Origin of the sequence: Sodalis glossinidius str. 'morsitans' (assembly GCF_000010085.1) — a bacterium.
Classification (GTDB): domain Bacteria; phylum Pseudomonadota; class Gammaproteobacteria; order Enterobacterales; family Enterobacteriaceae; genus Sodalis; species Sodalis glossinidius.
This window is the reverse complement of record NC_007712.1, coordinates 1,655,002-1,885,687: the sequence shown is the minus strand read 5'-3', so window position 1 is coordinate 1,885,687 and position 230,686 is coordinate 1,655,002. Positions and strand designations below refer to the sequence as shown.

Genomic DNA, 230,686 nt, shown 5'->3' with positions numbered 1-230,686 from the left:
AGACATCTTCTCAGAGATTAAAACACATGTTGGAAAAATTATTTAAATTAACGGCCCACCGCACCACGGTACGCACCGAGATTGTCGCGGGCCTGACGACCTTTTTGGCAATGGCTTATATTTTGTTCATTAATCCGACGATCCTCAGCACTACCGGCATGGATAAGGGATCAGTGTTTGTCGCCACCTGCCTTGCGGCGGCGATTGGCTCCATGCTGATGGGATTTATTGCCAACTACCCAATCGCCCTGGCGCCCGGTATGGGGCTGAACGCCTTTTTCACCTATACCGTGGTCCTGCACATGGGTTACACCTGGCAAATCGCGTTGGGTGCGGTGTTCCTATCGGCTCTGATTTTCTTTGCACTGTCAATTTTCAAAATTCGCGAATGGATTATAACCAGCATCCCTTTGCCGCTGCGTTCGGGGATTGCCGCGGGCATTGGTCTCTTTCTGGCTATCATCGCGCTCCAGGGCGCCGGCATCGTGGTGGATAATCCGGCGACGCTGGTCGGCATGGGCGATCTCACCCGGCCTGGCCCGCTGTTTGCCATGCTGGGCTTCATTGTCATCGTGGTGCTGGAAGCGCGGCGGGTCCCGGGCGCGGTATTAATCGGTATCCTGACGATCACTTTTCTGTCCATCGCGGTGGGCCTCAGTCCGTTTGCAGGCGTGGTCTCCATGCCGCCGTCGATCGCGCTGACCTTCCTGCAATTGGATATCCGCGGCGCCTTGGACATTTCGCTGGTGAGCGTGATCTTCGCCTTCCTGTTCGTGGACGTCTTTGACAACTCCGGCACGCTTATCGGGGTAACCAAACGCGCCGGACTGGCGGATGAACAGGGCAATATCCCTAAAATGGGCAAAGCACTCGTGGCCGACAGCGCCGCGGCCTTGTTTGGCTCGCTCCTGGGCACCTCCACCACCACCAGCTATGTTGAATCCGCCGCAGGCGTCAGCGCCGGCGGCCGTACGGGTTTGACGGCGATTGTGGTCGGTATCCTGTTCCTGCTCAGCCTGTTTTTTGCTCCGCTGGCTTCAAGCGTGCCCGCTTTCGCCACTGCACCGGCGCTGCTGTTTGTAGCGGTGCTGATGACTTCCGGCCTGGCGGAAATTGATTGGAAAGATATCACCGTGTCGGCTCCAGTCACCGTAACGGCCCTGACTATGCCCCTGACGTACTCAATTGCCAACGGCATCGCCTTCGGTTTTATCACCTGGACGCTGGTGAAATTGCTGACGGGTCGCTACCGGGATCTGAATGTGGCACTGATTGTACTGTCGGTTCTGTTTGTTATCAAGCTGGGCTGGCTTAGCGCCTGACCCGTCAGTGGACCGCCCGGCGCACGCCGACGCGGTCCGCACGCCCTGCGGTGGCGCAGCCCTCCCGGCTCTTGCCGACCATCGCGTCGATCCCGCCAGGCCAGCCAGTCGGTTTCTTTGCTGCCGTACTCGAAAAACATTGCCGTCATGCTCCCCTCATGCTATGGCGTAGCTGCCGCGTTAAGTTTAGTTATCAACAATTAATTATATTAATATGTCATTGGTTGTATTTATCGATAAAAAAAGGCCGGGGAGCGCCCGGCCTGCTGAAGCTATCTCTATAGCCAATGCGGCATGGACCGCGGTTAAGGCTGTTTATCAATCACGCTATTGAGCGCCTTGACTTCCCCAATCGCCTTCAGTTTTTTCGACAACTCGCGGCGCTCTTTCGACAGCTCGGCGTTCTTAATGATGTAGTCATCAACGCGATCTTCATAATCGGTGCGCATATTGCTAATAATCGCCTGGATTTCCTCAATGGACATGCCCGATTTGATGTAGTCGCTCAGGTTGTCCAGCAGCAGCACACGCTTCTGGTTATCGCGGATTCTCTTCTCATTGTCGGCAATCTCGCGCTGCAGCTTGTTTTTGCGGCGAAACATGCGCACGAATTCCAGGACATCGTGGAATGAAGGCTTAATGTGATCCATTTCAGTTTCCTTGCTTAGCTGATACGTTAAATTCTTTGCAATGCTGCGTGCTTACAGAGTAGCAGCTATGCACCACTTTGGCATGCCCCCATTCTACCCGCTTTTTGGCGACGGCAAAAATCTGTGCGCACGAACGAGGACGCCTTATGACTCCTCGGGCGCCTACCCGGGCGCGGCGCCGCTTATGGCATCGACCGGCGAAGCGCGATACACAGCAATTGCGCCAACTGCTCCAGCTGTTGGCAACGATTGGCTCGGGATTCCCCTCGCGCAACGCTTCCGCCAGCGTGGCCAGCGTCCGCAGGGTTCTGATTTGCGTGCTGCGCAACGACGTCGCGTTTAACAACAAAAAATGGCTCGCGCGCGAGGCCCACCACGCTTCTATCTGCATTTCCAGCACGCAGACCATATTGCAGCTTAGTGTTTGGATCGATTCCATGACCGGTTTCGGCAGGCCGGTTTCTTTGCTTGCCGGCGTCAGCAGCGCGCGGATTTTGACGACATCATTCAGTACGGTCTTTAAAAGCCCCTCCAGCCGTGGCCGCTCGATAATATTGGGCGAGATGTACGCCGCATAAATTTTGCTGATGGCCAGCAGGCTAAAGCGCATCTGCATGCGCCAATGGATAAACGCCCGCTGCGGGTAAATACTGGTGAATAACAGCGCCAGCAACGACCCTATCACCACATCCCCGCTGCGCCACAGAGCGGTGCGCATGTCCCCCGCGCCGGCGCCGCATACCACCGCCATCGTGATGCCGATCAAAAGCGCCATATAGGAGCGTTTGCCGAGAGTAAGATAGCCACTGAAAAACATCACCAGACCAGCATGACCGGCAATGAAATGAGTTCGAGACGCAGGGCGATAAGGCCTGACGCCGCGCCGAAAACCGTTCCGGCAATACGCTGGAGCGCGCGTTGCAGCACATTGCTCCAAAACGAGATAGGCCCCATGACCACCACCAGCGTAATCAGGGGCCAGGTGCCTTCCGGCAGCGCCAGCAGACGCACGATCAAGAAGGTAATCACGAACGCTAGAGCGATGAGCAGGCCATGGGCGATACAATAATGCTGGTAAATACGGTATTCAAGAGGAGAGATCTTTTTGTCGAGACGCACGCCGGAGTAACCAAAAACCAGGGAAATATCTATTCCACCGACATGGCGACCTCAGGTTTTGCGCGAAACACCACCACAACCTGATGACGGCGCTGGGCGGCGTTGACAGTGGCACGAGGTGGCGGTGCCATGCTGTGGCTTAGCGGCTGTGCCTGGCATGGACCTGAACGTGGCCTTGCCGGCCAGGATTATCTTTCGTGCAGGCCTCCCTCGATGCCCCATACCCTCGCAGGCGGTTTCAACAACCAGAGGGCGGCGGCCATAAACGCGGTGCCATGGCAGGAACGGCAGGCCACTGCAAGACGCTCAAGCAGCAGGAACATGACAGGCAACGGCTGGACGCATGGCGTCAGGAACAACAGGCAACACTGAGACGGTTTGCCCTGCGGTCACAGGGAGACTTTATCGGCTGCCTCCGGGACGGTAGGCGCCCTTTCTGGCAGTTGATGGGCTATTGCAAACGTATTCTCGTAGGGTTGAGGTTGCTGCAACCCTGAGGCACGGGCGATGAAGATAAAAGTAAACGGTTACATTTCCCTCGCCTCATACAGGTAATGTTGCCACGGCGTAAATGAAATGCTGAGTCGTTTTTAGTCTGGGGAAAAATAACTTTAACTTAAACAGCCATTGTCAAACGGCCGCTAAGTCAGTTTAATAATAGCCCTGCCCGCAAAAAAAACTCTGCCGTTTCATGAACAACCGTGATTATTCGGCTAATGAGCAATCCTTATTTCTTTTCGTCTTATCATTTTAAATACACGCTTTTCAGAATTGTTATTTGGTATTCAACTGCGATTTAGGTCTGTATGTTTATGATGTAGGCCATCTAATCGTAATTCCGGCTTCGGACATTTCATATTGGTTTACTTTTTTATGCATCTCATACACAAATTACGCAATAGAATCTTAATGACCCGTTATTTTTCCTGGCGGGGAGTATTTATAATCTGTTTATTATTTTGGATCGTTGTTGTTGCAGTCGTTCTGCGCTGGCTGGCTTGATAGAAATGCGTTTGTCGCGCGCAAGCCGGCCCCGCAGCGCTCTCAAACAATCTACTCTGAGGCATCCGACAACGGCCGTGGCCAGAAATATTATCCCGTCTCCCCTATACATAATACCGCGCTTCTGTGCCGGTAGTGGCTTTTACGCCGTAATGCAAGACCTTCGCTCGGTCAGACGGTGTCTTGCAAACGGTTTCAGTCACGCTCAGGCCGACATTAATCGAATACGCCCATCATAGCGATTAACGGCGTGACCGATTCCGATTGCTCTGACATTTCCGGCAGAGGTTCCGGCACGGCGCAACGCCAAGTTTCCCGGATCAGAAGACGGGTCGGCCTCAGAGAAAAGCGGTGTTGCTCGACACCGTGCTGATTCACCCGCAACTGGATATGTACGGTACTGGATAACGTGGCCGAGCCTTCTGGCTCGACCGGCGTGTTTTCACAGCGAAGGGTTGGGCCAAAGCCTACAATCTGCCAGCATAAGGTTGCAGCGATATTCACCCCCTCGCCCGGTCCCACCTCAAAGCTTACCGTTGGTTTCGCCAACTGTAGCCAAGTCCTTGATAGCATATCCGGTCAGGCTGGCCGCCATCGAATTGTGACAGGATATGCTGTCCTAGCGCTTCAGCCACACCCGCGGGGTTGAGCAAGCGGGTGTGGGCCAGCAAACCCAGCGCATTGTCCTGTACCAGCGCGGATAATTGCGCAAGCGCGACGTGGGCGTCGGAGTGCCAGCGACGCAATACCAAGCATTGTGCCATGCCCGCAGGCCCTTTTGGACCCACAACCGCGTTTCCCGTTCCGCCGGTTGGACTGTCAACGCCATGCCCTGTTCCCAGGCCCGACCGAACGCCGGGTTAATCGCCCATTTACCGCGCATCACCGGGTGTTTCACCGGCAAGGTGAAACCACGGCGTTTATCGAGCCGCCTATGTTCATCCGGCTCGACTTCTCGCGCCAGCGTGGCGGTCACCGTGCTAATTTCATCCGGCAAAGAAGGGGTCGCGGTGATGGCGGCATCCGGCAAACGGCGAAGAAAAGCCAAGAGATTCTCCCGCAGTTGCCGGAACCGTTGGCCGACCGCTGTCGGCAGCGCGGCCAGGGAGGCCTCCAGCGCTGGCAGATGGCCGCACACGTAAGCTTTGAGCACCAAGTGGGTCACAGCCTGCGGCGTCATATCGGCGGTAGCTTTGAATGAGCCGGAGAAGCCTCTTACAAATAACTTACCGATATCGCTTGCCGCCGGCTGGAAACCCAGGCACTGATTGAGCCCACCTTTTTGTCGGTACAGGGTACGGAACAAATCCCCCCCCCCCGATGCGAGAAGCCAGGCTTTGACCGGCTGTGCCGGCGAGCACTTGTCGTTCGGCGCAAGCAGTCTGCGTAAATACCAGGCGGCCGCATGGTGGCCAAAACACGTGGGAGGATATTTGCCCGTATCGAGAATCGCCCGTTTAAGCGCTGACATCAGCAGCGCCGTGAGCAAGCGCCCGCTGGTCACCCCAGCCAACGCATTGCGTAGACCCGTGCGCAATACCGCCTCGCCATTCTCCTGACGGCTGAGCGTTGTTAGCACCCGTTCCAAAGGATGGTCCGCCACCTCTGGAGGAATCAATTCAGTCAAGGAGGCCGCCAGAGACTGGAGCCAGGGTTGATAATCCCGGGATGCCAGTAAATGCCGGACGAAATTCGCCGCGCCCTCTTTAAATTGCTGATGGGTTTCGGCAAACAATACCGAGCGGCCAAACGCCACCAGATCCACGTCATAGTCTTTGAAGGTGGGGACATTGTGCAGCGTCGCTTTCCCTAAACGCAGCATATCGGCGGCAATACCGTCCGCCAGGCGATCGCGGTTCAGGCTGCCGCAAGTTATACGACTGGCCAAATGATTCAACCATGACGCTTTGTCCAACAGGGCATAGGTCGCGGTGCGCAAAATAAAACCGGCGCGGGAGACATGTTCCATAATTACCTCAATGCAAAAGGGTTTGTCGACTGCGGTGCGCTTTGAACGCCGAGATGGCAAGCAATATCGGGCAAAGTTTTCAGCCAGTAATGCGACTGATCGATGAGATTTTCAATATTTTCCAACGCGCTTTGGGAACTGTTGTAAGCCAGATCCATCAAAAAAACAGGATAATTCTCTGGCCCCCGACATCGTAACCAAACCAGCAACGATGGGTAGCGATACCAAACAGCTGTACTTGCAATAAGGAGGCGAAAAACTCCCCTGAGAGTTCCCCGGTGATGGCCATCACCGGCGAAAAAATATAGACGCAACCATTATGGTGCTCCAGAGTCACCCGAATATTCTTATCGAATTCCAGCGTGCAACCGCCGCTGTCGATCGCTTCGTCAAGATTTAAATGGGTTTCCACAGAGAGCACATGTAATAATTGTTCAAACGTCATTATTATCACCATTCGTGGGCAACAGATACGAGCGTTCCGCATCCAATCGATTGAAATACAGCTAATATTCTGTTTTTAGGCTGACGCGTTGTTTAATGTCCTGCGGATCCTTCCGGGCGCACTGTCGTTACTTGCCGAGGTCTGCGTTGGCGTTCTTGAGATAGCCGTCAACGAAAGACACTTTATTAACTATAAATTAAACGAATAGGGATGATTGGCGCGCCGGCAATAATCAGGTTAATGTGAGTTTTCCTGACGGTGAATGCACAGCCTGCGCCGCATCCCGAGGCGGGATAGGATATTCTCGAAGGTAAAAGCACCGGAGAGCTCTAGAACGCATGGTCAGAATTTGCCTCTCCCCCTATGCACGTCATTACGGTAATATCGTCAACGTCAGCACCAGGCAATCGGCACCCCCTGAACATAATGGACGGCATAAAAATGACATATCAAGGAATTCAGTACCCTACCAGGAAGGGGGCACAACATGGCTAACCCGTCAACGCGCCCCACTTTTCTGGTGCACGATTACGAAACGTTCGGCAAGTATCCCGCTCTTGACCGGCCAGCGCAGTTCGCGGGGATACGCGCCGATAGTCAATTTGAGACCCTGGGCGAGCCGGAGGTCTTTTTTTGCCGTCCGGCCGACGATTATTTACCGGACCCGGAGGCGGTAATGATTACCGGCATTACGCCTCAGCAGGCCCTGCGTGACGGTGTCACAGAAGCGGAATTCGCCCGCCGTATACATCAATTATTCAGCGTGCCCGACACTTGCATATTAGGTTACAACAACGTCCGCTTCGACGATGAGGTCAGCCGCAACCTGTTTTATCGCAATTTTTACGATCCCTACGGCTGGAGCTGGCAGCAGGGTAATTCCTGTTGGGACCTGCTCGACGTCGTGCGCGCCTGCTATGCCCTGCGCCCCAACGGCATCGAATGGCCGCTGAATGACGACGGGCTGCCCAGCTTCCGGCTTGAGCATCTGACCCGGGCCAACGGGATTGAACATGCCAACGCGCATGATGCCATGGCCGACGTCTATGCCACTCTGGCGATGGCCAAACTGATGCGTCAGGCGCAGCCGAAGCTGTTCGATTATCTCTACCGCCACCGCGGCAAGCGGCAGTTGAAATCGCTTGTCGACATCGCGACGATGAAACCGCTGGTGCATGTTTCGGGTATGTTTGGCGCCGCCCGGGGCAACACCGCCTGGATTGCGCCGCTCGCCTGGCATCCCGACAATCCAAATGCGCTTATCGTGTGCGATCTCAGTGGCGATATGCAGGTGCTGGCGGATTTGGACAGCGATGCACTGCGTACCCGACTGTACACGCGACGCGACGCGCTGGGTGACAATACCGCGGTTCCCTTGAAATTGGTGTACCTGAATAAGTGCCCGGTGCTGGCGCCCGCCAATACGCTACAGCCAATGGATGCCGAACGCCTCGGTATTCAGCGTCAACGCTGTCTGGATAATTTGACCTGGCTGCGCGCGCGGCCGGAACTGCGCGAGAAAGTGGTGGCGCTATTTGCCGAAAGCGCGCCTTTTAAGTCTTCGGATGACGTGGATGCTCAGTTATATGATGGCTTTTTCAGCGATGCCGACCGCGCCGCGATGGAGATCATTCTCGCCACCGCGCCGGAAAATCTGCCGGCGCTGGATATAAGCTTTGTCGACGCGCGCCTGAAGCCGTTGCTGTTCCGCTATCGCGCGCGCAACTTCCCCCACACGCTGGACCACAATGAGCAGTTACGCTGGCTTGAGCACCGCAAAACCCGCTTCACCCAGCCGCGGCTGGAGGCCTATGTGCAGCAGTTGGAGACGCTATATCTGGCCCATGAAGGGGATGAGCACAAAACGCGGCTACTACGCGCGCTGTTCGAGTATTTGCAGACATTGTAACGGGAAGGCTGCGGCGCCGCGCGGCGAAAACCACGTGTCATCAACAGCAGATACACCGCGGCGCCCCAACTGAGTCCGAGCATCATGGAGCTGGCCTCCAGATTAAGCCACAGCAGGCCTACCTTCAGCACCCCCACCAGCGGCAGCAACAGATATTGCAGGTGATCGCGCCAATGGCGGCGACACTGTTCCCGCAGCCAGAATTGCGCGATAACCGACAGATTGACGAAGCTGAACGCGACCAGCGTGCCGAAGTTTATCAGCGCGGCTGCGGTGACCAGATCAAATGACACCGCCGACAGGGCAATCAGGCCCACCAGCAGTACATTGAGGGCCGGCGTGCGCCAGGTGGGATGGACAAAACCGAAAAAGCGCGCCGGAAAAACGCCGTCGTGCCCCATGATGTACAACAGCCGTGAAACCCCAGCATGGGACGCCATGCCAGACGCCAGCACCGTTACGCAGGAAAAACACGAGCACCACCGACTGAAACAGCGCCTGCAAATAAATTTTGGCCAACAGAATGTTGATCATCGGCATAAAGAGATAATCCAGCAGCGACGACCACCTCACCATGAAGCCGACGCTGGGGCTAATGGCTTTTTGCGCATAGGTATAGCATAGGTATAGGCCGAGCCGGCTGAGAGAAAAGCGACGGACCAGCTTGCCGTAGCTGAGCGCGGTGAGTGCGGTGAACAACACGGCACACAGCGCCCGCATAAGCGGTCGCCATATGCCCGTCGGTCAGGCCCAAGACGATACCGAAAATATCGAACAAGGTCATCGGTTGCAGGTAGGCCAGGCCTATCACCACCACCTGAAACAAGGTCAGGGTTTTTCTTAACGTAGCGCGTCCGGAGGGCGCCGACCCTGCCATCATATTCTGCCCCATAGCTCTTTACGTCCTCATGCACGCACGAAGGTGCCTCATCGGGTAACTACACGTCGCGCGCCTGCCACCCTGCGCGAAACAACGATGAAAAAACCGGCGCCGTGAGGCGCCGGTTTTTTCGGGCGGTATTTTGCTACAGCGACGCCGGGATGGCAAGCTGCACCGCTTCAGGCATTGTTCAGCATCCAGTCGATTTCGGTGGTCGTCACCCGCCGCTCGAACTGACTCAACTCGGCGGTTTTACAGGTATGAAACAGACGTCAAAAACGCTCACCGAGCAGGGCCTGCAGGCGGGTATCATTGGCGAACGCCGTCAGGGCTTCGCACTGACGCAGCGGCAGTGGTGTCCCCCCTGCCAGCGCATCTTTGCCGTGTACCCTCGCCGGCAACGGCGCCACGACTAAATACGGGTTGGCACACGGTACTCCAGACAGCAATTATACGCATCGCTACAGGCAATACGCACGGCCACCGTCCGGTTGTTAAAGTCCCAATTTGCGAGCAACGGGACGTAACCGCCCGGCTGAAAACGGCGGAAAGCGTTAACGTTAGGTGCCAGCAGCGCTATGGAAGCCGGCAACAAATCCAAGACACCGGCGATAGCGCGCGCCATCAGCGGCGACGGGCGCCCATGCGGGCCGATAAAGCCATTGTTGCCCGCGGCATCCCGTAAACTGAGGTGGATATGCAGACCGCTACCGGTCCAGGCTTCATAGAGTTTAGCCATTAAGGTCGCAGTCAATCGATACTTCTCCGCTACCCGACGCACCAGCCGTTTTAACTGCAACGCCCGATCGCAGGCTTCAAGCACGTTCTCGCTATGGACGAGATTGATCTCGAACTGCCCCGGTGCGGATTCCGCCACCGCCCCCTCCGTGGGTGACCCCTGAAGGCGCGCCAGCCGGCGCGATATCGTCCAGGACCGCAGCACAGCGGTCCAGTCTGTCCAGCGAATACACCTGACAGTGTTCTTGACGCAGCTGACCGTGGTGCCCACGGGGCGGCTGCGGCAAATGCGCCGCATTACGCCGCCGGTCAAGCAGATAAAATTCCAGCTCCGCCACCACCACGGGATGGAGGCCACGCTCAAGCAACTGCTACCAGAGGCGGTTGAGCACATTGCGCGGCTCGACAGCGAAAGGCTGACCGTCAGTATCCTGCATGGTTAACTGCAACTGGGCGCAATGGGCCGGATCGGCCGCGGAGGGTTTAAGGGAGCCGGCGAGCGGCAAACAAAGCAGGTCGGGCATCGCAACCGTTTCGCCGGTCACGGTCATGGCATACACCGAGGCGGGAAAATAAAAACCGCGGCGCAAATTGCGCACGCTGGAAAGAGCAACACATTTACCGAGAAAACTACCGTTAAGATCCGTCAGCAGGAGTTCCACCTACCGGGTATGAGGATAGCGTTCCAGATACGCCATAACTTCGCTCTGGAACGCGCTAGTTCGACTCACTGCGGGTCCGGGGTCGAAAACCGCCGGGCTATCTGCCAGATTTTCCATAGGTCACCTACGAACGCCTGTGGCCGTCGCGTTTAAGCGCAACGTGAGTGCTACGTAGTAAAAAGCAACACCCCTTATCAACCATAGCGGTAAGCCCGCCGGCTGGCAAATCACGCCGGGCCCTATGACGTCAGGCTAAGGGCATGAAGGCAGGATCGGGATAGAGATAATCGAAGCCCAGCTCTTTACAAATCCGGCTGCCGTCAATAATTTTTCCCTCACACGCGCCGCGGTCCGCCAGATAGACCGGGGGTGCCACCCCTAAGGCCCAGGCCATGGCCGGATAATAGTCTCGCTTGGCGGGATGCCCCGGCGCACATAAATTATAGCGATGTCCGCCGCGCGGCCGCTGAAGCAGCAGGGTAATGGCGCTAATAACATCCGCCAGATGGACCAGATTGACCCCCTGCCCGCCGCCCTGCAGGCCTTGTTTCCCCGCCAGGAAGCGCCCCGTGTGGCGGCCCGGCCCTACCAATCCCGCCAAGCGCAGGATATCCACCGAGGTGTGGGGTAATTGATGCAACCAGTTCTCCAGCTCGACCAGACACATGCCCGCCGGCGAGCACGGTGTGGTCGGGCTTTCCTCGCGCTTTACGCCGGGTCCCTCGCCATACACCGATGTCGAACTGGTGAAAATAATGCGCGGCACCGCGGCCGCCAGCGCGCTGTCCACCACCTGCTGGACCGCCAGAAAATAGTTGTCGGCCCCCTCCACCGTGTGGCTGGCGGGCAACGTTATGATAAGCGCATCCGCCTGGAACAGCGCCGCCAAATCGTCCGGATCGGCCTCCGGCAGCGGCGTCAGGTTCAGTTGATAACATTCGATACCGCTCATGCGCGCCGCCTCGACACCGTCCGGCTGCGTTTTGCTGCCCACCACCTGATAGCCGCGGGCCAGTAAAGATATCGCCAACGGCATTCCCAGCCAGCCCAATCCGACAATCGCCACTTTTTTCATTGCGCCCACTCCCGTTTGTTCTCCCGCTTCCGGTAAGCTTAACGCGTTGCGGCCGCGAAAGCGCCGGGTGCCGACACAAAAAAGTGTTGCACTCTGCATCAAACATGGTTAGGTTATAGGCATTGTTTACTGAAAATTCAGTAACGCAACCTGTGAAACAAGCAATGACGAATATTCTGATCAACCATCATCGCCATCATCCTGACTAGTCTTTCAGGTGATGAGTGCTGGAAGACGCTTTAATCTTCCAGTGGCGCAAGAATGTTCAGAGAGAGCCCTCGGAAGATTTCTTCCGAGGGCTTTTTGGCTTGGATAAATAATTCAGTTACGGCAGAGGACATCATGTTGGACAAATCACGGTTACGGATAGCAATGCAGAAATCAGGCCGGTTAAGCAAAGAATCGCAGCAGTTGCTGGAACAATGCGGCATAAAAATCAATCTGCAACAGCAGCGCCTGCTGGCCTTTGCGGAAAATATGCCAATTGATATCATGCGAGTGCGCGACGACGATATCCCGGGTCTGGTGATGGACGACGTGGTGGACCTCGGCATCATCGGCGAGAACGTATTGGAAGAGGAATTGCTGACCCGCCGCGCCCAGGGAGAAGATCCCCGTTACTTTACCCTGCGCCAGCTGGACTTCGGCGGTTGTCGACTGTCGATAGCACTGCTACTGGACACCCCCTGGACCGGTCCCGAATGCCTGCGTGGCAAACGCATCGCCACCTCCTATCCGCATTTGTTAAAACAGTACCTGGATAAACTCGATATCACCTTCAAGTCCTGTCTGCTGAACGGTTCGGTAGAGGTCGCACCGCGCGCCGGTCTTGCCGATGCCATCTGCGATTTGGTGTCCACCGGCGCCACCCTTGAGGCCAACGGATTGCGCGAGGCGGAGGTAATTTATCGCTCCAAGGCCTGCCTTATCCAGCGCGACGGCGAACTGTCGGTGGCGAAACAATCGCTGGTGGATAAGCTCCTTATCCGTATTCAAGGAGTTATCCAGGCCCGGGAATCGAAATACATCATGATGCACGCCCCCACCGAGCGGCTGGATGACATCATCAGTCTGCTGACCGGCGCGGAGCAGCCGACCATCCTGCCGCTGGCGGGGGATCAACACCGTGTGGCGATGCACATGGTCAGCAGCGAAACCCTGTTCTGGGAGACCATGGAAAATCTGAAGGCCCTCGGCGCCAGCTCGATTCTGGTGTTGCCCATTGAAAAGATGATGGAGTGAGAACCATGACCGCCACAGTTTTTTCCCAACCGGTGCGCTGGCGCGATTGCGATGCGGCCCAACAGGCGCGACTCCTGACCCGTCCGGCGGTGGATGCCCAGGCGGACATCAGCGCCACCGTCAGCGCCATAGTGCAGCAGGTCCGTCAGGAGGGCGACGCTGCGCTGCGGGCCTTGAATGCCTGTTTTGACCGCACCGAGACGCCGCAACTGCGCATTACGGATGCGGAGGTGGCGCAAGCCGCCCAGCGTTTGTCGCCGGCGATTAAGCAGGCGATGGCGGCGGCTGTGGCGAATATCGATACCTTTCACCGCGCCCAGCAGTTGCCGGAGGTCGATGTGGAAACCCAGCCCGGCGTGCGCTGTCACCAGTTGACCCGGCCGGTGGCCGCGGTGGGGCTCTACATACCGGGCGGATCGGCGCCGCTGCTCTCCACGGTGCTGATGCTGGCGACGCCGGCGCGCATCGCCGGCTGCCGGCGGGTGATCCTCTGCTCACCGCCGCCCATCGCCGATGAAATTCTGTATGCCGCATCGCTGTGCGGAGTGCAGGACATTTATCAGGTCGGCGGCGCGCAGGCAATTGCCGCCATGGCGTTCGGCACCGAGACCATCGCCAAGGTCGACAAGATTTTTGGCCCGGGCAATGCCTGGGTGACCGAGGCGAAACGCCAGGTCAGCCAGTGCCTGGACGGGGCCGCTATCGATATGCCCGCCGGGCCGTCTGAAGTGCTTATCATCGCCGATGCTCAGGCCAATCCGGCGTTTGTCGCTGCCGACCTGCTGTCGCAGGCGGAACACGGCCCCGACTCGCAGGTGATCCTGCTTACCCCCGACGCAAATCTGGCGCAGCGGGTGGCTCGGGAAACCGAACGTCAGTTGCAATCACTCTCCCGCGCCGCTATCGCCCACCAGGCGCTGGCCGGCAGCCGTCTTATCATTGCCGCCGATCTGGCCGAATGCGTCGCCATTAGTAACCGCTATGGACCGGAGCATCTGATTATTCAAACCCGCGATGCGGGGCGCTGGGTAGAGGACATTACCAGCGCCGGCTCCATTTTCCTCGGCGACTGGTCGCCTGAGTCCGCGGGCGATTACGCCTCCGGCACCAATCAAGTCCTGCCGACCTATGGTTATACCACCACCTGTTCCAGCCTGGGGCTGGCGGATTTCCAAAAACGGATGACGGTGCAAGAACTTACCCCCGCCGGTCTGCTGGCACTGGCGCCGACGGTTGAAACCCTGGCGCAGGCCGAGCGCCTGACCGCACACAAAAACGCCATCACACTGCGCGTTGCCGCGCTCAAGGAGCCGCAATGAGCATTCATCACTTAGCCCGCGCCAACGTGCTGGCGCTGGAGCCTTATCTCTCCGCGCGCCGGCTGGGCGGCCAAGGCAATATTTGGCTGAACGCCAATGAGTATCCCCTTCCGCCGGGGTACGGGTTGCGCGGCGGCAATCTCAACCGCTATCCTGCCTGTCAACCGGCCGGCGTTATCAACGGTTATGCAGCCTACGCGGGTGTACAGCCGGAGCAGGTGGTAGTTTGCCGCGGCGCCGATGAGGGCATAGAGTTACTCATCCGCGCGTTTTGCGAGCCGGGCGCCGATGCCATTCTGTTTTGCCCGCCCACCTACGGCATGTATAGCGTCAGCGCCGAAACGTTCGGCATCGCGCGCCGCACGGTTGAGGCCCGTCAGGACTGGCAGCTGGATCTGCAGGCGATTCGCGCGCGGCTCGACGGCGTGAAGCTGGTGTATATTTGCAGCCCCAACAACCCCACCGGCAACCTGATAGACCTCGAGACGCTACGCGCGATGCTGGAAATGACCCACGGCCGCGCGCTGCTGGTGGTCGATGAAGCCTATATCGATTTTTGCCCGCAGGCGAGCGTGGTGAACTGGCTCGCCGAATACCCGCATCTGGTCATTCTGCGTACCCTGTCCAAGGCCTTCGCCCTGGCCGGTCTGCGCTGCGGTTTTGTCCTGGCGAATGTCGAGGTGATTCAACTGTTGTTAAAAGTCATAGCCCCCTACCCGCTGGCGCTGCCGGTGGCGGATATCGCCGAGCAGGCGCTTTCGGACGAGGGATTGCGGCAAATGCGGACGCGGGTGGCAGAGATCAACACCAACCGCGAGACGCTGGCGCATGGGTTGGCGGATTGCCCTTGTATTTGCGCGGTGTATCCCAGCGTCAGCAATTATTTGCTGGTCCGGTGCGATCCGGCCTATCGGGTGTTCAAAACCCTCTGGGATCAGGGTACGATTTTACGCGATCAAAGCAAACAACCGGGCTTGGCCGATTGTTTGCGTATTACCATCGGCACTTTGGCGGAGTGCCAGAGCGTGATTGCAGTGTTAAGGGCGTTGAAACCCTCTTCCAGCAAGGAGTCCCTGTGAATCAGAAAGTCCTGTTTATCGATCGTGATGGCACGCTCATCAACGAACCCCCCGCGGATTTCCAGGTGGACCGCATGGATAAGTTGGCGCTGGAGCCAGGTGTCATCCCCGTGCTGCTGGCGCTGCAAAAAGCCGGCTTCCGACTGGTTATGATTACCAACCAGGACGGCCTGGGTACCACCAGTTTTCCCCAGGCGGATTTCGACGGGCCGCATGATCTGATGATGGCCATCTTCACCTCCCAGGGCATTGTTTTTGATGAGGTGTTGATTTGCCCGCATTTACCCACCGACGGCTGCGCGTGCCGCAAACCACAGACGGGGATAGTGACGCCCTGGCTGAAAGAGCACGCGCTAGATAGCGCCCACAGCTATGTCATCGGCGACCGGGAAACCGACATGGCGCTCGCGGCCAATATGGGTATCACCGGGCTGAGGTATCAGCGCGCGTCGCTCAATTGGCCGGCGATTGGCGAACAGCTGACCCGCAGCGACCGCCACGCACGCGTTAATCGCGTCACGCGGGAAACCGCCATCGATGTGGAAGTCTGGCTCGATCGGGAAGGCGACAGCCGAATCAACACCGGCATCGGTTTTTTCGATCACATGCTCGATCAGATTGCCACCCACGGCGGACTGCGCATTAATATCGCTGTTAAGGGGGATCTGCATATCGATGATCACCACACGGTGGAAGATACCGCGCTGGCGCTGGGGGAAGCGCTGAATAAGGCGCTGGGAGACAAACGCGGTATTGGCCGCTTTGGGTTCGTGCTGCCGATGGACGAGTGCCTGGCGCGCTGCGCGCTGGATATCTCCGGCCGACCGCATCTGGAATACAAAGCCAAGTACAGTTTCCAGCGGGTAGGCGATCTCAGCACCGAGATGGTAGAGCATTTCTTCCGTTCACTTTCCTATGCCATGGCCTGCACGCTGCATCTGCGCACCAAAGGCAAGAATGATCATCATCGGGTGGAGAGCCTGTTTAAAGCCTTCGGCCGCACGCTGCGCCAGGCCATCCGCGTGGAGGGCGACACGCTGCCCAGCTCAAAAGGAGTGCTGTGATGAACGTGGTTGTGCTGGATACCGGCTGCGCCAATCTGTTCTCGGTCACCGCTGCGATACGTCGCCTGGGCTATGAACCGGTCGTCAGCAGCAACGCCGACATCGTGTTGCAGGCGGACAAATTATTTCTGCCCGGCGTCGGCACCGCCCAGGCGGCCATGGATCAGTTGCGCGAGCGGGAACTCATTGCGCTGATTAAAACCTGCGCCCAGCAGGTGTTGGGCATTTGCCTCGGCATGCAGTTGCTGGGCATCGCCAGCGATGAAAATGGCGGCGTCAGCACCCTCGGCATTATCGACGCGCCGGTCACGCGCATGGCGGACGCCGGTCTGCCGCTGCCCCATATGGGCTGGAACCAAGTGACCGCCCAGGCCAGCAATCGCCTGTTCCGCGGCATTGACGACGGCAGCTATTTTTATTTCGTCCACGGTTATGCAATGCCGCTGTGCGCCGCCACCATCGCCCATGCCAGCTATGGCGCGCCGTTTACCGCCGCGGTGGAGCAGGATAATTTCTTCGGCGTGCAGTTTCACCCGGAGCGCTCCGGCGCCGCCGGCCGCCAGCTGCTGAAAAATTTTTTGGAGATGTAACCGGTGATTATACCCGCTTTGGATTTGATTGATGGAGCCGTCGTGCGGCTCCATCAGGGCGATTATCAGACACAATGCCACTACGGCGCCGATCCGCTGCCGCGGCTGCAAGATTACCTGCGCCAGGGCGCCGAGGTGCTACATCTGGTGGATTTGACCGGCGCCCGCGATCCGCAAACGCGCCAAATCCCGCTGTTGCGCCGGCTGCTGGCCGGGGTGGCGCCAGCGCTAGTGCAGGTCGGCGGCGGTATCCGCAGCGCGGCGGATGTCGAGGTGCTGCTGGAGGCTGGCGCCACCCGTGTGGTGGTCGGCTCTACCGCGGTACTCCAGCCGCAGGAGGTACAGCGCTGGTTTGAACGTTTCGGCCCTGACGCGCTGGTGCTGGCGCTGGACGTGCGCATCGACGACGACGGCCAGCGCCGGGTGGCGATAAGCGGCTGGCAGGAAGACTCCGGCGCGACACTTGAACAGGTGATAACGCAGTATCGCCCGCTCGGGCTTAAACATGTGCTGTGTACCGATATCTCCCGCGACGGCACGCTGACGGGCAGCAATGTGTCTCTGTATCGCTCGCTGTGCGACGCCTGGTCCGATATCGCTTTCCAATCTTCCGGCGGCATCGGCAGCCTGGCGGACATCGCCCAGCTTCGCCACAGCGGCGTGCAGGGCGTCATCGTCGGCCGCTCGCTGTTGGAAAACAAATTCACCGTGGCGGAGGCGCTGGCATGCTGGCAAAACGCATAATTCCCTGTCTGGATGTCCGGCAGGGCCAGGTGGTAAAAGGGGTGCAATTCCGAAATCACGAAATCATCGGCGGTATTGTGCCGCTGGTGTGCCGCTATGCCGAAGAAGGGGCCGATGAGTTGGTATTCTATGATATCACCGCCTCCGCCGACGCCCGGGTGGTCGACAAGCGCTGGATAGCCGACGTCGCCGAGGTCATCGACATTCCCTTCTGCGTAGCCGGCGGTATCCAAAGCGTGGCGCAGGCCGGCGAAATCCTCTCTTACGGCGCCGACAAAATTTCGATTAATTCCCCGGCGCTGGCGGACCCGACGCTCATCAGCCGCCTGGCGGATCGCTTTGGCGTCCAATGTATTGTCGTCGGTATCGATACCTGGTTCGACGCCGCGAGCGGGCGTTATCAGGTCAATCAATATACAGGCGACGAAACCCGCACCCACATCACCCCCTGGCAAACCCTGGACTGGATAGAAGAAGTTCAGCGGCGCGGCGCGGGGGAGCTCGTATTGAATATGATGAATCAGGACGGCGTGCGTAATGGCTACGATCTGATGCAATTGCGGCAGGTCCGGGAACGCTGCCACGTTCCGCTTATCGCTTCCGGCGGCGCCGGCACGATGGCGCATTTTCTCTCGGCGTTTCGCGACGCGCAGGTGGACGGCGCACTGGCGGCGTCGGTGTTTCATAAGCAGATCATCAATATCGGTGAATTAAAGCAGTTCTTGGCGGCAGAGGGAGTGGAAATCAGATTATGTTAACCGAACAACAACGCCAGCAGCTGGATTGGCAAAAAACCGGCGGGATGATGCTGCCCGCTATCGTCCAACACGCCGTCTCCGGCGAGGTTTTGATGCTGGGCTATATGAATGCCGATGCGCTGCAGGCGACCGAGCAATCCGGTCAGGTGACGTTTTACTCGCGCAGTAAGGGCCGACTGTGGACCAAGGGCGAGAGTTCCGGCAACGTTTTGCGGTTGGTCAGCATTCATCCGGACTGCGACAACGATACGCTACTGATTTTGGCCCATCCTCAAGGTCCGACCTGCCATAACGGCACCAGCAGTTGTTTCCATCCCGCCGCCAGCGATTGGGGGTTTCTGTACACGCTGGAAACGCTCCTTGGCGAGCGTAAAAACGCCGATCCGCAAAGTTACTACACCGCCAGTCTGTACGCCAGCGGCACAAAACGCATCGCCCAGAAAGTCGGTGAAGAGGGTGTGGAAACCGCGCTGGCCGCTACGGTGCACGACAAGGAGGAGCTGACCAATGAGGCGGCGGATCTGCTTTATCATCTGCTGGTGCTGTTGCAGGATCAGGAGTTGGATTTAAGTAGGGTGATCGGCCGCCTGCGCGAACGTCACCGCTAACGGCGTGTTTTGCGGCGGGCAGGCGTGATTTTCAGGCGTGAGACGCCCTCTTAGGCACCGTCGCGCATGAATCTCTCACGCACCGGTGATGTGCACGTTATGCGGCGCGCTCATCGGTAAACAATGGGCCGCGCGCCGGTGATGCCGACAGTTCGCAGTTGGCATCTGCCAGCTTTAACGCTATTGACCTGACGGCCGCCAGGGCAGCCAAGGCGGCAACCTCATCAAGGGTAACAGGCGCCTCAGGTGGCCATGCTGCCGATACCCGAGTCCACTGACGCCACGCCGCTCTCGGCCGCTGCTGCCTGTTGCGCAGCGTTCAGTGCTTGCCACACATCGGCGGCAAGATGCGGACAACCGAGTAAAATTTGCTGCGCCAAGTTGCGCAGTGCCGCGGGCAATCCTTCCAGCTGCCGCGCCAAGAGGCTGAGAATGGATCTTGAGGAGGTGCGGCTCAACTCAACCAGCCGCTGGAAAACCGCCAAATTATCGGCGGCCGGGACGGCGGCAAAATGAGTGGCGATATGCTCCAGCAGGTCATCGTAGGCCGGCGGTGCCAAACCCGGTAACCGATTTAGCCAGCGCTGGCTATGCTCCGCTAATCGCTGTTTTGGTAGTCCGCTAAAAGCCTGCTCACTGGAGATCCCGTAACACCTCCGGTTGCAAATGAGACGGCCAGCGGTCAATCAAAGCCAGTAGCGCGTCATACAACACCGACATCTGTTGTGTGTCCATTGCGTGAAATATCTTTCCGACCAGCCAGTCCATCATCGTGTCAAACCGCGCCGTAGCGCTCGCCTTCGCCGCGGCCGATGGCGCTGCGTGCGCCGGCAGGGAGGAAACCACGGCGCGGTTTCGCCGCTTGGGCGGCAGCGGAATATCCTCAGCGCCAGCCGCGCGCAGGCCTGCAGACGGCACGGCTGGCGCGGCGCTATCGCCACGGGGAAACTCCAGTGCAGGGTCAGCGCGACGATCCCCTGGTGGTGGCGTTCAGGTTGACCTGCAAGGTGAACCTTAGCCGGTTCAACGACGGGCAAAAACGTTGCGTTACGCGCACGTGAGGCGGCGTGTACCAGTGACAGCGACGCGGCCCAGTAAAGATCCGGTGTTAGCCTGCCGGTTGATAAGCTTATGCTGCGCCGGTCCACCGGCAGCGATCTTGGGCGGCAACGCCGGTGCGGCAGCCGATGGTTCATTCTGCATGGGCATAGGCCGGTGCGCCTCTTCAGGAGCGCGTCCTCCCGAACGGTTATTCCAACCATTCCGTGTGGAACACCCCTTCCTTGTCGGTACGCTTATAGGTATGGGCGCCAAAATAGTCGCGCTGGGCCTGAATCAGGTTGGCCGGCAGGACGGCGGAGCGGTAGCTATCATAGTAAGCGATGGCGGCAGAGAAGGTCGGCGTCGGGATACCGTGCTGAACAGCATAGGCCACCACATCGCGCAGCGCCTGCTGGTAGTCATCGGCAATCTTTTTGAAGTACGGCGCCAACAGCAGGTTAGCGATCGCCGCATCCTCGGCATAGGCGTCGGTAATTTTCTGCAGGAACTGGGCGCGAATAATGCAACCGGCGCGGAAAATTTTCGCAATCTCGCCGTAGTTCAGATCCCACTGGTTCTCTTCAGAGGCGGCTTTCAGCTGAGAGAAACCCTGCGCATAGGAAACGATTTTGCCCAGATAAAGCGCGCGACGCACTTTTTCGATGAAGGCCACCTTGTCGCCGCTAAACGCTTCGAGCTGCGGGCCGGAAAGCACATTGGAGGCCGCCACGCGCTGCTGTTTAAGCGACGACAGGTAGCGGGCAAACACCGATTCGGTGATTAAACTTAGCGGTTCGCCCAAATCCAGCGAGCTTTGAGAGGTCCATTTGCCGGTGCCTTTGTTGGCCGCCTCATCCAGAATAACGTCGACCAGATAGTTGCCCTGCTCGTCCTTCTTGGTGAAAATATCTTTAGTAATATCAATTAGGTAGCTACTCATCTCCCCTTTATTCCATTCGCTGAAGGTGCTGGCTAGCTTTTCATTGCTCAGGCCCAGCGCGTTTTTCAAAAGCGCATACGCTTCGGCAATCAGCTGCATATCGCCGTATTCGATGCCGTTATGCACCATCTTGACGTAATGGCCGGCGCCATCGGGACCGATATAGGTCACACAAGCTTCACCCTCGGCGCGCGCGGCAATTTTTTCCAGGATAGGCGCCACCAGCTCATAGGCGTGTTTCTGGCCACCGGGCATAATCGACGGCCCTTTCAGCGCCCCTTCTTCACCGCCGGAAACACCGGTACCGATAAAGTTAAAACCTTCTTCCGACAGCTCGCGGTTGCGGCGGATGGTGTCTTTGTAAAAGGTGTTGCCGCCGTCAATAAGAATGTCACCCTTTTCCAAAAACGGTTTCAACGAGTCAATGGTTTTATCCGTGCCTTCACCGGCCTTGACCATCAACAGAATACGCCGCGGTTTCTCCAGCGAATTGACAAACTCTTCCACGCTATAATAGGGCACCAGCTTTTTCCCCAGGTTTTCCGCGATCACTTCATCGGTCTTTTCGCGCGACCGGTTAAAGATGGATACGCTGTATCCACGGCTTTCAATGTTAAGCGCCAGGTTGCGCCCCATTACTGCCATACCGACGACGCCTATCTGTTGTGTGGACATTAAGCAACTCCTGTAGTTAAGGATGACCCCTGCCGCCGCCGTCCAGCGAACAGGTCTATATGTATATTATATGTTAATCTAAGCAAGTGTCTTGCGGGTAGTGATTGGTGCGATAGGAACGCACTCCTTAATCGTGTCCCGCCAGTTCGCGATAAATATCAGCATAGCTACTGACCATCCGCGTTGAGGTAAATAAGGCGTTGAAACGCTCGCGTGCCTGCTCGCCATAGCTCCGGGCCAGGGCGGAATCCTGCCAAAGCTGGCGCATGGCATCCGCCAGCTCCGCCGGCGACGCGGGCGGCACCACCAGTCCGGTTTGCCGGTGAACGTTAACATAGGTCGTGCCGGTACCGATTTCGCAGCTGATCAACGGCTTGCCGTACATTGCCCCCTCCAGCAGCGTAATGCCAAACGCTTCCGAGCGTAAATGGGACGGAAAGACCACACCATAGCAACTCTCCAGCAGCGCGGCTTTGTCCACATCCGGCAAAGCGCCGAGAAAATGCATGTTCTTCAGCCCCAATTCGGCACAACGTTTTTTCAGCTCCGCCTCCATGGGCCCCACGCCGATCAAAACGATAGGATAAGGCGCGCCGCGCGCCGCTTCGACCAGTGTGTCCAATCCTTTGTAATAGCGAAATGCGCCGATGAACAGAAAAAAACGCTCGTCGAACCGGCTGCGCCACTGGGCCTCGCGCGCCTTGTCCTGCGGCGGATAAGATGCACGGTCGAGACCAAAGGGGATCACTGACACCTTGGATTGATAGCGCTGTAATACCGGGCTGGTGGCGACATAATTCGGTGAGGAGGCGACGATACGATCGACATCGCCGAAAAAATGGCGCATCAAAGGCGTGTACATTCTGAGAATAAATTTCTGCTTCACAATATCCGAATGGTAGGAAACCACTGTCGGTTTGGTATTGGCCGCCAAAAAATGCACCATATCCATGAAAGGATAGGGAAAATGGAAATGGACCACATCGGCTTGCGCCGCCAACTGGCGAAAGCGCGCAATGGCGCCAAAGGAAAACGGCGTTGAGGCGAATTCAAAATTGACGGCGCTATAAGCGGTATGATGCTGCCCCAGCTGCATCAGCGCGCCGTGACCGCGCGGGCTTAGCGCCAACACGGTGGCATCGATACCGTATGTGGGAGCGCCTTCACACAGCTGAAAAATAACCTGCTCAATGCCGCCGTAAGAATCGGGATAGTAGGTTTTATAAAAATGTAAAACTTTCAGCATAGACCACATCAAACCTTAAAATAAGCTTTAATCGTATCCTGTGCGCAGCGCTGCCAGGAAAACTTTTGCGCGTTTGCCAGACCGGCGACCCTGGCCTGTGTACGCCACGCCTCGTCTTGCAGCCCGCGCGCGATCCCCGCGCTTAAGGCGTCGACATCCTGCGGTTCGCAGATGAACGCCGCATCCCCCGCCACCTCCGGTAGCGAGGCCGCGTTCGAGCACACCACCGGCACGCCTGACGCCATGGCCTCCAATACCGGCAAGCCGAATCCCTCATACAATGAGGGAAACACAAATAAGCGGGCAGCGGCAAATAAAATCGGCAGTTCCTCTTGCGCGACATAACCCAGATATTTAACCCAACCTTCACGACTACCGCGCTCAAAACGCTGATGCTCGGCACCGCTTCCCCAGCCTTTATAACCGCTTAGCACCAGCGGATAACGCTGCCGCAACGCTTGCGGGAGTTGTTCATAGGCGTCAAGCAACACCGTTAAATTCTTGCGTGGCTCAATGGTGCCGGTAAACAGCGAGTACCCTTCTGCGCTCAGTTCCAACCGCTGCATCAACGGCGCGACTGCCGACGCAGCAGCCCGCGGGTAAAACACCTCGCTGCAGGCAAGACACGTCACATCAATCTTGGCGGCGGGGTAGTTAAAATACCTTACAAGCTCTCGTTTAGAGAATTCGGAAACGGTAATTATGCGGCTGGCACGCGTCAAACTGGCTTCCATCTCCTGCGCCAGATAACGCACGCGCCCCGAGGGATGGAATTCGGGAGTAGTGAAAACCGAGATATCGTGAAACGTCGTTATCGCCCGGGGCAACCCGGCCGGCAGATAATAGTTGGGACTGTGATACAAAAAATCCTTATACGGGCGCAGCGCCCGCTTTTGCAGTCGGGGATAGATGGCGCGAAAGGCCTCAATCAGCAGTGCACGGCGTTTAAGCCAGCCCGGCAGCGCGCCACTCGCGGACGGTTGAACATGATACTCCGGCAGCCTATCGCCGATGTGTAACCCGCGAAAATAGCGCAATTGGGTGATCTCCGGCGCCTGTTGCAGTTGATTAATTAACTCAAGCGCATAACGGCCGATCCCGGTTAAGGGATATTTGATCGCATCGGTGGCAAACACTATCTTCATTCAGGGAAATTCCCATTCTCATAACGACCGGGGTATAAGCCAGATGCCCTGGCCGGGCAATATCAACCTGACGGAATGAAACGACTTCCTAAATGCCGCCTCATCCTGACCAGGCTACAGCGAAATTGTTGTGTCCTGCGCCAGCGGGAGTTTGCTGAGTAATAGCTCGGCGCTCTGTTTCCATGTCAGCCAGCGAATGCCAGTTGAGTCTGGTGCAGCTTGCTGCGCGTTTAACGCCAGCCACGCCACAATGGTGTCGCGAAGCGGCTCCCCGTTCTCGCCGGAGAAATACAGGGCGTGCTCGCCCGCGATTTCGCGAAACACGGGAATATCGCGCAAAATCAGCGGCAGTCCTTTCTGCGCCGCCTCGATCAAAGGCAAACCAAATCCCTCACCTTTTGAGGAAAAAATGAGCGCGTCAGCAGCGTGATATAATTTCTCCAAGTACTCATCGCTAACGCCCTGAAGCCAGTGCAGACGCCGATTAAGCTCCGGATGATGCTTAATTCTCTCCACTAGTGCATCAACGTTCCATCCATGTTTACCCACAATCACCAGGCGATAGTCAAAACCTTCGGCCCACAACAGCTCAAACGCGGCCAAAACCTGCGCGTGGCTTTTACGGGGTTCAAGGGTGCCCACCATCAAGAAGCTATGGTGTTCATTGAGCGTCTGCAACAGGGCTTTGCCGCTGCCAGGAATACCACGCGTGGGTCGGCTTGACTCGAGATTAGCGCCGAGATGAAAATGATCGATCGACAAGTACTTATTGAGATTCAGATGATTATGGGCGTTGACCCACGCGCGGACATCGTCCGCCACGCTTGCCGAAACGCAGATAATCCCCGTACCGTAGGTCGCCACCCATTGTAGCCAGTCGGGGAATAATTGCTGCATTCCTTCGCTGCTCCATTCCGGATTTTTGGTCGGCAAAATATCATGCACAACATAATATACATGGCTGCCGGCCCGGCGCGCTTTGTCGATACTGGGCAACACCTGCGGAAAAAACGAAATCGTCAGATCGGTTACCAACATAATGTCATCATGGCTGAACAACACCGGCTCATCCTCGCCGAAATCGATGCTGTAGTTTTGCCGTACAAACTGATTGGCATAGCGATAACATTCGCCGTTGACATAATAAACCGCACGCACGTCATAGCCGGCGATATAGCCATTTAGCAGCTCATATAAAATACTGCGCGAGACTCGCTGAATGCCCGATTTATCATCGCGCTGCGCCAGCTCCGAAATATCTACCAGCAGCTTTCTGCGCCGCCCGCTAAAACTGTTTTGCGCCACTGCCCAGGCGTAATCGAGCCTATCGTACTCGCTGATCTCGGGGTAACGATTGATGTCATCGATAACACGTGCTGTAAATGCCTCAAGACCAAGTCCAGCCGGCATAGCAGGCGCCGCATCATGCGTACCCAACCTATCAATGCAGGCGAGCGCCAGCCTGGCGGTATTATCCCACGAGAATCTCGCCGCCTGCGTCAATGCATGCTCTTTAAGCTGCCGATGAAAATCCCCGTCGGTCAACGCCCGTTGTAGCTTAGCGCGAATCGCATCTATATTACGGGGATCGAAGGTGGCCTCATCCCAGCCGATCACCTCTGGCACGCTCGTGGTATTTGAACCCAGAGTAGCGGCGCCACATTTCATTGCCTCAAGAGGCGGCAGGCCGAATCCCTCATGTAGCGAGGGGAAAACAAAGACGGTACAGAGATTGTAAAGCGCAATCAGATCGTCATCGGGTAGGTAACCAGTGAAAATCAATTGCTCGGAAGAGATCCCATTATCGGCGGCAAGATGCTTGAACTTAAGCAGGTCATATTCATTCAGTTTATAGGCTAATACCAGCGGATACTGGTGGCGCAAGCTAACGTCCAAACCGCCGTAGGCATTGATCAATGCGGCAATGTTTTTGCGCGGCTCATCAATGGCAAGCGACATGACAAATGCTTCAGGCAAATGATAGGTCTGGCGCAAACGCGCCTTTTGTTCATCACTATACTGCCTTACCTGAAATTGATCGCTCACGCCAGATGAGATATGAAATAGCTTCTCGGCAGGATAGGCAGTATGGTCCAGCATTTCTTTTCGCGACGACTCGGAAATCGCCAAAATAGCGTCAGCACACTGATAATTTGCCAGTTTATCCATATACCAGGCGCCGAAAAGTTTATCAACAAAATAAAACGGCTTATCCAATAATGGGATCAGATCATGACAAACGCATACTGTCTTCCACGCCACAGGCTTCTCCGGCACCGTGGTGATATATTCATCCCAATAACCTTCAAAAAAACCCGTTACGAAGACGATATCGGGGCAAATATTAGCGATCGCTATATCCCTAATCTCTGCGGCAAGCGCATTACGCACATGATTATTTTTATCGATATACGCTATTGGTCCAACCCCGGAAAAAACGAACATCTCTTCGGACGGCAAAAGATCGATGAACGCTTGCCTTGCTTCATCAATCCGCTCCAGAGGATACATACCGTTAAGCAAGATGCTCACGCGGTGATCGCCCTTATTTTTAATGATAGCTCGGCTCATGGCTAGCGCACTGCGGCCAATACCGCGAAATCGGCTACCTGACTGGCATCCTTGCACATCAATAAGAATATGCATCAAAACCTCTCATTATTTAATGCGTAATTTTTCAAAGATGGTATTGACCGCGGGCGGCAGTCGGTGTTGTGGATCTTGCAAGCTCCAGGCTTGGAACGCTTGCTGATTAAGGGTGATATCTCGTTGCGGCGCAGGCGCGACACGGCGATAAATCCGCTTGGCCCGTTCATACTGACCACTTTTATGTAGCAATGCGACGGTGCGGGATTTTAACGCCGGATGACGCTGCAGAAACGATAACGCACCGCGGCCGCAACGTCGGACAACGTGCTTAGCACGACCTTTCACACCGTGCTGGCATAACAGCTGCACCTGTAAACCCATATAGCGATATGGGGAGATAAGGCGCCAGGAGCAACTTTCCAGCAACGCTCTGTTGTGCTCCTGGAGTTGACGGTTCTCACGGCGCAGTTCGACCGCTTGACGCGCGGCAGTTTGATAATGGCTGATTAGCGCTTCCCGACTTAGCTCAGCTAGTGCGCTGTCGTCGAGCGCTTCGGCTTCACATTCATCCTGCGAGGCATTTGTCTCTGGCTCGCTTTTATGCGACTGTTGATGCCGCGCTTGCACGGTTGCGGCCAGTTCCTGCCATTGTTCAACACTTGCCGCAATATCCTCGTACAAACGGCTGAACCGGGTCTCCATTTCCTCGCGCATTGCGCTGGCAAGCCGATCTTGCGCTTGCTGATGCCCACAGTGCAAATGGTTGTCGTAACGCTCACGCTGCAGTAGCCATTTTTCGCAGGCGGCAATCCAGACTTCCGTCGCATTACATGTATCCAGCGGCGCTGGCAATGTCGCTTTACGTTCAAAAAGCGTCAGAAGTAACGCGAATGACCATTCCTGCGGCTTGTGTTGACAAAACGCATACAGCCATTGTGAATAGGGTGCTGGTAGATTTAGCGGGCTGAGCAACAAAGGACGGTTATGGGCAAGATGGAATGTCGACGGCGAAACAATTTCGTTGAGCGTAATGAAAAACGCCAGAAGTAAATTCTCAGGCCAGGCGCAGTCGGTTTTTTTATCACTAATCGAGCCGTAATCGATGATATGGACTTGTAGATGCGCGTCCACCAAAATATTCCAGGTGCGGACATCGTCATGATAGAGTCCGGCGCGCTCAAGACCGGCGAGCTGTTGCAAAATTTGATGTAGCAGGTTTTCCCGCTCGGCCGGCGTCAGCGCCAGGAGCTTACCGTCGAGTAACTCGCCCGGCAGGTGCGATAGAATATTCCAACCCTGCCACTCATTTTCCCCGCTTGCTAATAACCGCGCCACGGGGAACTCAGCAGGCGCCCGTGATAGAAAATCAATCTCTTGATGCAGCTCTTGCCGATTGCGCTCCCTCTCCTCATCGCTCAGCGCGCTGTTCTGCACATGGGCATGATAGACTTTACAAAAGAAGTCATCGCCGAAGTAATACCGGCGGCTATCGTGATGAGCGTTGTCGGACTGGCTGTGAGGCCGTTTGCTCCAACGCGTGAAAGGCCGGCAAAATTCCCCCAGCAGAACCCGACGGTTGCTAAGCATATACAAAGGGCGTTTGATAGCGGAAAGATGAGTCGGATATTCCGCTAATTGTTGATAAAACGCGTTATGCTCGAACAGCGTAAGCAGACTGTCCGGTTGCGAGGGGCCCCAATAGAGCGGCTCTTCTTTTAGCGCCAGCTCCAATAAGGCGATTTCCACGCGATCCAATAGCCGGGTCAACCATTGTTGAACTTTAGCGATGCCGTGCGCATGCACGAGGTGATGGAATACGCTCAGCCCGATGACTAAATCAAACTGGTCATCCTCCAGTTGATCAATGACTTCCTCAATCCGTCCCTCAACAAAGGTAACATCAAATGCCGGATGTTCATTGGCCAGCGCCCCACATAGGGCAACGTTTTGCGGCAGGAAATCTACACCCTTTACGCTTGCCCCTTTTTCTGCCAAGCTCAGGCTGTAGAACCCCTGCGCGCAGCCCAGATCCAACACCCGCAAAGGGCGGTCCAGCGCCAAGTATAACCTGTCATAGACGGCTGTGATAATTTGCAGACGGGGTAAACAATCGCGTGAAGCCGCCTCGTTCCATTCGGGGTGAGCATAAACCATCTGATAAATTTCAGGCAGATCGGAAACAAATTGCTGTAATGTATGACTCATAGCCCGATTCCCTTAAGCTTTTTCATATAATGAGAATGTGGAATTCAGATCAACAATACCGGAAAACTCCATACCCTGACTGACATGGAGAATGATCGCATCATAACGGCGATCTAAAGGCGTCATATCTAGCTGCGGATTTCCCGCGGAAATACCGAATGAAAGTAAATAATCGGCCTGATTCAAATTAACCAGGAAAGAAAACTTAAACACCCTGATCTCGCCCTTACTCACAGAAATATACTCTTTCCCTTTCGAGGCAAGGAACGAGTTGGTCCCATATAAAAAGAGACCGTCCAGGGTTTTCAGCAATAATCCAGGCACGACATTATCGTAATCATAGTCGAACTGCACTTTAACGATGAAATCTACCGATTGATTGCTGACAATGTTGGCGGGATACTCCACACCATCGGCAAGAATGAGGTAATCCAGAATTTTCGCGCCACCTTTCCCCCAACGATATTCTTCCGGCCGATAACCAGGCCGGGTATGAAAAATATCTTCGCTACCGGCATGAAACTGCCCGGCCAAACCAGTCGCCTGCAGCTTGGCCTGGGACGGACAATCGGGCTTGTTTGAGCCTGGCTTGCCAAAAAGCTCATCCAGGTAGCGGTTGGTAACATCGCGTGCAGAGCCATCCATTTCAATATGACCATCCTTAAGGAAGATGGTCCGCTCGCAATGTTTAACGATATCCCCTGCGCTATGGGAAACCAAAAGCAAAGTCGTACCCTGACGTTTAAATTCGGCGATACGCGCATAGCATTTTGCCTGAAAACGTGAATCACCTACTGAGAGAGCCTCATCGACGATTAACACATCCGGTCGAGTGGCGGTGGCGACAGCGAACGCCAAACGCATCTGCATGCCACTGGAATAGATGCGTACTGGACGATCGATATACTCACCAATATCGGCGAATTTTTCTATTTCCGGCATCAGCGCCGTCAGAGCGTCCCGCGTGAGCCCCTGCATTAGCCCCGACATGAAAACATTTTGCCGGCCGGAGAAATCGGGATGAAACCCCATGCCCAACTCCAAGAGCGCCGCGACGCGGCCTTGAACGTCGATTTTTCCCTCTGTCGGCTGCGTAGTCCCTGTCAATAATTTCAGCAGCGTACTTTTGCCGGCTCCGTTAACGCCCACAATACCTATCGACTCCCCCGCTTCTACCGCGAAATTGATATCGTGCAATACCCACTTCTTTTGATGGCGCGGCGTAGAACTCCATTGTATTTTCTCAAGAATACGCAGCCATTTCGTCGGGTAGTGCTTATAGGCTTTGGCGACATTCGTTACGGATATGCTATTCATTACAGTTCGTCCACAATATCTGCTGAATGTTTTTTGAACATGCGCCAGCCCATCACAATCAACAGCAGCGATATTACAGCAACCGGCAGCAGCACCCACCAATCGGGGCTGCTATGGTATAGAAAGATGTTTTGATAGCTAGTGATAATACTGGTCATCGGGTTGAGCTTTAACAAACCGCGCACCGATTCCGGTAGCGTCTTACTGACATAAACGATCGGCGTAAACCAAAACCAGAATTGAAGCAAAATGCTGACGAATTGCTCGATATCACGAACGAATACATTCATAACCCCAAGTATAATGCCCAGACCGATAGTGAATGTCATCTGGATTATCAATACCGGGATCATCTCCAGAATTATCCAACCGGGAAAGTTGCCGGACACGATCAGAAAGATCATAAACAGGCTGAAGATGATACAAAAATTGATCATCGCCGAACATACAATAATGATAGGCAGACAAATACGCGGGAAACTGAGTTTTTTTAAAATATTGGCATGGGTGATAAACACCCGCACCAAATTGTTCAGTGTTTCAGTAAACAGTCCCCAGGTGAGAATACCGGAGCACAGAAAAATGCTGTAGGCAAAAGGACCATGCATATCCGCCAATCGTGTGCGCATCAACTCCGCAAAAATGACAGTATACACCACGATAATGGCCACTGGCTGCAATATCAGCCATAGGGCACCAAGGAAACTGCTCTGATAACGGGACTGAAAGTCCCGTTTGATACTGTCGGCGATAAAACCGCGATAGCGGAGCACGCAGTCTAACAAACTGTTAAGCATTAATTACTATCCATCAAGGCAAGAATTTCGCGCGTTTTTTCTTCCATGAGACCGGCATTTCCTCTGGATTCCACATTCAAGCGGACGACCGGTTCGGTATTAGAACTGCGAACATTAAAACGCCAATCGGCAAACGACAGACTCAGGCCATCCGTCGTATCTATCTCGACGGCAGCCGCCGCATAATGCGCTTTGATACGTGCCAGCGCAGCCCCGGCATCGCGTAATGTGCGATTAATTTCCCCCGACGCCGGATAGGCACGCATCCGCTCGCCCACCAGTTGGCTCAGGGACTGCCCTCGCACCGCCATCAGCTCGGCCACCAGCAGCCACGGAATCATCCCGCTGTCGCAATAAAAAAAATCACGGAAATAGTGATGGGCGCTCATTTCTCCGCCGTAAATGGCGTTTTCCGCGCGCATCCGCTCTTTGATAAACGCATGACCGGTCTTTGACATTACCGGCGTACCACCAGAACGACTAACAATGTCCTCGGTGTTCCAGGTCAAACGGGGATCGTGAATAATTTTGCTGTCGGGATGCTTTTGCAAAAAGGCTTCAGCCAATAGGCCAACGATGTAGTAGCCTTCAACAAAGCCACCTTCCTCATCGAATAAAAAGCAACGATCAAAATCGCCGTCGAAAGCAATACCTATATCGGCGCCGGCGGTCTGCACGGCGAGGGTGGTATCCTGGCGACATTCCGGCAGCAGCGGATTAGGAATACCGTTGGGAAAATTGCCGTCCGGCTGATGATGCACCTTGACGAAGGTCACCGGCGCACCAGCGGCTTGAAAACGCGCTTCGATTGCGTCCACCACATGCCCGGCAGCGCCATTGCCCGAGTTGATGACCAGCGTCATCGGCCGACGAAATCGGGCAAGGTCAATGAATCCCAGCAGATGATCGACATAAGCCGACAATACGTCGACGCGGCGCAATGTGCCCCGCACGCGCGCCACCGGTCCGAAAGCGTTCTCCTCGGCCAGACGCTGGATGTCGCGCAGGCCGGTATCGCCGCTGATGGGTCGGGACTGCTCGCGCACCAGCTTCATACCGTTATAATCCATCGGATTATGGCTGGCCGTCACTTCAATACCCCCGTCCACGCCCAGATGCGAGGTGGAGAAATAAATTTCTTCCGTGCCGCTCATGCCAATATCCAGCACGTCAGCGCCGGCGTCGTTCAGCCCGCGCGCCAGGGCCTGTTTTAACCCCTCGCTGGTTAGACGCACATCGCCGCCGACCACCATACTGCGCGGCTTGAGTAGCTCGCCGTAGGCGCGACCGATGCGGTAAGCAATATCTTCATTGAGCTCAACGCCCAATTTTCCCCGTATGTCATAGGCCTTAAAACAGGATAAAACAGCCATGTTTTCCTCAAAATGTTTACGACAGCAGCACCGTTAATGTAATTCTATCATCTACCGCGATAGTGGAACCAGATGGGATTTCGCGCTGTCTGCGAGACGGCACCTTCGCGGCCGTCATCTCCCGTCCCAGCGCTTATCGCCCTGCCCGCCCTGTTCCAGGTGACGGGACGGCGCCAGCCTACTCCCGTGGAGGTCAACGGTAAGAAAACCGCATCGTCATGCATAAAGGAAAAATGGCATTGCTCTTCTGAACACCATTTCATCGCCATCAACCTTACTGCAACGCAGGCGCAAGGGTATAGCAGCGCGGCCCGGCCAGACAGCAGATTAATCCTGAAATCAGCCGGATGCCGTACCGCCGGTTATCAACAGCGGCCGTAAGGATCTTGTAAACGGATGATATCGTCCTCTCCAAGATAGGATCCCGATTGTATCTCCAACAACTCCAGAGGGATTTTTCCCGGATTTTCCAAACTGTGCACCGATCCGACCGGTATAAAAGTGGACTGGTTCTCGGTCAGCAAAAAAGACTTGTCCTCTACCGTCACCCGCGCCGTGCCAGACAGGACAACCCAGTGCTCAATGCGGTGGTGGTGCATCTGGAGCGAGAACATCCCACCCGGTTTGACGGTGATGCGATTGACGTTATAGCGGGCTTCATTGACCACCGTGTCGTTGCGCCCCCAGGGTCGGTAGGATTCACGATGGCGGCGATATTCGCTGCGGGCGTTGTTCTTCAGGTATTCCACCACTTTCTTGACGTCCTGCACCTTATCTTTATCGACAACGAGCACCGCGTCCTTGGTGTTCACTATCACCAGGTTAGTTACGCCAATAGCCGCCACCATTTTTTCATCGGTATTGATATAACAGTTGGCGGTGTTATGGAGAAAAACATCGCCCGTCAGAGCATTCTGCCTGTCGTCCTTGTGATTGACTTCCCATAGCGCCGACCAGGAACCCACATCGCTCCAGCCCGCATCTAGCGGTACCACCATAGCGTCGGCGGTTTTTTCCATCACCGCATAATCCACCGAGTCATCGGGACAGGTGATAAATTCATCTTTATCGACACGGATAAATTCCTGGTTACTGTCCGCCTGAGGCGATTCAATGGCCTTTTCGCAGGCAGCCAGGATATCCGGGCGAAATTTACCGAGCTCGCTGAGGTATTTCTTGGCGCGGAACAAAAACATACCGCTGTTCCAGTAATACTCGCCGCTGGCGATATACCCCTCAGCCGTAGCCCGATCCGGTTTCTCCACGAAGCGATAAACCTGAAAAACCGCCGCATCCTTCTGGGCCGCGCCACGCTGGATATAACCGTAACCCGTCTCTAGCGCGCTAGGCACGATGCCGAACGTCACTAAATTGCCGCTGCGGGCATAAGGTAGCGCCTGCATAATAGCGCGATGAAACGCTTTCTCATCCTCAATAACATGGTCGGCGGCCAATACCAGCAGCAGCGGATCATCGCCGTCCACGATCGCGCTCAAGGCAGCCAGCGCAATGGCCGGAGCGGTATTGCGGCCTACGGGTTCCAGGATGATATTTTGCGACAATCTGTCGATTTGGCACAGCTGTTCCGCCACCAAAAACCGGTGTTCCTCATTACAGATAACCAGCGGCTGACGGGTATCGAGCCCCTCAAGACGCAGCACCGTTTCCTGCAGCATCGAATGATCGCCGTGCAGGGTAAGAAACTGCTTGGGATAGAGCTCACGCGACATCGGCCACAGACGGCTGCCGGTTCCACCGGCCATAATTACGGGAAGCAACATACATGTCCTTTTCGCCATAGGATGAAAAGTGCGCTCCCGCTACAGACATCTCGTTTGGGATGGAGTGCAAGCATTAACAGAGCATCTCCTTTCATCTTTGAGGCAAGCCAAAAGAGTTACGGTAAAAAAAATTATCCTTAGCATACACTTGCACATCGTCACGATCAATTGCCCGTACCATTACGGCCAAGCCGTACGGCATGTCCATACGCGTAAAATTCTCCTTGCGCGCTGCGCTGACCTACCCTGTCTTGCGCGGCGCGTTGCAGTAAAAGGCGGTCCGTGGCCCCCTCACCGTGTTCGAAACGCCGTCTACCCGGCATATGCCGCTAATTCCTCATTAGAATTAACTATAAACCATAGGGAAAAGAACGTAGGGCGCCCGCAGATCGCATCCTGTTCGCTGCAGCGATTTTTGCAACCTGTCCCCACACGCTGTGGGACTCGCGGTACTTGGCCCGGTTAAACGACCGCCGTAGCGCGAGCGCTTCCGGCAACCCATTTTGCCCGCCGTTTCCTTATGTGATACCGGGGCCGGCGTGCCAGACCAGCACCGGATGCCCGGCGAGAGGGTCTTTATGGCTGCCTCGTGGTCTGGGCGCTTTCCTCGTTCAGTGACAAAAAAAGGGCCGATATCGCTATCGGCCCTCATGTGTTCACTGACTGATGCTGCCAGTGATTTCTCATCCGCCCGCTATCAATTTATTTCGCTGACGATGCATGCTCATCGGGCAGCGCGTAGGCAATGATGTAATCTCCCAACTTGGTGCCGAACGAACCGTGTCCCGCCCGCAGCGGTTACGACATATTGCTTGCCGTTAACCTCATAGGTCATTGGCGTGGACTGGCCGCCGGCAGGCAAACGGCCCTGCCATAGCGGTTTACCGCTGGTAACGTCAAACGCACGAATATAATTATCGGCCGTCCCGGTGATAAACATCACGTTACCGGCGGTCGCAATCGGTCCGCCCAGCATCGGCATGCCCATTTTGAAGGGCAGCGGCAGCGGTGAACTGTCGCGTACGGTTCCAATGTGATGCTTCCAGGCAATAGTGTGGGTTTTCAGGTCCACGCCGGCGATATATCCCCAAGCGGGCTGCTTGCAGGGTAAGCCAAAGGGCGACAAGAAGGCTTCCAGTGTCACGCCATAGGGAACCCCGTATTGGGGTTGCAGACCCGCTTCGGAGCCGGAGCTGCTGCTCTTGCCCTTTTCAGGCTCTATCGGGTTGTTGGCGCTGCGAGGTAAATGGCGATGGTCAAAGCGCTTAACAAAATGACGCTTTAACCGCGACACAAAAGGCAACTCCATGGGATTGGCGATCATCACCTGGCGCTGCGGATCCACCGCCACCCCGCCGCCCCACTCAAACATGCCGAGGTTAACCGGGAAAACCAACGTTCCTTGTTCCGAAGGCGGCGTAAAGATGCCCTCATAGCGCAGCTTGTGGAACATTACCTGGCACACCAGCTGATCGAACATGGTCGCACCCCACATATCGGCACCGGTCAAATCCTTTCTCGGCCGGAAGGTCAAATCGAAGAAAGGCTGCGTCGGCGCCGGCACTATCGGTGTACCGGTTTTCTTCCTCAGCAGAGCATCATGACAGTAGCGGGTATCGTAAGCGCCATCAGCCAACGCTTCCCTGATTTTCCGCAGGGTCTGGTTTATCAGAGCTGGTAGGGCCTGAGTATCCGTCGTACCGCTGAGCGATAAGTCAGCACAGATAATCTCATGCGTTACACTGTCTGCGGCCATATGCAGCTTACGCCACACCCTCCGTCTGTCGGCACCATGCTGTCGGACTTTCCATTCGCCTTCGCCAAAGACCTTCAGGCCGGTTCCGTCAATGACTAAAGGTGAGATTTCACCACGGGTCGGCGTTTTTATGCTGATCTTAACTGTCTTTGCTCGCTTGCTGATCAGCGAGTAGTCTGGGCATCTTAGCAGCAGCACCATCAGTTTAAAAATGGCGTCAACGAAGCCCTGTAAAGCCCTTAACGAAAGGCCAAACACGCGTTTCATCATCAGAACAGTGGTGATAGCCATATCTGTGTAGTGAAGTGGCCGGCCACGCCGTTCAGGCGTTGTTTTTTCCGCCCATGCAACAATTGCCGACTCATCCAGCCATATCGTCAGAGCCCCGCGCTGCTTGAGAGCTTTGTTGTAAGTGGACCAGTTGGTTATTTTAAACTTTTGCTTTGCCATGGAGTGCAGATGTTGAAATGACGGTAGTGATCTGAGCAGACAATCACCTAAAAGTTATATTTATTCAACAAAGCCCATCTCAGGCGTACGATTGCCGCCCCAGATATCGGGCGTGGCGACGCCTATCGGCAGATAGATGATATCCAACTGAGGGTCATAGGCAGCAGGCGCCCAGGAATTGGGGGAATTGGAAACATAATTCTTCCGTCGGCCGGGATGGCGTTCGGCTCGGCATTACCGGGATCGAACGCCCACAATAGCGCGCCGGTGACCACATCAAAGCCGCGTATCACCCCTGAAGGTTCATGATTGAAATAGTTATCCGTTACCACCCCCGCGACACGTTACATGCTGAAAAGTCGGGTCCGGTTTAAGTTGCGGATCAAATCGCCACTTCTCTTTACCGGTCGCCGCATCAAGGGCAAACAAAATCTGATGCGGTGAACAGAGATAAAGAGTGTCGCGTATTTTAATCGGCGTCACTTCATCGGTAATTTCGGTGGGATCATTAGGGCCCTTCATATCCCCCGTGCGAAAACGCCAGGCTTCTTTCAGTTGGCCAACATTTTTATCGTTAATCTGCTGCAGTAGCTGTTCACCTACCTGTGTGCGGCCATAGGCTGGCCAATCCCCGGCGGGTATCGAAGAGGCGTCCGCCGACGCATCGGCAATGGCGGTGTTAAGGTTACCGCTGATGTCCTGCGGATCTTGCGCTATCTTCACCAACAGCACGACACCGGATAGCAGCAGACTTACAGCCAGCGCAGCGCGCGCCTGCGGCAGCCGGCGGATGATCCCCCGATAAACAAACGGCAGTAATAACCAGATGCCAAGGAAAACCAGGACATCACAACGTGGAGTGAGCGCCCAGAAGTCAAATCCGACTTCCCAGACGGCCCAAATCATCGAACCGATGAGCACCAGCGCATATAGCCATAACGCCGCACCCGAACGACGAACCAGCAGCCAGGCGACGGCCAACATCAATACGCCGGTTATGATGTAATAGAGCGAGCCGCCCAGAGAGGCCAGCCAAATACCCCAGGCCAGCAGGTAGAGTCCGCATAATGCAGCGAACAGCGCGGTGGTTATTACAATCGTTCGCGAAGGACTTTCTTTGTTCATATCATCCCGGTCCAAATATATTTATAGACGTAGTCCGTCAGGCGCGACAACACATTTGTCATCAAACACGCTCAGCGAAATACTTAACAACGGTGATAGCGGCTTCCTTACTCTCTGCACGAGTAAAAAACAAAATGCTATCACCTCAATATCCCGTTCATTGCCACAATAAAATAAATGCCACTTACACCGTCTAATGCGTTTCTTTAATAGAATATAGGAGGAGATTCTGCGTTAGCAAACGGCGATTATTAAATAATTGTGAAGAAATTTTTGCTCACGGGTGACGTTGTCTGCCTGGAGCGTATGGATGGCTTGCCTGCCATCGGTGAAAACTTGGTGGTTAGAGCGTATTGCCGATACCTCTGCCGGCACCAGAAAAAAACCCATCCGGTCAGGATGGGTTTGCAAAGTACCCCAGGGCTGGCGATAGCCATTGGGATTCTGACTTTGCCATTTCCACGTATCGCGCATCATACAGTCGAGATCGCGCTCAGCGGTCCAGCCAAGTTCACGCTGCGCCAGCGTCGCATCGGCCCAGAATGCCGCCAAATCCCCGTCACGCCGCGGAGCTACTTCATAAGGTATAGTTTTGCCCGACGCTTTAAACGCCTTAACCATTTGCAAAACAGAATAGCCCACGCCCGCGCCCAGATTATAGGCCTTATAACCAACGTTAGCGGCAAGCTTATCCATCGCTTTCAGATGGCCCTCCGCCAAATCCATTACGTGGATATAATCTCGTACGCAGGTCCCATCCTCGGTAGGATAGTCGTCGCCGAAAATTTTCAATGACGGCTGACGTCCGACCGCGACCTGGGCAATAAAAGGCAGAAGGTTATTGGGTATCCCATTAGGATCCTCGCCGATAAGCCCGGATTCATGTGCCCCCACAGGATTGAAATAGCACAGCGCGATAATTGAAAATTGCGGCTCCGCTTTAGCGAAATCGGCCAGAATTTGTTCAACCATTCCATTATTTTGGAGGTGCCATAAGGGCTGGAGGTACCGGCGCATGTTGGCCATAGACAGTCGCCGAAGAGCTAAAGATGAAATGATGCACCCCTGCGCGGCGCATTTCGTCGAGCAACACCAAGGTCCCATTAACATTATTTTGATAATATTGCAGCGGCAACCGGGTAGATTAGCCTACCGCTTTAAGACCGGCAAAATGGATAACGGCGCTGATGTCATGCTCGTCGAAAATTTGCTGCAACACCTGCGGGTCCTGAACATCGCCCTGATAGAAAATCAAGTCTTTATCGGCTAAATCAGACACCTGTCGAGAGAAACGTCAGAAGCGTTGGCGAGATTATCCAGCACCACGACCTCTTCATCGCGCGCCAACAATGCCAAAACCGTATGCGAGCCGATATAGCCTGCCCCGCCGGTGACCAATACAGCCATTGTCACTCCTTATAAAATGAAATACATCGCTTCGTCTTACTTGGCCAAAAGACGTTCAATACCGTTACGGAAATCGACGCCCATTTTTTTACTGCGCAAGCCATAGCTCACAAAGGCCTGCATATAGCCCAACTTGAGGCCACAGTTAAAATTTTTACCGGTTAAATACACAGCGTCTACCGGCTGTTGATTAACCAGTGATGCAATTGCATCCGTGAGCTGAATACGTCCCCAGGCGCCAGGTTCTGTTTTTTCCAGCAATGGCCACACCTCTGCCGACAATACGTAACGTCCTACGGCCGCCAGATTAGAATCGATTTGTGAAATATCCTGCGGTTTCTCGATGAAAGATTGCACCAGGGCGGCATCGCCGGGCCGGCTTACGTCATCTTCACAGCTAATTACCGAATAATTGGGCAGTTCAGCGCGAGGTAAAGACTGTACCAGAACCTGACTATGCCCGGTTTCCCGATAACGATTGACCATCGCGGCCAAATTCTCCGTCCGGCTGTCAAACGTACTTTCGTCGAGCAAAACATCGGGCAGTACCACGATAAACGGCGAATCACCGATAATAGGCTTGGCGGACAATACCGCATGCCCCAATCCTAAAGGTTCTCCCTGACGAACATTCATGATCGTCATGCCCTGAGGACAGATTTTCTGCACATCTTCAAGCAACGCATTTTTTTTGCGTGATTCAAGCAAAGCTTCCAGCTCAAAGGTAGTGTCGAAGTGGTTTTCCACCGAATTTTTGGAGGCGTGGGTGACTAAAATGATTTCCGTTACGCCGGCGGCGGCGCATTCGTCCACAATGTATTGGATCATCGGCTTATCGACAATCGGCAACATCTCTTTGGGGATTGCCTTGGTCGCGGGTAACAGGTGCATACCCAGCCCAGCAACAGGGATAACGGCCTTCAGATTTTTCATTTAACCAACCTTAACGTGAGTAAAGCGCAATGGGGGATTCGGATCGGGCAAAAGCGCGCGGACCTCTCCGGGCCGCAACCGACCGGGAACTAAACAGTTATGAACATAATCGTAGGCGATGAAATGGCTGTCAGCAATGCACGTCCAAGCGGCAATGCCGCTGACCGTCTACTCCGCCGGACGGCGGCCATCGCGGATAAATCACTGTTTGGGTATAATGTTTTCACGCGGTCAAGTCCTTCCAGCAGTCGCGAAAGATTATGCTGAAAAACAGCCTCGTCACTGAAAAATCCACCGGATTTTTGCGCTAACTGCATACGTTGCGCCACGTTGGCCACGCTTTGCTCGTTCCAGGCTCGTGTGTGACGATCCTCACGCAGCCGGATTAACTTGTTAGGCACTTTATAGCGCAGATTCATCAGTTTTCTAAGATGCCGGTTACCTTCACTGGTGGAGGAAAGTTTCTGCTGCTTTTTAAACATCACAACGGCTTTTTCCACATCGGTCCCCGGCTGAATTGCGGGACCGCCGGGCAGTGCACGGCATTGGCTTTCAAAATATCGCTCAGAAAATCCGCACCTATCACGGTGGGAATGTAGGGAGAACGAATGGTTTGCGTACAGTCAAGCCATTGAAGGTATTGATTTGCGAGGACGTCACCATGGGCACCCAGGGAACTCGCATAGCGTCGGCGATTATCGCCGCGTGCATGGCATCCGCCAAGACCAGCTTGGCATGGCGGATTTTCTGAATCACCGCGCGCGCTTCCTCACGCGGACTGACCATCGTTATACCGGCCTGTTGGCAGCTTTTTTCCCAATCCCCTTGCTTTAACGCATTGTGGTGGAGAATAAAAATAGTCCCTGCACGCTCGTGCTCCGCTAAAGGTTTGAATTCTGCCAGGGTATTGAGAAAGGCCGCGCCGTCGGTAATAAATTGACTCTCGTTAAGCCCCAACACACGGGCGCTCAAAGGCCCCCTAACGCAGATGATCTTCCAATCAGCGTCACCAAAACCTGCGGGCGGGTAACCGTAACCAATCCCGCTGCCGAAAACTATCCATTTTTTTGCGCTGGGCATGTCAGTGTTAATGATGGTACCAATACCGGAGAATCTGACGCTATCATCCTCGTCAAAAAAACCCGGCAATAATGTCTCCCATAGCCAACCATTTAAATCATCGCCAAAATTCCCAAGAGCCGACTTATAATAATACAGTTTTAATTGTCCTTCTCCAAAATTCAAAATGGCACTGCGACGACGGAATCCCAAAAAGTCAATAACACGGCCAGCACGACAACAACTTGGTGTTTTTGTCATAAACAACGCAGCTAAAATATCATAGCCGGCAATGCGGGTAGTATAATCATTTTCTTAAATATCCATTGTTATACCGTCTGGCGGTGGTAGTCGCAACAAAAGCATAGTTGCACAACGCATTTTAAGACAAATCCCACCTTCCTCATGAGGTTGAGTTTATCCCATGAATTATAATAACTTTTTATAATTAGCTGCACATAAAAAAATCAAACGTATGTGTTCACACCCCGTGACTTGAAGTGAAACAGGAAACAAGAGGAATCGGATTGCCTAAAAAAATATTTTTGTTAGTATGAGGAAGCATCGATGAAATAGGCTGGAAGGGCATACTTTATGATAGCGAGCGCCGCTGACATTAAGTGGCTTTGTTGAATAAACCGATTTTATGCTGCCCCTCCAGTGCAACTGCTGATCCTGGCAACGTAAAATCATGCAGTTAGGCCGCGTAAGAAAACGGCACACCTAGGGTGACAAGCATTTTCCGCCAAAACGAGTATGGCAAAACAGCATGATTCCCTATTATTCAACAAAGCCACATCAAGTTTGAAAACCCCGTCGTAGACAACTGCTGCATACCTAATATTTTCATGGTTTTACTATAAGGATTGTCATTCCGTATTACAGACTTGGCAGGCGATATTTCACCTCACCCAGGGCTCGCAACCATTACACTTGCTCTACGAGAACGAACGATGATTAAATCCGTACAATACTTACGCGCGATTGCCGCGCTGATGGTGGTCATGCATCATGTGGTAATCAAAGGGCGCCAATACGACATTCCTTCCTTATCCTGGTTTCACATAGGTTATTAAGGCGTAGACCTTTTTTTATCATTTCAGTTTATATTATGTGCACCACCACTGAGCAAAGAGAGGTCACCTTCGGCCGCTTCATTTCTGTCCGATGCACGCGTATACTGGCTTTGTTGAATAAATCAGAACTTGTGACTACGCCCCCCTAGCAGATCGATTGTGATGCGATCCGGATGCTGTTCGGCATTCCTAACAGCGTCATTTTGTTAAGCGCTTTGACCATCTCCATTGCCTCACCTACCTGCGCATCATAGTCACGCAGACTTAGATGATCGCCCATAAGCGTTTTGAACCGGAATATAGCTGTTTCAGCCACTGAACGTCGATGATAGCCCACTTGCTTTTTCCATACATCGTTACTGCCGCTTAGACGCTGATTCGCAACGGCGTAGTTACGCTCATGGTATCGGTCTGGCCAATATTGCGCCCCACCTCGTGGAGAAATAAAAGGCCTTATTTTCTTCCTCAGCAGAGCATCATGACAGTAGCGGGTATCGTAAGCGCCATCAGCCGACGCTTCTCTGATTTTCCGGTGGGTCTGGTTTATCAGAACTGGTAGGGCCTGAGCATCCGTCGTACCGCTGAGCGATAAGTCAGCACAGATAATCTCGATAGCCATATCTGCGTAGTGAAGCGGCCGGCCACGCCGTTCAGACGTTGTTTTTTCCGTCCATGCAACAATTGCCGACTCATCCAGCCATATCGTCAGAGCCCCGCGCTGCTTGAGAGCTTTGTTGTAAGTGGACCAGTTGGTTATTTTAAACTTTTGCTTTGCCATGGAGTGTAGATGTTGAAATGACAGTAGTGATCTGAGCAGACGATCACCTAAAAGTTATATTTATTCAACAAAGCCGCGTATACTTCTTCTTTATTGGCTGATGACGGTCGTGGCGCTGGCCATTTTTATCATCAAACCGAGCGTCGTGAACAGTTCCGGCGGAACAACAAGCGTGGTCGCGTCGTTTTTTCTCCTTCCTGACGGCACACTCTCTTTCTGGTCAATAACGGTTGGACTTTAAGTTACGAATTTTTATTTTTGACTTTGGCCTATTTTTATCCAGACCCAATAAAAAACCCATTGTCGTTGCGATTATCTTAGCTCTGGCAGCATTAGGGCTGAATTTGCACCCGAGCGGAGCGTATTTCAAATTTATCACCAATATCATTTTGGTCGATTTCGCCCGAGTTATTATCAAATCTGGTGTATGGCGATCAGGCTACGTTCTGCTCTGATGCTTCGTGAATCTGTTCTCCATCCTGAAATTGGACGTTGTTTATCACCAGGGTCAGCAGGTCAAATCCTCTTAGCCGGTTCCAGCTTTTCTGGCTGCATGTTCCTGACGGCCGCCCCCTTTTTGCGCCGGTAACCGCATCCATCACGCCCGGCGAGCGGGTACTGGTGGCGGGACCGTCGGGCTGTGGTAAATCCACATTACTACGCGCCATCGCCGGCATTTGGCCCTATGGCAGCGGCAGTATCCTGCTGCAAGAGAAGCGCAAAATGCTGTTCTTACCGCAGCGCAGTTATATTCCCATCGGAACGCTTAAAGGCGCGCTATGCTATCCCGACGCGCCGGATCATTTTACCGACGCGCAAATGCATGAGGTGTTGCTACAGTGCCAGCTTAAACATCTATTGCCGCAGCTTAATCAGGAGGCCAACTGGAGCCACTGGCTTTCACCCGGCGAACAACAACGTCTGGCGTTCGCCCGCGCCCTATTGATTAAACCGGAAATGTTGTTTCTCGATGAGGCAACCAGCGCGCTGGATGATGAAAATGAACAGCTTATGTATCGTCTGCTGATTGACACTTTGCCGCAGATGACGCTGGTAAGAATCGCCCACCGCAATAGTGTTGCGCGTTATCATACCCGCTGCTGGCGCTTTACCCGTCACGAAGACGACGAGCAGGCGCATATGCAACCGAGCGCCTTGCCGCAGACGCTGGCGGAAAACGCCTGGCGCTGACAGGCTACCTGTTCTAGCCCGGGCCGCCGCAGGACAGTTGAGTACCCTGCCGCCGCGGGGTCGTTGGGTAATCTGCCGCTGTGCTGAACATCATCAAATTGGCGGTGGCGCAGGCCGGGGGCGCGTCCATTGCCGGGGATAACGAGAGAACAGGCCCGCAGAAGTCGCCAGACGGTAAACCCCCGTCGGCGCCGTAATCAGGCGGTCGCCACCGGGGTATGGTGCCGATCCGGTTTGCGCAGCAGCATCACCAGATAAACCAGCGCCACCGCCGCTATCATCACAAACAGCAAATGATCCGAATAACGCTGCATCAGCATGGCGGTCATCGTCGGACCGAACAGGCTGCCGAGCGTATAGCTGAGCAATAGCGACTGGTTCATGGCCACCAGTTCATCCGGGCTAACCTTCTCGCAGGCCCAGGACATCGCTACCGGATACAGGGTGAAACCGGAACAGCCGAGCACAAACAGCGCCGGCGCCATCGCGGCATGGCTCAACATCGCCAAACTGCCGAGGATGACCATAAACACCAGCACCCGCAGCACCATCAGACGGCCATAGCGGTCGGTCCGCCAGGCGTCCGACCGGCCATTGGCCGACATTGCCGTCGCTCAGGCCCAAATGGGACAGATACAACGGCATCAAACCGTAAAACGAGCCAAGTACAATACCCGACATAATACAGCCATTAACGCCCAGTCTGGCGTTTCGGCGCAGCAGCATCGGCTACAGCGCCACCCGTGGTGCTGTAGCGCTGGGGGGCACCATCGGGGCGAACAGCAGCGGCAGCATCGCACTCACCACCAGGCTGACCGCCCACGGCAATACCGCCGTCACAGCAGTGGCCACGCCGCTTAACAGCAACTGCCCGACCACTGTGCCCAGATAGTAGACCGTCATATAGGCTGCCAGAAGCTGGCCGCGGGTATGAAGGGTGCTGCTGCGCATCAGCGCGCTTTCCACCACGACCCAAATCAGCGCTCAGGCAACGCCGGCCAGAAAGTGCAGGACCAACCAGCTAGTAAACCCGTCCGCCAGCCCAAGCCCCGCGGTCGCCAGCGCGAACAGCACGCAGGCCTCATGATAACTGCGGGTGAAACCCAGCCACTTAATCAGTAGCCCGGCAAGCAGCGTACCGGCCAAATTACCGGTAAAATAGGACGAACTGACCAGCCCGACCTGCTAGGTGGGCAGCGAAGCATGGCTGAGCCAAAGCGGCACCAACGTATTCAGTACGGCGATGGAAATCGTCAATAACAAAAGCCCCGCGAGCAATAACAGCACCGGGCGAGAATAGGCGGACATGGTATGGGAAACGCAGCCTCAGAGAAGAGATTACGCGCATCATGCCACCATGGCGTAAAAAGTCAATCGGCCGCGTCTGGCCGCCGCATTTTTTGCGCCACCGCAGGTAAGCGGCTTGATCGTGCACAAAAAACGCGCCTCATTGGGCGCGTAGAACGTGCTTACGTCCGCTTAGCCGATATGGGTCAGGCCCTTCATATAGGGCTGTAGCACTGCCGGTATGGCAATGCGCCCGTCGGCAAGCTGATGGTTTTCCAGCACCGCCACCAGCGTACGGCCAACCGCCAGACCGGAACCGTTCAGCGTATGTACCAGCTGCGGTTTTTTGTCCGTCCGGCTGCGGTAACGCGCCTGCATCCGCCGCGCCTGGAAATCGCTGATATTGGAGCACGAGGAGATTTCGCGATAGGTATTTTGCGCCGGCAGCCATACTTCCAAATCGTAGGTTTTACAGGAGGCAAAAGCCATATCGCCGTTACACAGCAACACTTTGCGGTACGGCAGTTGCAGCAATTGCAGCACCTTTTCAGCATGGCTGGTCATCTCTTCCAGCGCCTGCATCGACTGTGCCGGTTTCACCACTTGCACCATTTCCACTTTGTCGAATTGGTGCATGCGAATAAGCCCGCGGGTATCTCGCCCGTAAGAGCCGGCCTCGGATCGGAAACATGGCGTGTGTGCGGTCATCTTCAGCGGCAGCGCGTCTTCCTCGATGATCTCATCGCGAATCAAGTTGGTCAGCGGCACTTCCGCGGTCGGGATCAGCGCATAAGCGCTGGTGTCCGCTTCCTCGTTCAGGGGCTGAGTATGGAACAGATCTTCGACAAATTTGGGTAACTGTCCTGTGCCGTACAGCGAAGCATGGTTAACCAGGTAAGGCAGATAATGTTCCACATAGCCGTGCTGTTCGGTATGCAGATCCAACATGAACTGGGTCAGCGCGCGGTGCAGGCGGGCTATCTGGCCACGCATCACAACAAAGCGCGCACCGGTCAGCTTGACCGCCGCGGCAAAATCGAGCCCGCCCGCGATTTCACCGAGTTCCACATGGTCGCGGATGGGAAAATCGTATTGCCGCGGTTCGCCCCAGCGCGACACTTCCTGGTTGTCGTTTTCGTCCCGCCCGTCGGGCACGTCATCGTCGGGAATATTGGGCAGCGAGAACGCGTAGTCGCGGATCTCGCTCTGCAGGGCGTCCAGCTCGGTTTTGGCGGAGCTTAAGCGCTCACCTAACTGGTTGACCTCCCGGCGCAGTGGCTCAATGTCTTCCCCGCGGGATTTCGCGGCGCCGATCGCTTTGGAGCGGGCATTGCGTTCAGCCTGCAGATTCTCGGTTTCCACCTGGAGCACTTTGCGGCGCTCCTCATGCTGGCGCAATGTCGCCACATCCAGTTTAAATTTTCTGCGAGCCAATTTTTCGGCGACTGCGTCGAGCTCGTTACGCAGTAGATTGGGATCGAGCATGCTAGTCCTGTGCTTATGATTATCTGATGTACGTTTACGGCCGCGTGGCGCCCTGGGCGAGGGCCACGTCATGAATTCAGCACTGCTAACCTTACCGCAACGGCCTGGTTATCGGTAGCGTTTTGTCGGGCTATTTTGATCCAGCGCGTCAAGCCAGGCGAGCTTTTCGCCGATTTTATCCTCCAGGCCGCGCGAGCTGGGATGATAGTAGCGGGTGTGCGCCATTTCCGGCGGGAAATAATCCTCACCGGCGGCGTAGGCGTTGGGTTCATCATGGGCATAGCGGTACTCGGCCCCTAATCCCATGTCTTTCATCAGCCTGGTCGGGGCGTTACGCAAATGCTCCGGCACATCATAATCCGCCTTTTCGCGCGCATCGCGCATCGCCGCTTTAAAGGCGGTGTACACCGCATTACTTTTCGGCGCGCAGGCCAGATAGACAATCGCCTGGGCGATGGCTCGCTCACCCTCAGCGGGCCCCACGCGGGTAAAACAATCCCAGGCGGCGATGGCCACCTGCATGGCGCGCGGATCGGCGTTGCCCACATCTTCCGACGCGATAGCCAGCAATCGACGCGCGACGTACAGCGGATCGCCGCCGGCGGTAATAATCCGCGCATACCAGTAAAGCGCCCCATCGGGCGACGATCCGCGCACCGATTTATGCAGCGCCGAAATCAAGTCGTAGTAACGATCGCCTTTGTTATCAAAGCGCTCGTTGCGCTCGCCGGCTATTTCGTTTAGCAGCGCGGGGGTCAGCACCCGTTGTCCCTCGGCATCGGTCTCGGCCATGTCCGCCATCATTTCCAGACTGTTAAGCGCCCGCCGCGCATCGCCGTTCACCCACGCCGCCAGTAGCTGACGGGTTTCCGGCTGCAGCACGATATTTTGCCCGCCGTAGCCGCGTTGGCTGTCCTGCATAGCCTGGTCGAGCACCAGGCCGATATCCTCAGCCGTCAAACCTTTCAGCAAGTAGACCTTGGCGCGGGAAAGCAAAGCCGAATTCAATTCAAAGGAGGGGTTCTCGGTCGTGGCACCGATAAAGGTGATGGTGCCCTCTTCAATATGCGGCAAAAAGGCGTCCTGCTGGCCTTTATTAAAGCGATGGACTTCATCGACAAATAGAATGGTGCGCCGCCCGGCATCGCGATTCAGACACGCCCGTTCGATGGCCTCGCGGATTTCCTTGATGCCGGACGTCACCGCCGACAGGCGCTCCACGTCTACCTGACCGTAGCGGGCAATCAGTTCCGCAAGGGTAGTCTTGCCGGTCCCCGGCGGTCCCCACAAAATCATTGAATGGAGCTGACCGTTTTTGATCACCCGCGGCAGCGGTTTATCCGCCGCCAGCAGGTGGCTCTGACCGATATACTCCTCAAGCGTTGACGGACGCATACGCGCCGCCAGCGGTTGGAATGCATTTTGGGAAAAGTCCAGGGACAGGTTACCCATAGTTACCTCACTGGCGCTGGTCGTCCAGCGTCACGCCCTTCGGTAGTGTAAAGTGGAATTTGGCGTCGTCCACCGGGCCGTTCTTCTGGCTTTTCAGCTGATAGGTACTGCGCTGGCCATCCTGCTCCACGGCGGTAAAACCGGTAATGGTGCCATTAGCGGTGACGTTAATCGTAAACTGCTTCAGGTTGCCGTTATCCGCTTTCGGCACCAGCGAAAAACTGTCGCCCTGCTGCTTCACATTATACTGACCCCAGTCGGCGGCGCTGTTGCGGGTGATTAACATGAACGGCGTGTTGCCGGTTGCGTTTTTCAGCCAGTTGGCGATTGCCTGTTCAACAAAAGGATTGTAAAACCACAGGGTTTTGCCATCGGACACCAGCACGCTTTCATCCGGCGTGGTCATATGCCAGTTGAACAGATTCGGCCGTTTTATCCACAGTTCGCCCTCGCCCTCCTGCACCGCGCCGCCTTCGGCGCCAGTCACCCGCTGGGTGAAGCTGGCATGAAAACTGTTGACCTGATTCAGACGGCTTTGCAGCACATCGGCATCTTCGGCAAACGCCGGAGCCGCCAGCACGGCGGCAAACAGACAAGAGGTCATCAACTGTTTTTTCATTCTTGGCATTCCTTGAGAAAGTGAGCCCGCGCGCTCCCGTCCGAGGCGCGGCAACAGAATTAACTTTATCGGAAGATGAGCGGGACGCCCCATAGGAATATCCTCTGAAACGTCCCGGTTTACGCATCTTTGCACGGTTGTGCCCGGCGAGAGGCGCTTACTACTGTGACGGCGGGGACAGCACCTCTCGGTTGCCGTTGTGGCCTGGCGGACTGACAATGCCCTGCAATTCCATTTGCTCGACGATCCGGGCGGCGCGGTTGTAACCGATGCGGAACTGGCGTTGCACGCCGGAGATCGACGCGCGGCGCTTGTCGATGACGAACGCCACCGCCTGATCGAATAGCGGATCCAGCTCCTCGTCACCATCTAGGCCGGCAGCGCCGCCCTCACCCTCGTCACCGGCGCTGGTGATGCTGTCGATATATTGCGGCCGGCCACGGGCTTTCCAGTCGCTGACCACCGCATGCACCTCTTCATCGCGCACAAACGCGCCATGAACGCGCACCGGCAGCGAGGAGTTGGGCGCCAGATAGAGCATATCCCCCATGCCGAGCAGCGATTCGGCGCCGGTCTGATCGAGAATAGTGCGGGAATCGATTTTGCTGGAAACGGTAAAGGCGATTCGCGTCGGGATGTTGGCCTTGATAAGACCGGTGATAACGTCCACCGATGGCCGCTGCGTCGCCAGCACCAGATGAATACCGGCGGCACGCGCTTTTTGCGCCAGGCGGGCAATCAGCTCTTCCACCTTCTTGCCAACCGCCATCATCAGGTCGGCAAATTCGTCCACCATCACCACGATATAGGGCAGTTTTTCTAGCACCGGCGGCGCCTCCGCCATGCCGTTGCCGGGTTTCCAGAACGGGTCCGGCACCGGCCGTCCCATGTCTTCCGCCTGCTCAATACGTTCGTTATAGCCCGCCAGATTGCGCACGCCGAGCGCCGACATCAGCTTATAGCGCCGCTCCATTTCGCCCACGCACCAGCGCAGCGCGTTGGCGGCGTCCTTCATGTCGGTGACCACTTCGGTCAGCAGATGGGGAATGCCTTCATATACCGACAATTCCAGCATTTTCGGGTCAATCATGATAAAGCGCACCTCTTTCGGCGTCGCCTTATACAGGATACTGAGGATCATGGCATTGACCCCCACCGATTTGCCGGAGCCGGTTGTCCCCGCCACCAGCAAATGCGGCATTTTGCCCAGATCGGCAATCACCGGCTGGCCGCCGATATCCTTGCCGAGCACCAGCGCCAAAGGCGAGCTGGTTTCACGGAATTTATCGCAATCGAGCACTTCGCGCAGATAAACCGTCTGGCGCCGCTTATTGGGCAATTCCAGGCCGACGTAAGGTTTACCGGGAATCACTTCCACCACCCGCACCGCCACCGCCGATAGCGAACGCGCCAGATCGCGGGACAGATTGGAAATCCGCGCCGCTTTCACGCCGGGCGCCAGATCCAGCTCGAAGCGGGTAATGACCGGACCCGGCGAAATGTCGACGACTTCCGCCTTGACGCGATAGTCTGACAGCCGGACTTCCACCAGACGCGCCGTCTGCTCCAGGGCGAACATGTCCACCGGCTCTTCTTCTCGCGGCGGCGGGGTCAGGAGATCCATGGTCGGCAACGGCGTGGACGGTTTTTGCAGTGGCTGTTCCTGACGCATCAGGAACGGATGGATCAAACTTTCCATTGCAGGCGTCTGCGGCGCGCCCGCGGCGGTGCTATAACCCTGCGACACGCCGTCATCGTCAGCGCTATCATTGTCGTGCCAGGGGGCATCGTCGTCCTGCCAGCGGTCGTCCTCGCTCGCGTAGACGGAGGATCGCGGATCGCCCGCGGGGCGCGCAGGGGCAAACTGCGCTTCCTGCGCCGCAAAATCGGCGTCCCGACGGCTGTCCATGCCTGCTACGGGCGCGCTACCCGCCTCGGGACGGGCATCGATATCGGCCGCCGGCGACAGCGGCGAGGCGCCGCCGTGGGAATAACCGCTATGCGCCGCCGGAGCCTCCTCGCCAGGATAGCGCTGCAGCTGCTGACGGGCAAAATCCTCCGCCAGACGCTGCTGCTCATCCCACGCCGCTTCCCCTTCCGGTGAAACGAACGCCGGCCTTAGCGTGGTTTCAACCGGGGATGCATCAGCGTCCTGCGCCGTCAGCGGACGCTCGTCGAAGCCGTCAGCCGGCGCCAGCGAATCAGCCTGCAGACCGTCCTGAGGGGAGCGCTGCTGCGAGGGGATCTTGATCCCGTACGAGGCCAGTTCCCGCCGCGTCGGGATACACACCGGTTCCAGGAGCGGTAGTTCCGGTCCGATACCTTGTTTTACCTGCGGGTTATAGTCATTGCCGCTGGCGGAAAACGCCGGCATGAAGGTCAGCGGCGTGCCCCCTTGCCCCGCGGCTGCGGCGCCTGCCGTCAGCGCGCCGCTGTTTTGCTGCGCAACGGTGAAGTCGTAGGGGGTATGCGGGGCGGCGGGATCCCGTTGCCAGTCACCCAGACGCGGCCCCTCCTCCTCCGCGGCCAAGGCTTGCGGGCTGGCCGGCGCGCCGGGCAATTCAAACCGGTAATGGGGCACCTCGCCGGCTTGCGCCGGCGACAGGGAAGCGGGCGACGCAGACTCGGCCCAGGCGCCTTCGGGGGGATAATTCACGCCCGCACCGGCGGCAAGAGGATCTCCAGCAACGCCCTGACCAGGCACGGTGGCAGAGAGAACGCCCGCGCTCAGGGGGCCCCCCGCGCCCGAAGGCGCGCCGGCCTGCGCCGGATTTTGCGCATGGCTGTCAGGCCGCTCGCCCGCTGGGTAAGCGGTCGCACCCTGACCAGCGAGCGGACTCGCCTCAGCCCCTTGGCCGGCCTGCGCTAGCTCGCTGTGGCGTGCCGCAACCGCTGCGGCCGAGGGACGCAGCAGTGGTTCGTCGTCGTCCATCTCCCCGGCGCGCCAGGCGATATCGCCCGCCGCCTCGTGATCCGCCCGGCGGTAACCCTCATCCGCTTCGTCGTCGCGGCGGCTGCGGTTGGAGACAAAAGTCGCACAGCTAAGCACCACCTCGCCGATTTTCTCCGCAATGATCAGCCACGACCAGCCGGTAAAGAGCGTCAGTCCCGACGCCCAGACGCACAGCAGCGCCAGGGTGGCGCCAATGCCGTTGAACCATGGCAATATGGCATTGCTCAGCAGACTTCCGATGATCCCGCCGGAAGCGAAATAGTAAAGATCGTCAACATTCAGCGCGGCCAGGCCGCAGGAAGTGAGCAGCAGCGCCAGGCTCCCGATCAGCCGCAGCGAGAGACCAAACAAATCCACATAGTCGCGCCTGTCGCGCTGGGCAAAGGCGCTCCAGCAAAAGAACAGCATGATAGGCGGCATCACATACGCCAACACGCCGAAGGTGAAAAACAGGGTATCGGCAAACCATGCCCCTACCCCGCCACCCAAGTTATGAATAGGGCCATGCCAGGCGGTCTGTGACCAGCTCGGATCGGAGGGGCTGAAGCTGACCAGCGCCACCATCAAATAAAACGCAAAAATACCCACTACAACCAGCACAGCCTCCAGTAGCCGGCGGCCACTGCTGAGTTTTTTGAGGGCAATATCTTTATCTTCTGTATATTCCTGGCTCAAGAAAGGCTCTCCAGGCTCCTGTTAACCGATATAATAACAGCGCCGAGGTGCTGTCCGGCGCTGGGACTGTATGAATTCACAGGAGTGTAACCAAAACAAACCGTATTTGCACCTGGAATGCTCCTTAACGCGTCTTTATGACCAGACGATTACTCTGTTTCACTTCTTCCATGACGACATAGGTCCGTGTGTCGTTCACGCTGGGCAGACGCAACAGCGTCTCGCCGAGCAGTTTACGATAGGCAGACATATCCGGCACGCGCGTTTTCAACAAATAGTCGAAATCGCCTGAAACCAGATGGCACTCCTGGATTTCCTCCAGCTTTTGCACCGCGGCGTTGAATTGCTCGAACACATCCGGCGCACCGTGGTTGAGAGTAATCTCAACAAACACCAGTAACGACGCATCCAGATAATGCGGGTTCAACAGCGCCGTATAGCCCTGGATGAAACCCTGGCGCTCAAGACGGCGTACGCGTTCAAGACAGGGCGTTGGCGATAGACCTACCCGCTTTGATAACTCGACATTGGAAATCCGTCCGTCCTTTTGCAGTTCATTCAGGATATTGCGGTCGATACGATCGAGATCTTTCCCCGGGCGCTTTTTATTGTCTACCATCATTAGTGTCTCTCTCAATTCCTTCACTGTACTTGCCATACCCTCACTAACTTCATTGTGTCAGGGATTGTCTAAGGACCTGTTATCAGTTTTTTTAAGGTCAACCTTTTGCTGGAACCATTTAGAACCTGTCTGTCAACATACTAAACGGCATCAGGGAGCGCAGGACACACCACTCAGGGTCTGCTCCGCGCACGGCTTCGCAACCCCACCACGGGCGCCAGCCACGGCCTGTTTAAATACCCGCCTAGATGTTTTCGCAAAAGCGCAGCCGATTGTCAAAGTAAAACGTTAAAAATCAGAACAACATACCGGTTGTGACCGACATCCTTTGCCACGTGGCAGGTTTAGCGGGGTTTTTTACCCGATTATGCCCTGCCGGCGGCCTTAATAGCCGCGATTAATTGGAAAAATCGTTAACTACTTTTTTTCATCCTTTTTTAACTCTGGTAATTTTCTTACAATGCCCAGGTTAATGAGGCGACGACAACGAGGAAAACATGTCTACGGTGAAACACAGTAAATTGCTCATATTGGGTTCGGGGCCAGCGGGCTATACAGCCGCGGTCTATGCCGCGCGCGCCAATCTGAACCCGGTTTTGATCACCGGTATGGAGCAAGGCGGACAGCTGACGACCACCACCGAGGTGGAAAACTGGCCGGGCGACACGGAAGGACTGACCGGCCCGCTCCTGATGGAGCGCATGTACGCCCACGCCACAAAATTCAACACGGAAATCATTTTCGACCACATTACCCAGGTTAATCTGCAAACCCGCCCTTTCCGCCTCGTCGGAGATAGCGGCGAATATACCTGCGATGCGCTTATCATCGCCACCGGCGCCTCGGCGCGCTATCTTGGTCTGCCGTCCGAAGAGGCCTATAAAGGGAAAGGGGTTTCCGCCTGCGCCACCTGCGATGGCTTCTTTTACCGTAACCAGAAAGTGGCGGTGGTCGGCGGCGGCAACACCGCCGTGGAGGAAGCCCTGTACCTGGCCAATATCGCCGAGGAAGTGCATTTGATCCACCGCCGCGACACCTTTCGTTCGGAAAAGATCCTTATCGACCGCCTGATGGATAAGGTCAATAACGGCAATATCGTGCTACATACCAATCGTACCCTGGAAGAAGTGCTGGGCGACGAGATGGGCGTCACCGGCGTACGTCTGAAAGAGGTGGCCGGCAGCGCCCATGAAGATCTGGCGGTCGCCGGGGTATTTATCGCTATAGGTCACAGTCCAAATACCGCGATTTTCGGCGACCAATTGGCGCTGCAAAACGGCTATCTGCGCGTGCAGTCCGGGATCAATGGCAACGCGACCGCTACCTCGATTCCGGGCGTATTCGCGGCCGGCGACGTCATGGACCACAACTACCGCCAGGCGATTACCTCCGCCGGGACCGGCTGTATGGCGGCGCTGGACGCCGAACGTTATCTCGACGGCCTGGCCCAGGCCGGCTCCCTTTGAGATAATACAATCGCTGCGCAGCAGGGCCGGCGCGCACGCCTCGTTGCCGCCAGGATTGGTCAGGGCGGCCAACGGCCGCCTTTTCTTTGCCCTGCCCCTGTGCATATTTGCCCGCCCGTGTCCGCTTCGTGCCGGCGTGGCGGACGCGCGCTAATTCACCGGCAATGATTTTCACCTCGCCCGCAACAGGGTAAGATGTCGGCGCACCGGCGCTGCAGAGCATTCCGGTCTCGCTTCCCTGCATGGGATTTCCAACGTCAACCGTCTGCCGTTCCGGCTGGAAACAGACTTTCAATGAACAAGAATCGACAACAAATCCTGGTACGCTGGCTCCGATCGCAAAGTAAGCGGATAAATCGCTGGCTGCGCCTTTCCCTGCTGCTCGGCCTGATAAGCGCCGTTATCATCGTCGCACAAGCCTGGGCGCTGGCCGGTTTGCTACAGGCGTTGATCATGGATAATACCTCGCGCGCTACTCTGACCGGCGGCTTTGTCGCCCTGGCGTCGTTATTTGCGCTGCGCGCGGCGGTCAACTACGCCCGTGAACGGGTGGGCTTTATCGCCGGCAGTTTGCTACGCCGTCAAATCCGTGCCCAGGTGCTGGATCGCCTCGCGCGTTTGGGACCGGCCTGGATCCGCGGCAAGCCCGCCGGAAGCTGGAGCAGCATGCTGCTTGAGCAAATCGAGGATATGCACGATTTCTACGCCCGCTATTTGCCGCAAATGTCGCTGGCGGTGCTGGTGCCGCTGATGATCCTTATCGTGGTGTTTCCCATCAATTGGGCCGCGGGGCTGATTCTGTTTTTAACCGCGCCGCTGATTCCGCTGTTCATGGCACTGATCGGCATGGGTGCCGCTGACGCCAACCGACGCAATTTTTTGGCGCTGGCGCGCCTGTCGGGCTACTTTCTCGACCGGTTACGCGGGCTGGAGACCTTACGGCTGTTCTTTCGCGCCGACGCGGAAACGGAAGAGATCCGCCGCGCGACCGAGTCATTCCGTCAGCGCACCATTGAGGTGTTACGACTAGCGTTTCTTTCCTCTGGCGTATTGGAGTTCTTTGCCTCGATTTCCATTGCCGTAGCGGCAGTGTATTTCGGCTTCTCCTACCTGGGAGAGCTGCATTTCGGCAGCTATGGAACCGGCGTCACGCTTTTCGCCGGCTTTCTGGTGCTGATCCTGGCGCCTGAATTCTTTCAGCCGTTGCGCGATCTGGGGACGTTCTACCACGCCAAAGCCCAGGCTGTGGGCGCCGCGGAATCGTTGGTCTCTTTTTTGGAACATGACGATGAAGCCCAGGGCGCCGGCAGCGAGACGCTGGCCCCTGGACCGGTGAGTTTGCTCGCCCGCGATCTGTGGGTACTGGCGCCAGACGGCAGCGAACTCGCCGGACCGCTGAACTTTTCCCTCCCGGCGGGCCAGCGGGTGGCCATCGTCGGCGCCAGCGGCGCGGGCAAGAGCTCCCTGCTTAGCGTACTGCTGGGGTTTCTGCCCTATCGCGGTTCGCTGCTGGTCAACGGCCGCGAGCTGCGCGCGCTCGCGCCGAGTCTGTGGCGTGAACGATTAAGCTGGGTCAGTCAGAATCCGGCACTGCCGGCGGTAACGCTGCGCGACAATATCCTGCTGGGCGCACCGGCCGCAGACGACGCACAATTGATGCAGGCGGTGAAGGATGCATATGTGGCAGAGTTCCTCGTTGCGTTGCCCGAGGGACTGGATAGTGCCGTCGGCGAAGACGCCAGACTTCTTTCCGTTGGGCAGGTGCAGCGTGTTGCCCTGGCGCGCGCGCTGATCCGCACCCCCGACCTGTTGCTGCTTGACGAGCCCACCGCCAGTCTTGATGTCCACAGCGAGCGGCTGGTGATGCGTGCGCTGGAAAGCGCCACGCGCCGTCAGACCACATTACTGGTAACGCATCAGCTACAGGCCATCGCGGATTTCGACGTGGTCTGGGTGATGCATGAGGGCACCATCGCCCAATAGTGCCCCTATGCCGACCTTACCGTTAGCGACGGGCCGCTGGCCGATTTGATTGCTTCCCAAGCACAGGAGCTGTAACCATGCGCGCATTACTGCCGTATTTGTCCCTCTACCGCCGCCATGGCGGACAACTTACCCTTGGCGTCCTGCTCGCTATCATCACGCTGCTAGCCAGCATCGGCCTGCTGACGCTCTCCGGCTGGTTCCTCGCCGGTGCGGCGACCACGGGCGCCGCGGGCCTGTACAGCTTTAACTATATGCTGCCTGCCGCCGGCGTGCGCGGCGCGGCAATTACCCGCACCGCCGGCCGCTGGGCGGAGCGGGTAGTCAGCCACGATGCCACCTTCCGCGTACTACAGCATCTGCGGCTTTACACTTTCAGCCGTATTCTTCCTCTTTCGCCCGGCGCCACCGCCCGCCTGCGCCGGGGGGAACTACTCAACCGCCTGGTAGCGGATGTGGATACGCTGGACCATCTTTATCTGCGGGTCATCTCCCCGTTGGCGGGGGCATTGATAGTCACTCTGACGGTGAGCGCTGGCCTTTGTCTGCTGGACCCGCGAGCGGGCTTGACCCTTGGCGCGATAATGCTGGCCATTCTGGCGCTGTTCCCGCCGTTGTTTTACCGCGCTGGCAAACCGGTGGGCGAGGCGCTGACCGCCCTGCGCGCCGATTACCGTTTGCAGCTGACCGCCTGGCTTTCCAACAATGCCGAACTCACCCTGTACGGCGCCGACGAACGCTACCGCCGCCGGCTGGAGGCTACCGAACAGCGCTGGCAGGCGCAACAGCGCCGCCAAAGCGGGCTGGGCGCCGGCGCACAAAGCCTGTTGCTGCTAGTGACCGGCCTGACATTGACCTGGGTGCTGTGGCTGGTGGCTGGCGACGTGGAGGGCGATGGCCCGTCCGGCCCGCTGGTGGCCCTGTTTGCCTTCGCAACGCTTGCAGCGTTCGAGGCGTTGGGTCCGGTGGCTGGTGCGTTTCAACATCTTGGACAGGTCATCGCCTGCGCCGTGCGCCTGAACAGTCTGGTCCAACAGACGCCGGAGGTTATTTTTCCCGCGGCCGGTCCTGCGCCGACCGCGGCCGTCGCCCTCAGCGTCAACCGGGTACGGTTTCACTATCCCCAGCAGGCAGCGGCCGCCATTGACGACCTGACCCTGACGGTAGCCGCCGGCGAGCATATCGCTCTACTCGGCCATACCGGCAGCGGCAAATCCACCCTGCTGCAATTATTGACCCGCGCCAGGGATCCCCATGAGGGGGAGATCCTGCTTAATGACGTGCCGCTGCGCGAGTGGAGCGAAAGCGCGCTGCGCGCGATGACCGCCGTGGTGGAGCAGCGGGTCCATATTTTCAGCGCCACGCTGCGCGATAATCTCCGCCTGGCGGCGCCGAACGCCGACGATGAGCAGCTAAGCACCGTAGTGCGGCAAGTGGGTCTTGACAAACTGCTGACGGGCGAAGGGCTCAATGCCTGGCTCGGCGAGGGGGGGCGTGCCCTTTCCGGCGGCGAACAGCGCCGCATGGGCATCGCCCGAGCGCTGCTGCACGACGCCCCGCTGTGGCTACTCGACGAGCCCACCGAGGGGCTCGATGCCGTTACCGAACAGCAAATACTGCACTTGCTCAGCACGCTCGGCCAAGGGCGGACGGTAGTCATTGTCACCCATCGGTTGCGGGGACTGGAACGTTTGGACCGCATTTGTATTCTGGATCGCGGCACCCTCATGGAGCAGGGAAACCATCAGGCGCTGATGGCGCTGCGCGGACGCTATTATCACTATCACCGTCCGGTAGAGGTATACTAGTCAGCGATAAACCCGTGCCGGCCGGTGTTTGCCTGCCTTGTTCAGACGGATTGGAGTAGTCATCGGCAGCATGAGACTTTACCGGCTTTCACCCGACTCTCTGCATTTCCCACCGCCGCACGCCGCGCTCAGCGAGCCTAACGGCCTGCTGGCCTTCGGCGGTGATTTGTAGCCGCAGCGGCTGGGGATTTTCCCCTGGTATTCTCCCGGCTATGCCATTTTGTAGTGGTCGCCAGATCCCCGTTCGGTGCTGTTTCCGCACGCGTTCCATCACAGCCACAGTTTTAGCCGCTTCTCTCGCCGTTGCCGCTGGCGCGTCACCTTGAATCAGGCGTTCGCCGATGTGGTTGCCGCCTGCGCCGAGCGCGGCACGGAAGGCAGCTGGATCGGTCCGGAAGCCGAAAGCGCCTATGGCCATTTGCATCAGCTCGGCCATGCCCATTCGATCGAAGTCTGGGACGACGAGACGCTGGTCGGCGGCATGTATGGCGTGGCGCAGGGGGCGATATTTTTTGGCGAGTCGATGTTTAGTCACGGCCTAACGCATCAAAATTGGCGCTGGGGAGTTTTTGTCGGTATTTTATGCATCAGGGCGGAAAAATGGTAGACTGCCAAGTATTGAATGCGCATACCGCATCGCTCGGCGCGCATAATATTGCGCGCAGCGATTTTCTGGCTATGCTTACGCAATTACTGCCTGAACCGCTGGCGGTCGGCTGCTGGCAACCGCAAACCCTCTTCACCGTCCTTCCTGATTCTGAAAGCGGCAGATGATGCGGCTTTCTTCATCATTTCTTTACATAATGAGGGTTTTTCGGCATTATCTTGCCGGTTAAAAACTATGGTATTCACACCTAGAGGATTCGATGGCCAAAGAAGACAATATTGAAATGCAAGGCACCGTACTGGACACACTGCCTAACACCATGTTCCGCGTGGAATTGGAAAACGGACATGTGGTGACCGCACATATCTCCGGTAAAATGCGCAAGAACTACATCCGTATCCTGACGGGCGACAAAGTCACCGTTGAGCTGACCCCGTACGATCTGAGCAAAGGCCGCATTGTCTTCCGCAGCCGCTGAGATTATCTGAGCGCGTTGCCCTGGGCAGTTCCGGTGATGATTTTTCGGCATGATGCGCGATAATTCCTCCTGCCGCCCCCCCCGGAGAGTATTCCTCCCCGCTATAACAGCTGAAGAAGGCGATGACCCCGGCACCGGTTATCCGGCTGCGCAATCCGGGCTATCGCCCCTCTCATGCTGCTTCGCGTTGTGCCGCACCGGTTGGACCCACGGTCAGGCCGCCCACGCTTATCGCGACCCGCGCCGCCGCCTGCGCGATTATTTCCTATGTGCTTCTCACCTGCGCCGCTATGCAAGCGTCTGTGCCCCACCCGTTTTTCAGCGGCCTGCGCAGTGCTCGTCCTTGCCGCCTGCGTTCGCCTACGCCCGCCAAGACCGCCTCTGGGGCGCAAAAAAAGGCGATACCGCCAGGGGCTAGTGCACCGCCCCTTCGGCCTTGCGTTTCTGCGCGCTAAGGAACTGGTATTTGAGCGTTTGGCTCTCTTTGTCCAGTTCCACCCGCACCGAGCCGCCATCCACCAATGAACCAAACAGCAGCTCGTTAGCCAGCGGTTTTTTCAGATTCTCCTGCATCACGCGGGCCATCGGTCGGGCGCCCATCACTTTGTCGTAACCTTTGTCGCTAAGCCAATTGCGCGCATCGTCGCTGACTTCCAGCGACACGCCTTTGGCGTCCAGCTGCGCCTGCAGTTCGACAATAAACTTGTCGACCACCTGCTGGATAACGTCGGTGGAGAGATGATTGAACCAGATGACGTTATCGAGACGGTTACGGAATTCCGGCGTAAACACCTTCTTGATCTCCGACATGGCGTCCGTGCTGTTATCCTGCTGAATCAGCCCTATCGACTGACGCTGGGTTTCCTGTACGCCGGCATTGGTCGTCATCACCAGTATCACATTACGGAAATCCGCTTTGCGGCCGTTGTTATCGGTCAGCATGCCGTTATCCATGACCTGCAACAGCAGATTAAACACGTCCGGATGGGCTTTCTCGATCTCATCAAGCAACAGCACGGAGTGCGGATACTTCAGCACGGCATCGGTCAGCAACCCGCCCTGATCGTAGCCCACATAGCCGGGAGGCGCCCCAATCAGGCGGCTGACGGTATGCCTCTCCATGTATTCCGACATATCGAAACGCAGCAGCTCGATATCCAGCGCTTTGGCCAGTTGCACGGTGACCTCAGTTTTACCGACGCCCGTCGGACCGGCAAACAGAAAAGATCCCACCGGCTTATGTTCCTGGCCCAGCCCGGCGCGGCTCATTTTGATAGCCTCGGTCAGTACCTCGATAGCCTTATCCTGACCAAAGACCAGCATCTTCAGACGGTCGCCCAGATTTTTCAGCACATCGCGATCGCTCGCCGACACCGTTTTCTCGGGGATACGGGCGATACACGCCACCACCGACTCGATATCCGCCACGTTGACGGTCTTTTTACGCTTGCTGACAGGTATCAGCCGGCTGCGGGCGCCCGCTTCATCAATAACATCAATGGCTTTGTCCGGCAGATGGCGATCATTGATGTATTTGACCGCCAGCTCCACCGCCGCCCGTACCGCTTTGGCGGTATAGCGCACATCGTGGTGGGCTTCGTATTTGGTTTTCAGCCCGGTCAGGATTTGCACCGTTTCTTCTACGGTCGGTTCCGTAATGTCTATCTTCTGGAAACGACGCGCCAGGGCGCGATCCTTCTCAAAGATATTGCTGAATTCCTGATACGTCGTTGAGCCCATCACGCGGATTTTGCCGCTGGAGAGCAATGGCTTAATCAGATTGGCGGCATCAACCTGCCCGCCCGACGCCGCACCGGCGCCGATGATGGTATGAATTTCGTCGATAAACAGAATGCTGTTCTGACCCTGTTCAAGCTGCTTGAGCAACGCCTTGAACCGTTTCTCGAAATCACCGCGGTACTTGGTGCCGGCAAGCAATGACCCGATGTCCAGGGAGTAAATGGTGCAGTCAGCGATGACTTCAGGCACTTCGCCGCGCACGATCCGCCAGGCAAGCCCCTCCGCGATGGCGGTTTTCCCCACCCCGGATTCCCCCACCAGCAGCGGGTTGTTTTTCCGGCGACGGCACAGAACCTGAATGGCCCGTTCCAGCTCGCGGTCGCGGCCAATCAGCGGGTCAATGCCGCCAACGCGCGCCAACTGATTAAGGTTAGTGGTGAAGTTTTCCATACGCTCCTCCCCGCCTGACTGCTCTTCGTTGACCGGCGTTTCAGGCCCGGGTGCCTGCGTCTCGTCTTTACGCGTACCGTGGGAGATAAAATTCACCACGTCCAGCCGGCTGACATCATGCTTGCGCAGCAAATAGGCCGCCTGGGATTCCTGCTCGCTGAAAATCGCCACCAGCACGTTAGCGCCGGACACTTCGCTGCGCCCGGACGACTGGACGTGGAAGACCGCACGCTGCAGCACGCGCTGAAAACTGAGCGTGGGCTGCGTTTCACTCTCTTCATCACTTGCGGGTAAGGTCGGCGTGGTTTGTTCGATAAAGGCTTCCAATTCCTGGAGCAGGGCCACCAGATCGACCGTGCACGCCTCCAGCGCTTCGCGCGCCGCAGGGTTGCTAAGCAGGGCAAGCAGCAGATGTTCCACGGTCATAAATTCATGCCGGTGCTCACGCGCTCTGGCGAAAGCCATGTTTAAACTGAGTTCCAGTTCTTGATTGAGCATTGGCACCTCCCCAAATAGATTGCCTTTTCAGGCTTTTTCCAGCGTACAAAGCAACGGATGCTCGTTTTCCCGGGCGTAGCGGTTGACGTGAACCGCCTTGGTTTCCGCGACCTCCGCGGTGTAGATTCCGCAGACGGCCTTTCCCTGATAATGGACCCTAAGCATCAGTTGCGTTGCACGTTCAACATCATAAGAAAAGAACTTTTGCAATACGTCAATAACAAATTCCATTGGAGTATAGTCGTCATTGATAAGTATGACTTTATACATAGACGGGGGTCGTACCGCATCTTTCACTTGTTCTTCAGCCAGATGCTGCTCATCCAGCCTGTCGCTTGTCTTACCCATCGTGTTGTTCCAACGCTAAATCATCACCGCTGCGCTAGAGCAGCCCCTTTCTTTCATCTTACCATTGGATAATCAAAATAGCCGCCGGCTGCGTCAGGATTTTGTCCGGGTGTGCCGGCATCCGTCCGGAAAAAACGGGTTAAAGCGTTAACTGCTTCAAAGTTTGATAATGTCGTCAGCCAACTCTATAGCCATCGCTTGATCTCTTATCGCTATCCTCTAGAGTAGTAGGGGCATAAGCGGATGCGGGTAATCAGCCGCTTACGACTTCAACTATCCTCATCACATAAAAGCTTCGGTTGCGAGGGATGTAGAAACATGGAGACGGGTAAAGTTAAATGGTTCAATAACGCCAAAGGTTTTGGTTTTATCTGCCCGGAAAACGGCGGCGAGGATATCTTTGCGCACTATTCAATGATCCATATGGACGGTTACCGGACGCTGAAGGCCGGGCAAGTCGTCAGATTCGAGGTTCATCAGGGGCCCAAAGGGAACCATGCGAGCCTGATTGTGCCTGTTGAAGCCGAGACTGTTGCCTAAATAACGCGCCTCGCAATTAAAGGTGTCATCGCATGAAATGCCAGCCTGTCGCTGGCATTTTTTTCTGCCGCTGATGCCTGCATACTCTCAAGTTATAACACTTTTCTTTTACGACGCAAGTTTAATTATGCGATAAATCACCCGTCGCGCCGCACAGCGGCGGCGCTTTTCGCTAGCATGTGGCGGTCGATCGTCTCGCTGCACCATTGCACCATAAGGAAGTGGTCTATTCATGTATGCCAGTCTATTGCTCATTCTTGTTCCGCTCATTGTCGGCTATCTGCTGCCGCGCCCGCCCGTCAGCTGGCTACACAGGTGGTCAACCGCGCCTTAAGCGCCATGGTGTATGTCATTTTATTCCTGATGGGCATCAGACTGGCTTTGTTACCCAACCTTGCCAGTAATCTGCTGCGCATCGGCGTTTATACCGCCGTCATCGCCCTTTGTATCCTGGCGATGAATGTTCTGGCGTTAGGGCTGCTGGAAAAAGCCCTGCCGTGGCGGGGCGCCGTCGCGCACACGCCGCCGCCTTCCTGCTGGCGCATGATCCTGGATTCGCTCAAACTCTGCGCCGTGTTGCTCGCCGGCTTCGTACTTGGCCTGATCCATTGGTCAGGGTTCAGCCTGGCGACCCAGGCCAGCGAGCTTCTGCTGATTCTGCTTTTGTGGCTGGTGGGTATTCAGCTGCGCAACAGCGGTATGACGCTTAGGCAGATATTCCTCAATCGTCGCGAGCTGCTTGTGGTGGTAGTCAGCGCGCTGGCCGCCGTGTTGCTGGGGCTGCCGCTGTCTACCGGTCTGGCCCTCGCTTCGGCCTATGGCTGGTATTCGCTATCGGGTATTCTGATAACCGATGCCTTCGGCCCGGTTATCGGTAGCGCGGCGTTTTTCAACGATTTAGTACGCGAACTCCTGGCCATCATGCTGATCCCGCTTTTGATACGGCATCACCGCACGACGGCGCTGGAATTATGCGGCGCCACTTCGATGGATTTTACGCTGCCCGTGCTGCAGCGCAGCGGTGGCATGGAGATTGTACCCGCCGCGATCGTACAGTTTTTTTTGCTCAGTCTGCTGGCGCCGGTGCTTATCGCTCTGTTTTCGGTGCACGCCAACGGCTGAGCAGGCTGATGCCCCAGGTCACTCCGGCCGCCGGCGTAAAGCGGATATGGGGAATCACCGGCGACTCGCTGAATGGCCTGAGCGATGGCCTTAACCGGATGGGTCCCATCGCATGACACGGCACGCGCCATGAGGAGGTCGCCGCGTTTGCGGCCGGCGCGGAAGCACATGTCACCGGACAGCTCGCGGTATGCGCCGGATCCTGCGGGCCGGGTAACCTGCATCTGATAAACGGGCTATTCGATTGCCATCGTAAGCAGGTGCCGGTTCTGGCTATCGCCGCCCATATCCCCTACAGTGAAATCGGCAGCGGTTATTTCCAGGAAACCCATCCCGAGTCGCTATTTAGCGAATGCAGCCACTACTGTGAACTGGTGTCCAATCCCGAACAACTGCCGCAAGTATTGGCCATTGCCATGCGCAAAGCCATCATCGATCGGGGCGTATCGGTGATTGTCCTTCCCGGCGATGTCGCCCTTAAGCCGGCGCCGGAAGGGGAACGACCGGACTGGTTTCAGCCTTGCGAGCCGCTGACGGTGCCGCCCGTGGGCGAGCTGGAGAAACTCGCAGCCCTGCTTAATGATGCCCGCAACGTGACGCTCCTGTGGCTGCGCCTACGACGAGGTTGTCGCGCTGGCCCGCCAGCTGCAAGCGCCGGTGGTGCATGCCCTGCGCGGCAAAGAGCATCTGGAATGGGAAAATCCTTATGATGTCGGCATGACCGGCCTTATCGGTTTCTCCTCCGGCTATCAGGCGATGATGAACGCCGATACGCTGGTTTTGCTGGGCACCCGTTTTCCGTACCGCGCGTTTTACCCGCAAGAGGTGCGAATCATCCAGATCGATATCGCCCCGGGCAGCCTGGGAGCCCACTGTGCGCTGGATATGGCGCTCGTGGGGGATATCAAATCTACCCTGGCGGTACTGCTGCCGCGGCTGCACGCAAAAACGGACCGCACATTCCTCGATAAGGCACTGGCGCATTACCGCGACACCCGCCGCGACCTGGACGCGCTGGCCCAGCCGAGCGGCGATAAAGCGATTCATCCGCAATCTGTGGCCCATGAAATCAGCCGTCTGGCGGCCCAGGACGCGATTTTTACCTGCGACGTAGGGACACCCACGATTTGGGCGGAGCCCGCTATCTGACCATGAACGGCCGTCGACGGCTGCTCGGCTCGTTTAATCACGACTCGATGGCCAACGCCATGCCGCAGGCGCTGGGCGCTCAGGCCGCCTGTCCCGGCCGGCAGGTAGTGGAGCTGTGCGGCGACGGCGGTTTCACCATGCTGATGGGGGACTTTTTGTCGCTGGCGCAGATGAAATTGCCGGTGAAAATCGTTATCTTCAATAATAGTGTGCTGGGTTTTGTCGCGATGGAAATGAAAGCCGGCGGCTATCTTACCGACGGCAGCGATCTGCAAAATCCCGATTTTGCCGCCATCGCCCGCGCAGCGGGCATCAAAGGTCTGCGGGTGGAAAAATCCGCCGCGCTGGCAGAGGCCTTCGCCTATGATGGCCCGGTGGTGGTGGACGTCGTCACCGCCAAAGAAGAACTGGCGATGCCGCCGCAAATAAAATTTGAGCAAGCCAAAGGCTTTAGCCTGTATATGCTCCGCGCCATTATCAACGGCCGGGGGGATGAAATAGTCGAGCTCGCCAAAACCAACTGGCTGCGTTAAGCGCCGGCTGGAATGCTGTTTCCCTGCGCCGGCCCGTCAAAACAGCCGCAAGCCCAATACGCAGGATGGAATTAGCATGATTGATTTACGCAGTGATACCGTGACTCTGCACACCGACGCAATACGTCAGGCAATGGCCGCCGCTGACGTCGGCGATGATGTTTATGGGGACGATCCCACGGTTGCGGCGCTGAAGGCCGATGGCGCGCGACTGGCCGCTAAAGAGGCCGCGCTGTTTTTTCCCAGCGGTACCCAGGCCAATCTGGTGGCGTTATTGACCCACTGTCAGCGCGGCGAGGAGTATATCGTCGGGCAGAAGGCCCATAATTATCTGTTCGAGGCGGGCGGCACCGCGGTGCTCGGCAGTATACAGCCGCAGCCGCTGGATTTTGCCGATGACGCCACGCTGCCGCTTGATACGGTGTCTGCCGCCATTAAACCGGACGATTTCCATTTCGCCCGCACGCTGTTGCTCAGTCTGGAAAACACCCATAACGGCAAGGTCGTTCCCCAGGATTATCTGCGTCAGGCGTGGGAATTGACCCGCGAATGGCAGCTCTCGCTGTATATCGACGGTGCGCGAGTCTTTAACACCGCGGTGGCGCAGGGCATTCCGCTGAGCGAAATCAGCCAATACTGCGAATACGCTGACCATTTGCCTTTCCAAAGGATTGGGTGCCCCGGTAGGATCCCTTTTGTGCGGTAGCGAAGCCTATATCGCAGGCGCCAGACGCTGGCGGAAAATGGTGGGCGGCGGTATGCGTCAGGCGGGTATCCTGGCCGCCGGCGCCCGCTACGCGCTGGCGCATCATGTTACCCGCTTTAACGCCCGCTAGCTGGCGCAGCAGTTGGCGGAATTAGGCGTGGATGATGTTGTCGCGCCGGGCGCGCAAACCAATATGCTGTTTATCCGCAAGTCCGCCGACTTAGCGGCCAAACTGGCGCCCTGGATGCGCGACCACGGTATTATTATCGCCTCGGGCACCCTCACCCGGCTGGTCACGCATCTTAACGTCAGCCGGCAGGATCTGGAACAGGTCGTCGACTGCTGGCGGACGTTTCTCGCCCACCATGACTCGCTAGTCGCCGCCCCGTCTAACAGTGTTTATTTCCAATAACGGCCGCAGCACCGCGTCTGTCTCGGAATTGGGCAGGCCGCGGTAATCGCGCGGCCGATAGTGCATCTGAAACGCCCGCAACGCGCGGCGCTGTAGCGCTTGGGGCATATCGGGCGTGACATTATAGCCCAGTTGCGCCATGCCGCGCAGTATCGGCGCCGCCTGCGGCCAGGAAAATAGCGGGCCGGGATCCTGTTTACGCCGCCAGGCGATGTCGCTATGTCCCACCACATTGAACGGCGTGATGGCATGGCGGCGCAGAATATCCCGGCACAGCGCCATCACTTTCGATCTCGATGCCGATGGCGGTATCATTAAGATGGGTGCGCCCACTCCAGTAACTCTCTCCCGCGTGCCAAGCGCGACGCGATTCATCCACCAGTTGCAGTACCGTCGGGGCCCCATCGCCGCGCGGCGCACAGCCGGCCAGCATCAACAGGGAGAAAAGCGACATAATGATCCTCAGTTGACAGGCCCTCAAGACGTCGCGACCGACGCCGGCGGTAAAGTGCGCAATAGCACAGCGGGTGCTATAACTCCCTGATAATTCTCTATACTGTATGAGAACAGGCTTCTTACACTTCACTTTTAAGGCCGACAATGAAAAAGACATCGCTGGTCCTGTTGCCATTAATGTTAACTCTCAGCGCCTGCAGCGCGGTCAAACCGGCCTATGATGATGTAGGCAGCCGCAGCGCCCCATGCGTACAGGGCGGCCCCGATAGCGTAGCACAGCAATTCTTTGACCTGCGATTACAACCGGGGAATCAGGGAAAACCCGATACCGCTACCCTGGCCCGCTATCGCCCTTATTTCAGTACCGCGCTCTATCATAGTCTGGCTGAGGATAGCCGCAACGCGCAAAAACTGGCGCGTTTGCCGGTAATGGATATTTTCAGCGGCGATAGCATCGGCCCGACAACGGCAGACGTTCATAGCGCCTCCAGGATCCCCAATACCGACGCCAAAAACATTCCACTGCGGGGATATGTCGCGACAGCAAAACGGCGACAGAGCGAATGTCGACTGGAGGTCGAAGTGCTGATGATACGTGAAGGCACCTGCTGGGTCGTGGACGACGTACGCTATCTGGGCGCGGCTCCGCCCGCTACCGCCGGTACTCTGCGCAAACGCTGGAGACACGCTGACCTCACCTTGTGCCCCGACTCAAAAGCTAGAGGCGCGCTGACGCCGTTTATCTTCCCGAGCGCGATAGCGCTCATGCGCCCGCCTGAAGCATAACCTGACGCAAAAACCGCCGTTGCTGCTGCTTTGTGCTGTAATTCGTATTATTATCTTCTTAATTGTAAATTTTCTACGCGGTGGATTGCATCGGCGCTAGTGCGACGTTACCATCTGCCCCCCAATGGCTATTCAGTTTATTTGCATGAGTATTCAACTTAACCGCATCAACTGCTTTTATGGGGCATATCAGGCTCTGTTCGATGTCACCCTGACCTGCCCGGCAGGTGAAACGCTGGTATTGCTCGGCCCGAGTGGCGCCGGCAAAAGCTCGCTACTGCGCGTGCTTAACCTGCTGGAAATGCCCCGCGACGGTGAACTGGATATCGCCGGTAATCATTTCGACTTCAGCCGCGCCCCTGACGTTAAGTCCATCCGCGCGCTGCGCCAGAACGTCGGCATGGTGTTTCAGCAATACCATTTATGGCCCCATTTAACGGTGCGGCAGAATCTGATTGAAGCCCCCTGCCGGGTTCGCGGTCTGGACCGTCCGGCGGCCAACGCGCGCGCGGATAAATTACTCGAACGCCTGCGGCTGACTGATTACGCCGATCGTTTTCCGCCGCACCTGTCCGGCGGTCAGCAGCAGCGGGTGGCTATCGCCCGGGCGCTGATGATGGAGCCGCAGGTGCTGTTATTCGATGAACCGACGGCGGCGCTGGATCCGGAAATCACCGCGCAAATCGTCAGTATCATTCGTGAACTGGCGCAGACCGGCATTACACAGGTGATTGTCACCCACGAGGTGGAGGTGGCGCGCAAGACCGCCAGCCGGGTGGTATATATGGAAAACGGCCGCATTGTGGAACAGGGCGACGCCAGCCATTTCGCGCAACCGCAAACGTCCGCGTTTGCGCAGTATCTATCGCATTAATCTTTTTCGGGAATTGCATAAAATGAATAAAACCGTCCTTGCCACGCTGCTGGCCGCCCTGTCAACCGGCGTTAGCGCCGCGGAAACCGTGCGTTTCGCTACCGAGGCAACTTATGCGCCGTTTGAGTTTGTCGGCGCTGATAATAAAATCCAGGGCTTCGATATCGATCTGGCCAATGCGCTGTGCAAGCAGATGCAGGCGGAGTGCACCTTTACCAATCAGGCGTTCGACAGTTTGATCCCCAGCCTGCGTTTTCGCCGCTTCGATGCCGTGATTTCCGGTATGGATATCACCCCGGACCGCCTTAAGCAGGTAGCGTTCACGCAGCCCTATTATGAAAACTCGGCGATCTTTGTTGCTCAGAAGGGCAAATTCACCGATATGGCGTCCCTGGCCGGTAAGCGCGTCGGGATGCAAAACGGTTCTACCCATCAGAAATACCTTATGGATAAGCACCTTGAAATCACCGCCGTGCCTTATGACAGCTACCAGAACGCCATTCTGGATTTGAAAAATGGCCGGCTGGACAGTGTGTTCGGCGATACCGCCGTCGTCAATGAATGGCTTATGAAAGACGCCGGTTTGGCGACAGTAGGCGACAAAGTGACCGATAAAGCCTATTTCGGCACCGGCCTGGGCATTGCCGTACGGCAAAACAATACGGCGCTGCTGGATAAGTTTAATCAGGCGCTGGACAAGATCAGGCAGGACGGCACTTATCAGAGCCTGTATCAGAAATGGTTTAAGCAGTAAGTCACCTTGATGACGGAACTCATTCCCATTGCCACCGCAGCGGGGACGACCCTCGCCCTGGCGCTGTGTGCGCTGGTCATCGGTCTGATTTTGGCCATGGGGTTCGCCGCACTGGAATCGGCGCGCCGGCGCTGGCTTGCGCTGACCGGCACTGGGCTGGTCACGCTGCTGCGCGGCCTGCCGGAAATTTTGGTAGTGCTGTTTATCTATTTTGGCGCCTCGCAATTACTGGTCACGCTGGCGGACGGTATTACCCTACAACTGGGTTCGCTGCGCATTCCGCTCGCGCTGCCAATCGACAATTTCGACGTCAGTCCTTTTCTCTGCGGCGTTATCGCGCTGGCGCTGTTGTATGCCGCCTACGCCTCGCAAACCCTGCGCGGCGCTCTGAAAGCTATCGCGCAGGGTCAGTGGGAATCGGGACAGGCGCTCGGAATGAGCAATGGCGCGACGTTTTTTCGGGTGATTTTGCCGCAAATGTGGCGTCACGCCCTGCCGGGGCTGGGGAATCAATGGCTGGTACTTTTGAAGGACACAGCTTTGGTGTCGCTGATTAGCGTCAACGATCTGATGTTGCAAACCAAAAGCATCGTCAGCTTTACCCAACAGCCGTTTACCTGGTATCTGCTGGCGGCGGGCGTTTATCTGGTGATTACGCTTTTCAGCCAAACGGTACTGCGCACCTGCGAGCGGCGCGCCACGCGCTTTGACAAGAGGGCATCCTGATGACCGGTTATTTACTGGCGCTGTTGCCCGGGCTGCCGGTCAGCCTGTCGCTCACGGCGGTTGCGGTGCTGGCGGCGCTGGTGCTGGCGCTGCTGTTTACGGTCATCCTCACGCTGCGCACGCCCGTGCTGGCGCCACTGGTAACAGTGTATATTACGCTATTTACCGGTACGCCACTGTTGGTGCAGATCTTCCTCATCTACTACGGACCGGGCCAATTCGCCGGCCTGCACGCAATCCCCTGGCTATGGCAGTTGCTGTCGCAGCCCTGGCTGTGCGCCATGGTGGCGCTGGCGCTAAACAGCGCCGCCTACAGTACCCAGTTGTTCGCCGGTGCGATGCGCGCCATTCCCGACGGGCAGTGGCAATCCTGCACTGCGCTCGGCATGAGCCGCGTGCAAGCGCTGCGGCTGCTGATGCCATTTGCCATCAAGCGCGCCCTATCCTCCTACTCCAACGAAGTGGTGTTGGTGTTCAAGAGCACTTCGCTGGCCTATACCATTACCCTCATGGACGTGATGGGACAGAGTCAGCTCCTGTACGGCCGCACCTATGATGTAATGGTGTTCGGCGCGGCGGGGATTATTTATCTGTGCGTCAACGGCGTTCTGACGCTTTTAATGCGCAGTCTGGAGCGGCGGGCACTGCGCTTCGAGCAGCAGAGCTAAAACACACAAAAATCATAATATCAACGACTTGATTGACATTGATGCTCAAAAAATAGGCGACAAAACACAACAAAGCACGACAATACACGACATTTTTATCAATAACTTACCGCTTATTTCGACCTGCCAACTACGCCAGAATCGCCCAAATTTGACCGCCGAACGCCCCACATTTGACGAAGGAAATCCCATGCGCTATAGTCGCTTTGCATCTGCAAATTCAGGTGCCGGGGTTCGCGTCCTGCCGGAAGTAACTGCGACAGAATGACACGCCGCGAGCGTGTCTTTTTATGTCGCAATCTAGATACATCTCAATGGTGGGCTGGATGGTGGAGCCGAAAGGCTCACCGGTTGGTTACTCCGGTACGCGAACTCCGTCCAGCTCGCCACCCTCTAGATTCGCGTCTTACGGTGGTGATAACTTCAAGTAACCATTTGGAGGTCATCATGACCACACTATCTATTGTTCCATTCACTTTTGAAAAGCATGAAGTACGCACAACTATTTTAAACGGCGAACCGTGGTTTGTTGGCATTGACGTGTGTTCCGCGCTCGGAATAAGTAACAATAGAGATGCCTTAAGCAAGTTGGACGACGACGAAAAGACGACCGTCGCTTTAACCGACAGTCAGCCAGGGACTGGGGCTCAACGTATTTCTTTGATATCCGAACCCAGCATGTTTACCTTGGTATTACGCTGCCGCGATGCAGTGAAGCAAGGCACCCTGCCCCATCGCTTTCGCAAATGGGTGACGAGTGAAATCCTTCCTTCAATCCGCAAGACTGGCAAATACGAGCACCCCGTTTACAAGCCAGAGTCCCACGAACTCTTCACCACTAACGATACCTCCAACCTCGCCCGCCTGATTTGGCACATGAGCCATAACTTCCGCTTCAAGCAGGCATGGAGCAATGGCATATGGTACGCCCTGCGCGAAGTCACCGGCATTCCCTCACCGCAGCCGATGGAAGTCCGCCACATCCCGCATATTGCCAGAGAATGCGAACGTATATGGGCTGTGATTGAACGTCTGCAATCTGCTATGGTGGAAGCCGAAAGGCGAACCATTCGTCAACTGGTGCGCAAGCGGGAGAATGTGGATAGCGTGATGAGTGAAATCGATAGCTTGCTTGCTGAAGCCAGTCAGAGCAACGCCTTCATGCTCACCGATACCCTGACCCGTTGGCATAAGTCCGAGCTCGGCCAGTTCGCGCAGAGGCACTGACAGCCGCCCCAGCTCGTTGAGGGACCGGTGGTCATTTGATGGCATGAAGGATAGCCGCCATCAGGTAGCCTGTGGAGGCGGTGAACAGCACCAACCACAGCATAATGAACTTCCAGCCTGGTAATCGCTTAATCATGAGTCGCAACTCCCGTATTAATTCGCTTCATCAAAGAAGCGCGACCACCTTAAACACAACGACTAAAACTGATATCCCCGCGATAATATGCCAAAAAATACGCCGTATCTCGCGGGGAGTAATATTCACAATTTCCATATATGCCTTACAGCGCCATAAGCGATCGCAGTGCAGATAACCCAGGCTATCGGCGTCAAAATGTGCCGAATACCACAGCAGATTGCAATTATTTTCGCTGCGGTATCAGCCCCTTGTCACGATGTCTCTGCTTTTATCATGAGATCATCTCCAAATTTATCTTCAGGTTTGCTATTATTCATGTCGTCTTGAAGTTGATGAAGATTTATGAAAAAGCCCCGCACTGCTTGCTACAGTCGGGGCTTACGTTTTTCAGGTACAAAAAAACCACGCTCAGCGGTTGGGGTAAGGCTCTATCCGACGGGCAGGTTATTTCGGACTATCCGCATCCTGTGCCACAGGCATCGACGCCTTAAGCGCATCTATCTCTGCCTGCTGCGCTTTTACTTTCGCGGACAGGTCTTTTATTGCTTCAATCAGCAACGCAGTGATACTGCCGTAAGCCACAGATTTCACATTCTTAACAACGGTGCCATCACTCTCATGGTAATCACCCGAATTACCTACCGCCTCTGGCAGGACCTTTTCCAGCTCATCGGCCATCACACCCGCTTGGCGATGTTCGGCAAGGACATACGTATAGCCCGTCAGCGTTTCGACCTTTTCAAGGCCATTTTCTATTTTCTCAATATCGCTTTTTATCCGCCGGTCCGAGTTATTTTGCCAGTGACCCTGCATGGCATAAGCGCTACCGTCATCCTTAAAAACGAACCACTTCAAATCATTGCTTTTAGCCAGTATCAGACGATGCTCAAAATGGTCATTTATTATGTCGGTGCTGTAGAACTCAGTTCTCATATTCCCGCCGGCATAGGGATTATACTGCAAACTCGCCGAACGCTGCTCACCACCACTTTTTCCTTTGCCATTAAAATGCAGCGTACCGGTGAGACTCCCTCCCGTTTTGGCAATATAATTTCCCAGAGCGGATTTATCCGCTTTAGTCTCCAGCGCTGTCTGTTCAGCTTTTTTATCAAGTTCAGATTTATCGGCCTTGCCGTCCAGTGCGGCCTTGTCAGCCTTACTCTCGAGCGCAGTTTTATCGGCTTTTTTTCAAGCGCTGATTTATCCACCTTGCCCGCAATATCCGCCGCCAGCTTTTTAAACGAGTTCAATGTGACCTGCGTACCGTCCGGCGCTTCCAGCATCACTTCCACCCTCGCCGGTCATGATGTGCTGCCAGCCGTCCATCTGGCGCTGGTAGTAGCGAAGCTGGGTGGACAGCTCACGTCCGAAGTCCACGTACGAGCCGCCGTTATAGGTCACGATGGCGTAGGACGCTTCCTTGACGGCCTTGGATGGCCCGGACACCAGAAGTAGCTCTGTGTCGCTCACCACGCTGGCAATTTCATACAATGCCACCGCCCCCGTGCCTGGAAGCAGCAACATTTGCCCCGGCCCAATGCCCTGTTTGTTGTCCGCCCAGCGGGTGCTGTGACCGGTGGCTTTTTTACTGTTGGCCGCTATCGAGAGCGTGCCGGTTTTGTACCATGCTATGTTGAGGGCTCCATAAAGAAAAATCCACGCTCATCATAAGCAGGGATAGTGATAGGTAGGTATGCGGTTGAAACGTTCGGCTAGAATGTCATGCCCAATCCCGCCGTCCACGTTCCCGCAGTGGCACTGCCCAGCGATGCACGCCGGTAGGATAAGTCGAACAGTACGTCGGAAATCACGTTAATTTGTACACCCGCGCCGTAGGTAAAGCCACTTTTGTTTTCTAACGCGTTGACAATCTCACGTCCCTTGGTCTTCGATTCTTCTTTGGGAATGGTGTAGTAAGCGCTGCTTGCCGCCGCTGTCTGCTATCAGCCTGATGCTTTTGTCCTGCCTCGGGGTTACGGATGTAATTGTCGCCCGTTGCCTGGGTGTAGGTGAAGTTACCCATTATTCCCCAGGGGCCATCAATATCTCGTGCATAGCTCACACTGATACCTTTGGCATCTTTATCCAACCCCCGCATATTAATTCCCGTCAGTTTCTCCAGAGATGCGTGTGTATTGGCATAGCCCAGTGAGACGGTACTTTTATTATCAGCATGAGAGGGGGCACTCAGCGCTAATCCGATCAACTGCACTGCCCATAAAACAACCTTGTTCATCGCGATATCCTTAATGATATATAAAACCGGGTGATTAGCGTAAAAGCTTGTCAGTCATAAATCAACAACGACTAAAACGTAAAATAGTTAGCTGCATCAATCACCATAATGGGATTCTCGGTTGTGGCATAATTCCGCTCGCCACCGGAGCTTCCGTCATACCAGGAGTAACCCCATGCTGGAGCCAGCGCGTAGCGATTATTCTTCAATGTCACATCCGCAAACCAGTGGTTATTATATTCCGCCCCGATATAGCCCGGCATTATCATTGGACGACTCACAAACTCAATGTTCCGGTAATCATTGATTTCCACATCCTTAAATTTTATCAAGCCGCCCAGAATTAATATTTCATTGCCGGAATCAAAGGTCATTTCCCCTTGTGCATTATACAGTCGCAATCCTGCCAGGCTTCTTGTAAGCGGCCTGCTTTTAAAGATAACGACCTTGGCGTTCACCGTGCCGCCAAATTCACCGCCTGACGCATTGTAGAGTTGATAAGAATTTTTAGATAAAGCGACTTTTGATACGGTCACCGCCGGGTCAGGCTGGTAAAAAAACCATGGTGTCATTAAAACCAAAAGAGGGGTCAATATGCTTTGGCAAACACCCGCTTCGCAACGCGATATCCCCTTTCCAGGCGACCGTCATAAACCGGGACACATCTGAAATACTGGCAAACACATTACCGTCTTTCACCAGTAGGCCCGCACGTCCTGACCGCGAAGGCGTTGGCCAGGCGTACACTGCCCACCAGTTAGCGTCGTTGTATTTTACATTATCCTGCCGCCAGCAGACTTGCCGTTGCTCATTAAGGTAAGGGATGCAGGGCAAGGGGTTAGTAGGGTGCCAACTCCCACCCCTGCGACTTCTGTCGAGTAAACAAGGCCGGTTTAGCCACAGATACCAGCTCCACCTCTCCGGCACGCTAACGCCGGTACACCAGGTATTGCCTTTCCACGTCGTGCCCTTATAGCCTGACCCCAATATCTGTGACAACGTGAATCGCTCATTGAACAGAAACGATGACCCGTTGGCGTTAGTTATACGCAATCCCGCCGCCATCGCTGCCTCCTTAATCAAAAATACCCAGCTCTACGGCCAGTTGACCGTTGTCGAACACCTTAAGCCCCTTGCTATCAAGAGAAACCCTTGAGTTAACATGACAACCATTGAGCTCAAACGAGCCATCGTTGCGCATAATGGTCCCCGACTGCCCCGGCACATAATTCGCCGAGTACCATGACCCCACCTTGGCCAGTGTCATCCCCGCGTAGTTGATAAATGCCTCGTTGATAAACACCTGCCCATTAATCACCGAGAAAGGCGAATAGCTTTTGCCACCCGGCCCACTCAGGATAACGAACTGGTTAGCATTAAAGCCAATGCGCGTTATCACCGGCTGCCCCACCTCGGCGATGGCCGCTATCGTCATCCCCGCATCGCAGTAGGTGCCGTCTATATCGACACCGACCTTTACGCTAAATAGGGCGCTGCCGGAACCCGTATGGTCAAAAACGGTCGTTGCCCTGGTGTCTATCATCGCCTTGTTTTTCTTGAATTCCGCCTGCACCCGCTGCTGGTACTCGGCAAAAGCTCTTTCCTCATCGACGACCGTGGTGCGCACTTCAAGTATTTCGGCTTTACGTTGCCCGTTTTCTCTACGCCAGCGCTGCATATCCGCATTATTGGCTAATGCTGCTTCAGCGACGGCGTCAGTGACTGTATTGATTTCCTCGGTCAGACGTGCACCATCCTCCGCCGTCAAAAAGCCTTCGGTGATATTGCCGAGAATTTCCGACGCATCGGACGAGGATTCGCCCCTGACCCACGGCGTCCAGTCGCCCTTGTTGCCAATGCGGTCCACCAGTCTTGCCCGGTACCAGCGGCTGACACCGGCAGGCAGCGGGCCATGCTGATAATTGACCGCCGGATAGGGCACATTGGCCAGCAGTAACGGATTCTGGCCGTCCGAGGTGGTCGAGGGCGCATGCCCCCAGGGTGAAGAGACCTCGGCGGCATTGACGGCGCGTACGCGCACATCATATCCCCCGGCGTAAATACCCTGCACACTAAAACCCTGTGCACTGGTTTCGCCCACATTCACCCAGTCGCCCTTATCCCGACGCCACTGGGCGAGGTAGTTGATGGCCCCGTCCACCTTCTCCCACGACGTCTGGAGGGTAGCGACCGTTATCCCCTGAACAATATGGTCTGTTTCCGTTATCACGATAGACTGTGGCGCAGGCATCACGCTTGAGGGCGTCACCGTGACCGGCAGTGGCGTAATGCTTACCCCGTCATCGATGTAGCGGTATTTGTTCAGATCATGCTGTACCCAGCAATGCTAAAAGTGCCGTCGTCATTGGCGCTGACCGAGGTCACCCGATAGTAGCGTATCGCCAGGCGGTCGCTATCAATGCTTGATGCGCACCGCGTCCAGATTCAGGTCACTGAAGGCATGCACCCACGGCGACGACGTTTTGACGGCGATGCCTACCGCCACCTCGTTATCCACCTCCGGCATGCCCTGAATGTAGTCCTTATCTTGTGTGCCCTTGCGGTATTCCCAGACGACGCCGGTAAAATTATACGACCCATCATCATTCGCCAGCGGGGTATTGTTGAGAAAGATATTTTGTGCGGTTAGCTCGCCCTGGATTTCACATTCAGAGAGCGCCAGCAGCATTTTAAGCTTCGACACCGACAGCGGGTGCTCTGCTCCGTCGGCGTATGACCGCCACCGCCACCGCCTTTGGCCCCCTGAATTATTGTCGCGTTTTTAAGCAGTTGCATGGTTTACCTACTGCTGGTCGCTGGCAAAAACACCGGCGCTGATGACCGCACCGCCGATTTCCCGCTGGCCGTACAACACCGGCACCGGGTAGTCCATCGCCACCGTGTTGACAGGCGCGCCAAAAGCATAGTTGGGTTTATTGTCGGCACTCGATGATTTCCCGACGCCGTAATTGGGCTGCGGCGTCATCAGCTTTACCACCCCGCCCAGCAGCATCGAGGTCCCGAGGCCAGTCAGCAGGGTTGATGCCGCCACGCCGAACAGCGCCAGCGAGGTTCCTGCGGTAAAAAAGGCCCCGGCCAGCGCGGCGGCACCTAACACCACCTGTAAAAAACCTCCGGGTTTGGCCCCTTCAATCACCGGCATAATAACGATATCCCGGTCACCCTTGCTCATCTCAAACTGCTCAATGCCAATATTTTCCGTGCCGTTAAAAAAGGCAAAACGAATACCGTCATGGTGGGCGTTACTCATAGTGTTTTCAAAGCCGGGCAGCGTGACACAAAGCGCCCGGAGTGCCTCTTTCACATCAGCAACATGGTAACGATGGGTGCGACCAAAGCGTTTGCCCAGCGCCCCCTTAAGTTTAATGGTTCTCAGCATGTAAACGCTCCTTGTGGCGCACGATGCGCACCGTCCTGTCGCGGTAATAGCGGCCATACGGCGTTCGCGCCGACAGTTTGCCAAACAGATGGTGAAGCATAAGGTTATCCCCGAGATAGACGGCAGCGTGATTGGTGACCGGGGCCGATACCTGCATCATGATAATGTCGCCAGCGCGCATCGTCTCAGGCACTACCTCAACAAAGCCCACCCCCTGCCAGTTATCGTCATAGCGGTTTTCGTGTCCTTCCGTCCACCATTCATACGCCACAGAGAAATTAGGCAGCCGAATACTGTATGTCTGCCGGTAGTAGTCCATAATCAGTGTCCAGCAGTCATCAAACCCCAGCACCCAGGCTCGCCCCGTCAGTGGCCGTTCCCCTCTGGGCGACAGGGTGCAAAAATCTCCGTCCGGCCACGACATAATGCCCATTCCACCCCGCTATAATCGCACTGTAGCCGGTCAAGCTTTGAGGGAAGGAGCCGCACCACATCGGGATGCGAATGCACTATCATCACGATATCGCCCTGCACTGCCGCCTGCGCATAATCGTCCGGGGCTAGCGTAAAATGGTCCGTCGGAGACGGGTGGATATTGCGACACGGCAGGTAGTGCGCCCCTGTAGCCGTCTGAACAATCAGCCCGCACGCTTCTTTCGGGTATTCCCGCACCACATGCTCGCGGATGGGGCCTAACAGTGTCTCATCCATGTTACCGTCCCTGGAGGTTAGCGCTGGGTTGACCACCAAATGATAACGGCTGGTCGGGGCCGAAACGCGATTTACAATCCGCCAGTCGACCGCCACAAACATCTTTGGACGGGTCATTGGTTGGTACGCCGGCCTTGGTGAAATATTTTATCCCCTGATAGTCACAGCCATTACCGGAGCGATACCAGCCGCGCATCGCCCAGATACAGACCGGCGAAATCTGGCGCGTCGGGAGCTGAAGGTTTTGGATGTCGAAGGGGGTGCACAGCTCAAAATCCATCTGCTCCGGGGTCTCTGACACCTTGGCGTTGACGTAAAACAGCTGCACCCGCTCCTTGTAGCGGCTGACATTGGATTCATTCCACCCTGCCAGCTTTGAAAAGCTGCGCTGGGTCAGTGCAGACATAGCCAGCAGCAGGTCGGTTTCGACGCGGTTAATCTCATGTGTGTCAGGTTTGCTTGGATTTGCATAATCCATAAGTGATAATCCTTTGTGTGGTAATCAATAGACGTGACAATGCCGTGAGCAAGTCACAGTGAGTGGGTACTGTGGGATGTTGAGTTCGGCACATTTCAGTGCCTTCCGTAGGACGAATGTCCGTTGTGAAGGTGGTACTACTGGTTAGGCCGCATGTAATTCAGGCCAAATTTTTTCCCAGTCGTATGGATGAAGCTGTTTTCTCAAAATTGCCTTGTTGCTTGCAATCTCTATGTACACATAGCTCTGCACCAAGCTTTTGCTCCGTACTTATAGCCTTTCGCAAATAACCAACGCTAGTGCCACAAGATTGAGCAAAAGATCTCTGCTCTTCCAACGATAGAGAGTTTAGGTAGATCCTTAATTCTTCCATAATATTCCCCTGTAATCACAACCATATATTACCCATAAGTAACATTAAAATCAACACCCAAAGGAAATTTACTTACAGGTAACTTTGCATATGATCGTTCAGATGGATAAGTATGAAAAAAGACGCCTCCGTCTTATTGAAATAAAAGACTCTTTGTGTAGAGGAAAAGTAGTCGATCTAGCCCGTCGCATTGACCGGGAGCAGTCTTACGTCTCAAGAATGCTCTATCCCGAAGGAAAAAAATGGAAGAAGCGTATTGCTGATGACATGGTTGAAGTAATCGAGACTGCCTTTAATCTTCCTAGGGGATGGCTAGATGGTCTTAATGCAGGAATAGACATAAAAAAAGAAAGAGTGCTAACAAAGCAACATGAAATTTTACTTGATTTATTTGATGGATTACCAAAAAGTAGAAAAGATAAATTTATCAAAGAATTAGCTGAAGAAAAGGCTGAAGTTGATAAGCTCTTAGCTGAGATGTTAGAACTTCGTCAAAATCAGGCAAGCTAGTGTAATAGTACCTCTCTTCCCTCCATTCACCTCCCCATTTTCATAATCTAAGCGTCCTAGCCTTCCAGCAGTCATCCCCCTCGGGGGAATAAAAATTTTATAATTAAAATCAATATTATAACAAAAAAAACAGAAATAAATCCTCATTAGCACTTGCCGTAAAATTATCTATGGATAATACTTTTATCCGTCAATCCACCAGAAAGCCGCAAGACAAGCCAAACGGTGGGATAGCAGATTGATTACTCGTGCTCTATGGAAGGCACTGAAACGTGCCAAACCTTTGCCCAGATGTTTTTAGGGTATAGTGAATGTGTAGGCTGATACACAAAGAATGGTCGCTATGCATGGTCAGTGAATAAGGCCACGGCTCAGAGGCTAAACCATGAATGCCGGAGATCAGCACTGGCCACCACACCACCAAAACCATCTGTTGGAGGTGAACATGCAAGCAACTATTATTTACGGTAAATCAATTAACCCTGTCGTAAAAGATAATGCGCGGAGCCGTCGGCAAAAACGGCGCAGGGCCGAAGAAGTCGATAATGGCCTTGTAGCATCACGCATTGACAGGGCATTAGGACTGAAGCCAGAGAAACAGCAATATCCATGATGGGAAAAACTCAGCAAACGCAAACCCGCACCACCGCTTGATTTAAGTACACTGACCCAGTACCAAGAGCAAATCACCCTTTCCGCTCAGAAGCACATGAAAGCCAGATATCCACATCGCGGGGCGGTCGTGGAATTTGAAGAGGGTTCGTGCTGCTTGGAGAATGTGGCGTTATTTCAGGCGGAGTTTAGAGCATCAAAAGCAATATCGGCGAAGTGATATTTTTACAAGATGATGCTAAACCCAATTACTGGATGTATATTTTTCAATCAATGCGGTGATGGATTCTTAACCCTTCAATGAAGAACAGCAAAAAATTCATAGAAGCCTTCATCAAAAAGTACATGTATACTTCAAGATGCATGAGAAAGAAGCGCGATGGACTTACTAACTAAGCCTTCTGCTGGATGAGATAATGCATTTTGCAGTATTTTAAATACATAAAATAAGAGCCGGGAGTTTAACGTTTTAAAAAAACAAATGATCAGATTATTCTTAAAAAAATATTAAGAGATAAAAAAACGAACTTGATGAAGAAATAACAGACTCTGATTTTTTTTGAAATTTATTCGGCATCAGAAATTACTAAAAACCACAATGTCACATATGATGACATTACATATAGTATAGTTGGAGGGAGTGGCGACGGTGGATTTAATTCAATATTCACATTCATAAATGAAAAACTACAAAAAGAAAATACTAAAATTAATACACAGATAAGGAAAAATCACATTGAATTAGTTATAATTTAATCGAAGACATCACCTACATTTAAAGAAGACGCAATCAATAAATTTCGTGAAACAGTAAAAGATTTCTTCGATTTATCTAATGATATTGCTGAACTCAAGCAAAGATATAATCCGCTTTTGTTAGAAAAAGCATCTATATTCAAAATATGCTTATTCTAAATTAGCAACAACCTTTCCAACACTTGTAATAAGATTTTTTATGCTACACAAGGATTAAGGTCTGAAATACATGAGAATGTAAAAAGCAAAGTTCATAAGCTCCAAGAAGATATAAAAAGACTATTTAGCAATGCATCATTCGAGTTTGAGTTCATTGACTCTAGCACATTACTGGAAATGAGTCACAATATACAATCTACTTCACGCACATTAAAGATTTCAGAACAGCCTATAAGCATCTCAGCAGGAAGTTATATTTGTTTAGCCTCTTTAAAAAAGTATTATGATTTCATCTGCGACAATGGGGCATTAGTCAAAAGCATTTTTGAATCTAACGTCAGAGATTATCAAGGGAGTGTTACAGTAAACACAGTAATTCCCATGACGCTTCAAAATGAAAATTTAGATGATTTCTGGTATTTAAATAATGGCGTGACGATCATCACACCAAAAGCGATTAGCGCGGGAAAACAATTAACCATTGAGGACCCTCAAATAGTTAATGGACTCCAAACATCTCATGAAATATACCATCACTTTTCTGAAGTTACAAATAATAAAAACGATGATCGCTCGATTTTAATTAGAATTATTTGTGAACAAAATAAGGAGGCGCGGGATAGAATAATTCGTGCAACAAATAGTCAAACAGCTATTATTCCCTCTTCATTAAGAAGTTCAGATGTAATTTACAGAAATATAGAAGACTACTTTAAAGCCAACGACTTTTACTATGATAGGAATAAAAACTTCTATAAAAACTCAGGGAAGCCAGCATCAACAATAATAAGCATTGCTTACTTAGCACAAGCAATGATGGCCATAGTTTTACTCAAACCAGACACCGCAAGAGCTCGACCATCTACATTGCTCAATTCTGATGTTGAATATAAAAAGATTTTTAGTCTGGACATTAATATTGATATTTATCTAAAAGTGACATTAATCATTAAAACCACAGAAGCATTTTTAAAGAGTAATTCAGAAAAGTTCACTCTCGATACTAAAACAATAACAAATATTAAGTTTTACGTTGCGATGGTTACGGCAATCAAGCTCCTTGGTACAAAGAAAAAAATAATTGATAATTTATCATCTATTTCGCGTATAAACATAAACGATGATATTTTACTCGAAAGTTTAGACATTGTTTTAGAAGAGTTTAATCTTTTAGGAAGTGATGATAAAACAGCCAAAGGCCCTTCGCTTACTCTAGCAATTCTTAAGTCGGTCTAGTTTTGACATCCTCCCCGCTCTGAAAGACGGGGCTTTACGGCGCACTGAGTAAGCTTCATATACATCCCTCCCTGTCCTAGTGACATATCATTCCGACAAATGGAGGATGTCAACCTGGAAACAGTTATCTACACATCCACCTTACTGTTGGGGAATAGCAGCAACCCTCGCCGCCTGAGAGGGTCAACAAAGCAGGCACTTAACACGACAGGCGGGGACATTTTCAGCGAGGTAATCATTTAATAACCGGAGAATAGTCGATGTCCATGATTTCTATTTTTGGCGATGACGGCATATGCTTAAAAAACATTACCGCCAACATAAAGTTCGATATTGCTGAATTAAAATACGAAAATCGTGCAACAGTAAGTTGGCCTTAGATAGGCGAAGTTAGCCCGAGAATTGCTAGAGAATTTGCGCGTGAAATTATACGTGTGGCCGATGAGATAGAAAATAAGCTTGAGGAAATCAATAGACTCAGTCTGTAAGCTCATAGCGTCGTCAACATTACCACGGAGACCACCATGCAAAAGCTCATTAACGAATTCGACCACCTGATAGCGCCGGGGACGATTGTTACTAATATAATCCTGTCTGGCGTTGTAGACGACTACGGCGATATAATGCAAAAAAAATGATAATTCTGACTTTTTTAGCGTCCATATCCGAGGCCACGACGGTTTACTACGGGCCATCGGCGACTTCTCAGACCGTGAGGACGCACTCGCTTATGCCGCGAGGATGGTTGAGAAATATCAGGCACCACTAACGGACAATACCCGGAAGTTATTAAACGATTAGGAGCATAAAATAGATTTATGGCAGATGATGTCGATTTAGCCAGCCAACACGAAGAAGCTTTCCGCCAACACCAGATTGCCCATTATCGAGAAGAGAAATTATCCCTAACCGGTCGTTGCTATAATTGTGAAGACCCAGCCGAGGGTAATTTCTGCTGCAAAGAATGTGGGGAAGATTGGGAGAAGAGGAAATATTTTGATAGTCAACAAAGGATTGAATGATGCAACTTAACAAGCCTCGTATAACGACCTTCAACCATCCAAATTTCGGTGAGATGGTCGCCGTCACCAATGGCAGTAACAATATTAACGATTCGCGTTATTTGATGAACGTAGAAGAGTATCCATACGATGACCATGAGACAATGGTATATAAATCAACCATTGCCTATCTGGTGGAGGAAAATAAGCGACTCAAGAAGCAGGTACGCAAGTTAACGCGGGTGTATGACTGAAGCTATTTCAGCAATTTCAAAATAGCGGTCATAAGGCCAACGGCAGCAATAAGCATCCCACCAACACGAACCGTCATCTGTAGTCCCAATTTATCGAACCTGTTAGCAATATCCTTGCGAACATCGGCTATCTCTGCTGATAGGTCCTTACGGACATCGGCTATCTCTGCTGATAGGTCCTTACGGACATCGGCTATCTCTGCTGATAGGTCCTTACGGACATCGGCTATCTCTGCTGATAGGTCCTTACGGACATCGGCTATCTCTGCTGATAGGTCCTTACGGACATCGGCTATCTCTGCTGATAGGTCCTTACGGACATCGGCTATCTCTGCTGATAGGTCCTTACGGACATCGGCTATCTCTACTGATAGGTCCTTACGGACATCGGCTATCTCTGCTGATAGGTCCTTACGGACATCGGCTATCTCTGCTGATAGGTCCTTACGGACATCGGCTATCTCTGCTGATAGGTCCTTACGAACATCGGCTATATCGCGCTTCACCTCAGCAATATCAGCCTTGGTAGCCACATCTGCCACCTCATGAGATTTGCGCACGACGAGCGAAATCGCCTTGGCTTGCTCACTGGTAAGCCCGGCTGTCTGAAGCTCTTCTGACGCCTGCAATGTATCAAATGCAACTTGTCCCATGGGGGATCCTCCTGTTTAGGCCAAGTGTAGCGTATCCACCACATCAACGGAAGGAGTTACCTCCATGAACTACAACCAAACTGTGCGTTGCCACTGCCCGCGGGTCGCTCACTGCAAAAATGTGTGAGGCATTCATAAAGCTTTTGATGCAGGCGTGAAGGGGCTTGCGCCCAGAAGAACCCGCATTCCACAAAGGCTACAGCGATTTTGTGCAGATGACAGGATGCATGCTGTTAAGAACTTGAACTCTTCTCCGAAAACTTGACTCGCATGTTTTAAGGGACTGTCGAAAGATGCTTGAAGCGCTCAATATTCAATCTCCCCAAATCTGGGGAGATTACCAAGACTCATCAGGACGCATTTACCAAGAGGCTTTACTCGACCAAGACCTCACGATGACACTCGTCATGGGGTACAGCATTGATCTTCGTCATAAAGTCGTCAAACGCTGGCGGGAACCGGAAGAACAAGCCAAGAAACCCACCATTCCGCAAACATACCCCGATGCACTGCGCCTCGCTGCAGAATTAGCAGAGGAAAAGCAACTTTTGGCATTGGTCAATAAAAAAACAAGAAGAGGAGATTCATTGTTTACAAAATTTATTCCAGGTAGGAATGACTCCATCACAGTTCTGCAAGCAACTTAACGGGGTAAATGTTATGGGGGTAAATCTGTTTCTAGCAGAGCGTAATTTCCTCTACGACGGACAGAAAGAGGAAAACAAACCTTATGAGTGGCGTGTAAAGGCTTATGCACGCGACAAATACTTTACTAAAAAAATTGTCACCGTTAACACCGAAAAAGGCAAGAAGAAATTTTATGAGGTCATTCTTTTAAAAGAAGGCGCTAAATGGCTTTATCGCCACTACCTCAAAGGCGAGCTTCCGATGATGAAGAAAAGCTGGAACGGCGAATTCACTCATGACAAATATCTTCAGGCCGCATAAGGACAAACACCATGACCAAAATCATTGCCTACAAAGGCTTTAACGCCGACCTGACTTGCCGTGGTTATCAGTTCGAGATCGGGAAAACCTACCATATTGAAGGCGACGGGTCCGCCGCAGACGTTAGTGGTGTCGGATCGGTTGCCGCGTCTCTCGGCGCGCAAGGAAAGAACGCTCAGCAAGGATTTAGATTTTGGGGGATTGACCAAGTTTATACTGCACTGGCTCCGGTACTGGCAAAATATGGGCTGGTCATTCTTCCCCAAATTGTTGAGCGGACGGTGACCGAAAGAGCAACCACAAAAGGCGGTGTACTGTTTTATGTTACGGTCAAAGCTGAATTTGACTTTGTTGCAACAGAAGACGGCTCAAAACACACCGTGACGACCTATGGCGAGGCGATGTCCATTGCTTACAAATATGCTGCCTTTCAAGCTTTTTGCATACCCACGGAAGAAACAGCTATTGATGCCGATGCTGAAGTGCATGAAGTGGCAGCACCTACACCAGATGATATTCTTAAATCCTTCACCGAGCAGGCAATGACTGTTCAATCATTACATGAACTCCAAATAGAATTTGGAAAAATCTGGAAGCCGTTGAATGGTACGGCGCAGCATTCATTGCCAGTCAAGCAGGGATATGGCGAGCATGAAAAAGTCACTTGGGTACAGTGCCGTATGTTTGGGGCAAGAGCAGAGAAATTACCCTGTTATCTCACCAAAGGGACGAAAATAACCGTTACAGGGCAATTCGTTCTCGAAAGCTGGACAGCCAAAGACGGCACCGAGAAATCAACGCCGGTCGTTATTGTTAATGAGATTGATTTCACCAGCAAACAGGAGGGACGGCCTCAGCAAAATAAACCGACAGTAAGTGATGAAGCTCCACCGCCGTTTGATGATAATATCCCCTTTTAGATTCTAACCCTACAGATTAATGCAATTCATGGCTGACTCTCGGTCAGGGAGTAGGCTATCTGTAATACAGGAGTTCAACATGGACACAAATAGCCATAAAATAATGGTTCGCTTTTACAATGCCAGTGGTACTGCATGGCAATTCCCCGACGGAGCAATCATTCATAATGCTTATGAGGCTCAGCGTAAAGCCGATAAATTAGGTATGATTTTAGAAAAACGAAATCTACGGCGCTTTTCCAACTCACATTAACGCTATTGAGGTGAAACATGAATGGTTTACTCACTGGATTACTCGCTCGCCGGGAGACCTGCTTTATCGAAGAAATTAAAAAACTGGAAAACCGCATTATCCGCATGGAAAATCAGGCCGATACAGAATGCTGGCTGCTTAAAGATGATATCCGACAAACACAATTTGAAGCGGACTGCAAGCTTATTGGGGAATATGAGGAAGGCATTCGTTCTGGACTGCCAAAAGAGGAAATACTGGCCTCTCTGGTAAATGGTGCGCTGCATCGGATTCAAGCGACCATGCAATAAATAACCCCGGCTGTCGCATGGCAGCCTGAAATCACCTCACCACTGCACACCAGGTGTGCAACTCTATTTCTACGATTCGCCATTCCCCCGCCTGCTCGCCGTCATGACGAACGGCGCAGCGGCTTGATTTAGCAGAGGCAAATAATGGCATACATCACATTATCCGAATGGAATCGGCGGCAAGCCCGTCCGCGCTGTATGGAAACGATTAGGAGGGCCGTCAGAACGGGAAAATTTCGCCCTCTAGCAATATTTGAAGGACAGGAATATTTGGTTGACGAAACGGCCACAAGGCTAAGTCGTAACGATACATTTTACCCGTCTAGCGCAACTCCACCATCATTAGTATCGAGGATAAAACATGGCACGCCGGAGAAGCCATAAGAACCGCGATTTGCCGCCAAACCTGCAACCCCGCAATGGCGGCTACATCTGCTACCGTGACCCACGCACGGGAAAAGAATATGGCCTAGGATGCAATCGTCGCGAGGCCATTACGCAAGCTATCGCGGCTAATATGGCGATTTATGGCTCATCAAAGCAATCACCGCTCGTTGACAGCATCAGCGGCACACAGGCGACCACAGTTAACGAATGGACTACACGTTATCTGGAAATATTGGAGAGCCGAAAGCTTAAGCCGAAAACGATGAGTGAGTATAATAAATACCTGAAGGCCGTTAACGCCTACTTGGGCAAGTTTGCTATTCAGAAAGTAGAAACCAAAGACATTGCCGACTTCCTGTACCAATGGGCAAAGGCGGGGAAAGTGACAATGGCGAACTGCATCAGAGCGTTGTTACGTGACCTGTTTCGTGAAGCGATTGCTGAGGGGCTGCTCAAAAGCAATCCAGCCGAAGCCACCCGAAACCAACGTATAGATATTCAACGGGAACGCATAACCTTGGATGCGTGGAAGCTTATACGCAAGGCAGCGGATACATTACCTGCATGGGTCGGCCCTTGCCTTGATCTTGCTTTAGTCACCGGTCAACGCTTAGGGGATATACAAGCACTACGCTGGGAGGATATCAAAGACGGACGTCTTTACATTAAACAGGCGAAAACAGGCATGATTGCTTGCGTTCTCCGAGACAACCCGCATCGACTGTCTCAACTTATGTCTTTCTGATGTACTAAACCGGTTTAGGACATTAAACAACAGCGGAGCGCATATTGTCGCCGATGCAGGACATGAGAAATTTTCTGCGAAAACACTCTCCGCTGGATTTCGGAAAGCTCACAAGGCATCTAACATGGGAACGTAACCCTCCCCCATTTCATGAAATCAGAAGTTTGGCAGCGCGACTTTACACCGATGAGAAAGGTAGGGATTATGCGCAAAAATTGCTAGGACACAAGTCATCCGAGATGACAGATAAGTACCGGGATGTAAGAGGGTCGGAGTGGGCTGAGATTGAATGATTTCGATCGAATTTCGAGTAATTCCGATCGATAGCTTGTAACAAGCTGAATTAAAAAGCTAATGTTTTAATGGCGCTATCCTGTGCATAGCGCCCCACCCGTTTCGATGCCCACATTATGCCGCGCGGCTGATTGCGTCACACGCGCTTAGCGGCTACACTCCGCGCTCTCAATCCAAACAGGATCGGTAAAGCTATGTCCCCCGCCTGGGAAGCGTTAACACATATTTATTTTATCGGACTGTTAATTGCAGCACCCGTTACCTTCCTGCTCAGTCAGGATCCTTCCCTACGCATTCGTCTGTTTACTGCAAAAATCATTTGACCTGGCCGATGAGCCTGCCAGTAATGCTGTTATTCGCCTTGTTCTGACGTCGTCCGCTGGCGCGCCATGCAAGCTGCCTACGATCGCGCCCGAGGTTATCATCCGCTGGAGCTGTACGCTTTCCACACCCATCGCATCAGCCCGCTAATATGTCGATAATGCTCCTACATCAAAATTTTTAACTATTAATTTGCCACCGTGAAGCAAAATGCCTATCCCTTGTTTAGAGTTAGTGCTCCACATGCAAGTTTGTAGTTTGCCCATTTTTTTCGGGCCTGCAGGCCCGCTTTTTTTGCCGCTGCCGCACGGTGAATTCGGTATACTCACGGTTCCGTGAAGCTGACATAGACATTCCCATTAGCAAAAAGCCCAGCGTTATGCGCCATCACCGCCGTCAACCCGCGTCAACGCAGGGTCCCCCGTGTTATCCTGTTCAATAAACCTTATGACGTGCTTCCTCAATTCAGCGATGACGCCGGTCGCGCTACTCTCAAGGATTTTTATGCTGCAGGTAGGCTGTATCGGGACAGTGAAGGCCTGATGCTCAAAGACGGGCTGACTTTGCCTGCCGGCGTGGAGGCCGTTTCGCAGCCTGAATGGTTATGGCCGCGAACGCCGCCGATTCGCGTGCGCGCCTCCATCCCTACCCGCTAGCTGCGGGTGACGCTGGTTGAGGGGAAAAACCGCCAGGTGCGCCGCATGACCGCAGACATCGGACATCCGACGCTGCGGCTGATTCGCTATCAAATCGCGGATTGGTGCCTGGACGGTCTGGTGCCGGGAGAGTGGCGCGATATTACTCTAAAATAACGTTTCTCAACGCCCACGGAGGACAAGAGCCGCTATGTTCAAGCCCCATGTTACCGTTGCCTGCGTGGTGCAGGCGGAGAGCCAGTTTCTAGTGGTCGAGGAAACGATTCACGGCCAGCCGCGCTGGAACCAGCCTGCCGGCCATCTCGAGGCGGACAAAACCCTTATTGAGGCGGCGCAGCGTGAATTGTGGGAAGAATCGGGTATTCGCGCCTTGCCCCAGGCGCTGCTGCAGATATATCAATGGATTGCGCCCGATAACACCCCTTTTCTGCGGTTTTTGTTCGCCATTTTATCTGCCGCGTTGCGTGACGGCTATCCCGCAGGATGACGATATCGACCGCTGCCTGTGGCTGCCGGCTGAATCCATTTTCTCCTCCAATCAGCTGCGCTACGCCGCTGGTGGCGGAGAGTCTTCGTTGTTATCAGCGCGGCGAGCGCCTGCCGCTGGATCTGCTCCAGGCGTTCAACTGGCCATTCTAACGGTCACGATTCCGGCGAGGCCGTATGAGCGGCGCGCCGCGCCCCCCCGTTGCCGTAGCAGGGCGTAGCCATTGCCCGCACGGCCGAAGGTGGCGGCCCGGGGGTCGATCATGATAAAATACGCCGCCTGTTTTACTGCGCCGCGCAACGCGCGGCGGTCATCCCGTTCGTGAGAATCCCATGTCAGATAATGGTCAAAAAAAAGTAATCGTCGGCATGTCCGGCGGTGTCGACTCTTCCGTCTCCGCCTGGTTGCTACAGCAGCAGGGTTATCGGGTGGAGGGACTGTTCATGAAAAACTGGGAGGAGGACGACAACGAGGAGTATTGCACCGCGGCAAGCGATCTGGCCGATGCCAGGGCGGTGTGCGATACCTTGGGTATCGCGCTGCATACCGTCAATTTCGCCGCCGAATATTGGGATAACGTTTTCGCGCACTTTCTCGCCGAATACCAGGTGGGCCGCACCCCCAATCCGGATATTCTGTGCAATAAGGAAATTAAATTCAAAGCGTTCCTGGAGTTCGCCGACGACGATCTCGGCGCCGACTATATCGCCACTGGCCATTACGTGCGCCGCGCCGACGTGAACGGCAAAAGCCGCCTGCTGCGCGGTCTGGATGATAATAAAGACCAGAGCTATTTTCTATATACTCTGGGCCATGCGCAGCTCGCGCGCTGCCTGTTTCCAATAGGGGAACTGGCGAAACCAGAAGTGCGCCGCATTGCCGCTGATCTTGGCCTGGCGACGGCCGCCAAAAAGGATTCCACCGGCATTTGTTTCATTGGCGAGCGGAAGTTTCGCGATTTCCTCGGCCGCTACCTGCCGGTGCAGCCGGGGGCGATCGTGTCGGTTGACGGCCAGGAGGTGGGTCGCCACCAGGGGCTGATGTACCATACTCTGGGTCAGCGTAAAGGATTGGGCATCGGCGGAACCCGCGACGGCAGCGAGGATCCCTGGTATGTGGTAGATAAAGATCTTGACCATAACCGGCTGATTGTCGCTCAGGGCCACCAGCATCCACGGCTAATGTCTACCGGTCTTACCGCAGGTCAGCTACACTGGGTTGAACGGGAACCGCTTACCGAAGCGCTGCGCTGCACGGTGAAAATCCGTTATCGCCAGCCCGATATAGCTTGTCTGGTAACGCCACAGGCGGACGGACGTTTGCAGGTGACCTTCGACCAGCCCGTCACCGCCGTCACGCCGGGCCAATCGGCGGTGTTTTATCTGGCGGAACGCTGTTTGGGCGGCGGGATAATAGAAGCGCGCCAACCCTTAAGTCACTAAGACGCACCCGCAGCACAGGGTGCCGTCAGGCGCGGCGCTTGCTGCTGTGTTTGAAAGCACTTTTATGGCATGATCACGCAAGCGTTGTGCGCCTGGCGCGCCGTTGACCGGACGCCTGACGGGTGGACTTAACCTCAGGGATGGATACAGGAGTCATCTTGGCCAAGAATTATTTCGACATTACGCTGGCGCTGGCGGGCGTGTGCCAGAGCGCGCGGCTGGTACAGCAGCTCGCACATCAAAGCCAGTGCGATGAGCCGCCGCTGCGCGTCTCGCTCCAGAGTCTGCTGGATTTGAATCCGCCGTCGGTGCGCGCGGTCTACGGCGATAACCCGGCCAATCTGCGGATGGGATTGGAGACGCTGCAGAACGTGCTGAATGCGTCGTCGCGCGAGGGACTGGGCGCCGAGCTGACCTGGTATACTCTGGGGCTGATAGTGCTTGAACGCAAGCTGAACGGTAATCGTGGCGCGCAGGCGGAGTTAAGCCGCCGCATCGACGCGCTTGACCGTCAGCTCAGCCATTTTGATTTACTGTCGGACACGCTTATCAGCGCGATGGCCAGCATTTATGTGGACATCATCAGCCCGCTCGGACCGCGTATTCAGGTCACCGGCGCGCCGGTGGTATTGCAAAACACACAGATTCAGGCCAAAGTGCGCGCCGTACTGCTGGCAGGCATCCGCTCCGCCGTGCTGTGGCAGCAGGTTGGCGGCGGCAGATTTCAGCTTATGTTCGCCCGCAACCGATTGTTCAAAAAAGCTAAACAGATACTTTCACATACTTAATCTCCAGGAGTCGCAATCGATGGAATTATCCTCTCTGACCGCCGTTTCGCCTATAGACGGCCGCTACGGCGACAAAGTCAGTCCGCTACGCGCTATTTTCAGTGAATTCGGTTTGCTGAAATTTCGCGTACAGGTGGAAGTACGCTGGCTGCAAAAGCTGGCCGCCTTTGACGCTATTAAAGAGGTCCCCCCTTTTGACGACCACGCAAACGGTTTCCTTGACGCCATTGTCGCGAACTTCAGCGTAGAGGATGCCGAGCGCATCAAAATCATTGAACGTACCACCAATCATGATGTGAAAGCGGTAGAATATTTTTTGAAGGAGAAGGTCGCCGGGCAACCGGCACTGCAGGCGGTAAGTGAATTCATCCATTTCGCCTGCACCTCCGAGGATATCAACAATCTTTCCCACGCGCTGATGCTAGCCACCGCCCGCGAATCCGTTCTGCTACCGGCCTGGCGCGAGATTATCGCGGCGGTAACGGCGCTGGCCGAACGCTATCGCGATATCCCCCTGCTATCGCGCACCCACGGACAGCCGGCGACGCCCTCAACTATGGGCAAAGAAGTGGCCAATGTTTCCTATCGTATGACGCGGCAATATCGTCAGTTGGAACGAGTAGAGATACTGGGCAAAATTAACGGCGCCGTCGGCAATTATAATGCCCATATGGTCGCCTATCCCGAAGTGAACTGGCATCGGTTCAGCGAGGAGTTCGTCACCGGGCTCGGTATTGGCTGGAACCCCTATACTACTCAAATCGAGCCGCATGATTATATCGCCGAAATGTTTGACTGCATTGCGCGGTTCAATACTATCGTTATCGATTTTGACCGTGACGTGTGGGGTTATATCGCCCTCAATCATTTCAAACAGCGCACCGTCGCCGGCGAAATCGGTTCTTCGACCATGCCGCATAAAGTGAACCCTATCGATTTCGAGAACTCGGAAGGGAATCTTGGCCTGGCGAATGCGGTGATGAATCACCTGGCGGCAAAACTGCCCATTTCGCGCTGGCAGCGGGATTTGACCGATTCCACCGTGCTGCGCAATTTAGGTGTCGGGATGGGTTATGCACTTATCGCATACCAGTCTACGCTAAAAGGAATCAGTAAATTGGAGGTGAATGAAGCCTATTTGCTGGCAGAATTGGACAACAATTGGGAAGTCCTGGCTGAACCCATACAGACGGTGATGCGCCGCTACGGAATTGAAAAACCGTACGAGAAGCTGAAAGAGCTTACCCGCGGCAAGCGCGTCGATGCTGAGGGTATGCAAGCCTTTATTGATAATCTGCCGTTGCCGGAAGCGGGGAAAGTACGGCTAAAAACGCTGACGCCAGCTAATTATATCGGCCGCGCCACGACAATGGTTGACGAATTAAAATAAGCGACGAAAAGGGAACCTGCGCCCGACCCTGGTTCCCTCTCTGTTTATGCGGAGTTTAGTCACTCTCTGGGATACTCTTATCCGGTAAGATATTCCTTCCAACCGGGAGGATAACCGCTTAACAAGACGGATTGCGCCACCGGATCCGTTAAGGGTGATTTTATTAGGAGCTGCAATGCGAGTTCTGGTAATAGAAGATAATTCTCTTCTTCGTCATCATCTGATGGTACAGATGCGTGAAATGGGGCACCAGGTGGATGCCGCCGCGGACGCCCGGGAGGCGGACTACTTTCTAAATGAGCATCCACCCGATATCGCTATTGTCGATTTAGGCCTGCCCGATGAGGACGGTCTCAATCTTATTCGCCGCTGGCGAAGCCATCAGGTGAAAATTCCCCTGCTGGTGCTCACTGCCCGGGAAGGCTGGCAGGACAAAGTCACGGTTCTGGAAGCCGGCGCTGATGACTATGTCACAAAGCCTTTTCATCTGGAAGAGGTGGTAGCACGCATGCAGGCGTTAATGCGCCGCAACAGCGGTCTGGCGTCGCAGGTTATCGAACTGCCACCTTTCCTCATTGATCTTTCGCGCCGTGAGCTTATGATTAATGAGGTTAATATCAGGCTCACTGCGTTTGAATATACCATTATCGAGACACTGATACGCAACGCCGGCAAAGTCGTCAGCAAGGATTCGCTGATGCTGCAACTTTATCCCGACGCTGAATTGCGCGAGAGTCACACCATCGACGTGTTAATGGGGCGTCTGCGGAAAAAAATGCAGGCCAATTACCCGTATGAAGTGATCACCACAGTTCGCGGTCAGGGCTACCGTTTTGATGTTAACTAGGCTCTATGACCCTATTTCCGTTACGCCACAAAAAACCGTTTTCCCTGCGCGTCAGATTCTTGCTGGCGGCAGCCTGCGTAGTTCTGGCTCTCTCTCTGTGCTACGGCATGGTGGCCGTCATTGGCTACAGCGTCAGCTTTGATAAAACGTCATTCCGCCTGCTGCGCGGCGAAAGTAATCTTTTTTTCAGTCTGGCGCAGTGGAAGGACAATAAGCTGTCAATCGCCGTGCCGCCGAATATCGATATCAATTTTGCCGCCCTGGTGCTGATCTATGATGAAAATGGCCATATTCTCTGGCGCCAGCGCTATGTACCGGCGCTGGAGTCGCGCTTACAGCAGGACTGGCTGACCAAGACTGGCTATTTTGAGCTCGATACCGATACGCGCACCAGTAGCGCGGTGGTGGGGGATAATCCCAGCGCCCAGGTTCAGCTGAAAGAGTTCGACAGCAGCAACGACAATGCTCTGACCCACTCCGTGGCGGTCAACCGCTATCCGGCTACCGGCCGCCTGCCGCCGCTGACCATTGTGGTCGTCGATACCATTCCTCATGAGCTGCAGCGCACCGATCTGGTGTGGGAATGGTTCAGCTACGTTCTGCTTGCCAATCTGCTGCTGGTGGTGCCGCTGCTGTGGCTGGCGGCGCACTGGAGCCTGCGCCCCATCAAGGATTTAGTTCGCCAGGTGCGCGAGCTGGAGGTGGGCGAGCGGGAACGCCTTGACGAGAACCCGCCGTGTGAGCTGGACATTCTGGTGCGCAACCTGAGTATCCTGCTGAATAACGAACGTCAGCGCTATCAGAAGTACCGCTCGACCCTGTCGGATTTGACCCACAGCCTGAAAACGCCGCTGGCGGTGCTGCAGACCACGCTGCGCTCCCTGCGTACCGATCGCGACACCAATATCGAAATGGCGGAGCCGATTATGCTGGAGCAAATCAGCCGGATTTCCCAACAGATAGGCTATTACCTGCATCGTGCCACCGTTCACTCGGATCATAATGTGCTGAGCCGTGAACTGCATTCCGTGCCGCCGCTGCTCGATAGCCTGTGCTCCGCGCTCAACAAGGTGTATCAACGTAAAGGCGTTTCTCTGTCACTGGATATTTCACCGGAGTTGACGTTTATCGGCGAGAAAAACGACTTTATGGAAGTGATGGGTAATATTTTGGACAACGCCTGCAAGTATTGCCTGGAGTTTGTCGAAGTCAGCGCCCGCGAAAGGGAAAGCGCGCTGCATATAATTATCGAAGATGATGGCCCCGGCATCCCCGAGTCCAAACGCACGCTCATCTTCCAGCGCGGTCAGCGCGCCGATACGCTGCGGCCCGGTCAGGGCCTGGGCCTTTCGGTGGCAGCGGAAATTCTTGAGCAATACGACGGCGACATCGTGATTGGCGAAAGTGCCCTAGGCGGGGCGTTGGTCGAAGTCATTTTCAAGCGGCAGGGGCCTCAGCCCGAAGACAACTGAGGTCGGTCACGGGCGCTCCGTCACGTTTGACGCACCGCAGGTAAAATTATCCGGCCTGTGCGGCGGCGCTATCCGTTATAATTCCTCTCAATCTCCCTGCGTTGGAACAGGCTATGGATTATCAACTTGAGCTGGACTGGAATGACTTTTTACAACGCTACTGGCAGAAACGCCCAGTCATCATTAAACGCGCGTTTCGCGATTTCGTCGACCCGCTGTCTCCGGATGAACTGGCCGGTCTGGCTATGGAAGCGGAGGTGGATAGCCGTCTGGTCAGCCATGATGACGGCGACTGGCAGTTAAGCCACGGTCCGTTTACCAGCGATGACCATTTGGGCGACCACAACTGGTCGCTGCTGGTGCAGGCGGTCGATCACTGGCACGAGCCCTCGGCGGCGCTGATGCAGCCGTTCCGCCATCTGCCCGACTGGCGGATAGACGATTTGATGATCTCGTTTTCGGTTCCCGGCGGCGGCGTCGGTCCCCATCTCGATCAGTATGATGTCTTTATTATCCAAGGCCAGGGCCGCCGGCACTGGCGCGTCGGCGATAAAACCCCGCTGAAGCAGCATTGTCCCCATCCCGATCTGCTGCAGGTTGAACCCTTTGAGGCCATCATCGACGAACAAATGGAGCCCGGCGATATGCTGTACATCCCCCCCCCGGCTTCCCCCATGAAGGTTATGCGCTGGAGAACGCGCTAAATTACTCCGTCGGCTTCAGGGCACCGAGCAGCCGCGAGCTGATCAGCGGTTTTGCCGATTATGTGCTTGCTCAAGAGCTGGGCGGCCAGCGCTACTGCGACCCCACGATTGAGCCGCGCGACGATCCTGCCCACATTCTGCCGTCAGAAGTTGACGCGCTGCGCGGCATGATGATGGCGTTGATGCAGCAGCCCGATCAATTCAACCAATGGTTCGGCGAGTTTATTTCACAATCGCACCATGAGCTGGATCTGGCGCCGCCGGAGCCGCCCTATCAGGCCGGGGAAATTTACGACTTGCTTAATCAGGGAGAAAGCCTGTATCGCGTCGGCGGACTGCGGGTCTTGCAGGTAGGCGACGACAGCTATGTTAACGGCGAAAAGATCGTCACGGCGCACCGTCAGTCCGCCGCCGCGCTTGCCGCCTGCTATGACATCAGCCGGGAACAATTGGGCGACGCGCTGGAAGACCCCTCCTTCCTGGCACTGCTGGCCGGTCTTATCAATAGCGGTTACTGGTATTTCAAAAACTGATCCCGGCTGAAGGCTGGAATGGCGCTCAGGCCTCCGTTTTGCGACGGGGGCCTTTTTTACATCGGCTTGATACTATCTCTGGCCAGGCGGCTACGCCGTAAGCAATGACCGTCCCCTGCCTCATCGACGATGGCACCGGTACCGCGGGCTTCAAGCGTCAGGGGAAGCGAATTCGTGTTTGCCGTGATAATTATACCCGCCGGTAAACACATTCGGGCAAGGCAGCCCACGCCAGGAAAGCTGGGCGCCATCGGTACCGCCGCGGATGGGCTTGATGACCGGCTCGACGCCGCACTCCACCATCGCCTGCCGTGCCAGTTCAATGATATGGGGATGCTTGGCGACATGCTCATGCATATTGTAATAGCTGTCCTCAATCGTCAGCTCGATATAGCAATCCGGATGCAGCCCTTCCCCCAGCGTTTCTGCGTTGGTTATCATGAACTGCTTACGTTCTTCAAACCGCTGGCGGTCGAAGTTCCGCACGATATAGTGCATTTCCGCCTTGTCCACGCTGCCTTTCATCGTATTGAGGTGATAAAAGCCCTCGTAGCCGGCGGTCGCCTCCGGGCTTTCCGACGGGGGCATCATCTGATGATAGCGGGTGGCCAGCGACAACGCGTTAACCATCACTCCCTTGGCGGTGCCCGGATGTACGTTATTGCCGACGATCTTCACCGTTACCGAAGCGGCGTTGAAATTTTCGTATTCCAGCTCGCCCAGGCCGCTGCCGTCCAGGGCGTAGGCCCACTCGGCGCCGAAACGCGCGATATCAAAAAACTGCGTCCCCTTGCCGACCTCCTCATCCGGGGTAAACGCGATTCGGATAGGGCCGTGGGGCGTATTCTGCTCTTTGAGTCGCACCATCGCGGTAACAATCTCCGCCAGCCCGGCTTTATCGTCGGCACCGAGCAAAGTCTTACCATCGGTCGTGATAAGCGTATGGCCTATCAGTTGGTGCAGCACTGGGAACATGACCGGCGAAAGAACCTCATCGCCGTTGCCAAGAGCGATATCGCCGCCGCGGTACTGCTCCACAATTTGCGGATTCACGTTTTTACCTGTGAAATCCGGCGCGGTATCCATATGGGCGATAAAACCGATGACCGGCACCAGTCAGGACACATTCGACGGCAACGTTGCCATCAGGCAGCCATGATCGCTAAGGGTAATATCCGTCAGCCCCAGCGCGGTCAGTTCTTCCTGCAGCGCTTGGGCCAGTTTCCATTGACCGTCGTGCTGGGCACATGCTTTACGCCGGGCTTGGACTGGGTATCAAAAGATACGTAATGTAAAAAACGATCGAGTAATTTATTCATTGTTTCCGCCTGTCTCTTCGCTACGGCCCATTATGACCAGCGACGCGCTGGAAAATATTGTGTCAGGTCAGTTTTATGCCTGAAGAGAGCAAAACCGACGGCTCAGCCGCGCTGGGCGATAAAGCCGTCGATAAACTCGCGGGTCCACTGGGGCACGCAACGGCTGGCCGGGCCATAGAATTTTTCCTCGAACTGGCTTTCTACCTGGCTCGGTGCCAGATTCAACTCAATGGTGCGTGCGCCGAAAAGGCGAGCTTCATGCACGAAGCCGGCGGCCGGGTAAACATGCCCCGAGGTGCCAATCGCCAGAAAATAGTCGGTGCGGGCCAGCGCATGATAAATGTCGTCCATCCCGAGCGGCATTTCACCAAACCACACCACATGAGGACGCAGCACGGCGGGAAACTGACAGCAATGACAACGGTCGGTCTCCGTCACGTCGTCGACCCAGTCAAGGATCTGGCCGCTTTGGCTGCAGCGTACCTTCAGCAACTCCCCGTGTATATGGATAATGCGGCGGTTACCGGCACGTTCGTGCAGATTATCGATATTTTGGGTAATCAGCAGAAAGTTATCGCCCAGCATCTGCTCCAGTTCAGCCAGTGCCAGATGGGCGGCATTCGGCGCGATCTCCAGTTGCTGCAGCTGACGGCGGCGAGCGTTATAAAACGCCTGCACCAGCGCAGGACCGCGGGCAAAGCCTTCGGGCGTGGCGACATCCTCCACCCGGTGATCCTCCCACAACCCGTCCTCGGCCCGGAAAGTGTGAATCCCCGACTCGGCGGAAATACCCGCCCCTGTCAGTACCACAACAAAAGGTTTTTTCATTTTGGTCACCGCTAGTGAGTCCCGGTGAAAAATACGGGCGCGCAGGCGCTGTTGCTTTAACCTTTTACCTTTGCGAAACCGGATTAACCGGCGATGTATACGCATGCCCGCTGTTCCTTATAGGGCTTTATTGACCGCTCAATACCCGGGCGGGATCGATGCGGCTTGCACGCCGCGCCGGATACCAGCTCGCCAGCAGACTCAGCAGCTGCGCTGTCGCCAGCACGCTGGTCACATCCACCCAGTGCAGCTCGGTGGGCAGAAAATCGATAAAATAGATATCGCCGGACAATAACCGGTGACCCAGCACCCGCTCCAGCCCCTTTACCAGCGTGGTCAGATTGAGCGCCATCAGCACGCCGACTGCCACGCCGCAAACGCTGCCCGTCAAGCCCGCCAGCAGGCCATACCAAATAAAAATAGCACGGGTCAGCCCGTCTTTTGCCCCCAGCGTGCGTAAAATCGCGAGGTCGGCGCTTTTATCCTTCACCGCCATCACCAGCGTAGAAACGATATTAAAACAGGCGACACCTATCACCAATACCATTGCCAGGTACATGATGGCGCGAATCATTTGAATATCGCGGTACATATAGCCGTAGGTGCCGATCCAGCTGCGAATTTTGACGTAGGCGTTGGTGACCTCCTCGCCCGCATCGCGCACCAGCTTGTTAGCGTTAAAGACATCTCTGACCTTGATGGCGATGCCGCCCACATCCTCGCCGCGCTGCAAATAGCGCTGGGCGTCCGCCAGAGGCACCATCGCAAAACTGTGATCCAGCTGACCGTTCAGCGCCAAAACGCCGCTGACCTGCAAGCGGATACGTTTTGGCTGCAGCAGCTTTTGCGGGTCGCTGTTGGGGATCATCACCGTCAGCCAGTCGCCGGGCTTGACTTTAAGCGTATCGGCTACCCCTTTCCCCACGATGATTTGCTGTTGACCGGCCTGAAAACGCGCCCAGGCATTATCCTGAACATAGCGCGGCAGCGCGCTTAACCGCATTTCCAGGGCCAGGTCGACACCTTTGACCTGTATTGCCTGCAACTTATCGTCACGTTCGACCAGGCCGGTGAAATTCAGATAAGGCGCGGCAGCGAGGATACCCGGCACCTGTTCAATGCGTTTTAACACCCCCTGCCAATCGGCAAACGGCGGATCCACCGGCTCGATTTCCCCGTGCGGCACGACCGCCAATATACGGTTATTCAGTTCGCGCTCGAACCCGTTCATGGCGCTGAGGCCGATAATCAGGACCGCCACGCCGAGAGCAATACCAATGGTGGAGATAACCGAGATTAACGACACCATACCGCCCCGCCGCCGCCCGCGGCTGAAGCGAAGCGCGATCTGTAACGACAGCGGCATCGTCATTGCGCGGCTCCCAGCAGCGCGCCGTCGCGCATTTCCAACTGCCGATGTAGCCGCTTCGCTAATTGAAGGTCATGGGTCACGACCAGAAAAGCGGTGCCTTGGCGCATATTCAGCTCGCCCAGGAGTTCAAAAATACTGTCGGCATTGCGCTGGTCCAGATTGCCGGTTGGTTCGTCGGCCAGCACCAGCGCCGGATGATTCACCAGCGCGCGGGCGATCGCCACCCGCTGCCGCTCGCCGCCGGACAGTTCGGCCGGTCGATGATGGCCTCGTTTCTCAAGGCCCACCGCCGCCAGCATTTCCCGCGCCGTTTCCTGTGCCTGTGCTGGACGAGCGCCGCCAATCAGCAGCGGCATCGCCACATTTTCCAGTGCGGTGAAGTCCGGCAGCAAATGATGGAATTGATAAATAAACCCCAGCCGCCGATTGCGCACCATGGCGCGCGCAGCCGATGAGAGCTTGTTCAGCTGCTGTCCTTCAAATATCACCTCGCCGCCGGTCGGTTCATCCAGTCCACCCAGCAGGTGTAACAAGGTGCTTTTACCGGAACCGGAACTGCCGACAATCGCCATCATCTCGCCGCGCTCTAGCATGAAACTGACGTTACGTAACACGTAGGTGTAAAGCTTACCTTCCTGATAACGTTTGCTGAGTCGGGAACAGTGTAACAAAGGAGTCTCATTCATAGCGTAAAGCCTCAGCGGGATGAACGGCGGCAGCGCGCCAGGAAGGATATATTGTCGAAAGCAGCGCCACGACCATGGCCGATAGCGCGATGATCGTCACCTGCAGCGGTTCGATAGCGACCGGCAGCGCGGCGCCGTCAAGCAGCACCCCGAGTACCGGCATCAGCCGGTTCAGCTGGCTGGCCAGTAAAACCCCCAGCCCAGTCCCCAATAACGCACCGACAATACCGGCGCTGGCCCCCTGTGCGATAAACACCAGCATCACCTGCCGGCGGGTCAGCCCCTGAGTTTGCAGAATCGCTACCTCGGCCTGTTTTTCCATCACCAGCAGTCCGAGCGAGGTGATAATATTGAACGCCGCCACCGCGACGATAAGGCTTAACAGCAGGCCCATCATGTTTTTTTCCATCCGCACGGCCTGGAACAGCTCGCCCTTACGTTCGCGCCAGTCATGCCACACCAGCCCGTCCGGCAGCGGCCGGGCGCTTAATTCATCTACCGCCAGCGGCTGCTGCAGCCATAAGCGCCAGCCGGTGATATAGCCGGCCGGATAACGCATCAGGCGCGACGCATCCTGCTGATTGACCAGCAGTTGATAGCCATCCACCTCACTATTGGCGACGAAGGTGCCTACCACGGTAAAGAGCCGCTGGCTGGGAATCCGGCCCATCGGCGTGAATTGACTGGCGCCGGGTACCATCAGCCGCACTGCGTCGCCACGTTTGACACCGAGCGCCGCGGCCAGCTCATCGCCCAGGATCACCCGGTATTGTCCGGCCACGAGGTAGTCCTGACGCGTGTCCACCAGATAATGCGACAAGGGTTCGGGATCGGTCGGGTTTACGCCGAACATAACGCCGACCGCCACGCTACGCGCGCTTTGCAGCACCACATCACCGGTGGTCAGCGGCGCCACGTGCGTCACGCCCGCAAGCGCGTCTGGCACCGAGGCCGGAATACGTTTAGGATCTAGGCGCCCCTCGGGGCTGGTCAACAGCGCCTGAGGCATCAACCCGAGAATATTGCTCTCCAGTTCACGCTCGAAACCGTTCATCACCGATAATACGGTCACCAACGCCATGACGCCAAGCGTGATGCCGATGGTGGAGAGCCAGGAGACAAAACGGCCGAAGCGGTCTGCTGCCCGCCCGCGCATATAGCGCAGGCCAATATATAATACGACAGGTTGATACATTGATTTCCGTCTGGATGTAGTTGCGAAAGCGAAGTGATCAAGGATAATAAAGGGTCGTATGGCATTATGGAACCATTAAGCGCCGTTGTGGCCGGCTTTTATTCCTGAAAGCGCGCATTTTTTAGCCATTGCCCCCGCCGCCGCGGCATTTCACCGCAGGCTGTGCTGCGATGTCCCCGTGATGTGAGAAAAGAGATTTATCATTGGCTATGTCAGAACGCGATCGTTACACCTTACCTACCCAAGCCGGCAAGAAGCTGATCCTGGGTCAGCTTACTGGCGCCGCCGTCGCCGTCGAATGCGCCGCCATCGTCGACCGCTATTCGGGACCTGTGCTGCTCATCACCACCGACATGCAAAGCGCGCTGCGGCTGCACGATGAGATCCTGCAATTTACCCATCACCCGGTATTGACCCTGCCGGACTGGGAAACCCTGCCCTACGACAGCTTTTCTCCCCATCAGGAAATTATTTCCGACAGGATCGCCACCCTCTACCGGCTGCCTTCGCTTGCGCGCGGCGTCATTATCCTGCCGGTGAATACCTTAATGCAGCGGGTTTGCCCGCACACCTTTTTGCATCGCCACACGCTGTTGATGACCAAAGGCCAGCGTCTGTCCCGGGACACGTTGCGCGCACAGTTGGAGCAGGCCGGCTATCGCAGCGTCGATCAGGTGCTGGAGCACGGTGAATTCGCCACCCGCGGCGCGCTACTGGATCTTTATCCCATGGGTAGCGAAGAGCCTTACCGCATCGATTTTTTTGACGATGAGATAGACAGCCTGCGCATTTTCGATGTCGATACCCAGCGCACATTGCAGGAAATGGCCTCCATCAATTTGCTGCCGGCGCACGAATTCCCCACCGACAAAGCCGCCATAGAGCTGTTTCGCAGCCAGTGGCGCGAGCAGTTCGACGTGCGCCGCGACGCCGAGCACATTTACCAACAGGTGAGCAAAGGGACGCTGCCGGCCGGCATCGAATACTGGCAGCCGCTGTTTTTCAGCGAGCCGCTGGTGCCGCTGTTCAGCTATCTGCCGGCGGATACGCTGGTGGTCAATACCGGTGATCTTGAGGCCGGCGCCGGCCGCTTTTGGGACGACGCCTGCGCGCGGTTCGACAACCGTCGCGTGGATCCCATGCGCCCGCTGCTGCCGCCTGAAACGCTCTGGCTGCGGGTGGATAATCTGTTTGCCGAACTTAAACGCTGGCCGCGCGTGCAGCTCAGCACGCAAACACTGCCGGAGAAAGCCGGCCACTACAATATGGATTACCGGCCGCTGCCGGATTTGGCGGTAGAGGCGCAGAGCAAAGCGCCCATGGATAAGCTGCGCCGGTTTTGCGAGCAGTTTGACGGTCCGGTGATTTTCTCGGTGGAAAGCGAGGGGCGGCGGGAAACCCTGAGCGAGCTGCTGGCGCGGGTGAAAATTCTGCCTACGCTGATAAACCGGCTGGAGGACGCCGCCGCACCGGGCGCTTATTATCTCATCATCGGCGCCAGCGAGCGCGGCTTTATCGATGCCCCCCGCGCGCGCGCGCTGATTTGCGAAGGTGATCTGCTGGGCGAACGGGTCAGCTGCCGCCGGCAGGATAATCGCCGCATCATTAACGCCTATACCTTAATTCGCAATCTGGCCGAACTGCATGAAGGCCAGCCGGTAGTCCATCTGGAACACGGCGTCGGCCGCTACGCCGGCATGACCACGCTGGAGGCGGGCAGTATCAAGGCTGAGTATTTGATCCTCACCTATGCCTGTAATGACAAGCTGTATGTTCCGGTCTCCTCCCTGCACCTTATCAGCCGCTACGCCGGCGGCGCTGATGAAAACGCGCCGCTGCACAAGCTCGGCGGCGACGCCTGGACGCGGGCGCGGCAAAAAGCAGCCGAGCGGGTGCGGGACGTGGCTGCGGAGCTTCTGGACATTTATGCCCAGCGTGCGGCGAAAAGCGGCTTTGCCTTCCGCCACAATCGGGAAAATTACCAGCTGTTTTGCGAAGGATTTCCCTTTGAGCCCACCGTAGATCAGAGCCAGGCGATTAACGCGGTCCTGAGCGACATGTGCCAACCGCTGTCCATGGACCGCCTGATTTGCGGCGATGTCGGCTTCGGCAAAACGGAAGTGGCGATGCGCGCCGCTTTTCTGGCAATCGAAAACCACAAACAGGTGGCCGTGCTGGTGCCGACCACATTGCTGGCACAGCAGCATTTCGACAATTTCCGCGACAGGTTCGCCAACTGGCCGGTGCGTATCGAGATGATTTCTCGTTTCCGCAGCGCCCGGGATCAGGCGCAGGTGCTGGAACAGACCGCCGAGGGCAAAGTGGATATTCTGATCGGCACTCATAAACTCCTGCAAAGCGATGTCAAATGGCACGATTTGGGTTTGCTCATCGTCGACGAAGAGCACCGCTTCGGCGTGCGCCACAAGGAGCGCATCAAAGCGATGCGTGCCGGTGTCGATATCCTGACCCTGACCGCCACGCCTATCCCGCGCACGTTAAATATGGCGATGAGCGGCATGCGCGATCTGTCGATTATCGCCACCCCGCCGGCGCGACGGCTGACGGTGAAAACCTTTGTGCGCCAATACGACGCTCTGGTGGTGCGTGAAGCCATCCTGCGCGAGGTACTGCGCGGCGGCCAGGTCTATTATCTTTATAACGATGTGGAAAATATTGAGAAAGCCGCCCGTTGCCTGGAAACGCTGGTGCCCGAGGCGCGTATCGCCATCGGCCACGGTCAGCTGCGCGAACGTGAATTGGAACGGGTGATGAATGATTTCCATCATCAACGTTTTAATGTGCTGGTGTGTACTACCATCATCGAAACCGGTATCGACATCGCCAATGCCAATACCATTATCATAGAGCGGGCGGATCATTTCGGCTTAGCGCAGTTACATCAATTGCGCGGCCGGGTCGGCCGCTCGCACCATCAGGCTTACGCCTACCTGCTGACCCCGCCGCCGAAAGCACTAAGCCAGGATGCCCATAAACGGCTGGAGGCGATCGCTTCGCTGGAGGATCTTGGCGCCGGCTTCGCGCTGGCGACGCACGATCTGGAAATTCGCGGCGCCGGCGAGCTACTGGGGGAAGATCAAAGCGGCCAAATGGAAACGATTGGCTTTTCCTTGTATATGGATCTTTTGGAAAGCGCAGTAGACGCTCTTAAAGCCGGCCGCGAACCCTCGCTGGAAGATCTCACCCGCCAACTGACCGAGGTGGAACTGCGGATGCCCGCGCTGCTGCCGGAAGAGTATATCCCCGACGTCAACACCCGCCTGTCGCTGTATAAACGTATTGCCATCGCCGCCGACGATCGTGAAATCGAAGACCTGAAAGTGGAGCTCATTGATCGCTTCGGTTTACTGCCCGATCCGGCACGCTATTTGCTGGCGATAGCCGGCCTGCGGCAGCGGGCGCAAAGTCTGGGGATCCGGCGTATCGAGGGCAACGATAAAGGGGGCTTTATCGAATTCAGCGCCACCAATCGCGTCGATACTGTCTATCTTATTGGTCTGCTCACGAGCGAGCCGGGGACTTATCGGCTAGACGGACCGACCCGCTTGAAGTTCATCTGCGACCTGGCGGACCGCACGACTCGACTGCAGTATGTCGACGGGCTGTTGCGGGAATTGCAGCAGCATACGCTGAGCACTTAACATGAGCAAACGCCGCGCCAGGGTGGCACACCCGACGCGGCGTTACAGAGTTTGATGGCGGCTATGGCTGCGGTGGCAAACCGCAGCCTGGCAACGTTAGGCCTGGTCGTTCAGCACCAGTTGACCGTTGTGGTCCAGGGGAATTTTCGTGCCCGGATCATGGTCCATGCGGATTTTGCCTTGCTGATCGCCAATTTTATACGTGACGTCATAGCCCAGCAGTTTTTGCGATTTATCATACACCGTCTGGCAACGCTGGCGGTTGGTGGTATACGTATCACGATCCTGCAGGTTGCCCTGGACCTGATTGCCCGCATAGCCACCCGCCAGCGCGCCGGCTACAGTTGCGACATCCCTGCCCCGCCCGCCGCCGAACTGATGGCCGAGGACCCCGCCGGCCACGGCGCCTAATACCGAACCGGCGATTTTGTTCTCGTCCTGCACCGGGCGGCGGTGGGTCACAGTGACCGTACGGCACTCCTGACGCGGCGTTTTAATCGTTTCATTGATGGGCGATGCCGTGACGACCTGGGCGTATTTCGGGCTGGAGGAAAACACGTCCAGCCCCGCTACCGCCGCGATACCCGACGCAGCGGCAATACCGATGCCGACGCCTGCCAATAATGATTTATTCACGGGAGAACCTCCTGACAATTATCATGCACCCGCTAACGGTGAACGAACGCATAACCCCCGCTTCCTTTTGACCGCAAGCGTAACCCGAGCCTTGGCGCTCCTCCCGGACGGCAAGCGTGGCACCCCCGGGATAACTCAAAGTCTGCCCAAGGAAAGCGTTAGCGGCAATAAGATTAAGGGCGAAAAAAAGCTACTCTGTCGGCACTTCAGCCGTTTTGGGATGATTCCTAACCCTTTAAAGCGTAATGACGCTATTTCCTGCTGCTAAGGGGCGGGCGCATAGCAGGCTGTGACTTGCCGGCGGCGAATGCATATCACCCGTCGGCCCGGGTGTGAGCAGAAAAATCGGCATATCGTCAGCAGGTGCAGGCTTAGGGCCTGCCGCCCGTACAGCGGGGAATGGCGGCGAGACGGCGAATCGGCACGCGAAAACGGCACCGGCGCGCTTGAAGTTGTTCGAGCGGGAATGACTCCCCCGGCCATTGGCGCTATAAGGCCGGCGAGACAACTAGCGCGTCTGACCGCGCGTCGCCATTAATGCAGTTTGAGGTGGGGCCGGATCACGCGGTTGATTCTGCCCACCAACATAATCAGGCCGGTTTTAATGTAACCATGCAGCGCAATTTGGTGCATACGATAGAGCGAAATGTAAACTGCGCGGGCAATGCGCCCTTCTATCATCATCGAACCGCGCATCAGGTTGCCCATCAGACTGCCAACGGTGCTAAAACGTGACAACGACACCAGCGAACCATGATCTTTGTAGTTATAGGCCTTCAACGGTTGCCCGCGCAACAGCGCCAGAATGTTACCGTGGGCGCGCGAGGCCATTTGATGCGCCGCCTGGGCACGCGGCGGCACCACTCCGCCGGAAGGCATCGCGCAGGACGCGCAATCGCCGATAGCAAAAATAGCCGGGTCGAGCGTGGTCTGCAGCGTCGGCTCAACCACCAGTTGATTAATGCGATTGGTTTCCAGACCGGCGATATCCCTCATGAAATCCGGTGCTTTGATGCCGGCGGCCCAGACCATCAATTCGGCCTGAAGATATTCGCCATCCTTGGTATGCAGTCCGCCCGCATCGGCGCTGGTGACCATGGTTTTGGTCAACACTCTGACGCCCAGCTTGGTCAACTCCTGATGCGCGGCGGCGGAGATCCGCGGCGGCAGAGCAGGCAAAATACGTTCGCCCGCCTCGACCAGCGTGACGTTCAATGCCTGATTGTCGAGTCTTTTGAAGCCATAGCTATGCAATTGCTGAACCGCATTGTGCAACTCGGCCGATAATTCGACACCAGTTGCGCCGCCGCCGACAATGGCAATATTCACTTTCCCTCCCTGGTCGCCCTGAGCGGAAAATTTCAAAAACAGATTAAGCATTTCATTATGGAAACGCTGCGCCTGACACGGATTGTCGAGGAAAATGCAATGTTCTTTGACGCCGGCCGTACAGAAATCATTCGAGGTACTCCCAAGCGCCATCACCAAAATGTCATAATCCAGCCGGCGGGCGGGCATCAACAGCGTTCCCTGATCGTCGTGGATTTCATCCAGCAGCACTTGTTGCTGCTCACGATCAATGTCGCTCATGCTGCCGAGCTGAAACTGGAAAGCGTGATTGCAGGCATGGGCCATATAGCTGAGGGCATCGACCCCCTCATCCAGCGAGCCGGTGGCCACCTCATGCAGCAACGGTTTCCAAAGGTGGCTATGATTGCGATCCACAAGCGTCACCTTGGCTCGTTTGCGCCGTCCCAGCTTACGTCCCAGACTGGTCGCTAGTTCCAAACCGCCGGCGCCGCCGCCGATAATCACAATGTTCTTCAGTGGTGTAGTCAAAATACCCCCTAAATGTAAACCAGTCGTTAACTAAGCGTGAATAAAAAATATCCTTATATAATATTTGGTTATATCTTAATGCGCTCTTGGCACCAGAATACCACGAGGGGGTCATTTGGTCATACCAAAATTGATATGAATCAATTTTTTCGGCCTGTTTCTAGGGCCGCCGTCGTCTGCCGTGGGGCCCTAGCTTAATGCTTTAAAGGCCTGCAAACGCTGTAGATACGGAGAAATATTTTTAAATTTATGGCCTTCGTGCTCTCATCCCAGATAATTTCATAGAAAGGAGAAAGCAGCGCTGCGATTTACGTCCAGCACATCACCCTGGCGCGACAGGAGAACCAGACAGCGATCGCGATTTTTTTCGAGAAAATTGTCCACGCATTTGGTGGCTATATCCACATACTCCTCAGGTCGGTCAATTTTACCCGGCATATTCTCCTGTGGAAAAAGATTGGGATTGAAGATCACCTGGCGCATGTCACATAAAAAACCGATCCGTTTGGCCCAGAATCCGCCCAGACCTACACCGCAGATAAGCGGCCGCTCGTCGTCGGTCAATTGTTGCATTTTGTCCACTTCTTTGAGCAGATGCTGCATATCGTGACGAGGATGGCGGGTGCTGTAACTGATAAGCCGCACATCGGGATCGATAAACTGCAGTTGCAGCACTTTTTCGTGATTGCCTGGACTGGTGGCATCAAAACCATGCAGATAAATAATCATCGTTTTCCTCTTCCTTTGGGTTCGACGGCGCGGGGCGGCAAACGCAACATTCAGGTTACAACTCCTGCCGCCCCACAATATTGATCGATGACAGATTCTCTCGTCTAAAGAGCCGGCCGGCAGCCAAGGCAACCAAAGTCCACAGCACCGCGCCAACGGCAACACGCCACCCACCGCATGTCCTTTCGCCTATGTGCGACAAGGTCCGTGCCAATGTCATGTCAATGCCGGACCACTCGGGCCGTAAACGTTTCCCGGCATCAGACTGGGAGATAAGCCGCCCAGAGTCAGAGAAGAAGGCTTTAAAAATGTTCCATGGCAATAAGAATTGTCACAGCGCTTAATTCGTGGAAGACGTTACTCCGTTCGAGATAATAAAGGGCACACGCCTGAATATCAGTAATAATATTTTGTGCCAACACGTCATATTCAATCGGGGTAGGAAAACAGTGGCTCACTCTAGTAAAGCATTTAATATAATGCGTCAGCTGATGGTAACCATTAGGATAATTTTTTTATTTTTGCCAAAACAACCTCGGTCAATGTCAGATATCGTTTTTCGTTGTTTGATAACACCAACCGGCCGCAAATATATCCCCTCTGCGCTTCTCGTTTGCCTGTTTTCTTTAAGGAGATTCGGCGTTCAATCCACTTTTAGCGCCGAGGCGAATCACGTACAGGTATGCAGTAATTAACGCAATAGTATCTTTACCTTTCTTACAGCCTGTTAGTGTCCTGCGCAATGAATGTCATGAGTTGTAATAACTCAATAAGCGCTGCGTTAAATAATATTTTTCTCCCACCAAGCGTGTAGACTTATTCTTTTAAACAGGAGATTTTCATGCAAAGGATCACGATATCACTGCTATTTATCCTTGTTTGTTTAACCTGGGGAACGACCTGGCTTGCCATAAAAATTGCGGTGGAAACCATTACCACCATTATTTGCGACCGGCATGCGTTTCATGGCCGCCTCGCCGCTGCTTATTATTATGGCTTGGGTGACCCGTGCGCCATTACTTTTTTCTCGCGGCCAACATCTTTTTCAATGTGCCGTGACGGTATTTTATTTCGCTATTCCGTTTTCGCTGATGATTTACGGTGAGCAAACCGTGAGTTCCGGGCTGGCGTCGGTGATTTTCGCCAACATGCCGGTGGCGGTGCTTATCGCCTCACTGCTGCTTTTGAAGGAAAAAACCTGCAGACTACAGATACTGGGATTAGTGCTGGCCATTGCCTCGCTGACCGTGGTTCTGCGAAGCGAAGGAGACCAACCGCTGCCACTGGCAGGGCGCCCTGACCCCTGCTCGCCGTACTGATCATGCATGCGATTATGTATACACTTTGCAAGCAGCGAGGCGGTGCTGACCTTCAATGCACTACCTTGCACCGCCGCGGGTCTAGCATTAATAGTTGTCGGTTGGTTCCTTGAGCACCCCTGCTGGCAAGATTTTTCTCCCGGCTCGATAGGGGTAACGCTCTATTTCGGCATGGTGGCGGGGGTGCTTGGTATCCTGTGTTATTTTGCGCTACAGAAGAAAGCCAGCGCCTTCCAGGCTTCCACGGTTTTCTTGGTCTTTCCGGTTATCACGCTGTTGCTTGAAAACGCCCTTTATGGCTATACGCTGTCGCCGGTTTCGCTCCTGCTGCTGTTGCCGCTCAGCGCCGGGATTTTATTGACGCTGCTGTCGCAACGCCATGCCACGTCTGAACGCCGGTGATCGACATGTTAGACTAAGAAACCAGCGAGAAAGCCGCTTTCCGGCAAGCGGAGGATGACGATTGCGCAAGCGCACAATGCAATGCGCTTAGTCCGGTAGATTAAAATAGCGGCGCAGCGGCGCCGCCAGGGCGATAAAATCGCGATTACCGCTCTGGTGCCAGCGCGTCTCATACCATAGCAGCATCAAATAATTGACCCAGGGGATCCAGGCATCAACCTGCCAACGCAAACGACAGTAAGCAAGACCCGGCATTTGCCGCACATAGTCGGCCAGCACCCGCTCACGGGCTGCCACCGGCAACCTATTGCCGCAAAACATTGCCGCCAGCTCCAACGCCACATCGCCATCGCCGGCATACTCCCAGTCGATCAGCGCCAAAGATCCGTCCGCCTGCTGCAGCACATTGCCTTGATGCACATCCATATGCAACAGCGCCTGACGCAGGATCGCCGGCGGCCGCCGGTGTAAAAATCGCCGCTGCAACCTCAACCAGGCCGGCGAACGACGTGCCGGATCGCTGCTCTGCCAATAACGCGCATAGCGCGCCGGCAGATCTAACGGATAGCCGCTGCGCCGGCGTTGATGCAGCGCCGCCAGCGTCGCCGCCAAGGTGCCCACCGTCAGCGCGTGCCACCAGTCTTGATCGTCCAAGGACTCGCCAGGCAGCCAGTCCGCCAGCAGCCAGCCGGCGCGGGTACCCCGCGGACGCGGCGCCAGACCGCTGCCGTTTAGACCGCGCAACAGGCGGAACTCTCGACGCCGATTGACGCTCAGCTGCGTTTTCTGCCCGCTGGTGCCGCGCGCCAGCACATCAAATCCGGCCCCCTGCAGCCGCCAGCTTTCGCCGGTCAGGCCGCTGACCAACTGAGGATCGATCCCCTCCGTCAGCGCGGACGGCAGGCAATGCGCCAGCGCCAACCGCAGGCCGGCATCAATCCTGAGCAACGCCGTTACCGGACCAGATAATCTCGCCGGTTTGCACCAGCATCAGTTGAAGATCGAGCGTCGGCTGCTTCACGTCGCCGGCGGCGGCGCTATAAAGCACATATTGCGCGTTAAGATAGCGCGCCAGCCCCACCGCTTTGCTGCGCGATTCCAGACTGTCGTCCGCAGAAAGTCCCAGCATCTGGCGTGCCGCGTTCAATTGGTTAGCGCCGACGACCTGAAATTTCCCGCCGGCGTCCGTAATCAGGCGGGTGAGCGCCGCCGTGGCTTTACCGGTCTGCACGCTGCCGTTGGTGGTATTTTTCATGGTGTTGACCAGCAGCACGCTGCCGTCGTTGATTCCCTCTACCGCCAGCATCTGCTGCACCAAAGGCGACAGGCTGGCCTGCCAGTCTATGGTCTTGATTTTTGGCGGCATGGGCACCGGTTCGCTAGTGGCCGGCGGTGGCGGCTGTACCGAAACCGTAACCGGGGGCGGAACGGGTTCGATGGGCGCCGGCGGCGACGCGGGCTTTCGGGAGGTACAGCTTGCCAGTACCAGCGCCGCGAGGACGATTAAGGCTCTCTTTTTCATTGTAGACTCGACGTTGACCCTTTATTGCAAAGACAAATAGAGACGGACGTGTTTCGCCTCCGGATTACCATTCACCGCTTGCACTCGCGCTTCACCGTTAGGCGGTACGATAAGCGTGCGCGTGGCGGCGAAAGGAATAACATCCAATCCCTGCGCATCGTACCAGTAGAAACGGTAATGCACGGTGACCGGCGCGGGATGATCATTACTGAGGAGACTATAGGCGCTAAGGCGCCCCCGATCGGTAGTAAGCGACGGTGGCGCGGCGGTAATGCCGGCGCTGAGCACCGACGGATCCATTACCAGCGATTGCTGGTTATTGATGATCAGGATGGGATCGCCGCTGCTGCCGCTACAGCCGGCGAGCAGCGATAGCGCCACTACCCAGGGTGCTAAACGCATGTTTTTCCCCAACGCATCAGGCCACCAGCGGTCCAAGCGGTTTACCGCCCAAAAGATGCATATGCAAATGATAAACTTCCTGGCCGCCGTGACGGTTGCAATTCACGATCAACCGGTAGCCCTCCTCGTCGATGCCCTCTTGTAGGGCGATTTTCGCCGCGACGGTGAACAAGCGCCCCAGCGCTGCTTCATCGTCGGCAGTGACATCATTGGCAGTGGGGATGAGTACGTTAGTGACAATCAAAATATGGCTGGGCGCCTTGGGGCTGATGTCGCGAAAAGCGGTAACCAAATCGTCCTGATAGAGAATATCAGCGGGAATTTCCCGGCGGATAATTTTACTGAAAATGTTTTCTTCGGCCATGACGGCGTTCCTTGTTTCCTGACTGGTTGGTAACGGGAGTATGAGTGAGGAGCTCCCTGCTTTTCAACCGGCCGCATCATTAAAATAAATTCGTTAAACGGACAGTGGCGACGTGGACGTATTAACCATAGCAAACAAGGAGGAGTTTGCCTCCTTGTGCCGGATAAAATTTGCCGCCTCGGGCGAACATGGCTTCACCGTGGCGCAGCCTGCATGCCCGGCGCGGGTTATACAGCTTGCCGCAAATAGTCATCCATTTCGGTTTTCAAATTATCCGATTGGGTACCAAAAATCGCCTGTACGCCGGAACCTACCACGACCACACACCGGGCGCCCAACTGTTTCAGACCGGCCTGATCTACTTTCGCCACATCCGCCACGCTGATGCGCAACCGGGTGATACAGGCTTCAAGACTGGTGATATTGGCTTTGCCGCCGAAAGCCCTCACCAGCGCCGCGGCCCGTTCGCTGCCACTCTGGGATAGCGACTCAACGACCGCGACATCGCGCCCCGGCGTGTTTAAATTCAGCTTTACGATAAGCAGGTGGAACAGACTGTAATACACCAGACCATACGCTATCCCCACCAGCGGAAACAGCCAGATTCGGCTACTGTTGCCGCTGAAAACGACAAAATCGATTAGCCTATGGGAAAAACTGGTGCCGTCGCGCATTCCGAGCAGAATACACAACGGGAACGCCAGCCCGGCCAGCAAGGCGTGAATGACATACAACACCGGCGCCACCAACATAAAGGAGAACTCGATTGGCTCGGTAATACCGGTCAAAAAGGCGATCAACGCGGCGGAAATCATGATACCGCCGACGCGGGCGCGGTTTTCCGGCCGGGCGGTGTGCCAAATAGCGATGGCCGCGGCCGGCAGGCCATACATTTTAAACAAAAAACCGCCCGAGAGCTTGCCGGCGGTAGGATCGCCCGCAATATAACGAGTAATATCACTATGAAAAACCTGACCGGAGGCATTGGTGAATTCGCCCACCTGCATCTGAAAGGGAACATTCCAGATATGGTGCAGGCTAAACGGCACCAGCGCCCGCTCCACCACGCCATAAATCGCGAAGGCCACCATCGGATTCTGGTAGGCGGCCCAATGGGAAAATCCCGGATAGCGGCGCCAATGGGCAGCCAAATAAACGATAGCGCCAGGCCGACCAGAATCGCCAACAGACCGGAGATAATCGGCACAAAGCGTTCACCGGCAAAGAAACCGAGATATTCCGGCAGCTTGATGCGGTAGAAGCGGTTAAACATCGACGCAGCGATAGCCCCGGCGATAATCCCCCCCAAACCCCCGTATCCGCCAGATGTTTGACGGCGACCTCGTCTGTGGTCAAATGCAGAATTAACGGCGCCACGACGGCGATAGTTTTTACCATAATACCGTAGGCCACCGCCTCCGCCATGACATCCGAGACAACGGCCGGTAGCCAGCTAAATTCGGCGGAGCCTACCCCCAGCAAAATGCCGGCGACGGGCAACACAGACACCGGCAGTATTAGCGATTTACCGATTTTTTGCAGGTGAGCGAATGCATTCTGCAACATGATTTTTTCACTCCTGAATCAGAATCGTGGTACATCAGACACCGCGCCGGGAGCAAACCGGCGCTGGAGCCTGTGGATAGACGTTATTACCCTGAAAAAGAAAGCGCCTGGGCTCAACCGGCGTTGTAGACCTGTATCAGGTCACTATATTTACGACGACGACGTGCGCGATGGCGGGCAACAGCAGATACACGCGCGGGCGCCGCGCTGCCGGACATTTGCCGTCCGGTCCACGCGGGCATAGTTGTGCGAAATAGTAATTATATTTATATAATAATAATGTAATTAATTTATATCAGCTGGCATCGAGGTAGGGCTGCATGTCGACGTGGAACAAACGACCGAAATTGGCGGTGGTAGCGGCCGCCAACTGCGTTAGGGAGACCCCTTTCAGCGTCGCCATATACTCCGCCACATCACGCACGTAAGCCGGCTGATTCTCTTTGCCGCGGTAAGGCACCGGCGCCAGATAGGGAGAGTCGGTTTCCACCAGTAGCCGATCCAGAGGAACAAAGCGCGCCGCCTCGCGCAGCGCCTCGGCATTGCGGAAAGTGACAATCCCGGAGAACGAGATGTAAAAGCCCAGGTCCAACAGCGCTTTGGCCGTCGCGCGGTCTTCAGTGAAACAGTGCAATACGCCGCCGCATTCATGGGCCTGCTCCTCACGGAGAATGGCCAGCGTGTCTTCGCGCGCGCTGCGGGTGTGCACGATTACCGGCTTATTCAGCGCGCGCCCCACGCGAATATGTTCGCGGAACACAGCCTGCTGCTCCTTGTTATCCTGCTGATAATAATAATCCAAGCCAGTTTCACCGAGCGCCACCACGCACTCCCCCGCCGCCAGACTCCGCAGTTCGGCGAAATCGTAAGGCTCATCGAGATTCAGGGGATGGATGCCGCAGGAAAACAGCACATCATCGCGGCGGCCTATCATTGCCGTCATGGCATGGAAGCCGGGGAGCGTAGTACATACCGCCAGCATCAACTTCACATCGCGCGCGCGGGCCTTGTCGGCGACATCCGCCACATCCCGGTGCAGCGTTTGGTAATCCAGGCCATCAAGATGGCAGTGGGAATCGACTAGAAACATAGTTCAACCTTTTTTCTACATCATAAGGAAACGCGGGCGTCCGCTACTCCCTGCTCCCAATTGAGCAAGTAGTGGGTTAGCAAGAGTTCGCGATTGACGCCGCTTATCTCCTGCCACTGGCGCAGGCATTGCAGCCACAGTTGCCACTGCGCGTGCAGTACCCCGGCCGGCCAGCGCGCGGCCAGCGCGGCCACCAGCTCCGCTCTGTCGGCGTTGACCAGAGAGGCCTGCGCACCCTGCTGCCATTTCAGCGCATCAGTCAGCAGGCTGAGTAGCCAGTACAGCGGCCCATCATCTTTTTTATACCAGTTCAGCACAGGCAAGAGCGTTAAAAAGTCGCCGCTGACGTGGGCCTCGTACAGCGCCGCACACAGCGCCAGCCGCTCCTGCCATCGCCCCGGCTGAAGTAACGCTTCCGCCGCCAGCGGCGCGTTAGCGCACAGCCGCAGCGCGGTGCAAGCGGACAGTGGATCGTCAAAACCCGCCTGTCGTAACCAGCGCAGACCCAGCGCCTCATCCGGGGCCGGCAGCGGCCAATAGAGACAGCGGCTTCTGAGCGTCGGCAACAGGCGCGATGGTGTCTGGCAGCCCAGCAGAAAATAGGTATCGGTCGGCGGCTCTTCCAGGGTTTTCAATAGCGCGTTGGCCGCCTGCTCGGTAAGCAGCTCGGCGTGGGGCAGCCATACCACTTTTACCCCGCCCTGACGGGCGCGGCCATACACGCTGTCGATAATGGCGCGAATGTTATCCACCCCCAGACTTTGGCGGCCTTTTTCGGGCTCCGGCTGATAAAAGTCAGGATGGTTGCCGGCCATCATCAGCCGGCAGCTGTGGCAAACGCCGCAACTCTTGCTACCGTCCGGCTGCCGGCACATCAGCCAGCGGCTCAGCGCATAGCATAACGGCGCCTCGCCGTTGCCTGGCTGGCTGTGCAACAGCAAAGCATGATGCCCACTCGCCTGCTGGTAGCGCGCCAGGATCTGCCGATAGGGGCCGTTTAGCCAGGGATACCATTTCATGGCGATGGCGCCTGGGCCCGCAACCATTGCGTCAGTTGATGACGAAGCGCGGCGCTCACCGCGGCGAGCGGCTGGCTGGCGTCAAGGGTGACCATCCGATCGTCCGCCGCCGCCAGCGCCTGATAACGCGCGCGGGTGCGGTCGAAGAACGCCAGCGATTCCACCTCGATGCGATCCAGCTCGCCGCGGGCGCGGGCTCGGGCCAAACCGAGCGCCGGGGGGATATCCAGGTACAGCGTCAAATCGGGACGAAAATCCCCCAGTACCGCATCACGCAGGGTTTGCAACAGGCGCGCATCCATACCGCGTCCCCCACCTTGATAAGCCTGGGAGGAAAGATCGTGGCGGTCGCCCACTACCCAGGCGCCTCGAGCCAGCGCCGGCTTGATAACGCCTTCCACCAGCTGTACCCGCGCGGCGTAAAGCATGAGCAGTTCTGCACGGTCGGTCACAGGCTCCTCGCCCACCCCATCTTTGATAAGCGTACGCAGCGCCTCTGCCAGCGGCGTACCGCCCGGCTCGCGGGTAAAAACGACATCGCGAATACCCTGCTCCCGCAGGACGTCAACCACCTGCGCAATGGCGCTGGTTTTGCCGGAGCCTTCCAGGCCTTCAATCACGATGAATTTACTGTTCATGGTTTTCCTTTGCATTTTGCCGCTGCCGATATTGCTGCACCGCCTGGTTATGGCTCGCCAGATTGGTGGAAAAAATATGGCCGCCGCGCCCATCGGCGACGAAATAGAGATAGGCGCTCTTCTCCGGATGCGCGGCGGCTTCGAGGGAAGCCTGGCCGGGCATCGCAATCGGCGTCGGCGGCAACCCGGTAATGATATAGGTATTATACGGTGTTGGCGTGGTTAAATCCTGCCGCGTGATCGTACCGCGAAAATCGTCGCCCATACCGTAAATCACCGTCGGATCCGTCTGTAATTTCATCCCGGTACGCAGCCGGTTGATAAACACCGACGCCACCCGCGCCCGTTCCTCTTTCACCCCTGTTTCTTTCTCAACGATAGAGGCCATGGTCAACAGCGCCTGCGGCGACGTGTAAGGCAACCCTTCGGCCCGTCCCTTCCAGATTTCCGCCAGCGTGGTCTTCATGCGCTGGTGGGCGCGCTTGAGAATCGCACTGTCGGGGGTATTGGCGGTATACAGATAGGTATCGGGATAGAATTGCCCCTCCAGCACGCTATCCACCGGTTCCCCCCATTTTGCAGCCAACGTTTGCGGCGTGACGCCCTGCAGTTCGTGTTTCAGATAGGGAGCCTGTGCAAGCATGCCCAGCCATTCTTTAAGCGTTGACCCTTCAATAAAGCGGATGGCAAACTGCGCTTCTTTGCCACTAACCAGCAGCCGCAGAAGATCACGCACCGTCATTCCCGGCTTCAGCCGATAGGTACCGGCCTTTACCGGCGCGAGCTTCGGCTCAAGCTCCATCAGCCAGGGCAGCCAGCCGACATGCCGCGCCAAATGCTGCTGGCGCAGCAGCTTTTCCAGGCCGTCGCGGCCGGTGCCGGCCGGCAGGGTAAAAATCGTTTCCTGCTTGAGTAGCAAGGGCTCGGCGGCGAAGTGTTTTAACCGCAGCAGGCAACCAACGGCCAGCCCAAGCAGCAACAGCGGCACCATGATCAGAGGCCGTTTCATTTTCATCGTTTACTTTTATTTCCCTTCCAATCTCTCTGGCCTGCCAAACGGCGGCCACAATAACGTCTTTTCGGCCCGACGCCCCTCAACACAGCGGGTAAAGCTGCAAGTACAGGGTTCTATCGGCATAGTGCCGTTCGTCTATCGCTTTGACCGGCACTATCGGCAACAGCGCGTTGGTGATGAACACCTCGTCCGCCGTAGCCAGATCCTCGGGACCGACGGCGACCTCAGCGAGCGCATAGCCTAACGCCTGCAGCAACGACATAACGTGACGACGCATCACACCCGCTACGCCTGCGTAGTGCAGCGCGGGCGTAAACACGTCCTGCCCCCGGCGCCAAAAGAGATTGGCGCTGGCGCACTCCACCACCACACCTTCGCTATCCAGCACCAGCGCTTCATCCGCGTCGTAGCGCTCCAGATGGGCGCGGATCAGCACCTGCTCAAGCCGATTATTATGTTTGATACCGGCCAGCAGCGGATTTCGCGCCAGACGTACCGGGCTTTGACGTAACCGCACCCCGTCCTGGCGCCAGCGGGGATAATGTGCCGGCGCAGGCGAGCGCGAAACGATACGCACCGGCGCGCCACAGCCGCTAATGCTATAGCCCCGACCGCCGCTACCGCGGCTTATCAACGCTTTGAGGACACCATCGCCGCCGACCCCTGCCGCCGTCAGCATTTCCCGGCGCAGGGCGTCGGCATCGAATGGCGCGAACAGTAACCGCTGCGCCGCCAAGTCCAGTCGTTCGAGATGCCAGGCCAACAAGGGGATATCGCCATCCAGCACCCGGGCGGTGGTGAAAAAACCGTCGCCAAAATGTATCGTACGATCGGTGGGCGGCAATTGTGCCTGCGGAATCCCGTTGATCCAATACATTTCGCCTCCTGTGGGCCGGTCGCAGGATAGTAAAAAAATGGCCCGTTAACGGGCCATTAGACAGCATGTTACGATTATATCGCGCGGAACACCAGCGAGCCGTTGGTACCGCCAAAGCCGAACGAGTTGCACAAGGTATAATACATTCCCTTCACCTGGCGAGCCTCTTTCGGCACATAGTCCAGATCGCAGCCCTCGTCGGGGTTATCCAGGTTGATGGTCGGTGGAATCGCCTGATCGCGCAACGCCAACACGCTGAAGATCGCCTCGATAGCGCCGGCCGCCCCAAGCAGATGACCTGTCATCGATTTCGTCGAACTTACCATCACTTTGCCCGCATGCTCGGCGAAGACCGCCTTCACCGCCTGGGTTTCCGCTTTATCGCCGGCGGGCGTCGAGGTGCCGTGCGCATTGATGTAGGCGACCTGTGCCGGCGTTATGCCCGCATCACGCAGCGCATTGATCATTGAGCGCGCGGCGCCAGCGCCGTCGTCCGGCGGCGAGGTCATATGGTAAGCATCGCTGCTCATGCCAAACCCGACCACTTCGGCGTAAATTTTCGCGCCGCGCCGTTTGGCGTGCTCGTACTCCTCCAGCACCATGACGCCCGCGCCGTCGCCCAGCACGAAACCATCACGATCGCGATCCCAGGGCCGGCTTGCGGTCTCAGGGCTCTCGTTGCGGGTCGACAACGCCCGTGCAGCGCCAAAGCCGCCGACGCCAAGCGGCGTGCTGCCTTTTTCGGCGCCCCCTGCCAGCATGACGTCCGCATCGTCATAAGCGATAATACGCGCCGCATGTCCGATATTATGCACCCCGGTAGTACAGGCGGTGGCAATGGAAATGCTGGGGCCACGCAGGCCGCACATGATGGACAAATGACCGGCCACCATATTGACGATGGTCGAGGGCACGAAAAACGGACTGATTTTACGCGGTCCACCGTTGACCAGCGCGGTATGATTCTCTTCAATCAACCCGAGGCCGCCAATACCCGAACCGATGGCCGCACCGATACGATTGGCATTGTCTTCAGTCACGACCAAGCCGGAGTCCTGCATTGCCTGGAGGCCTGCAGCAACGCCATACTGGATGAAGGCATCCATCTTGCGAGCTTCTTTACGCGACAGATAATCTTCAGAATTAAAATTTTTAACTAAGCCTGCAAAACGTGTTGCATAGGCAGTAGTATCAAAATGGTCGATCAGGCCGATGCCACTCTGTCCGGCAAGGAGCACGCTCCACGTAGATTCTACGGTATTGCCGACAGGAGACAACATGCCAAGTCCGGTCACAACTACTTGACGCTTAGACACGTTTGTCCTCCAGGGAGGGAAAATAGTTTACTGTGGGACTAAAAAACTTAGGCGGTCGAGTGACCGCCTAGGGATGTTCGCTTACTGCTGGCTTGCCTGAATAAAATCAATTGCTGCCTGAACAGTAGTGATTTTTTCAGCTTCCTCGTCCGGAATTTCGGTATCGAACTCTTCTTCCAGCGCCATAACCAGCTCAACGGTGTCAAGAGAGTCAGCGCCGAGGTCGTCAACGAAAGAAGCATTATTAACGACTTCTTCTTTCTTAACGCCCAGTTGCTCAGCAATGATTGCCTTAACGCTTTCTTCGATAGTGCTCATACTCTTAAATTTCCTATCAAAACTCGCTTACGCGATGGTTTTCGTAGTGTATAAAATGTTGAAAAAGATGCAACTCAATCCCGGCTGGTCGAACCACGATTTTATGCTATTTTGCGGTTTTTACCACAAATAACGCAAATGATTTTCGTGCTTTTTACAGCATATACATGCCGCCATTGACATGTATTGTTTCGCCGGTAATATATGCTGCCTCCTCAGAGGCGAAAAAAGCGACAGCAATGGCGATTTCTTTCGGATAGCCAAGACGGTTTGCCGGAATCTGGGACAAAATGCCCGCACGATGCTCATCTGTCAACGCTTCGGTCATATCGGTCGCGATAAATCCCGGCGCTACCACGTTGACCGTAATGCCGCGCGAGGCGACTTCACGGGCCAGCGATTTACTAAACCCTACCAGGCCCGCCTTGGCGGCAGCATAATTTGCCTGCCCGGCATTACCAATGGCGCCCACAACAGAACCGATGGTAATTATTCTGCCATAGCGCTTTTTCATCATGGCCCGCATTACCGCTTTCGACATGCGGAATACGGACGTCAGATTAGTATCAAGAATAGACTGCCATTCGTCTTCTTTCATGCGCATCAGCAGATTATCACGCGTAATACCTGCATTATTCACTAAAATATCCGCGTCGCCAAATTCCGCGCGCATTTTTTCTAAAAAAGCGTCGATTGAAGCGTTATTCGAAACGTCCAATTCCATTCCTTTGCCGCTATCGCCCAGATAGGCGCTGATGGCGGCAGCACCCGATTCACTGGTAGCGGTACCAATCACCGTTGCGCCTCGCGCTGCGAGCATTTCCGCGATTGCGCGGCCGATGCCGCGGCTGGCGCCGGTCACCAACGCGATTTTACCTTCTAAACTCATCTGTAACCCCAATTTTAGTGTTCGATCGCGGCGGCCAGCGAGGCAAGATCATTCACCTCCGCGCCCGACAGGTTGCCATCAATTCGTTTGGTCAGGCCGGTTAGCACTTTACCGGGACCGATTTCCAGCAACACCTCTACGCCCTGGGACGCAAGGTATTCCACGCTTTCGGTCCAGCGCACCGGGCTGTATAGCTGACGCACCAGCGCCTGGCGGATGGCCGTCGAATGCTGCTCCGCGCGCACATCCACATTGTTAATCACCGGGATCTGAGGCGCGGCGAATGTTACCGCTTCCAGCGCCTGCGCCAATTTTTCCGCAGCGGGCTTCATCAACGCACAATGGGATGGCACGCTGACCGGCAGCGGCAACGCGCGCTTGGCCCCGGCTTCCTTACAAGCCAGACCGGCACGCTCCACCGCTTCTTTATGCCCGGCGATAACCACCTGGCCCGGAGAATTGAAGTTAACCGGCGACACCACCTGCCCTTGGGCCGCCTGTTCACAGGCGGCGGCGATAGCATCGCTATCCAGACCGATAATAGCGGACATCGCACCGGTACCGGCCGGCACCGCGTCCTGCATCAACTTGCCGCGCAGCGCCACCAGAGCGATTGCCGCGGCGAAATCCAGACTGCCTGCGCACACCAGCGCGGAATACTCGCCCAGACTGTGGCCGGCCATAAGCGCCGGCACCTGCCCGCCCTGCTGCTGCCAGACGCGCCAGATAGCGACCGACGATGCCAATAATGCCGGCTGAGTCACCCAGGTTTTGTTCAGCTCTTCAGCCGGGCCTTGCTGCACCCGCTGCCATAAATCATAACCCAGGACGGCGGAAGATTCGGCAAATGTCGCCTCGACCACCGCGTGGTCTGCCGCCAGCTCCGTCAACATACCTACCGTCTGGGAACCCTGTCCTGGAAATACCATGGCGAAAACAGTCATTCTTTTTCTTCCTGTCGATTAAAACCGTAGCAGCGCTGAACCCCAGGTGAAACCGCCACCAAATGCTTCGAGCAGCACCAGATGTCCTGGCTGAATGCGGCCGTCGCGCACTGCTTCGTCCAGCGCCAGCGGCACGGAAGCGGCAGAGGTATTACCGTGCCGGTCAAGGGTGACGACCACTTTTTCCATGCCCATTCCCAGGCGTTTAGCGGTGGCGGTAATAATGCGCAGATTAGCCTGATGGGGCACCAGCCAGTCCAGCTCACTGCGGTCTAGCCCGTTGGCGCTGAGCGTTTCGTCGACGATATGCGCCAGTTCGGTCACCGCCACCTTGAACACTTCATTGCCCGACATTGTCAGGTAAGCGGACGCGGCCGGATCGAGACGATTATGGTACGGAAGCGTCAGCAAATCGCCATAGTGGCCATCGGCGTGCAGGTGTGTGGAGATGATGCCAGGCTCAGCGGAACGTCCGAGCACCGCCGCACCCGCACCATCGCCAAACAGAATCAGCGTTCCGCGATCCTCAGGATCCAGGGTATGGCTTAACGCATCAGAGCCGACCACCAGAGCGTATTCGACCGCGCCGTTTTTAATGTAGTTGTCCGCCACGCTCAGCGCATAGGAAAAACCGGCGCAGGCTGCTGCCAAATCGAAAGCGATGCAGTCATTGATGCCCAGCTCACGCTGAATCTGGCAGGCTGAACTTGGAAAAGCATGGCTCGACGATGTGGTGGCGACAATGATCATGCCAACTTTCTGCACCGCGATGCCGGCCATAGTCAGCGCTTGTTCAGCGGCATCACGCCCCATACTGGAGACGGTTTCATCGGCCCTGGCGATACGGCGTTCGCGAATACCGGTGCGAGTGACGATCCACTCATCAGACGTATCCACCATTTTTTCCAGATCGGCGTTGGACCGGATATGCGCCGGAAGATAGCTCCCGGTGCCGAGAATCTTTGTAAACATGTACGCTTAATCACTCTTGGGTAGTACCGCATCCAGGCGTGCGGCGATCCGCTCCGGGATCTGCCGCTCCACCGCTTGCATTGCCTGTTCAATAGCGGCGGTAAACGCGCGCTGGTTGGCCGCACCGTGACTTTTGATAACGGTACCGCGCAAACCTATCAGGCAAGCGCCATTGTATTGGTCGGGATTCAGCTGACCGAATTGACGCATTAGGCGACGTTTCATCCATCGCTTGACCCATTGCATCAGCCAACCCTGCCTGCCGCTTTCCCCAGAGGATTTCAGCAATGACAGAAAAACTCTTATCACCCCTTCCATAGTCTTTAATGTGACGTTACCAACAAAACCGTCACAGACCAGGACATCGGTTTTCCCCGTCAATAATTCATTGGCTTCAAGATAGCCGATATAATTAATTGACTGAACATCCCGTAACAGTACCGCCGCGTGCTGAATCGGATCGAGGCCCTTGGTTTCTTCCTCACCGATGTTCAACAACGCCACACGCGGGTTAGTGACCCCCACGATATGCTCCGCCATCACCGAGCCCATCACGGCGAATTGAGCCAGCATCGCCCCATCGCAGGCGACGTTGGCGCCTAAATCCAGCACGACCGTTTTACCCTGCTTTTTATGGGGTAGAACCACCATCAGCGCCGGCCGTTCAATACCGTCCAGGGGTTTTAGAACCAGCTTCGCCAGCCCCATCAGCGCGCCGGTATTGCCGGCGCTGACGCAGGCCTGGGCACGACCGTCCCTGATAAGCTCCAGCGCAACGCGCATGGAGGTGCCGCGGCTTGCCCTTATGGCCTGCGACGGTTTAGCGTCACTGGTAATAACCGATTCAGCGGGAATGACCGTTAATCGCTCAAGCAGAACGGAATCGGTTTTTACCAGTAAAGAATGTATCGCTGCAGGATTGCCGACAAGCAGCAGCTCAAGTTGCGGATATGAGACCAGTGCCTGCAAAGCTGCAGGCACCGTCACGGCGGGACCGAAGTCGCCGCCCATAGCATCTAACGCAAGGGTTAGACGTCTCAATGGATCGCCTTAGGAATTACTTGGCGATAACTTTACGACCGCGGTAGAAACCGTCGGCAGTGATGTGGTGGCGCAGGTGGGTTTCACCGGAAGCTTTGTCCACTGATACAGTGGAGGTGGTCAGCGCGTCGTGAGAACGGCGCATACCACGTTTGGAACGGGTGGGTTTGTTTTGTTGTACGGCCATGGACTTACTCCTCGATTACTTATGCTTTAAACTGTCTAATACGAAAAATGGATTAGGTTTTTCCGCCTCGGCGGGTAGTTTACCAAATACCTGTTCCGTTGCGGACACTTCACAGTGTTCAGGATCATGCACCGGCGCGATAGGCAATGAAAGAATAATTTCATCTTCTATCATTGCCAACAAATCCACCTCACCAAATCCATCGACGTAGACCGCTTCGTACGCTTCCGGCAACGCCTCAGCCTGTTCGTCGCTGACGACCGGACTGAAACAAAATGTCGTGTGTACCTGATGCGAGAACGGCTGATTGCAACGCTGGCAGCGCAGGGTGACCTCTACGTCTGCATGGCCGCTAATCACCGCCAGGCGCTGGTTATCGATTGCGAACGATAACGCGGCCTCAACATCACTCTCCACACTTACCACGGATTCGGCAACACGCGTTACCTGCTCAGGCGCATAGACACCAGCATAGTCCAGGCGTTTCTGAGCGGTACGTACCACATCAATGGTCAAGGGTAATTTTACCTTTTGCATAGGGCGCGCATATTAACTTTGTAACGAGCGGGAGTCAAAGAAAAAGGGTGTTTTTCACCCATATTCGCCATCTTGACGCTGGACAGTTTAGAATGCGGCGATGAATTTGACCATCCTGCGGATAATAAAGTGATGCATAAAATCGTTCTGGCCTCTTCTTCCCCTTACCGCCGCGCGCTGTTGGAGAAATTAAGAATACCGTTTGAATTTCACGCCCCGGATATCGATGAAACGCCGCACGCCGGCGAAGAGGCGGCGCCAATGGTGCAGCGCCTGGCCATCGCGAAAGCGCAGGCGCTGGCCGAGCGTTATCCCCGGCACCTGATCATCGGTGCCGATCAATGCTGCGTGCTGGATGGCCAGATCGCGGGGAAGCCGCTCACGGAAGCCAACGCCATTGCACAGCTGACCAGCGCCCACGGCAAAGCCGTGACGTTCTATACCGGCCTGGCGCTGCTCAATAGCGCCAGCGGTGCTTTGCAGGCCTGTACGGAACCCTTTGTCGTTCGTTTCCGCGCGCTGGAGGACGCTGAAATCGCCGGCTATGTGCATTTGGAACAGCCCTTGCAATGTGCGGGCAGTTTTCAATGCGAAGGACTGGGGATCGCGCTCTTCGAGGCGCTTGAGGGCCGGGACCCCAACACGCTGATCGGGTTACCGCTGCTGGCGCTCGCCGACATGCTGCGCCGGGAGGGGGTAAATCCTCTACGCCGGTAACCGCTAACAGCCGGCACGCCTATTTGTGGTTATCGCGCAAATACAACAGGCACTGGCGCAACGACGCATCCAGCGGCGCGTCTATCCGCAACGTTTCGCCGCTGCCGGGATGGTCGAAGCGCAGCGCAGCCGCGTGCAGAAACAGCCGGTTCAGGCCACAGCCTTTCAGCTGCTGATCAAACATGCCATCGCCGTAGCGATCGTCAAACGCAATCGGATGGCCGGCATGCTGGGCATGAACACGGATTTGGTGGGTGCGTCCGGTTACTGGGCTGGCTCGAACCAGCATGGCAAGCGTAAACCGTTCCTCGACCTTGAAACAGGTTTCCGAGGGCTTGCCCTCGCTGTTGACCCGCACGATGCGCTCGCCGCTGGCGAGAATATTTTTCAACAGCGGCGCCGCGATCGTTTTGACATGGGACTGCCACTGACCGCGCACCAACGCCAGATAATCCTTTTGCATTCCTTTAGCGCGCAGCTGCTCATGCAACGCGCGCAGCGCCGACCGCTTCTTGGCCACTAACAGCACCCCTGAGGTGTCCCTATCCAGGCGGTGAACCAATTCCAGAAAACGTGCGTCGGGGCGCAACGCGCGCAGGCCCTCAATAACGCCAAAGCTGAGACCGCTGCCGCCATGCACCGCCGTGCCGGCCGGCTTGTTCAAGATCAGCAGGTGATCGTCTTCGTAAAGCACTGCCTCATTTAACGCGGCAACTTTATCCAATCCGGTGGATATGGGCGCGTGTTCTTCATCAGAACGTCGCACCGGCGGAATACGCACTTCATCATCATTTTGCAGTTTGTATTCCGGTTTTACCCTTTTCTTATTGACGCGCACTTCACCTTTACGCACGATGCGGTAAATCATGCTTTTCGGCACCCCTTTGAGGTACGTACGCAAAAAATTGTCAATCCGCTGACCGGCTTCGTCTGCGGAGATAGTGATAAAATGTACGCCGGGATTATTCTCATTCATGGGCCGGGATTCTAAATATACCGACACCATAGCGCCACTTCTTTTTATGTGCTTAACTGTGGTTTCATCGGTAAAAGGTTTTTTCTGGTCCGGTGGACTCGTTACGCTATCCTTTGAGAAGCCATCAGGATGGGTCTGAAACTTGTCATCGATGGCTAAAGTCGTCTTGCTATATGCGTGTCAGCAGTGGAATAATGCATTTACTTTCCACGTTTTCGCGTCCAGGACGAGTAATCGAGGAATTTTGAATTTGTCTGGTTCAGCCTAAACGCGGCAATGGCGTAAGACGTAATGGCTAATCGGGCAGTTAGCGGGCTGCGGATTGCAGCTTGGCCGGCAAAAGGAATCCGTTCTGGCAATAATCATCAGACGTTATTCCCCTGTAAAAGTGCTGTTTTCCGTTATGGGAAACAGGCTACCGAAATAATGCGCCCCTTAGCAAGCGACAACCGTGAGGTTGACGGCTTTGCGCCAAGTCACGGGGCCGTCGGTGATTACCCGGCCATGCGGTTTTTTGCCCGCAGCTCTGATGCCAATGCATAAAAAATGAGTAAGTTACGATGAAAAGAATGTTAATTAACGCAACTCAACAGGAAGAGTTGCGCGTCGCTCTGGTAGATGGCCAGCGGCTGTATGACCTGGATATTGAAAGCCCCGGGCATGAGCAAAAAAAAGCCAATATCTACAAGGGTAAAATCACCCGTATTGAACCCAGCCTGGAAGCAGCGTTTGTGGATTATGGCGCAGAGCGCCACGGTTTCCTTCCCCTTAAAGAAATTTCACGCGAGTATTTTCCTCCTCAATATTCTTCCCACGGCAGACCCAATATCAAGGACGTGCTGCGCGAAGGCCAGGAAGTCATCGTACAGGTCGATAAAGAGGAACGGGGTAATAAAGGCGCAGCGCTGACCACTTTTATCAGCCTGGCCGGCAGTTATCTGGTGCTGATGCCGAACAATCCGCGCGCGGGCGGCATATCACGCCGTATCGAGGGTGATGATCGCACCGAGCTGAAAGAAGCCTTGTCCTCCCTTGAGCTTCCCGACAGCATGGGACTTATCGTCCGCACCGCCGGCGTCGGCAAGTCGGCCGACGCGCTGCAATGGGATCTGGCTTTCCGCCTCAAACATTGGCAGGCGATTAAAAAGGCTGCTGAAGGACGCCCGGCGCCTTTTCTGATCCACCAGGAAAGTAATGTTATTGTCCGCGCCTTCCGCGATTATTTGCGGCCGGATATCGGCGAAATTCTGATCGATAATCCCAAAGTACTGGACCTGGCCAAAGAGCATATTGCTTCACTGGGTCGCCCTGATTTTACTAGCAAAATTAAGCTTTACAGTGGAGAAATTCCTCTGTTCAGCCACTACCAGATCGAATCACAGATTGAATCTGCCTTCCAGCGTGAAGTGCGGCTGCCCTCCGGTGGCTCCATTGTCATCGATACTACCGAGGCGTTGACCGCCATTGATATCAACTCCGCGCGCTCAACCCGCGGCGGCGATATTGAAGAAACCGCTTTCAATACCAACCTTGAGGCGGCGGATGAAATCGCCCGCCAGCTGCGTCTGCGCGACCTGGGCGGTTTGATCGTTATCGACTTTATCGATATGACGCCGGTGCGCCACCAGCGCGAAGTGGAAAATTGCCTGCGTGAATCGGTCCGTCAGGACCGTGCCCGCATTCAAATCGGGCGCATTTCCCGCTTCGGCCTACTGGAGCTATCCCGTCAGCGTCTGAGCCCGTCGCTGGGTGAATCGAGCCATCACGTCTGCCCCCGCTGCGGCGGTACCGGCACCATTCGTGATAACGAATCCCTTTCTCTTTCCATACTGCGGCTTATCGAAGAAGAGGCGCTAAAAGAGAATACCCACGAAGTGCACGCCATCGTGCCGGTGCCTATCGCCTCTTATTTGCTGAACGAGAAACGCGAAGCCGTTAACGCCATTGAAAAACGTCAGGGCGGCGTCCAGGCGATTATCGTGCCTAACGATCAAATGCAGACCCCGCATTATGCGGTACTGCGCGTGCGCAAAGGCGAAGAAGCCCCCACCCTGAGCTATCTGCTGCCGCAGTTGCATGAAGCGGAAATGACCCAACCGTCAGAGGAGCCTGCCTCGGATCGCAAACGCCCCGAACAGCCGGCGTTGGCGGCATTTGTGATGCCCGATCCGCCGCTGGTCAGCGAGAAACCGGCTACGGTTGATGCGAGTAGCGTACCGGCGGCGCCTGCCGTCAGCGCGGCAAGCGCCGGCGCATCGCGCGGCCTGTTCGGCCGTCTAGTCGATGGTTTCAAATCCCTCCTCGGCACACCGGCGCCACAGCAGGAAACAGACACCGCCAAAGCGGTAGTCGTCGAGGCACCGGCCGAGGCGGAAACGCCGCGTCGCCAGGAGCGTCAGGATCGCCGCGGTCAACGCCGTCAGGGCGGCCGCCGTGACCGGAATGGCGAACCGGTCCGCGCCGGTCAGGAAAACCGTCAGCTCCGCGATGGCCGTGACGATCCGCGCCGCAAGCGTTCGCAGACCCTTAATGAAACAGACACGGCAAGCGACATTGTTGAAGAAACAGCGCAGGAAGAGCAGGTCCAGCCGCGTCGCGAACCACGTCAAGATCGTCAGCGCCGACGTCAACAAGAGCCGAAAGCGCAGACCGCAGAGCAGGAAATAAAAGCGTTGCCTGCCGCCGTGACAGAGTCAGACGGCGGCAACGCCTCCGACGAGGACGATAAGCCGATTCAGGCTCAGCCGCGCCGTCAGCGTCGCGCATTGAATCGCAAAATCCGCGTCGGCGATCGACCCACCCTTCCTGCCGCCGCGGAAAGCGCCACCGCCGCGTTTAATGCGGCGGTAGAAAGTCAAGACGACAATGATAGTAACGACGTCCTGCAAGACAAGAATGACGTCGCGCTCGATGCCAGCAATGCCGATGCCGGACGTAACGGTAACGAGGCGGGTTTGCCGCGCCGTTCACGGCGTTCCCCGCGTCATCTGCGCGTAAGCGGCCAACGCCGCCGCCGTTACCGCGATGAACGTTATCCACTCTCGTCGCCGGTACCGCTTACCAGCGCGGTCGTGTCGCCGGAAATGGCCTCGGGTAAAGTGTGGGTCAGCTATCCCATCACGCCCATCGAGCAGCCGGAACAAGACGCGCTCACCGATGTGGCCGGTGGCTTCCAGACCGCAGAGGTGGCTGACGCCGCAGAGCAACAGCCACAGACAGCATTTGCCGCGACGGTAGCAGGCGGAACGGTAACGGTCAGCGAAGCGCTACCGCCCACCACGCTGGTCCCGCAGGATCCCTCACCAGCACAGGAAGCTGCCGCTGATGAGGTGCCACCGGTCATCGCCCCCGATGACCGGCAAGTGGCACAACGACAGATTGAGCAAGCCGAGCCGGCCGCCGTTAGCGCCGTGGCGTCAACGGCCGCAGATCTGTCTCAAGCATCTGCACAGCCCAATGACGCCTTTGCCACGCCGGAGGCCACGCATCCGAGCGACCCCGTCCGTGGGGCCGAAACGGCTCAGCTGCCGGTTGAGCCGTGCGTTGAGGCGCATTCCGCCGCGTCGTCCCAGCCTGCAGCATCTCACGGTGAGGAACACCCCGCCGATCCAACGCCAGCCTCCCAGCCTACCGCATCGTGCGGCGAGGAACGCCCCGCCAGTCTGGCGCCGGCGTCCGAGCCTGCCGTAACGGTCGAGGTGCAACGTCCTGAGGAAACGGGCAATGCTATCGTCGCGTCGGGGGCCGCTGCGTCCTCTGACGCCGCACTCCCCCCCGTTGTGTCGACGGCGGACAGCGAGACTCACGGCATGGGGCAAACCACGCCTTCTGCCGCAGCCCAAGACGCCGCACGTCACGCGCAGCCTCCCGTCAGCACGCCGCTGGCGCAGGACGGACAGCCGTTACCGGCAACGCCCAAAGCCCCTGCCACGCGCTTTAAGCATCACGCCAGCGCACCGATGACCAAAGCACCTGCGCCGGCCTATACGCCTTCGCCGCCACCGATCAGCGACTGGCAACGGCCGGACTACCGCTTCGACGGCCGCGGCGGCGCCGGCGGTCACGCCGCGGACCATCAAGCGACCGCACCGGCAACCCGTCCGGGCACGCCGGACCCGCTGTAAGCTCTCCACTCTCAGACCCGCTGCGGCGGGTCTTTTTTTGTCCTCTGTACGACCGCCATTCGCCAAGAAATTAATGCAATAACTTCGCTTTACGCTTATTCTTGTACCCCGCCATGACAAGAAACGCACAACGACATTCCCCTGCTCAACCGGAGTTCAACCCCATGACCGCACAGCCCGCAGTACTGAAAATTCGCCGGCCGGACGACTGGCATGTTCATTTGCGCGACGATGATATGTTGCGCACTGTGCTGCCTTACACCAGCCGCCATTTTGGCCGGGCGATTATTATGCCCAACCTGACGACGACGCCCATTACGACACTCGGCCAGGCGATAGCCTATCGCGAACGTATTTTGGCTGCGCTGCCGGCGGGTCACCGGTTTACGCCACTGATGACCTGTTATTTGACGGATTCGCTGGACAAGAAAACGCTGATTGACGGCCATCGCCAGGGAGTGTTTACCGCCGCCAAACTGTATCCGGCCAATGCCACAACCAACTCTCAGCATGGCGTAACCAATATTGCCGCCATTTATCCCTTGTTTGACGCCATGCAGACCATCGGTATGCCGCTCCTTATTCACGGGGAAGTCACGGCGGCAGACATTGATATTTTCGATCGCGAGGCGCGCTTTATCGAACAAGTAATGACGCCGATTCGCCGCCAATTTCCGGCGCTGAAGATCGTGTTTGAACATATTACCACCAAAGAAGCCGCCGATTATGTGCTGGCCGGCGATAGGCATTTGGCCGCTACCCTTACCCCGCAGCATCTCATGTTCAACCGCAACCATATGCTGGTGGGAGGAGTGCGTCCGCATCTCTACTGCTTGCCTATCCTGAAACGCAATGTACATCAGCAGGCATTGCGCGCGGCAGTGGCCAGCGGTTGCGACCGTCTGTTCCTCGGTACCGATACCGCCCCTCACGCGCGCGGACGTAAAGAATCGGACTGCGGCTGTGCCGGCATATTTAATGCACTCGCCGCTTTGCCGGCGTATGCTACGGTGTTTGAGGAAATCGGCGCGCTGGCACATTTTGAAGCTTTTTGTTCGCTAAACGGTCCGCGCTTTTACGATCTGCCGCTTAACGATGATTTTATTACCCTGTACCGTGAACCCCATCAGCAACCCGCGGCCATTCCTCTGACGGGCGGTGACGGCGAAACGCTGGTCCCCTTCCTTGCCGAGCAGACGCTCAATTGGACCGTGGTTGACGAAAGCGACCATTGACTCACCGCTCGGGCGCCGTTCGTCGCTCGCATAAAGCGTTGTCGGCATCCGGCGCCGGGGCAGACGCCCCGCCGCCTGTTTGCCCTTTGTGCGAATGTACCGCCACTCCCATAGTTCTCCCGGTTTTGCCAGCGAACTTCTGACGCAGGGCATTGCGGCAGCGCGCTATATCGGTTGCGTCCTCTGCCATGATTCTGTATAAATAAACAGTCATCATTACTGTGAGAGCAGACAAATGCGCATTGAAATCACTCTCGCCAAAGCGACACCGCTTCCTGCTGGTGCCCTGGAGGCGTTGAGCAAAGAATTACACCTTCGTATCGATAAACAATTTGCAGAGGCCAAGCTGCAGCTACGTTATGCCAGCGCCAATGGCATAACGGTCCTGGGCGGTAACAAAGGGAGACAAGGCGCTCATCACCGACATCCTGCAAGAGACGTGGGAAAGCGCCGATGGTTGGTTTGATCCACCCTCGCCATAAATGTGTTTTGTTGTACTGTCGCTTGCCGGGCTCGCTTACCCGGCCTTTTTTTCTTGTCACTTTCGCCCAAAAACGCAGGCTACCCCTGTAAAAATTCCTAATGCGGCTTATGATAGGGAAAACCATTGCCGGTATCTGTACAAGACGGCACCACCGCTTTCGGGAGAACACCATGACGTCGGAAAAGCCAGAAGAAGCGATGACCTTCGGTGAGTTACTGCAATTGATAAGCGAACAGCGGCGCCGGCTGAGCGTGCTGGAAATTGCTTTTTCCTATATTTCCTTCAGCCTCGATGAAAAAGCGAACCAGTTGCTTATTCATAACCTGATGCTGGAGACCCAGAATCAAAACCGCGACGTGCTAATGCAGAAATATTTCGCACAATTAGCGGAAGAGCTGGCCCGACGCGTCACGCCAGTGACGCCTCCCCCTTGCGCCGCGGCAGGACTGAAAATGCGCGCCGCTGCAGGCCTCAGCCGCCTGTGCCGGTACGTTCAGTAACCTTTGCGACGTTTCCTATTACAAAAAAAGTCTCTAATTACGAAAAAATTTGAAAAGTCGGGTATAATGAAGCTACCTGCAAACCAGGAGATGCCAGAACCTCATTGTCACTCAAATCATAACGAGTCAAATAAGGGGTATATATGTACAGAAAAAACGAAATCATTCATACACACCCGCTGGTCGGCTGGGATATCAGTACAGTAGATCCCTACGATGCCATGATGATTCGCCTGCATTATGTCAATTCCCCTGACCAGGCCACTGCTGATGCGGAAGTTGACCGGACTTTGTGGCTGACGACCGATGTTGCCAAGCAGCTGATTTCCATCCTTGAAGCCGGTATCGCCAAAATAGAATCAACGGAACACCTGGATTACCGCAAGCATTAGTTCTGTCACCCCTCATGCGCCCGCAGCTCTGCCGCGGGTGTTTTTATTTTGCGTTGGCCCTATTTCAGACAGATGACCCTATTCGTGCTTACAGATTGTCACTACACTTATCCGACGCGGCGCGACGGCCGCCGGAATCCTGTCAGGAGCATGAGGGTATGGTTTACGATTTAATCGTCATCGGCAGCGGATCCGTGGGGGCTGCCGCGGGTTATTACGCCATGCCTACGGCGAAGGAGAGAAATACGTGCCGCTGGTGCAGCGCGCTCAAACCTTATGGCAAACGCTCAGCGACAGCGGCGAAACGCCGGTTTTTCACCGCAGCGGCGTGATAAATCTCGGGCCGCGCCCATCACTGTTTATTCAGAATGCAGCCAGCGGGGTAAAACGCTACCAGCTACCTTGCGAATTGATGACCGGTGCCGCGGTGAACGCCCTCTGGTCGGTATTGCGGGTGCCTGAGGATTATATCGGCGTTTTTGAGCCGCAGGCCGGTTACTTGAAATCGGAGCTGGCGATTGCCCGCTATATCTCACTGGCGGAGAAGGCCGGCTGCGCGCAGCTCTTCAACTGCGGCGTCACGGACATCAACCTCGCTGACGGAGTCGTGCAAGTAAAAACGCGCGAAGGTAGCCGTTATCAGGGCCGAAAATTATTGGTCGCCGCCGGCACCTGGGTCAAACAATTACTGCCGTCGCTACCGATAACGCCGGTACGCAAGGTGTTTTCCTGGCACCAGGCAGATGGACGATTCAGTGAAGATAACCATTTCCCCGCCTTCACCGTTGAAGCGCCCGATGACAACCATTACTACGGTTTCCCGGCCCTGGAGAATGCGCTTAAGGTGGGCAAACACACCGGCGGTCAGCGCATTACCGCACCGGAGCAGCGTAAACCATTTGGCTCCCTGGCCGAGGACGGTACGGAGGTGTTTGGTTTTCTGAGCACGTTTTTGCCAGGCGTCGGCGTGTGTCTCAATGGCCAGTCCTACATCTATGATCTTTTCCCCGACGAGGATTTCATCATTGATACGCTGCCGGAGCATGACAATGTGCTGGTGATATCCGGCCTGAGCGGCCACGGTTTTAAATTTGCCAGCGTGCTGGGGGAGAGATCGCGGTTTCGATTTAACGCCGTTTTTGCTGCGCCGCTTTGCCGCCGGCTAATCACTTCCCGTCGACGGTAGACGCGACGCTATTTCTGTGCCGAATCTTCCCCTGTTAAGGACAGTTGCAGGCGTTCACGGGATTTATTAAAGATTTTCATACCGTTTTCCCGGCCGGCGCGGTGCGAGCGCTGCTCGGACAGCGGCAGCGATAGCTCCTCCTGACAGGTCACGCTGCAGCAACCCACATAGTGTTCGGCACAAACGGGGCATTGAATAAACAGCAGATGGCAACCCTGATTACGGCAATTGGTATGACTATCGCAGGGGGCGCCGCATTGATGGCAGTGGGCGATAATATCCGGCGTGATCCGCTCGCCCAAACGTTCATCGAAGACAAAATTTTTGCCGGTAAACTTCAGCGGTAAACCTTGTTCCCGCGCGCGACGCGCGTATTCGATAATCCCGCCTTCCACATGATAGACATTTTTAAAACCGTTGTGCCGCATCCAGGCGCTAGCTTTTTCACAGCGGATCCCGCCGGTGCAGTACATCACGATTTTTTTATCTTTGTCATGCTGCAACATTTCCACGACCATCGGCAGTTGCTCGCGGAACGTGTCGGAGGGGATCTCAATAGCCTGGTCGAAATGCCCCACTTCATACTCATAGTGGTTGCGCATGTCGACAAACAGCGCTTGCGGATCGTCCGCCAGGGCGTTGACCTCTTCCGCTTTCAGATAATGGCCAACGTTCGCCGGATTGAACGTGGGATCGTCAATACCGTCTGCGACAATCCGCGGCCGCACTTTCATGCGCAGTACCCAGAAAGATTTACCGTCGTCGTCCAAGGCGACATTCAACCGCAGCCCATCCAGCTGCGGATGTGCGGCATACAGCGCTTCGCGCATAGCGTCAAAACGGCTTTGCAGCACGCTGATTTGCGCATTGATCCCTTCAGCGGCGATATAAACGCGGCCAAAGACCTGCAGCGCGGTGAGCGTGCGGTAAAGATCATCACGGAAGCCCTGAGGATCACTCAGGGTAAAATAGCGATAAAACGAGACGGTGGTGCGTGGCTCGCTTTCGGCTAACATGCGCGCCCGTAATTCCTGGTTAGAGACCCTGTTATGTAACACTGGCATGGTGTACGTTCCTGTGTCGGTAGTTAAATTATCGGCGGCGGGCTAACCCGGCCCCCGGGCCGCATTTTACCGCATTGACGCCAAAGCACCAGCCACGAGGCGAGATTCCCCTCCCTGTTTAGCCCGGACGTGCTCGCGCTAGGGCAACGGCTTGACGATACCCCTCAGGGCGATCACTATTAGCCACGTCCCGTGTCGGTTCCGGGGATCTCCCCGGCCGGCCATTCATCGATGAGAGGCCCGCCAATGAGTCATCTGTTCAGCCCTATCGCTTTGGGCAACCTGCAGCTTGAAAACCGTATCGTTGTTGCCCCAATGTGCCAATACTCCGCCCTCGAGGGGAAAGCGACCTCCTGGCATACCGTGCATCTCGGCCATCTGGCGCTGTCGGGCGCCGCCCTGCTGATTTTTGAGGCCACACCGCGGTCAATCCGGTCGGGCGCATCTCCCCGCAGGATCTCTGGGGTTGTGGGACGATCGGACCGAGCACGCCCTGGCGGCCGTAGTGGATACGGTAAAATCCCATTCCCCGATTGCGCTGGGGATCCAGCTGGCGCACGCCGGGCGGAAAGCGTCCACCGCGCCGCCTTGGTCCGGCGGACAGTCTCTCGCTCCCGAATAGGGCGGCTGGCAAACGGTCGCTCCGTCGGCGCTTGCTTACGATGACGCCGCGACCAAACCACAGGTGTTAAGTCTTGATGAAACAGCGGTGCTTAAAGACGAGTTCGTCACCGCAGCCCGACGCGCATAGCGTATCGGTTTTCATCTCATCGAACTGCACGCCGCCCACGGCTATCTGTTGCATCAATTTTTATCGCCGCTTACCAATCAGCGCAACGATCGGTACGACGGCAGCCTGGAGAACCGCATGCGTCTGACGCTCGAAGTATTTCAGGCGTTGCCGTTAACCATGGCGGTAGGGGTGCGCATCTCCGCCACCGACTGGGTTGAGGGCGGTTGGGACGAGGCGCAATCCGTGGCGCCGGCTCAGGCGCTAAAAGCGGCCGGATGCGATTATATTCACGTGTCCAGCGGTGGCCTGTCACCACAGCAGCTCATCAGCGTCGGCCCCGGTTATCAGGTGCCCTTCGCCAGACGGATCCGGCAGGAGACCGGGCTTACAACCTTCGCGGTCGGCATGATAACTGAGCCGGAGCAGGCGGAGGCAATTATCGCCAACGGCGATGCGGACGTTATCGCGCTGGCCCGCGGCGCATTGTACGATCCCCGCTGGCCCTTGCACTTGGCCGCCAAACTCGGCGCCCAAGTGCAAGGGCCCAAGCAATATTGGCGCTGCGAACCCCACGAGGTGAAGGGGCTATTTCGTCGGACGTAGCGTTATCCACCACTAATTGCACAAAAAGCGCACGTGCTTAGGCCAATAATGCCCATAGCGCGACGCTTTATTCCACCGCAGCAAAAAAAATGCCAGAATATTGCAAGGTATTACGGCACGGCTGAAGGTACGGGCTTACCCGTCACATTCACACTTGGGACGCTATGACCACACTTCCTGTTTTTAATCGTTCTTTGCTGCATCCGCGTTATTGGCTAACCTGGCTGGGTATCGGGGCTCTCTATTTGCTGGTGCTGCTGCCTTATCCGCTGCTCTACGCGCTGGGTACCCGTCTGGGACGGCTTGCGATGCGCTTCATGCGCCACAGAGAGGCGATCGCGCGCCGTAATCTGCAATTGTGTTTTCCGGCCATGCCGGAAGCGGAGCGTGAAGCGCTGTTGCGGCAGAATTTTGAATCGGTCGGCATGGGGCTTATCGAAACCAGCATCGCCTGGTTCTGGCCTGATTGGCGTATCAAGCGCTGGATCTCCGTCAGCGGCCTGGAGCATATCGCCGGCGCGCGCGCGGAAAATAAAGGGGTGCTGCTTATCGGCATGCATTTTCTCACTCTTGAACTGGGGGCGCGGATTTTTGGCATGTATAACCCCGGTATCGGCGTTTATCGCCCCAACGACAACCCGCTGCTGGACTGGCTGCAAACCTGGGGGCGTATGCGCTCCAACAAATCCATGCTGGACCGGTCGGATATTAAAGGCATGATTCGCGCTTTGAAAAACGGCGATATCATCTGGTACGCGCCGGATCATGACTATGGCCCCAAAAGCAGCGTATTCGCGCCGCTGTTCGCCGTTCCCCAGGCCGCGACCACCGCCGGCACCTATTTGCTGGCCAAAACGGCCAAACCGGCGGTGATCCCGTTCATGCCGCGCCGTTTGCCTCAGGGGCGCGGGTATGAGCTGTTGATTCTGCCCGATGAGCGCGACATGCCGCTGGATAGCGATATTGCCGCCGCCAGCTATATGAACAAGGTGGTGGAGCAGGCGATACTGCAGGCGCCGGATCAATACATGTGGCTGCATCGGCGCTTTAAAACCCGCCCGCCCGGCGAACCTTCGTTGTACCGCTGATTTTTGCCGCGTCGGCCTCAGCCGGCATGGGGATTCCGGTGAAATTGCCCCTGCCGCCCTTTCGGCGCATACTGTGTCCCTGACTTAATCTCCCCCTGCGAGAGCGTTCCCAGCCCTGTTGTGTTGTCGACCGCCGTACATATCTAACAGGACGTCATGATGCCGGTACCGATTCTTATCAATTGGAAACGTAATCTTTTCGTGGCTGGGCTGTTTTCTCACCGGCGCGGTATTTAGTATCAACTTCCTATTTTCCGCCATCGCGTCGCTATTTTGGGGCGGGCTGGCCGACAGGAAAGGCCGCAAAGTGATGCTGCTGCGCTGGGCATGGCAATTGTCATGATGCTGATGGGACTGGCGCAGAACGTCTGGCAGTTTCTAGCACTGCGCTCGCTGACGCCACCCAGGTGCCGCGCGCTTGGTACGCTGTCCACTGGTGCGGTTAGCGGCACGCTGATAGGTCCGCTAATCGGCGGTTTACTGGCGGATCTATACGGTTTACGGCTGGTGTTCTTCATTACCGCACTGGTGTTGCTCATCTGCTTTATCACCACCGTGCTGTTCGCTCAGGAGCGTTTCACTCCGGTGCCGAAAAAGGACATGCTCTCCGGTCGGCAGGTACTAGCCTCGCTGAAAAATCCTCGTCTGGGCAAGCTCGGCGATCGGGTCAGTCCGGAACACATATTGATTAGTATGATGGCGTTATCGGTACTGCTACTCATTCCCATGTCATTCGTGCAGGCCCCCTGGCAGTTAGGCCTATTGCGCTTTTTGCTGGGCGCCACCGATGGCGCGCTGCTGCCGGCGGTGCAAACCCTATTGATTTATAACTCATCCAGTCAGGTTGCGGGCCGTATCTTCAGCTACAATCAGTCGTTTCGCGATGTGGGCAACGTCAGCGGGCCGCTGCTCGGCGCCTTTATCTCAGCCAGCTACGGTTTCCGGGCGGTGTTTTTTGTCACGGCGCTGGTGGTGATGTTTAACGTGTGTATTCCTGGTGGAGTCTGCAGCGCAGCGCGGCACGCATCAAATTACCTCGTGATTGAGTGCCTGAAAAAGGGCCGCGCGTATAAACGCCACCGCCAAAATCGGCCGTCGCAAGGGGGATTGACGACCGGCTGCTGCCGGGGCGAACCGCCATAGGGGCGCCCTGAAAACCGCGGCTTTTTATGTCTGAGGCGCGTTCTGTCCCGGTTTTGGCGCCGATTTACCGCCGTGCTCATCCGCGGAGCCCGGACCGTGGTCCAGTATCGCCACAATGGCCACCCGCACCTGATAATGCACGCCCTTGGCGGCCGGCGGCAGGATGCTAGTCAATTTCTGCAGTCTATCCGCCGGATTTTTGCTGGCCATCGAGGCGCAGAAAAGCTCACTGCCGTGGCAAAAACCTTCACCGTGGCCGCCAGGACCACTGGGACCGGCGCCGGCCGGTGGGGCGGTCATCAGGGCCATAGCCAGTAACGTATTGCGCATCATCATGTTTTCTCCCCTACATCGGGTTCACCCCTTCACTGTAGCGATTCCCGGCAGCCCCGTGCTGACCTTTGCGAAACCTTTACCCCTTGCCGCGACCTTCTTTGCAAAATCCCGTCGCCGGAAACATCCTTGCGGGAATCAGCCGGTTATCGGGCGGCGCGCCCTCGCTCGCGCCGCCGATAACGCTTTTTTCTTCTGCTATCTACTGTTTAGAGAGCGGTACTTGCATCTTTGACCAGAGCGACAACAATTACTTTTACGCCCGTAGTCGGCGTGACGGCCTCTGCTTCCCTCATCAGCACAGGAGAAAAATAATGAGCATGTATGCAACTCTGGAAGAAGCGATCGATATCGCTCACGAAGAGTTTCTCTAAGCGTCTGCCGACAGCAGCAAGGAGGACGAACCCCCTTCCGTGCAGCAATTCAGCCTGCAAAAGTATGTCTTGCAGGACGGAGAAATCATGTGGGAGGCAGAGTTTCAGGCGGAAGAAAATGACGCCACCGAGACCATGTCGTTTCGCACCGGCGAAGCCGCCCAGGCGATTACGATGAAACCAAACTGTGGCAGAAGGAAAATACCCTGCACGAGTGGGACGAGGGGAAATACCAGTATGAACCGCCGCTGGACACTGAAGAGGGGAAAACCGCCTCGGATGAGTGGGACGCGATGTAAGCCCTAGCCGTCTTGGCCAGCCAACCGCGCCACCGCGGCCTGTGAGGTAATCGCCCGGCGTCGCGTTGTGGCCACGACATTACGCTAATCGTAAGGGCCGTGGCGCCAATCCACCGGCAGCAATAGTGTATCCACCACCATGGACAAAGGTAAATCGATGATGGTGAGGTATTTCCACACCGAATCGCGTAGGTCTCCCATTGCACGCCCGGATAATATTGATTACCGTGCCCCTGCCCGGGCACCGTGCAGCTGATGATACTGCCGCAGCCGGAAAGCAGCAGACAAAATCGTCCCATAGTAGCTTTTGTTACCTATTAATCAAGCAGCGACCGGCACGCCCTCGTTATCAGTCTGTCGCACCAGGCTGCGCTGGGAGTGGAAATACGACAGCGTTGCCAACAGGCAGAGCGCGTAACCAAACAGTTCAGTGCCTTCTTCCACGGCGTTTTTGACAGTACGGATAAAATCATCCGCCAGCAAAGTATGCCATAGCGTGCCCATCCCTATCAGACGTTCAAACAGCAGTACGGTCAGCAGACCCGCGCTTAGCATACCGTAGCTCGGATGCTTAAAAAAGACGATCAGATCGGCCAGGTACGTTACGGATCACGGCCGGCATAGCACATTGCCGCGATTGTCACCGCCAGAGCGAACCACAGCCAGCTGCTGTGGCGTAAGGCGGCATTACGCAGCAACAGACCGTGGATGACGACAATCACCAATAAAATAAGCTCCTGTGCAATCTCGGTCAGTGAAGATTCATGTTCCCCGTTATGAAATCCATTAATATCGATAAATAATAATGAAGTCAGCAGCGCGACGACCACGGCACAAACCAGAAATACGCCCAATTTCTTCAATACAAACAGCCAATCACTCTGCATGGTATCCTCATACCCTGAATTTTGGAGGGATTTTAACGGCCAACCTGAGCCGCCAAATTACAATAAATACTCCCGTTGCATGATCTGGCTCTTTATGTGGAACCAAAGGGAGTTTTTATGGTCATTGGTCACCGGTGCCCAAGCTGGCAGCGCCTTAAAGGGAAAACAGCGGCGCAGACGGCGACAGCGCAAGACGTCCCCTTATCTGACGTCAATCATTTCATCAACAATTAATTATATTTCTAATTACATGCCAGTAATGCCACTGCCCCCTCGTCGCTGGCGCCGGCGAGACGCCACGACACGGCCACATGCGAGCCTATCCAGCATTGGTGGCGGCACTGGCATTGATTAGGATTGCTGAATAAAAGATCTGTCGCAAGTTGTCCAAGCAGGAGAGATATCGCGGTTCGCCGTGGCCAATGGCGCGCAAAAAAAACGGCCGCTGTTTGCGGCCGGATTTGGTCAGGAAGAGATTATCACTACAGGGTCGCGCTCAGCACCGCTTGACGACGGCGGAGTCGCGCCAGGCGGCCAATTGCTCCGGCTGTGACCACAACCGCAAATGTAGGCGAGACAGCGTAACGGGATCGCTTAATACAGCCAGACGCTGGGCAGGATTAAGTTTTACCGGTCCCAATGTCAGCGCAGAGGTTAAATGCTCCTGACGGTTGCGCTCCACGAGTTCTGATACCCCATGACGTGCGGTCGCCATACCAACGGCTAGCGCATTATAGGCCGGATCGACCACCGCACGGCGGAAACCGTCGGCCAATATACGGGCGCGGTTATGCTGCAGATATTGCTCGGTGGCCACCAGCTCTTTCGGCGGTGAATATTCCTCGGGAATGAGGAAGAGACCGGCGCGCTGGCATTTAAGCCCGAGCCCTGCCCGGCTGGAATAAACCGACACCCAGGGCAAGAGGATAAGCGACACGACGATAGGCGATAGCCACCACAGAAAACGCAGATCCAGCCAGGCCATGCCGCCGGCCCAGACCAGGCCCAGCAACATTTGCGAACCGTGACGCTTGAAGGATTCACTCCAGGGTGTCGCGCCATCATCACGCTGCGGTGAATTCCACTGAACCGACCAGCCGAGAAACGCGCTGACGACAAACAGGGTGTGGAACAACATCCTGACCGGCGCCAATAACACGGAAAACAGCATTTCCAGCAGCATCGACAGGGTAACCCGCAGCACGCCGCCGAATTCCCGCGCACCCTTGGCGATAATGAGGATGACGCTCAACAGTTTGGGCAGGAACAGCAGCAGCAGCGTGGTGGAAAATAACGCTATCGCCAGCTCCGGGCGCCATTGGGGCCACACCGGGAAGAGCTGGCGCGGCTGCAGGAAGTACTGTGGTTCCATCAGCGTATGCACGACCTGCAGGGCGGTCGAAAGCGCCAAAAACATAAACCACAGCGGCGCCGATAAATAGGACATGACGCCGGTCAGGAACACCGCGCGGTGGACGGGATGCATTCCTTTCACCAAGAACAGGCGAAAGTTCATCAGGTTACCGTGGCACCAGCGGCGGTCTCGTTTAAGCTCATCAAGTAGGTTGGGCGGCAGTTCTTCATAGCTGCCGGGTAAATCGTAAGCTATCCATACGCCCCAACCCGCCCGGCGCATCAAGGCCGCTTCAACGAAGTCATGGGATAAAATGGATCCGGCGAAGGACCCTTCCCCGGGCAGCGGCGCCAGCGCGCAATGTTTGATAAACGGCTCGACGCGGATGATGGCGTTATGTCCCCAATAATGGGATTCCCCTAACTGCCAGAAATGCAGGCCGGCGGTGAATAACGGCCCATAAACCCGGGTCGCGAACTGCTGGCAGCGTGCATACAGCGTGTCCATGCCGGACGCTTTGGGCGCACTCTGGATAATGCCAGCGCGCGGATTGGCTTCCATCAGCCGCACTAGATTGGTCAGGCAATGGCCGCTCATAACGCTGTCGGCGTCCAGGATCACCATATAGGCGTACTGATTACCCCAGCGCCGGCAAAAATCGTCGATATTACCGCTTTTGCGCTTCACCCGGCGGAGGCGACGGCGATAGAAAATCCGTCCCGTGCCGCTGGTTCCTTCGCACAGCTCCATCCAGGCTTTCTGCTCGGCGACGCAGATATCTGGATTATAACTGTCGCTCAGAATATAGACGTCGAAGTGATCAAGCTGGCCGGTCGCGGCGACGGATTCATAGGTCGCCCGCAGACCGGCGAATACCCGCTCAACGTCTTCATTACAGATAGGCATAATCAACGCGGTACGATGCGCCGGATTTAACGGTTCATAGCCGGTGGTACTGGCGGAGATGCTGTATTTATCATGGCCAATCAACAATTGCCAAAAGCCCATCAGTGCGGTCCAGAAGCCGGCCGACACCCAGCAAAACAAAATAGCGAACAGGATAAGTATTCCGCTTTGCAACACATAAGGCAGCAATTGCAGCACCGATTGCAGCACGTCCTGACGTATCATATCCATCGGATCGATGAGCGCCCAGCCCTGGTAAGGCAGGATGGTTTTCATGTACCAGGTGGCGATGGCGGTCTGGAAAAGCGTCAACGCCAGCAATATGTAGCGACGGACGGTGCCGACGATCCGCCAGTTACCGTCTTCGCGGGCGGCCATTTCCTGCTTATGGCGCGGCGCGCGGGATTGGCCCCGCAGCAAGCCCCAGAAGCGAACCAGCGGATTGGTGAACCAGGGTTCGGGAAACATCGTAGTACGCTTGATGGTCGGCATCGCCTTGATGGCCGTGCGCCCGCGGCTGTCTTTAACTAAAAGCTCCGGATGGCGCGCGGTTTGCGGCCAGGCCATATGCAAACGGCGGGTCACCGACCCCAGCGCCGCATCCTCGGCGGCTAGATCTTCACCTTGGGAATGAGCGCCGTCGTTCAGGACGCGGTGCACGGCATCGGGCGTAACATCGCCTTGCCCGCGCAACCGGTCGCGCAGGCCAGCCTTTTGCTCAGCGGCAAGCGGCAACGCCTCGACATAGTCGAGGCTTGTGGAAGTAGAATTATTCATTGGCAGGCAGTAGATAGCTCCAGGTTTCGGTCAATGTCTTATCGCCGTTAACCAGTGCGGCACGCATCTCGGTAGGTTGCTTGGTGTCTTTCACCTTCAGACGCAGGGTCAAACGCCAGCCGTGGGTAACCGGATTGAAACGGACACTGTTTTCCACCACATCGGCATTGTCGCCCACGCTAATCTGAGACGTGACCGGCGCGGCCTGGTCTAACTCTTTCAGCGGTTGGCCGACAAAATCCACCTGAAAGGCGGTCGTACCGTCCGGCTGACGCGTCAGGTTAGTCTGTTTCACATCGCCCGCGGAACGCAGGGTCTGTTTCACATAGGCAAAATCCGCAGAATGAATTTTGTCTTCATCGCGCGAGAAGTGCAGCCGGTAAGCGAGCTCCAATGGCTGACCGACATCCGGCAGCTTTTCCGGCGTCCAGAATGCAACGATATTGTCGTTGGTCTCATCGTTGGTGGGAATTTCCACCAGTTCGACATGCCCTTTGCCCCAATCGCCGCGGGGCTCCACCCAGCCGCTCGAACGCAGGTCGTAACGATCGTCAAGATCCTGGTATTGGAAGAAATCCCGCCCGCGCTGCAGCAGGCCAAAACCGCGCGGGTTCTCTACCTGGAACGTGCTGACCGACAGATGACGCGGATTATTCAGCGGACGCCAGATCCACTCACCGTTACCGGCATGAATCGACAAGCCGTCGGAGTCGTGCAGCGCCGGACGGAAATTCATGGTCATGGCCGGCTGATTCGGCCCGAACAGGAACATGCTGGTCAGCGGCGCCAGACCCAGTTTACCGACCTTGTCACGCAAATAGACGCGCGACTGGACATCAACGCTGGTGTCGCGCCCAGGGTAGATGACAAAACGGTACGCGCCGGTGGCGCGGGGGGAATCGAGCAGCGCGTACAGCACAAGGTGCTTGTCGTTCGCCTTGGGACGCTCAATCCAGAATTCACGAAAACGCGGAAACTCTTCGCCAGACGCCAGAGCGGTATCGATCGCCAGGCCGCGCGCGGACAGGCCATAAACCTGCCCTTTGCCGATAACGCGAAAATAGCTGGCGCCCAACATGCTGACGATTTCGTCGTTTTTATCGAGCTGATTAATCGGATAGAGAATTTTAAACCCAGCAAAACCGAGGTCCTTTACCGCATCGGGGTCGTGATTGACCGATCCGAAATTGAACATATCCGATGAATATTTAACCTCGTTAACGGCGGTCGCCGTTACTTCATTGATTTTCACCGCCTGGTCGAAATACATCCCCTGATGGTAGAACTCAATTTTGAATGGGGTCGGTAAATCGTGCCACAGCGCCTTGTCATGATTGAATTGGATTTGCTGATAGTCAGCAAATTTCATTTCGCGAAATTGTGAAGGCACATTGCTCTTTGGCGCTTCATAACCTTTAGCCGCCAGCGCCTGGGCTTGCTTAGCCACATCGTCAATAGAAAATGCCCATGAGGGCAAAGCGTATAGCGTCAACAGCACCGTGGCTCCCAGCCAACGGAGACTCGCTTTAGATGATTTGACGAAGAATTTATTATTTGGCACATCCCCCCCCTCTGCGTGTGCTCTTAATCATTTACAGCAATCTTTATTACTGAAATCACTTGTCCGACAGCATGATACATTAATGGTTCCTCTTATTCGCCTTCCCGGCACCCTGTATAGCAATAGGCTGAAAAACCGACTCTTCGAGTGATAAAAGATAGTCTATAAAAGGGTAAGCCAACAGTTAGCGCCTGGTTTTATTTTACCTGAGCCATCGGGCGGGGGTTAATGCTTTTTTCTCTTTCAGCGGATTATGCGCAAAAAAGCAGAATTTTTAACCCCGACAAATCAGCATATTGCCCTGACCCTGGATGAAAATCTGCGGATTAGGCCGGCTAGCGCGCTTTCACTGCCGCTGGTCGGAAAGATCTTATTACATTTCCTTGCGGTGATGACTGGTCAATACAGGCCGCCTGGCCGCTCATTACCGCCACTCCTATAAGCCATTTGCCGCCCGGCGTTCAGGACACCATCAGCGCGGCCTGTCGCTGATTTAGGCCAGCGCTGCTTCATAGCTTCATACTGACCGCCGCCGCGCCAGACGGGGCCGACGGTATTATAACGTGGCGCACGGGCAGAACGCCGCCGGTTATCACCGCCTCACCGACCGCACATCCGCCGCGAGCGCGACGAATCGCCGCACATTCCTCCCTCAGAGCCGGCCACGCCGCACAATAAATGGCGCCATCGACGCCGCCCATCAATTGCTGATTGGCAGCATTGACGATGCCCTCTACCGGCAGCGTGGTGATATCGCATGTCATGATCTGAATACGGGATCGCATTATTTCTCTTCTCAATTGTTGCGCGGGGAGAACCATTATCCCCTTTGCCGGTCATAAAGTGAACGGCGCGGAAACGCCGACGCGCCGGCCTAACGCCCCTGTCGGGGCGATCGCATTTCAGGCGCTTTCTCCACACGTACTTTCACGCTGAGTCTACGCTTATAGGATACGCTTCATTCCGCCTGCACGGCGTAATACCGTTACGGTTAGGGAGACGCATTATGCAAGATCAAATTATCCATAACCTGCCCGCGATCCACGGTCCTTCTTTTATTCCAGAGCTTTTTCCAGGGCGGCTTCGACTGTTCCACCGAATGGTGCGGCGACGGACGCCGGCTCGATATCATCCATTCCAGCGGCCATGAAATGCTGGCGGCGAAAGATTATGCCCAACTGACCGACTGTCATCTCACCACCGTGCGCGATGGTCTGCACTGGCATCTCATTGAGGCCACGCCCGGTCAATATGACTGGTCCAGCTTCCTTCCGATGTTGCATGCCGCACAGGCCAACGGGTTGCAGGTCATTTGGGCTCTGTGCCACTTTGGCTGGCCGGCTCATCTCGACATCTGGCAACCGGCTTTTGTTGACCGTTTCGCCGGGGTGGTCGCGGCGCTGGTGCCGGTGAAGGGGCTTTGTTGAATAAATCAGAACTTGTGACTACGCCCCCCTAGCAGATCGATTGTGATGCGATCCGGATGCTGTTCGGCATTCCTAACAGCGTCATTTTGTTAAGCGCTTTGACCATCGCCATTGCCTCACCTACCTGCGCATCATAGTCACGCAGACTTAGATGATCGCCCATAAGCGTTTTGAACCGGAATATCGCTGTTTCAGCCACTGAGCGTCGATGATAGCCCACTTGCTTTTTCCATACATCGTTACTGCCGCTTAGACGCTGATTCGCAACAGCGTAGTTACGCTCATGGTATCGGTCCGGCCAATATTGCTCCCCACCTCGTGGAGGAATAAGAGGCCTTATTTTCTTCCTCAGCAGAGCATCATGACAGTAGCGGGTATCGTAAGCGCCATCAGCCGACGCTTCCCTGATTTTCCGCTGGGTCTGGTTTATCAGAGCTGGTAGGGCCTGAGCATCCGTCGTACCGCTGAGCGATAAGTCAGCACAGATAATTTCATGCGTTACACTGTCTGCGGTCATATGCAGCTTACGCCACACCCTCCGTCTGTCGGCACCATGCTGTCGGACTTTCCATTCGCCTTCACCAAAGACCTTCAGGCCGGTTCCGTCAATGACTAGAGGTGAGATTTCACCACGGGTCGGCGTTTTTATGCTGATCTTAACTGTCTTTGCTCGCTTGCTGATCAGCGAGTAGTCTGGGTATCTTAGCGGCAGTACCATCAGTTTAAAAATGGCGTCAACGAAGCCCTGTAAAGCGCTTAACGAAAGGCCAAACACGCGTTTCATCATCAGAACAGTGGTGATAGCCATATCTGCGTAGTGAAGCGGCCGGCCACGCTGTTCAGGCGTTGTTTTTTCCGTCCATGCAACAATTGCCGACTCATCCAGCCATATCGTCAGAGCCCCGCGTTGCTTGAGAGCTTTGTTTAAGTGGACCAGTTGGTTATTTTAAACTTTTGCTTTGCCATGGAGTGCAGATGTTGAAATGACGGTAGTGATCTGAGCAGACGATCACCTAAAAGTTATATTTATTCAACAAAGCCCGGTGAAGGGGTAGTGCAGCCCGTATATACCCCGATCAACGCCATTTCCTTTTGGAGTTAGGCTGGGGGCGATATGGTCTCCATCGCGCCGATGGCCTCCAACAAGGGCAAGGCGCTGAAAAAGCAGCTGGTCCGCGCGAGTCTGGCCGCGATGGCGGCAATTCGCGCGGTGGATCCTTCGGCTCGTTTCCTGCAGCCGGTGGTGCATATTAATGTCGCGGCGGACAAACCGGCTCAACTAGAGGCAGCGGAAGCATTGCGCCTGCTGCAGTTCGAGGTCTGGGATAGCTGCAACCCGGCCTGACAGAGATAAAACAGCGAGAAGATATTGGTTCGGAACGTTTGCGCCAGCTGCTGCGGCGTAATGGCGGCGAAATCCGCCTGTGGATGCTGCTCACCGGCCACGTTCACCAGGATATCCAGCTTGCCGAAATGTGCCAACGTTGCCTTTATTAACTGAGCGCTAAAAACCACCTCCCCGAGATCACCGCGGATGAGCAGCGCCTGTGCACCATAGCCTTCTACAGCCTGACGCGTCTGCTCTGCGTCGCTATCTTCGCTGAGATAAACAATCGCCACATTCGCGCCCTCTTTGGCGAAAGCAACCGCTACCGGGCGGCCGATGCCGCTGTCACCGCCGGTAACTATCGCGATTTTACCCTGTAGCTTGCCGCCGGCCCGGTAGTCAGGATCATCATAAATGGGCTTCGGGTCCATGGCAGCCTCTTCACCGGGTTGTGTATGCTGCTTCTGTGCGGGGGGGAGGTGCCTGCTGGGGATATTTTTCGCTCATGGACGCGTTTCCTCATCCGACTCTAAGACCTATCATTAATCATTAGCCTAGAAGCTGCCAACCAGGGCGTCAAACCGGTGACATATTAGTGAAACTTATCTCCCGCCGCCCGGTTAATCTACGAACAAAATGTATCAATTGGCGTTTCTGTTGGCGTTATAGCCTAATCCGGGAGGCCCCTATCTCTACTGCGTGCCGCTCAACGGGTCAAATAAACGACGAAAAGCAGGCAAATGCCGCCGTTTGGTATAAATAACATCCATGTAAATAGGAATGATTTGCAAACATAACAAAAACACCTTATTGCCGGCGCCCTGGACCCACTCTGTGGGTGGCCATAAAATAATCGATATTATTTATAATAAAATGATAATAATATATATTAATATGATACTTCAATTTTATTCATGGATGTAGGGAATGTTCGTGCCTGTGACACATCGTCGAAAGGCTGATGCGAATGTTTTCGGGGGAGGGCGCCATGTATAGAAAATATTCCACTGATTTCGCCATTGCCAGCCTGGATGATCAGGGCATTGTCCGCCGCTCGGGTTGGATAGTCGTCTACTGCACCCACCCGGTGACCCAAGAATACCTCTGCGCAACGCAGGAATTTTTATGCGTGGGCGCCACACTGCCACCCTACAGCTTTACCGATAAACCGGCGTTGCCGGCACAGTGCCAAGCACGAGCATTGGTGCGCAACTGCGATGTACGCTGCTAGCAGACGCTGGACGATCTACGCGGTGAAGTGGCCTATCGTAAGGACACCGGTAAACGGCTGATTATCGATTTCCTGGGGGGTCTGCCGACAGAGCTGACTCAGCTGGCGCCAACCTCGCCGAAGGATACCTGGGATGGGCAGAAATGGGTTCACCCGGACAATCACCACTGCCATTGCGCCGCAGACCCTGACACGCCCCGCTAATTATTCCCCTCTCCCACCGCTACGACAAGTTCGAGAATGGCGCGCCCCTTATGCAGCGCATTGCTCTTTATTTCCATCTATAGCCCCTGAGGCGCCCGGCCCGCGAAGCATTCCGCTTCGTTTTTGCCTGCGGCAACGCAAGAGCAACGAATCGGTAGCGCGTTCTTCATGGCAGCGCTAAAGGCTGGCCCGATTCTGAGGCCCGCGCCTCACAACGACGCCACATTATTCCCCAAGCGCCCTGGCGTGCCGTAAAATATCGGCACAGGCCACAAAGCTATCTACATTATAACGATGTCTTCGATAGCAAACGGGGTATGGATAGGGTTATTCCGACGACGCTTCTTCCGCCTTATAGTCCAGGCCAAATCTGTTCAGCGTTTTCGTATCCAGCTGGTAATATTCCCCTTTTAATTCCGCACACAGTTTACTCATGAATGTCACCAGATATTTAATATTATAACGTGCCATTTCCCTTCCTTGTTCCGTCTGCATACTGTCTGCTAGGGTTAATAATTTATTTTGGAAATGATCAAAGGTATAATTAACGTCATCCAGCGGCCGATGCAGCGCCAGCGGATCCTCTACGTGAAATAACCCGCGGCCTAATTGTCCGGCCACATGGAACACCCGCACCAACCCGATAGCCCCTAACGATTCCAACCGATCGGCATCCTGCACGATTTTTACCTCCAGCGTTTCCGGCGTAATGCCGGCACTGAAACTGTGTGCCTCGATGGCGTGCGTCACGCCATCGTAAAGCTGTGCCGGGAAATCTGGAAAATAATCAGCAAGAATCTGCCGTGTACGCATCGCAGCCTGCCGCGAAGCCAAATGACGCTCGGGATGATTTTTGGGTAAACTGACCACGTCATGGAAATAACAGGCGGTTAATACAATCCTTTCATCCTCGTCGGTAAACTGCATTATTTTGCGGGCGGTTTTCCAAACTCGGCTAAAATGGGCGATATCATGCGCTTTGTCATCCTGCGAAAAATGTTGCTCCAGAGATTCCTGAAAACGACGTTCCCAATCCTCTAAAGTCATATCCCAATCCTGCTTGCTATTAATTGCAATCGCATTATTTTGTCATTGCCTACTGCAAATACCGCCGAAATCGCCTTCGGTGTCACAGCTTAGCATAATCATTCGCGAAAAAGGGGGGCAAACAATATTGCAGGTTATGTCTTATTCCGGCGGTCATTTCGTTAATAAACCGGGCGCACTGCGCAAATACGCCGTATTGCCTTTCTGCTGTCCGGCGCGCTCACTTAGCGTTGCGAATGCATATAGTCATCGACACTCCCGAGCACGGCCGCTTACACCGTTCACATCGATGTGGTAGCCGTCCCTCACCCCACCTGCCTGCCAACAATCCTGACAGATTTTATTGCAGCACATTGATATGACAAGTCGACAATGCCCTGACTCCACGCCGTGAGGGCGTCGCCGGGCAGTCCACCCAACGAGCGCAGTGTCCCCTCCCTCTCTCCGGTAACGACTCAGCCTCACCGCTCCCTTTTTTCCACCCTCTCACCCTCTTAGTCTCTTACCTTTACCGCGCGAGGTCAGCGTCTACGTCCAGCGTCCTACCCTCCCGCAGGCGTCCTGCCGGTAAGGAACACCGCTCAGCAAAATAAAAAAAACGTTGCGGTCTCTGTCCCTTTGGCGGTGGCGACCACGGCAGAGGATAATTTTACTGCTACGCTTAATATTGCACCATCCATATCCCTCTCTATTCCGCAGAGGATCAGACGCTTGCCGCGCCTAACCGCTAACAACTAAAAGAAGTTAAGATGGATAATTATCATGTCACTAAAGCTGAAGATAAATGGGTCTTAACTAAGGAAGGAAATAGCCTCCCCTCAAAAACTGCGGCGACCAAGGACGAAATTATCACCCTTACCCATAGCTATATGACGGGCAAAAACGCTTCGGTGAAAATTCATAAACAGGATGGCACGATTCAGGAAGAACACACCTATCCGCGCACCAGCGATCCCCGCAAATCCAAGGGATAATCGCCGCGGCCCTAACGCCCTGACGGCCTTTTTCATCTCCGGGAAAGCGCGTCAGGGCGTTCTACTTTCCCTGGTCCAGCGTTTGGGCAATGAAACGTCCGGCGAGCAGAATACCCTCAGGTGAAAGCGTATGACCCAGACCTGGAAAAATTTTTGCCGTCGCCCGCATGCCTACGGCGGCCAATGGGCTTTCGCTGGCGGGAATGACATCGTCTTGTCCTCCATGGAACAGTAACACCGGCGTCTGTAGCGCAGGTTTGAGCGGCAACGGCGTCGCCAGCCGCCGGAAAAGGCGACGACTCCCGCCACAGGCCAGCGACCCGACGCGACGGCATCCAACGCCATAGTCGCCCCTTGGGAAAACTCGACCAGCACTACCTTTTGCGGCTGCCCCGCCATTCCCTGGGCCGCCAGCACGATGCGCACATCACAGAGTTTGCGGGCAACCAGACTGCTGTCGTCCAACCGGCCGATGCGCAGTGCGATGTCGTAGCCTTCATCAATAGGTCAGTTTGAGTCGCCCCGACGGCGCGTCAGCGGCGCTGCGCACCGAAGCATCCAGCTCATCCAGCTCATCCAGCTCATCCAGCTCATCCAGCTCATCCAGCTCATCCAGCTCATCCAGCTCATCCAGCAAAATCTTAATTCGCTGATAGTAGGCTTGGCCTACGGTTGGCGATAATGCGCGAGTGGTCCTCTTGATAAGCTGCACGCCCAGATCGGCTTCAAGCCGCGAAATCATTTTCGACGCCTGGCCACTACTGGTGCCAAGACGAGCGGCAGCGGCAAAGCTCCCAATCTCCAATACCGCCACCAGCATGTGATCGCAATCGAGCCGTTTCATTCACGCTCCTTTTTTTGACGCAGTCACTCTCACAGATTATCACAGCATGCGTTGATTCGCGTATACGCAGAGCAGACCGTTACCGTTTCGGTTACTCTTTCCACGCCGGGGATTGAGCTCCTATAATGCACATTCGGCACTCTATACCGGGTAAACACACTCATTGACAGCCTGTAAGGCGATAACATCTGACAATTTATGAAAATGAAAATTCGCGTGTTCTGTAGCATGGTATTGGCAATGGCTGTTTACAGTCAGTCCGCCTTCGCCGTTGTTTATCCGCTGCCGGAAGGTAATAGCCGCCTGGTGGGGGAAAATCTGCAAATCACCGTTCCCGAAGGGAACAAGCTTCCCCTAGAACATTTTGCCGCTCAGTTCCAAATGGGGCTGAGCAATATGCTTGAAGCCAATCCGGGCGTGGATGTCTATCTACCGGCCGCCGGCACCAAGATGATCATTCCGCAACAGTTGATTTTGCCCGACACGCCGCATGAGGGTATTGTGATTAACAGTGCCGAAATGCGGTTGTATTATTATCCGAAAGGCACCAAGACGGTCATCGTGTTGCCCATTGGTATTGGCGAGCTGGGCAAAGACACCCCCTCCAATTGGGTGACCTCGGTGCAGCGTAAAAAAGATGGTCCTACCTGGACACCGACCAAAGCCATACATGCAGAATATGCCGAGCGCGGTGAAACGCTGCCGGAAGTGTTTCCGGCAGGCCCGGATAACCCGATGGGGTTGTATGCGCTCTATGTCGGCCGCCTGTATGCGATTCATGGCACCAACGCTAACTTCGGTATCGGCCTGCGCGTGAGCCACGGCTGCGTGCGTTTGCGCGCCGACGATATCAAATATCTGTTTGATCATGTTCCGGTCGGCACCCGCGTTCAATTCATCAATGAACCGGTAAAGGCCACGATCGAACCGGATGGCTCACGTTATCTGGAAGTGCACAACCCGCTCTCTGTCACCGAAGAGCAGTTTAACTCCAACGAGCCGGTACCGATTAATCTGCCCGTCAACGTCAGCCATGTACTGGTGGACCCCAGCGTAAACCAAAGTACCGTCGACCAAACCCTGCAGCGTCGTTCCGGCATGCCGGAAAATATCACCGCGCAGGGCGACAGCAGCCAAACCGCAACGGTACAGGTACAGCCGGTTGATGAGCGTACCATTGCCGAAGGTCCCAAAACCGAGCAGGCGCAGCAGGGCAACGCCGCCCCGGTCACCCTGCAAACCAGCGTGCCTGAACAAAACGGCGCTACGGTCCCAGTGGACAACACCGCGCAGGCGCAAAATACCGGCGGGTGCCGCGCCAATTGACCAGGCCACGCCTGCTGCCGGCGGCGACGTTCAAACCCCGCAATAATTCCGCGGTCTCGGCTTGTGCCGATCGGACCACCCATGACGCAGGTTGCCTCCCTACAGGAAGGCCATGTGAACTGGCTGAAAACGTATTTTGCCGCGGGTATTTTCGTTGCCGCCGGCCGTAAAATCCCTCGCACGGGCGGCGTCATTCTCACCAGCAGCGTACAGCGAGATGAATTGGAGCGGATTTTGGCAGAGGATCCGTTCACCGCCGTGGCGGATTTTCCACCGCCCGCCGGTAAGGTTCGTCTTAAGAACCGTGGGCAGGGTAAGTCAGACTCAACTTGCCAACCGCACTTCTGTGGTCTCTGGTCGGGCAAACGCCGTCGTGCCGTCCTGGCATTGAATAAACGCCTCGAACTGCGCTTGCATAGCGTCTGCGATATTCGGCGCGCTTTTTACTCGGCAGATCGTCCATGGACTTCCGGGTTATCCTCTTGGGCAACCCATAAAGTCCACCTGCCATCGGGCTTCCCTCCACCGATGCCCAGAATTCGTCGTAATGGACAAAAAATACGTTTTGCTTACTGCTGCGGTAACGTGCACTTTGAAAAACGTGGCTTTTATCGCCGACTGCGATAATTTGCTGCACCTTAATTTCACCATTGATAAGCTGTAGCATCTCTACCAGTAACAGCTTGGGAAACAAACCATGGCAGGCTTTAGTCTGCCTCTTTAATAACATTATGTGACGTATTGCGGCTCGCGACCTGCAAACCGCCAATAAACAGGGTTCGTTTTTCCTGATACGTTACAATGGAAAAAGTCAGCGAAGCCAAACGCCCTTTATCGCCATGAATGGTCAGCGCTGCCTCCCCTTCACGCTCAAAGCGGCTCATACTCAATTTAATTTCCAGCCGTTCTCCATTTTTACCCGCCAGCACGCACAATGGGGTTGCCGCAGGTACGGTTAACGCCTACCGCAGCGGCAGACATGACAACGTTTTGGTAAAGGTATAATGCTCAAGAATAGCCCGTGTGTGCGCCGAGACCGGCAAAGCGGCAAAAAGATAAGGACGATGGACTTTCGCGGGCAGCGTATTTTTTGCCAGCGCCGCGTGGCTCAATAGCGAGTCGGTCGCCACCGACTACAAGTAACTCAGCGTTACTACCGGATTAATCAGCGTCCGCAGCAAGAACTTCAGGCGGAATTTGGTGTTATCCCAGATTTCCCCTGGTTTACATCCACCAGAGAAGATGGTTACTGTGTCAACTCGGGGTAAATCCTCGGGCTGCAGGTTCATCCGCATTTATCATTTGCTTCTCCCCCCACTCATCAGACCTGCGCGCTTATGGTCGCCCGTTGCCGGCATTCTGCTCCATAGCTAACACGCTTGTCGCGATTTGGCAGCCAGAGTAACAAGGCTTAAGCAGCATTTCCCCTCTTGCCTGAGAGCAATATTCACCTGAATGGGTTTATCGCTGATTCAATTGCGCGTCGGTTAATACGCCGGGCTAAACGGCCACGACGAGACACTACAGACGCCCGGTTCATCAGATCAATCATCATAATGATGCAGTTGTTTTGTTCTTATCTACAGGGTGCTCTCACCACTGTCTGTTTTACAATGACCTCCTCCCGCCCTGGCAAACATCATTTGACAACAGCTTAAGAGGCAGGAATTGTAATGGCATTAACGTCGGCGTGAATGCCGACACAGGCGTTGGCATACGCCCGGTTATCAGCACCATTACCGCGTCAGGAGAGTTAGAGGCATGGGGGGTATCTCCTTGTGAAACGGCATTGGCGCGAGCGCTAACGGATGCCTGAATAAGTCGCCCTCTCTTTCGGCTGTAGGGCAACACGCTGTACAATGCAAGGCCGTATGACCGACGACGGGCTGTTGCTGCCTGCTTAAGGCATCTACAGGCTGAGCCGCTCGCAGTTTGATCAAGCGGCCTGCACTTATCATCAAGGCCACAGCACATATAGGCAACACGTAAAAAGAAGGACCAGCTATTAGCAATGTGACCCCCACGGCGATAAATAATACACTAAGCGGATATGTATCTGCCCAGCAACATAGCGATTTCCCAACTGAGAACGCCGCCTGTAGCGCTGTATTGCTCACCGCGACCAGCCTATACCAAGCGTTTTTTTCGCCGCTTGCGGCGGTGCGGAGGGTTGTGGACTTTGACCATAGTGAGGAGAAGAATAATGTTTGATAGCATGATGCGGATGTGAAGCTTCCATATTAACGGCCTCCTATTATCTGGGTGAATTACCGATGTTAATGAATAAAGTTCGATTACTTCGTCGAGCCTTAAGCTCTAGAGCATCCTTTAATTCGCTCGGTATGCGCACACGTAGTTGAGGGTCATCTCTCTTACTCATCGGAACTATCCATGATGTTTTGGGAAAAGTATGCTCACCGTGAGACTGACATTAATACTCACAGAGAGTACAATCTCAGCATTCTCTGTTAGGCTTAGGGATAAACCATGGCCCTTCAACAATCACTTTCTATACCCAAGGTCACCATCCATAACGGAAAATTGTTCGTCTGAATTTACAAAGCTGAATTTTAAGCTTTGCCATAAAAACAATGAGTTGTAGAACTGCAAGCCACGGCCATACTATGAAATGACTAAGTACGGCTTCGTCTTCCTCGTCATGGGCCTTACCGGCAAAAAGGCAACAGCGTTCAAGGAAGCTTACATTGCGGAGTTTAACCGCATGGAAGAGCGTCTTCATGGCTCAGTTGCCGTCAGTGGCGCAACCAGCGAAATCTTACTCACCCTCCAAGATAATAAAGTCATCAGCTCTCGGCCAATCACTAATAACGAATATGTTGTCAGTCTCGATACGTTATTTGAAACCGCGGTCGAGCTGACTATCTCGTCATACACAAGACGACCTGATTAAAAAGCTCGGTAGCTAATCCATTAATCCTACCCCGGTAACGTGCTGGGGTTCCATTAATCACATTGACTTGTGAGGATCTTACTATGTCTAAAGAAAATCAACTAATTGCAATCGAAACTAATAGCATTAATGGCGAAATCGTTCAGACGGTGAACGCTCATGACCTTCACGAGTTCTTGAAGGTAGGCAAAAATTTCTCCAACTGGATTAAAGACCGTATCAAGCAGTATGAATTTGTCGAAAATCAGGACTACGTGATTGTTGATAATTTGAGCTCGCCAACAACCGCTCAAAGATTACGCTATCAGTATCGATATGGCGAAAGAGCTATCGATGGTTGAGCGCAACGAGAAAGGCAAGGAGGCGCGCCAGTACTTCATCCAGTGCGAGAAACAAGCCAAGGCCCTTCCCACCGACCCGATCCAGATGCTCAACGACCCGGCGGCCATGCGCAGCATCGTGCTTACCTACACCGAAAAGGTTATCGCCCTAGAAAACAAGGTAGAAGAAATGGCCCCCGATGTGGCCGCCCCTCACCGCATTGCCAAATCTGACGGCGGCATGTGCATCACCAACGCCGCCAAGGGGTTGCAGGTGCGCCCAAAAGACCTGTTCGCTTTCCTCCGGGAGCGTGGCTGGATTTATCGCCGTATTGGATACAAGAACTGGATGGTCTACCAAAGCAAAATCCAGTCCGGCTACCTCGAGCATAAAATCTCGATTGTTCCCTGCGACGATGGCACCGACAAAATCCGCGAACAGGTGCTGGTGATGCCGAAGGGACTGGCGAAACTCTCTCAAACGTTCTGCCTCGAACCGGCATAACCCACCAAACTCAATAAGGAAATTGCATGACCAAAATCATTGCCTACAAAGGTTTTAACGCCGACCTGACTTGCCGTGATTATCAGTTCGAGATCGGGAAAACCTACCAGCACGAGGGCACGGTAGAAATCTGTAGTTCAGGTTTTCACGCCTGCGAATATCCGCTTGATGTCTTTGCTTCCTACGAGCCAGCTAGTAACAGGTTTGCCGAGGTTGAGGTATCCGGCGATATCGCCTATAGCGCGCAGGGTGACGAACTTGTCAGTAGCGCCATCACTATCAAGACGGAACTCTCATTTCACCAAATGGTTGATCGCGCCGTCGAGTGGATAGCAAGTAAAATTGATAAGTCCGCAGGACAGGTGACCATTGAAGGCGACCAGTCAGTCGCCACCAATGCTGGAGATAAATCAACTGCCACCAATATCGGCTACCGGTCAGCGGCGGATGTTAGCGGCTTCGGATCGATTGCCGCGTCTCTTGGTGTGGGAGGTAAAGCTAAAGCCATTGAGACGAGCGCAATCGTACTCTGCCATCGCAATATTCTGGGCGACATTATCCACATCCGCGCCAGCAAGGTGGGTGATAACGGCGTGAAACCGGATACCTGGTATGTGCTTAATGCAAACGGCGAGTTTGAAGAGGCCGATGATTAAGCACCCCAAAAAGTGAAACACAAAAGGAAGCCAACCATGTTTAAGACGTTCTGGACACTGAAGATTATCAACGTGCTGTTCATTATTTCAGGCGTTGCCTGTCTGTCACTGGCCCTTGCATCGTTCAGCGGTACAGCAGCGCCCTATATGCAAGTCACCGACGGTATATTGGCATTACTGACACTGCTCGGCGTCCGGCTGACGCTTGAATGTATTGCCGTGCAATTTGTACAGGCCGAAACACTAAAGAAGATTCTCAGTAAACTCGAAAATAAGGACATAAATCATGAATAGCATTATTTGTAGCGACAGTATACGGAATATGGTTCTGTTTGATGATGCTTCATCAAAACCATTCCCAACCGCCGCCGACGAAATTATGTCGCTCAAGGTGAATTGGCAAAATGGAAGGCACTGGCTGAAGGTCAGTAATGGCTTTTAAAAGAGGGTAATTCATTCAAACGGTCAATTATTAATATCTACAAAAAAGGTTTGAAAAATAAATCCCCATCAACTGAAATTATTATCGACATTATCGTAGACACTTATGCGGCATTGGGATGTCAGGGGGATAGCCATGAGCAGGTACTATAATCAGACACGCGTTGTGCATAATGGCCTCGAGAAATGGGAATCAATTTACAACGTTCTTACTGTTTCTCATATTGATAAAAGTCTTATCATTATTGAATCTAGCGAGATGGGCGTTGCGCACGTTAAATTTGAACTCACCAATGAGCAACGCGACGAGTTAGTAGAAATCCTCGCGCTGGCATAGCTGCAAGCCATAAATAAGCCAGACATTCATATGCGCAAAATACTCAGGCGTAGGAAATTTTGTCTTTACGGCGGACCTTACCACGGAGCTACTATTATGCTGTATTCCGAAAACACATTAATTTTCACGGCAAAAGGCCAGCACGTAAGATACAAAGGCACTCACCCCGATTTATATTGGGAGGCGATGCGTGTCGGCTAGAAAAGTATTTACCCCACGCCCTTATCAGGCACGGATGGTGACACATATCCTCACGCATCCGCGCTGCAATATCTGGGCAGGTATGGGTAAGACCGTCGCGACATTAACGGCGCTGGACACGTTATTCAAATCAGGCAGCGAAACGCAACCGGCATTGGTGCTGGCCCCACTGCGTGTTGCGACGTCCACCTGGCCGGATGAGGCGCTGAAATGGACGCATCTGCGTGGCCTCGTGGTGCAGCCCATCACAGGCTCACCAAAACAGCGACAGGAGGCGCTGGCGAACAGCAACGCCAATGTATTTACCACCAACTACGAAAACGTGCTGTGGCTGGTTGAGACGCTGCGAGGGCGCTGACCGTTCAGCACCGTTATAGCCGACGAGAGCACCCGGTTCAAGTCTTTCCGGCTGAACTCCGGTGGAAAGCGAGCGGAGGCGCTGGCGAAGATCGCCCATAAATACGTTGACCGCTGAGTCAAGCTGACCGGCACCCCCGCCCCTAACGGCTTAATCGACCTGTGGAGGCAGGCGTGGTTTGTGGACCAGGGCAAGAAGCTTGGACGCACGTTCGGTTCGTTTGAAAGCCGCTGGTTCAGGAAACTACAGTTCCCCGACCAGCCGTTCTCAAAGCTGATACCGCTGGAGTACGCGCAAGAGCAGATACACGCTGGCCGAGTTCACGCTATCGCTCAACCCCGCCGACTGGTTCGACATCGACCTGCCTATCCACAACACCATTAACGTCACCCTGCCGCCAAAAGCCTGCAAGCAGTACGAGGAGATGGAGCAGGAGATGTTCCTCGAACTGGAAGATATCGGCATCGAAGCACCCAACGTCACTGCCCGCACCATGAAGTGCCTGCAGCTTGCCAGTGTTGCTGTGTATACCGATGACAGCGGCGGGTGGCTGAACGTACATGATGTAAAGCTAAAAGCGCTGGAAAGTATCATCAGCGAGTCCGGCGGTACACCTGTGCTGGTACGCCTATCACTGGAAGCACGACCTTGAGCGTCTGCTTAACGCCTTTTCCGATGTCCTTCATCTGGACGCCAATCCGCAGACCATCAGCGACTGGAACGCCGGATGGATACCGCTACTGTTCGAGCACCCTGCCAGCGCCGGGCACGGGCTGAACCTTCAGGACGGCGGTAATGGTGGTGTTTTTCTCGCACTGATGGGGACTTGAGCAGTACCAGCAGATTATCGAGCGCATCAGCCCTACCCGGCAGGCACAGGCAGGGCACCCGCGCCCGGTATTCATCCACCACATTGTCGCTACCGATACCGTCGATGAACTGGTCATGGAGCGGCGCGACTCAAAGCGTCAGGTGCAGGACATTTTATTAGAGGCGATGAAGCGGAAAAAACATCGCCGATAAATACAGTCAGGATAAGAGAGAATGAGCGAGCTATTTCTTGAAAAAGAAGAAGTCATTAAATTGACCAAATATAAGTACAGTGCGTACTAGAAAAAATGGTTAGCTAAACACAAAATTCCCTTTTGGGAAGATAGAGAAGGAAATTCTATTATCATGCGCGCGTATTTTTTGAATACTGAAAACAGTAGCGCTATCAAAGAAGATAAACCTAATTTTGTAGCGCTTTAAATGGGCCGGAAACGACTTAACCCTGAGCATAACAAACTACCTAATAGAGTTTACACTAACGGCTACAGTTATGTCTGGAAACCAACATCAAGCTAATCAATCACGCTGACGCTAATCAAAGATGGCATTGCCGCTGTCTGGAAAAAATATGAGGAAGTTGTTAATCAGGCACGTAAACCGATTACCTTTAGCCAACTATGGGAAAAGTTTATTGGTAGCACGTATTTCATTGAGCTAAAACCACGCACCCAACAAGATTACATGCAGCACCAGAAAAAACTATTTGCCATATTCGGAGAGATGAAGGCCGACGGCATTAAACCGGAGCATGTCCGGGAGTTTATGGATAAGCGTGGACTACAGAGTAAAACGCAAGCGACCCACGAAATGGCGAGCATGTCTCGCGTTTACCGATGGGGCTATGAGAGAGGCTATGTTAAAGGCAACCCCTGTGCCGGCGTTATGAAGTTTAAAGCCGTCAAGCGTGACCGGTACATTACGGATGAGGAATATCTTGCCATTTATCAAGCTGCTGACGATATAGTCAAAGTTGCTATGGAGATAGCATACCTTTACGCCGCTCGATTATCTGATGTACTTGGGATGAAGTGGCAACAAATCACTGAGCAAGGGATTTTTATTCAGCAGGGAAAGACTGGAATTAAGCAAATCAAAGCCTGGACGCCAAGGCTTCAAGCTGCGATAGATCATGCCAAAGGCTTTTCCACACCAGCAGATGTTACCTCCGCCGTCATCATGGGACAGCATAATCGGCACTACAGCAAACGTGGATTCAGTAACCGATGGATGGAAGCGCGTTCAAAAGCAGCTGCCCAACTTGGCTACGATCTTGACTGTACATTTTATGATTTGAAAGCTAAGGGGATTTCGGATTACAAAGGGAGTACAAAAGATAAGCAACTATTTAGCGGGCATAAATCAGAAAGTCAGGTTTTGGTGTACAACAGAAAGGTTAAAATATCGCCTACTCTTGATATCCCTTCGCTACCTAAGAGCGAAAAATATACTAAGTAAATATACCAAGATAATACCAACACCGATTTCTAGCCTATCTGATATTTCACATAAACTATTGATAAATATGGCAGAGGAGGTGAGATTCGAACTCACGAAAAGTTGCCCTTCGCCGGTTTTCAAGACCGAAGTAAAATATTTTATTTTCAATAAGTTATAGTCATCGCTTGGTATACAAATTCCTTTTAACTCACTTGAATATCAAAAACTTACAATAATCAAAAAGTGAATATACCAAGCATTTTGCCACACCCGCACCCACATTTGACGAAGGAAATTCCATGCTCTATAGTCGCTTAGCATCTGCAAATTCAGGTGCCGGGAGGCTTTGTTGAATAAATCAGAACTTGTGACTACGCCCCCCTAGCAGATCGATTGTGATGCGATCCGGATGCTGTTCGGCATTCCTAACAGCGTCATTTTGTTAAGCGCTTTGACCATCGCCATTGCCTCACCTACCTGCGCATCATAGTCACGCAGACTTAGATGATCGCCCATAAGCGTTTTGAACCGGAATATAGCTGTTTCAGCCACTGAGCGTCGATGATAGCCCACTTGCTTTTTCCATACATCGTTACTGCCGCTTAGACGCTGATTCGCAACGGCGTAGTTACGCTCATGGTATCGGTCTGGCCAATATTGTGCCCCACCTCGTGGAGGAATAAGAGGCCTTATTTTCTTCCTCAGCAGAGCATCATGACAGTATCGGGTATCGTAAGCGCCATCAGCCGACGCTTCCCTGATTTTCCGGTGGGTCTGGTTTATCAGAGCTGGTAGGGCCTGAGCATCCGTCGTACCGCTGAGCGATAAGTCAGCACAGATAATCTCATGCGTTACACTGTCTGCGGCCATATGCAGCTTACGCCACACCCTCCGTCTGTCGGCACCATGCTGCCGGACTTTCCATTCGCCTTCGCCAAAGACCTTCAGGCCGGTTCCGTCAATGACTAGAGGTGAGATTTCACCACGGGTCGGCGTTTTTATGCTGATTTTAACTGTCTTTGCTCGCTTGCTGAGCAGCGAGTAGTCTGGGCATCTTAGCGGCAGCCCCATCAGTTTAAAAATGGCGTCAACGAAGCCCTGTAAAGCCCTTAACGAAAGGCCAAACACGCGTTTCATCATCAGAACAGTGGTGATAGCCATATCTGCGTAGTGAAGCGGCTGGCCACGCTGTTCAGGCGTTGTTTTTTCCGTCCATGCAACAATTGCCGACTCATCCAGCCATATCGTCAGAGCCCCGCGCTGCTTGAGAGCTTTGTTGTAAGTGGACCAGTTGGTTATTTTAAACTTTTGCTTTGCCATGGAGTGCAGATGTTGAAATGACGGTAGTGATCTGAGCAGACGATCACCTAAAAGTTATATTTATTTAACAAAGCCCGCCTGAGGGTGAAATAATTTCGTTGAGCGGCGTCAGTAAGTCTGGTGCGGGTTGCATCATCCATGCGGGCGGCGGGGCTACCGGTTGGCACTGCTGGGCAGGTGGCGTTGATCTGCAACCAACGACGACCGTCAGCCACATCGCGCTCAAGCTGCGCAATACGTTTTTTTATCATTTCCAAGCTCTCGCGTGTGTTGCAAATCCAGCGTGGCGATGGTCTGTATCTGGCGGCTTAACTGCTCAATCTCCGCCTGACGGAACTCCGCTTCGAGTTCAACTTGCCTTAATGTCTCTTCCGCACCTTTATATTGGATACGGTAGAAGAGCGCCACCACGGCCAGAAATACCAGCAATGCAGTCATGGCAAGAGGTAATTTCCAGTACATTAATCTTGTCCTTTAAGGCACAACTGACGCTCGGCTTCCCGGCACTTCGTGAGGCCGGGGTACTTGCCCCCGTTGTTGAATTCTGTCAAACGCTCACACATCTCACGCCATTTTCCCCGCCGCGCCAGTTTATGAAGTGTCGTTTCATGGCGCTGGCCGTCCTTCCCTTTGTACGTACGCAAGCCGTAGCAGCCCGTGGTGAACGCGGCTAAGTCATCGCGCTGAAAGTGTCGTCCGACATCTCGTGACCCAGGAAATACGTGTTGATGCAGTGCTCTGCATCCAGAATATTGCGCTGCCAGTCTGCTGCTATCTGCTGGTCTGTTTTGTAAGTGCCGGGCTTAACGCCGTGGGTATTGCCAATGCCATCGGTAAGTCGATCGGCAGGGCAACGGTACGGCTCCCGGAGACAACCTTCCGCATTGCCGATAAGCTTAAGTCCCTCGATATTGGTACGCACCTGTCCATGTGAAACAACCAACGCAATAATGGCGGTGACGGCACACATCGGGGCGGCAGCGTGTTTAATGCTCATCGTGCTTCGTCCTAAAACGGTATTCCTTGTGCCGGTAAACCCAGTTCAGCAGGAAAGTAGCCAGCGTACAGGCGATATCGGTAATCAACGCCCATTCACTGAGCGAGAATGCACCCAGCAGGCACGTGACAAGGGCCCAGCTGTAGGCAGAGCCGGTAGTAAATTTTTCTATTGGAGTTATTCAGATTATTGGAGTTATTGCGCCACCTCGTCCGGGAGTGGCTATCGGTCAGAAAAAAAGGCCACGCCGGAGCGTAGCCTTGAGATTATTTTGGAGGGTGAAGCACCTATACAAAAGTATGGATGCCACGTCTTTAATTTTAAGCTATCTTGCCCACTATATATTTTTCTTGAAAGAAACGGTCATTTGACCTCCCCTCTTACGTTTCCGCTGCCTACGGAATCGAGGGGACATATTTTTATCAAAAAATGCGAATAAGAATAATATCTACTTTTTTATCTTATAACAAAAAGCCTCAGCATTAACCGAGGCTTTATCGCACATCTGTGCAAAACTGATACGGACTGGACAACAATCAGATGTGCGACTCAATAATTTTATTCAGAAATCAGTAGCTGTCAATAGCAAAAAGCCCCAACCACAAGAGGGAGTTGAGGCTTCATGTCCTGCGCACTTTTGCCGCAGCATGCAACGATTATGTGTTATAACGTTATAACAGTCAAGCGTTTCACTGATCTTTTGATCAGTTGTTTAGCCTCACGCTGTCAATGCCGCTGTAAGAAGTGCTGGATATCCGCTTGTTGCCATCGTGCTAATGTATTTTTCAGAAAAACATTGTGAAATTTATTAGTTTCATCAAGCAACTGTTTCATTTCTGATACCACGGCATCCGCATGAACCAGCCGGACAGCCTGCTTTTAGCGTCGCACATGACCTCTTTCAGCACATTAGTGAAACTGTAAATGCCGCTGGCACTCTTCCGCGATGATCGGAATATGGCTCACGCTAAAATGTTGTGGGGAAGAGACACCTGCCGCATAACGCAGTGCATGCCAGATAGCATTGCTCCATGAGCGCTCAAATCGGAAGCCGTTCGATATGCCCCAGATGAGCCGAGCAAGATGAGGTGTATCGTCAGCGGTTAGTAGCTCTCGTGCTTCGGGCTTATGAGTGAGGTGCTCATACTTACCAGTCTTGCGGATTGTTGGTAGTACATCATCGAATACCCAATCTTGAAATTGTTTTGCTTCAGGCTTATTGCTGCGGAAAATTAGACGATAAAGATTAGGTTCATTAACATAATTAAGCTCTTGCATGTCGCCGTCCGTGGGGGTTACAAGTTTTGTAACCCCTTTTTTATTCATCTGAAAACGTGAATGACTGGCAACAGTGATAGATAAAATCTCACACACATCCTTGAGGCATAACCAAAGTTCATTATCAATTATGTGGATGCGAATATCATGAGTTTCCTAAAAAGAATATGAGATAGGTTTGACGAATAAATAAGCCATGGTTGACCTCCTTAGAAGTTTCAGTAAAGGCCACCATTTAGTAATTGGTGACCAGGTGTCAACTGGAGTCTTCTAAGACACTCCGGGCATATTCCCCTTTCGGGTATTGTATTACGCCTCTCCACCCGGCCTTCGGATGTGTTTACACCGTTTTACGGGATAAAAAAGCCGCAAAGCTATCGGGTGCGGATGACCGCTTAGAAGTTACAGTGCGGTTAGCCTACGATAGGTTTTGCGGGCTTGTCAAACCAAACTTGCAAAATTTTGCAGATTGACGGTCAGATCGCTTACAACTTGGCTTAAAACAGGAGGATTTCCCATGGACCAACCAAGTTGCATTTGATACATTGCAAGCGTCAGAAGAGCTTCAGACAGCCGGGCTTAACCAGTGAGCAAGCCAAGGCGATTTCCCTAGTCGTACGTAAGTCTCACGAAGTGGCGGATGTAGCGACTAAGACCGATATCGTTGAAGTAAAGCACGAAATTGCCGAAGTAAACCGAAATGTCGCCGATGTCCGTAAAGATTTAACATTTCAGATAACTGACGTCCGCAAGGATATGGAAATAGTCCGCAAAGATTTGCAGCTTGGAATGGCAGGTCACGATGCTTTCCCCCTGTAATACGCCACGACGATATCGTTGCCCAGCGGGTCGAAGACCTTCAGCCGCCCTCGCCCGGTCAACTATCTCCCCGTCCTCATCGGACAGCATGGGTCGATATCGCTGCTTGCCGTGACAATGGGCCATGCAGCCTTGTACTCGGTGCCAATACGTGAGCCGCTCCAATGTCCCCATGCGCTTAACAGGTATCGAATATCTTTCATGCTGCCCCCCGCAATATTCATCAATCACCACCACACACTTACCACCCTTGACACCGCCGTTGTCGTCAATCTTCTTGACGGTCATCACCCGCACCTGTCCGTCGTCGTTCCAGATACCCGCTTTGGTTAGCACATCAAATACCCCTTTACTGTAATTATCGACATCTCTCATGCGTTTATCCAGGAGATAGAGATTCATCAGCACCGAAACCTCACCGCAGAATAACTGGCTCAGCGACATCACCGGCGTTTTCAGCTCCTTCGCCATACGCTTGAGGCTGCCGGAAATATGCGCGACGGCAAGGTCATTACGCTCTGCTCGTGGCTTCTCAATCAGACCCAGATAATCGACCATAATCAGCGATAACGCAGGGTGGGTAAGCTTGTGCCGGTAAGAAATGGCTCGTATCTGCTCGATGGTCAGTGATGATGCATCCACGACCCAAACATCAAGCCCCTGTAAGCGGCGAAGTCCCTGAGATACTCTTGCCCAACCTCCGTCATCCATCCGGCAAGGCTTGCGTAGCGTCGAAACCGGGAGATGACTGGCTCCCGCCAATGAGCGCTCGATAACCTGCATCGCATCCATTTCCATCGAGAAAATCAAAACACCCTTGCGTTCGATTTCAGTTATCGCACCGTTCTCCGTGTCAATCTGGCGTGTGGTATGCTGTGCTGCAACACCCTCCGCCACCTTCAAGGCAAATTCAATCTTTCCCATGCCGGGACGGGCGGCAACAATCACCGGGTCCACCGGATTGATACCACCAAGAATGTCATCCAATTCCTCAATGCCCGTTTTCAATGAGTCCGAGGCTTCCCCATTCTTCAGGCAATTTTCCAAAAGCGCGGTGTAGGGGGCTATCAGCTCGTCGATATGCATCAGGCGGACTTCGTCGGCGGGGCAGTCGATATCACGCAGGGAGGCTAACACCTGCCCCATCACTGCCAACGCACGTTCATGGTTCGGGGACTGGCGTACCTGCTCCAGTCCATCGCCCAACAACGCCGTGAAGCGCCGCACACGCTGATAGTCTGCCAGTACCCGCGCATACCCCTTGAGATTCGCTGCGCTGGGACACTTCTTCGCCGTTTCCATCACCGCGCCAAAGTTGCCGCTCCCATCGCCTCACCCACCATCAGCCTGTCAATCAAGCCACGGGTTTTCGCCTGCCGCCGAATTTCGCGGAACGTCTCACGGTACAGGCTGGCGGTGAAAGCGTCGTCATCCAGCGTAGCGAGGACATCCGCCGCATCAGGCGTGTAACCGCCTAGCAGCAGACCACCGATGACGCTGGCTTCGATTTCCTGATCTGTCACAGCGTGCCCTCCCTGATTTTCGTCAGTGTGTTGCGTTGCAGCAGGTAATCAAAATTTGCCACCCAGCTACGATCATTTTCACCAAAGTGAAACGGTCTGGCAGCAGCCATAAACGCCAAAACGTAGGCACGAAAGCCGTCCAGATTCGGTGTCGCAAGGGAGCCTACCAACAACTTTCTTTCTTGCGTACCGCGACATCGGAACGGTCGTAAAGCGAGCAGTCGAGATAGCAGCGAAGAAGTGCCGCTAACAGAGTGGCGCGTTGAAATTCTGCACCGGCGGACAGCAACTGCACAACCAAGAAATCACCATAGATTCTGAGCATCGTGTTCAGGATAGTCAGAAGTGATCGATAGTAATGCCGGGTAAACCGTCCTATTCGCCCGCAATCAGGCGATAACAATCCAAACCGTCCCGCGCCGCCAACAACGTACGCAGACCTTGTTCAGCCGTCAACCAGCTGACGAAGAAGTCGACATCAATCTACTCATCGGGGTTGAAGTTCCACACCTTGGTCCGGATTTGCGACTTCGGTGACCACGCGCCGCGCGTCAGCCAGCGGCCTTTGTCATCGCAAATGTCGATGGTTTCTCCCGGCTGGGCTTTCCCTTCCAACCGGCTAATCGCACCAGAGAAGACCCAGGGATGGAGTCGCAGGAGCGATTTCTCACGGTCGCGCGCCAGAAATAGACGTTTTGTCATCATAAAAGTATGCTAAACCCTAGCCAAAGAGCGCCATTTTGCGAATAAGCGCGCTGAAAAGCAACTTACGCCGTTCGGCAGGAGGAAACAATGACGATGATATGTACGGCAGCCTGGGTCCATGGGCAGGTGCAGGGTGTCGGCTTTCGCTACGCCACTCAACATCAAGCAAAGCTTCAGGGATTGAGCGGCTATGTCCGCAATCAGGATGACGGCAGCGTCGAAGTTGTGGCCTGCGGCGAAAGTGCCAAGGTGGAAAAACTGCTGGACTGGCTACGCCAGGGTGGATAAAGTGCCTACTGAACCGCGCAACGGTAGCGTCGGGGATTTCAACGGTTTTACCATCCGCTATTAACGCCGTCAGCGCTTCCAGGCAGGAGTCGCTGTGCGCACGGTGCTCTGGGTTGATGCGCCATTAGCTGCGCCACGGTTATGGACTGCGGTACAACTTCCCGCTTAACGCCAGCGTTTATGGCCGCGGTGCATCTGCCGGCTTAGCGCCAACAGTTATGGAGCGTGGTGCCACTGCCCGTTTAGCGCCAGCGGTCGTGGACTTCGGCTTCGGCGCCGCAACTTTTAGCGGCTACAGACATTTAACCGGTTTGGGCAGACCGGCAATTTTCGTTGCCTGTTTGGCAGGACCCTCGGGAAACAAACGGAAAAGGTAACGGCTGTTGCCTTTTTCTTCACCGTAGGCCTGCGCCATGGCCTTCACCAGCATCCGCACCGCTGGCGACGTATTGTACTGTAGATAAAATGCGCGCACGAAATGGATCACCTGCCAGTGGGCTTCGCTAAGGGTGATACCTTCGCGGCGGGCAATTTCTCCGGCCAACGCTTCGGACCAGTCCTGCAGGTGGGTCAAATACCCCTGCGCATCGGTACTGATTTCTGTGCCGTTAAACTCCATCGATTCCTGTCCGGCTCATTGATTATCGAATAAAGAGAGGATAGCAAATCTGCCGTGCAGAAAACACCAGGCCTCGCCTGGGAACGCGACGGCATAATGTGCGAATGCCGACGCGGCCGCGAACGGGGCCTGGAAGAGGACGGGGTAGGTTAGCTGCTGCGCATACCGCCGAAGATGCTTAGCAGGCTGACGAAAATGTTGTACAGCGATACGTAAAGACTGACGGTGGCACGAATATAGTTGGTCTCTCCACCGTGGATGATATTGCTGGTTTCCCACAGAATCGCGCCGGAGGAGAACAGAATAAACATCACGCTTATAGCCAGCGACAAGGCCGGGATATGCAGGAAAAAATTAGCGACAACCGCGACCAGCAGTACCACGAAGCCGGCCATCATCATTCCCGACAAGAAAGACATATCCTTGCGGGTGGTGAGGACATACGCCGAGCAGCAAAAGAACACCACCGCCGTGCCCCCCAGCGCCAGCATGATGACGTCCCCCGCGCCGGACGCCAGCAGCATGCTCAGCAGCGGCCCCAGCGTATAGCCCATAAAACCGGTCAGGGCAAAAGTAGCGAGGATCCCAGCAGGACTGTTGGCGAGCCGGTGGGTTAGGAACAGAAGTCCGTAAAAGCCGGCCAGCATCAGAATCAAACCAGGCGCCGGTAGCCGCAACAGGGTGCTCGCGGTGGCGGTCAGTGCGGAAAATGCCAGCGTAAGCGACAGCAGGAAATAGGTATTGCACAGCACCTTGTGGGTGCTCAAGAGCGAATGCCTGCGCGAGGACGTCGCAATCAAACGATCCATAATTTGCCTCTCATCATGAAGGTGTGTCAGTAATATTTCATGCAAGATTAATGGTTTGCCGCCGTTGCGCCTATGGCTTTTACCCATCTTTACGCACCTAAGCCGGCGCTGGCGGAAAAAAGAAGGTGGCGAAGAGACTAATGACGATTTTTCAGTCAATTAGAGCAAACGCTCTTTACAACCGGATCGACTCTGTTTATAGTTCGCCTCGTTGCGGAGGAGTGGCCGAGTGGTTGAAGGCACCGGTCTTGAAAACCGGCGAAGGGCGACCTTTCGTGAGTTCGAATCTCACCTCCTCCGCCATATTTATCAACAACTTAGTTGGTAACCCAGACAAGCAAAAAATTGGTATTGGTATATTTTAACTATTAGGCAGAGAAGTAATGTCAAGACTAGGTGATAATTTAACCTTTCTGTCATACACCAAAATTTGACTCTCTGATTTATGCCCACTAAAATAGAGCCTTATCTTTTATACTTCCGCTGTAGTCTGAAATTCCCTTAGCTTTCAAATCATGAAGCGTAAAATCAAGTTCGTAGCCAAGCTGACCCGATGCTTTGGAACGTGCTTCCATCCAGCGATTGCTGAACCCTCGCTTGCTATAATGGCCTTTATGCTGGCCCATAATGACTGGGGTATCGGTTTGCTTAGAAGTGAAAACGGATCTAGCTAGTTCTATGGCTTCCCGTAGTCTTGGCGTCCAAACCTTAATTTGTTTGATCCCCGTTTCCCTCTGCTGAATAAATATTCCTTTTTCGGTAACTTGTTGCCACTTCATGTCAAGTACATCGGATAATCTGGCAGCACATAGATACGCTATCTCCATGGCAGCTTTGACCACCTTATCAGCGGCTTGATAAATAGCAAGATACTCATCATCGGTAATATAGCGATCTCTCTTGACTGCTTTAAACTTCATTACGCCAGCACAAGGATTACTTTTAACATACCCACGCTCATAGCCCCAGCGGTAGACTCTGGACATGCTTTCCATCTCATAATTCGCCTGTGTTTTGCTCTGCAAACCACGCTTATCCATGAATGTTCTCACGTGCTCTGGCTTAATACTGTTCACGCTGACCTTACCAAAAACAGCGAGCAGTTTCTTCTGGTGCTGTAGATAATCTTTTTGGGTTCGGGGCTTAAGTTCAGAAAAATAGGCGCTATCAAGAAAATAAGTCCACAGTTGAGCAAATGTTAATGTGATGAATAATTCAGCCATTAATCTTTCATAGTTGGCCCATACCTGCGTAATCGTCGTTTCTTTTATTTTACCTAAGCCCATTGTTTTTGTAGAGCCATGAGGTTTGAATACGTAGCTGTAGCCATTAGACCTTACGCACTTGGGTAGCTTATTATCCTCTGGATTAATTCGACGTCTTCCCATCTAAATCACTCCAAAATTGGCTTTGTTGAATAAATCAGAACTTGTGACTACGCCCCCCCTAGCAGATCGATTGTTATGCGATCCGGATGCTGTTCGGCATTCCTAACAGCGTCAGTTTGTGGAAAATAAAAATCAGTTGGCCAGCGCGTGCCGCGGCTACAAAGATATCAATATGCTAGCGCTGCAGCTGCTGGCGCCAGAGGGGATTCTGCTCAGGTCTGATGTCTACCGATTTGTTTCAGAAAATCCTGGCGGATGCGGCGCTCGATGCCGGCCGCGAGATTCAGTTTATTGAACAGTTTCGCCAGGCCGCCGATCACCCCATTGCCGGCGCCTACCCGAAGGGCTGTATTTGAAAGGTTTTGCCTGTCGGGCTAGTTAAATTGTGTTCTGTCACCTTGAATTCCCCAGGGCCTCCCCCATATTAAGTGTAAGGCATACTTTTCATTGGAGTTCTTATGATTGCCAGCAAATTTGGCATAGGGCAGCAGGTCCGGCATAAACTGCTGGGGTACCTGGGGGTCATTATCGATGTGGATCCGGAATACTCCCTGGAGAAGCCTTCGCTAGACGATATCGCGGCTGACGATAGCCTGCGTACGGCCCCGTGGTATCATGTGGTCATGGAAGATGAAGAGGGAAAACCGGTGCATATCTATCTGGCGGAAGCGCAGCTGGGTTATGAATCTTTCCCCGTCCATCCCGAACAGCCGACACTGGATGAATTGGCTGAGTCCATCCGATTACAGCTTCAGGCGCCGCGCCTGAGAAATTAACCGGAGGGCTGCGCCAGCGCGTAGCCTGTTCTCCCCTCACTGACTCACCCAGGCGCCGGCGCCAACTGTCCGCCGGATGGCAATACATCTCCAACACCGCGGTTACCCCTTGGGGCGGTATGTCAGCCTCAGGTTTCACTTGACAGCAGTGCTCAGCGGTCCAGGCCAAGACGCGGGATTTCAATTTTCGGACAGCGATCCAGCACCACTTTCATACCCACATTTTTCGCCAGCACAGCCGCCTGTTCATTGACAATGCCTAATTGCAGCCCCGCACACCGGCATCAATGGCAATCGCTTCCTGCGTTAGATCGTACACCGCCTCAGCGCGTCGAAAGACATCCACCATATCGATTTTGGCGGGGATCTCGGCCAAAGAGCCGTAAACGGTCTGCCCTAGAATGGTTTTTCCTGCCAGAGCCGGATTCACCGGGAAGACCTGATAGCCCCCTGGCCAATAAATAGGCCATAACGCCGTGGCTGGGCCGGGCCAGATTATCGCTGGCGCCTACCAGGGCGATGGTTTTCACAGTCTGAAGAATGTCGCTGATTTCAGCGTCTGTTATGACGGTTCTCCGCGGGGAAAAGGTATTTTAAGTATATACCACCCGGTAAAAAATCTCTTTCCTAAGTGAAAATCAATAATATCAAAATAAAAATAAGTATGACTAAATGATACAAAATTATTATTATTGGCATGTAGACATAGTGAATTATTCTGCTTACGTTCTGATAAGGTGAGATAATGAATTTCCTGCGCGTCCTGGTTATAAGTTTAGGCATCTTAACCGGGTTTCCCGTGATGGCGACAACGCTGCAACTCCCTGAAGAACTTGAACTATTAATCGTCGATGGTAAAACGCTGGGGAGCGTTCTACTGCGTGGCGCCAGCAGCCTGGAATTGAAGCAAGGCCATCACCAGATGGTTTTTACCCTGGTCCAACCCCCATCAAACGGTAAAGGCACGATAACGCCGTCCTGTAGCGCGCTCTACATCGTCATCGGTTTTAGCACGGGCGAAGCGCGGCGGCTTAAATTCGTGTTGCCAACGCTTGCCAGTCGCGCAGAAGGCGAACGTTTTTGCCATCAGCCGCTGATAAGCCTCCAGGATCAAGACCAGAAACCGCTACCGGTCAGCGTTAGCCGGCTCGATGCGGACAAGAACGGTTTACTGTCCGCGCTGGAGCAATACAATCGCCGTTATGGACCTACGGTGCCGGCGCCGCGACCCGTGAAATCCGCCGTCAATCCTCCCCCGCTTACCGGCTCAACCAGCGGACACGCGGAACAAATGCTGCGCTTCTGGTTCTTGCAGGCCGACATGGCTAGCCGGGAGCGGTTTCTCGCCTGGGTCCGCCAGCGAGACTCAGCCTCCTCACTGGAGACAAAATAAACAGTGCTATTTTACCGAATTGCCGGTTTGTCTCTTTGCAGTGAAACAGGGTTTCAGTAGTCTATAGCCAGACCGTCTGACTTAAGGAACTGGACATGGAATCAACCACCCGCACCATCGCCGCACGTAAACATATCGCGTTGGTGGCGCACGATCACTGTAAACAATCTCTGCTTGACTGGGTGGAGACCAACAAAGCGCCGCTTTCGGAGCATGTGTTATATGCTACCGGGACTACCGGCAACCTGATGCAGCTAAAAACCGATCTTCCGGTCAACAGCATGCTCAGCGGCCCCATGGGAGGGGATCAACAGGTTGGCACCCTGATTTCCGAAGGCAAAATCGATATGATGATTTTCTTTTGGGATCCGCTTAATGCGGTTCCACACGACCCCGATGTCAAAGCGCTGCTGCGTTTGGTAACGGTCTGGAATATCCTGGTGGCCACCGATCGTTCCACCGCCGATTTTTTGATAAGCTCGCCGCTTTTCCATCAGGAGGTGGCGATCGTCATCCCCGATTATCAACGTTACCTGGCAGAACGCCTGCCGTCCTAGGGTACCAAAGCCGCGTCCCTAACCGCAGGCGGCGCATTGGCCGGCGCGTACCGAGCGGTGAGTCACCCGCCTTAGGGTTTTTTCGCCCGCGGTACGCCCTGATCCACCAGTTCCTCGATGAATACCGACGGGTTTGCCTTATCCGTCAGAAGCCATACCTGCTCTTTGGCGCGAGTAAGCGCCACATACAGCAGGCGGCGCTCTTCCGCATCAGGGTAATCTTCCGGCCGGGGAAGAAGAACCTGTTCGATAATCGATTCTCGCGCAGGGGCCGGAAAGCCATCGCGCCCGTCGTTGACGCCAACGATAATCACATACTCCGCCTGTTGGCCTTTGCTGGCATGGATGGTCATAAAATCAATGTGCAGATGAGGCCAGCGCGTTGCCGCCTTCGCCAGCAGCGCCGGGCGTAGATGGTGATAACGTGCCAGCACCAGAATGCGCTGCGTCGGCGTAACAAAGCCGCTGAGTTTATCAAGTAACGCATCCAGCTGATCCTCCGGCAGGATCTGCACTGCCTTTTTGCCACCACGCGTTAGGCTGTTAAGCGGTTTGGCCAGCTGAAACGGATTTTGCTGCACAAACCGGTTGGCCACTTTACCAATACGTTGATTAAAGCGATAGGTGGTATCCAGAGCCAACGGCTCGCCGCCGCCGAAATTCGCGCCAAACGCGGTGATCAAGGTAAGCTCCGCCCCGCTGAAGCGATAAATCGCCTGCCAGTCGTCCCCAACGGCAAACAATGAGGTAGCGCTGTTTTGTTGGCACAGCGCTGTGATAAGCCTGGCGCGCTGGGGTGAGATGTCCTGAAACTCATCCACCAGTATATGTTTCCACGGGCTCACGAAGCGGCCTTTTTGCAGAATATCCACCGCCTGATGGATAAGACCGTCAAAGTCCACCGAACCCTCTTCTTTTAACGCCTGTTTCCAGGCTTTCAACAGCGGCGCAAGCAACCGGATGCGTTTTTGGAAGTGCTCGCGAAGCTCATCGGGCGCCGCGTCTACCATGTCGGCCTGACTGCCGCCATGGGATCGAATCAGCCCGACCCAGCGTTCCAGCCGTCCCGCCAGGCGATGAGCCAGTTTATCATTCTGCCAAAAGTCGCCCTCCGGCACTTCCCAGTCCAATTCCTCGCTGATCCACTGCCGCCATCCCTTGGCCTGCGCTTTTTTTTCGCGACATTGCTGCCGCCAATGATCAATCAGCAATTTACGCCGCGCCGCGCCATCGCTTTCAAGCTGGCTGACGGCAGGCGCCTTTTTATTGCCCTGACGGATAATCATCAACGCCAGCGCATGAAAGGTGCTCGCCTGAATCGAATCTACGTCCAGCCTCTGCCGCAAGCGTTCGTCCATTTCCTGCGCCGCCTGGCGTCCGAACGCCAGCAGCAGAATCTGCTCAGGCGTCGCCAGTTTGCGCCGCAGTAACCAGCCGGCGCGCGCAACCAGCAGTGAGGTTTTACCACTGCCGGCGCCGGCCAGCACCAGCAGCGACCGCTCGCCGTTTACCACCGCTCGGCTTTGTGCAAGATTAAGCGGCGAACTTTCCACCGCGTGAAAGAAATCCTCATGCTCGCGCAACATACGCGCCGTCCATTGCTGATTGCGCGCCTCCACCCGCTGTGCGCCTTCTTCCAACCATTCCCGGCACTGCTGCCAGGGTTCCCGGCAAGCGTCGAATGCCTCCAGCCGGGCGACGGGCAGCGGCAGCGCGTCAACAGCTTTTTTGACGCCCTCCTGCAAACGGACCAGATCCTGCTGTAACAACCAGCTGTCCTTATCGATAATTTGTTGAATTTTCGCCACTTGTTCATTCAACACGTCGGCGGCGATGGTGCTCATCTCCGAGCTCCAGTCCTGCCACGACTGCTGTAGGTGGCGATAGAACCGCTGCGTTTCCTGCCATTCGGTGCCGTGCAGGCGCACCACTTTCCCTTCGGGCAGCTCAAACTCCAGCTCCCCCCAGACAATGCCGCGGCGGCATTGAATGGCCAGGATCTGATTAAACGGGATCAGATAGTGATGTTTATCGCCGCTGACCTCAACGCCGGCATGCAGTAGCCGCACGCGGTTGTAGGGATGCTGCGCCAGACGTTTGCCGATTGAGGTAGATTTAAGTTCCATAAGCGTGCCAGGATTCCGAGAGGCGATGATGTCTGTCTTTAGTGTACCCGCTTTAAGATGTCCTGCTCCAGCCAGAAAAACAGAGTAGAATTCGCAAGGGGGATCAGAGACAATCGGCGCTAACGATTTTCTGCCCTTAACACCCAGAGCGCTATGCGAACGCTACTCAATATTATCAATTTCATTTTTGGCGGTTTCTTCACTACCCTGGCCTGGCTGCTGGCGACGTTACTCAGTATCGTGCTTATCATCAGTTGGCCATTCACCCGCGCCTGCTGGGAGATAACCAAATTGTCCTGGTGCCGTTCGGCAACACCGCGCTGCATGTAGATGAAATCTACCCCGAACGGCACAGCGGTCTTTTGAATACCGGCGGCACAGTGCTGAATGTCTTCTGGTTCCTGGTGTTCGGCTGGTGGCTCTGTCTGTCGCATATTCTGACCGGAATAGCGCAATGCTGCACGCTGATTAGCATCCCGTTGGGTATCGCCAATTTCAAACTGGCGCTCATTGCAGTCTGGCCCGTGGGCCGCAGGGTGGTGTCGGTCGAAGAGGCCGACAGGTTAAGGGCGGATTTTTGCGGCCCTGGTGGCTTAGCGCTCACGTTGACAATCCCGCTGACACTCGGCGTGGTAGCCGCCGCGCTAGCGAGTCTTGATGACAGGCTCACCGGCCGATTGCGCAATTTGCTGATTACGCTGGTGAGCTTTTTCATCGCCGCCGTTTCCATTGAGCTTCTGTTTCCCTATCCGTGGCTATTTGCCCTCGGCCTCGCCTGCTCGACCTGCGGTTTCATTTTGCTGGGCGCCCTCGGGCAGCGGTATGCCACGATCGCCTTTGGCGCCCTGCTGATTGCAGTATATACCATGTTGGGCGCCACCCTCTACCAAAGCTGGTATTTGCAGTCTTTGCTGCTGGCATGCGCTATCTGGTACAATGTGCTGACCCTCTTAGGCCATCTGATGTTCCCCATCAGTCCCCTGCAGGATGACCTGGCGCGCTGCTATCAGTCATTGGCCCGCTACCTCTCCGCCAAAGCCGGCTGTTTCGATCCGGACAGCGAGGAAAGCGACGATAGCATCCTCTGATAACGGTGGCAATGGCTAGCGGCCAACTGGTGGAGTCCCTCAATCAGGTCAAAGCCACGTTGCTGATGCGCCTGCGCGGTGACCGCGGCCAGCGTGGCACCCGACGTAGCCTGCACTATTATTTCGTCGCCCAAGATATCCATGAGCGTGCTAGCTCTGCGCACTCGCGCTATCAGCAACTCCGTGAAGAGCTGCGCTTCAGCGACGTGCTGTTCCGCTTTCAGCGCCTATAATGGATATGCAGGCCCGCGCCTGCGAGAACCTTGAGCAATCCATCCTGCTGCGCCGTCGATATCAGCACGATCCGCGATTCGAGCGGCTTTTTGGCCATCTCGATGCCGCTATCGCCCGCGCCAGAACGGCCGCACCTCTTGCAGCGCTGCACCCTTTACTGAATAACCTGTGGGCGATTGATGCCCAACTGGCCACCATCGAATCCGAGCAGGCCATGGCCCGCATGCCCGCCGAGGAGAACAATCTGTCGGACGATAATCTGACCGGTTGGCAGGATATCCGCACCCGCCTGCGGCTGAATCTGACGTCGGAATCCGCTCTGTTTCGCCATGCGGTGCGCATGGCGCTGATATTGTGCGCCGGCTACGCGTTCATCCGCTTGAGCGGCATGCACTATGGCTACTGGATAATAATGCTGATCAGTCTGTTCGTCTGCCAGCCAAACTATCAGGCGACCCGGCGCTGGGGTATTGATTGGCCTGCCGGTGCTGTATTTTGTGCCGTCCACCGAAGGGCAACTGGTGCTGATTGTGTTGAGCGGCAAACTGTTTTTTGCCTTCCGCAATAGCCAATATGCGCAGGCGACCCTGTTTATCACCCTGCTGGTGATGCTCTGTTTCAACCTACTCGGCCAGAGCTTCGAGGTCGCGGTGCCGCGTCTGTTCGATACCCTGGTAGGCTGCGCCATCGCCTGGACGGCGGTAAGTTTTATCTGGCCCGACTGGCGCTCTCGCCGCCTGACCGCCAATTGCCGTTATCTGGATGCCATATTGGTGCAATATCATCAGGGCAAAGATAACCGACTCGATTACCGTGTGGCGCGCCGGGACGCCCATAACTGCGATGCGGCGCAGGCGTCGGTAGTGTCGAACATGTCCGCTGAACGCCGCGCCGGCGGGGAGCTGATGGAAGGCGCCTTCCGCCTCCTGTGCCTGAGCTATACCTTCCTCAGTTACATTTCTACTTTGGGCGCCCATCGTGGGCTTATCGCCAACCCGGCGGTGTTAAACATTCTCAACGACGCCACCTGTTATGTGGACGATGCTCTGCATCACCAGAGCGGCGACGCGTTTCAGGCACGACTCGGCGAAGAGCGCGACAACCTGCCTGCACGTATTGCGCAGTTGGGAACGGAAACGGGCGCACGGGAACAACTGGTGATACAACAGGTTGGCCTGTTGTTGTCGCTGCTCCCTGAATTGACCAGCCGCCGCCGGCAAATAGCGCAGACGGGCTAACACCTGGCCGGCTTACCGGCAGGCATGGCAGCGATGCCACTCCATCAGTTCGTTACGCAAACAGGCGGGCAGCGTCGCCAGATGCCGCCCCGCCAGCGCCCCTTCCAGGGCAAACAAAACCTTCACGCTCAGGTCCCGCTTTATGTTGCGTAGTTTCAGATAGCTATCTTTGGCGCCATGATTGCGCAGCGCATCCACATTCTAGATACCGGCTTTCCACAGCAGTCGCTCAATACCCTGGCCGATGTTGGGCAGGTCCTTTAAGCGCTGATGGCTGGCACGCACCTGCCGTTCACGGCACGCCTCCTCCAGCGCCTGCCGTCCCAGTTTTATCAACGTTGCCGGCGCGTCCCACAGGGTTTCTGACACGTGATAATAGTTAAACGATACCGGGATGCCGCGCTTGGTATAGATGAGTTTGCGCATGCCCAGCTCGTGATAACGGTATTCGCTGCCGCGTATGCCGCGTAACCAGCACTTCCCTTCAAGGATCAGCGCGAACATAACGCCGCCGACCACCACACTGTAGCCTCCGAATTGTGAACGGGTCTTAATCTCTCCCAACGGAGAGAACAGCGTTTTCGTTTGTTGAATACGTAACTTATAGGTCGCGTCCATGCGATTCTCCTGTGCTACCTAACATTGCGTGGCGCGTTACGCGACCGCCGCATCACGTCCCGCAGGCTATCAACTTAATTCGCGCAATTTAAATACCGATTCGCGGATCTGCGACGCAGATTGAATTTTTTGGTTGATTTGACTGCACACCCCGGATACTATGTTTTTATACAGTAATAAAGGGGCAGACATCTAAATTGCAAACTCATCCTTATGCCACACCAGTTACCGGCGCACGCCGCCGCCATGCTGCACAGTCTGAAAGCGCAAACGCGCCTTTGGCGCAGGGAGGAATCAGCAAAGTGGTTTATATCAAAGATCAGCCGATAGTCGGACATATTCTGCTGCCCTGCTGCGCAAGCTGGGTTTGCAATCCCGGTGGCTACTGTGGCTGACATCGTCACGGCGGCTGAGCCGTCCCTGGCTGGCCCAGTCGGGCCTACCGCTGCAAAAGGTGGTGCAGCTGCGTCAGCCGTCAGCGTTCGATACCGTGGCGGCAATGGAAAAAGCCTTGCTCACCGGCAATTTCAGCGTCATTCTGGGGTGGTTTCCTGCGGAACTGTCGGAAACGGATAAGCGTCGTTTGCAGGATGCCGCCCAGCAAGGCGGAACTTTTGGCTTCATCATATATCCGCAAAACGGCTCGAATCGTCATTCTGGACAGTTTTCAGGGTTAAAAATTCACTCAACTTTGTATCATTAAGTAAAATTAGGATTATTCTCAGGTCGACGCCTGTCGACCCGAATTATCGCCTCCCAAACGGGGGAAACCTAGTAGATATGCGGCTTCACGACCGTCTTCTTTCCTCGCCGCATCGTTTTTTTTGGCCCTTTTTCCTCCCGTTGTTGCCCTGAAACGTTATTTTTTATTAGCGGTTTACTACATCTTACTTGTAAGTTTCCTACTTCGTTGTAGACTTTAACCCGCCGGGGTTGCTCTATAACGCTATTTTAATGGCGATGCACAAAGTCTGAACACGGAGCACGAACGCCGGCAATGGATTTCTAAAATTAGCTTTAAAAGCTCATTGCCTATTTAGATGATAACGAGGCGCAAACAATGAAAAAGACAGCTATCGCACTTGCAGTGGCACTGGCAGGTTTCGCAACCGTAGCGCAAGCCGCTCCGAAAGACGACACCTGGTACACTGGCGGCAAACTGGGCTGGTCCCAGTACCACGACACCGGTTTCTACGGTAACGGTTTCGACAACCGCATCGCCAACGGTCCTACCCGTGATGACCAGTTGGGCGCGGGTGCTTTTCTAGGCTATCAGGCGAACCCTTACTTGGGCTTCGAGCTGGGCTATGATTGGCTGGGCCGTATGGCGTATAAAGGCAGCGTGAATAACGGTGCTTTCAAAGCGCAGGGCATTTCCCTCGCAGCCAAGCTGAGCTACCCGCTGACCGACGACCTGGACATCTACACCCGTTTGGGCGGCATGGTATGGCGTGCTGATTCCAAAGGTGCTTACGACAACGGCAATGCCGGCCGCGTAAGCGACCATGATACCGGCGTTTCGCCGCTGGCCGCTGTGGGTCTGGAATATGCCTGGACCAAAAACTGGGCTACCCGTCTGGACTACCAGTGGGTTAACAACATCGGTGATGCCGGTACCGTCGGTACCCGTCCTGATAACTCCATGCTGAGCGTTGGCGTGTCCTACCGCTTCGGCCAGGATGAAGTAGCTCCTCCGGCTCCGGCTCCGGCTCCGGTTGTTCAGACCAAGCACTTCACCCTGAAGTCTGACGTACTGTTCAACTTCGACAAAGCCACCCTGAAACCGGAAGGTCAGCAGGCGCTGGATCAGCTGTACTCTCAGCTGAGCTCGATGGATCCGAAAGACGGTTCTGTCGTCGTTCTGGGCTATACCGACCGTATCGGTACCGAGCAGTACAACCAGAAACTCTCGCAGGAACGCGCTCAGAGCGTCGTAAGTTACCTGGTTTCTAAAGGTATCCCTTCCGATAAGATTTCCGCACGCGGTATGGGTAAATCCAACCCGGTTACCGGCAATACCTGTAACAGCGTGAAAGGCCGCGCCGCAGTCATCAGCTGCCTGGCCCCGGATCGTCGCGTAGAGATCGAAGTGAAAGGCATCAAAGACGTGGTAACCCAGCCGCAGGATTAAGTTATCATGACGCTATAAAAACCCCGCTCCGGCGGGGTTTTTTATTTTGGAACTATTAGTAATTGACGCCTCTATTCAATGGGTTAACCCTTCTTTATGGTATGCTGATTACCCCTGATAACCCCATGTATGGATAGAATGTGGATGTACCGTACCCCCGCAGCGGATTTAGCGCTATACCATCCTGTAGATAGTCTGGTGCAGAATGTGCAAAGGTCATGGTCTGCTGAATATTTGCATGACCCATAATCTATTGAAATGTCAGACTATGTCCTCCATTTATCATGGTATGCGCAGCTAAGTTATTACGGAGTACGTGATATGTGTGCCCCTCGGGTAAGTCGAATTAGCCTTTCTGCGTTCTCTCATCAACTGTACGACTGATAGCGACGATCCCCTGGCGTCGGATGGCAGCAAATGCTGGCGAGAACAGAGGTAAGCTGAAAAGGTTAGGAGGTATCAGGTCTGATGCTTTCGCTCTACAGTCTGCGCCGGGGCTATGGCCGGTAGAATGATGAACCTAAGTGGGCAGGATTACGACAGCTGGCCCCGCGGTCACCTGTTTGCGGATAAAAGAGTACGCCCATGTCCGTCCGCTTAAGCGCCTCCAGGATTTAGCACGACAGACTAAAGGATGTCGACTTCTGGCATAGCGGATTATCAAAGTCGCCGTGGCTTTTGCGCCCTCCAAGCGAATTGATGTTCATGTAAATTCAGATACACGGGTCTGGTCAAGTTGACTTAACTTCTTCTGACATGGGTTTCTTCACTCATAACTCATATTTATTAAAAATGGCAACGCTTATACAAAAGTTAACTATCTATGATGCTAAAGTGAATTTTTCATACATTACACAGGCTTTGTTGAATAAATATAACTTTTAGGTGATTGTCTGCTCAGATCACTACCGTCATTTCAACATCTGCACTCCATGGCAAAGCAAAAGTTTAAAATAACCAACTGGTCCACTTACAACAAAGCTCTCAAGCAGCGCGGGGCTCTAACGATATGGCTGGATGAGTCGGCAATTGTTGCATGGACGGAAAAAACAACGCCTGAACGGCGCGTGGCCGGCCGCTTCACTACGCAGATATGGCTATCACCACTGTTTCTGATGATGAAACGCGTGTTTGGCCTTTCGTTAAGGGCTTTACAGGGCTTCGTTGACGCCATTTTTAAACTGATGGTGCTGCCGCTAAGATGCCCAGACTACTCGCTGATAAGCAAGCGAGCAAAGACAGTTAAGATCAGCATAAAAACGCCGACCCGTGGTGAAATCTCACCTCTAGTCATTGACGGAACCGGCCTGAAGGTCTTTGGTGAAGGCGAATGGAAAGTCCGACAGCATGGTGCCGACAGACGGAGGGTGTGGCGTAAGCTGCATATGGCCGCAGACAGTGCAACGCATGAGATTATCTGTGCTGACTTATCGCCCAGCGGTAAGACGGATGCTCAGGCCCTACCAGCTCTGATAAACCAGACCCAGCGGAAAAGCAGGGAAGCGTCGGCTGATGGGCGATTACGATACCCGCTACTGCCATAATGCTCTGCTGAGGAAGAAAATAAGGCCTCTTATTCCTCCATTCCGGTTCAAAACGCTTATGGGCGATCATCTAAGTCTGCGTGACTATGATGCGCAGGTAGGTGAGGCAATAGCGATGGTCAAAGCGCTTAACAAAATGACGCTGTTAGGAATGCCGAACAGCATCCGGATCGCATAACAATCGATCTGCTAGAGGGGCGTAGTCACAAGTTCTGATTTATTCAACAAAGCCCATTACACAAGAAATTGCTTGAGGTTTAGTTATCTCATTAATACGAATGAACATACGGAAACATAAAAATTATGAGAATTATAGTTAAGCGTGTTAGTTCACATTTTGATTAAAATCGAATCGTTTCTCGGTTTAAACTCGCTCTTTACTGCGCATAATCTACTTACAGGCAGTGGAAAGAATCACGACTCAGCAAAGAAGAAAGTTAATGTTATGCCGAACAGTTATGAGCAGCATAGGCTAAATCAATATGGTCAGAAGATATGCAATACGAATGAGTTCTTGTCTTTTTATCGAAAGAACAAGCTGGGGGGCATTAAAATATGTAGATAATGATTTATGCAGATGTCCATCAAGTAAAAATAGATGCTTATCTGAGCCAATCACAAATGAGTGTCGTTCCCTATACGCCTCTGGAAAATATCAGTCTTCAGGTGAGGAATTTACTACAATACATATTAAATATCCTGATCGCCATGTATCCTATTACTGCCCTTGTCCTCTTAATCCATGTGCATCGAAAGATTTTTTAATCAATGTCGAAATTAGGAATCAAAGAATATGCATCCTATGAATGTCGTTAGCGCTAATCTTAGCTTTAATCATAATAACTATCCATTGAAATATCCAGAAACAGCAAAGCTAATTGGATTGCCTAGTCTAAGCTGTAATTGCCCACCTCGTATAGCAACATATTAAATAGCATAAAATACCTAGTTGGGTTAATAAAAAATCAATTTGAACAAGAAGGCTGGCCCCATAGCGTGCTATAGAAAATATTATCGTTTACGGTTAGATAGAATTTTCATTGTGTAGATCTTTTTCTGTAAAGATAGACAACGTTATACCGAGTGTCTTTTATTTTTTATATGCAAGCCTATATTTTTGTGTTCATGAGCTAAATGGGAGTAAATTTATTAATCGTATTAATTCATACTTCATTGAAAATCAGATCGTTTCTAGGTATATCTCTTTTTTAATGCGCATATTCTCTATAAGAGCCGTTAACGAGTCCGCGGAAAAGCAATGATGAAGATTTAAGGTTATGCTGATTAGCTATGCGCAGCAGAGAATTAATCAATATAATCAAGATATATGTTATATAAAAAATTCGCATCTGATTACCAAAAATATAATATTAGCGATAACGTCATATTAATAAATAATGTTTTGTGTATTTGTCCGTCTACATCATGATGCACTATAACGATACCGCCCCACTCTTGTTTGGTAGTCGCTTTTACCCATGAGTCTGCCCGCAATAGCGAGAGAATGATGGGTGGGTATTTGTGAATATCGCCCGCCGGGATCGCTGAAAATCAAATATGACTCGCTAAGGGCATTATCACCCCCAGTTAACCCAACGGTATCTTTATCGAGCAGAAAGAAAAAAAGCACCCTCCCTTTTTACTGTCTTTGAAAAAGCGTTTTCTATTTTCGCTCACTCTGGGGATAATGCCGCACCGGCAACCTTATCAGACCCAAAGCTCGATAATACCGAGCCCATTAAGTCCTATGCAGCTTCCGATGCCGCAGCGAAACCCACCATCACGGTTGAAACGCCACTTGATGCTGAAGACGTAAGCAACAACTCAACCGTACCGCGCGCACAACGCAGGCAGAAGAGTCTACGCCGCCAGCATCAGGGCTTTCCCCTGAAGAGGCCGTAAGTCACGCCCCCGTGCATACTGTGTCGCCCACCTTTTTCAGAAGTGACGAAACATTGCCGGAATTGTCTACAGATCTGAAAGAGACGATCAAGATAAAAATTTTGCTCACGCCCTATAGCGAGGAAAAGATGGGGTTGCAAACCATATTAAGATCCGTGTCGGAGGCACCTGAAGATCTGGCACTACAAACGGGGAAAATTGCCCACAGCAGGGTCCCGTGCGGCGAGGATTCCCTATTGAAGTTTTTAAATCAATCGAAAACGCTTAGCGAGACATTCACCATTAACCTAGAATCCCACCCAACGCCAATAGAAGATGTTTCTATAATATTAATCAAGACAATTTCTGATGAGGATATTCAAACGATGCGTATGAGCAAGTGAAGATAGCGTCATTCATTACTCAAGCCATTGCGGCTACCGAGCCGGTATTAGCCCACGTAAGCACGATTGCCGTCCTCATCCACATCAAAAGTAAAATTAGCGCAATTTTACGCAAAATTTGGGCAAGCCGTGGGGTCTGCACTCCCCGAGGCCTCGCTTCCCTCCGGCCACAGCGCACATGACACTACGCCACATCGCAATTCCCCTGCGACCACGGGCGTTGTGAATTCGCTCTCGAAAGAATCAGAATTTACCCTCGGCAGCGACAGTGACGTTGGGCTGGGGTTAGCTGTAACGGCGGGGGTTGGCGCCAGTGCCACGTCGGTGGCTATCGCGCGCTCGGTCGCGCAGGGCGAAGAAGGATTTGTGGCGGCCATGGAAGCAGGGTTTGAAGCGTTAATTGATGATGTGGTAGTACTGGCGGCGGCATTAAGGGAACGAGAGCGAGGGGGATGTCTCTAACCCAATCATTTCCCCGTCATCGTTTCTGCCTAAGTGGATTGCGGCCGACCTACATCCATTGCGTATTCCAGATAATGATTCTGGACTCGTTGCCCATCCAGGACGCTATCTCACCGTGATATCCGCCTCTTCCATGAATATGGCCGCACAGTGCCAATGTGGCCACAAAGTGCCGATGTTGGCGCGACAGTAAATTGACCCGCCTTTTCTCGCGAAAGCAGGGCTGGCAAACAGGAGGGTCCTTTGCGGCTGGTCACAGACGGAGGGCATCACCCTCTGCGGCCATCAGTTGGTTTTTTCGCCGAGAATAGCCTTGAGGTCACTGCGCAAGGAAGACAACGTCTTGTCGTATTTTTCCTTGCGTTCTGCATCTTCCAGCAAAGTGACAATGGTTTCCGAAAGGGTGCTTCCCCGCCGCTGGGCCAGCGCCGCCAGCCGTTGCCAAACCAAATATTCCAAATCAATAGATTTTTTTCGCGTATGCTGATGCTCGGCATTAAAGTGCCGCTTGCGGCGCGCGCGGATGGTTTGCTTCATGCGGTTTTCCAGGCCGGGATGCATTGATTCGCGGATCCATTTCAGGATCTTCTTCGGCTGGTGCTGATAACTAATAAGTTGCTGAACAGATTCTGCTGCCGCGCTGTTCTCTTCGTGACGGGAGATGCGCTCCCCTTCACGGTGTTTTTTAATCAGGTATTTCCACTTCCAACCGGTTTCCAGATTTTCAAGCTGCTGGTATTTCATGGGAGCGCACCTGTGACCGTGTAACCTGCAGCCGATGATAGCATTGTTGGTTGTTATTTCACTAATATTTGTCGGTACCGATCAATTGCGCGCCCGAGTCGGAATGTTGCGGCAATGATGCCTCTGGAAAGAAAAGAGGCCGAGACGAAGCAATGTCTCTTCTTGTATAATAAGCGTTTCCCTGAACAGCGACGCTATTTATCATTTTGACCAACAAAAAATTAGAATGGAAATATTTACTGCCCGATCTGGCCGATTTCGCGGCGGTATTTGACCAACCCTGCCCGCCTTTGTCCGCTCCTTTGGCAACTCTACAAGCCCGTCTTATGGATGGGTTGGCGCAATTTTGCCATTCACGCACGCCCTGTCGCTTTATGCTGCTGACGGCACAAGAGGAGGAGGATTATTTTCAGCTGATTGCCGAGACGGTTAAACAGATCCTGCCTGCACCAGCCCAGCCTGTCGGCAGCCGCTATGTCGTGACCGGCATGGGCGTTAGCGAACAGCCGGCGACCAAGCCGGAGGATAACTTCGCCGCCCACGATGTCTGCGTGTGGCAGTCCTGGTTGGAATACGAGCAGCTGTTCGGCGCGCTGCGCTGCTATCGGGATGCCATCGATTTGCAGCCGGGCCTGGTACATCACGCCAACGGCGGCGTCCTCATCGTCGGGGCCCGCGCCCTCACCAACCAGCCTCTGCTCTGGCTGCGGCTTAAGCAGATGATTTTGCGGCAACGCTTCGATTGGCTACCGGCAGACGATAGCCGTCCTTTACCGGTTTCCGTCCCGTCGATGCCGCTCAACTTAAGGTTAATCGTTCTCGGCGACCGCGAGGGGTTGGCTGACCTGAACGATCTGGAGCCTGAGCTGACCCGTCTGGCGCTCTATGGCGAATTCGAGTCCGAGCTGCGCATCACTGAGGCTGAGGAAATGGCGCAATGGTGCGGTTGGGTCAACATGCTGGCCCAGCGCCAGGGGCTACCGGCGCTAAACGCGGACGCCTGGCCGACCTTGATACGGCAATCAGTCCGCTATAGCGGTGATCAATGCCAGCTACCGCTGTGTCCCCAGTGGCTTACCCGGCGGCTGAAAGAGGCGGCGCTGTACGGCTCCCAGCAGGCGCTGACCGCCGCGGCGTTTTCCGACAGTGAACGCACCCGCCTCTGGCGTGAAAGCTATCTCAGTGAGCGGATGCAGGACGAAATCGCCGAAGGTCAGATTATGGTGGAAACGGAGGGTCAGGTCGTAGGCCAGGTGAATGCGCTATCGGTGCTGGATTTCCCCGGTCATCCGCTGCCGTTCGGCGAACCCTCGCGCATTAGTTGCGTCGTGCATTTGGGCGATGGTGAAATCAACGACGTCGAGCGCAAAGCGGAACTGGGCGGCAATATTCATGCTAAAGGCATGATGATTATGCAGGCGTTTTTGATGTCGGCGCTGGAGCTGGACCAACAGCTGCCCTTCTCCGCCTCGCTGGTTTTTGAGCAGTCCTACGGTGAGGTGGACGGGGACAGCGCTTCACTGGCGGAAGGTGTCGCGCTTATCAGCGCGCTGGCGGATAAACCCATTAATCAACAAATCGCTGTTACCGGCTCGGTAGATCAGTTTGGCCGCGTCCAGCCCATCGGCGGCGTGAACGAGAAAATAGAAAGCTTTTTCGCCCTGTGCCAGTCGCGCGAGCTGACCGGCGCCCAAGGGGTGATTCTTCCCACCGCCAATGTGCGCCACCTGTGCCTGCACGACGATGTTATCGTGGCGGTACGCGAGGGGCAATTTTCCCTGTGGGCGGTGGATACTATCGATGAAGCGTTGGAAATCATGACCGCGTTGCCGTTTGACCACGACAAGCGTCCAAGTCTTCTCGCGTCGATACGCGAGCGTATCGCCAATGTTAATCTGCACGAACGGCAACGTTTGCCCTGGTGCTTTCGCTGGCTAAACTGGTTTAACCAGAGCTAAGGGAATTGTCAGCGGCCAGCATGTCGGGTAATGTGCGGGACTCAATAATTAAGGTTTAGAGAAATATGGTAGATAAACGCGAATCCTATACAAAAGAAGATCTGCTGGCGTCCAGCCGTGGCGAACTGTTCGGCAAAGAGGGCCCGCAGTTGCCGGCGCCGAATATGCTGATGATGGACCGGGTGGTCAAAATGACCGATGACGGAGGCAATTACAATAAAGGTTTCGTGGAAGCGGAACTGGATATTCACCCGGATATGTGGTTCTTCGGTTGCCATTTCATCGGCGATCCGGTAATGCCCGGCTGTTTAGGTCTGGATGCCATGTGGCAGTTAGTCGGTTTTTATTTGGGCTGGCTGGGCGGGAAAGGCAAAGGCCGCGCGCTGGGCGTAGGTGAAGTCAAATTCACCGGGCAAATCCTGCCGAGCGCGAAAAAGGTCACCTACCGGATCCATTTCCGCCGGGTAATTAATCGCAAACTGGTGATGGGTATGGCGGACGGGGAAGTGCTGTGCGACGGTACCGTCATTTATACTGCTAGTGACCTGAAAGTTGGCCTGTTCAAGGACACCGCCGCCTTCTGATGCTCCCTGCCGGCATAGCGTTGACGTCTGTCGGCGCACGTGCCGTCAACCCCCGAAAAAAAACCTCCGCGCCAGGCGGAGGTCGTTCTTGGATGACGGATCAAATTACCGATCGGTCTTCCATAGGCTTTGCGCCAGCCTCCCAACCAGTGAGAGCGTGCGTCAAGTGATTGATATGGACAAAGTTCACGAGTACGCCCTGACAGACCCGCTTGATAGCCGCGTGAATGAGCACGTTCAAGGCGATCTCGTTTTTGTCTTTTCATAAGTTTATCCCTCATCATCTTGGCTGGTTGAAAGAAAACGGTAACCCCGAACGCCGAGGTTACCCTTAATCTTTAACGAGAAAAGCGCGGAAGATCAAAACGTGGCGTCATCGATCTGTCATCTCAATCGGGCAATATTGACAAATCTCTCGGCCCAAAAAATGACGAAGGGCACCTTAAGCCGCTGAATTGCTTCTTGTGTCGGCAACGACGGCCGAGACTGACCATCGCTGCCGGCGACGTATGTAAATAATTATAAAAAAATTATTTACATATAGCTATAAATTTTTTCTCCACTTGCTGACCCACAGTGTCCCAGCCCTGCGCCAGAGTACGCACCAGCGCGTCGTAGCCATCTTTTTCCTGCGGTAACGCCAGATCGAACGGCTGACGAATGACGCGCCCATCATGGGTCAATAACCACACCCCCTGAACAATAGCGCGCCCGTCATAACGCCCGTGGAAACCGGTGAGGGTTACCGATAATTGATCGTTGTCGTCACCGCTGCCAATGGGCTGTGTCGAGACCAGCGTGCCCGGTAGCGCGGCGCTTAAATTTGCCACCAGCGTTTGCTGTAATTGCTGTTCCAGCGGGCTGGCCCACAGGTTGCTGCGCGCCGTGGTGTACTGGACGTCGTTGGTCTGATACACCAGTCCGTTGCCAACCAGGAAATCCGCGACCGACACCTGAGCGACCCAAAGCTTGGGACGTACACCAGGGCTGCCGGCGTGAAACGGCGTGGCGGCCCCGCCCTGCACATCGGCTACACCGCCCGCGCCGGACGCCGTAGCGCCTGCTTCGATGGAAGCTAGCGTCGCCACGGTGTTGCTCGCCTTGTACGGCAGTTGATAGTAGGTGTTACCGTCGCCGCTGGCGCAGGCGCTGAGCAACAGCACCGTCGCCAGCGCCAGAATTCTCCCTTTTTGCATCATTTCGCCCTCTTCGGCTGTGGATCTTTACCTTTATCTGCTTCAAAAACCAGCGCGTTGCTCTTGCTGTTCAGCGTCCGCAGCACCGGCTGCAGCTCACGCAGCACCTGATCGAGGCGCTGCATGTCCGCCACCATTTTGGTGTAAGCGGGCGCGCCGGGCTGGAACCCTTTCATACTACGGTTCAGCTCTTTCAGCGTCTGCTGCATGTCCTGAGGCAGTTGCTTCATTGACGCGCTTTCGGTGATTTTATTCACGGCCTTCAACGTGCGCTGTAGCTCCTGCAGCGTGCTGCGGCTTTGCGCCAGCGTGCTGGTCGCCTGATTAAGCATCGGATCCAGCGGTAACGCGTTGATTTTATCAAGCGTAGCGGTCAGTTTCTGTTGTATCTGCGCGAGACCGGCGCTGGTGGTCGGCATGACAGGGTAACCCTTGACGGTTGTGGGTCCCGGCCAGGCTTTGGCCTGCGGGTAAAAGTCCAGATCGACATACAACGTGCCGGTCAGCAAATTAGCGCTCTTGAGCACCGCACGGAACCCTTGCCCCTCGGCCGCGACCAGGCGCTTATTGATATCAAAGTTTTTGCCGACCTTGCTGATAAAGCGATCCGGCTCAATACGAATCAGCACCGGGACGCGATAGTCACCGTTCATTTCCTGATCGGCGCTGACGGTGGCGAACGGCACCTCCGCCACGGTCCCGAGCCGTATACCGCGGAACTCTACCGGCGCCCCGGGCTGCAGGCCGCGAATCGAATCATCGAAGAACAGCACATAGTCCTGATGTTGGGTATAGAGGGAATCGGCGATATCATTTTTATTATCGAACAGTTGGTAACGCTGCTGCTCTTTAGCGGCGTCCCCCAATTCCCAGCCGGTCGGTACATCGAAACTAACGCCGCCGGCAAACAAGGTGGTCAGCGAGCCCATTTCCACGCGCATGCCCGAGGCCGACAGATTCAGCGCCACGCCGCTATCTTTCCAGAAACGCACGTTATTCGTCACCAGGCGGTCATAAGGCGCGTTGACAAACAGCTGATAATTCATCATGCGCTTAAGCGGATCAAAGTGGCTGGTTTCCACCGTACCGACCCGAAAGCCGCGAAACAGCACCGGGTCGCCCGCGCTCAATTGGCCGGATCGATCGCTGTCTAGCTGGATACGGATGCCGCGCGCGTCGGGGGACGCCAGCGGCGGCGCGTCCAGCAATGTGAATTCCCGCGACGTCTCCGTGCTAGAACCGGGCTGCAACTGAATGTAGGCGCCGGATAACAAGGTCCCCAACCCCGACACTCCTTCCTTGCCAATCTGCGGTTTCACCACCCAAAACGCCGAGTCCTTGTTAAGCACCTTTTCCATGCCGTTGTAGATGCGCGCTTTGATTTCCACCTGACGCAGATCCTCTGTCAACATCACGCTCTCGACGGTGCCGACATCGACGCTGCGGCTTTTGATGGAGGTTTTACCGGCCTCGATACCGTCGGCGTTGCTGGTCGTCAGGGTAATCACTTTGCCCTGATGACTGAAGTGGTAGAACAGGCTCCAGGCGCCGATAAGAACGGTGACAATGGGAATGATCCACACCGGCGACCAGCGCTTGATCTTCTCCACCCGGGCTTCCTGATAATTATTTTCCGTCAACGGTCGACTCCTTTTAACGTATTTTGTACAGCCCTGTCCCACAAAAGACGGGGATCAAATGTTTTGGCCGCTATCATGGTCAGGATAACCACGGCGGCAAACAGCAGTACACCGATGCCGGGGCTAATGCTCATCAGCCTTCCCATGCGCACCAGGCCGGATAGGACGGCAATAACAAAGACATCAATCATCGACCAGCGGCCGACGAACTCCACCACCTCATATAAGAGATGCATCCGCTCGCTGTCGGCCGCCTTGCGCTCTCCGTTGCCGGCGGCGTCCCAGCATAGCCAGCCCAACGCGATCATTTTCAGGCTGGGCACCATGATACTGGCGATAAAAATCACTAGCGCAACCGGGATCGAGCCGTCCTCCCATAGCAGGATAACGCCGGCCATGATAGTGGAGTTGAGCCGGTTACCCAGTCCATCGGTAATCATAATCGGCAGCAGATTAGCCGGGATATACAGCATTAATGAAGTCAACAGCAGCGCCAGCGTCCACTGGAGGCTATTGCTGCGGCGCGCGCCCTCGCGGGTGTGGCAGCGCGGGCAGGCAACGGTGTCGGCGGGCAGAATAAGTGTGCAACAGCTACAGGCGCGTAGACCCTGCGCCAAACCGCCTTGCCCGGGCTGAAAACGTTTCACCGGCGAGGTATACGGCATAATGACGTTCCACAACCACCGCGGGTCTACGCACTGTAGCGCTCGCAGCTGCAACAAACAAAAGAAACAGAAAGGAATAAAACTATTACCGATACCAATCTGACCGTACGCCATCAATTTGACAAAGCTGACCAACACCCCGACCAGGAAAATCTCCGCCATTCCCCAGCTGCGCAGGGCAAATAACAGCTTGGCCAGGAATGCTTTCAGGCGAAAAGGCAGCGGCACGCCCATGCATAACAAGATAGTCATTATCATGCAAAGGGCGGGAATAGCCTGCACGCACAGCAAAAAAACGCCGGCCAGGCTGGTGAAATGATCGCTCACCATCACCAGCGGGATTTGCGGCAACGTTATTTGACGTTTCAGCCCTGAGACTTCCATATTGATGAAGGGGAACAGATTGGCCAGCCCCTGCATCACCAGCGCGCTGATGGCGAACCCCACCGGCTGGCGTTTCGGGTCCGGCCAATAGTTCTGCAAGGTATTGCGGCAGCGCGGGCAGCTTCCCTTCTGGCCGGGCGCCAGCGGCGGCAGCGCCACTAATAAATCACAGTGCGGACAAAGCACAGGGTGCTGCTGTCGTGGATAATCGCACACGCCTACCTCCTATTGTGCACTCCGCTTGCGCGAATAAACGGCGGCCGGCGCAAGCCGTCCACCATGGCCTAATCCGCTGCGCCGTTCTTTTGCGCTTCCAGCGTTTCCCAGCGGGTGAACGCCTGTTCAAGCGCCTCCTCTGCCCGCGCGATCGCGATCAGTACCGGCTGCGTCGTCTCATGGGGTTGGCTGAAAAAGTCCAGTGCCACCATTTGCGCCTGCAGTCGGCCTATTTCCTGCTCAAGCGTCTCGATCTGCCCCAGTAACGTTTCCAGCTCCCGTTGCAGGTTATAACTGAGTTTCCCCCCGCCGCGTTTGGCAGAAGATGGAATGGCGCCGGTGGCGGGTGCCAACGCCTTTTGCGCCGGAGCCGGCTGTGCCCTTAACGCACGGCGATTGCTGCGCTGGTGCTGGGCGTCAAAATAGCCGCCGACATAACGCTCAATGCGCCCTTCCCCAGTAAAAATCCAACATTCGGTTACCGAATTATCGACGAACTGACGATCGTGGCTGACCAGCAATACGGTGCCCTGATAACTGTCCAGTAGCTCTTCCAGCAGTTCCAGGGTTTCGACATCGAGATCGTTAGTGGGTTCGTCGAGGATCAGCAGGTTGCTGGGATTAAGAAACAGTCGCGCCAGCAATAACCGGTTACGCTCGCCGCCTGAAAGCGCCTTCACCGGCGTCATCGCCCGCTTCGGATGAAATAAAAAGTCCTGCAGGTAGCCCAATACGTGGCTCGAGCGACCGTTGACCATCACCTCCTGCTTACCCTCGGCCAGGTTGTCCATCACAGTCCGTTCCGGATCCAGCACTGCGCGATACTGGTCGAAATAGGCGACTTCCAGCTTGGTGCCGCAATGCACACGGCCGCTGTCGGCGCGAAGCTGACCCAGCATCAATTTCAGCAACGTGGTTTTACCGCAACCGTTGGGGCCAATAAGCGCGATTTTATCCCCGCGCTGCACCTGGGCGCTGAAGTGGCTAATCAGCGATTTACCTTCAATGCCATAACTGACATCGTCCAGTTCAAAGACGATTTTGCCCGACCGCGCCGCCTCTTCCACCTGAATCTTCGCGCTGCCCATCACCTCGCGCCGTTCGGAACGCTCTTGACGCAGCGCTTTCAACGCGCGCACCCGCCCTTCATTGCGCGTGCGCCGGGCTTTAATCCCCTGGCGGATCCACACCTCTTCCTGCGCCAGTTTGCGATCAAACTCGGCGTTTTGCAGCTCTTGCACCCGGAGTTCTTCTTCTTTCCCTTCCAAGTATTTGTCATAATTGCCGGGCCAAGAAACTAGTTTGCCGCGGTCCAGATCGACGATGCGGGTTGCCATCGCGCGGATAAACGACCTGTCATGGGAGATGAAGATAATGCTGCCGGGGAAAGTCTTCAGGAATGCTTCCAGCCAGTCGATGGTTTCAATATCCAGATGGTTGGTCGGCTCATCCAGCAGCAACACCTGCGGCTCGCACACCAGCGCGCGACCCAGCGCCGCCTTGCGCAGCCAGCCGCCGGACAGCGACGCCAGCTGGCTGTCGGCGTCCAGACCAATCTGCGCTATGACCTCATAGATGCGTTTTTCCAAATGCCACAGGTTCTGATGGTCGAGAATTTCCATCAGCCGGCCCATTTCCTCCAGATTTTTTTCGCTCGGATCCTGTTCTACCTGTTGGGAAATGGCGTGGTAGGCTTTCAGTATCTGCGCCTGCGCCTCAACGCCTTCGGCGACGAAATCAAACACGCCGCCGGTGACGTCCCTCGGCGGATCCTGCTGCAAGCGGGAGACAGCCACGTCCTGCTCGAAAATCAGTTGGCCATCGTCAAGTAGCACCTCACGACTCAAAATTTTCATCAAGGTGGATTTACCGGCGCCGTTGCGCCCGACAAGGCAGACGCGCTCGTTGCGCTCGATATGCAGCTCGGTGTTATCCAGCAGCGGCGCATCGCTGAACGACAACCAGGCGCCGGAAAGACTAATTAATGACATGACTTAAAGGTGTCCTTGTCCGCATGGCTTATCAGCCAGCAGAGATGAATTTGGCGGTTGTGGGCAAAGTCAGGTGAACGGGTGCGATCGGTTATCGACTGCGCCCGCAGGCCCAGCGCGGCCAGACCCGCCTCATCCAGTTGGAAACCGCGTTTGTTATTGGAGAACATGAGGGTGCCGCCGGGGCGCAACAGCCGTTTAAGCTGGGCCATCAGCGCCAAATGATCGCGCTGCACGTCAAAGGTGTCGGCCATGCGCTTGGAGTTGGAAAAGGTCGGTGGGTCGATAAAGATAACATCGAAGGTTTCCTGCGCCATCGCCAGCCACGCCAGGCAATCAGCCTGTATCAGCCGGTGCTGACGTCCCACCAGCCCATTGCTGCGCAGATTCTTCTCCGCCCACTCAAGATAAGTGCGCGACATATCGACCGACGTGGTGCTGCACGCGCCGCCAATGCCGGCATGAACACTGGCGCTACCGGTATAGGCAAACAGATTGAGGAAATCTTTGCCGCGGCTCATCTCTCCTAACATTCTGCGCGCGATACGGTGATCGATAAACAGTCCTGTATCCAGGTAGTCGGTCAAGTTGACCCATAATTTGGCGCCATACTCCTCTACCAGCAGAAATTCGCCCTTCTGTGCCAGTTTTTCATATTGGCTTTTGCCTTTCTGCCGCTCGCGCGCTTTCACCACCAGCCGGCTGGCCGGTATGGCTAGCACCGCCAGGGTAGCGTTAATTACATCATATAACCGCTGCCGCGCGCGCTCAGGGTCAACGCTTTTCGGCGCGACATACTCCTGAATCACCACCCAGCTGCTGTAGCGATCGATAGCGACATTGTATTCCGGCAGATCGGCGTCATACAGCCGGTAACAATCGAGCTTCTCCCGCTCGACCCATTTTTGCAGCGAACGTACATTCTTGCGCAGGCGGTTGGCGAAATCGGTGGCGATTTGCCCTTCCACCGAACCGGGAGCGGTGGCGGTTTCCGCCAGCAAATAATTTTTCTGCTCGCAGTCCAGCGGGCCGTTTTTAGCACTAAAACTGCGCTCGGCACGCAGCATCAAGGCGCCGAGCAGCGCCGGCGAAGCGCTGAACAACGACAGCCGCCAGCCACCGAACTGGCTCTTCATTACCCGACCGAGCTGGTTATGCAGGGCGATAAGCGCCGGTTCACTCTCCAGCCGTTCACCGTAAGGTGGATTGCTCACCACGGTCCCGCGCTGCCCCTCCGGCAACGGATTAATCAATTGGGCTACCTCCCCAGTCTGGAAGGTTATCAACGCAGCTACGCCGGCGCGGCGGGCGTTATGGCGCGCCTTTTCCAGCACGCGGCCATCGATATCGAAGCCGTAAAAACGCGAGGACGTTTGCGCCAGGCCTGTTTGAGTCCGCGCGCGCGCTTCGTCCAACGACTCTTGCCATTGCGCCTCATCATGCCCGGACCAGGCAGAGAATCCCCAATACGGCCGCGTCAGGCCGGGGGCGCAATCGGCTGCAATCATCGCCGCTTCAATCAGTAGCGTGCCGGAGCCGCACATCGGGTCCAGCAACGGCGTGCCGGGCTTCCAGCCGGAGCGCAACACAATGGCGACGGCCAGGTTCTCCTTTAACGGCGCCTGACCGGCGGCACCGCGATAACCGCGCTGGTGCAGGCTGCTGCCGCTCAGGTCGAGGGACAACATCACCTGATCACGGTGCAGATAGGCCTGAATCCGGATATCCGGCTGCTGACGGTCAACATCGGGACGGCGGGCGCCGTGGCGGGTAAAGCTATCAACGATGGCGTCCTTGACCTTCAGCGCGCCATACTGGCTGTTGCGTATTGCCGCGTTAGTGCCGCTGAAATACACGGCGAAACGTTTATCGACCGTGAACAGTGACGGCCAATCCACCGCCTGCACGCCACGATACAAATCGCCATCGCTGCCGACGCTGAACACGTTTAACGGCAGGACAATGCGCGAAGCCAGACGACTCCACAGCAGCGCGCGGTAAAGCAAGCGGCTATCCGCCTGGAAGTGCACACCGCCTAACGCGACTTTGCACGACGCGGCCCCCAGGGTTTCCAGCTCACTTCTTAACAGTTCTTCCAAACCTTGTGCCGTGGTGGCAAACAGTGAATTCATCTGGTCACTTATTATTAATTAAAAAGAAAATCGATGCTCATTATAGCCAATCCAGACCCATTGTCATAAAGTTGACCGTCATCACAAACGACACGGAGGCAGAATGAGTATTTTATCGCGTTTATATGTGCATCCGGTGAAATCAATGCGCGGCTTGCAGCTGTCGCATGCTCTGGCCGGCGCCAAAGGGTTGGCGTTTGATCGCGTGTTTATGCTCACCGACGCCGACGGCACGTTCATCACCGCCCGTCAGTATCCACAGATGCTCTTATTCACCTCGGTGGTGCTGCCGGGCGGGCTGCACCTTACCGCTCCCGACGAGCAAAGCCATCACGTGCGCTTTGCCGACTTTTCCGCGACGGCGCAACCGGTGGAAGTCTGGGGGAATCATTTTAACGCTTATACTGCGCTAGAGACCATTAATACCTGGCTTTCAGGCTATCTTGATCAGCCGGTTACTCTCTGCTGGACGGGCGAGCACAGCCACAGCAGGGTAAAACGCTTCCCTACCATCCCGCTCTCGTTCGCCGACGGATATCCCTATTTACTGATAAGCGAAGCGTCCTTTTTGGATTTACAGCGCCGCTGCCCCGCCGGGGTTACTCTGACCCAGTTTCGGCCCAATCTGGTGGTGACCGGGACCGAGTCATACGCGGAGGATAGTTGGCATCATTTGCGTATCGGCGAGGTTGAGTTTGAAGTCGTGAACCCCTGCAGCCGCTGCGTCCTGACCACGGTCAATGTCGAGCAAGGAAACAAGCATCCACAGGGTGAGCCGCTGCGCACCTTACAAGGCTTTCGCAGCGCCGATGATGGCAATGTCGATTTCGGCCAGAATGTCATCACCCGCACGACGGGGATAGTGCGGGTGGGCGATAACGTCGAAATCCTCAGCACCCGCAAACCACATCGCTATCAGGCCGGCAGCCCGTCTGTCGCCCCCACGCCGCCGCACTGGTGACCATTGAGTATCAAGGCCGGCGTTTTACCGGCAACCAACGGGATATTTTGCTGGAGCAGCTGGAGCTGCAGGGAATACGCATCCCCATCCCCTATTCCTGCCGTGCCGGGATTTGCGGCACCTGCAAGGTGAAATTACTGTCGGGTGACGTGGCGCCGTTAACCGGCAGCGCAACGGCCAAGGCGCCGTGGATATTGTCCTGCAGCTGCATTCCGCGCTGCGACGTGCAACTGGAATAACCAGCCGGGCGGTCACAAACCGCTTAGGCTTGCGCCGGCCTAGACCGCGGTCGCGTAGTGCAAATCGTCCTGACGCGACACCGGCTGCAGCCGGTCATGCATAATCTTTATCGCGTCACCGAGGGCCATCCGGTGGCCGGCCAGCGTCAGACCGGGCTGGGCTGGGCCAGCACGCACAGGCTGGCGTTGTCGCCCGCCTCCGCCACCAGCAAACGCGCCCGCTCACCGCCGTCGCTGACGCACACCTGCACGCTATCGCCCCCCCCCCCAGGGATTGCCAGGCCTCTTTGTGGTACTGCGTTTGGAAGTGCCAGCTCTTGGGCATTTGCGGTTTTAAAAAGCGCAACGCCACCAGCGCATTGAGCACCATTTCAGCGCGCAGGGCGTCGTTGAGCAGCAATGCACGGCTTTTATCCTAGAATTGATAATAAAGCGCCGCGTCGTCAACGCAAAAATGCGTGCGCTCAAACGCATCGGGGGTCAGCATTTTTGCACAAAAGCGCGAGCGGAATACTAAACCCTCCGACAGGTCAAGCATCATACGGTCATGTTCAGCATCGAAAAACCAATGCCAGTTATCGCCAGGGGTGATCTTCATCCATTTACCTTTTATCACGTCGCCAATTCAGGGCATGGTTGCTATCCGGCAAGCGTCACCTGAGGGGCCGGAAATTTAATTGTTCTTAAATTAGCAGTAAACGAATAAAAGATAAACAAGACTGGAGAAGAAATATAGCTCCAGCCCGCATTATTTTGTCAAGATTGGCTAAATATCGCTGACAATATCCTTTATCAAGCGCGGCCCGTGGAAAATAAAGCCCGAATAGATCTGAATAAGCGAAGCGCCAGCCGCCATTTTTTCCCTGGCCGCGATGAGCGAGTCGATACCGCCGCCCCCAATAATCGGTAATTTACCTTGTAACTCAGCAGACAATTGTCGGATAACTTCGGTGCTGCGCAATTGCAGCGGTCGGCCGCTCAACCCGCCGGTCTGACCACAATGATTCATGCCCTGGACCAGCACGCGGCCGGTGGTGGTATTGGTAGCGATGACGCCGTCGATATTATGACGCACCAAACTATCGGCGACCTGGATCAATTCCGCCTCGGTCATGTCGGGAGCTATTTTTACCGCCACCGGCACATATTTGTGATGGTAGGCTTGCAGCGCCACCTGCTTATTTTTTATCGCCAGCAACAGATCATCCAGCGCTTCACCAAATTGCAGGGTGCGCAGGCCGGGGGTATTGGGGGAAGAAATATTCACCGCGATATAACCGGCATAAGGATAGACCTTCTCCATGCAGGTCAGATAATCATCTTTGCCTTGCTCGACTGGCGTATCTTTATTTTTGCCGATATTGATGCCCAGCACGCCGCCGAAATGGGATTTCCTAACGTTCTCCACCAGGTTGTCTACCCCGTGGTTATTAAAGCCCATGCGATTTATCAGACCGCCGGCTTTCACCAGACGGAACAGACGTGGCTTTTCATTACCGGGCTGCGCGCGGGGCGTGACCGTACCTACCTCGATAAAACCAAAGCCCATGGCGCCGAGCGCGTCAATGCAATCACCATCTTTATCCAATCCTGCGGCCAGCCCGAGCGGATTTTTGAAGGCGATGCCCATGCAGTTGACGGTTTTTGTCGGTACCGATTGGCGCACCAGCCATTCCAGCGGGGTGCCGGTAATACGTTTAAGCTGCTGAAAGGTTAATTCATGGGCCCGTTCTGGGTCGAGCTGGAACAACGCTTGCTTGATAAGCGGGTATAACATGAGGTCTCCTGATTCCTGGTTACAACCGGTGCGGTATTATCAATCATCGGCGCAGGAAAGGGAATCGATGATAGACCAAAAAAGGGCATCCCGCCGGATGCCCTTCAGACGCTACCGAATGCGCACGTTCACTGTCCCAAACGGCGCCGCCAGGACGCCAACGCCCGTTAGTTGCGAATACCGCCGTAGGGGAATCCCTCCCCCCGCGTTAGCGCCGCTAAAACAATGCGGCGGCGTACGTGCCTCAAGAGAGATTCGGCCCGCGTCATCCGCCCGCTGCGGCTTACGCGTCGGCCAGAGCCTTGCTTATTTTCTCAAACAGATCCCCGGACAAGTTTTCCAGCGCTTTCAGACGCTCCAGCGCCGCACGCATCAGCCGCTGACGCGGCAAGTCATAGCGTTTGAGCCGGATAAGCGGCTCAACCATACGCGAAGCCACCTGGGGGTTACGCGTATTCAATTCGGTCAAGATCTCGACCAAAAAGGCGTAGCCGCTACCGTCAGCCACGTGGAATGCCGCCGGATTATTGGCGGCGAAGGCGCCGATAAGCGCCCGGACACGATTGGGGTTGTTGAGGCTGAAAGCGCGATGGGTGAGCAACGATTTCACCTGATCCAGCGCATCCGCCGCCGGACTGGTGGCCTGTAGACTAAACCATTTATCCATGACCAGACCATCATGGTGCCAACGCTCATCGAATTCGGCCAGCAGCGTCGCCTGACAGGGCAGTTGCGCCGCCACCGCCGCCGTCATTGCCGCCAGCGTATCGGTCATATTGTCGGCCTGATGATATTGTTCGGTGGTCAAACGTACCGCACGATCGCGATCGCCAAACGCCAAATAGTACAGGCAGCAGTTACGCAGCGCGCGCAGGCCGATATCCCGGTGATCTACCCGGTATTCCTCGCTGGGACTGGCGCGGTAAACCGCCAGCAACTCATCATTCAGTTCATTCGCCAGACAGCTGGTCAGCGCATCGTGAACGTAGTGAATCGCCACCGGATCCACGCTATCAAACAATCCGGCCATTTCATTCTCGCTGGGCAGCGTAAGAATCTGTGCTGCCAGAGCCGGATCCAGTTCAGGATCAAGCAAAATACCGCGGAAAGCGTCGGCGACATGCAGCGGCAGAGTCAGCGGCTGTCCCTCCTGATAGCGAGCCACGTTTAAACGGATGTAAATAGACAGCAGGCTTTGCGCCGCATCCCAGCGGGAGAAGTCGCTGGTGGCAAAGCGCATCAGCGTAATCAATTGCTGGTCGCTATAGGGATAATCCAGTTTTACCGGCGCGGAAAACTCGCGCAGCAGCGAGGGAATCGGCAACGACGGCACATGATCGAAAATAAAGGTCTGTACGCTTTCGGTCACATTCAGCACCGGATTCACCGGCGCGCCGGCATACTGAAGCGGAATAAACCGTCCCTGGCTATCGTACAATTCGATATTCAGCGGAATATGCAGCGCCTGTTTTTCCGGCTGGTCCGGCGTCGGCGGCGTCATCTGCGTGATGTGGAGGGTGTATTGCTCAAGCTCGGCGTTATAGTCATCGCGCACCGTTACCAGCGGCGTACCCGACTGGCTGTACCAACGACGGAACAGCGCCAAATCGATCCCGGCCGCCGCCTCCATAGCCACGACGAAATCCTCGCAGGTAGCGGCGCTGGCGTCGTGACGGGAAACGTAGCGACGCATACCGGCCTGAAATTTCTCTTCCCCCAGCAGGGTATGCAGCATACGAATGACTTCCGCGCCCTTCTCGTACACCGTTAAGGTGTAAAAGTTGTTCATTTCGATGACTTTATCGGGGCGGATAGGATGCGCCATCGGGCTGGCGTCTTCAGCAAACTGCGCGCTGCGCATGACGCGCACATTATTGATTCGATTCACGGCGCGTGAACCAACATCCGAGCTGAACTCCTGATCGCGAAAGACCGTCAGCCCCTCTTTCAGACTGAGCTGAAACCAATCGCGGCAGGTGATGCGGTTGCCGGTCCAGTTATGGAAATATTCGTGGCCGATGACTCGTTCGATGTTGAGATAATCCACATCGGTCGCCGTTTGCGCCCGGGCCAGCACATACTTGGCATTGAAAACGTTGAGTCCCTTATTCTCCATGGCGCCCATATTGAAGAAATCGACCGCCACTACCATATAGATATCCAGGTCGTACTCAAGACCAAAACGGGTTTCATCCCAGCGCATGGCGCGCTTGAGGGAGGCCATCGCCCAGTCGGCGCGATCCAGATTGCCGCGATCGACAAACAGCTCTAATGCCACCTCCCTGCCGGAGCAGGTGGTGAAGCTATCGCGCAGCACGTCAAAATCGCCGGCCACCAGCGCAAAAAGATAACAGGGTTTCGGAAAGGGATCTTCCCAGACGACCCAATGACGGCCGTCGCCGTTATCGCCGTAATCACTACGGTTGCCATTGGAGAGCAAAAAAGGATAGCGTTGCTTATCCGCCAGAATACGCGTAGTGAACCGCGCCAGCACGTCCGGGCGATCCAGATAAAAAGTAATATGGCGGAACCCTTCCGCCTCGCACTGGGTGCAAAGCGCCTCGCCGGAAAGATAGAGCCCCTCAAGCGCGGTATTATTGGCAGGATGAATTAGCGTCTTGATGATCAAGGTAAAGGTGGCGGGCAACTGCTCGATGACCAAGCCGGGCGCATCCAGACGATAATACGCCCATTCCTGACCGTCCACCCGCAGACTTATCAGGCGTAAATCTTCGCCGTTAAGCAGCAAAGGCGCGCCGGCCTGGCCCTGACGCACGACGGTGCTGGTTGCCGTGACGGTGGTATTCTCGGCCTCGAGATCAAAATCCAGGTGAATATCGGTAATGGTATAGTCCGGCGCACGATAATCATGGCGGTATTTGGTTTGTGGCTGTTGCGTCATAGTTAACCTTTTGGCATCAGTGTCGATTTCTGCCGTTAAGTCTATTCCTGTTAGCGGCAGGTTGCCATTGTAAAGCCCGGCAAGCACGCTAAAATGCAACGTTCGCTGAAAATTAGCGCGAGCTGCAGGAAAAACCTGGCATTTTGCCGGGCGAATAGCCCGCGGGACAGCACATTTGGTCCTCGACGTTATCACGCCAACTATGCCCTGATGTGACTACACTGATAGGATAACCGCGGCTTTTCATGGCCGTTACCCCTTTATCCGACTGAGAACACATGTCGTAAGAGGATGCTTGAACGCACCGTGAATGTTGCCACCGATCCGATTTTAACGTCGATACTCGATACTGATGCCTACAAATTCCATATGCAGCAGGCCGTGTTCCACCGTTACCACGACGTCATGGTAAGCGCGAAATTTCGCTGCCGGGGATACGAGTTGCTTGGCGAATACGCCGCCGACATCAGTGCGCAGGTCGACATGATGCGTGGCTTGCAATTGAATGACGATGAATTTACCTATCTGCGCGGTCTGCCGTTTTTCCAGAGTGATTACCTTAATTGTCTGCGCCAGTTCCGCTTTGACCCAAGTCAGGTTCGGATACGCAATCATCACGGCAAACTTGATATTCGCATCACCGGTCCCTGGCGCGACGTTATTTTGTGGGAAGTGCCGCTGCTTGCGGTCATAAGCGAAGTCGTGCACCACCGCCGTTCGCCACAGGTAACGACGGCAGACGCAGTAGCGCGACTGCGGCAAAAGCTGCTCCATTTTCGCCGCATCAGCGAAGATTTGGACACCTCCCGTTTCCGGCTGATGGATTTCGGTACCCGGCGGCGTTTCTCGCGTCAGGTGCAGTTTGAAGTTATCGCCGAATTGCAGCGGGAATTTCCTTATCTTATCGGTACCAGCAATTACCAGTTGGCGCGGGAACGGGGCTTGCCGCCGATTGGTACCCAGGCGCATGAATGGTTTCAGGCCCATCAGCAGATCAGCCCGGATCTGGCGAATAGCCAGAGCGCCGCGCTGCAGGCCTGGCTGGACGAATACCCCGACAGGTTAGGGATCGCTCTTACCGATTGTATTACCATGGATGCGTTTTTGCGCGACTTCGGGCCGTCTTTCGCCCGTGCCTACCAGGGCATGCGCCACGATTCAGGCGATCCGGTAGAATGGGGCGAGAAGGCGATTGCGCATTATCAGCAGCTGGGTATCGATCCGCTCACCAAAACGCTGGTGTTCTCAGACAGCCTCGATTTTGATAAGGCCTTCATGCTTTATCGTCATTTCTGGCAGCGCATCAACCTGGTGTTTGGCATCGGCACGCGGCTGACGTGCGATATCCCCGGCATTAAGCCGCTTAACATCGTTATCAAACTGGTGAAATGCAACGGTAAACCGGTGGCTAAGCTGTCGGACAGCCCCGGCAAAATCATGTGTCATGATAAAGCCTTTGTCCGCGCCTTACGTAAAGCGTTTGATGTGCCACTGGTGGTGAAAAAGGCCAGTTGAACTAGCGCCAGGGCGCGAATACGCCTCCCCCTTTCCCGCGATTTGTCATGACCGTCCTGCAGTGGTCATGACACCGCCGCCGTTTCCTTCGCGCAATAATCGCGTAAAGCAAGATTGCTGCCAGAAACATGCGATTTCCCCTTGTGGTCTTGCCGCCGCCAAGTAACATATTATGTTATGGTACGTTAGCGGGCCAAAAGCCTTTTCCTATTAACTGAGTAAGAGAGTATTTTATGAGCGTAGTGCCTGTAGTCGATGTACTGCAAGGGCGCATGCCGGCTGACAGTGAAATCACTGTACAGGGTTGGGTGCGTACCCGCCGGGATTCCAAAGCCGGAATCTCCTTTCTTGCCGTCTATGACGGTTCCTGCTTCGATCCCTTACAGGCTGTCATTAATAATACTCTGCCGAATTATCAGAACGACATTTTACGCCTGACCTCGGGTTGCTCCGTGTCGGTGACCGGTCGGGTGGTCGAATCCCTGGGCGGTGGTCAGCGTTACGAAATTCAGGCCCAGGCAATTGAAGTGCTCGGCTGGGTGGACGATCCGGACACCTACCCCATGGCAGCCAAGCGTCACAGCGTGGAATATCTACGCGAGGTCGCTCATCTGCGGCCGCGCACCAACCTTATCGGAGCGGTGGCGCGGGTGCGTCATACCCTGGCGCAGGCCATTCACCGTTTCATGGACGAGCAAGGGTTTTTCTGGGTGTCGACGCCGTTGATTACCGCTTCCGATACTGAAGGCGCCGGTGAAATGTTCCGCGTGTCCACCCTCGATCTGGAAAATCTGCCGCGCACCCCCGACGGCAAAGTTAATTATGATGAAGATTTCTTCGGCAAAGAGGCCTTCCTGACGGTTTCGGGACAGTTAAACGGTGAAAGTTACGCCTGCGCTTTGTCGAAAATCTACACCTTCGGCCCCACGTTCCGGGCGGAAAATTCCAATACCAGCCGCCATCTCGCCGAATTCTGGATGGCCGAGCCAGAGGTCGCGTTCGCTACCCTGGACGATGCCGCCGGTTTAGCGGAAGCCATGCTTAAATATGTGTTTCAGGCAGTATTGACCGAGCGGGCCGACGATATGCAATTCTTCGCCGAGCGGATCGACAAAGAGGCAATAAATCGTCTGAAACAATTTATCAGTGCAGATTTTGCTCAAGTCGACTACACCAAGGCGGTAGAGATCCTGCAAAACTGCGGTCAGACTTTTGAAAATCCGGTTTCCTGGGGCATTGACTTATCTTCGGAACATGAACGCTATCTAGCGGAAAAACATTTTAAAGCGCCGGTGGTGGTGAAAAATTATCCCAAAGATATCAAGGCATTCTACATGCGGATGAACGACGATGGCAAAACCGTCGCGGCCATGGATGTTCTGGCGCCCGGCATCGGTGAAATCATCGGCGGGTCACAGCGTGAAGAGCGTCTGGACCGGCTGGACCAGCGTCTGGCGGAAATGGGACTTAATAAAGACGATTACTGGTGGTATCGGGATTTGCGTCGCTATGGAACCGTTCCGCATTCAGGTTTTGGATTAGGTTTCGAGAGATTAATAGTGTATGTCACGGGAATGCAAAATATTCGTGATGTAATACCCTTCCCGCGAAGTCCACGCAATGCCAATTTCTAAAATCCAGCATTTAATATAAGAAAAACATATAAATACGACACCAAGGCCAGCTCTGCTGTCCTTAGTATGGTTTTAATGGATTGAAATAAAAGGATTTATTTCAATAGTCATCCACAAATCGTCCACATCGAATCAGGCCCCGGTTTCCGGGGCTTTTCTTTTGTCGTCAACGACAGCACACAGCATCGCCTGGGCTGCCGTTTTTGCCTGATGCAGAGAGTTAAGAGAGGTTCAGGGTCAGCAGGTCATTGCCGTAATGTGTGCGGAGAAAAACGTTTTGGGCAGGGTAAAATCTTTCGGCAAGTCAACGGACTTCGGCGTGTTCAGCATTCTTTCCAGCGTGGTAAAGGTGCTACCGCATAACAGATTCTGGCACTGATGGTAGCTGCGCCGGGTTTCCGAACTCATTCCCTCGCTGGTGCGGGTTTTTGCCACCGCGCCGCAACGTGGACACTTGAACGCCATAAAACTTCCCACAATGACACTATTTGTTTACGGATAGTGTGTCATTATGTTGACACCTTGTCAGCCAGCGCCATCTCGGCATCCCGCAGGCTGACCTCAAGCTCCAGAGCAGTGACATACCCCCGCTCGCCCAGCGTATGGACCACACGGGCAATCACCCACCCGGCGTTGTCTATGGCCGGCTTGAAGCCGCTGACGCGCGCAGGCAGCTCAGGGTAAATATCGGGTCTGCCCCGGGCCAGGGTAATGCCGAACTCCGCTGCACCGCGTTGTAGGGTGGACCATTTCGCCGCTGCCGCCCGTCGCGCCGGCAAGATAATCCCCTTCACGGCGGGAGGAGGCGTGTTTTTTCTTGTCGGACGCCCGTTTGCGCGTCAGGGTCGTTTCCGCTTTTTTGCCCACATTCAAATCCAGCCAGTAGGCACGTACGCCGGTATAGGCGTCACAGTCCGCCACCCGAAAGCTGTGCCGGTCACCGCTTGCACGGGTCAGGCTGATGGCTGGCAACAGCTTACCGCTTTGCGTTGTTCCTTGCCCTGGCACCATAAACAACAACATGCCGTTCTTGATGGTGGCAATGGCACCCAGCAGTTCAGCCATGCGGGTTAAAAAGCTGATATCACTCTCCTGAGTCTGATCGGCGTGGTCAATTTCCACGTCCTTCAGACTGCGGCTCACGCCGGTTTGCAGGCGGTAGCGTCCGGCTATCGCGCTGACCACTGTGGCTCACTTCATCGACGGTAAATAGCCCCTTATGAACCAGCGCTTCGCCTTCCCAGCCCAGGGAGACGGAGATTTGTACGCCACGAGCAGGCAAATCTATCCCGTCGTCGGCATCGTCGAGCACCATCTCCAGCGTGTCGGCCTCAAATCCCCGGTTATCCGTCAGCGTCAGGGAGAGAAGACGGTCATTCACCGTCCCGACGCGCTTTCCGCCCATCAGCAAATCAAACGCCGGGCGGCGGGCATCCTCATTGCTGAGCAGGGTGTCGACAAATTCCATGGTACGGTCTCCGCTTTTTTGTCATACAGCATTGCCGCCAGGCCCTGCGCGGGCAATCCTGCCAGATTGTAAGAAGACCCTTGAAGGGGTGAAAACCTACCGCAAGACCTTTAGCCAGCGCGAGCTGATGATCATCTACCCGGATTTTATTGCCTACAACGCCCAGTCAGGTAAAAACGAGACCGTACCGGCCACTGCCTATGCCCTGGGGCTACGGGCAAAACTGGATGCGGAGCAGGGTTGGCACAAATCGTTATCGAATGTGGCGCTGGACGGCGTACTGGGGATTTCTGCGGACATCTGGTGGTCGTTGCAGGGCAAGGACACCGATGCCAGCGACCTCAACGCGCATCACGTCACCACGCTTATCAAGCGTGGTGGCTTCTATACCCGTACCGCGCAGATCCTGGCGGACATGATCGCCGAGGCGCATTTTTCCTATATGGATAAAACGCTTACCCCGTTGTTGGTGAAAGATGTGGTCGACGGCATCAACCGCAAGGGGATGCAGCTGGTGACGTCGGGACGGTTGCTGGGCTTTTCCTGTTGGTATGATCCGGCCGATAACCCGAAAGAAACCCTGCGCGAAGGGCAGGCACATATCCGTTACAAATACACGCCGGTACCGCCACTGGAGAGCATGGGACTGATCCAGACCTTCACGGACGAATACTTCGCCGTTTTCAATCAGCTGGGGTAAGGAAGACATCATGGGAATGCCGAAAAAGCTGTTTATGTTCGATACCTATATTAACGGCCAGACCTATCTGGGGCTGATTGAGGAAATTACGCCACCCAAGCTGTCGTTGAAAACCGAAGACTATCAGGGGGCCGGCATGCCAGGCTCGGTAGCGGTATTGATGGGGTTTGACAGCAGCGCCCTGGATATGGAGCTGACCATGTGCGGGCTGGAAGTGAGCCTGCTGAAAACCCTGGGCGGCCCCATTGACAGCCTGCAGCTGCGCTTCGCGGGCTCCTACACGGATGCTGCCAGCAGGCAGGCCGTCGCCTGTGAAATCTAGACGCGTGGCCGCTTTACCGAGCTGGACTGGGGGGCCGCCAAGGAGGGAGAAAACACCCAGCACAAGTACACGCTGAAAAATACCTATTGTCGCATCGCCATCGAACGCGAGGATGTGCTCGAAGTCGATATGATTAACATGATTTGGAAAGTCGGCGGCAAGGATCTGCTGGAGAGTCACCGTGCCAACATGGGTCATTGATACGCCAGGCACCATCCCTTTATGAAACCACAGGAAGACGCGACTTATGTCTAAAATTATCCCTTTGAGTGTTGCCATCAAACGTACCAGCGGCGAAGAAATCACGGAAGTGACGATAACCGATACCCTAAAACAGGTCGGTGCGCTGCGCGGCCTGAAACTGTATGACGTGATGACCAGTGATGTGAATGCCCTGATCACGCTTCTGCCCCGCGTAACACACCCACGCCTGACGGAAAAATTATCACCATGAATGTTCAGTACTTTTCACAGTTTGCGGCGGGCGTGGCTGATTTTTTGGCACCGAACTCGGCAGCGACTGGGACGACATCGGACGATGCGTTATCCGCTGTCCCTGCGTAGAAACTGATGAGCTTATTGCCGAAGGAGAAGAAAAAACTCCAGGCGGTGGCCGCCCAGCTGTACCGTCACGGCATTTCCATCCGTCAGAGCGATAACGCTACCGCGCAGCTCACCCGCCGCACTGAAAGCTATAACCGCCAGCTGGTCGCGCAGCAGCGCCATTTAAGTGCCCTGACGCGCATGCAGGCCAGCTATGCCCGCGCCAAAGAGACGCGCGGCAAGCTCGCGGGCAGAGGGGCCGACGCCATGGCGGCGGGTGGGGGCGAGCTGTATGCCTCACAACGCCTGCTGGCCCCTGGACGGGATTTTGATGCCGGCATGTCCAGCGTGCAGGCGTTGACCCGCCTGGGCTACTTGGATGCGGGGCAGATGGATCGCGTGTCCGACGTCCTGACCGGTGCGTTTACCCGTACCAATACCGATTTACGCCAGCTGGGGGAAACCATGACCTATGCGGGCCCGATGGCGGCGGATCTGGGCGTCAGTCTGGAAAGCATGGCGGCCATGGCGGAGATCCTCAAGGAGGCCAGGCAGGCGCTGCGCACGTTTGACCAACCCAGCCAGGCGCGCCTGAAAAAAGATTTGTTTGGCGAAGAGGCCATGGTGGGCATGGGCGCGGTGATGGAGGCCGCCGTTAACGGCAAGTATGACGCCCTGTTTAACGCCCTGATGCACGCGGGCGGCGAAACTGGGCGCATTGCGCAACCGCGGGGCGCTGCTGGCAATGCCCTGCAGATGGGCCTGTCACGGGGTGCGGCCAGGGCCGGACGGGGGCAGCGCTGGCCGTGTTGGGCAATGGGCTCAGGACGCTGGCCACTTCGGGCTTTGGTATGTTGTGCAATGTTGCCAGAGCGGGGGTTACCCTGCTGGTTGCGGCACTGGTGGCCGCGGGCGTACTGATTTGGACGTATTGGGAACCCCTTAAGGCGTTTTTCTCCGGTTTTTTCACCGGCCTGAGCAGGACTGGCACCACTGAAAGAGGCGTTTATGGCGGTCTTTACGCCTCTGGCCCCGGTCTTTGACGGTATTGGTCACTCTATCAGCCAGGTGTGGGACTGGTCTACGCGTCTTCTGACGCCGGTGGCGTCCTCAAAAGCCTCCCTCGAAAAATGCACCGCCGCCGGGGAAACATTCGGCAAGGTGGTGGGCGGGCGATTTCCGGTTTGCTCTGGCCGATTCAGCAGGTCGCAAAAGGGATAGGTTGGCTGCTGGAAAAACTGGGGGCGATCCCTGATGCGACCAAAGCGGCCGCCGATGTCGCCAAAGCCATGACGCCCGGTAACGAAGGGCGCGCGCCAGAAAACCGGCGAACAGGCCAATACCCCCTGATTCCTGCGGTAAAACCCGTGGTACCCACATTGGGCTCACGGGTGTATAGCGGCAAATCGGGCAGTGAAAAAAGCCCCTCCTCGTCTGCGGGGAAGGTAACCGAAAACGGCAGACTGGGGGATATCGTCTTTAAACATCGCCCGCCGGTGACGGCCATTGACGGACTGTACCAGGAGCCCCGACTCGCGATACGTCCGGCGTCACTGCTTACCCGTTTGACGCAGTCTGCCGCCAGCCTGGCTGACACGGTGTTGCCGCCACTGGCGGGGATCCCTATTCCAGTGACGCCGACGCGCGCGGCCGTCGCGTCAGGCGGTGTGATAAGCCAGGATACTTACCGGTTTGACCTGCATTTTCATGGCATCGACATAAGCGATCGCCGGGCGCTGGGCGAGCTGGTAAAAGATAAAATTCGGGAGTTGATGCGCGAGAACAGCACGCGTCGCCGCTCCAGACTGAGCGATGGGGAGTAATGCAGATGTTGATGGCCTATGGCATGTTTGTCTTTTTGCTCAATACCGTGCCCTATCAGTCGCTGGCCCGTAGCGCCGGGTGCGACATGTCAAGAATGAGTGTATCGGTCGGTCGGCGAGATGGCAGTATATCGGCCCCGGTGAAGACGCCATTACGCTGAGCGGCGTCCTGTATCCCGAGGTGACCGGCGGCGATGTGTCTTTGGAGACGCTACGCACCATGGCCTACACCGCCCGGCCCTGGCCGCTGATTGAGGTAACCGGGATGATTTTTGGCCTGTTTGTTATCGATAATCTCAGTGAAACCCGCACAGAGTTTTACGCCGACGGCAAAGCGAAAAAAATCGAGTTCACCCTGTCGCTGAAAAAGGTCAGCGAGGATGCGCGCGAAAGTCTGGCTCAGGTAACGGCTGGCGGCCGACGCAGTAGTTAAGCGTCAGGCTTTTCTGGGGCAGTCCGGCGAACACCTCACTGGTGGCGTCTGAGAGCCGCAGGTGCGCCTGTGATAGCTGCTCTTCCAGGCGCAGCAGATTGAAGCGCCTGGGCGATGTAGTGGCGGTGCCAAAGCTCTGTCCGCGGACCCGACCGCCAAAGGCCAGCTGCTGCAGATAATAAAACCGGGCCGCCCGCTGGATATCGCTCAGGGTGTGCGGTGGCGTCTGCTGATGCCATTCAAACAGCTGGCGACTGCTTAATGCCCATTTAAACTGGCGCATAAATTCTTCCAGATGCACCTTCACGACCCGGTAGAGATTCATCAGTTCGCCATTAATGTCGTTTCGCACTTCCTCCTTAGAGGGCGACTTGCTGAAGAACAGCGCGGCACCGCCGCAAAAGGGTTCGACATAGCACTGATGCGCCGGGAAGTGGGGCAAAATCTGTTTTATCAAGCGACGCTTGCCGCCGACCCAGGGAATCATCGGCGAGGACACGTTATACTCCCTCATCCGGTGGCGTTGGCCAGTAGATATCTGGCGCGGCGCTGATATCCGCACGGTTAAGCAATACGCGGTATTTTTTCCATGCCCGCAGTTTTTTCGCCTCTCCACCTTGCTGCATATCCAGTTCAATGACGTATTCCAGCAGGGCTATCGCATCGCGGGCGGCGGCATCTCGCTGCCTCTTTTCCCCCATGGCCTGTTCGCGTAGAAACTCAGGGGGTAAAGGCTCGGGTAGCGGCGGGGGAACAGGAATAAATTTTCCGTCTTCATAGCGTCCGCCTATCATGGCATACGGCTCGTTGCTGGCATCGATGGCTCGATGACCCTCACGGGGCCGACAGGGGCTAATACCATCCCATAGAATCATGTTGACAACATTCCCCTGCGCATCAATCACGGCATAACGTTCACTTTCCATTGTATTACCACTCCAGCATTAATAGACCACCGACCCCATCACCGCCATTACCGCCATTACCGCCATTACCGCCATTACCGCCATTACCGCCCACAGTACCGGCGATACGCGTACCAACACCACCCCCGGCACCATAGCCGTAAGCGGGTCTGGCATGGTGTGCTCCCTGAGACCCGACATGCCCACCTGGGCCGCCACCGCCAAAAGCACAGGAAGCACCACTAGCGGCGGTCAGATAAAACGTGCTCATACCATCCAGGCTGCCACCAATAGCTGTTTCACCATAGGGATAACCGGCACCGCCGTAGCCATTTGTTCCTCCGACACCCGCCGGCCCGCCATCACCGCCGGATAACGTGAGTAAATCGCCTAGCGCCGTCAGGCCACCGTTCTCACCTTTTAGCCCTGAATGATTCGGCGCGCCTCCTGCGCCCCCTTTACCGCTAATACCGACGTCGATTTTTAGCTCCTCGCCAGGCGTGACGGCTATCGCTTGCCGAATAACGGCCTGTCCTGCGCCGCTCCCGCCGCCGCCCGTGGTATAACCATTGAGATAGCCAAGCCCACCGCCACCACCGCCTCCCGCTCCACAGCCTGAGACATAAAGTGTGGTGACGCCTTCGGGGATGGTAAATACACCGGAATTGACGAACGTAGCAAAACGTGGCGCGAGTAATCCGAGATTTTTGCAGAACTGAATTTTGTCCGGGATATCTGCGCCGTTCGCGGCTTTACTCAGTTTTTTATCAGCAAACGCCTTCACTGCTTTTGGCGTGGCGGCCATCGTTTCGCTGTCGCTGTTAGTGGCGTTGCTGAGTTGCACTATGCCCGTTTTCGTCAGGCTGGCTGCGGGTAACGTCAGCGCCTCGACATGCGCCTGCACAAAGGCCGTCGCCGCCAGCTGGGGGCTATTGTCATTGGCGTTGGCCGTCGGTGCCGTCGGGGTGCCGGTGAGAACCGGGCTGGCCTTGGGAGCATACTGCTGATGCGGATCGGTGTGATGGGTGTGTGTCGCCATCAGCGTATCGGCATAGGCTTTCACCTCGATAACGCCATCATCCACATAGTGCCGCATCGCCAGCACGATGGACGAGTCAATTTTCAGTGCCAATGCTTCGGTGCTGTTGACGATCAGGATCATGCCGGATGATCTAGGTACGCCCGCTGCCTTCCTGCATCTGGGGTTTGTAGCTTTCCGGGCAGTTGGCTACCGCTATAGGGTACCGTCTTTGTCAAACAGGCCCATTTCCCTTATCCACCATCCGCCCTCATTTTCCGGGATAACCTGCTCGGCAATGATCTGGTTGCCGTTAAGCGGGTCAATGCTCAGTTGGTTGAGGGCCGCGCGACGGCGTTCACCCTTTAGCGCAGTTTGTGTCAGCTCAGGAAACGGCAGGCTGCCGCCGCCATCCCCGACCGCCATGGTACTTAAGTCAAGCTTGGTGCCGAGTGCGGCGGCGTTCGCCAGCCGGGCCGCGCCCTGGTGGGTCAGGATGCCAAAAAATTTGATGCTCATGATGTGATGCTCACGGTCAGGGTATCAGCGGTTTGCGTGCCGGCCGAGCCCGAGAGCGAAGCGCTGACACTCAGGGTTTCAGGGGTATAGGCGTAAACAGTCAGAATATCGCCATCATAGCTGCCGACGGCGACCGGAAGTTGGCCGTTAACGTCGAGATTGACGGACAGCCCGGTCATGTGGCGGCTGACGGGCTTGGCGTCCGCAATCAGGCGCTCCAGCTCCTGGTACATGGCCTCGGTGATGCCGTTTTCCTGCACGTCGACATCCAGGCGAAACGTGCCCGGCTCGTCGCCGCTTTGCCACCATTCAATCACCCGGATGATATAGCCCAGCGGCTCGACAGCGCGTTTAAGTGCGGAAATGGTCCCTTTATGCCGATGAATAAAATGCGCCTGCCGGATAGCCTGGCGTTTGGTCTGGGCGGGCCAGTCGGGATCCCAGCGGTCAACGGACAGTGACCAGGCCAGCCAGGGCAGCAGATTGACTGGGCAGTGCGATGGATCCCAGAGTGGGCGCAACGGCACCGGCAGGGTCGTCGATTGCTCGCAGGCCCGTTCGATGCGCTGCATCAGGGCGGGGGCGTTAGGGGGCAGCAGGGTATTACGCATCGTAGCCTCCGGGCGCAATATGGTGATGGGTGCAATAGGCCGCCTGAGTGCGATCCAGCACGATATCTGCCACGGGCTGCATCAGCTCGACACGCTGAACGCTTTCCACATGCAGGGCGGCATAAATGGCCGACAGGCGAATATCCCGCCCCAGCATGCGCTGCTCCTGGGTATAGCGTTCAAGGCGCTGCGCGCAGGCCGCCAGTACCAGCTCAATTTCCGGTCCCGGCATCACGTACACCTGGCATTAATCTGGTATTCCACAATAGTGGCAGACTGTACCGTCAGCCGGTCAGCCACAGGGCGCACCGCCTCATCATTCAGTGCGCGCGACGCGGGCAATTAACGCCTTACTGGCGGTGCCATTTCCCTCGGTAGACAGCACCGACAGGGTCACGCAGGCGGGAGACGGGCTGATGGCGCTGGCATCGGCCACCCGCCCGTCGGCGCTGCGTGCATGAAATTCATAGGCAGCCATGGGACCGGCGACGCTCATCCCCTCCATGGCCTGCGGAATGCGCTGACGAAGCTGGCTGTCTGACTCCATCACCGCCGGCGTGGGCAGCGTGGTCTGGGCATTTTCCGGTGTAATGAGCAAGCGCTGAACGTTGAATAACGCGCCCAGATGCGCCAGATTGGCACCGCGCGCTAAGGCCACCAGGGTGGCGCGCGCCGCATCGTTGATCCGCTGGCGTAACAGCATTTCCCGGTATGCCAGCATCTGACAGACAATGCTCAGGGTGCTGGATTACAGCGCCAGCGCCCGGCGCACCGCCGCCTGTTCAGCGTCCGGGAAGCAGGTGATGAGGTATGCCTTTATATCCGCCAGCAAGGCCTCAAAGTCCAGAGATTCGACCACCTCCGGCGGCGGCAGTTGAGAAAGGTCTATGGTGCCACTCATGGCAGGGGAACCTCCGCGATAAGGGTTTTCAGGGTGTCTTTTCGCTGGCCCACCACGGTCAATAGCCATCCGCCGTCACCGGCAGGTACCAGGGTGATCTGTGTCGGCGTCAGACGCAGCTCCCACTGATAGAGGGCGATGCAGGCGGCCGAAATGATTTGCAGATGGAGCGAGGGAAGGTCTTGCTTATCCAGCAAGTCGCACAGGGCAGAGTCGTAATGTCGTCGCATCACCCGGCTACCTAGCGGCGTCAGCAAAATGTCCTGTATCGACGCCTTAAGCTGAGCGCCATCGGTCAGCGGTGCGCCCGTTACCCTGTCCATGTCGAGGTACGTGGCCGCGCTCATTGTGATCCCCCGGTCTGGCTGCCGCCCGTCTGCACTCCGCCGTGGCGGTGCGCGTCCAGCACAATGCCGTTGGAGGAGAGCTGGCCGCAGCTGATGGGGATTATCCCCAACAGCAGCAGTAATTTCGGTGACGTAGAGAAGGCAGCGAAAGTCTTTGCCATCAATGAACTGACGCCTGTGATGGAAAGCCTGCACTCCCTCAATGGCTGGTTGGGGCAGGAGGTTATCCGCTTTAAGTCTTATGCCCTGCTGGATGCGCTTGGCGTAAGGCCGTGACTGCTCCCCCGTTTACGGAGGGGGAATCAGGAAGAGAAATTTTGGTGAATATACCTTTTAATTCCATGTGCTTTATTTACACATAAACAGAAACACAATAAGGTGAGGTGGAGATAAAAAATACTATTACTTAATATATTTGTAATGATAAGCTATCCATCTATATGACAACCACATGGATGATTTTTATTTATTGTATGTCGGATTTTATACGTTTCGAGAGCTCAGAAAATATTTTTTATGCATTGAAAAATGAAAAAAATAACATAAAATCATTTCCTTCAATTGAAAGAGACTTATTTTTAAAAAGTGCAATAAAAAATTGCTTTGATTATTTAAAAGAATTACTTAGAACAAATAGAAATGATTTTAACACTGGCCCAATAAAAAAATACATACCTATTTCTTTCATAAGAAAGACGATAGATGAAGGCGTTGATAACATAAAATACACCCATGAAATCAATACCATTGAAAAGCAAGAAATTTTTAGCAACCTAATTGCAGATGTTTACACAAAATACGAGGGAGATAAAGAAGCATTCTGCAATGAAAATGTTTATTTATTTTTTAATAAAATGTGTCTTGAGGGGATAAACAAAGACCTAATTAGGGTTGTGCGATTTTATAATTACGACAACTATAATGATCATGTTATTATTTTATACTCTTCGGCTATATCCTTATTTAACAAAATAGAAAATTACTGCAATTTTGATGTTTTAAACATCAACCAAGGATCGCAACAATCGTATTTAAATCTAGTTGATATTTTAATGGAAGCAAAAAGAGAAGGTAAAGAAAACCAACTTATTATCATCGATCCTTGAAGTAAGTATAATAAAATCATATACTTAACATATCATGATGATGATGTATGTAAAATAATAAAAGAAAAAAATCATGGGAAATGCATAGAGAGAGAATTTCTGAATGTTACTATAAATAGCATGTTAATAGAGTCTCTAGTCTCAAACGACTTCAACTACCAAGAATATAATCCATTTTCTGATTTTAATAATTCAAAAATTGTTGTTTCTCTTGATTATCCTTTAGGTAAATCCAAACCTCCAGTGCCACCGAAGAAAAATAGATAGTCCCCCAATATGGGCACCTAAACGGCCCACCAAGCAAGGCACATGTAAAAACACGATAACCTCCCGCCAATGAAAATTTAACGCCGTGCAGTGCCGCGGCGGCGTATTTTTTCGCCTTTTTCGTCGGTAAGTGCACGCAGGGTTTCTTGCCGCCAAAACCCCTCAGCGCGCAAAAAGGGGGCTTTTTTGTGCACCTATGCAGAGGGGGAGACGCCGCGCCAGTACTGGCCCGAGACGGGTTTTCGGGGGTGGTAAAAATTGTGCACTTTTGTGCAGCCAGAAATCACGATGGCAGCGGACTGGAAACGACGAGTGATTTTAGTTATCCGCAAGCCTTTTCAGTACCTCAGCATGCTGCATCCTGCAGCGTTTGAAAGCCTCTTCAAAAGTCATTCCCTTCTAGCCGGAAACCTCGTTGACGCTTGTAAAATCGGCCCTAGGTATGGCAGCGTGTGCCGTCTGAGAGAGGCACGCCAATCCGAGCTTTTTAGCCAAGGCAACTTCAGCACAGGCACCCGCACTGTCCTGCCAGCCGTCCAGCAGGTAAATTCCGTCGGTGCATTGCAACATGGCCAGGCCGATGCGCATGCAGTCAGCCTCGGAAAGACCATCCGGTAGCATGGTGGGATTGAGTGGAATAGCGCCCTGAGCGGATAGCCGGCCAGGGAAAAAGCTGTCCGGTTGAAATCGGGTTTTCCGGTCATAGGACCGGCAATGTAAATTCGCATGATGACCTCTTAATAAGTATTGAATGGGCGTTCGGCTTAACAGGAAATGTTGGTTTAAAGGAACGCACGACAAGGCGTCGTAAATGGCTCCCCAGGGCTCAATCACCGGCCTCTTCAAATTCGCCGTTTGCATTAAGCACATACCAGGTATCCGGTTTCACGCCGTTGTCGCCAATCCTGCTGGCGCGGATGTGGATAATGTCGCCCTCATCATTGCGGTAGCACAGTACGATTGCGCTGCCCTCAGCGGCTTTAGCCTTACCCTGCGCGCCGAGAGACGCGGCAACCGATCCGATGCCGCTAACGTCTGCCGTCGACCGGTGGCCGGTGTTGGTGGCGGCGGACCCGTCGCCTTCAACGATAGTCCGTTCTGCGGACTTATCAATTTTACTCGCTATGCACTCGACGGCGCGGCCAACCATTTGGTGGAGGGACAGCGCCTTCTTGATGGTAATTGTGCTACTGGCGAGTTTGCTGCCTCTCGCTCCATGGGCGATATCGCCGAATACTTCAACCTCGGCAAAACGATGATTTGCAGGCTCGTCGTAATTAAAGACATCAAGCGGATATTCGCAGGTGTGAAAACCTGAACTATAGATTTCTACCGCGCCGTCGTGATGGTAGGTTTTCCCGATCTCGAACTGATATGATAATCACGGCGAGGCAACTCGTCCGCGTTGCTCACGTCAACGGCCAACTTCGGCACAATCTTCCACTGCTTCAACCGAGTCAGGAATCGGCGAGTCCCCGCCAACGATCGTATCGAACAGGCCGCGGATACTGAGCCTTTCCTCGCTGTACTGATTGAGTACCTCGGCGGGCTGGTACCAGGTGCGCACCGCCAGATCATAACGCTTGACCAGTGGCCCACCCTGTGCATTGACATACCCGGCCCAGTCGGGGCGTTGGCCGCATCGTGGCAGGCGGCAAATTCCACGCTCAGGCCGTGCGCGGTTTCGCTGTCATTCAGGCGGCGTAGCTCCCGCCAGACGGTGACGGGAATGCACCTGATAAACTGAAACTGACGAATGCCCCAGCGTGAAACCCAGGCGGTGGCGCGCTGCGCGCTTTCCTTTAGCGGTCTGCCGCTTTCGTCGTCAGTTTCACCGTCCAGGGCGTAGCCGTCGATGTTTTTCGAGATGTATTTGGCAACGTACCCGGTGGCGCTGCCTTTTTCCGGGTCAATGGCTTTGGCATCAAATCGGGCGTTTGCCGCGACGGCGCTGCGTAATTCTTCGCAGTCTGCCGCCGTGGCATAGTCGCGCAGGATTTCCAGGATGCGGGGCATGTCTTCCAGGCGGGCAAATATCAGTAAATAACCCCTTATACGCACCATCAGTTCAGTCCGTCGGATGGCGGGATTGGCCTGGCTGGCGGCATAGCCATCCATCAGGCTGATACGGTTACCCTCTCCATCTTCCAGCGCCATGCATTTGCGCCACTCGTTGGCGGTACGGCGCAGGCTGTTCAGCCACCACCGCGCATCACACATTCGTCTGATGGCCGGTTGGGCATCAAAGGGAACAAAACATTTTTCTAGCTTGCGCCAGAGCGGCGGCTGTAGGCCCAGCAGACGAACAATGTGGGCCAGGTGGTCATAGACGATGCGCCATTCGCTTTTATCGCACTGCGCGTGGGTCAGGCGGGCCACTTCCGTGGCGGCAACATGGGCGGCGTCGTTCGCCAGGGACTTGAGTGCATGACTGTCCAGGTCGGGCAGACGCTGACGCTGGGTGCGCAGGCGTAAAAAGGCCACCACGCCATTATGCTGGGGGGATTGGGTTGCGCGGTCGCCAAACAGCGCCCGGAAATCGTCGTCTGCTATTTCATTCAGGCGGTAGCCGGCGTTTACACGCGCAATGCGCGGCAACATCACCTTAACCACGGACTCGGTTAGCCAGCGGCGGGCGCTGTCAAAGCCCTTTTGCTTTTCGCGCTGGTCAAAGCGCCAGTAAATACTGGAACTCACCGTTTCCAGCTGGTCGTCAACCTGCTTTTTCGCCAGGAGAGTGTCCTCGCGGCGAAGCTCGGTAAGGCGCATTTCCTCATGAGTCGGGATGCCCCGCTCAATCGGCAGCAGAGGCTTGCGCTGCGGTGGTTTAGCGGTGAGCACAGGCGGATTATTTATACCATCGCCGCCTCCCGGTTGCGTCTGGAAAGCAGCAAATAAGCCGCGCGCCGTTAACTCGTGATGAATGGCGTTAAGATCATCCGCCAGCCAGGAAAAAATAAACGGCAAGTAATATTGTAGCAGTTCGTCAGGGGTGCGGGTGCGAAGATCGAGGAACAGATAACGGGCGGTTTCACGCGCGCGTTGTAGTTTGCGGTAACAGTCGAGGGACAGGTTTTCAGGCAAAGTGCAGGTGGGGATAGTAGCCATAGTAATGGCCTCCTGTGTGGTAAAGTTTTTCAACCTCACCACCCCGCTGTCAAACAGGGAGGCGAGACGTAACAGGGTTGACAGACCGGCCACACAGAACCCGGCGAGCGCAAGCGCTCCCCCGTTACGCCCCACCATAATTTGGACGCAACTGTGGTATTGAAGGACGTAAAAAAGCCGCAAGGAGAAATAGCGGCCGTCCGCTGTATGGTTCGGGCTGTCAAACCCGACACCGACTTTTGTCGATGCCCAATTAGCGTAGCGCCGAGCGGCGGACGAAAACAAGTGCTTTTTCACGTTTATTAACCTCTATTCTCTCAAAAGACCATCAGGCAGCCATAGCCGCTAGGGATGAAACGCCGCACGCCTGGGCGGATAACGTGGCAATCACCTCCCCGGCTTTACCGCGACTAGTCCCCTTGGCGGCGATGCTGTAATGGGTGTGCGTGTAGTGAAACGTAAAGCCCTGATAGGCTGTGTGGTTCCTGGGGGGGTATTACTGCCCGAGAGCACCACAGGGACGTCCCAACGCAAAATGAAGATGATGTCTTTCATGCTGCCTCATCCTCTTCCCCCAAGCGATACGGCACACCCAAATCTTCACGGAGCTTTTTGGCGCGTTTATACCATGCACGCTTCCAGTCATAGCGCTCAGGAGGAAGTTGACTTGTAACGTCATAAATCATCTCAAGCCATTCATTCCAAAGTATAAGTAACCGGCGAGAGCTGCCCCTTTCTCCAAAAACCTCTTTTTCCGTCGCAAGAGGTAAGAGGCGGCGCTCTATCCATTTGCGCACGCTTTGCTCCGACTTCCCGGTCCTAGGACAAACTCATCAGTAGTAATGGCATCAGGGATCTTAAATAAAGCCCTCAATTCGTCGTCTGTCATGTGCTAATCTCCCAAGTTGGGGTATTGAAGAAAAATCAACCCCAAAGCATTACATGACACCATTCTGGAACATTAATTTGGATATAGCAGAGAAATTAAAGGTGATGCGCGAAAGCGAACGCATCTCAAGTAGAAGGAAGGCTGCTGAAATAATAGGCATACCTCATAATGATCTATGGAGATATGAGACAGGGGAGGCAATTCCTAAAGGAGATGTTTTAATGAAAATATTGTCAACACCAATTTTTGAAAAATACGCATTATGGTTCACCACAGGTAAAATTGCGCCGGAATCCGGGCAGATAGCTCCGGCTCTCGCACACTTTGGGCAAAACAATGCGGAATCTACATCATTGGAACAAAAGGCTGGCTAGGGGTTTATGATGCCTATGTGTGCCAAACCCGCGAATACTTAGAGCTTATGACCGGAGGGCGTAATCATGACGATTAAAACGCTCGATGGTGGACGATCCAAAGTTGATGTAAGACCCGTGGTCGGGATGGCCGCAGGATCCAAAAAATATTAAAGCTGATGCAGTGGCCTATGAGCGCTACGCACTCGGCAATTTGCACAACAAAGATTGGCTGGAAAAACCTGCCGATCAACGAAAATTATCTGACCTAATGGAAATATAGTGGCAACTTAAAGGCCGAAACCTGAAATACGGAGAAAAACGAAAAGTTGCACTATGTAGAATCATCAAGGCTATCGGAGATCTAAGTGCTGGACGCTTAAATCAGCGCTTCATGCAAGAATGGCGCTCTAAGCGGCTACATGATGGCGCAAAAGCATCAACCGTTAATCGGGATGAGGCAGTACTTAGCAGTATGTTTCGCGTGCTAATTAACTCTGGAGAATACCATGGGGATAACCCAATCAGAGCGTTATCAGCCTTAAAGGAAAAAGCGCCGGAGATTACCTATCTAACCAGCGAGGAAATTACCCGATTGCTGGATGCAACAGATGGAGACGCCCGCAGAATAATCATTCTATGCCTTGCTACTGGCGCAAGATGGGGAGAAGCAGCCAGCCTTAAAGCAGAGCATGTACTGCATAATCGAGTTACTTTCACTGAAACCAAAAATGGCAAGATTCGCACGGTTCCCATCTCTGATGAGACAGTGAAAGCAATAAAAACGAAAAAATTAGGAAAACTCTTTGATATAGATTATGAAAAATATCGAAAAATTTTGCGTGAATGTTAAGCCTGATCTGCCTAAAGGCCAGTCCGTACATGTGTTGCGCCATACTTTTGCTGCACACTTCATCATGAACGGAGGGAACATACTAACACTACAAAAAATTATGGGACACACTTCAATCCAGCACGATGACCTATGCGCATCTTGCTCCTGATTACTTACAGGATGCGATAACCCTCAATCCCCTGGACAGAAGCATCCACATTTCATCCACACATACGGGTTTTTAGGGCTAGCATAGAGTCCACAAAAAGGGATTAAGTCATTGAAAGTAGGCTTAATCCCTTGCAATACAAAGTATAGGAAAGCCAGCTCTGCTGGCCTTTCTCATTTCAAAGTTAGATATATCTCACAAAGTTCCCTAAAAATTACATTTATACATAAATTTTTTCCCACTGAAACATTATTACGACATTTGTATCATTTTCGGGGTAGATTAACGACTCTGTGAATGGAACACTGCGTGCAGACACAGGAAGACACCAAACTCTCAATAATGTTTCGTAAGAAATTATTAGCGGCAGTAGTAGGTGTCTGAATAACACTAATGAGGGTAGTAATAATGATAAAGCGCAATCTTTTTGCAGTGGTAATTCCGGCCTTATTGGCTGCCGGTGCCGCTAACGCGGCCGAAGTGTATAACAAAGATGGCAATAAATTAGACATCTACGGTAAGGCTGTCGGCCTGCACTACTTCTCCCACAGCGATAACAGCTACGGCGGTGACGGCGACCAGACTTATGCCCGTCTCGGCTTCAAAGGTGAAACTCAGATTACCGACCAGCTGACCGGTTTCGGCCAGTGGGAATACAACTTCCAGGGCAACAACTCCGAAAGCAACACCGACGCTCAGGACGGCAACAAAACCCGTCTGGCGTTCGCCGGTCTGAAATTCGGCGATGCCGGTTCATTCGACTACGGCCGTAACTACGGCGTAGTGTATGACGCTATCGGCTGGACCGACATGCTGCCGGAATTCGGCGGTGACTCTGGCTACAGCGACAACTTCATGATGGGTCGTACCACCGGCGTTGCTACCTACCGTAACACCAACTTCTTCGGCTTGGTAGACGGCTGGGATTTCGCAGTACAGTACCAGGGCAAGAACGATCGTGACGAAATCCGTCGTGCCAACGGCGACGGCTGGGGCGCGTCTACCAGCTACACCTCCCCCATCGGGGTTGGCATCGTTGGTGCTTATGCTTCATCCGACCGTACCGATGCACAGCAGAGCGCTTACTACGCTAACGGCAGCGAAAAAGCTCAGCAGTGGGCTGCCGGTCTGAAATATGACGCCAACAACGTTTACCTGGCTGCCATGTACGGTGAAACCCGTAACGCAACCTATATCACCAACCCCAACCTGCAGATCAATGGCGCTGATGCCACAGGTTTTGCTAACAAAACCCAGCTGATTGAATTGGTTGCTCAGTACCAATTCGACTTCGGTCTGCGTCCGTCTGTTGCCTACGTTCAGTCGAAAGGTAAAGACATAGAAGGCGTGGGTGATGTTAACCTGATCAAATACGTTGAAGTGGGCGCTACCTACTACTTCAACAAAAACATGTCCACCTATGTTGACTATATCATCAACCAGATTGATAGCGACAACGAGCTGGGCATCGGCAGCGGCGACACCGTTGCTCTGGGTCTGGTCTACCAGTTCTAATCCTTTTCCAGCCGCTTACAGCTGAAAGTCTGGATACTGAAGGCAGGGTTTATACCCTGCCTTCTTTTTTTATGGCCGCCGAAAAATGTGCGGCAAACGGTTGGCAAAGCGCGCTGGTAACGGTAACCTGATAACACTTTTCGCACACTGTGACGTTTTGGACACACTTCCCATGTTTGAATCTATTCCGGTCGCACCGGCGGACCCGATTCTCGGCCTGCTGGATGTCTTTCACGCCGACGATCGTCCCGGCAAAATCAACCTCGGTATCGGCGTTTACAAGGATGAAACCGGTAATACGCCGGTGCTGACCAGCGTAAAAAAAGCGGAAGCGCTGTTGCTGGAAAATGAAACCAGCAAAAACTATCTGGGTATCGACGGCCTCGCGGCCTTCGCCGCGGGCACGCAGCGCCTCCTGTTCGGGTCTGACAGCTCCCTTATCGCCGACGCGCGTGCGCGTAGCGCGCAAACTCCCGGCGGTACCGGTGCCCTGCGCGTGGCCGCGGATTTTCTGGCGCATAATACCGCCGTGCGCCGCGTTTGGGTAAGCAACCCCAGCTGGCCGAATCACAAGAACGTTTTCAGCGCCGCAGGACTGGAGGTGTGCCATTACGCCTACTATGACGCCGTTACGCATACGCTTGATTTCACGGCAATGCTGGCGAGCCTGAGTGAGGCACGGGCCGGCGATGTCGTCTTATTCCACGGCTGTTGCCATAATCCGACCGGTATTGATCCCAACCTGCAACAATGGCGCGAACTGGCCGCCCTGTCGGCCCGTCAGGGCTGGCTGCCGCTGTTCGATTTTGCCTATCAGGGTTTCGCCCACAGCCTGGAAGACGATGCGGCAGACTTGCGCATTTTCTGCGAAGCGCATCAGGAGCTCATCGTGTGTAGCTCTTATTCAAAGAATTTTGGTCTGTATAATGAACGCGTCGGCGCCTGTACCTTGATTGCGCCCGACAGCGCGGTTGCCGATCGCGCCTTCAGCCAGCTGAAGGCCATCATTCGCGCCAATTATTCCAATCCTCCGGCGCACGGTGCCGCCGTGGTTACCACCATTTTAGCCGACGACGTACTGCGCGCCATGTGGGAGCAAGAGCTTAGGGGTATGCGTGAACGGATCCAACGTATGCGCCAGCTGTTCGTCAATACACTTTTGGATAAAGGCGCGCAGCAGGACTTCAGCTTTATCAACCGGCAAAACGGTATGTTCTCTTTCAGCGGCCTGAACCAGGAACAGGTGCTGAGGTTGCGTGACCAGTCAGGCATCTATGTGGTGAATTCGGGCCGTATCAACGTAGCCGGAATGACGCCGGATAACATGGCGCCGCTGTGCGAGGCGATCGTGGCGGTGCTCTGACCACCGGGCGGCCTGTTCAAAGTAGCACGCCGCGGCGGCGGCGCATCCGTCAAGTGAGTCAACAGCACCCGGACGGGAGCCGGATCGGCACGCCCTCAATCCTGAATGCCCTCAGGCCAGAATCTTCAATAAAACCGTATTGCCCCGTTCCTCACCGCAGCATATCCCTACGTCAGTACGTCAATCTATTAGCAGGATAAAACATCAGAATAGAGAGCTATAGGCCCGCTGGCAGCATCAGCTACAGCGGGCAGCATCAAAAAATTTACTTTTGCCAGCTACTGCAAGAAGGGATTGGTCCGCCGCTCATGCCCTAACGTCGACATCGGGCCGTGGCCGGGCAAAAAGGCAATATCATCTGCCAGCGGCATAAGCTGATGATGAATCGATCGCATCAGCGTCGGCATATCGCCACCGGGCAGATCAGTGCGGCCAATGCCGCCATTGAACAACACGTCACCCATCAAAATGAACTTCGCGGCTTTATTCCAGAACACCACATGCCCCGGAGAATGGCCGGGACAATGCAGCACGTGGAACGACAGCTTACCGATGCTTAACGTGGCCCCGTCCGCCAGCCAGCGGTCAAGCGTCAACGGTGGGGTGGTCTCCACGCCGAACATTTGGCACTGTCCTGGCAAACTTGCCAACAGCGGTTCTTCGTCACGATGGGGACCAACAATGGGCACATCATAGAACGCCGCCAGCGAGCTGGCGGCACCGACATGATCCAGGTGGCCGTGGGTCAGCCAGATTTCTTTAACCGTCACCCCGAGCGTCGCCACTTCCTGACGCAGCCGTGGCGCTTCACCGCCGGGATCCACTAACGCCGCGTTACCGGTCTGCTCGCACCAAACCAAAGAACAATTCTGGCTAAACGCCGTTACCGGCATAATGTGATATTTCATACTCCATCCTGTCAGACCCTTTATCCCGATTATACGGCGAAACGGTGGTCATGTTGACAGGAATTGCGGCGTGTTACCAGGTGCGTTCTGGCCCCGTGTCGATATGAACAAAGTTACTGCGCGGATAATAACCCACGCCGCCCATGTGCAACTTCAGCGCCGCCTTGAGGATCAGGCTGAGCGGAGTGCCCTCAATATGGAAATCCATCGCTTTTCCCAGGGTATGGTAACTGTGCTTGGCCACGCCCTCGCTCTTGGCCCGCAGAGAATTATTGGTCTGCACGGTTCGGTAGCCGGAGATAAGCTGCACCGGTTTTCTGGTTTGCAGCACGGTTTGCAGACGATAAAGATGGTCGAACAGCTGGGGATCGATGGTGGTTATTTTGTTGGCGCGAAAATCACAGAAAAAATGATTTAACCGGCTCAACTCGCTTTGATCATAGCTTTTACCATTGAAAAATTCCGTTTTCAGCGTTTCACCAGTATGCAAATTATTCAAAGTAAGCATCCGAGGACGGGGCGTGAATAGCGTGGTGAAAGCGGTGCCGGGAAGCAGCGCCAGTCCGGCGGCAGCCGTACCGAACACCAGCAATTGGCGGCGTAAATGATTAATATGATCCATGGGCAAAGTAACCAATAGGCAGAGTTAATGAACAAATGCACAGTAGTGCACCGCCGGAACCATACACTCAAACGTCAGGATTTGCAAAAGCTTACAAAGTAGTCCATAAGCGCTTGCAACTCGCCGGCGGCAGTAGCTTATTGCAGCAGCCGTTGCGCTTGCGGCAAGCTCCTGGTGCCCTTCTGGGTGGGCGTATCATAATTGTAAATATCTGTGCGGAATTGTGGTTTACCGTCCTCTGCAACCCAGGCGGTCAGGTAGGACAGATTAACCGGAATCTGATGGCGAATCGGCACATAGGTGGTATTGCCCTGCTTTAACGTCGCGCTGACCCGCGCATCGCCCCAACCGGCATCCTGCAACAGCATGTTGGCCAACACGGCCGCCTTGTTCACCCGGACACAGCCCGAGCTGAACGCGCGCTGATCCTGATCGAACAAATTATGATTAGGCGTATCGTGCAGATAAATGGCATCCGAGCTGAGCATATTGAATTTATAGCGGCCCAATGCGTTTTTCGGTCCCGGCGCCTGCTGCAGACGGTATGGGAAATGATTGGGGGTCACGATATTCCAGTCAATGATGGCCGGGTTGATTACGGCAGCATCGCTGTTCCAGCCCGACAAGATGGTGAAGTCGTTACGCGGTAAATACCCCGGATCGCGCAGCGCTTTAGGCAAAATATCCTGGCGCATCAGCGACATTTTGCGGCTGGAACGACCGACGATCACCCGCGAGGATAACACCTCTGCTCCCTGCTGATAGTAAACAAGCGAGTAATTGGGAATATTCACCAGGATACCGGTATTGATCCGGTTATTGAGCAAACGTAAACGCTGGATATTTAGAGCCAGCAGCGTAACCCAGGTCTGCAGAGAGACGTTAAGCTAGTTACGCGTCTGGCGACCGATCACGCCATCAGCGCCCAGCCCCTGCCAGTTTTGAAAACGTTTCACCACCGCCACCAGGTCAGGCGAATACATTTTGTCCTGCACATCAACCGTGGCGACCACCGCCGGATCATCGCTGGAGGGCGTGAGCGTGAGCTCCGCGGCGGCGGGTCGTGGCTGACCAGTTGTGATGCGGGCGTATTGGCCGGCGCTGCATCCACCATCGGCAGCGGCGCGACATCACCCGGCTGGAGCATACCGGTGTGCTGCAAAATCTCGCGCAGCGCGGGAATGTCGTCTCTCAACTGACCAGGACGAAGGCTGGCGCTACCGGTTAACTGCGGCCAGGGATGATTGTCGGCCAGGATAGCTTTCAACGCCTGATGCATTTTGGAGTATTGGGGATGTTGCGGCACCAGGCCGCTGACAAAGGCGTCCAACCGACCGTCATTGAGGGCATTCTGCCAGCGATCGATCAGCACGCGCGGCGGCAACGCCAGCTGGTAGGGCGTATTGCCGTACAGCCATCTTTCACCGTTGGCGCCGACACCATTGGTAAATAGCATCGGCGACATCAGCGCACAGCTTTTACCGCTGCGTCTCAAAGCTAACCTCCCATGACGGTGTTCATAATGAAACAGAGGAGGACGATGAGCGTCTCTGTCATGCTGAGACGCAAAATTCCTCTCAATCCTCGTTTTCCCACTGCTTGGCGCTAACGTAGTCGGAATGCATGCCTCGATATTCCCAAAACCCATTGGACTCTCCAAACGGTGGGAAATCCCAATTATTCAAGTCAGGCTGGCCGTCTTTTTTGAGAGAAAAATAACCCTTACCCGCTTGAAAATATATAGAACCTTCTAAACCGTATTCATGCCAAGGCTTAGGATCACTGAAAACGCCCTGATGTTCCCCAACGAAGTACCAGGCTGAGTTTCGATAGTGGCCATGAGGATAACGCCATTGATCCTCACTCAGCCTGCCGCTTATCCTTAGCATGAAATATCATTTTGTTTCATCAAAATAAATGAAGCCAAGCTTTCCGTATTCTTGAAAGGTT

183 protein-coding genes, 1 tRNA gene, 66 pseudogenes and 1 other annotated feature (1 of these 251 cut by a window edge) are annotated in these 230,686 nt (G+C 54.8%); of the genes and pseudogenes, 114 read left to right on the top strand and 136 right to left on the bottom strand.

Translation table 11 applies throughout. The annotated features are described in order from the left end of the window. Nucleotides 1–26 precede the first annotated feature (26 nt). Nucleotides 27–1,322 carry an NCS2 family permease gene (locus SGP1_RS09730; protein WP_011410970.1) on the top strand — a complete coding sequence of 432 codons (1,296 nt, stop codon included), beginning with the start codon at nucleotides 27–29 and terminating at the stop codon, nucleotides 1,320–1,322. A gap of 305 nt (nucleotides 1,323–1,627) precedes the next feature. On the opposite strand, the gene tmaR is transcribed toward SGP1_RS09730, so the two are convergent. Both tmaR and SGP1_RS09720 read right to left on the bottom strand, forming a co-directional pair. Then, a complete protein-coding gene (gene tmaR, locus SGP1_RS09725) occupies nucleotides 1,628–1,972 on the bottom strand; it encodes a PTS system regulator TmaR (RefSeq protein ID WP_011410969.1) in 345 nt (114 codons plus the stop codon). Between the two features lie 253 nt (nucleotides 1,973–2,225). Next, nucleotides 2,226–3,091: pseudogene (locus SGP1_RS09720) on the bottom strand (FUSC family protein); the annotation flags it as partial. Nucleotides 3,092–3,366: 275 nt separating this feature from the next. On the opposite strand from SGP1_RS09720, the gene SGP1_RS09715 reads away from it, so the two are divergent. Next, the gene (locus SGP1_RS09715) at nucleotides 3,367–3,588 is read left to right on the top strand and encodes a hypothetical protein (RefSeq protein ID WP_148203455.1); all 222 of its coding nucleotides are present in this window, start codon (nucleotides 3,367–3,369) and stop codon (nucleotides 3,586–3,588) included. A 721-nt stretch (nucleotides 3,589–4,309) separates the two neighbouring features. On the opposite strand, the gene SGP1_RS09710 is transcribed toward SGP1_RS09715, so the two are convergent. The 3 genes from SGP1_RS09710 to SGP1_RS09700 form a co-directional block, all read right to left on the bottom strand. Beyond that, nucleotides 4,310–4,666: a hypothetical protein gene (locus SGP1_RS09710; protein WP_148203454.1), complete on the bottom strand. Its 357-nt coding sequence runs from the start codon at nucleotides 4,664–4,666 to the stop codon at nucleotides 4,310–4,312. A gap of 46 nt (nucleotides 4,667–4,712) precedes the next feature. Continuing rightward, complete coding sequence (locus SGP1_RS09705) at nucleotides 4,713–6,062, bottom strand: hypothetical protein (RefSeq protein ID WP_041866828.1); 1,350 nt, start codon at nucleotides 6,060–6,062, stop codon at nucleotides 4,713–4,715. A 157-nt stretch (nucleotides 6,063–6,219) separates the two neighbouring features. Beyond that, on the bottom strand, nucleotides 6,220–6,507 hold the full coding sequence (locus tag SGP1_RS09700) for a type III secretion system chaperone (RefSeq protein ID WP_041866827.1): 288 nt from the start codon (nucleotides 6,505–6,507) through the stop codon (nucleotides 6,220–6,222). Between the two features lie 487 nt (nucleotides 6,508–6,994). Between SGP1_RS09700 and sbcB the strand changes: the two genes are divergently transcribed. Beyond that, nucleotides 6,995–8,416: an exodeoxyribonuclease I gene (gene sbcB / locus SGP1_RS09695; RefSeq protein WP_011410967.1), complete on the top strand. Its 1,422-nt coding sequence runs from the start codon at nucleotides 6,995–6,997 to the stop codon at nucleotides 8,414–8,416. Between the two features lie 8 nt (nucleotides 8,417–8,424). On the opposite strand, the pseudogene SGP1_RS27090 reads toward sbcB, so the two are convergent. From SGP1_RS27090 to SGP1_RS09680, 3 genes and pseudogenes are all read right to left on the bottom strand, one after another. Then, nucleotides 8,425–9,308, bottom strand: a pseudogene (locus tag SGP1_RS27090) (hypothetical protein); the annotation flags it as partial. A 167-nt stretch (nucleotides 9,309–9,475) separates the two neighbouring features. Then, a pseudogene (locus SGP1_RS09685) lies at nucleotides 9,476–10,813 on the bottom strand (glutamine synthetase family protein). Nucleotides 10,814–10,943: 130 nt separating this feature from the next. Continuing rightward, entirely contained in the window at nucleotides 10,944–11,771 is an 828-nt protein-coding gene (locus tag SGP1_RS09680) for an SDR family oxidoreductase (protein ID WP_011410966.1), read from the bottom strand. A 184-nt stretch (nucleotides 11,772–11,955) separates the two neighbouring features. Continuing rightward, nucleotides 11,956–12,079 (top strand) — a sequence feature (His leader region). A gap of 34 nt (nucleotides 12,080–12,113) precedes the next feature. Here SGP1_RS09680 and hisG point away from each other — a divergent pair. Genes hisG through hisIE form a run of 8 tightly spaced genes read left to right on the top strand, consistent with a single transcriptional unit; the run spans nucleotide 12,114 to nucleotide 19,175 of the window. Then, on the top strand, nucleotides 12,114–13,013 hold the full coding sequence (gene hisG, locus SGP1_RS09675) for an ATP phosphoribosyltransferase (protein WP_011410965.1): 900 nt from the start codon (nucleotides 12,114–12,116) through the stop codon (nucleotides 13,011–13,013). 5 nt (nucleotides 13,014–13,018) lie between these two features. Continuing rightward, nucleotides 13,019–14,332, top strand: coding sequence for a histidinol dehydrogenase (gene hisD, locus SGP1_RS09670; protein ID WP_011410964.1), 1,314 nt, complete (start codon nucleotides 13,019–13,021; stop codon nucleotides 14,330–14,332). Then, nucleotides 14,329–15,411 (top strand): histidinol-phosphate transaminase, encoded by a 1,083-nt coding sequence (gene hisC, locus SGP1_RS09665; RefSeq protein WP_011410963.1) that lies wholly within the window; start codon nucleotides 14,329–14,331, stop codon nucleotides 15,409–15,411. Before hisD ends, hisC begins: the two co-directional genes overlap by 4 nt. Then, nucleotides 15,408–16,475: a bifunctional histidinol-phosphatase/imidazoleglycerol-phosphate dehydratase HisB gene (gene hisB, locus SGP1_RS09660; RefSeq protein ID WP_011410962.1), complete on the top strand. Its 1,068-nt coding sequence runs from the start codon at nucleotides 15,408–15,410 to the stop codon at nucleotides 16,473–16,475. Before hisC ends, hisB begins: the two co-directional genes overlap by 4 nt. Next, nucleotides 16,475–17,065 carry an imidazole glycerol phosphate synthase subunit HisH gene (gene hisH / locus SGP1_RS09655; RefSeq protein WP_011410961.1) on the top strand — a complete coding sequence of 197 codons (591 nt, stop codon included), beginning with the start codon at nucleotides 16,475–16,477 and terminating at the stop codon, nucleotides 17,063–17,065. Before hisB ends, hisH begins: the two co-directional genes overlap by 1 nt. Before the next feature lie 3 nt (nucleotides 17,066–17,068). Beyond that, nucleotides 17,069–17,809 carry a 1-(5-phosphoribosyl)-5-[(5-phosphoribosylamino)methylideneamino]imidazole-4-carboxamide isomerase gene (gene hisA / locus SGP1_RS09650; RefSeq protein WP_011410960.1) on the top strand — a complete coding sequence of 247 codons (741 nt, stop codon included), beginning with the start codon at nucleotides 17,069–17,071 and terminating at the stop codon, nucleotides 17,807–17,809. Beyond that, complete coding sequence (hisF, locus tag SGP1_RS09645; protein ID WP_011410959.1) at nucleotides 17,791–18,567, top strand: imidazole glycerol phosphate synthase subunit HisF; 777 nt, start codon at nucleotides 17,791–17,793, stop codon at nucleotides 18,565–18,567. Before hisA ends, hisF begins: the two co-directional genes overlap by 19 nt. Further along, complete coding sequence (gene hisIE, locus SGP1_RS09640; RefSeq protein ID WP_011410958.1) at nucleotides 18,561–19,175, top strand: bifunctional phosphoribosyl-AMP cyclohydrolase/phosphoribosyl-ATP diphosphatase HisIE; 615 nt, start codon at nucleotides 18,561–18,563, stop codon at nucleotides 19,173–19,175. Before hisF ends, hisIE begins: the two co-directional genes overlap by 7 nt. Before the next feature lie 242 nt (nucleotides 19,176–19,417). Here the strand turns inward: hisIE and SGP1_RS09635 are convergent, their stop codons facing one another. After that, nucleotides 19,418–19,735 (bottom strand): hypothetical protein, encoded by a 318-nt coding sequence (locus SGP1_RS09635; protein ID WP_041866826.1) that lies wholly within the window; start codon nucleotides 19,733–19,735, stop codon nucleotides 19,418–19,420. A 252-nt stretch (nucleotides 19,736–19,987) separates the two neighbouring features. Here SGP1_RS09635 and SGP1_RS29565 point away from each other — a divergent pair, with 252 nt between their 5' ends. Next, nucleotides 19,988–20,236 carry a hypothetical protein gene (locus SGP1_RS29565; protein WP_148203453.1) on the top strand — a complete coding sequence of 83 codons (249 nt, stop codon included), beginning with the start codon at nucleotides 19,988–19,990 and terminating at the stop codon, nucleotides 20,234–20,236. Nucleotides 20,237–20,424: 188 nt separating this feature from the next. Here SGP1_RS29565 and gndA read toward each other — a convergent pair whose 3' ends face one another. The 8 genes from gndA to cpsG form a co-directional block, all read right to left on the bottom strand. After that, nucleotides 20,425–21,831 carry an NADP-dependent phosphogluconate dehydrogenase gene (gene gndA, locus SGP1_RS09625; protein ID WP_011410756.1) on the bottom strand — a complete coding sequence of 469 codons (1,407 nt, stop codon included), beginning with the start codon at nucleotides 21,829–21,831 and terminating at the stop codon, nucleotides 20,425–20,427. Between the two features lie 127 nt (nucleotides 21,832–21,958). Next, entirely contained in the window at nucleotides 21,959–23,077 is a 1,119-nt protein-coding gene (locus SGP1_RS09620) for a glycosyltransferase family 4 protein (RefSeq protein ID WP_011410755.1), read from the bottom strand. A gap of 8 nt (nucleotides 23,078–23,085) precedes the next feature. Beyond that, the gene (locus tag SGP1_RS09615; RefSeq protein ID WP_011410754.1) at nucleotides 23,086–24,222 is read right to left on the bottom strand and encodes a glycosyltransferase family 4 protein; all 1,137 of its coding nucleotides are present in this window, start codon (nucleotides 24,220–24,222) and stop codon (nucleotides 23,086–23,088) included. Between the two features lie 114 nt (nucleotides 24,223–24,336). Further along, nucleotides 24,337–26,868: a glycosyltransferase family 4 protein gene (locus tag SGP1_RS09610; RefSeq protein WP_011410753.1), complete on the bottom strand. Its 2,532-nt coding sequence runs from the start codon at nucleotides 26,866–26,868 to the stop codon at nucleotides 24,337–24,339. A 12-nt stretch (nucleotides 26,869–26,880) separates the two neighbouring features. Then, the gene (locus tag SGP1_RS09605; protein WP_011410752.1) at nucleotides 26,881–29,016 is read right to left on the bottom strand and encodes a class I SAM-dependent methyltransferase; all 2,136 of its coding nucleotides are present in this window, start codon (nucleotides 29,014–29,016) and stop codon (nucleotides 26,881–26,883) included. 12 nt (nucleotides 29,017–29,028) lie between these two features. Continuing rightward, the gene (locus SGP1_RS09600; protein WP_011410751.1) at nucleotides 29,029–30,333 is read right to left on the bottom strand and encodes an ABC transporter ATP-binding protein; all 1,305 of its coding nucleotides are present in this window, start codon (nucleotides 30,331–30,333) and stop codon (nucleotides 29,029–29,031) included. After that, nucleotides 30,333–31,130 (bottom strand): ABC transporter permease, encoded by a 798-nt coding sequence (locus SGP1_RS09595; RefSeq protein WP_011410750.1) that lies wholly within the window; start codon nucleotides 31,128–31,130, stop codon nucleotides 30,333–30,335. The genes SGP1_RS09600 and SGP1_RS09595 overlap by 1 nt, the downstream gene beginning before the upstream one ends. Further along, a complete protein-coding gene (gene cpsG / locus SGP1_RS09590; protein ID WP_011410749.1) occupies nucleotides 31,130–32,503 on the bottom strand; it encodes a phosphomannomutase CpsG in 1,374 nt (457 codons plus the stop codon). The genes SGP1_RS09595 and cpsG overlap by 1 nt, the downstream gene beginning before the upstream one ends. Nucleotides 32,504–32,575: 72 nt before the next feature. On the opposite strand from cpsG, the gene SGP1_RS29560 reads away from it, so the two are divergent. Further along, a complete protein-coding gene (locus SGP1_RS29560; RefSeq protein WP_148203452.1) occupies nucleotides 32,576–32,884 on the top strand; it encodes a hypothetical protein in 309 nt (102 codons plus the stop codon). Here the strand turns inward: SGP1_RS29560 and SGP1_RS09585 are convergent. The 9 genes and pseudogenes from SGP1_RS09585 to SGP1_RS09550 all read right to left on the bottom strand — a co-directional run bounded on the left by SGP1_RS09585 (nucleotide 32,869) and on the right by SGP1_RS09550 (nucleotide 42,868). Next, nucleotides 32,869–34,284: a mannose-1-phosphate guanylyltransferase/mannose-6-phosphate isomerase gene (locus tag SGP1_RS09585; protein WP_011410748.1), complete on the bottom strand. Its 1,416-nt coding sequence runs from the start codon at nucleotides 34,282–34,284 to the stop codon at nucleotides 32,869–32,871. The genes SGP1_RS29560 and SGP1_RS09585 overlap by 16 nt on opposite strands. Before the next feature lie 724 nt (nucleotides 34,285–35,008). Next, nucleotides 35,009–35,224, bottom strand: coding sequence for a hypothetical protein (locus SGP1_RS33145; protein ID WP_243466273.1), 216 nt, complete (start codon nucleotides 35,222–35,224; stop codon nucleotides 35,009–35,011). Between the two features lie 618 nt (nucleotides 35,225–35,842). Then, nucleotides 35,843–36,490 (bottom strand): annotated as a pseudogene (locus SGP1_RS29555) (IS5 family transposase); the annotation flags it as partial. Nucleotides 36,491–36,574: 84 nt separating this feature from the next. Continuing rightward, a pseudogene (locus SGP1_RS09575) lies at nucleotides 36,575–37,615 on the bottom strand (membrane-bound PQQ-dependent dehydrogenase, glucose/quinate/shikimate family); the annotation flags it as partial. A gap of 426 nt (nucleotides 37,616–38,041) precedes the next feature. Continuing rightward, a pseudogene (galE, locus tag SGP1_RS33140) lies at nucleotides 38,042–39,022 on the bottom strand (UDP-glucose 4-epimerase GalE); the annotation flags it as partial. Between the two features lie 36 nt (nucleotides 39,023–39,058). Then, nucleotides 39,059–39,955 (bottom strand): sugar phosphate nucleotidyltransferase, encoded by an 897-nt coding sequence (locus SGP1_RS09565; protein ID WP_011410747.1) that lies wholly within the window; start codon nucleotides 39,953–39,955, stop codon nucleotides 39,059–39,061. Nucleotides 39,956–40,044: 89 nt separating this feature from the next. Continuing rightward, nucleotides 40,045–40,455, bottom strand: a complete 411-nt coding sequence (locus SGP1_RS09560; RefSeq protein ID WP_041866824.1) for a hypothetical protein — start codon at nucleotides 40,453–40,455, stop codon at nucleotides 40,045–40,047. 82 nt (nucleotides 40,456–40,537) lie between these two features. Beyond that, complete coding sequence (locus SGP1_RS09555; protein WP_243466210.1) at nucleotides 40,538–41,275, bottom strand: polysaccharide pyruvyl transferase family protein; 738 nt, start codon at nucleotides 41,273–41,275, stop codon at nucleotides 40,538–40,540. A 960-nt stretch (nucleotides 41,276–42,235) separates the two neighbouring features. Further along, a complete protein-coding gene (locus tag SGP1_RS09550; RefSeq protein ID WP_083764717.1) occupies nucleotides 42,236–42,868 on the bottom strand; it encodes a transposase in 633 nt (210 codons plus the stop codon). A gap of 549 nt (nucleotides 42,869–43,417) precedes the next feature. Between SGP1_RS09550 and SGP1_RS09540 the strand changes: the two are divergent. Beyond that, nucleotides 43,418–44,059, top strand: a pseudogene (locus SGP1_RS09540) (ATP-binding cassette domain-containing protein); the annotation flags it as partial. A 197-nt stretch (nucleotides 44,060–44,256) separates the two neighbouring features. Here SGP1_RS09540 and SGP1_RS27085 read toward each other — a convergent pair. The 6 genes and pseudogenes from SGP1_RS27085 to lrp all read right to left on the bottom strand — a co-directional run bounded on the left by SGP1_RS27085 (nucleotide 44,257) and on the right by lrp (nucleotide 53,149). Further along, nucleotides 44,257–45,367: pseudogene (locus SGP1_RS27085) on the bottom strand (MFS transporter). Nucleotides 45,368–45,538: 171 nt separating this feature from the next. Then, nucleotides 45,539–46,831, bottom strand: a complete 1,293-nt coding sequence (serS, locus tag SGP1_RS09530; RefSeq protein ID WP_011410745.1) for a serine--tRNA ligase — start codon at nucleotides 46,829–46,831, stop codon at nucleotides 45,539–45,541. A 108-nt stretch (nucleotides 46,832–46,939) separates the two neighbouring features. After that, nucleotides 46,940–48,283, bottom strand: a complete 1,344-nt coding sequence (locus SGP1_RS09525; RefSeq protein ID WP_011410744.1) for a replication-associated recombination protein A — start codon at nucleotides 48,281–48,283, stop codon at nucleotides 46,940–46,942. A gap of 7 nt (nucleotides 48,284–48,290) precedes the next feature. Next, nucleotides 48,291–48,902, bottom strand: a complete 612-nt coding sequence (gene lolA, locus SGP1_RS09520) for an outer membrane lipoprotein chaperone LolA (protein WP_011410743.1) — start codon at nucleotides 48,900–48,902, stop codon at nucleotides 48,291–48,293. Nucleotides 48,903–49,062: 160 nt separating this feature from the next. Further along, complete coding sequence (locus SGP1_RS09515; RefSeq protein WP_011410742.1) at nucleotides 49,063–52,530, bottom strand: DNA translocase FtsK; 3,468 nt, start codon at nucleotides 52,528–52,530, stop codon at nucleotides 49,063–49,065. A 124-nt stretch (nucleotides 52,531–52,654) separates the two neighbouring features. Next, a complete protein-coding gene (lrp, locus tag SGP1_RS09510; RefSeq protein WP_011410741.1) occupies nucleotides 52,655–53,149 on the bottom strand; it encodes a leucine-responsive transcriptional regulator Lrp in 495 nt (164 codons plus the stop codon). A 500-nt stretch (nucleotides 53,150–53,649) separates the two neighbouring features. On the opposite strand from lrp, the gene trxB reads away from it, so the two are divergent. From trxB to infA, 5 genes and pseudogenes are all read left to right on the top strand, one after another. Then, a complete protein-coding gene (trxB, locus tag SGP1_RS09505) occupies nucleotides 53,650–54,618 on the top strand; it encodes a thioredoxin-disulfide reductase (RefSeq protein ID WP_011410740.1) in 969 nt (322 codons plus the stop codon). 294 nt (nucleotides 54,619–54,912) lie between these two features. Continuing rightward, nucleotides 54,913–56,676: pseudogene (cydD, locus tag SGP1_RS09500) on the top strand (heme ABC transporter permease/ATP-binding protein CydD). Nucleotides 56,677–56,678: 2 nt separating this feature from the next. Further along, complete coding sequence (gene cydC / locus SGP1_RS09495) at nucleotides 56,679–58,409, top strand: heme ABC transporter ATP-binding protein/permease CydC (RefSeq protein WP_011410738.1); 1,731 nt, start codon at nucleotides 56,679–56,681, stop codon at nucleotides 58,407–58,409. 70 nt (nucleotides 58,410–58,479) lie between these two features. After that, nucleotides 58,480–59,183 (top strand): annotated as a pseudogene (aat, locus tag SGP1_RS09490) (leucyl/phenylalanyl-tRNA--protein transferase). A 92-nt stretch (nucleotides 59,184–59,275) separates the two neighbouring features. Further along, nucleotides 59,276–59,494: a translation initiation factor IF-1 gene (gene infA, locus SGP1_RS09485; protein WP_002211347.1), complete on the top strand. Its 219-nt coding sequence runs from the start codon at nucleotides 59,276–59,278 to the stop codon at nucleotides 59,492–59,494. Between the two features lie 414 nt (nucleotides 59,495–59,908). Here the strand turns inward: infA and clpA are convergent, their stop codons facing one another. Both clpA and clpS read right to left on the bottom strand, forming a co-directional pair. After that, nucleotides 59,909–62,182 carry an ATP-dependent Clp protease ATP-binding subunit ClpA gene (clpA, locus tag SGP1_RS09475; protein WP_011410737.1) on the bottom strand — a complete coding sequence of 758 codons (2,274 nt, stop codon included), beginning with the start codon at nucleotides 62,180–62,182 and terminating at the stop codon, nucleotides 59,909–59,911. 27 nt (nucleotides 62,183–62,209) lie between these two features. Beyond that, complete coding sequence (gene clpS, locus SGP1_RS09470) at nucleotides 62,210–62,530, bottom strand: ATP-dependent Clp protease adapter ClpS (RefSeq protein WP_011410736.1); 321 nt, start codon at nucleotides 62,528–62,530, stop codon at nucleotides 62,210–62,212. A 318-nt stretch (nucleotides 62,531–62,848) separates the two neighbouring features. On the opposite strand from clpS, the gene cspD reads away from it, so the two are divergent. The 4 genes and pseudogenes from cspD to ltaE all read left to right on the top strand — a co-directional run bounded on the left by cspD (nucleotide 62,849) and on the right by ltaE (nucleotide 66,992). Continuing rightward, nucleotides 62,849–63,070, top strand: a complete 222-nt coding sequence (gene cspD / locus SGP1_RS09465; RefSeq protein WP_011410735.1) for a cold shock-like protein CspD — start codon at nucleotides 62,849–62,851, stop codon at nucleotides 63,068–63,070. A gap of 232 nt (nucleotides 63,071–63,302) precedes the next feature. Beyond that, a pseudogene (locus SGP1_RS09460) lies at nucleotides 63,303–64,192 on the top strand (lysine exporter LysO family protein). A gap of 8 nt (nucleotides 64,193–64,200) precedes the next feature. Further along, a pseudogene (poxB, locus tag SGP1_RS09455) lies at nucleotides 64,201–65,874 on the top strand (ubiquinone-dependent pyruvate dehydrogenase). Nucleotides 65,875–65,950: 76 nt separating this feature from the next. Beyond that, a pseudogene (ltaE, locus tag SGP1_RS09450) lies at nucleotides 65,951–66,992 on the top strand (low-specificity L-threonine aldolase). Here ltaE and SGP1_RS35065 read toward each other — a convergent pair. Continuing rightward, nucleotides 66,954–67,425, bottom strand: a pseudogene (locus tag SGP1_RS35065) (N-acetylmuramoyl-L-alanine amidase). The pseudogenes ltaE and SGP1_RS35065 sit on opposite strands and share 39 nt — an antisense overlap. Nucleotides 67,426–67,592: 167 nt before the next feature. On the opposite strand from SGP1_RS35065, the gene SGP1_RS09440 reads away from it, so the two are divergent. From SGP1_RS09440 to SGP1_RS09415, 7 genes are all read left to right on the top strand, one after another. Next, nucleotides 67,593–68,234 (top strand): lipoprotein, encoded by a 642-nt coding sequence (locus tag SGP1_RS09440; RefSeq protein WP_011410957.1) that lies wholly within the window; start codon nucleotides 67,593–67,595, stop codon nucleotides 68,232–68,234. 145 nt (nucleotides 68,235–68,379) lie between these two features. Continuing rightward, nucleotides 68,380–69,108 (top strand): arginine ABC transporter ATP-binding protein ArtP, encoded by a 729-nt coding sequence (artP, locus tag SGP1_RS09435; RefSeq protein WP_011410956.1) that lies wholly within the window; start codon nucleotides 68,380–68,382, stop codon nucleotides 69,106–69,108. A gap of 22 nt (nucleotides 69,109–69,130) precedes the next feature. After that, the gene (artJ, locus tag SGP1_RS09430; protein ID WP_011410955.1) at nucleotides 69,131–69,862 is read left to right on the top strand and encodes an arginine ABC transporter substrate-binding protein; all 732 of its coding nucleotides are present in this window, start codon (nucleotides 69,131–69,133) and stop codon (nucleotides 69,860–69,862) included. A gap of 9 nt (nucleotides 69,863–69,871) precedes the next feature. Continuing rightward, a complete protein-coding gene (gene artQ, locus SGP1_RS09425; protein ID WP_011410954.1) occupies nucleotides 69,872–70,588 on the top strand; it encodes an arginine ABC transporter permease ArtQ in 717 nt (238 codons plus the stop codon). Next, nucleotides 70,588–71,256, top strand: a complete 669-nt coding sequence (artM, locus tag SGP1_RS09420; RefSeq protein ID WP_011410953.1) for an arginine ABC transporter permease ArtM — start codon at nucleotides 70,588–70,590, stop codon at nucleotides 71,254–71,256. The genes artQ and artM overlap by 1 nt, the downstream gene beginning before the upstream one ends. A 28-nt stretch (nucleotides 71,257–71,284) precedes the next feature. Next, nucleotides 71,285–71,524 (top strand): hypothetical protein, encoded by a 240-nt coding sequence (locus tag SGP1_RS29530; protein ID WP_148203447.1) that lies wholly within the window; start codon nucleotides 71,285–71,287, stop codon nucleotides 71,522–71,524. A 179-nt stretch (nucleotides 71,525–71,703) separates the two neighbouring features. Next, nucleotides 71,704–72,483: a BRO-N domain-containing protein gene (locus SGP1_RS09415; protein ID WP_011410952.1), complete on the top strand. Its 780-nt coding sequence runs from the start codon at nucleotides 71,704–71,706 to the stop codon at nucleotides 72,481–72,483. A 583-nt stretch (nucleotides 72,484–73,066) separates the two neighbouring features. Here the strand turns inward: SGP1_RS09415 and SGP1_RS36305 are convergent. Then, on the bottom strand, nucleotides 73,067–73,435 hold the full coding sequence (locus tag SGP1_RS36305) for a tail fiber domain-containing protein (RefSeq protein ID WP_424141164.1): 369 nt from the start codon (nucleotides 73,433–73,435) through the stop codon (nucleotides 73,067–73,069). Here SGP1_RS36305 and SGP1_RS33125 point away from each other — a divergent pair. Beyond that, the gene (locus SGP1_RS33125) at nucleotides 73,316–74,077 is read left to right on the top strand and encodes a hypothetical protein (RefSeq protein WP_243466208.1); all 762 of its coding nucleotides are present in this window, start codon (nucleotides 73,316–73,318) and stop codon (nucleotides 74,075–74,077) included. The genes SGP1_RS36305 and SGP1_RS33125 overlap by 120 nt on opposite strands. 257 nt (nucleotides 74,078–74,334) lie before the next feature. On the opposite strand, the gene SGP1_RS36300 is transcribed toward SGP1_RS33125, so the two are convergent. From SGP1_RS36300 to SGP1_RS09360, 9 genes and pseudogenes are all read right to left on the bottom strand, one after another. After that, nucleotides 74,335–74,439, bottom strand: coding sequence for a hypothetical protein (locus SGP1_RS36300; RefSeq protein WP_424141163.1), 105 nt, complete (start codon nucleotides 74,437–74,439; stop codon nucleotides 74,335–74,337). Between the two features lie 38 nt (nucleotides 74,440–74,477). Beyond that, nucleotides 74,478–74,858 carry a hypothetical protein gene (locus tag SGP1_RS09390; RefSeq protein ID WP_041866817.1) on the bottom strand — a complete coding sequence of 127 codons (381 nt, stop codon included), beginning with the start codon at nucleotides 74,856–74,858 and terminating at the stop codon, nucleotides 74,478–74,480. A gap of 71 nt (nucleotides 74,859–74,929) precedes the next feature. Further along, nucleotides 74,930–75,394, bottom strand: coding sequence for a hypothetical protein (locus tag SGP1_RS09385; RefSeq protein ID WP_158302367.1), 465 nt, complete (start codon nucleotides 75,392–75,394; stop codon nucleotides 74,930–74,932). Between the two features lie 539 nt (nucleotides 75,395–75,933). After that, nucleotides 75,934–76,401 carry a phage tail tip fiber protein gene (locus SGP1_RS36295; protein ID WP_424141162.1) on the bottom strand — a complete coding sequence of 156 codons (468 nt, stop codon included), beginning with the start codon at nucleotides 76,399–76,401 and terminating at the stop codon, nucleotides 75,934–75,936. A 207-nt stretch (nucleotides 76,402–76,608) separates the two neighbouring features. Then, nucleotides 76,609–77,282, bottom strand: a pseudogene (locus SGP1_RS36290) (host specificity protein); the annotation flags it as partial. After that, a complete protein-coding gene (locus tag SGP1_RS33120) occupies nucleotides 77,275–77,562 on the bottom strand; it encodes a hypothetical protein (RefSeq protein ID WP_243466041.1) in 288 nt (95 codons plus the stop codon). The gene SGP1_RS33120 and the pseudogene SGP1_RS36290, both read right to left, overlap by 8 nt. Before the next feature lie 99 nt (nucleotides 77,563–77,661). Continuing rightward, on the bottom strand, nucleotides 77,662–78,258 hold the full coding sequence (locus SGP1_RS09370; RefSeq protein ID WP_011410950.1) for a tail assembly protein: 597 nt from the start codon (nucleotides 78,256–78,258) through the stop codon (nucleotides 77,662–77,664). Continuing rightward, nucleotides 78,242–78,969, bottom strand: a pseudogene (locus SGP1_RS09365) (C40 family peptidase). The gene SGP1_RS09370 and the pseudogene SGP1_RS09365 overlap by 17 nt, the downstream one beginning before the upstream one ends. A gap of 1 nt (nucleotide 78,970) precedes the next feature. Then, nucleotides 78,971–79,447 carry a phage minor tail protein L gene (locus SGP1_RS09360; protein ID WP_083764716.1) on the bottom strand — a complete coding sequence of 159 codons (477 nt, stop codon included), beginning with the start codon at nucleotides 79,445–79,447 and terminating at the stop codon, nucleotides 78,971–78,973. Between the two features lie 475 nt (nucleotides 79,448–79,922). Between SGP1_RS09360 and SGP1_RS09355 the strand changes: the two genes are divergently transcribed. From SGP1_RS09355 to SGP1_RS09340, 5 genes are all read left to right on the top strand, one after another. After that, a complete protein-coding gene (locus SGP1_RS09355; RefSeq protein ID WP_041867463.1) occupies nucleotides 79,923–80,330 on the top strand; it encodes a hypothetical protein in 408 nt (135 codons plus the stop codon). A gap of 385 nt (nucleotides 80,331–80,715) precedes the next feature. Next, a complete protein-coding gene (locus SGP1_RS33115) occupies nucleotides 80,716–80,943 on the top strand; it encodes a hypothetical protein (protein WP_243466206.1) in 228 nt (75 codons plus the stop codon). A 1,091-nt stretch (nucleotides 80,944–82,034) separates the two neighbouring features. Then, a complete protein-coding gene (locus SGP1_RS25570; protein WP_083764715.1) occupies nucleotides 82,035–83,093 on the top strand; it encodes an AIPR family protein in 1,059 nt (352 codons plus the stop codon). A gap of 818 nt (nucleotides 83,094–83,911) precedes the next feature. Then, nucleotides 83,912–84,115, top strand: coding sequence for a hypothetical protein (locus tag SGP1_RS09345; RefSeq protein ID WP_041866814.1), 204 nt, complete (start codon nucleotides 83,912–83,914; stop codon nucleotides 84,113–84,115). After that, the gene (locus SGP1_RS09340) at nucleotides 84,112–84,348 is read left to right on the top strand and encodes a DUF1374 domain-containing protein (protein WP_148203443.1); all 237 of its coding nucleotides are present in this window, start codon (nucleotides 84,112–84,114) and stop codon (nucleotides 84,346–84,348) included. The genes SGP1_RS09345 and SGP1_RS09340 overlap by 4 nt, the downstream gene beginning before the upstream one ends. 2 nt (nucleotides 84,349–84,350) lie before the next feature. On the opposite strand, the gene SGP1_RS09335 is transcribed toward SGP1_RS09340, so the two are convergent. After that, nucleotides 84,351–85,001, bottom strand: coding sequence for a hypothetical protein (locus SGP1_RS09335; protein ID WP_011410949.1), 651 nt, complete (start codon nucleotides 84,999–85,001; stop codon nucleotides 84,351–84,353). Between the two features lie 293 nt (nucleotides 85,002–85,294). Here SGP1_RS09335 and SGP1_RS23835 point away from each other — a divergent pair, with 293 nt between their 5' ends. From SGP1_RS23835 to SGP1_RS09270, 18 genes and pseudogenes are all read left to right on the top strand, one after another. Beyond that, nucleotides 85,295–85,648 (top strand): hypothetical protein, encoded by a 354-nt coding sequence (locus SGP1_RS23835; RefSeq protein WP_050747542.1) that lies wholly within the window; start codon nucleotides 85,295–85,297, stop codon nucleotides 85,646–85,648. A 13-nt stretch (nucleotides 85,649–85,661) separates the two neighbouring features. Continuing rightward, nucleotides 85,662–85,949, top strand: a complete 288-nt coding sequence (locus tag SGP1_RS23830) for a hypothetical protein (RefSeq protein ID WP_050747541.1) — start codon at nucleotides 85,662–85,664, stop codon at nucleotides 85,947–85,949. Nucleotides 85,950–85,960: 11 nt separating this feature from the next. After that, a pseudogene (locus SGP1_RS31390) lies at nucleotides 85,961–86,572 on the top strand (ERF family protein); the annotation flags it as partial. Nucleotides 86,573–86,629: 57 nt separating this feature from the next. Further along, nucleotides 86,630–86,869 carry a single-stranded DNA-binding protein gene (locus SGP1_RS33110; protein ID WP_243466272.1) on the top strand — a complete coding sequence of 80 codons (240 nt, stop codon included), beginning with the start codon at nucleotides 86,630–86,632 and terminating at the stop codon, nucleotides 86,867–86,869. A 79-nt stretch (nucleotides 86,870–86,948) separates the two neighbouring features. Then, nucleotides 86,949–87,122 carry a hypothetical protein gene (locus SGP1_RS30690; RefSeq protein ID WP_158302366.1) on the top strand — a complete coding sequence of 58 codons (174 nt, stop codon included), beginning with the start codon at nucleotides 86,949–86,951 and terminating at the stop codon, nucleotides 87,120–87,122. A gap of 17 nt (nucleotides 87,123–87,139) precedes the next feature. Continuing rightward, nucleotides 87,140–87,412 carry a hypothetical protein gene (locus SGP1_RS09315; protein WP_041866812.1) on the top strand — a complete coding sequence of 91 codons (273 nt, stop codon included), beginning with the start codon at nucleotides 87,140–87,142 and terminating at the stop codon, nucleotides 87,410–87,412. A 144-nt stretch (nucleotides 87,413–87,556) separates the two neighbouring features. Then, complete coding sequence (locus SGP1_RS36285) at nucleotides 87,557–87,796, top strand: excisionase (protein WP_083764714.1); 240 nt, start codon at nucleotides 87,557–87,559, stop codon at nucleotides 87,794–87,796. Continuing rightward, nucleotides 87,774–88,544: a phage integrase Arm DNA-binding domain-containing protein gene (locus SGP1_RS09310; RefSeq protein WP_011410947.1), complete on the top strand. Its 771-nt coding sequence runs from the start codon at nucleotides 87,774–87,776 to the stop codon at nucleotides 88,542–88,544. Before SGP1_RS36285 ends, SGP1_RS09310 begins: the two co-directional genes overlap by 23 nt. 53 nt (nucleotides 88,545–88,597) lie before the next feature. Then, nucleotides 88,598–88,837: a tyrosine-type recombinase/integrase gene (locus tag SGP1_RS27045; RefSeq protein ID WP_083764713.1), complete on the top strand. Its 240-nt coding sequence runs from the start codon at nucleotides 88,598–88,600 to the stop codon at nucleotides 88,835–88,837. Nucleotides 88,838–89,032: 195 nt separating this feature from the next. After that, nucleotides 89,033–89,161, top strand: a complete 129-nt coding sequence (locus SGP1_RS27040; RefSeq protein ID WP_083764712.1) for a GhoT/OrtT family toxin — start codon at nucleotides 89,033–89,035, stop codon at nucleotides 89,159–89,161. Between the two features lie 384 nt (nucleotides 89,162–89,545). Further along, a pseudogene (locus tag SGP1_RS09305) lies at nucleotides 89,546–89,971 on the top strand (hypothetical protein). 34 nt (nucleotides 89,972–90,005) lie between these two features. Next, nucleotides 90,006–90,454: pseudogene (locus SGP1_RS29500) on the top strand (NUDIX domain-containing protein). Between the two features lie 180 nt (nucleotides 90,455–90,634). Then, nucleotides 90,635–91,744 carry a tRNA 2-thiouridine(34) synthase MnmA gene (gene mnmA, locus SGP1_RS09295; protein WP_011410945.1) on the top strand — a complete coding sequence of 370 codons (1,110 nt, stop codon included), beginning with the start codon at nucleotides 90,635–90,637 and terminating at the stop codon, nucleotides 91,742–91,744. Between the two features lie 158 nt (nucleotides 91,745–91,902). Beyond that, complete coding sequence (gene hflD, locus SGP1_RS09290) at nucleotides 91,903–92,532, top strand: high frequency lysogenization protein HflD (RefSeq protein WP_011410944.1); 630 nt, start codon at nucleotides 91,903–91,905, stop codon at nucleotides 92,530–92,532. Between the two features lie 19 nt (nucleotides 92,533–92,551). Beyond that, entirely contained in the window at nucleotides 92,552–93,922 is a 1,371-nt protein-coding gene (gene purB, locus SGP1_RS09285) for an adenylosuccinate lyase (protein ID WP_011410943.1), read from the top strand. A 175-nt stretch (nucleotides 93,923–94,097) separates the two neighbouring features. Next, complete coding sequence (gene phoP / locus SGP1_RS09280; RefSeq protein WP_011410942.1) at nucleotides 94,098–94,769, top strand: two-component system response regulator PhoP; 672 nt, start codon at nucleotides 94,098–94,100, stop codon at nucleotides 94,767–94,769. 5 nt (nucleotides 94,770–94,774) lie between these two features. Beyond that, nucleotides 94,775–96,241 carry a two-component system sensor histidine kinase PhoQ gene (phoQ, locus tag SGP1_RS09275; protein WP_011410941.1) on the top strand — a complete coding sequence of 489 codons (1,467 nt, stop codon included), beginning with the start codon at nucleotides 94,775–94,777 and terminating at the stop codon, nucleotides 96,239–96,241. Nucleotides 96,242–96,354: 113 nt separating this feature from the next. After that, nucleotides 96,355–97,478, top strand: a pseudogene (locus SGP1_RS09270) (JmjC domain-containing protein). A 150-nt stretch (nucleotides 97,479–97,628) separates the two neighbouring features. On the opposite strand, the pseudogene pepT reads toward SGP1_RS09270, so the two are convergent. The 5 genes and pseudogenes from pepT to lolC all read right to left on the bottom strand — a co-directional run bounded on the left by pepT (nucleotide 97,629) and on the right by lolC (nucleotide 102,878). Then, a pseudogene (pepT, locus tag SGP1_RS09265) lies at nucleotides 97,629–98,797 on the bottom strand (peptidase T). Nucleotides 98,798–98,899: 102 nt separating this feature from the next. Then, nucleotides 98,900–99,730 carry a Sir2 family NAD+-dependent deacetylase gene (gene cobB / locus SGP1_RS09260; RefSeq protein WP_011410939.1) on the bottom strand — a complete coding sequence of 277 codons (831 nt, stop codon included), beginning with the start codon at nucleotides 99,728–99,730 and terminating at the stop codon, nucleotides 98,900–98,902. A 22-nt stretch (nucleotides 99,731–99,752) separates the two neighbouring features. Then, entirely contained in the window at nucleotides 99,753–100,997 is a 1,245-nt protein-coding gene (lolE, locus tag SGP1_RS09255) for a lipoprotein-releasing ABC transporter permease subunit LolE (RefSeq protein ID WP_011410938.1), read from the bottom strand. Further along, nucleotides 100,994–101,683: a lipoprotein-releasing ABC transporter ATP-binding protein LolD gene (gene lolD, locus SGP1_RS09250; RefSeq protein ID WP_011410937.1), complete on the bottom strand. Its 690-nt coding sequence runs from the start codon at nucleotides 101,681–101,683 to the stop codon at nucleotides 100,994–100,996. The genes lolE and lolD overlap by 4 nt, the downstream gene beginning before the upstream one ends. Next, the gene (gene lolC, locus SGP1_RS09245; protein ID WP_011410936.1) at nucleotides 101,676–102,878 is read right to left on the bottom strand and encodes a lipoprotein-releasing ABC transporter permease subunit LolC; all 1,203 of its coding nucleotides are present in this window, start codon (nucleotides 102,876–102,878) and stop codon (nucleotides 101,676–101,678) included. Before lolC ends, lolD begins: the two co-directional genes overlap by 8 nt. 209 nt (nucleotides 102,879–103,087) lie before the next feature. Here lolC and mfd point away from each other — a divergent pair, with 209 nt between their 5' ends. Continuing rightward, nucleotides 103,088–106,540, top strand: a complete 3,453-nt coding sequence (gene mfd, locus SGP1_RS09240; RefSeq protein ID WP_011410935.1) for a transcription-repair coupling factor — start codon at nucleotides 103,088–103,090, stop codon at nucleotides 106,538–106,540. Between the two features lie 96 nt (nucleotides 106,541–106,636). Here mfd and SGP1_RS09235 read toward each other — a convergent pair whose 3' ends face one another. From SGP1_RS09235 to ycfP, 3 genes and pseudogenes are all read right to left on the bottom strand, one after another. After that, a complete protein-coding gene (locus SGP1_RS09235; protein ID WP_011410934.1) occupies nucleotides 106,637–107,176 on the bottom strand; it encodes a glycine zipper 2TM domain-containing protein in 540 nt (179 codons plus the stop codon). Nucleotides 107,177–107,710: 534 nt separating this feature from the next. Next, complete coding sequence (locus tag SGP1_RS09230) at nucleotides 107,711–109,015, bottom strand: NAD(P)/FAD-dependent oxidoreductase (RefSeq protein WP_011410933.1); 1,305 nt, start codon at nucleotides 109,013–109,015, stop codon at nucleotides 107,711–107,713. Between the two features lie 189 nt (nucleotides 109,016–109,204). Further along, nucleotides 109,205–109,744: pseudogene (gene ycfP / locus SGP1_RS09225) on the bottom strand (alpha/beta hydrolase YcfP). 841 nt (nucleotides 109,745–110,585) lie between these two features. On the opposite strand from ycfP, the pseudogene SGP1_RS09220 reads away from it, so the two are divergent. Continuing rightward, a pseudogene (locus tag SGP1_RS09220) lies at nucleotides 110,586–111,465 on the top strand (DMT family transporter). An 87-nt stretch (nucleotides 111,466–111,552) separates the two neighbouring features. Here the strand turns inward: SGP1_RS09220 and SGP1_RS09215 are convergent. The 18 genes and pseudogenes from SGP1_RS09215 to yceD all read right to left on the bottom strand — a co-directional run bounded on the left by SGP1_RS09215 (nucleotide 111,553) and on the right by yceD (nucleotide 126,162). Continuing rightward, a complete protein-coding gene (locus SGP1_RS09215) occupies nucleotides 111,553–112,413 on the bottom strand; it encodes a phosphotransferase (RefSeq protein ID WP_011410931.1) in 861 nt (286 codons plus the stop codon). Then, nucleotides 112,400–112,987 carry a penicillin-binding protein activator LpoB gene (gene lpoB, locus SGP1_RS09210; protein WP_011410930.1) on the bottom strand — a complete coding sequence of 196 codons (588 nt, stop codon included), beginning with the start codon at nucleotides 112,985–112,987 and terminating at the stop codon, nucleotides 112,400–112,402. Before lpoB ends, SGP1_RS09215 begins: the two co-directional genes overlap by 14 nt. Before the next feature lie 21 nt (nucleotides 112,988–113,008). Next, nucleotides 113,009–113,389: a YcfL family protein gene (locus tag SGP1_RS09205; RefSeq protein WP_041867460.1), complete on the bottom strand. Its 381-nt coding sequence runs from the start codon at nucleotides 113,387–113,389 to the stop codon at nucleotides 113,009–113,011. Nucleotides 113,390–113,405: 16 nt separating this feature from the next. Further along, on the bottom strand, nucleotides 113,406–113,753 hold the full coding sequence (gene hinT / locus SGP1_RS09200; RefSeq protein WP_011410928.1) for a purine nucleoside phosphoramidase: 348 nt from the start codon (nucleotides 113,751–113,753) through the stop codon (nucleotides 113,406–113,408). Nucleotides 113,754–113,980: 227 nt separating this feature from the next. Continuing rightward, nucleotides 113,981–115,319: pseudogene (gene ptsG, locus SGP1_RS09195) on the bottom strand (PTS glucose transporter subunit IIBC). A gap of 295 nt (nucleotides 115,320–115,614) precedes the next feature. Then, nucleotides 115,615–116,409, bottom strand: coding sequence for a metal-dependent hydrolase (locus tag SGP1_RS09190; RefSeq protein WP_011410927.1), 795 nt, complete (start codon nucleotides 116,407–116,409; stop codon nucleotides 115,615–115,617). Between the two features lie 20 nt (nucleotides 116,410–116,429). After that, complete coding sequence (gene holB, locus SGP1_RS09185; RefSeq protein WP_011410926.1) at nucleotides 116,430–117,428, bottom strand: DNA polymerase III subunit delta'; 999 nt, start codon at nucleotides 117,426–117,428, stop codon at nucleotides 116,430–116,432. Further along, complete coding sequence (tmk, locus tag SGP1_RS09180) at nucleotides 117,425–118,066, bottom strand: dTMP kinase (protein ID WP_011410925.1); 642 nt, start codon at nucleotides 118,064–118,066, stop codon at nucleotides 117,425–117,427. Before tmk ends, holB begins: the two co-directional genes overlap by 4 nt. Continuing rightward, a complete protein-coding gene (mltG, locus tag SGP1_RS09175) occupies nucleotides 118,056–119,081 on the bottom strand; it encodes an endolytic transglycosylase MltG (protein WP_011410924.1) in 1,026 nt (341 codons plus the stop codon). Before mltG ends, tmk begins: the two co-directional genes overlap by 11 nt. A 79-nt stretch (nucleotides 119,082–119,160) precedes the next feature. Beyond that, nucleotides 119,161–119,958 carry an aminodeoxychorismate lyase gene (pabC, locus tag SGP1_RS09170; protein WP_011410923.1) on the bottom strand — a complete coding sequence of 266 codons (798 nt, stop codon included), beginning with the start codon at nucleotides 119,956–119,958 and terminating at the stop codon, nucleotides 119,161–119,163. A gap of 74 nt (nucleotides 119,959–120,032) precedes the next feature. Then, nucleotides 120,033–121,274, bottom strand: coding sequence for a beta-ketoacyl-ACP synthase II (gene fabF / locus SGP1_RS09165; RefSeq protein ID WP_011410922.1), 1,242 nt, complete (start codon nucleotides 121,272–121,274; stop codon nucleotides 120,033–120,035). A gap of 81 nt (nucleotides 121,275–121,355) precedes the next feature. Continuing rightward, a complete protein-coding gene (gene acpP / locus SGP1_RS09160; RefSeq protein WP_011410921.1) occupies nucleotides 121,356–121,592 on the bottom strand; it encodes an acyl carrier protein in 237 nt (78 codons plus the stop codon). A 154-nt stretch (nucleotides 121,593–121,746) separates the two neighbouring features. Next, nucleotides 121,747–122,481, bottom strand: a complete 735-nt coding sequence (gene fabG / locus SGP1_RS09155; RefSeq protein ID WP_011410920.1) for a 3-oxoacyl-ACP reductase FabG — start codon at nucleotides 122,479–122,481, stop codon at nucleotides 121,747–121,749. A 14-nt stretch (nucleotides 122,482–122,495) separates the two neighbouring features. After that, on the bottom strand, nucleotides 122,496–123,425 hold the full coding sequence (gene fabD, locus SGP1_RS09150; protein WP_011410919.1) for an ACP S-malonyltransferase: 930 nt from the start codon (nucleotides 123,423–123,425) through the stop codon (nucleotides 122,496–122,498). 18 nt (nucleotides 123,426–123,443) lie between these two features. Continuing rightward, entirely contained in the window at nucleotides 123,444–124,397 is a 954-nt protein-coding gene (locus SGP1_RS09145; RefSeq protein WP_011410918.1) for a beta-ketoacyl-ACP synthase III, read from the bottom strand. Nucleotides 124,398–124,403: 6 nt separating this feature from the next. Then, nucleotides 124,404–125,438, bottom strand: coding sequence for a phosphate acyltransferase PlsX (gene plsX, locus SGP1_RS09140; RefSeq protein ID WP_011410917.1), 1,035 nt, complete (start codon nucleotides 125,436–125,438; stop codon nucleotides 124,404–124,406). Nucleotides 125,439–125,454: 16 nt separating this feature from the next. After that, nucleotides 125,455–125,625 (bottom strand): 50S ribosomal protein L32, encoded by a 171-nt coding sequence (rpmF, locus tag SGP1_RS09135; protein ID WP_011410916.1) that lies wholly within the window; start codon nucleotides 125,623–125,625, stop codon nucleotides 125,455–125,457. Between the two features lie 15 nt (nucleotides 125,626–125,640). Next, on the bottom strand, nucleotides 125,641–126,162 hold the full coding sequence (gene yceD / locus SGP1_RS09130; protein WP_011410915.1) for a 23S rRNA accumulation protein YceD: 522 nt from the start codon (nucleotides 126,160–126,162) through the stop codon (nucleotides 125,641–125,643). A gap of 132 nt (nucleotides 126,163–126,294) precedes the next feature. Between yceD and SGP1_RS09125 the strand changes: the two genes are divergently transcribed. Next, nucleotides 126,295–126,879 carry a Maf family protein gene (locus SGP1_RS09125; RefSeq protein ID WP_011410914.1) on the top strand — a complete coding sequence of 195 codons (585 nt, stop codon included), beginning with the start codon at nucleotides 126,295–126,297 and terminating at the stop codon, nucleotides 126,877–126,879. A gap of 19 nt (nucleotides 126,880–126,898) precedes the next feature. On the opposite strand, the gene rluC is transcribed toward SGP1_RS09125, so the two are convergent. After that, the gene (rluC, locus tag SGP1_RS09120) at nucleotides 126,899–127,855 is read right to left on the bottom strand and encodes a 23S rRNA pseudouridine(955/2504/2580) synthase RluC (RefSeq protein WP_011410913.1); all 957 of its coding nucleotides are present in this window, start codon (nucleotides 127,853–127,855) and stop codon (nucleotides 126,899–126,901) included. Between the two features lie 560 nt (nucleotides 127,856–128,415). On the opposite strand from rluC, the gene rne reads away from it, so the two are divergent. The 6 genes and pseudogenes from rne (at nucleotide 128,416) to solA (ending at nucleotide 135,756) form a co-directional block, all read left to right on the top strand. Beyond that, nucleotides 128,416–131,979 (top strand): ribonuclease E, encoded by a 3,564-nt coding sequence (gene rne / locus SGP1_RS09110; protein WP_011410912.1) that lies wholly within the window; start codon nucleotides 128,416–128,418, stop codon nucleotides 131,977–131,979. A gap of 164 nt (nucleotides 131,980–132,143) precedes the next feature. After that, nucleotides 132,144–133,214 carry a dihydroorotase gene (gene pyrC, locus SGP1_RS09105; RefSeq protein ID WP_011410911.1) on the top strand — a complete coding sequence of 357 codons (1,071 nt, stop codon included), beginning with the start codon at nucleotides 132,144–132,146 and terminating at the stop codon, nucleotides 133,212–133,214. Nucleotides 133,215–133,449: 235 nt separating this feature from the next. Beyond that, nucleotides 133,450–133,696, top strand: a pseudogene (locus SGP1_RS09095) (DinI-like family protein). 172 nt (nucleotides 133,697–133,868) lie between these two features. Next, nucleotides 133,869–134,198 carry a hypothetical protein gene (locus SGP1_RS09090; protein ID WP_243466205.1) on the top strand — a complete coding sequence of 110 codons (330 nt, stop codon included), beginning with the start codon at nucleotides 133,869–133,871 and terminating at the stop codon, nucleotides 134,196–134,198. 143 nt (nucleotides 134,199–134,341) lie between these two features. Next, nucleotides 134,342–134,590: a biofilm formation regulator BssS gene (gene bssS / locus SGP1_RS09085; protein WP_011410909.1), complete on the top strand. Its 249-nt coding sequence runs from the start codon at nucleotides 134,342–134,344 to the stop codon at nucleotides 134,588–134,590. A 158-nt stretch (nucleotides 134,591–134,748) separates the two neighbouring features. After that, nucleotides 134,749–135,756 (top strand): annotated as a pseudogene (gene solA / locus SGP1_RS09080) (N-methyl-L-tryptophan oxidase). Between the two features lie 28 nt (nucleotides 135,757–135,784). Here the strand turns inward: solA and SGP1_RS09075 are convergent. Continuing rightward, a complete protein-coding gene (locus tag SGP1_RS09075) occupies nucleotides 135,785–136,840 on the bottom strand; it encodes a rhodanese-related sulfurtransferase (protein ID WP_011410908.1) in 1,056 nt (351 codons plus the stop codon). A gap of 246 nt (nucleotides 136,841–137,086) precedes the next feature. Between SGP1_RS09075 and SGP1_RS33105 the strand changes: the two are divergent. The 3 genes and pseudogenes from SGP1_RS33105 (at nucleotide 137,087) to SGP1_RS09060 (ending at nucleotide 140,310) form a co-directional block, all read left to right on the top strand. Beyond that, nucleotides 137,087–138,176 (top strand): annotated as a pseudogene (locus tag SGP1_RS33105) (NADH:flavin oxidoreductase/NADH oxidase). A gap of 164 nt (nucleotides 138,177–138,340) precedes the next feature. Continuing rightward, nucleotides 138,341–139,264, top strand: coding sequence for a Kdo(2)-lipid IV(A) acyltransferase (locus SGP1_RS09065; protein ID WP_011410907.1), 924 nt, complete (start codon nucleotides 138,341–138,343; stop codon nucleotides 139,262–139,264). Nucleotides 139,265–139,445: 181 nt separating this feature from the next. Further along, nucleotides 139,446–140,310: pseudogene (locus SGP1_RS09060) on the top strand (MFS transporter). A gap of 121 nt (nucleotides 140,311–140,431) precedes the next feature. Here the strand turns inward: SGP1_RS09060 and SGP1_RS09055 are convergent. Together SGP1_RS09055 and SGP1_RS31155 are read right to left on the bottom strand one after the other, a co-directional pair. Then, complete coding sequence (locus SGP1_RS09055; protein WP_050747539.1) at nucleotides 140,432–140,743, bottom strand: hypothetical protein; 312 nt, start codon at nucleotides 140,741–140,743, stop codon at nucleotides 140,432–140,434. A gap of 206 nt (nucleotides 140,744–140,949) precedes the next feature. Next, complete coding sequence (locus tag SGP1_RS31155) at nucleotides 140,950–141,099, bottom strand: hypothetical protein (RefSeq protein ID WP_162010779.1); 150 nt, start codon at nucleotides 141,097–141,099, stop codon at nucleotides 140,950–140,952. Between SGP1_RS31155 and SGP1_RS09050 the strand changes: the two are divergent. Further along, nucleotides 141,055–141,413: pseudogene (locus SGP1_RS09050) on the top strand (MysB family protein). The gene SGP1_RS31155 and the pseudogene SGP1_RS09050 sit on opposite strands and share 45 nt — an antisense overlap. Before the next feature lie 84 nt (nucleotides 141,414–141,497). Here the strand turns inward: SGP1_RS09050 and SGP1_RS09045 are convergent. The 6 genes and pseudogenes from SGP1_RS09045 to SGP1_RS09025 all read right to left on the bottom strand — a co-directional run bounded on the left by SGP1_RS09045 (nucleotide 141,498) and on the right by SGP1_RS09025 (nucleotide 147,683). Next, nucleotides 141,498–141,712, bottom strand: a pseudogene (locus SGP1_RS09045) (YceK/YidQ family lipoprotein). Between the two features lie 22 nt (nucleotides 141,713–141,734). Then, nucleotides 141,735–141,968: a hypothetical protein gene (locus SGP1_RS31680; RefSeq protein WP_050747538.1), complete on the bottom strand. Its 234-nt coding sequence runs from the start codon at nucleotides 141,966–141,968 to the stop codon at nucleotides 141,735–141,737. Nucleotides 141,969–142,015: 47 nt separating this feature from the next. After that, nucleotides 142,016–142,300, bottom strand: a complete 285-nt coding sequence (locus tag SGP1_RS31675; RefSeq protein ID WP_050747537.1) for a hypothetical protein — start codon at nucleotides 142,298–142,300, stop codon at nucleotides 142,016–142,018. A gap of 496 nt (nucleotides 142,301–142,796) precedes the next feature. Then, complete coding sequence (mdoH, locus tag SGP1_RS09035; protein ID WP_011410906.1) at nucleotides 142,797–145,337, bottom strand: glucans biosynthesis glucosyltransferase MdoH; 2,541 nt, start codon at nucleotides 145,335–145,337, stop codon at nucleotides 142,797–142,799. Beyond that, nucleotides 145,330–146,898 carry a glucan biosynthesis protein G gene (locus SGP1_RS09030; protein WP_011410905.1) on the bottom strand — a complete coding sequence of 523 codons (1,569 nt, stop codon included), beginning with the start codon at nucleotides 146,896–146,898 and terminating at the stop codon, nucleotides 145,330–145,332. The genes mdoH and SGP1_RS09030 overlap by 8 nt, the downstream gene beginning before the upstream one ends. Before the next feature lie 509 nt (nucleotides 146,899–147,407). Next, the gene (locus tag SGP1_RS09025; RefSeq protein WP_050747535.1) at nucleotides 147,408–147,683 is read right to left on the bottom strand and encodes a macro domain-containing protein; all 276 of its coding nucleotides are present in this window, start codon (nucleotides 147,681–147,683) and stop codon (nucleotides 147,408–147,410) included. A gap of 366 nt (nucleotides 147,684–148,049) precedes the next feature. On the opposite strand from SGP1_RS09025, the gene SGP1_RS09020 reads away from it, so the two are divergent. Continuing rightward, nucleotides 148,050–148,325, top strand: coding sequence for a hypothetical protein (locus SGP1_RS09020; protein ID WP_041866808.1), 276 nt, complete (start codon nucleotides 148,050–148,052; stop codon nucleotides 148,323–148,325). A gap of 28 nt (nucleotides 148,326–148,353) precedes the next feature. Here the strand turns inward: SGP1_RS09020 and SGP1_RS09015 are convergent. Beyond that, a pseudogene (locus tag SGP1_RS09015) lies at nucleotides 148,354–149,291 on the bottom strand (IS5 family transposase). Between the two features lie 148 nt (nucleotides 149,292–149,439). Here SGP1_RS09015 and SGP1_RS29480 point away from each other — a divergent pair. Next, nucleotides 149,440–149,670, top strand: coding sequence for a hypothetical protein (locus tag SGP1_RS29480; RefSeq protein ID WP_148203440.1), 231 nt, complete (start codon nucleotides 149,440–149,442; stop codon nucleotides 149,668–149,670). On the opposite strand, the gene SGP1_RS09010 is transcribed toward SGP1_RS29480, so the two are convergent. Then, the gene (locus tag SGP1_RS09010) at nucleotides 149,601–150,083 is read right to left on the bottom strand and encodes an SDR family NAD(P)-dependent oxidoreductase (RefSeq protein WP_050747534.1); all 483 of its coding nucleotides are present in this window, start codon (nucleotides 150,081–150,083) and stop codon (nucleotides 149,601–149,603) included. The genes SGP1_RS29480 and SGP1_RS09010 overlap by 70 nt on opposite strands. Nucleotides 150,084–150,640: 557 nt before the next feature. Between SGP1_RS09010 and SGP1_RS23810 the strand changes: the two genes are divergently transcribed. Both SGP1_RS23810 and SGP1_RS30680 read left to right on the top strand, forming a co-directional pair. Then, nucleotides 150,641–150,883: a hypothetical protein gene (locus tag SGP1_RS23810; RefSeq protein WP_148203439.1), complete on the top strand. Its 243-nt coding sequence runs from the start codon at nucleotides 150,641–150,643 to the stop codon at nucleotides 150,881–150,883. 27 nt (nucleotides 150,884–150,910) lie between these two features. Then, a complete protein-coding gene (locus tag SGP1_RS30680) occupies nucleotides 150,911–151,087 on the top strand; it encodes a hypothetical protein (protein ID WP_158302363.1) in 177 nt (58 codons plus the stop codon). 327 nt (nucleotides 151,088–151,414) lie between these two features. On the opposite strand, the gene SGP1_RS09000 is transcribed toward SGP1_RS30680, so the two are convergent. After that, nucleotides 151,415–152,134, bottom strand: a complete 720-nt coding sequence (locus SGP1_RS09000) for a phosphohydrolase (RefSeq protein WP_011410904.1) — start codon at nucleotides 152,132–152,134, stop codon at nucleotides 151,415–151,417. 749 nt (nucleotides 152,135–152,883) lie between these two features. Between SGP1_RS09000 and SGP1_RS08995 the strand changes: the two genes are divergently transcribed. Beyond that, nucleotides 152,884–153,108 carry a DUF2188 domain-containing protein gene (locus SGP1_RS08995; RefSeq protein WP_041866807.1) on the top strand — a complete coding sequence of 75 codons (225 nt, stop codon included), beginning with the start codon at nucleotides 152,884–152,886 and terminating at the stop codon, nucleotides 153,106–153,108. Between the two features lie 171 nt (nucleotides 153,109–153,279). Here SGP1_RS08995 and SGP1_RS33100 read toward each other — a convergent pair whose 3' ends face one another. Both SGP1_RS33100 and SGP1_RS33095 read right to left on the bottom strand, forming a co-directional pair. Further along, complete coding sequence (locus SGP1_RS33100; protein WP_243466270.1) at nucleotides 153,280–153,453, bottom strand: hypothetical protein; 174 nt, start codon at nucleotides 153,451–153,453, stop codon at nucleotides 153,280–153,282. Nucleotides 153,454–153,513: 60 nt separating this feature from the next. Then, a pseudogene (locus SGP1_RS33095) lies at nucleotides 153,514–153,952 on the bottom strand (LysR family transcriptional regulator); the annotation flags it as partial. A gap of 198 nt (nucleotides 153,953–154,150) precedes the next feature. Between SGP1_RS33095 and SGP1_RS08980 the strand changes: the two are divergent. Then, a complete protein-coding gene (locus SGP1_RS08980) occupies nucleotides 154,151–155,278 on the top strand; it encodes a L,D-transpeptidase family protein (protein WP_011410902.1) in 1,128 nt (375 codons plus the stop codon). 81 nt (nucleotides 155,279–155,359) lie between these two features. Further along, nucleotides 155,360–155,476: pseudogene (locus SGP1_RS36280) on the top strand (YciI family protein); the annotation flags it as partial. Nucleotides 155,477–155,573: 97 nt separating this feature from the next. Here SGP1_RS36280 and SGP1_RS36275 read toward each other — a convergent pair. Both SGP1_RS36275 and SGP1_RS35625 read right to left on the bottom strand, forming a co-directional pair. Then, a complete protein-coding gene (locus SGP1_RS36275) occupies nucleotides 155,574–155,945 on the bottom strand; it encodes a DUF535 family protein (RefSeq protein WP_424141161.1) in 372 nt (123 codons plus the stop codon). Between the two features lie 40 nt (nucleotides 155,946–155,985). After that, nucleotides 155,986–156,207, bottom strand: coding sequence for a DUF535 family protein (locus SGP1_RS35625; protein WP_158302362.1), 222 nt, complete (start codon nucleotides 156,205–156,207; stop codon nucleotides 155,986–155,988). Between the two features lie 1,685 nt (nucleotides 156,208–157,892). On the opposite strand from SGP1_RS35625, the pseudogene SGP1_RS33085 reads away from it, so the two are divergent. From SGP1_RS33085 to SGP1_RS08935, 8 genes and pseudogenes are all read left to right on the top strand, one after another. Further along, a pseudogene (locus SGP1_RS33085) lies at nucleotides 157,893–158,015 on the top strand (Rha family transcriptional regulator); the annotation flags it as partial. A gap of 257 nt (nucleotides 158,016–158,272) precedes the next feature. Continuing rightward, nucleotides 158,273–158,477, top strand: a pseudogene (locus tag SGP1_RS31935) (antA/AntB antirepressor family protein); the annotation flags it as partial. A gap of 45 nt (nucleotides 158,478–158,522) precedes the next feature. Further along, entirely contained in the window at nucleotides 158,523–159,014 is a 492-nt protein-coding gene (locus tag SGP1_RS08960; protein WP_050747528.1) for a phage antirepressor KilAC domain-containing protein, read from the top strand. 26 nt (nucleotides 159,015–159,040) lie between these two features. Further along, nucleotides 159,041–159,670 (top strand): DUF7666 domain-containing protein, encoded by a 630-nt coding sequence (locus SGP1_RS08955; protein ID WP_011410901.1) that lies wholly within the window; start codon nucleotides 159,041–159,043, stop codon nucleotides 159,668–159,670. Between the two features lie 36 nt (nucleotides 159,671–159,706). Then, complete coding sequence (locus SGP1_RS08950; RefSeq protein WP_041866805.1) at nucleotides 159,707–159,964, top strand: hypothetical protein; 258 nt, start codon at nucleotides 159,707–159,709, stop codon at nucleotides 159,962–159,964. Then, nucleotides 159,957–160,112 (top strand): hypothetical protein, encoded by a 156-nt coding sequence (locus SGP1_RS30675; protein ID WP_158302361.1) that lies wholly within the window; start codon nucleotides 159,957–159,959, stop codon nucleotides 160,110–160,112. The genes SGP1_RS08950 and SGP1_RS30675 overlap by 8 nt, the downstream gene beginning before the upstream one ends. 571 nt (nucleotides 160,113–160,683) lie before the next feature. Further along, nucleotides 160,684–162,030, top strand: a pseudogene (locus SGP1_RS08940) (SNF2-related protein). 228 nt (nucleotides 162,031–162,258) lie between these two features. Further along, nucleotides 162,259–163,293, top strand: a pseudogene (locus SGP1_RS08935) (tyrosine-type recombinase/integrase). A 363-nt stretch (nucleotides 163,294–163,656) separates the two neighbouring features. On the opposite strand, the gene SGP1_RS08930 reads toward SGP1_RS08935, so the two are convergent. The 7 genes and pseudogenes from SGP1_RS08930 to SGP1_RS23790 form a co-directional block, all read right to left on the bottom strand. Then, nucleotides 163,657–164,595: an IS5-like element ISSgl1 family transposase gene (locus SGP1_RS08930; RefSeq protein ID WP_011410900.1), complete on the bottom strand. Its 939-nt coding sequence runs from the start codon at nucleotides 164,593–164,595 to the stop codon at nucleotides 163,657–163,659. A gap of 64 nt (nucleotides 164,596–164,659) precedes the next feature. After that, nucleotides 164,660–164,734, bottom strand: a pseudogene (gene rz1 / locus SGP1_RS35055) (lysis system o-spanin lipoprotein Rz1); the annotation flags it as partial. Further along, a pseudogene (locus SGP1_RS35050) lies at nucleotides 164,724–164,846 on the bottom strand (lysis system i-spanin subunit Rz); the annotation flags it as partial. The pseudogenes rz1 and SGP1_RS35050, both read right to left, overlap by 11 nt. After that, nucleotides 164,818–165,057 carry a lysis system i-spanin subunit Rz gene (locus SGP1_RS35045; protein ID WP_041866802.1) on the bottom strand — a complete coding sequence of 80 codons (240 nt, stop codon included), beginning with the start codon at nucleotides 165,055–165,057 and terminating at the stop codon, nucleotides 164,818–164,820. The gene SGP1_RS35045 and the pseudogene SGP1_RS35050, both read right to left, overlap by 29 nt. Then, a pseudogene (locus SGP1_RS35040) lies at nucleotides 165,057–165,592 on the bottom strand (lysozyme). The gene SGP1_RS35045 and the pseudogene SGP1_RS35040 overlap by 1 nt, the downstream one beginning before the upstream one ends. Next, nucleotides 165,582–165,710 carry an HP1 family phage holin gene (locus SGP1_RS27015; protein WP_243466267.1) on the bottom strand — a complete coding sequence of 43 codons (129 nt, stop codon included), beginning with the start codon at nucleotides 165,708–165,710 and terminating at the stop codon, nucleotides 165,582–165,584. The pseudogene SGP1_RS35040 and the gene SGP1_RS27015 overlap by 11 nt, the downstream one beginning before the upstream one ends. Nucleotides 165,711–166,501: 791 nt before the next feature. After that, on the bottom strand, nucleotides 166,502–167,002 hold the full coding sequence (locus tag SGP1_RS23790) for a BRO-N domain-containing protein (protein WP_279379465.1): 501 nt from the start codon (nucleotides 167,000–167,002) through the stop codon (nucleotides 166,502–166,504). A gap of 413 nt (nucleotides 167,003–167,415) precedes the next feature. Between SGP1_RS23790 and SGP1_RS33070 the strand changes: the two are divergent. Next, nucleotides 167,416–167,689: pseudogene (locus tag SGP1_RS33070) on the top strand (hypothetical protein). Here SGP1_RS33070 and SGP1_RS36270 read toward each other — a convergent pair. From SGP1_RS36270 to SGP1_RS27000, 4 genes and pseudogenes are all read right to left on the bottom strand, one after another. Then, nucleotides 167,594–168,064 (bottom strand): RusA family crossover junction endodeoxyribonuclease, encoded by a 471-nt coding sequence (locus SGP1_RS36270; protein WP_424141160.1) that lies wholly within the window; start codon nucleotides 168,062–168,064, stop codon nucleotides 167,594–167,596. The pseudogene SGP1_RS33070 and the gene SGP1_RS36270 sit on opposite strands and share 96 nt — an antisense overlap. Before the next feature lie 51 nt (nucleotides 168,065–168,115). Further along, nucleotides 168,116–169,212 (bottom strand): annotated as a pseudogene (locus tag SGP1_RS36265) (replicative DNA helicase); the annotation flags it as partial. Beyond that, entirely contained in the window at nucleotides 169,209–169,382 is a 174-nt protein-coding gene (locus tag SGP1_RS27005) for a hypothetical protein (RefSeq protein ID WP_243466203.1), read from the bottom strand. The gene SGP1_RS27005 and the pseudogene SGP1_RS36265, both read right to left, overlap by 4 nt. A 5-nt stretch (nucleotides 169,383–169,387) precedes the next feature. Continuing rightward, nucleotides 169,388–169,914: pseudogene (locus tag SGP1_RS27000) on the bottom strand (23S rRNA (cytosine(1962)-C(5))-methyltransferase RlmI); the annotation flags it as partial. Between the two features lie 90 nt (nucleotides 169,915–170,004). On the opposite strand from SGP1_RS27000, the pseudogene yccX reads away from it, so the two are divergent. Further along, nucleotides 170,005–170,202 (top strand): annotated as a pseudogene (yccX, locus tag SGP1_RS08900) (acylphosphatase); the annotation flags it as partial. A 295-nt stretch (nucleotides 170,203–170,497) separates the two neighbouring features. Here yccX and SGP1_RS08895 read toward each other — a convergent pair. Continuing rightward, complete coding sequence (locus tag SGP1_RS08895) at nucleotides 170,498–170,824, bottom strand: TusE/DsrC/DsvC family sulfur relay protein (protein WP_011410897.1); 327 nt, start codon at nucleotides 170,822–170,824, stop codon at nucleotides 170,498–170,500. A gap of 149 nt (nucleotides 170,825–170,973) precedes the next feature. Next, nucleotides 170,974–171,633: an FtsH protease modulator YccA gene (yccA, locus tag SGP1_RS08890; RefSeq protein ID WP_011410896.1), complete on the bottom strand. Its 660-nt coding sequence runs from the start codon at nucleotides 171,631–171,633 to the stop codon at nucleotides 170,974–170,976. Nucleotides 171,634–171,848: 215 nt separating this feature from the next. On the opposite strand from yccA, the gene SGP1_RS08885 reads away from it, so the two are divergent. Then, nucleotides 171,849–171,936, top strand: a tRNA-Ser gene (locus SGP1_RS08885). Between the two features lie 58 nt (nucleotides 171,937–171,994). Here SGP1_RS08885 and SGP1_RS08880 read toward each other — a convergent pair. Next, a pseudogene (locus tag SGP1_RS08880) lies at nucleotides 171,995–173,021 on the bottom strand (tyrosine-type recombinase/integrase). 112 nt (nucleotides 173,022–173,133) lie between these two features. Here SGP1_RS08880 and SGP1_RS26995 point away from each other — a divergent pair. Together SGP1_RS26995 and hspQ are read left to right on the top strand one after the other, a co-directional pair. After that, nucleotides 173,134–173,403, top strand: a pseudogene (locus tag SGP1_RS26995) (23S rRNA (cytosine(1962)-C(5))-methyltransferase RlmI); the annotation flags it as partial. 76 nt (nucleotides 173,404–173,479) lie between these two features. Beyond that, nucleotides 173,480–173,797, top strand: a complete 318-nt coding sequence (hspQ, locus tag SGP1_RS08875; RefSeq protein ID WP_011410894.1) for a heat shock protein HspQ — start codon at nucleotides 173,480–173,482, stop codon at nucleotides 173,795–173,797. Between the two features lie 152 nt (nucleotides 173,798–173,949). Here the strand turns inward: hspQ and SGP1_RS08870 are convergent. Continuing rightward, nucleotides 173,950–174,363: pseudogene (locus SGP1_RS08870) on the bottom strand (CoA-binding protein). Between the two features lie 236 nt (nucleotides 174,364–174,599). On the opposite strand from SGP1_RS08870, the gene SGP1_RS08865 reads away from it, so the two are divergent. Together SGP1_RS08865 and SGP1_RS08860 are read left to right on the top strand one after the other, a co-directional pair. Next, nucleotides 174,600–175,190: a YccT family protein gene (locus tag SGP1_RS08865; protein WP_158302360.1), complete on the top strand. Its 591-nt coding sequence runs from the start codon at nucleotides 174,600–174,602 to the stop codon at nucleotides 175,188–175,190. A 95-nt stretch (nucleotides 175,191–175,285) separates the two neighbouring features. Next, complete coding sequence (locus tag SGP1_RS08860) at nucleotides 175,286–175,747, top strand: methylglyoxal synthase (RefSeq protein WP_011410892.1); 462 nt, start codon at nucleotides 175,286–175,288, stop codon at nucleotides 175,745–175,747. Nucleotides 175,748–175,818: 71 nt separating this feature from the next. Here the strand turns inward: SGP1_RS08860 and helD are convergent, their stop codons facing one another. Further along, nucleotides 175,819–177,873 (bottom strand): DNA helicase IV, encoded by a 2,055-nt coding sequence (gene helD, locus SGP1_RS08855; protein WP_011410891.1) that lies wholly within the window; start codon nucleotides 177,871–177,873, stop codon nucleotides 175,819–175,821. Nucleotides 177,874–178,026: 153 nt separating this feature from the next. Between helD and SGP1_RS29445 the strand changes: the two are divergent. Further along, nucleotides 178,027–178,442 (top strand): annotated as a pseudogene (locus SGP1_RS29445) (YccF domain-containing protein); the annotation flags it as partial. Nucleotides 178,443–178,456: 14 nt separating this feature from the next. After that, nucleotides 178,457–180,433 (top strand): annotated as a pseudogene (gene yccS / locus SGP1_RS26990) (YccS family putative transporter); the annotation flags it as partial. Nucleotides 180,434–180,445: 12 nt separating this feature from the next. Here the strand turns inward: yccS and SGP1_RS33055 are convergent. Together SGP1_RS33055 and SGP1_RS08845 are read right to left on the bottom strand one after the other, a co-directional pair. Further along, a complete protein-coding gene (locus SGP1_RS33055) occupies nucleotides 180,446–180,631 on the bottom strand; it encodes a TfoX/Sxy family DNA transformation protein (RefSeq protein ID WP_243466202.1) in 186 nt (61 codons plus the stop codon). A gap of 3 nt (nucleotides 180,632–180,634) precedes the next feature. Continuing rightward, nucleotides 180,635–181,051, bottom strand: coding sequence for a TfoX/Sxy family protein (locus SGP1_RS08845; protein WP_243466201.1), 417 nt, complete (start codon nucleotides 181,049–181,051; stop codon nucleotides 180,635–180,637). A 367-nt stretch (nucleotides 181,052–181,418) separates the two neighbouring features. Here SGP1_RS08845 and sulA point away from each other — a divergent pair, with 367 nt between their 5' ends. Together sulA and ompA are read left to right on the top strand one after the other, a co-directional pair. Further along, the gene (sulA, locus tag SGP1_RS08840; protein WP_243466200.1) at nucleotides 181,419–181,754 is read left to right on the top strand and encodes an SOS-induced cell division inhibitor SulA; all 336 of its coding nucleotides are present in this window, start codon (nucleotides 181,419–181,421) and stop codon (nucleotides 181,752–181,754) included. 357 nt (nucleotides 181,755–182,111) lie between these two features. Further along, nucleotides 182,112–183,182, top strand: coding sequence for a porin OmpA (gene ompA / locus SGP1_RS08835; protein ID WP_011410890.1), 1,071 nt, complete (start codon nucleotides 182,112–182,114; stop codon nucleotides 183,180–183,182). Nucleotides 183,183–183,276: 94 nt separating this feature from the next. Here ompA and SGP1_RS33050 read toward each other — a convergent pair. Beyond that, nucleotides 183,277–183,525, bottom strand: a pseudogene (locus tag SGP1_RS33050) (hypothetical protein); the annotation flags it as partial. Nucleotides 183,526–184,114: 589 nt separating this feature from the next. Here SGP1_RS33050 and SGP1_RS08830 point away from each other — a divergent pair. The 4 genes and pseudogenes from SGP1_RS08830 to SGP1_RS08805 all read left to right on the top strand — a co-directional run bounded on the left by SGP1_RS08830 (nucleotide 184,115) and on the right by SGP1_RS08805 (nucleotide 187,473). Next, nucleotides 184,115–184,726, top strand: coding sequence for an IS5 family transposase (locus SGP1_RS08830; RefSeq protein WP_011410889.1), 612 nt, complete (start codon nucleotides 184,115–184,117; stop codon nucleotides 184,724–184,726). A gap of 49 nt (nucleotides 184,727–184,775) precedes the next feature. Beyond that, nucleotides 184,776–184,904 (top strand): annotated as a pseudogene (locus SGP1_RS36260) (IS5/IS1182 family transposase); the annotation flags it as partial. A 1,786-nt stretch (nucleotides 184,905–186,690) separates the two neighbouring features. Further along, nucleotides 186,691–187,011, top strand: coding sequence for a hypothetical protein (locus SGP1_RS08810; RefSeq protein ID WP_041866798.1), 321 nt, complete (start codon nucleotides 186,691–186,693; stop codon nucleotides 187,009–187,011). A 222-nt stretch (nucleotides 187,012–187,233) separates the two neighbouring features. Then, nucleotides 187,234–187,473: a hypothetical protein gene (locus SGP1_RS08805; protein ID WP_041866797.1), complete on the top strand. Its 240-nt coding sequence runs from the start codon at nucleotides 187,234–187,236 to the stop codon at nucleotides 187,471–187,473. Nucleotides 187,474–187,758: 285 nt separating this feature from the next. Here SGP1_RS08805 and matP read toward each other — a convergent pair whose 3' ends face one another. Beyond that, on the bottom strand, nucleotides 187,759–188,217 hold the full coding sequence (matP, locus tag SGP1_RS08800; RefSeq protein ID WP_011410888.1) for a macrodomain Ter protein MatP: 459 nt from the start codon (nucleotides 188,215–188,217) through the stop codon (nucleotides 187,759–187,761). Nucleotides 188,218–188,423: 206 nt separating this feature from the next. On the opposite strand from matP, the gene SGP1_RS08795 reads away from it, so the two are divergent. Together SGP1_RS08795 and fabA are read left to right on the top strand one after the other, a co-directional pair. After that, complete coding sequence (locus tag SGP1_RS08795) at nucleotides 188,424–190,175, top strand: S16 family serine protease (RefSeq protein ID WP_011410887.1); 1,752 nt, start codon at nucleotides 188,424–188,426, stop codon at nucleotides 190,173–190,175. A gap of 65 nt (nucleotides 190,176–190,240) precedes the next feature. Next, entirely contained in the window at nucleotides 190,241–190,759 is a 519-nt protein-coding gene (gene fabA, locus SGP1_RS08790) for a bifunctional 3-hydroxydecanoyl-ACP dehydratase/trans-2-decenoyl-ACP isomerase (protein ID WP_011410886.1), read from the top strand. Nucleotides 190,760–190,859: 100 nt separating this feature from the next. Here the strand turns inward: fabA and rmf are convergent. The 6 genes and pseudogenes from rmf to rlmKL form a co-directional block, all read right to left on the bottom strand. Beyond that, nucleotides 190,860–191,025: pseudogene (gene rmf / locus SGP1_RS26980) on the bottom strand (ribosome modulation factor). Nucleotides 191,026–191,289: 264 nt separating this feature from the next. After that, complete coding sequence (pqiC, locus tag SGP1_RS08785) at nucleotides 191,290–191,955, bottom strand: membrane integrity-associated transporter subunit PqiC (RefSeq protein WP_041867454.1); 666 nt, start codon at nucleotides 191,953–191,955, stop codon at nucleotides 191,290–191,292. Beyond that, complete coding sequence (pqiB, locus tag SGP1_RS08780) at nucleotides 191,955–193,595, bottom strand: intermembrane transport protein PqiB (protein WP_011410883.1); 1,641 nt, start codon at nucleotides 193,593–193,595, stop codon at nucleotides 191,955–191,957. Before pqiB ends, pqiC begins: the two co-directional genes overlap by 1 nt. Then, the gene (gene pqiA, locus SGP1_RS08775) at nucleotides 193,592–194,860 is read right to left on the bottom strand and encodes a membrane integrity-associated transporter subunit PqiA (protein ID WP_011410882.1); all 1,269 of its coding nucleotides are present in this window, start codon (nucleotides 194,858–194,860) and stop codon (nucleotides 193,592–193,594) included. Before pqiA ends, pqiB begins: the two co-directional genes overlap by 4 nt. 68 nt (nucleotides 194,861–194,928) lie before the next feature. Then, the gene (locus tag SGP1_RS08770; RefSeq protein ID WP_011410881.1) at nucleotides 194,929–196,851 is read right to left on the bottom strand and encodes an ABC transporter ATP-binding protein; all 1,923 of its coding nucleotides are present in this window, start codon (nucleotides 196,849–196,851) and stop codon (nucleotides 194,929–194,931) included. After that, entirely contained in the window at nucleotides 196,842–198,983 is a 2,142-nt protein-coding gene (rlmKL, locus tag SGP1_RS08765; RefSeq protein WP_011410880.1) for a bifunctional 23S rRNA (guanine(2069)-N(7))-methyltransferase RlmK/23S rRNA (guanine(2445)-N(2))-methyltransferase RlmL, read from the bottom strand. Before rlmKL ends, SGP1_RS08770 begins: the two co-directional genes overlap by 10 nt. A 103-nt stretch (nucleotides 198,984–199,086) precedes the next feature. Here rlmKL and SGP1_RS08760 point away from each other — a divergent pair. Then, nucleotides 199,087–200,183, top strand: a pseudogene (locus SGP1_RS08760) (YcbX family protein). A 39-nt stretch (nucleotides 200,184–200,222) separates the two neighbouring features. Here the strand turns inward: SGP1_RS08760 and SGP1_RS08755 are convergent. The 3 genes and pseudogenes from SGP1_RS08755 to pepN form a co-directional block, all read right to left on the bottom strand. Next, a pseudogene (locus SGP1_RS08755) lies at nucleotides 200,223–200,781 on the bottom strand (cell division protein ZapC). A 168-nt stretch (nucleotides 200,782–200,949) separates the two neighbouring features. Further along, entirely contained in the window at nucleotides 200,950–201,960 is a 1,011-nt protein-coding gene (gene pyrD / locus SGP1_RS08750) for a quinone-dependent dihydroorotate dehydrogenase (protein ID WP_011410878.1), read from the bottom strand. A gap of 283 nt (nucleotides 201,961–202,243) precedes the next feature. Continuing rightward, on the bottom strand, nucleotides 202,244–204,862 hold the full coding sequence (pepN, locus tag SGP1_RS08745) for an aminopeptidase N (protein WP_011410877.1): 2,619 nt from the start codon (nucleotides 204,860–204,862) through the stop codon (nucleotides 202,244–202,246). Nucleotides 204,863–205,153: 291 nt separating this feature from the next. Here pepN and pncB point away from each other — a divergent pair, with 291 nt between their 5' ends. After that, nucleotides 205,154–206,377, top strand: a complete 1,224-nt coding sequence (gene pncB, locus SGP1_RS08740) for a nicotinate phosphoribosyltransferase (protein WP_041866795.1) — start codon at nucleotides 205,154–205,156, stop codon at nucleotides 206,375–206,377. Between the two features lie 233 nt (nucleotides 206,378–206,610). Continuing rightward, a complete protein-coding gene (gene asnS, locus SGP1_RS08735; protein WP_011410875.1) occupies nucleotides 206,611–208,011 on the top strand; it encodes an asparagine--tRNA ligase in 1,401 nt (466 codons plus the stop codon). Nucleotides 208,012–208,248: 237 nt separating this feature from the next. Here the strand turns inward: asnS and SGP1_RS23750 are convergent, their stop codons facing one another. Both SGP1_RS23750 and SGP1_RS08725 read right to left on the bottom strand, forming a co-directional pair. Further along, nucleotides 208,249–208,476 (bottom strand): ogr/Delta-like zinc finger family protein, encoded by a 228-nt coding sequence (locus SGP1_RS23750; RefSeq protein ID WP_148203359.1) that lies wholly within the window; start codon nucleotides 208,474–208,476, stop codon nucleotides 208,249–208,251. Nucleotides 208,477–208,520: 44 nt separating this feature from the next. Beyond that, nucleotides 208,521–209,479, bottom strand: a pseudogene (locus SGP1_RS08725) (contractile injection system protein, VgrG/Pvc8 family). 76 nt (nucleotides 209,480–209,555) lie between these two features. Here SGP1_RS08725 and SGP1_RS08720 point away from each other — a divergent pair. The 6 genes and pseudogenes from SGP1_RS08720 to SGP1_RS08695 all read left to right on the top strand — a co-directional run. Beyond that, nucleotides 209,556–210,179 (top strand): annotated as a pseudogene (locus tag SGP1_RS08720) (phage tail sheath subtilisin-like domain-containing protein); the annotation flags it as partial. 10 nt (nucleotides 210,180–210,189) lie between these two features. Then, nucleotides 210,190–210,702: pseudogene (locus tag SGP1_RS08715) on the top strand (phage major tail tube protein). A gap of 46 nt (nucleotides 210,703–210,748) precedes the next feature. Further along, nucleotides 210,749–210,955 carry a hypothetical protein gene (locus tag SGP1_RS08710; RefSeq protein ID WP_341532848.1) on the top strand — a complete coding sequence of 69 codons (207 nt, stop codon included), beginning with the start codon at nucleotides 210,749–210,751 and terminating at the stop codon, nucleotides 210,953–210,955. Nucleotides 210,956–211,071: 116 nt separating this feature from the next. Beyond that, nucleotides 211,072–211,965: a phage tail tape measure protein gene (locus tag SGP1_RS08705; RefSeq protein WP_041866617.1), complete on the top strand. Its 894-nt coding sequence runs from the start codon at nucleotides 211,072–211,074 to the stop codon at nucleotides 211,963–211,965. 263 nt (nucleotides 211,966–212,228) lie between these two features. Then, nucleotides 212,229–212,867 (top strand): hypothetical protein, encoded by a 639-nt coding sequence (locus SGP1_RS08700; RefSeq protein WP_148203436.1) that lies wholly within the window; start codon nucleotides 212,229–212,231, stop codon nucleotides 212,865–212,867. 5 nt (nucleotides 212,868–212,872) lie between these two features. Further along, nucleotides 212,873–213,300: pseudogene (locus tag SGP1_RS08695) on the top strand (phage tail protein). Nucleotides 213,301–213,342: 42 nt separating this feature from the next. Here SGP1_RS08695 and SGP1_RS08690 read toward each other — a convergent pair. From SGP1_RS08690 to SGP1_RS35620, 7 genes and pseudogenes are all read right to left on the bottom strand, one after another. Continuing rightward, a pseudogene (locus SGP1_RS08690) lies at nucleotides 213,343–213,814 on the bottom strand (DNA adenine methylase); the annotation flags it as partial. Continuing rightward, nucleotides 213,801–214,226, bottom strand: a complete 426-nt coding sequence (locus SGP1_RS08685; RefSeq protein ID WP_041866793.1) for a tail fiber assembly protein — start codon at nucleotides 214,224–214,226, stop codon at nucleotides 213,801–213,803. The gene SGP1_RS08685 and the pseudogene SGP1_RS08690, both read right to left, overlap by 14 nt. 745 nt (nucleotides 214,227–214,971) lie before the next feature. Then, nucleotides 214,972–215,742, bottom strand: a pseudogene (locus SGP1_RS36255) (phage tail protein); the annotation flags it as partial. After that, nucleotides 215,739–216,353 carry a phage tail protein I gene (locus SGP1_RS08670; protein ID WP_011410872.1) on the bottom strand — a complete coding sequence of 205 codons (615 nt, stop codon included), beginning with the start codon at nucleotides 216,351–216,353 and terminating at the stop codon, nucleotides 215,739–215,741. The gene SGP1_RS08670 and the pseudogene SGP1_RS36255, both read right to left, overlap by 4 nt. Beyond that, nucleotides 216,346–217,254, bottom strand: a pseudogene (locus tag SGP1_RS08665) (baseplate assembly protein). Before SGP1_RS08665 ends, SGP1_RS08670 begins: the two are co-directional and overlap by 8 nt. Continuing rightward, nucleotides 217,251–217,601, bottom strand: coding sequence for a GPW/gp25 family protein (locus tag SGP1_RS08660; RefSeq protein ID WP_041866792.1), 351 nt, complete (start codon nucleotides 217,599–217,601; stop codon nucleotides 217,251–217,253). The pseudogene SGP1_RS08665 and the gene SGP1_RS08660 overlap by 4 nt, the downstream one beginning before the upstream one ends. After that, entirely contained in the window at nucleotides 217,598–217,762 is a 165-nt protein-coding gene (locus SGP1_RS35620) for a hypothetical protein (protein ID WP_341532847.1), read from the bottom strand. Before SGP1_RS35620 ends, SGP1_RS08660 begins: the two co-directional genes overlap by 4 nt. Here SGP1_RS35620 and SGP1_RS08655 point away from each other — a divergent pair. Further along, a pseudogene (locus tag SGP1_RS08655) lies at nucleotides 217,686–217,877 on the top strand (phage portal protein); the annotation flags it as partial. The gene SGP1_RS35620 and the pseudogene SGP1_RS08655 sit on opposite strands and share 77 nt — an antisense overlap. A 164-nt stretch (nucleotides 217,878–218,041) precedes the next feature. Then, nucleotides 218,042–218,707, top strand: a complete 666-nt coding sequence (locus SGP1_RS08650; protein ID WP_011410871.1) for a hypothetical protein — start codon at nucleotides 218,042–218,044, stop codon at nucleotides 218,705–218,707. A gap of 666 nt (nucleotides 218,708–219,373) precedes the next feature. Here SGP1_RS08650 and SGP1_RS08645 read toward each other — a convergent pair. From SGP1_RS08645 to SGP1_RS08630, 4 genes and pseudogenes are all read right to left on the bottom strand, one after another. Beyond that, nucleotides 219,374–219,702: pseudogene (locus tag SGP1_RS08645) on the bottom strand (DUF4406 domain-containing protein). Nucleotides 219,703–219,800: 98 nt separating this feature from the next. After that, on the bottom strand, nucleotides 219,801–220,301 hold the full coding sequence (locus SGP1_RS36250) for a DUF7666 domain-containing protein (RefSeq protein ID WP_424141159.1): 501 nt from the start codon (nucleotides 220,299–220,301) through the stop codon (nucleotides 219,801–219,803). Nucleotides 220,302–220,381: 80 nt separating this feature from the next. Next, nucleotides 220,382–221,389, bottom strand: a pseudogene (locus SGP1_RS26970) (replication endonuclease); the annotation flags it as partial. Between the two features lie 1,244 nt (nucleotides 221,390–222,633). Next, entirely contained in the window at nucleotides 222,634–222,879 is a 246-nt protein-coding gene (locus tag SGP1_RS08630; RefSeq protein WP_041866790.1) for a hypothetical protein, read from the bottom strand. 163 nt (nucleotides 222,880–223,042) lie between these two features. Here SGP1_RS08630 and SGP1_RS08625 point away from each other — a divergent pair, with 163 nt between their 5' ends. From SGP1_RS08625 to SGP1_RS08610, 4 genes and pseudogenes are all read left to right on the top strand, one after another. After that, nucleotides 223,043–223,345 (top strand): helix-turn-helix domain-containing protein, encoded by a 303-nt coding sequence (locus SGP1_RS08625; protein WP_041867448.1) that lies wholly within the window; start codon nucleotides 223,043–223,045, stop codon nucleotides 223,343–223,345. Between the two features lie 66 nt (nucleotides 223,346–223,411). Next, nucleotides 223,412–224,404: pseudogene (locus SGP1_RS08620) on the top strand (phage integrase). A gap of 332 nt (nucleotides 224,405–224,736) precedes the next feature. Continuing rightward, entirely contained in the window at nucleotides 224,737–225,843 is a 1,107-nt protein-coding gene (ompF, locus tag SGP1_RS08615) for a porin OmpF (protein ID WP_011410868.1), read from the top strand. A 172-nt stretch (nucleotides 225,844–226,015) separates the two neighbouring features. Then, nucleotides 226,016–227,206 (top strand): amino acid aminotransferase, encoded by a 1,191-nt coding sequence (locus SGP1_RS08610; RefSeq protein ID WP_011410867.1) that lies wholly within the window; start codon nucleotides 226,016–226,018, stop codon nucleotides 227,204–227,206. Nucleotides 227,207–227,484: 278 nt separating this feature from the next. On the opposite strand, the gene SGP1_RS08605 is transcribed toward SGP1_RS08610, so the two are convergent. The 5 genes and pseudogenes from SGP1_RS08605 to SGP1_RS29430 form a co-directional block, all read right to left on the bottom strand. Continuing rightward, nucleotides 227,485–228,114, bottom strand: coding sequence for an MBL fold metallo-hydrolase (locus tag SGP1_RS08605; protein ID WP_011410866.1), 630 nt, complete (start codon nucleotides 228,112–228,114; stop codon nucleotides 227,485–227,487). Nucleotides 228,115–228,187: 73 nt separating this feature from the next. After that, nucleotides 228,188–228,736, bottom strand: a complete 549-nt coding sequence (locus SGP1_RS08600; RefSeq protein ID WP_011410865.1) for a YcbK family protein — start codon at nucleotides 228,734–228,736, stop codon at nucleotides 228,188–228,190. Between the two features lie 137 nt (nucleotides 228,737–228,873). Then, a pseudogene (ldtD, locus tag SGP1_RS26965) lies at nucleotides 228,874–230,213 on the bottom strand (L,D-transpeptidase); the annotation flags it as partial. Between the two features lie 100 nt (nucleotides 230,214–230,313). Beyond that, a complete protein-coding gene (locus SGP1_RS31150; RefSeq protein ID WP_041866789.1) occupies nucleotides 230,314–230,625 on the bottom strand; it encodes a hypothetical protein in 312 nt (103 codons plus the stop codon). A 6-nt stretch (nucleotides 230,626–230,631) separates the two neighbouring features. Beyond that, a protein-coding gene (locus tag SGP1_RS29430; RefSeq protein WP_148203435.1) for a hypothetical protein crosses the window boundary here: on the bottom strand, nucleotides 230,632–230,686 show its final stretch. Its footprint extends 686 nt past the window's final position; 55 of the gene's 741 nt are visible here — the last part of the coding sequence; its start codon lies off the right edge, out of view; its stop codon occupies nucleotides 230,632–230,634.

Coding starts and splice junctions, on each gene's coding strand:
- SGP1_RS09730 (WP_011410970.1), top strand. CDS start 27: ATGTTGGAAAAATTATTTAAATTAACGGCCCACCGCACCACGGTACGC.
- tmaR (WP_011410969.1), bottom strand. CDS start 1,972: ATGGATCACATTAAGCCTTCATTCCACGATGTCCTGGAATTCGTGCGC.
- SGP1_RS09715 (WP_148203455.1), top strand. CDS start 3,367: ATGGCAGGAACGGCAGGCCACTGCAAGACGCTCAAGCAGCAGGAACAT.
- SGP1_RS09710 (WP_148203454.1), bottom strand. CDS start 4,666: ATGCTATCAAGGACTTGGCTACAGTTGGCGAAACCAACGGTAAGCTTT.
- SGP1_RS09705 (WP_041866828.1), bottom strand. CDS start 6,062: ATGGAACATGTCTCCCGCGCCGGTTTTATTTTGCGCACCGCGACCTAT.
- SGP1_RS09700 (WP_041866827.1), bottom strand. CDS start 6,507: ATGACGTTTGAACAATTATTACATGTGCTCTCTGTGGAAACCCATTTA.
- sbcB (WP_011410967.1), top strand. CDS start 6,995: ATGGCTAACCCGTCAACGCGCCCCACTTTTCTGGTGCACGATTACGAA.
- SGP1_RS09680 (WP_011410966.1), bottom strand. CDS start 11,771: ATGAAAAAAGTGGCGATTGTCGGATTGGGCTGGCTGGGAATGCCGTTG.
- hisG (WP_011410965.1), top strand. CDS start 12,114: ATGTTGGACAAATCACGGTTACGGATAGCAATGCAGAAATCAGGCCGG.
- hisD (WP_011410964.1), top strand. CDS start 13,019: ATGACCGCCACAGTTTTTTCCCAACCGGTGCGCTGGCGCGATTGCGAT.
- hisC (WP_011410963.1), top strand. CDS start 14,329: ATGAGCATTCATCACTTAGCCCGCGCCAACGTGCTGGCGCTGGAGCCT.
- hisH (WP_011410961.1), top strand. CDS start 16,475: ATGAACGTGGTTGTGCTGGATACCGGCTGCGCCAATCTGTTCTCGGTC.
- hisF (WP_011410959.1), top strand. CDS start 17,791: ATGCTGGCAAAACGCATAATTCCCTGTCTGGATGTCCGGCAGGGCCAG.
- hisIE (WP_011410958.1), top strand. CDS start 18,561: ATGTTAACCGAACAACAACGCCAGCAGCTGGATTGGCAAAAAACCGGC.
- SGP1_RS29565 (WP_148203453.1), top strand. CDS start 19,988: ATGGCGCTGCGTGCGCCGGCAGGGAGGAAACCACGGCGCGGTTTCGCC.
- gndA (WP_011410756.1), bottom strand. CDS start 21,831: ATGTCCACACAACAGATAGGCGTCGTCGGTATGGCAGTAATGGGGCGC.
- SGP1_RS09620 (WP_011410755.1), bottom strand. CDS start 23,077: ATGCTGAAAGTTTTACATTTTTATAAAACCTACTATCCCGATTCTTAC.
- SGP1_RS09615 (WP_011410754.1), bottom strand. CDS start 24,222: ATGAAGATAGTGTTTGCCACCGATGCGATCAAATATCCCTTAACCGGG.
- SGP1_RS09610 (WP_011410753.1), bottom strand. CDS start 26,868: ATGCATATTCTTATTGATGTGCAAGGATGCCAGTCAGGTAGCCGATTT.
- SGP1_RS09605 (WP_011410752.1), bottom strand. CDS start 29,016: ATGAGTCATACATTACAGCAATTTGTTTCCGATCTGCCTGAAATTTAT.
- SGP1_RS09600 (WP_011410751.1), bottom strand. CDS start 30,333: ATGAATAGCATATCCGTAACGAATGTCGCCAAAGCCTATAAGCACTAC.
- SGP1_RS09595 (WP_011410750.1), bottom strand. CDS start 31,130: ATGCTTAACAGTTTGTTAGACTGCGTGCTCCGCTATCGCGGTTTTATC.
- cpsG (WP_011410749.1), bottom strand. CDS start 32,503: ATGGCTGTTTTATCCTGTTTTAAGGCCTATGACATACGGGGAAAATTG.
- SGP1_RS29560 (WP_148203452.1), top strand. CDS start 32,576: ATGGGATTTCGCGCTGTCTGCGAGACGGCACCTTCGCGGCCGTCATCT.
- SGP1_RS09585 (WP_011410748.1), bottom strand. CDS start 34,284: ATGTTGCTTCCCGTAATTATGGCCGGTGGAACCGGCAGCCGTCTGTGG.
- SGP1_RS33145 (WP_243466273.1), bottom strand. CDS start 35,224: ATGTTTATCACCGGGACGGCCGATAATTATATTCGTGCGTTTGACGTT.
- SGP1_RS09565 (WP_011410747.1), bottom strand. CDS start 39,955: ATGAAAAATCTGAAGGCCGTTATCCCTGTTGCTGGGCTGGGTATGCAC.
- SGP1_RS09555 (WP_243466210.1), bottom strand. CDS start 41,275: ATGACAAAAACACCAAGTTGTTGTCGTGCTGGCCGTGTTATTGACTTT.
- SGP1_RS09550 (WP_083764717.1), bottom strand. CDS start 42,868: ATGGCAAAGCAAAAGTTTAAAATAACCAACTGGTCCACTTACAACAAA.
- serS (WP_011410745.1), bottom strand. CDS start 46,831: ATGCTCGATCCCAATCTACTGCGTAACGAGCTCGACGCAGTCGCCGAA.
- SGP1_RS09525 (WP_011410744.1), bottom strand. CDS start 48,283: ATGGGTAACCTGTCCCTGGACTTTTCCCAAAATGCATTCCAACCGCTG.
- lolA (WP_011410743.1), bottom strand. CDS start 48,902: ATGAAAAAACAGTTGATGACCTCTTGTCTGTTTGCCGCCGTGCTGGCG.
- lrp (WP_011410741.1), bottom strand. CDS start 53,149: ATGGTAGACAATAAAAAGCGCCCGGGGAAAGATCTCGATCGTATCGAC.
- trxB (WP_011410740.1), top strand. CDS start 53,650: ATGTCTACGGTGAAACACAGTAAATTGCTCATATTGGGTTCGGGGCCA.
- cydC (WP_011410738.1), top strand. CDS start 56,679: ATGCGCGCATTACTGCCGTATTTGTCCCTCTACCGCCGCCATGGCGGA.
- infA (WP_002211347.1), top strand. CDS start 59,276: ATGGCCAAAGAAGACAATATTGAAATGCAAGGCACCGTACTGGACACA.
- clpA (WP_011410737.1), bottom strand. CDS start 62,182: ATGCTCAATCAAGAACTGGAACTCAGTTTAAACATGGCTTTCGCCAGA.
- clpS (WP_011410736.1), bottom strand. CDS start 62,530: ATGGGTAAGACAAGCGACAGGCTGGATGAGCAGCATCTGGCTGAAGAA.
- cspD (WP_011410735.1), top strand. CDS start 62,849: ATGGAGACGGGTAAAGTTAAATGGTTCAATAACGCCAAAGGTTTTGGT.
- SGP1_RS09440 (WP_011410957.1), top strand. CDS start 67,593: ATGAAAAAGACATCGCTGGTCCTGTTGCCATTAATGTTAACTCTCAGC.
- artP (WP_011410956.1), top strand. CDS start 68,380: ATGAGTATTCAACTTAACCGCATCAACTGCTTTTATGGGGCATATCAG.
- artJ (WP_011410955.1), top strand. CDS start 69,131: ATGAATAAAACCGTCCTTGCCACGCTGCTGGCCGCCCTGTCAACCGGC.
- artQ (WP_011410954.1), top strand. CDS start 69,872: ATGACGGAACTCATTCCCATTGCCACCGCAGCGGGGACGACCCTCGCC.
- artM (WP_011410953.1), top strand. CDS start 70,588: ATGACCGGTTATTTACTGGCGCTGTTGCCCGGGCTGCCGGTCAGCCTG.
- SGP1_RS09415 (WP_011410952.1), top strand. CDS start 71,704: ATGACCACACTATCTATTGTTCCATTCACTTTTGAAAAGCATGAAGTA.
- SGP1_RS33125 (WP_243466208.1), top strand. CDS start 73,316: ATGTTCGGCAAGGACATACGTATAGCCCGTCAGCGTTTCGACCTTTTC.
- SGP1_RS36305 (WP_424141164.1), bottom strand. CDS start 73,435: ATGCAGGGTCACTGGCAAAATAACTCGGACCGGCGGATAAAAAGCGAT.
- SGP1_RS09390 (WP_041866817.1), bottom strand. CDS start 74,858: ATGAACAAGGTTGTTTTATGGGCAGTGCAGTTGATCGGATTAGCGCTG.
- SGP1_RS36295 (WP_424141162.1), bottom strand. CDS start 76,401: ATGATAGACACCAGGGCAACGACCGTTTTTGACCATACGGGTTCCGGC.
- SGP1_RS09370 (WP_011410950.1), bottom strand. CDS start 78,258: ATGCTGAGAACCATTAAACTTAAGGGGGCGCTGGGCAAACGCTTTGGT.
- SGP1_RS09360 (WP_083764716.1), bottom strand. CDS start 79,447: ATGGATTATGCAAATCCAAGCAAACCTGACACACATGAGATTAACCGC.
- SGP1_RS09355 (WP_041867463.1), top strand. CDS start 79,923: ATGGATAAGTATGAAAAAAGACGCCTCCGTCTTATTGAAATAAAAGAC.
- SGP1_RS33115 (WP_243466206.1), top strand. CDS start 80,716: ATGAATGCCGGAGATCAGCACTGGCCACCACACCACCAAAACCATCTG.
- SGP1_RS25570 (WP_083764715.1), top strand. CDS start 82,035: ATGAGTCACAATATACAATCTACTTCACGCACATTAAAGATTTCAGAA.
- SGP1_RS09345 (WP_041866814.1), top strand. CDS start 83,912: ATGGCAGATGATGTCGATTTAGCCAGCCAACACGAAGAAGCTTTCCGC.
- SGP1_RS09340 (WP_148203443.1), top strand. CDS start 84,112: ATGATGCAACTTAACAAGCCTCGTATAACGACCTTCAACCATCCAAAT.
- SGP1_RS09335 (WP_011410949.1), bottom strand. CDS start 85,001: ATGGGACAAGTTGCATTTGATACATTGCAGGCGTCAGAAGAGCTTCAG.
- SGP1_RS23835 (WP_050747542.1), top strand. CDS start 85,295: ATGCTTGAAGCGCTCAATATTCAATCTCCCCAAATCTGGGGAGATTAC.
- SGP1_RS23830 (WP_050747541.1), top strand. CDS start 85,662: ATGGGGGTAAATCTGTTTCTAGCAGAGCGTAATTTCCTCTACGACGGA.
- SGP1_RS33110 (WP_243466272.1), top strand. CDS start 86,630: ATGTTTGGGGCAAGAGCAGAGAAATTACCCTGTTATCTCACCAAAGGG.
- SGP1_RS30690 (WP_158302366.1), top strand. CDS start 86,949: ATGGACACAAATAGCCATAAAATAATGGTTCGCTTTTACAATGCCAGT.
- SGP1_RS09315 (WP_041866812.1), top strand. CDS start 87,140: ATGAATGGTTTACTCACTGGATTACTCGCTCGCCGGGAGACCTGCTTT.
- SGP1_RS36285 (WP_083764714.1), top strand. CDS start 87,557: ATGGCATACATCACATTATCCGAATGGAATCGGCGGCAAGCCCGTCCG.
- SGP1_RS09310 (WP_011410947.1), top strand. CDS start 87,774: ATGGCACGCCGGAGAAGCCATAAGAACCGCGATTTGCCGCCAAACCTG.
- SGP1_RS27045 (WP_083764713.1), top strand. CDS start 88,598: ATGCAGGACATGAGAAATTTTCTGCGAAAACACTCTCCGCTGGATTTC.
- SGP1_RS27040 (WP_083764712.1), top strand. CDS start 89,033: ATGTCCCCCGCCTGGGAAGCGTTAACACATATTTATTTTATCGGACTG.
- mnmA (WP_011410945.1), top strand. CDS start 90,635: ATGTCAGATAATGGTCAAAAAAAAGTAATCGTCGGCATGTCCGGCGGT.
- purB (WP_011410943.1), top strand. CDS start 92,552: ATGGAATTATCCTCTCTGACCGCCGTTTCGCCTATAGACGGCCGCTAC.
- phoP (WP_011410942.1), top strand. CDS start 94,098: ATGCGAGTTCTGGTAATAGAAGATAATTCTCTTCTTCGTCATCATCTG.
- phoQ (WP_011410941.1), top strand. CDS start 94,775: ATGACCCTATTTCCGTTACGCCACAAAAAACCGTTTTCCCTGCGCGTC.
- cobB (WP_011410939.1), bottom strand. CDS start 99,730: ATGCGTATACATCGCCGGTTAATCCGGTTTCGCAAAGGTAAAAGGTTA.
- lolE (WP_011410938.1), bottom strand. CDS start 100,997: ATGACGATGCCGCTGTCGTTACAGATCGCGCTTCGCTTCAGCCGCGGG.
- lolD (WP_011410937.1), bottom strand. CDS start 101,683: ATGAATGAGACTCCTTTGTTACACTGTTCCCGACTCAGCAAACGTTAT.
- lolC (WP_011410936.1), bottom strand. CDS start 102,878: ATGTATCAACCTGTCGTATTATATATTGGCCTGCGCTATATGCGCGGG.
- mfd (WP_011410935.1), top strand. CDS start 103,088: ATGTCAGAACGCGATCGTTACACCTTACCTACCCAAGCCGGCAAGAAG.
- lpoB (WP_011410930.1), bottom strand. CDS start 112,987: ATGAAAAAGAGAGCCTTAATCGTCCTCGCGGCGCTGGTACTGGCAAGC.
- SGP1_RS09205 (WP_041867460.1), bottom strand. CDS start 113,389: ATGCGTTTAGCACCCTGGGTAGTGGCGCTATCGCTGCTCGCCGGCTGT.
- hinT (WP_011410928.1), bottom strand. CDS start 113,753: ATGGCCGAAGAAAACATTTTCAGTAAAATTATCCGCCGGGAAATTCCC.
- SGP1_RS09190 (WP_011410927.1), bottom strand. CDS start 116,409: ATGTTTCTAGTCGATTCCCACTGCCATCTTGATGGCCTGGATTACCAA.
- holB (WP_011410926.1), bottom strand. CDS start 117,428: ATGAAATGGTATCCCTGGCTAAACGGCCCCTATCGGCAGATCCTGGCG.
- tmk (WP_011410925.1), bottom strand. CDS start 118,066: ATGAACAGTAAATTCATCGTGATTGAAGGCCTGGAAGGCTCCGGCAAA.
- mltG (WP_011410924.1), bottom strand. CDS start 119,081: ATGAAAATGAAACGGCCTCTGATCATGGTGCCGCTGTTGCTGCTTGGG.
- pabC (WP_011410923.1), bottom strand. CDS start 119,958: ATGTATTGGATCAACGGGATTCCGCAGGCACAATTGCCGCCCACCGAT.
- acpP (WP_011410921.1), bottom strand. CDS start 121,592: ATGAGCACTATCGAAGAAAGCGTTAAGGCAATCATTGCTGAGCAACTG.
- fabG (WP_011410920.1), bottom strand. CDS start 122,481: ATGAGTTTAGAAGGTAAAATCGCGTTGGTGACCGGCGCCAGCCGCGGC.
- fabD (WP_011410919.1), bottom strand. CDS start 123,425: ATGACTGTTTTCGCCATGGTATTTCCAGGACAGGGTTCCCAGACGGTA.
- SGP1_RS09145 (WP_011410918.1), bottom strand. CDS start 124,397: ATGTTTACAAAGATTCTCGGCACCGGGAGCTATCTTCCGGCGCATATC.
- rpmF (WP_011410916.1), bottom strand. CDS start 125,625: ATGGCCGTACAACAAAACAAACCCACCCGTTCCAAACGTGGTATGCGC.
- yceD (WP_011410915.1), bottom strand. CDS start 126,162: ATGCAAAAGGTAAAATTACCCTTGACCATTGATGTGGTACGTACCGCT.
- SGP1_RS09125 (WP_011410914.1), top strand. CDS start 126,295: ATGCATAAAATCGTTCTGGCCTCTTCTTCCCCTTACCGCCGCGCGCTG.
- rluC (WP_011410913.1), bottom strand. CDS start 127,855: ATGAATGAGAATAATCCCGGCGTACATTTTATCACTATCTCCGCAGAC.
- rne (WP_011410912.1), top strand. CDS start 128,416: ATGAAAAGAATGTTAATTAACGCAACTCAACAGGAAGAGTTGCGCGTC.
- pyrC (WP_011410911.1), top strand. CDS start 132,144: ATGACCGCACAGCCCGCAGTACTGAAAATTCGCCGGCCGGACGACTGG.
- SGP1_RS09090 (WP_243466205.1), top strand. CDS start 133,869: ATGACGTCGGAAAAGCCAGAAGAAGCGATGACCTTCGGTGAGTTACTG.
- bssS (WP_011410909.1), top strand. CDS start 134,342: ATGTACAGAAAAAACGAAATCATTCATACACACCCGCTGGTCGGCTGG.
- SGP1_RS09075 (WP_011410908.1), bottom strand. CDS start 136,840: ATGCCAGTGTTACATAACAGGGTCTCTAACCAGGAATTACGGGCGCGC.
- SGP1_RS09065 (WP_011410907.1), top strand. CDS start 138,341: ATGACCACACTTCCTGTTTTTAATCGTTCTTTGCTGCATCCGCGTTAT.
- SGP1_RS09055 (WP_050747539.1), bottom strand. CDS start 140,743: ATGATGATGCGCAATACGTTACTGGCTATGGCCCTGATGACCGCCCCA.
- SGP1_RS31680 (WP_050747538.1), bottom strand. CDS start 141,968: ATGCTAAGCGCGGGTCTGCTGACCGTACTGCTGTTTGAACGTCTGATA.
- SGP1_RS31675 (WP_050747537.1), bottom strand. CDS start 142,300: ATGCAGAGTGATTGGCTGTTTGTATTGAAGAAATTGGGCGTATTTCTG.
- mdoH (WP_011410906.1), bottom strand. CDS start 145,337: ATGAATAATTCTACTTCCACAAGCCTCGACTATGTCGAGGCGTTGCCG.
- SGP1_RS09025 (WP_050747535.1), bottom strand. CDS start 147,683: ATGCGATCCCGTATTCAGATCATGACATGCGATATCACCACGCTGCCG.
- SGP1_RS09020 (WP_041866808.1), top strand. CDS start 148,050: ATGCTGGCGGCGAAAGATTATGCCCAACTGACCGACTGTCATCTCACC.
- SGP1_RS29480 (WP_148203440.1), top strand. CDS start 149,440: ATGGTCTCCATCGCGCCGATGGCCTCCAACAAGGGCAAGGCGCTGAAA.
- SGP1_RS09010 (WP_050747534.1), bottom strand. CDS start 150,083: ATGGACCCGAAGCCCATTTATGATGATCCTGACTACCGGGCCGGCGGC.
- SGP1_RS23810 (WP_148203439.1), top strand. CDS start 150,641: ATGTATAGAAAATATTCCACTGATTTCGCCATTGCCAGCCTGGATGAT.
- SGP1_RS09000 (WP_011410904.1), bottom strand. CDS start 152,134: ATGACTTTAGAGGATTGGGAACGTCGTTTTCAGGAATCTCTGGAGCAA.
- SGP1_RS08995 (WP_041866807.1), top strand. CDS start 152,884: ATGGATAATTATCATGTCACTAAAGCTGAAGATAAATGGGTCTTAACT.
- SGP1_RS33100 (WP_243466270.1), bottom strand. CDS start 153,453: ATGGCGTTGGATGCCGTCGCGTCGGGTCGCTGGCCTGTGGCGGGAGTC.
- SGP1_RS08980 (WP_011410902.1), top strand. CDS start 154,151: ATGAAAATGAAAATTCGCGTGTTCTGTAGCATGGTATTGGCAATGGCT.
- SGP1_RS36275 (WP_424141161.1), bottom strand. CDS start 155,945: ATGCTACAGCTTATCAATGGTGAAATTAAGGTGCAGCAAATTATCGCA.
- SGP1_RS08960 (WP_050747528.1), top strand. CDS start 158,523: ATGGTTGAGCGCAACGAGAAAGGCAAGGAGGCGCGCCAGTACTTCATC.
- SGP1_RS08955 (WP_011410901.1), top strand. CDS start 159,041: ATGACCAAAATCATTGCCTACAAAGGTTTTAACGCCGACCTGACTTGC.
- SGP1_RS08950 (WP_041866805.1), top strand. CDS start 159,707: ATGTTTAAGACGTTCTGGACACTGAAGATTATCAACGTGCTGTTCATT.
- SGP1_RS30675 (WP_158302361.1), top strand. CDS start 159,957: ATGAATAGCATTATTTGTAGCGACAGTATACGGAATATGGTTCTGTTT.
- SGP1_RS08930 (WP_011410900.1), bottom strand. CDS start 164,595: ATGGCAAAGCAAAAGTTTAAAATAACCAACTGGTCCACTTACAACAAA.
- SGP1_RS35045 (WP_041866802.1), bottom strand. CDS start 165,057: ATGTACTGGAAATTACCTCTTGCCATGACTGCATTGCTGGTATTTCTG.
- SGP1_RS36270 (WP_424141160.1), bottom strand. CDS start 168,064: ATGAGAGATGTCGATAATTACAGTAAAGGGGTATTTGATGTGCTAACC.
- SGP1_RS08895 (WP_011410897.1), bottom strand. CDS start 170,824: ATGGAGTTTAACGGCACAGAAATCAGTACCGATGCGCAGGGGTATTTG.
- yccA (WP_011410896.1), bottom strand. CDS start 171,633: ATGGATCGTTTGATTGCGACGTCCTCGCGCAGGCATTCGCTCTTGAGC.
- hspQ (WP_011410894.1), top strand. CDS start 173,480: ATGATTGCCAGCAAATTTGGCATAGGGCAGCAGGTCCGGCATAAACTG.
- SGP1_RS08865 (WP_158302360.1), top strand. CDS start 174,600: ATGGCGACAACGCTGCAACTCCCTGAAGAACTTGAACTATTAATCGTC.
- SGP1_RS08860 (WP_011410892.1), top strand. CDS start 175,286: ATGGAATCAACCACCCGCACCATCGCCGCACGTAAACATATCGCGTTG.
- helD (WP_011410891.1), bottom strand. CDS start 177,873: ATGGAACTTAAATCTACCTCAATCGGCAAACGTCTGGCGCAGCATCCC.
- SGP1_RS08845 (WP_243466201.1), bottom strand. CDS start 181,051: ATGGACGCGACCTATAAGTTACGTATTCAACAAACGAAAACGCTGTTC.
- ompA (WP_011410890.1), top strand. CDS start 182,112: ATGAAAAAGACAGCTATCGCACTTGCAGTGGCACTGGCAGGTTTCGCA.
- SGP1_RS08830 (WP_011410889.1), top strand. CDS start 184,115: ATGGCAAAGCAAAAGTTTAAAATAACCAACTGGTCCACTTACAACAAA.
- matP (WP_011410888.1), bottom strand. CDS start 188,217: ATGAAATACCAGCAGCTTGAAAATCTGGAAACCGGTTGGAAGTGGAAA.
- fabA (WP_011410886.1), top strand. CDS start 190,241: ATGGTAGATAAACGCGAATCCTATACAAAAGAAGATCTGCTGGCGTCC.
- pqiC (WP_041867454.1), bottom strand. CDS start 191,955: ATGCAAAAAGGGAGAATTCTGGCGCTGGCGACGGTGCTGTTGCTCAGC.
- SGP1_RS08770 (WP_011410881.1), bottom strand. CDS start 196,851: ATGTCATTAATTAGTCTTTCCGGCGCCTGGTTGTCGTTCAGCGATGCG.
- rlmKL (WP_011410880.1), bottom strand. CDS start 198,983: ATGAATTCACTGTTTGCCACCACGGCACAAGGTTTGGAAGAACTGTTA.
- pyrD (WP_011410878.1), bottom strand. CDS start 201,960: ATGTTATACCCGCTTATCAAGCAAGCGTTGTTCCAGCTCGACCCAGAA.
- pepN (WP_011410877.1), bottom strand. CDS start 204,862: ATGACGCAACAGCCACAAACCAAATACCGCCATGATTATCGTGCGCCG.
- pncB (WP_041866795.1), top strand. CDS start 205,154: ATGCTTGAACGCACCGTGAATGTTGCCACCGATCCGATTTTAACGTCG.
- asnS (WP_011410875.1), top strand. CDS start 206,611: ATGAGCGTAGTGCCTGTAGTCGATGTACTGCAAGGGCGCATGCCGGCT.
- SGP1_RS23750 (WP_148203359.1), bottom strand. CDS start 208,476: ATGGCGTTCAAGTGTCCACGTTGCGGCGCGGTGGCAAAAACCCGCACC.
- SGP1_RS08710 (WP_341532848.1), top strand. CDS start 210,749: ATGTCTAAAATTATCCCTTTGAGTGTTGCCATCAAACGTACCAGCGGC.
- SGP1_RS08705 (WP_041866617.1), top strand. CDS start 211,072: ATGAGCTTATTGCCGAAGGAGAAGAAAAAACTCCAGGCGGTGGCCGCC.
- SGP1_RS08685 (WP_041866793.1), bottom strand. CDS start 214,226: ATGGAAAGTGAACGTTATGCCGTGATTGATGCGCAGGGGAATGTTGTC.
- SGP1_RS08670 (WP_011410872.1), bottom strand. CDS start 216,353: ATGCGTAATACCCTGCTGCCCCCTAACGCCCCCGCCCTGATGCAGCGC.
- SGP1_RS08660 (WP_041866792.1), bottom strand. CDS start 217,601: ATGAGCGCGGCCACGTACCTCGACATGGACAGGGTAACGGGCGCACCG.
- SGP1_RS35620 (WP_341532847.1), bottom strand. CDS start 217,762: ATGGCAAAGACTTTCGCTGCCTTCTCTACGTCACCGAAATTACTGCTG.
- SGP1_RS08650 (WP_011410871.1), top strand. CDS start 218,042: ATGACAACCACATGGATGATTTTTATTTATTGTATGTCGGATTTTATA.
- ompF (WP_011410868.1), top strand. CDS start 224,737: ATGATAAAGCGCAATCTTTTTGCAGTGGTAATTCCGGCCTTATTGGCT.
- SGP1_RS08610 (WP_011410867.1), top strand. CDS start 226,016: ATGTTTGAATCTATTCCGGTCGCACCGGCGGACCCGATTCTCGGCCTG.
- SGP1_RS08605 (WP_011410866.1), bottom strand. CDS start 228,114: ATGAAATATCACATTATGCCGGTAACGGCGTTTAGCCAGAATTGTTCT.
- SGP1_RS08600 (WP_011410865.1), bottom strand. CDS start 228,736: ATGGATCATATTAATCATTTACGCCGCCAATTGCTGGTGTTCGGTACG.
- SGP1_RS31150 (WP_041866789.1), bottom strand. CDS start 230,625: ATGCTAAGGATAAGCGGCAGGCTGAGTGAGGATCAATGGCGTTATCCT.